General features: G+C 57.2%; 159 protein-coding genes, 5 tRNA genes and 2 pseudogenes (2 of these 166 cut by a window edge). 109 read left to right on the forward strand and 57 right to left on the reverse strand.

The features are described from left to right. Positions 1-529, reverse strand: partial view of a glycosyltransferase gene (locus tag OZX64_RS01140; RefSeq protein ID WP_277173214.1) — the 5' end (the start) only. The gene continues 566 nt to the left of window position 1, outside the view; the window shows 529 of its 1,095 coding nt (coding positions 1-529); the start codon lies at positions 527-529; its stop codon lies beyond the left edge, outside the window. Between the two features lie 346 nt (positions 530-875). On the opposite strand from OZX64_RS01140, the gene mvk reads away from it, so the two are divergent. From mvk to OZX64_RS01155, 3 genes are all read left to right on the forward strand, one after another. Beyond that, positions 876-2,069, forward strand: a complete 1,194-nt coding sequence (gene mvk, locus OZX64_RS01145) for a mevalonate kinase (RefSeq protein WP_277173216.1) — start codon at positions 876-878, stop codon at positions 2,067-2,069. A 499-nt stretch (positions 2,070-2,568) separates the two neighbouring features. Next, entirely contained in the window at positions 2,569-3,804 is a 1,236-nt protein-coding gene (gene mvaD / locus OZX64_RS01150; RefSeq protein ID WP_277173217.1) for a diphosphomevalonate decarboxylase, read from the forward strand. A gap of 391 nt (positions 3,805-4,195) precedes the next feature. Then, complete coding sequence (locus OZX64_RS01155) at positions 4,196-4,810, forward strand: GtrA family protein (RefSeq protein WP_277173219.1); 615 nt, start codon at positions 4,196-4,198, stop codon at positions 4,808-4,810. On the opposite strand, the gene OZX64_RS01160 is transcribed toward OZX64_RS01155, so the two are convergent. Both OZX64_RS01160 and OZX64_RS01165 read right to left on the reverse strand, forming a co-directional pair. Further along, a complete protein-coding gene (locus OZX64_RS01160) occupies positions 4,786-5,085 on the reverse strand; it encodes a hypothetical protein (RefSeq protein WP_277173221.1) in 300 nt (99 codons plus the stop codon). The two genes, OZX64_RS01155 and OZX64_RS01160, sit on opposite strands and share 25 nt — an antisense overlap. 190 nt (positions 5,086-5,275) lie before the next feature. Next, a complete protein-coding gene (locus OZX64_RS01165; protein WP_277173223.1) occupies positions 5,276-6,634 on the reverse strand; it encodes an MFS transporter in 1,359 nt (452 codons plus the stop codon). Positions 6,635-7,253: 619 nt separating this feature from the next. Here OZX64_RS01165 and OZX64_RS01170 point away from each other — a divergent pair. Together OZX64_RS01170 and OZX64_RS01175 are read left to right on the forward strand one after the other, a co-directional pair. Beyond that, entirely contained in the window at positions 7,254-7,937 is a 684-nt protein-coding gene (locus OZX64_RS01170; protein WP_277173224.1) for a histidine phosphatase family protein, read from the forward strand. Between the two features lie 413 nt (positions 7,938-8,350). Further along, the gene (locus tag OZX64_RS01175) at positions 8,351-9,319 is read left to right on the forward strand and encodes a hypothetical protein (RefSeq protein WP_277173226.1); all 969 of its coding nucleotides are present in this window, start codon (positions 8,351-8,353) and stop codon (positions 9,317-9,319) included. 123 nt (positions 9,320-9,442) lie between these two features. Here OZX64_RS01175 and OZX64_RS01180 read toward each other — a convergent pair whose 3' ends face one another. The 4 genes from OZX64_RS01180 to OZX64_RS01195 form a co-directional block, all read right to left on the reverse strand. Then, positions 9,443-9,640 (reverse strand): hypothetical protein, encoded by a 198-nt coding sequence (locus OZX64_RS01180; protein ID WP_277173228.1) that lies wholly within the window; start codon positions 9,638-9,640, stop codon positions 9,443-9,445. A gap of 381 nt (positions 9,641-10,021) precedes the next feature. After that, a complete protein-coding gene (locus OZX64_RS01185; protein WP_277173230.1) occupies positions 10,022-11,398 on the reverse strand; it encodes a DUF805 domain-containing protein in 1,377 nt (458 codons plus the stop codon). A 205-nt stretch (positions 11,399-11,603) separates the two neighbouring features. Then, positions 11,604-12,422, reverse strand: a complete 819-nt coding sequence (locus tag OZX64_RS01190; protein WP_277173232.1) for an ABC transporter permease — start codon at positions 12,420-12,422, stop codon at positions 11,604-11,606. A 423-nt stretch (positions 12,423-12,845) separates the two neighbouring features. Further along, a complete protein-coding gene (locus OZX64_RS01195; protein WP_277173234.1) occupies positions 12,846-13,925 on the reverse strand; it encodes an ABC transporter substrate-binding protein in 1,080 nt (359 codons plus the stop codon). 697 nt (positions 13,926-14,622) lie between these two features. Here OZX64_RS01195 and OZX64_RS01200 point away from each other — a divergent pair. From OZX64_RS01200 to fbaA, 5 genes are all read left to right on the forward strand, one after another. Continuing rightward, the gene (locus tag OZX64_RS01200; RefSeq protein ID WP_277173236.1) at positions 14,623-14,838 is read left to right on the forward strand and encodes a hypothetical protein; all 216 of its coding nucleotides are present in this window, start codon (positions 14,623-14,625) and stop codon (positions 14,836-14,838) included. Between the two features lie 1,194 nt (positions 14,839-16,032). After that, a complete protein-coding gene (locus OZX64_RS01205; protein WP_277173238.1) occupies positions 16,033-17,559 on the forward strand; it encodes an FAD-dependent oxidoreductase in 1,527 nt (508 codons plus the stop codon). A gap of 518 nt (positions 17,560-18,077) precedes the next feature. Next, on the forward strand, positions 18,078-19,046 hold the full coding sequence (gene htpX, locus OZX64_RS01210; protein ID WP_277173240.1) for a zinc metalloprotease HtpX: 969 nt from the start codon (positions 18,078-18,080) through the stop codon (positions 19,044-19,046). A 302-nt stretch (positions 19,047-19,348) separates the two neighbouring features. After that, positions 19,349-19,419, forward strand: a tRNA-Gly gene (locus OZX64_RS01215). A gap of 493 nt (positions 19,420-19,912) precedes the next feature. Then, positions 19,913-21,052 (forward strand): class II fructose-bisphosphate aldolase, encoded by a 1,140-nt coding sequence (gene fbaA / locus OZX64_RS01220; protein WP_277173242.1) that lies wholly within the window; start codon positions 19,913-19,915, stop codon positions 21,050-21,052. A gap of 276 nt (positions 21,053-21,328) precedes the next feature. Here fbaA and OZX64_RS01225 read toward each other — a convergent pair whose 3' ends face one another. Next, entirely contained in the window at positions 21,329-23,533 is a 2,205-nt protein-coding gene (locus OZX64_RS01225) for a DUF2264 domain-containing protein (protein WP_277173244.1), read from the reverse strand. A 246-nt stretch (positions 23,534-23,779) separates the two neighbouring features. Then, positions 23,780-24,862 (reverse strand): LacI family DNA-binding transcriptional regulator, encoded by a 1,083-nt coding sequence (locus OZX64_RS01230; protein WP_277173246.1) that lies wholly within the window; start codon positions 24,860-24,862, stop codon positions 23,780-23,782. A gap of 155 nt (positions 24,863-25,017) precedes the next feature. Here OZX64_RS01230 and uxaC (OZX64_RS01235) point away from each other — a divergent pair, with 155 nt between their 5' ends. The 3 genes from uxaC (OZX64_RS01235) to manD all read left to right on the forward strand — a co-directional run bounded on the left by uxaC (OZX64_RS01235) (position 25,018) and on the right by manD (position 29,485). Continuing rightward, positions 25,018-26,451, forward strand: a complete 1,434-nt coding sequence (gene uxaC, locus OZX64_RS01235; RefSeq protein WP_277173248.1) for a glucuronate isomerase — start codon at positions 25,018-25,020, stop codon at positions 26,449-26,451. Between the two features lie 63 nt (positions 26,452-26,514). Then, entirely contained in the window at positions 26,515-27,933 is a 1,419-nt protein-coding gene (locus OZX64_RS01240; RefSeq protein WP_277173250.1) for a mannitol dehydrogenase family protein, read from the forward strand. 304 nt (positions 27,934-28,237) lie between these two features. Next, positions 28,238-29,485 (forward strand): D-mannonate dehydratase ManD, encoded by a 1,248-nt coding sequence (gene manD, locus OZX64_RS01245; protein WP_277156423.1) that lies wholly within the window; start codon positions 28,238-28,240, stop codon positions 29,483-29,485. Between the two features lie 77 nt (positions 29,486-29,562). On the opposite strand, the gene OZX64_RS01250 is transcribed toward manD, so the two are convergent. The 3 genes from OZX64_RS01250 to OZX64_RS01260 form a co-directional block, all read right to left on the reverse strand. Further along, positions 29,563-30,426 carry a nucleotidyl transferase AbiEii/AbiGii toxin family protein gene (locus tag OZX64_RS01250; protein WP_277173252.1) on the reverse strand — a complete coding sequence of 288 codons (864 nt, stop codon included), beginning with the start codon at positions 30,424-30,426 and terminating at the stop codon, positions 29,563-29,565. Next, positions 30,423-31,316 carry a hypothetical protein gene (locus tag OZX64_RS01255; protein WP_277173254.1) on the reverse strand — a complete coding sequence of 298 codons (894 nt, stop codon included), beginning with the start codon at positions 31,314-31,316 and terminating at the stop codon, positions 30,423-30,425. Before OZX64_RS01255 ends, OZX64_RS01250 begins: the two co-directional genes overlap by 4 nt. 326 nt (positions 31,317-31,642) lie before the next feature. Beyond that, positions 31,643-33,244, reverse strand: coding sequence for a glycosyl hydrolase family 30 (locus tag OZX64_RS01260; RefSeq protein WP_277173256.1), 1,602 nt, complete (start codon positions 33,242-33,244; stop codon positions 31,643-31,645). Positions 33,245-33,629: 385 nt separating this feature from the next. Between OZX64_RS01260 and OZX64_RS01265 the strand changes: the two genes are divergently transcribed. The 9 genes from OZX64_RS01265 to OZX64_RS01305 all read left to right on the forward strand — a co-directional run bounded on the left by OZX64_RS01265 (position 33,630) and on the right by OZX64_RS01305 (position 45,535). Beyond that, positions 33,630-34,982 carry an extracellular solute-binding protein gene (locus OZX64_RS01265; RefSeq protein WP_277173258.1) on the forward strand — a complete coding sequence of 451 codons (1,353 nt, stop codon included), beginning with the start codon at positions 33,630-33,632 and terminating at the stop codon, positions 34,980-34,982. 203 nt (positions 34,983-35,185) lie between these two features. Further along, the gene (locus OZX64_RS01270) at positions 35,186-36,187 is read left to right on the forward strand and encodes a sugar ABC transporter permease (protein ID WP_277173260.1); all 1,002 of its coding nucleotides are present in this window, start codon (positions 35,186-35,188) and stop codon (positions 36,185-36,187) included. Position 36,188: 1 nt separating this feature from the next. Next, positions 36,189-37,085, forward strand: coding sequence for a carbohydrate ABC transporter permease (locus OZX64_RS01275; RefSeq protein ID WP_277173262.1), 897 nt, complete (start codon positions 36,189-36,191; stop codon positions 37,083-37,085). Between the two features lie 217 nt (positions 37,086-37,302). Further along, positions 37,303-38,196: a hypothetical protein gene (locus OZX64_RS01280; protein WP_277173264.1), complete on the forward strand. Its 894-nt coding sequence runs from the start codon at positions 37,303-37,305 to the stop codon at positions 38,194-38,196. Positions 38,197-38,318: 122 nt separating this feature from the next. After that, positions 38,319-41,696 (forward strand): family 78 glycoside hydrolase catalytic domain, encoded by a 3,378-nt coding sequence (locus OZX64_RS01285; RefSeq protein WP_277173266.1) that lies wholly within the window; start codon positions 38,319-38,321, stop codon positions 41,694-41,696. A gap of 161 nt (positions 41,697-41,857) precedes the next feature. Then, on the forward strand, positions 41,858-43,381 hold the full coding sequence (gltX, locus tag OZX64_RS01290) for a glutamate--tRNA ligase (RefSeq protein ID WP_277173268.1): 1,524 nt from the start codon (positions 41,858-41,860) through the stop codon (positions 43,379-43,381). 516 nt (positions 43,382-43,897) lie between these two features. After that, a tRNA-Glu gene (locus OZX64_RS01295) sits at positions 43,898-43,970 on the forward strand. A 42-nt stretch (positions 43,971-44,012) separates the two neighbouring features. Further along, a tRNA-Gln gene (locus OZX64_RS01300) sits at positions 44,013-44,084 on the forward strand. 119 nt (positions 44,085-44,203) lie between these two features. Beyond that, complete coding sequence (locus tag OZX64_RS01305; RefSeq protein WP_277173271.1) at positions 44,204-45,535, forward strand: metallophosphoesterase; 1,332 nt, start codon at positions 44,204-44,206, stop codon at positions 45,533-45,535. A 374-nt stretch (positions 45,536-45,909) separates the two neighbouring features. On the opposite strand, the gene OZX64_RS01310 is transcribed toward OZX64_RS01305, so the two are convergent. Further along, positions 45,910-46,734: an IclR family transcriptional regulator gene (locus tag OZX64_RS01310; protein ID WP_277156414.1), complete on the reverse strand. Its 825-nt coding sequence runs from the start codon at positions 46,732-46,734 to the stop codon at positions 45,910-45,912. A 170-nt stretch (positions 46,735-46,904) separates the two neighbouring features. Between OZX64_RS01310 and leuC the strand changes: the two genes are divergently transcribed. From leuC to OZX64_RS01340, 6 genes are all read left to right on the forward strand, one after another. Beyond that, positions 46,905-48,308 carry a 3-isopropylmalate dehydratase large subunit gene (leuC, locus tag OZX64_RS01315; protein ID WP_277173273.1) on the forward strand — a complete coding sequence of 468 codons (1,404 nt, stop codon included), beginning with the start codon at positions 46,905-46,907 and terminating at the stop codon, positions 48,306-48,308. A 325-nt stretch (positions 48,309-48,633) separates the two neighbouring features. Next, entirely contained in the window at positions 48,634-49,314 is a 681-nt protein-coding gene (leuD, locus tag OZX64_RS01320; protein WP_277156412.1) for a 3-isopropylmalate dehydratase small subunit, read from the forward strand. A 946-nt stretch (positions 49,315-50,260) separates the two neighbouring features. Then, positions 50,261-51,586, forward strand: a complete 1,326-nt coding sequence (gene murA, locus OZX64_RS01325; RefSeq protein ID WP_277173275.1) for a UDP-N-acetylglucosamine 1-carboxyvinyltransferase — start codon at positions 50,261-50,263, stop codon at positions 51,584-51,586. Positions 51,587-52,696: 1,110 nt separating this feature from the next. After that, the gene (dnaB, locus tag OZX64_RS01330) at positions 52,697-54,136 is read left to right on the forward strand and encodes a replicative DNA helicase (protein WP_277157474.1); all 1,440 of its coding nucleotides are present in this window, start codon (positions 52,697-52,699) and stop codon (positions 54,134-54,136) included. Positions 54,137-54,267: 131 nt separating this feature from the next. Further along, the gene (locus OZX64_RS01335; protein WP_277174921.1) at positions 54,268-55,926 is read left to right on the forward strand and encodes a MurT ligase domain-containing protein; all 1,659 of its coding nucleotides are present in this window, start codon (positions 54,268-54,270) and stop codon (positions 55,924-55,926) included. A 5-nt stretch (positions 55,927-55,931) separates the two neighbouring features. Next, positions 55,932-56,720, forward strand: a complete 789-nt coding sequence (locus tag OZX64_RS01340; RefSeq protein ID WP_277173277.1) for a glutamine amidotransferase — start codon at positions 55,932-55,934, stop codon at positions 56,718-56,720. A 34-nt stretch (positions 56,721-56,754) separates the two neighbouring features. Here the strand turns inward: OZX64_RS01340 and OZX64_RS01345 are convergent, their stop codons facing one another. The 6 genes from OZX64_RS01345 to OZX64_RS01370 form a co-directional block, all read right to left on the reverse strand. Beyond that, positions 56,755-57,297 carry a hypothetical protein gene (locus OZX64_RS01345; protein ID WP_277173279.1) on the reverse strand — a complete coding sequence of 181 codons (543 nt, stop codon included), beginning with the start codon at positions 57,295-57,297 and terminating at the stop codon, positions 56,755-56,757. A 49-nt stretch (positions 57,298-57,346) separates the two neighbouring features. Next, entirely contained in the window at positions 57,347-57,754 is a 408-nt protein-coding gene (locus OZX64_RS01350; protein WP_277173281.1) for a hypothetical protein, read from the reverse strand. Between the two features lie 215 nt (positions 57,755-57,969). Beyond that, positions 57,970-59,112 carry a hypothetical protein gene (locus tag OZX64_RS01355; protein ID WP_277173283.1) on the reverse strand — a complete coding sequence of 381 codons (1,143 nt, stop codon included), beginning with the start codon at positions 59,110-59,112 and terminating at the stop codon, positions 57,970-57,972. A 26-nt stretch (positions 59,113-59,138) separates the two neighbouring features. After that, on the reverse strand, positions 59,139-59,438 hold the full coding sequence (locus tag OZX64_RS01360; RefSeq protein ID WP_277173285.1) for a hypothetical protein: 300 nt from the start codon (positions 59,436-59,438) through the stop codon (positions 59,139-59,141). A gap of 21 nt (positions 59,439-59,459) precedes the next feature. Further along, a complete protein-coding gene (locus OZX64_RS01365; protein ID WP_277173287.1) occupies positions 59,460-59,759 on the reverse strand; it encodes a hypothetical protein in 300 nt (99 codons plus the stop codon). Continuing rightward, the gene (locus OZX64_RS01370; RefSeq protein ID WP_277173288.1) at positions 59,759-60,247 is read right to left on the reverse strand and encodes a hypothetical protein; all 489 of its coding nucleotides are present in this window, start codon (positions 60,245-60,247) and stop codon (positions 59,759-59,761) included. The genes OZX64_RS01365 and OZX64_RS01370 overlap by 1 nt, the downstream gene beginning before the upstream one ends. A gap of 309 nt (positions 60,248-60,556) precedes the next feature. Here OZX64_RS01370 and OZX64_RS01375 point away from each other — a divergent pair, with 309 nt between their 5' ends. After that, positions 60,557-60,826, forward strand: coding sequence for a phasin family protein (locus OZX64_RS01375; RefSeq protein WP_277156405.1), 270 nt, complete (start codon positions 60,557-60,559; stop codon positions 60,824-60,826). A 35-nt stretch (positions 60,827-60,861) separates the two neighbouring features. Further along, positions 60,862-62,850 carry an AarF/UbiB family protein gene (locus OZX64_RS01380; protein ID WP_277173290.1) on the forward strand — a complete coding sequence of 663 codons (1,989 nt, stop codon included), beginning with the start codon at positions 60,862-60,864 and terminating at the stop codon, positions 62,848-62,850. A 181-nt stretch (positions 62,851-63,031) separates the two neighbouring features. Here OZX64_RS01380 and OZX64_RS01385 read toward each other — a convergent pair whose 3' ends face one another. Both OZX64_RS01385 and OZX64_RS01390 read right to left on the reverse strand, forming a co-directional pair. Next, positions 63,032-65,533, reverse strand: a complete 2,502-nt coding sequence (locus OZX64_RS01385) for an Ig-like domain-containing protein (RefSeq protein ID WP_277173292.1) — start codon at positions 65,531-65,533, stop codon at positions 63,032-63,034. Between the two features lie 74 nt (positions 65,534-65,607). Beyond that, entirely contained in the window at positions 65,608-67,986 is a 2,379-nt protein-coding gene (locus OZX64_RS01390) for a beta-L-arabinofuranosidase domain-containing protein (RefSeq protein ID WP_277173294.1), read from the reverse strand. Between the two features lie 332 nt (positions 67,987-68,318). Between OZX64_RS01390 and tatA the strand changes: the two genes are divergently transcribed. From tatA to OZX64_RS01405, 3 genes are all read left to right on the forward strand, one after another. Next, positions 68,319-68,546 (forward strand): twin-arginine translocase TatA/TatE family subunit, encoded by a 228-nt coding sequence (gene tatA / locus OZX64_RS01395; RefSeq protein WP_277173296.1) that lies wholly within the window; start codon positions 68,319-68,321, stop codon positions 68,544-68,546. A 224-nt stretch (positions 68,547-68,770) separates the two neighbouring features. Then, positions 68,771-69,688 (forward strand): twin-arginine translocase subunit TatC, encoded by a 918-nt coding sequence (gene tatC / locus OZX64_RS01400; RefSeq protein WP_277173298.1) that lies wholly within the window; start codon positions 68,771-68,773, stop codon positions 69,686-69,688. Between the two features lie 147 nt (positions 69,689-69,835). After that, a complete protein-coding gene (locus tag OZX64_RS01405) occupies positions 69,836-70,126 on the forward strand; it encodes a twin-arginine translocase TatA/TatE family subunit (protein WP_277173300.1) in 291 nt (96 codons plus the stop codon). A 134-nt stretch (positions 70,127-70,260) separates the two neighbouring features. Here OZX64_RS01405 and OZX64_RS01410 read toward each other — a convergent pair whose 3' ends face one another. Further along, the gene (locus tag OZX64_RS01410) at positions 70,261-71,265 is read right to left on the reverse strand and encodes a LacI family DNA-binding transcriptional regulator (protein ID WP_277173302.1); all 1,005 of its coding nucleotides are present in this window, start codon (positions 71,263-71,265) and stop codon (positions 70,261-70,263) included. A gap of 367 nt (positions 71,266-71,632) precedes the next feature. On the opposite strand from OZX64_RS01410, the gene OZX64_RS01415 reads away from it, so the two are divergent. The 7 genes from OZX64_RS01415 (at position 71,633) to OZX64_RS01445 (ending at position 93,553) form a co-directional block, all read left to right on the forward strand. Then, entirely contained in the window at positions 71,633-72,952 is a 1,320-nt protein-coding gene (locus OZX64_RS01415; RefSeq protein ID WP_277173304.1) for a sugar ABC transporter substrate-binding protein, read from the forward strand. A gap of 206 nt (positions 72,953-73,158) precedes the next feature. Then, on the forward strand, positions 73,159-74,079 hold the full coding sequence (locus OZX64_RS01420) for a sugar ABC transporter permease (RefSeq protein WP_277173306.1): 921 nt from the start codon (positions 73,159-73,161) through the stop codon (positions 74,077-74,079). 14 nt (positions 74,080-74,093) lie between these two features. Continuing rightward, positions 74,094-74,912 (forward strand): carbohydrate ABC transporter permease, encoded by an 819-nt coding sequence (locus OZX64_RS01425; protein ID WP_277173307.1) that lies wholly within the window; start codon positions 74,094-74,096, stop codon positions 74,910-74,912. Between the two features lie 39 nt (positions 74,913-74,951). Then, complete coding sequence (locus OZX64_RS01430) at positions 74,952-76,964, forward strand: glycoside hydrolase family 127 protein (protein WP_277173309.1); 2,013 nt, start codon at positions 74,952-74,954, stop codon at positions 76,962-76,964. A 440-nt stretch (positions 76,965-77,404) separates the two neighbouring features. Beyond that, the gene (locus tag OZX64_RS01435) at positions 77,405-83,104 is read left to right on the forward strand and encodes an Ig-like domain-containing protein (protein WP_277173311.1); all 5,700 of its coding nucleotides are present in this window, start codon (positions 77,405-77,407) and stop codon (positions 83,102-83,104) included. 126 nt (positions 83,105-83,230) lie between these two features. Further along, on the forward strand, positions 83,231-86,881 hold the full coding sequence (locus OZX64_RS01440) for a family 43 glycosylhydrolase (protein WP_277174922.1): 3,651 nt from the start codon (positions 83,231-83,233) through the stop codon (positions 86,879-86,881). Positions 86,882-87,193: 312 nt separating this feature from the next. Further along, entirely contained in the window at positions 87,194-93,553 is a 6,360-nt protein-coding gene (locus OZX64_RS01445; RefSeq protein ID WP_277173313.1) for a discoidin domain-containing protein, read from the forward strand. A gap of 145 nt (positions 93,554-93,698) precedes the next feature. On the opposite strand, the gene upp is transcribed toward OZX64_RS01445, so the two are convergent. The 4 genes and pseudogenes from upp to OZX64_RS01465 all read right to left on the reverse strand — a co-directional run bounded on the left by upp (position 93,699) and on the right by OZX64_RS01465 (position 99,454). Then, positions 93,699-94,337 carry a uracil phosphoribosyltransferase gene (gene upp / locus OZX64_RS01450; protein WP_277156403.1) on the reverse strand — a complete coding sequence of 213 codons (639 nt, stop codon included), beginning with the start codon at positions 94,335-94,337 and terminating at the stop codon, positions 93,699-93,701. A 743-nt stretch (positions 94,338-95,080) separates the two neighbouring features. Continuing rightward, positions 95,081-95,662 (reverse strand): annotated as a pseudogene (locus tag OZX64_RS01455) (hypothetical protein); the annotation flags it as partial. Between the two features lie 4 nt (positions 95,663-95,666). Further along, entirely contained in the window at positions 95,667-97,205 is a 1,539-nt protein-coding gene (locus tag OZX64_RS01460; protein WP_277173315.1) for an NUDIX hydrolase, read from the reverse strand. 20 nt (positions 97,206-97,225) lie between these two features. Then, positions 97,226-99,454 carry an RNA degradosome polyphosphate kinase gene (locus OZX64_RS01465; RefSeq protein WP_277173317.1) on the reverse strand — a complete coding sequence of 743 codons (2,229 nt, stop codon included), beginning with the start codon at positions 99,452-99,454 and terminating at the stop codon, positions 97,226-97,228. A gap of 716 nt (positions 99,455-100,170) precedes the next feature. Here OZX64_RS01465 and OZX64_RS01470 point away from each other — a divergent pair. Next, positions 100,171-101,718 (forward strand): phosphatase PAP2 family protein, encoded by a 1,548-nt coding sequence (locus tag OZX64_RS01470; protein ID WP_277173319.1) that lies wholly within the window; start codon positions 100,171-100,173, stop codon positions 101,716-101,718. A gap of 254 nt (positions 101,719-101,972) precedes the next feature. Here the strand turns inward: OZX64_RS01470 and OZX64_RS01475 are convergent, their stop codons facing one another. Continuing rightward, positions 101,973-103,661 (reverse strand): MFS transporter, encoded by a 1,689-nt coding sequence (locus OZX64_RS01475; protein ID WP_277173321.1) that lies wholly within the window; start codon positions 103,659-103,661, stop codon positions 101,973-101,975. 264 nt (positions 103,662-103,925) lie between these two features. After that, entirely contained in the window at positions 103,926-104,672 is a 747-nt protein-coding gene (locus tag OZX64_RS01480) for a TetR/AcrR family transcriptional regulator (RefSeq protein WP_277173323.1), read from the reverse strand. A 322-nt stretch (positions 104,673-104,994) separates the two neighbouring features. Between OZX64_RS01480 and OZX64_RS01485 the strand changes: the two genes are divergently transcribed. From OZX64_RS01485 to OZX64_RS01500, 4 genes are all read left to right on the forward strand, one after another. After that, positions 104,995-105,882 carry a lysophospholipid acyltransferase family protein gene (locus tag OZX64_RS01485; RefSeq protein WP_277173326.1) on the forward strand — a complete coding sequence of 296 codons (888 nt, stop codon included), beginning with the start codon at positions 104,995-104,997 and terminating at the stop codon, positions 105,880-105,882. A gap of 682 nt (positions 105,883-106,564) precedes the next feature. After that, positions 106,565-107,563: an NAD(P)H-dependent glycerol-3-phosphate dehydrogenase gene (locus tag OZX64_RS01490; RefSeq protein WP_277173328.1), complete on the forward strand. Its 999-nt coding sequence runs from the start codon at positions 106,565-106,567 to the stop codon at positions 107,561-107,563. A gap of 352 nt (positions 107,564-107,915) precedes the next feature. Next, positions 107,916-109,064 (forward strand): D-alanine--D-alanine ligase family protein, encoded by a 1,149-nt coding sequence (locus OZX64_RS01495; protein ID WP_277173330.1) that lies wholly within the window; start codon positions 107,916-107,918, stop codon positions 109,062-109,064. Positions 109,065-109,198: 134 nt separating this feature from the next. Then, positions 109,199-110,923 carry a CPBP family glutamic-type intramembrane protease gene (locus OZX64_RS01500; RefSeq protein WP_277173332.1) on the forward strand — a complete coding sequence of 575 codons (1,725 nt, stop codon included), beginning with the start codon at positions 109,199-109,201 and terminating at the stop codon, positions 110,921-110,923. Between the two features lie 172 nt (positions 110,924-111,095). On the opposite strand, the gene OZX64_RS01505 is transcribed toward OZX64_RS01500, so the two are convergent. Both OZX64_RS01505 and OZX64_RS01510 read right to left on the reverse strand, forming a co-directional pair. After that, positions 111,096-111,848, reverse strand: a complete 753-nt coding sequence (locus OZX64_RS01505) for a mechanosensitive ion channel domain-containing protein (protein WP_277156392.1) — start codon at positions 111,846-111,848, stop codon at positions 111,096-111,098. Between the two features lie 55 nt (positions 111,849-111,903). Then, positions 111,904-112,668 carry a TetR/AcrR family transcriptional regulator gene (locus OZX64_RS01510; protein WP_277173334.1) on the reverse strand — a complete coding sequence of 255 codons (765 nt, stop codon included), beginning with the start codon at positions 112,666-112,668 and terminating at the stop codon, positions 111,904-111,906. Between the two features lie 524 nt (positions 112,669-113,192). On the opposite strand from OZX64_RS01510, the gene OZX64_RS01515 reads away from it, so the two are divergent. From OZX64_RS01515 to gnpA, 15 genes and pseudogenes are all read left to right on the forward strand, one after another. Further along, positions 113,193-114,368, forward strand: a complete 1,176-nt coding sequence (locus OZX64_RS01515; protein ID WP_277173336.1) for a beta-propeller fold lactonase family protein — start codon at positions 113,193-113,195, stop codon at positions 114,366-114,368. A 943-nt stretch (positions 114,369-115,311) separates the two neighbouring features. Continuing rightward, positions 115,312-115,518: pseudogene (locus tag OZX64_RS01520) on the forward strand (helix-turn-helix transcriptional regulator); the annotation flags it as partial. A 1,326-nt stretch (positions 115,519-116,844) separates the two neighbouring features. After that, complete coding sequence (gene rpmB / locus OZX64_RS01525; protein WP_277156388.1) at positions 116,845-117,039, forward strand: 50S ribosomal protein L28; 195 nt, start codon at positions 116,845-116,847, stop codon at positions 117,037-117,039. Between the two features lie 390 nt (positions 117,040-117,429). Then, entirely contained in the window at positions 117,430-118,338 is a 909-nt protein-coding gene (locus tag OZX64_RS01530; RefSeq protein ID WP_277173338.1) for a glycyl-radical enzyme activating protein, read from the forward strand. Between the two features lie 191 nt (positions 118,339-118,529). Next, entirely contained in the window at positions 118,530-119,276 is a 747-nt protein-coding gene (locus OZX64_RS01535; RefSeq protein ID WP_277156386.1) for a DeoR/GlpR family DNA-binding transcription regulator, read from the forward strand. 345 nt (positions 119,277-119,621) lie between these two features. Continuing rightward, positions 119,622-122,048, forward strand: coding sequence for a glycyl radical protein (locus tag OZX64_RS01540; protein WP_277173340.1), 2,427 nt, complete (start codon positions 119,622-119,624; stop codon positions 122,046-122,048). A 51-nt stretch (positions 122,049-122,099) separates the two neighbouring features. After that, positions 122,100-122,777 (forward strand): transaldolase family protein, encoded by a 678-nt coding sequence (locus OZX64_RS01545; RefSeq protein ID WP_277156384.1) that lies wholly within the window; start codon positions 122,100-122,102, stop codon positions 122,775-122,777. Positions 122,778-123,036: 259 nt separating this feature from the next. Continuing rightward, on the forward strand, positions 123,037-124,053 hold the full coding sequence (locus OZX64_RS01550) for an ROK family protein (protein WP_277173342.1): 1,017 nt from the start codon (positions 123,037-123,039) through the stop codon (positions 124,051-124,053). A 5-nt stretch (positions 124,054-124,058) separates the two neighbouring features. Next, positions 124,059-125,264, forward strand: a complete 1,206-nt coding sequence (locus OZX64_RS01555; RefSeq protein WP_277173343.1) for a PTS transporter subunit EIIC — start codon at positions 124,059-124,061, stop codon at positions 125,262-125,264. 347 nt (positions 125,265-125,611) lie between these two features. Next, the gene (locus tag OZX64_RS01560; RefSeq protein WP_277173345.1) at positions 125,612-127,108 is read left to right on the forward strand and encodes an MFS transporter; all 1,497 of its coding nucleotides are present in this window, start codon (positions 125,612-125,614) and stop codon (positions 127,106-127,108) included. 263 nt (positions 127,109-127,371) lie between these two features. After that, a complete protein-coding gene (locus OZX64_RS01565; protein WP_277173347.1) occupies positions 127,372-130,080 on the forward strand; it encodes an ATP-dependent DNA helicase RecG in 2,709 nt (902 codons plus the stop codon). Positions 130,081-130,841: 761 nt separating this feature from the next. Further along, positions 130,842-132,152 (forward strand): extracellular solute-binding protein, encoded by a 1,311-nt coding sequence (locus OZX64_RS01570; protein ID WP_277173349.1) that lies wholly within the window; start codon positions 130,842-130,844, stop codon positions 132,150-132,152. Between the two features lie 279 nt (positions 132,153-132,431). Continuing rightward, complete coding sequence (locus OZX64_RS01575) at positions 132,432-133,298, forward strand: sugar ABC transporter permease (RefSeq protein WP_277174923.1); 867 nt, start codon at positions 132,432-132,434, stop codon at positions 133,296-133,298. Further along, positions 133,295-134,236 (forward strand): carbohydrate ABC transporter permease, encoded by a 942-nt coding sequence (locus OZX64_RS01580; protein ID WP_277173350.1) that lies wholly within the window; start codon positions 133,295-133,297, stop codon positions 134,234-134,236. The genes OZX64_RS01575 and OZX64_RS01580 overlap by 4 nt, the downstream gene beginning before the upstream one ends. 188 nt (positions 134,237-134,424) lie before the next feature. Then, positions 134,425-136,590, forward strand: coding sequence for a 1,3-beta-galactosyl-N-acetylhexosamine phosphorylase (gene gnpA, locus OZX64_RS01585; RefSeq protein ID WP_277173352.1), 2,166 nt, complete (start codon positions 134,425-134,427; stop codon positions 136,588-136,590). Between the two features lie 196 nt (positions 136,591-136,786). On the opposite strand, the gene OZX64_RS01590 is transcribed toward gnpA, so the two are convergent. Then, entirely contained in the window at positions 136,787-137,923 is a 1,137-nt protein-coding gene (locus OZX64_RS01590; protein ID WP_277173354.1) for an ROK family transcriptional regulator, read from the reverse strand. 227 nt (positions 137,924-138,150) lie between these two features. Here OZX64_RS01590 and OZX64_RS01595 point away from each other — a divergent pair, with 227 nt between their 5' ends. The 3 genes from OZX64_RS01595 to rsmD all read left to right on the forward strand — a co-directional run bounded on the left by OZX64_RS01595 (position 138,151) and on the right by rsmD (position 141,726). Continuing rightward, positions 138,151-139,266, forward strand: coding sequence for an aminoglycoside phosphotransferase family protein (locus OZX64_RS01595; RefSeq protein ID WP_277173355.1), 1,116 nt, complete (start codon positions 138,151-138,153; stop codon positions 139,264-139,266). Positions 139,267-139,271: 5 nt separating this feature from the next. Further along, a complete protein-coding gene (locus OZX64_RS01600) occupies positions 139,272-140,924 on the forward strand; it encodes a galactose-1-phosphate uridylyltransferase (protein ID WP_277174924.1) in 1,653 nt (550 codons plus the stop codon). A gap of 226 nt (positions 140,925-141,150) precedes the next feature. Beyond that, the gene (gene rsmD, locus OZX64_RS01605; protein ID WP_277173357.1) at positions 141,151-141,726 is read left to right on the forward strand and encodes a 16S rRNA (guanine(966)-N(2))-methyltransferase RsmD; all 576 of its coding nucleotides are present in this window, start codon (positions 141,151-141,153) and stop codon (positions 141,724-141,726) included. Positions 141,727-142,020: 294 nt separating this feature from the next. On the opposite strand, the gene OZX64_RS01610 is transcribed toward rsmD, so the two are convergent. The 4 genes from OZX64_RS01610 to rpsP all read right to left on the reverse strand — a co-directional run bounded on the left by OZX64_RS01610 (position 142,021) and on the right by rpsP (position 144,849). Next, complete coding sequence (locus tag OZX64_RS01610; protein ID WP_277174925.1) at positions 142,021-143,127, reverse strand: tRNA (guanine(37)-N(1))-methyltransferase; 1,107 nt, start codon at positions 143,125-143,127, stop codon at positions 142,021-142,023. A 338-nt stretch (positions 143,128-143,465) separates the two neighbouring features. After that, complete coding sequence (rimM, locus tag OZX64_RS01615; protein ID WP_277174926.1) at positions 143,466-144,116, reverse strand: ribosome maturation factor RimM; 651 nt, start codon at positions 144,114-144,116, stop codon at positions 143,466-143,468. Between the two features lie 14 nt (positions 144,117-144,130). Beyond that, entirely contained in the window at positions 144,131-144,364 is a 234-nt protein-coding gene (locus OZX64_RS01620) for an RNA-binding protein (protein WP_277142488.1), read from the reverse strand. Positions 144,365-144,366: 2 nt separating this feature from the next. Next, entirely contained in the window at positions 144,367-144,849 is a 483-nt protein-coding gene (gene rpsP / locus OZX64_RS01625; RefSeq protein WP_277156377.1) for a 30S ribosomal protein S16, read from the reverse strand. Positions 144,850-145,107: 258 nt separating this feature from the next. Here rpsP and OZX64_RS01630 point away from each other — a divergent pair, with 258 nt between their 5' ends. Beyond that, the gene (locus OZX64_RS01630) at positions 145,108-146,151 is read left to right on the forward strand and encodes an ADP-ribosylglycohydrolase family protein (protein WP_277173359.1); all 1,044 of its coding nucleotides are present in this window, start codon (positions 145,108-145,110) and stop codon (positions 146,149-146,151) included. After that, entirely contained in the window at positions 146,144-147,109 is a 966-nt protein-coding gene (locus OZX64_RS01635) for a PfkB family carbohydrate kinase (RefSeq protein ID WP_277173361.1), read from the forward strand. Before OZX64_RS01630 ends, OZX64_RS01635 begins: the two co-directional genes overlap by 8 nt. Positions 147,110-147,355: 246 nt before the next feature. Here OZX64_RS01635 and OZX64_RS01640 read toward each other — a convergent pair whose 3' ends face one another. The 5 genes from OZX64_RS01640 to cysS all read right to left on the reverse strand — a co-directional run bounded on the left by OZX64_RS01640 (position 147,356) and on the right by cysS (position 154,136). Further along, complete coding sequence (locus OZX64_RS01640) at positions 147,356-147,586, reverse strand: DUF1778 domain-containing protein (protein ID WP_277156374.1); 231 nt, start codon at positions 147,584-147,586, stop codon at positions 147,356-147,358. 305 nt (positions 147,587-147,891) lie between these two features. Beyond that, positions 147,892-148,905, reverse strand: a complete 1,014-nt coding sequence (locus OZX64_RS01645) for an endonuclease/exonuclease/phosphatase family protein (RefSeq protein WP_277173363.1) — start codon at positions 148,903-148,905, stop codon at positions 147,892-147,894. A gap of 330 nt (positions 148,906-149,235) precedes the next feature. Continuing rightward, a complete protein-coding gene (gene ffh, locus OZX64_RS01650; RefSeq protein ID WP_277173365.1) occupies positions 149,236-150,906 on the reverse strand; it encodes a signal recognition particle protein in 1,671 nt (556 codons plus the stop codon). A gap of 45 nt (positions 150,907-150,951) precedes the next feature. Next, positions 150,952-152,127: a hypothetical protein gene (locus tag OZX64_RS01655; RefSeq protein ID WP_277173367.1), complete on the reverse strand. Its 1,176-nt coding sequence runs from the start codon at positions 152,125-152,127 to the stop codon at positions 150,952-150,954. 89 nt (positions 152,128-152,216) lie between these two features. Further along, positions 152,217-154,136, reverse strand: coding sequence for a cysteine--tRNA ligase (gene cysS / locus OZX64_RS01660; protein ID WP_277173369.1), 1,920 nt, complete (start codon positions 154,134-154,136; stop codon positions 152,217-152,219). A gap of 101 nt (positions 154,137-154,237) precedes the next feature. Between cysS and OZX64_RS01665 the strand changes: the two genes are divergently transcribed. The 4 genes from OZX64_RS01665 (at position 154,238) to OZX64_RS01680 (ending at position 159,572) form a co-directional block, all read left to right on the forward strand. Beyond that, positions 154,238-154,960, forward strand: a complete 723-nt coding sequence (locus tag OZX64_RS01665) for a type 1 glutamine amidotransferase (RefSeq protein WP_277173370.1) — start codon at positions 154,238-154,240, stop codon at positions 154,958-154,960. 402 nt (positions 154,961-155,362) lie between these two features. Continuing rightward, positions 155,363-155,512: a hypothetical protein gene (locus OZX64_RS01670; RefSeq protein WP_277156366.1), complete on the forward strand. Its 150-nt coding sequence runs from the start codon at positions 155,363-155,365 to the stop codon at positions 155,510-155,512. A gap of 2 nt (positions 155,513-155,514) precedes the next feature. Next, positions 155,515-157,209: an oleate hydratase gene (locus tag OZX64_RS01675; RefSeq protein ID WP_277156365.1), complete on the forward strand. Its 1,695-nt coding sequence runs from the start codon at positions 155,515-155,517 to the stop codon at positions 157,207-157,209. A 134-nt stretch (positions 157,210-157,343) separates the two neighbouring features. Then, positions 157,344-159,572, forward strand: coding sequence for an ABC-F family ATP-binding cassette domain-containing protein (locus OZX64_RS01680; RefSeq protein WP_277173371.1), 2,229 nt, complete (start codon positions 157,344-157,346; stop codon positions 159,570-159,572). A gap of 228 nt (positions 159,573-159,800) precedes the next feature. Here OZX64_RS01680 and ilvN read toward each other — a convergent pair whose 3' ends face one another. The 7 genes from ilvN to coaD form a co-directional block, all read right to left on the reverse strand. After that, complete coding sequence (gene ilvN, locus OZX64_RS01685; RefSeq protein WP_277173373.1) at positions 159,801-160,355, reverse strand: acetolactate synthase small subunit; 555 nt, start codon at positions 160,353-160,355, stop codon at positions 159,801-159,803. Between the two features lie 21 nt (positions 160,356-160,376). Further along, positions 160,377-162,323, reverse strand: coding sequence for an acetolactate synthase large subunit (locus tag OZX64_RS01690; protein ID WP_277157470.1), 1,947 nt, complete (start codon positions 162,321-162,323; stop codon positions 160,377-160,379). Positions 162,324-162,554: 231 nt separating this feature from the next. After that, positions 162,555-163,283, reverse strand: coding sequence for a ribonuclease III (gene rnc / locus OZX64_RS01695; RefSeq protein WP_277174927.1), 729 nt, complete (start codon positions 163,281-163,283; stop codon positions 162,555-162,557). A gap of 473 nt (positions 163,284-163,756) precedes the next feature. Further along, entirely contained in the window at positions 163,757-163,951 is a 195-nt protein-coding gene (gene rpmF / locus OZX64_RS01700; RefSeq protein ID WP_277142447.1) for a 50S ribosomal protein L32, read from the reverse strand. A gap of 525 nt (positions 163,952-164,476) precedes the next feature. After that, positions 164,477-165,112 carry a DUF177 domain-containing protein gene (locus OZX64_RS01705; RefSeq protein ID WP_277173375.1) on the reverse strand — a complete coding sequence of 212 codons (636 nt, stop codon included), beginning with the start codon at positions 165,110-165,112 and terminating at the stop codon, positions 164,477-164,479. Positions 165,113-165,157: 45 nt separating this feature from the next. Then, positions 165,158-166,033, reverse strand: coding sequence for a cell division protein (locus OZX64_RS01710; RefSeq protein WP_277173377.1), 876 nt, complete (start codon positions 166,031-166,033; stop codon positions 165,158-165,160). Then, a complete protein-coding gene (coaD, locus tag OZX64_RS01715; RefSeq protein WP_277156360.1) occupies positions 166,033-166,527 on the reverse strand; it encodes a pantetheine-phosphate adenylyltransferase in 495 nt (164 codons plus the stop codon). The genes OZX64_RS01710 and coaD overlap by 1 nt, the downstream gene beginning before the upstream one ends. Before the next feature lie 203 nt (positions 166,528-166,730). Here coaD and OZX64_RS01720 point away from each other — a divergent pair, with 203 nt between their 5' ends. The 3 genes from OZX64_RS01720 to OZX64_RS01730 all read left to right on the forward strand — a co-directional run bounded on the left by OZX64_RS01720 (position 166,731) and on the right by OZX64_RS01730 (position 168,509). Beyond that, complete coding sequence (locus OZX64_RS01720) at positions 166,731-167,426, forward strand: hypothetical protein (protein WP_277173379.1); 696 nt, start codon at positions 166,731-166,733, stop codon at positions 167,424-167,426. Continuing rightward, positions 167,423-168,043 (forward strand): hypothetical protein, encoded by a 621-nt coding sequence (locus tag OZX64_RS01725; RefSeq protein WP_277173381.1) that lies wholly within the window; start codon positions 167,423-167,425, stop codon positions 168,041-168,043. Before OZX64_RS01720 ends, OZX64_RS01725 begins: the two co-directional genes overlap by 4 nt. A gap of 190 nt (positions 168,044-168,233) precedes the next feature. After that, complete coding sequence (locus tag OZX64_RS01730; protein WP_277174928.1) at positions 168,234-168,509, forward strand: DUF3039 domain-containing protein; 276 nt, start codon at positions 168,234-168,236, stop codon at positions 168,507-168,509. A gap of 410 nt (positions 168,510-168,919) precedes the next feature. Here OZX64_RS01730 and OZX64_RS01735 read toward each other — a convergent pair whose 3' ends face one another. Next, positions 168,920-170,242 carry a nicotinate phosphoribosyltransferase gene (locus tag OZX64_RS01735; protein WP_277173383.1) on the reverse strand — a complete coding sequence of 441 codons (1,323 nt, stop codon included), beginning with the start codon at positions 170,240-170,242 and terminating at the stop codon, positions 168,920-168,922. 518 nt (positions 170,243-170,760) lie between these two features. Between OZX64_RS01735 and OZX64_RS01740 the strand changes: the two genes are divergently transcribed. From OZX64_RS01740 to OZX64_RS01750, 3 genes are all read left to right on the forward strand, one after another. Next, a complete protein-coding gene (locus OZX64_RS01740) occupies positions 170,761-171,399 on the forward strand; it encodes a Pr6Pr family membrane protein (RefSeq protein ID WP_277156357.1) in 639 nt (212 codons plus the stop codon). 209 nt (positions 171,400-171,608) lie between these two features. Then, positions 171,609-172,373 (forward strand): ribonuclease PH, encoded by a 765-nt coding sequence (rph, locus tag OZX64_RS01745; protein WP_277173385.1) that lies wholly within the window; start codon positions 171,609-171,611, stop codon positions 172,371-172,373. A gap of 178 nt (positions 172,374-172,551) precedes the next feature. After that, positions 172,552-173,226 (forward strand): non-canonical purine NTP pyrophosphatase, encoded by a 675-nt coding sequence (locus tag OZX64_RS01750; protein ID WP_277173387.1) that lies wholly within the window; start codon positions 172,552-172,554, stop codon positions 173,224-173,226. Positions 173,227-173,503: 277 nt separating this feature from the next. On the opposite strand, the gene OZX64_RS01755 is transcribed toward OZX64_RS01750, so the two are convergent. Next, a complete protein-coding gene (locus tag OZX64_RS01755; protein ID WP_277156354.1) occupies positions 173,504-174,505 on the reverse strand; it encodes an AEC family transporter in 1,002 nt (333 codons plus the stop codon). A 294-nt stretch (positions 174,506-174,799) separates the two neighbouring features. Between OZX64_RS01755 and OZX64_RS01760 the strand changes: the two genes are divergently transcribed. Both OZX64_RS01760 and OZX64_RS01765 read left to right on the forward strand, forming a co-directional pair. Beyond that, a complete protein-coding gene (locus tag OZX64_RS01760; protein WP_277173389.1) occupies positions 174,800-175,507 on the forward strand; it encodes a GNAT family N-acetyltransferase in 708 nt (235 codons plus the stop codon). Between the two features lie 295 nt (positions 175,508-175,802). Beyond that, positions 175,803-175,884 (forward strand) — tRNA-Leu (locus tag OZX64_RS01765). A 209-nt stretch (positions 175,885-176,093) separates the two neighbouring features. Here the strand turns inward: OZX64_RS01765 and OZX64_RS01770 are convergent. Further along, positions 176,094-176,621, reverse strand: a complete 528-nt coding sequence (locus tag OZX64_RS01770) for a YbaK/EbsC family protein (protein WP_277173391.1) — start codon at positions 176,619-176,621, stop codon at positions 176,094-176,096. Positions 176,622-176,790: 169 nt separating this feature from the next. Here OZX64_RS01770 and OZX64_RS01775 point away from each other — a divergent pair, with 169 nt between their 5' ends. After that, the gene (locus OZX64_RS01775) at positions 176,791-177,267 is read left to right on the forward strand and encodes a flavodoxin (RefSeq protein WP_277173393.1); all 477 of its coding nucleotides are present in this window, start codon (positions 176,791-176,793) and stop codon (positions 177,265-177,267) included. Positions 177,268-177,664: 397 nt separating this feature from the next. On the opposite strand, the gene OZX64_RS01780 is transcribed toward OZX64_RS01775, so the two are convergent. Beyond that, positions 177,665-178,729 (reverse strand): 2,3-butanediol dehydrogenase, encoded by a 1,065-nt coding sequence (locus OZX64_RS01780; protein WP_277173395.1) that lies wholly within the window; start codon positions 178,727-178,729, stop codon positions 177,665-177,667. 347 nt (positions 178,730-179,076) lie between these two features. Between OZX64_RS01780 and OZX64_RS01785 the strand changes: the two genes are divergently transcribed. From OZX64_RS01785 to OZX64_RS01800, 4 genes are all read left to right on the forward strand, one after another. Beyond that, positions 179,077-179,865 carry a hypothetical protein gene (locus OZX64_RS01785; protein WP_277173397.1) on the forward strand — a complete coding sequence of 263 codons (789 nt, stop codon included), beginning with the start codon at positions 179,077-179,079 and terminating at the stop codon, positions 179,863-179,865. Positions 179,866-180,071: 206 nt separating this feature from the next. Then, a complete protein-coding gene (locus OZX64_RS01790) occupies positions 180,072-180,557 on the forward strand; it encodes a MarR family transcriptional regulator (RefSeq protein WP_277173399.1) in 486 nt (161 codons plus the stop codon). Continuing rightward, positions 180,554-180,799 (forward strand): hypothetical protein, encoded by a 246-nt coding sequence (locus tag OZX64_RS01795; RefSeq protein WP_277173401.1) that lies wholly within the window; start codon positions 180,554-180,556, stop codon positions 180,797-180,799. Before OZX64_RS01790 ends, OZX64_RS01795 begins: the two co-directional genes overlap by 4 nt. A gap of 159 nt (positions 180,800-180,958) precedes the next feature. Then, positions 180,959-182,455 (forward strand): DHA2 family efflux MFS transporter permease subunit, encoded by a 1,497-nt coding sequence (locus OZX64_RS01800; RefSeq protein WP_277173403.1) that lies wholly within the window; start codon positions 180,959-180,961, stop codon positions 182,453-182,455. A 180-nt stretch (positions 182,456-182,635) separates the two neighbouring features. Here the strand turns inward: OZX64_RS01800 and OZX64_RS01805 are convergent. Continuing rightward, positions 182,636-182,708, reverse strand: a tRNA-Thr gene (locus OZX64_RS01805). A gap of 298 nt (positions 182,709-183,006) precedes the next feature. Here OZX64_RS01805 and OZX64_RS01810 point away from each other — a divergent pair. The 3 genes from OZX64_RS01810 to pgi all read left to right on the forward strand — a co-directional run bounded on the left by OZX64_RS01810 (position 183,007) and on the right by pgi (position 188,001). Further along, positions 183,007-184,353 carry a sugar phosphate nucleotidyltransferase gene (locus tag OZX64_RS01810; RefSeq protein WP_277173405.1) on the forward strand — a complete coding sequence of 449 codons (1,347 nt, stop codon included), beginning with the start codon at positions 183,007-183,009 and terminating at the stop codon, positions 184,351-184,353. A gap of 185 nt (positions 184,354-184,538) precedes the next feature. Next, on the forward strand, positions 184,539-185,999 hold the full coding sequence (locus tag OZX64_RS01815; RefSeq protein WP_277173407.1) for an acyltransferase family protein: 1,461 nt from the start codon (positions 184,539-184,541) through the stop codon (positions 185,997-185,999). Positions 186,000-186,306: 307 nt separating this feature from the next. Continuing rightward, a complete protein-coding gene (gene pgi, locus OZX64_RS01820) occupies positions 186,307-188,001 on the forward strand; it encodes a glucose-6-phosphate isomerase (RefSeq protein ID WP_277173408.1) in 1,695 nt (564 codons plus the stop codon). Positions 188,002-188,343: 342 nt separating this feature from the next. On the opposite strand, the gene OZX64_RS01825 is transcribed toward pgi, so the two are convergent. Then, positions 188,344-189,675 carry a hypothetical protein gene (locus tag OZX64_RS01825; protein WP_277173410.1) on the reverse strand — a complete coding sequence of 444 codons (1,332 nt, stop codon included), beginning with the start codon at positions 189,673-189,675 and terminating at the stop codon, positions 188,344-188,346. A 213-nt stretch (positions 189,676-189,888) separates the two neighbouring features. Here OZX64_RS01825 and OZX64_RS01830 point away from each other — a divergent pair, with 213 nt between their 5' ends. From OZX64_RS01830 to OZX64_RS01855, 6 genes are all read left to right on the forward strand, one after another. Continuing rightward, positions 189,889-190,467 carry a LemA family protein gene (locus OZX64_RS01830; protein WP_277173412.1) on the forward strand — a complete coding sequence of 193 codons (579 nt, stop codon included), beginning with the start codon at positions 189,889-189,891 and terminating at the stop codon, positions 190,465-190,467. Between the two features lie 250 nt (positions 190,468-190,717). Beyond that, positions 190,718-193,267 (forward strand): DUF2207 domain-containing protein, encoded by a 2,550-nt coding sequence (locus OZX64_RS01835; RefSeq protein ID WP_277173414.1) that lies wholly within the window; start codon positions 190,718-190,720, stop codon positions 193,265-193,267. Positions 193,268-193,307: 40 nt separating this feature from the next. Next, the gene (locus tag OZX64_RS01840) at positions 193,308-195,806 is read left to right on the forward strand and encodes a DUF2207 domain-containing protein (RefSeq protein WP_277173416.1); all 2,499 of its coding nucleotides are present in this window, start codon (positions 193,308-193,310) and stop codon (positions 195,804-195,806) included. Positions 195,807-195,852: 46 nt separating this feature from the next. Further along, positions 195,853-198,357: a DUF2207 domain-containing protein gene (locus OZX64_RS01845; RefSeq protein WP_277173418.1), complete on the forward strand. Its 2,505-nt coding sequence runs from the start codon at positions 195,853-195,855 to the stop codon at positions 198,355-198,357. Further along, a complete protein-coding gene (locus tag OZX64_RS01850) occupies positions 198,357-200,891 on the forward strand; it encodes a DUF2207 domain-containing protein (RefSeq protein WP_277173420.1) in 2,535 nt (844 codons plus the stop codon). The genes OZX64_RS01845 and OZX64_RS01850 overlap by 1 nt, the downstream gene beginning before the upstream one ends. Then, complete coding sequence (locus OZX64_RS01855; protein ID WP_277173422.1) at positions 200,878-201,021, forward strand: hypothetical protein; 144 nt, start codon at positions 200,878-200,880, stop codon at positions 201,019-201,021. The genes OZX64_RS01850 and OZX64_RS01855 overlap by 14 nt, the downstream gene beginning before the upstream one ends. Positions 201,022-201,293: 272 nt before the next feature. On the opposite strand, the gene OZX64_RS01860 is transcribed toward OZX64_RS01855, so the two are convergent. Continuing rightward, positions 201,294-203,216 carry a nitrate/sulfonate/bicarbonate ABC transporter ATP-binding protein gene (locus tag OZX64_RS01860; RefSeq protein WP_277173424.1) on the reverse strand — a complete coding sequence of 641 codons (1,923 nt, stop codon included), beginning with the start codon at positions 203,214-203,216 and terminating at the stop codon, positions 201,294-201,296. Between the two features lie 213 nt (positions 203,217-203,429). Further along, on the reverse strand, positions 203,430-205,196 hold the full coding sequence (locus OZX64_RS01865; RefSeq protein WP_277173426.1) for an ABC transporter permease subunit: 1,767 nt from the start codon (positions 205,194-205,196) through the stop codon (positions 203,430-203,432). On the opposite strand from OZX64_RS01865, the gene OZX64_RS01870 reads away from it, so the two are divergent. The 6 genes from OZX64_RS01870 (at position 205,195) to OZX64_RS01895 (ending at position 212,368) form a co-directional block, all read left to right on the forward strand. Beyond that, positions 205,195-205,362: a hypothetical protein gene (locus OZX64_RS01870; RefSeq protein ID WP_277173428.1), complete on the forward strand. Its 168-nt coding sequence runs from the start codon at positions 205,195-205,197 to the stop codon at positions 205,360-205,362. The genes OZX64_RS01865 and OZX64_RS01870 overlap by 2 nt on opposite strands. Before the next feature lie 810 nt (positions 205,363-206,172). Continuing rightward, the gene (locus OZX64_RS01875; RefSeq protein ID WP_277173430.1) at positions 206,173-207,747 is read left to right on the forward strand and encodes a DUF2207 domain-containing protein; all 1,575 of its coding nucleotides are present in this window, start codon (positions 206,173-206,175) and stop codon (positions 207,745-207,747) included. A 674-nt stretch (positions 207,748-208,421) separates the two neighbouring features. Then, complete coding sequence (gene rplS, locus OZX64_RS01880; protein ID WP_277156323.1) at positions 208,422-208,790, forward strand: 50S ribosomal protein L19; 369 nt, start codon at positions 208,422-208,424, stop codon at positions 208,788-208,790. Positions 208,791-208,983: 193 nt separating this feature from the next. Then, complete coding sequence (gene lepB / locus OZX64_RS01885; protein ID WP_277173432.1) at positions 208,984-209,739, forward strand: signal peptidase I; 756 nt, start codon at positions 208,984-208,986, stop codon at positions 209,737-209,739. A 322-nt stretch (positions 209,740-210,061) separates the two neighbouring features. Then, positions 210,062-210,841, forward strand: a complete 780-nt coding sequence (locus OZX64_RS01890; RefSeq protein WP_277174929.1) for a ribonuclease HII — start codon at positions 210,062-210,064, stop codon at positions 210,839-210,841. 411 nt (positions 210,842-211,252) lie between these two features. Then, positions 211,253-212,368 (forward strand): LacI family DNA-binding transcriptional regulator, encoded by a 1,116-nt coding sequence (locus tag OZX64_RS01895; RefSeq protein WP_277156321.1) that lies wholly within the window; start codon positions 211,253-211,255, stop codon positions 212,366-212,368. A 175-nt stretch (positions 212,369-212,543) separates the two neighbouring features. Here OZX64_RS01895 and OZX64_RS01900 read toward each other — a convergent pair whose 3' ends face one another. Beyond that, on the reverse strand, positions 212,544-213,512 hold the full coding sequence (locus tag OZX64_RS01900; RefSeq protein WP_277173434.1) for a helix-turn-helix domain-containing protein: 969 nt from the start codon (positions 213,510-213,512) through the stop codon (positions 212,544-212,546). Between the two features lie 102 nt (positions 213,513-213,614). After that, positions 213,615-216,161 (reverse strand): DUF6020 family protein, encoded by a 2,547-nt coding sequence (locus OZX64_RS01905; protein ID WP_277173436.1) that lies wholly within the window; start codon positions 216,159-216,161, stop codon positions 213,615-213,617. 105 nt (positions 216,162-216,266) lie between these two features. Here OZX64_RS01905 and OZX64_RS01910 point away from each other — a divergent pair, with 105 nt between their 5' ends. From OZX64_RS01910 to OZX64_RS01965, 12 genes are all read left to right on the forward strand, one after another. Next, positions 216,267-217,241 carry a biotin--[acetyl-CoA-carboxylase] ligase gene (locus OZX64_RS01910; protein ID WP_277173438.1) on the forward strand — a complete coding sequence of 325 codons (975 nt, stop codon included), beginning with the start codon at positions 216,267-216,269 and terminating at the stop codon, positions 217,239-217,241. A gap of 231 nt (positions 217,242-217,472) precedes the next feature. Then, on the forward strand, positions 217,473-218,516 hold the full coding sequence (locus tag OZX64_RS01915; RefSeq protein ID WP_277173439.1) for a sugar kinase: 1,044 nt from the start codon (positions 217,473-217,475) through the stop codon (positions 218,514-218,516). Positions 218,517-218,567: 51 nt separating this feature from the next. After that, positions 218,568-219,269: a bifunctional 4-hydroxy-2-oxoglutarate aldolase/2-dehydro-3-deoxy-phosphogluconate aldolase gene (gene eda / locus OZX64_RS01920; RefSeq protein WP_277173441.1), complete on the forward strand. Its 702-nt coding sequence runs from the start codon at positions 218,568-218,570 to the stop codon at positions 219,267-219,269. Positions 219,270-219,333: 64 nt separating this feature from the next. Beyond that, positions 219,334-220,779 (forward strand): tagaturonate reductase, encoded by a 1,446-nt coding sequence (locus OZX64_RS01925; protein WP_277173442.1) that lies wholly within the window; start codon positions 219,334-219,336, stop codon positions 220,777-220,779. A 62-nt stretch (positions 220,780-220,841) separates the two neighbouring features. After that, positions 220,842-222,410 (forward strand): altronate dehydratase family protein, encoded by a 1,569-nt coding sequence (locus tag OZX64_RS01930; RefSeq protein WP_277173444.1) that lies wholly within the window; start codon positions 220,842-220,844, stop codon positions 222,408-222,410. Positions 222,411-222,510: 100 nt separating this feature from the next. Beyond that, positions 222,511-223,548: a LacI family DNA-binding transcriptional regulator gene (locus OZX64_RS01935; RefSeq protein WP_277173446.1), complete on the forward strand. Its 1,038-nt coding sequence runs from the start codon at positions 222,511-222,513 to the stop codon at positions 223,546-223,548. Positions 223,549-223,647: 99 nt separating this feature from the next. Then, complete coding sequence (gene uxaC, locus OZX64_RS01940) at positions 223,648-225,066, forward strand: glucuronate isomerase (RefSeq protein WP_277173447.1); 1,419 nt, start codon at positions 223,648-223,650, stop codon at positions 225,064-225,066. 37 nt (positions 225,067-225,103) lie between these two features. After that, positions 225,104-226,648 carry a glycoside hydrolase family 43 protein gene (locus tag OZX64_RS01945; protein ID WP_277173448.1) on the forward strand — a complete coding sequence of 515 codons (1,545 nt, stop codon included), beginning with the start codon at positions 225,104-225,106 and terminating at the stop codon, positions 226,646-226,648. Between the two features lie 255 nt (positions 226,649-226,903). Beyond that, complete coding sequence (locus OZX64_RS01950; protein ID WP_277173450.1) at positions 226,904-228,295, forward strand: extracellular solute-binding protein; 1,392 nt, start codon at positions 226,904-226,906, stop codon at positions 228,293-228,295. 186 nt (positions 228,296-228,481) lie between these two features. Further along, positions 228,482-229,327, forward strand: a complete 846-nt coding sequence (locus OZX64_RS01955; protein WP_277174930.1) for a sugar ABC transporter permease — start codon at positions 228,482-228,484, stop codon at positions 229,325-229,327. Between the two features lie 2 nt (positions 229,328-229,329). Further along, positions 229,330-230,310, forward strand: coding sequence for a carbohydrate ABC transporter permease (locus OZX64_RS01960; protein ID WP_277173452.1), 981 nt, complete (start codon positions 229,330-229,332; stop codon positions 230,308-230,310). Between the two features lie 298 nt (positions 230,311-230,608). Continuing rightward, a protein-coding gene (locus tag OZX64_RS01965; protein WP_277173454.1) for a pectinesterase family protein crosses the window boundary here: on the forward strand, positions 230,609-230,686 show its 5' portion. Its footprint extends 4,872 nt past the window's final position; the window shows 78 of its 4,950 coding nt (coding positions 1-78); its start codon is at positions 230,609-230,611; its stop codon lies beyond the right edge, outside the window.

Genomic DNA, 230,686 nt, shown 5'->3' on the forward strand with positions numbered 1-230,686 from the left:
TTTTGCGGCCGAGCGCGTCGCCGAGGATGCGCAGTGATTTGCAGAATACCGTCTGATAAGCGTGGAGTGGATGAGAGAAAACCGTTGTCTTTTGGGGATTCGGCGCGCCTTGCTGCGCAACGGCTGCGACTTCGCTGAGCTGCGAGACGCCGAATTGACGCCAACGTGCCTTGCTCATGTCCGCGTCCGTCGAGACGAGGGCGTGCAGCAGCAGCTCGATGTTGCGCCGGTCGAGGATGTCGTCGTTGTCTGAGAATGCGATGTATTCGCCGTGGGCCGCGTCAAGTCCGGCGTTCTGGGCCCTGCCGATACCCCCGTTGACTTGGTGAATCACCTTGACCCGTTGGTCGGCGGCCGCGTATTGATCGCATAGTTCCGCCGACTTGTCCGTTGAACCGTCATCGATAAGGATGATTTCGAGGTTCCGATAGCTCTGCCCCACAATCGAATCCATGCAATAGTGCAGGTAATCGGCTGCGTTGTAAACGGGGACGATGATGGAAACGAGTGGCTCCGCGGTATTGGTCATATCCATAAGTGTAGAGAGTGGTGGCGAATGTTGAGGCAGACGAGACGGTGAAGAAAAGGTGAATGCGCCAAATGAAAGTTCACACAAACCAATATCGCCTTCTCATTATCTTCACGTTCGTTCGCGCACAGTTCACAAATCGATTTCTAGACTCGGAAACCGGTAGGCAATCAATGCCGATACCGGTGACGTGAGAAGCCACGATAGATGTTGGCAAGCAATATCGAAGCATGCTGTGTCGGTCTTAATCGCAAAGTCGGTTTCGAGCTGGGAATGGCGATGTATGGTCGCAAGGGTGTTGAGGTATTGATCGCCGTTGTAGACGCGTGAAAGGTGATGGCTCAAGATGGTGCACATGGGGTATGGCGAGACCTGGGCGAAGGTCATTCTCATGGGCGAGCATTCCGTGGTGTACGGCTATCCGGCTGTTGCCGCGCCGCTGCTTTCGCTGAAGATGCGGGCCTGGGTCACGCCGGTGGCGTCGATGCAAAACAATGCTGAGACTTTTAGTGCCGCGGATTACGCTGCCTCAAATCACACTGCCTCAGATTACGATACTTTGAAAACTCCGAATCGCTATGCCGCAGGCTCGCGGTCTTCGCGCACGGTCATCAGCGATTTTCGTCATTGTGCATCTGTGTCTTTGGATTCTGGTTCCGATTTTGATTCCGATTCGCAAAAGCCTTGTGGCACCCTCAAAGCCTTGAATTATCAGGGTTCGCTTTCTGATGCCGGAAGCCGTTTCGGAGGTCTTGAACGTGCGGTCAAGGTCGCTACGGAATTCGCCGGTTATCCTGGTCTCGCTTTCGATGTGGTCACCGATAGTTCGTTCCCTGCAGGCCGTGGCATGGGTTCTTCGGCCGCCAGCGCTGGAGCTGTGATTCGCGCGATCCTTGACGCCTGCGATGTCAAGACGAGCGAGCAGCAGATTCTGAAGCTGACCAACGAGGCTGAAATCATCACGCACGGCAACCCGTCCGGGCTCGACGCCGCGACGACCTGCTCGCGTGATCTGGTCGCCTTCGAATCCGGGGATATCGAGAAAATGCACGTCGACATGCCGGCTTACCTGGTGATTGCGGATTCAGGTATCGCCGGGAGTACGCGTGAGGCCGTGGGCAACGTTCATCAAGAGGACGAGCGGGATCATGCGCATATCAAGTCCGTCATGGACGAACTCGGCGAGCTGGCCCGCGCTTCGGAAACCGACCTCGAACTGGGGACGGTGGCGATGCTCGGCGAGCGCATGAACCGTGCGCACGGATTGCTCAATGAGCTCAACGTCAGCCATCCTCTGGTCAATCACCTGGTCGACGCGGCCCGCACGGCTGGGGCCAGCGGCGCGAAAATGACCGGCGGAGGTCTCGGCGGTTGCCTGATCGCTTTGGCCGCTGACGAGCAAAGTGCCAAGAACGTCAAGCGGACATTGCTGCATGAAGGCGCTCACGAGGTTTGGATTCATTCGCTGGCGGCCGCGCAGGCGGATGATGAGGCAGATGCCGAGTCAACTGCACGGCCCGCTGTCGTATCGCTTGCCTAGTTGCGGGTGGTGCAGAAGTTTCTGCCAAGAGGCGGACGGCAACGATATTCCGATCTTGGCTCGGTAAGCAAAGACATTTGTAATTACGTCGGAATCTCATCAATACGAAGAAAATCACACTTTGCGACGATTTTTTGTGATTATCGGTGTACTTTTTGCCATCATGCAGAGAAAATCACGTTTTTGGGTCGGTTTCTGTGATTTCTTCGGCGGGCATGCAGAGAAGATCACGTTTTAGAGTCGGTTTCTGCGATTTCCGTTGTATTTCCGACGGTCATGCAGAGAAAATCACATTTTTGGAATGTGCAGGTGATGTTCTGATGGGCTTGGATTTCGTGCAACGCGCTTGCGGTGTTCACGATGTGGCAGACGGATTAGGCAGAAGTCAGTGGAAGGCTCTGTGTCCTGTTCGCCGCAGACGACGCGAATTCTGCGGGTTTGGTAGATAGTGCCGCATTTGTATACCTTGATTGGCTGCGGCGGGATAGACTTTGAGATTGTGAAGATCGGTGTAACGGATATGGCGAAAACGCGGGAACTGCAGGAGCAGGAGTCGGAGCGTTCCGTTTCGCATAGGCAAGTGCCGGTGAGTCAAGCCGCGTCGAAAAAGGCCACTGCCGTCGCCAACGCCAATATCGCGCTGATCAAATATTGGGGTAAGGCCGACGAACGTCTGATTATTCCCCGTGCCTCGAGTCTTTCGCTGACCCTTGAGGGCCTGTCCACGCGGACTACGGTCGAGTTTGTGGAACCGGAATCGGCGTCACGGCTTTCCGCAAAGTCCGGATCGTCGACTTTACGGGATGATGCTTCGCAAGTTCCTGATACGGTATCCTCTCAATTCGTATGCTCAGGATTGTCCTCAGAGAGAGCATCGGCTTCGAATGCCGGTTCCGTGGTTCCTGATGGTTCGCAATTCTACGATTCCTTGACCATCGATGGCAAAACGCAGCAAGGCTCATCGCTGGCCCGTGTCTCGAAATTCCTTGATATCGTGCGCGACAAAGCCGGTATTGCATTGCCCGCTTGCGTGACTTCGTCAAATACCGTCCCGTTCGGAGCCGGGTTGGCCAGCTCGGCGTCGGCGTTTGCGGCGCTCGCAGCGGCAGCTTCGAAGGCTGCCGGGCTTGAGCTGAGCCCGCGCGACCTGTCCCGCTTGGCCCGCCGCGGTTCGGGATCGGCCTGTCGTTCGGTTTTCGGCGGATTGGTGAAATGGAATGCGGGACACGATGACGAAAGCTCGTATGCCGAACCGGTTGATGCCGGTGATATGGATCTGGCCATTATCGTCGTGCTGATAACCAGTGCCAAGAAGCCGATTTCCAGCCGTGAGGCCATGCGGCGCACCATCGCCACCTCGCCGCTTTACGACGCGTGGATCGATTCATGTGGCACGGATATGGATGACGCGCTGGCGGCGATTCGTTCGGGCGATGTGCAGCGTTTGGGCGAGATCACTGAAGCCAACGCGCTTGGTATGCACGCGGCGATGATGGCAAGCCGGCCCGCCGTGTTCTATTGGTTGCCGCAGACTGTCGCCGCGCTGAAGGCTGTTGCCTCGATTCGCGCTGATGACGGCTTGGGCGCATGGTCGACGATGGATGCCGGTCCGAACGTCAAGGTGCTTGCCGACGGCCGCGACGCTGAACGTGTCGCTGACGAGCTGCGCAACCGTCTGCCCGGCTGCGAGATTGCGGTCCATCGGCCGGGTGCCGGCGTGCGTTTCCTGGATTGAGCCATCGCTCGATTCGCTGAATCGTTGCTTGGCGTCATCATTTGCGCAATATTCTTAGAATAATGACGTTTGGCCGTTCTTACTGTTCATGGTTTGGGAATATTCTCAGATAATTGACGTTTTGCCGTTCTTATTGTCACTATTCTTGGATTATTCTCGGGCAATTGACGTTTGCTTGTTCTTACTGTTCATGGTTTGGGATTATTCTCGGGAAAGTGACACTTGGCCGTTGTTACTGTTCATAGTTTGGGAATATTCCTGAAGTAGTGACATTAGGGTGCGGATCCTGCCGTCACCTTGTCATAGTGAATATGTCTTCCATGCGATGAATCAGTGGTAATTATACATTCTCGCCGGTGTTTGGCAGGCGTAGGTAGTTAAATGGTTGCTTGTGAAAAAGCTTATTGAACAACTGGTGAAATTCGGTTTGGTCGGCGTCATCGCTTTCGTCATCGACGAAGGTATCATGAACATCCTGATCGTCGCGCACGTCAACAACGTGGTGGCGAGCACCATTTCGTTCCTGATTTCATTGGTGTTCAACTACTGGGCCAGCATGAAGTACGTCTTCAAACACCGCGACGATATGGCCCGCTGGATGGAAGCGCTGATTTTCCTAGTCTCGTCCGTCATCGGTCTGGGAATCAACGAATGGATTATCTGGATGAGCACGCTCGGGATGCCTGCCAATGCCATCGTCGCTCAGCACGGCATGTATATCCTGCGTTCCAACATCGGCAAGATCGTCGCCACCGTGGTGGTCGCCATCTGGAACTTTGTCATTCGTAAGTGGCTGCTTGACGATCATTCCGGGCAGAACGATCAAGCCGCGAATCAAGCCGAATCGGTCGATTCGCGGGCTACGATGAACGCTTCGGCGGCTTCTGCATCCGCGGCAGTGCCCGCTTCAGCCAGTAACGCTTCAGCTTCTGCGGCTCGGCGCAAGACTTTCGCCCAAAAGCTGGGCGAGTGGTCCATCGCTCATACCCCCAAGGGTTGGCAGTGATTTTTATTTCCGTTTCCATATGATTTTTTCATTGCAGGCATTAACAATCCTCTGAAATCTCCTGAATTCGCGATGTTGGTGCCACCAAGATACCCAAAAATTGAAGATTGAACCAACAATCTTCGATTTTTAATGGTCTTGGTGCCACCAAGATGGCCAAAATAGTGAGAATGGTTCTCATATCTTGCGATTAAGCCTATCTTGGTGGCACCAACATGGGGGAAACGGGAGATTTTTCTAGATAAATGTGGCAGCAGACAACGAATGAGAGTCATTAGGCGTGTATTTGCATGTAACGCGGCTAGATTGTCGATATTCGTTGACTGGGTTTGTGCCGAAAAAAACGCATGTCACGCAAGACTTCGCACAATGACGAGTCACTGATTCTTAGTAGTGGTTTCTACGGATTCGAAAAAAATACGCCGATATCCGCTACATGTCTATTAGCTATTCGTCAAGCATCAATCAAACATTTATCTCGGTGAGCATCGGCGTTTCGGTGCTCTGCTTGATCTGGCGGAAACCAGTGAAGGAGAGCAGCAGCGAGGCGATGGCCAACACGCCGACGACCAGGAATCCGCCGTGCGAGCCCATGTGATCGATGAAGATGCCTGCGATGGCCGAACCAGCCGAGCCGCCGATGGAGTTCATCGCGCCAGTCCACGCCATACCTTCGGTGAAGCGGGTGGGCGGCACCAAGTGGAGCATGAGCTGGTTGCCGTTGATCCACGTGGGCGACTGGCACACGCCGATGATCAAATAGATGACCATGATGATCCATAGTTTGCCCGCGAACATGAACAGGCAGGTCCCGAGGTCCACCACAATCAGGCAGAAGTAGAAGCGTTTCCACAGCGGAATTGTCCAGTTCTTCGCACCGTAGAAGATCGCGCCGATCATCGAGGAGAATGAGAAGCAGGCGGAGACGAAGCCCACCCATTGGCGCATGTTCTGCTCGGTGGCCATGGCGACGATGGAGATGCCGGCGGCCGACTGGAAGGCGCCGATGCCGAACCAGGTGACGCACATCGCGATGAGGCCCGGCCCCCAGATAGATTGTCCGGATTTCAGCAGGCCGGCTTTCTCCTCCGCGGCTTCCGCACGTCCACGCAACTTGGCGGCTTTCAGCGCCTCACGCCGACGGTATTCCTTTCGTGAGATGCCGGCTTTGCGGGCGAGATCGGTCTGCGATGGCGGTTCCGTGGAAAGTTCTGTCAGGAACATCAGCGCGCCGACGATGACGCACATGCCGGTCACGGAGAAAGCGAGCACACCGGAAATCACGGCCAGGGTCGAGGCCAGAGGATTGCCGATGACCCACATCGCCTCGTCGAAGACGCCGGAAAGTGATAGCGCCCGGTCGGTGCGCACGCGGTCTCCGTGCAGCAGTGTCGTCCAACGCTTGCGCGACATTGCGCCCCACGGTGGTATGGCCGACATGAACGGCACGATGACGAACAGTATCCAAGAGGGTACGCGAGCGGTGATGCACGAAACCATCGCCGTCGCTGCCACAATCCAGACGATGATGGTGGGAATGGAAACCTGACGCTGCCCGAACTTGTCGACCAGCTTACCGAGTACGGGGCTCATAATTGCCAACGCGATGGCCTGGACGGCGCTCAGTGCTCCGGCGAGCGTGTAGTTGCCGTAATAATGCTGTACAGAAATGGTGATGGTCATGCCGACCATCGGGAAAGGCATGCACGCGATGACCGAACCGATGGCGAAGCGTGCGGTGTGCGGCATGCGCAATAGTTCGGCATAGCCTCCAAATAGGCGGTGGGAGGCGTCTTTGAGGCCAGAGACGGGTATAAAGCGCATGGCTTTAGGAATTCCTTTCAAAATGCGTTGGGAAGTCTTGCGGTTGGTGGCAGCGGAGAAACCGGTTGGGCTATGAACGGCTCGTGTGTTGTGCTCGCGCGAGTCGATCGATGATTTAGGCTGATAAAAAATAACCTTTTTCTCTGCTTTCAGGCTCGATACTTTACCGGTCATGTACTACGACACGCGGTGAATTGCGCGGTAAACGAAGAATAAAACGTAAATCTTTTGCGAACGTACGTAGAACGCGGTTTGGGTGTGCGAAACCAGACGCTGAGGGTGTCGTGAATTGTGAATATTGCCGATTTTCAGGTATCTTGGTGCACCAAGTTGCCCGATAACAGTCAATTGGACCTCCATTCTTCATTATTGAGGTATCTTGGTGCACCAAGTACCTGAAAAATGGATGATTTCACTTGAATTCTTCAAATTTTGGCGGACTTGGTGCCACCAAGACGGCGAAAAGATGCAGCATCGGCCTCGTTCTGATTCAGGGATGTGCCAGAAATGTGTTGGATGCGGTGGGAGGATGGGGTGGATTGACCTCGTTGCGTGATGCGTGCAGATACGCTGGTATTTTAAAAGTAAGCAAGCAACCGGAGCCAATGAAAGGCCATCTATGTCGTCATCATCGTCGTCAATCGAGAAGCGGACCACGTTGCATTTCGTCCGTCACGGCAAGGTCGAGAATCCCGATCACCTGCTCTACGAACGGCTTCCCGGTTTTCATCTTTCGGCATTGGGATTGCGCATGGCCCAGGTCAGCGGGCGTTACATTGCGGCGGACGCGCAGATGAACCAAGCAGTGGCGCTCTATTCCTCGCCGTTGGATCGCACACGTGAAACAGCACAGGCAATTTTGGCGGAACTCAACCCGGTACGCGCCTCACGCGGGGAGGCTGAGCTTTCCATCGAAACCGACCCGCGACTCATCGAGGCGGGCAACGAGTTTCGTGGTCTGCGCATCGGCTACGGCAAGGCCGCTCTATGGCGACCGCGGAGCCTCAGACTCGTGCGCAACCTTTGGCGGCCCAGCTGGGGGGAGAGCTATCGGCACATCGCGGACCGGGTCGGCGATTTCGCGCAGGAGATGGTGCGCCGCCACCCCGGGCAGCAGGTGATCGTCGTGAGCCACGAATCGCCGATCTGGAGCTATCGGCACATGCTGGAAACCGGCCATCCGGAACACAATATGTTGCTGCGGCACACCGCGCTCGCCTCGATCACCTCGATCACCTACGACAGCAAAACCGGCGAAGTGCTCGACATCGCCTACGTCGACCCGGCCAAGGACGTGGAATAGGATTGGCGTTTGCTCGTGCATAGAGATAATGGCGGAATAATGGCGGTTTTGTGACGCTGGGAGTTTGGTTTGCGTCGTGATTCTTCCAACAACGTTGCGTGTTGGCGGTTTTGTGACGTTGGGAGTCTGGTTTGTGTCGTGATTTCTCCATTATCGTTGTTTGTTGGCGGTTTTGTGACGTTGGGAGTCTGGTTTGTGTCGTGATTTCTCCGCTATCGTTGTTTACTGGCAGTTTTGTGACGCTAGGAGCGCGGCAAAGTGCCGTTGGTGTTTCGCCTGGTCCGCCGCGGTTGCTAGGGCCGCTGGCTGGCTTGACGCGGAATCGGATGCGTCGGCGTTGTCATAGCCGCGGATGGATTACGATAGAGTGAGAACAAGAACCGGCAATTGGCAGTAGAGGCAAAGGAGCGAATATGGCGGTTGACATTGAGGGTGGCATCATCAAGGATGGGGAATTGGCTCGTTTGGCTTTGATGCCCGGTGTGCGGGATGCGGCGCAGGCAGGCGTCGATCTCATTGCGCTTTGGCCGTTGGATACGGCGCAGAAATTGAGCAATGACGCGAAATATGCCGAAGACCTGCAGGTTTTGGTCTGCCGGGCCGTCGCCGAGGTCATTACCGGCGAGGAAATTCCCATGGCGGACGCGGAATTCGTTTATGAAGGTGCGGTGAGTATACCGGGACGCCCTCAGTCGATGGTCGACGCGTTGATTGACGTCAATGATGCGTATGAGCAGATGGAGGACTATTCCCGTTCTGGCGACACTTCGTTGGTGATGGCCGGTGCCGGCGAGCTCAATGTCGGTTGGGACGAGAAAACGGTGAAGGCCGTCGCCGCCGCGCTTGAGGAGATCGAGCAGGCCGCCGGTGCCAGCGCTGTATCGGGCGAAGACGGGCAGGGCGACGATTGGGAAGACGATTCCACCCCGCACGGTCCTGACGTCGAGTCTGTGGCCCAGCGTTTTGCGGTGGTACTGGCCGCGATCAGCGGGCTGTTCGGTCTGGTCGAAAGCGATGATGGCGCCTCTGCGGATGCCGCCGTCCGAAACGCGACTCCGATCATGCTTTATATCAACGAATTGTGCGAGCGCATGGCGATTCCGCGCATGTACCTGACCAGCGGGCAGTTCAAGGATTTGGTAGCTAAGTACCGTGCGGTGGCAGGTTCCGGCAATGGAGATGGTTCACTCGCCGCAGTGGCCGAGTTTGTGGCGCCGCTCGCCAAGGCCGAGTGGGAGAAGCACCATAACGACGTCATCTACGATCCGGTGGCGGTGGCCAAGGCCGAGAAGGAGAAGGAAGAGAAGATCAAGAAGGCCAAGTTGGCCGAGAAATTCAAGGATATCCCCGAAGACAAGAACAAGCCGCCCGTGGAGCTGTAGGCTTTACAACGGTGAGCCGATCCGGGTGAACCCCGGTTTCGGCTTTGCCTGAAACGGTACATATACGAAACGTGCGCTACCTACAACATCGTGGTAGCGCACGTTTCGTATGAAAGCCGGTTTTTACTTGGTCGCTTTCCGATGCCTCTTAAGGGGGTTCATATCGGTGTGGCCCATATAGCCCCGGGCCGGTTCCCCGCCCGAACCGGGCAGTTCCGTCTTGCCGTCATGGCCGCCGCCGGGCCTTGTATTGGCGTCAAACGGCGGTTCCTTGAGGTCTGCGTTCTTCGGATTCTTGGTTGAGTCAGCTGAATTCATCATGTTCATTCCCTTCCGAACAACCACACACGTCGTGATATGTCGGTTTTCCCAACAAGCGTTGGATATGTATATGTACCTTTATTAATCCATTGTAACGGATTTTTGTAAAAATTGCAGATTTTGGCTTGTATCTGATTATTGATTAACTGAGATGATTGGTTGCTGGTTGCTGGTTGCTGGTTGCTGGTTGCTGGTTGCTGGTTGCTGGTTGCTGGTTGCTGGTTGGTACAGGTACAGGTACAGGTACAGGTACGAGTAGGGGCGTAGCAGCCGAACACACGTTTGCCGGATTATATACGATTATTGACTTGACTATACAATCGGCCCTTTGGATTCATCTTGCAGACGCATCCAAAGGGCCGACAGCGGTTTGATCATCGCTTACTGTGCGGAACCATTGTCGTTCCCGACGCCGTTTTCCGTGCCGAATCCGTTATCGGGTTGCTGGCCCTGCTGATTCTGCTGCCCAATCCATCCGAAAGAATCCTGGTTTTGGCTTGAGGGCTGGCCGAACTGGCTGCCCGCGGTCTCCTGCGGATTCGCCGGCTGCTGGTACTGCTCGTCGGCGTTGGCAACGTTTTGGCGGTTCGTCTCTTGCAGATACGGGCTGTTGGCAGGATTCACAGAGTTTCCATACTGCGGATTCTGCGCGTTGAACGGGTGTTGCTGCACCGGCTGCTGGGCAAACTGCTGGCCGTACTGGTTGCCGGCCGCGGCTTCCTGGTTCATCGGCTGCGTGAATTGGCCACTTGCCGGTGCGGCTTGCGCAATGGGCTCATCGAAACGTGCGCCTTCGGGCTTGGGACCTTGCACCATGAAAATGAGGCCGATAATGAATCCCGCCAACAAGCACAACAGGAAGATGATGGCTCCAAGGACAACGCCACCTGCGGCACCGGCACTAACCGCGCCCATGGCATTCATGCTTGAGCCCATTACCGAGCTGACGCCCAATCCTGCGGTGATGGCGATGAAAGCGAAAACGATGAACCCGGCGACGGTCAGTCCTCCTGGCAGCAGTATCCACCAGCCGGACTTGCCTGAATCATGCAAACGACGGATGCTGATGGCGATCCAAGGCACCAGTACTGCGAGCGCCCAAATGCTGTCGAGGAAGCTATTGGTTTCGTGCAGGACGCCTCGGTCGATAATCATGATGACGATATTGACCACGACATAGAACAGATAGGACCACCAGAACTCGCTGCGGCTGGCACGGCCAGAGAACCTGACGTAATTGAGGAAGAAGCGCTTGACGGCTTCGATTGGCGGGCACCCATAGTAAGGCCTGTTCAGCGGGACGGCTGCCGCAGGGGCGGAATTGTTGGGATTCGGGGCTCCATAAGGGGGCTGCCCGGGGTTTCCGGCTGGGAATGCCGGAGCGCCGCCCTGGGCCGAGGGCTGGCTGGTTGTGGGCTGGCTGGTTGTGGGCTGGCTGGCTGCGTATTGAGGCGGGACGTTGCTTTGCTCCGGCTGTGGGGCGCTGTACTGGAATTGTGGTACCGAACCGCTCTGGGAAGCTCCCGAGCCGGGTAGTGGAGGCAGACTGCTTACGGAATTCTGGGTTTCTCCCGGCTGTTGCGGCGTCGGCTGAGCGCGATTCTCGCTTGACGGCGTGCCTGCCTGATATTGGTACTGCGGCACCGATGAAGGCGTGGCAGGGTTGTAGGAGGTGTTGGAAGAATTGTTTTCGCCGTAGTACGGATTTTGATCCGCCGAAGCATTGCCTCCGTTTTGTTCAGCGCTTGTGTCGTTCATCGATTTCCTTTCGTTGAACTGCTCCTCGTTATATGCATATTGCGATAATCGTCGAATATCCACATCGTCCGGACACAGCATGAAGATACGAGCCCGCATCTTGCTTTCAGTTTAACGGATAATGTTGAAAGCCTGCAACTGTGGATAGGTTATTGTTCGCGCGCTTGGGAATATCGGCACGTTGCGCAAGGTCGGTTATCGGCTATTACAGTTCGCTGTCGTCCAGCGATATCGCGTCATCCTCGCCTGCCGGGCCCAGCAGTACGCGCTCGACAAGCGAGACCAGACCGAGCAGAATGCCGGTCATCGCCACAACGACGATGGCGGCTGAGAAGATCATTGCCGTCTGGAACGAGTTGAACGCGCCTTGCAGCCATACACCGAGGCCGTTGGTCGCCCCGAGGTATTCGGCGGTAACGGCCGTGCCGAAAACATAGGCGGCGCTGATGCGGATACCGGAGAAAATCTGGCGGGCGGCGACGCGCAGTTTCACGTGGAACATTGTCCAGAGTTTCGTCGCCCCGCAGGTCAGCGCCACATCCTGATAGAACTTGGGCACGGCGACGAGGCCTCTTGAAGTGTCGACCGCGACGGAGAAAAGACCGAAGACGGCCACAAGCGTGATTTTGCCGGCCGGGTTGAAGCCGAACCAGATCATGAACAGCGGCGCGATGGTGATGATGGGGATGGTCTGTGCCGCCACGAGCAGCGGGTAGAAGGCGCGATTGGCGGTTTTCGAAGCATAGAGGCCGATGCCGACGGCAATGCCGACGATGACCGCGATGATGAACCCTGCCAAGGCCTCTGCGGTGGTTACGGCCGTTGCTGCCATCAGATCGGGCCATGTGGCGATCATCGATGAGACGATGGCGGTCGGGGAGGCCAGCGTTGTCTCGCTGACGAGATGGGCGTTCGCCGCGATCTGCCAGAGCGCCAGTACCGCGCCAATGGTGATGGTCGGCGGCAGGACTGTGCGCCACCAGTGTTGCGCGGCATGGTGTTGGTGCTGTGCCACAGAGTCCATGATCATATCTCCTTCATTTGTCTTCATAGTATCTTGGTGCCACCAAGATGGCTGTTTTCCGTCAATTGGGGGTTAATTCTTCGATATTTGGGGGTCTTGGTGCACCAAGTACCCCATTTTTGAGCGAATTACTCTGATTTCTTCGATAATCGGGGTACTTGGTGGCACCAACACCGTTGAATTCAGAGAATTCGAGGCACAATCTATGGAATAGGGGGTGCTTGGTGGCACCAACATCGTTATTCGGGCGCGCAAATTTTGTATCGTCGCTTGCAATGAGCTGTGAGCATACACTATGAGCAGTTTCTGGGTTGTGCAGGAAGGAACTTGCTCGATGGCGTGAGCTTTTTGGGTATCGGCTCCTTCATCCCACGCACTTGCTGGTTGCGAGCCCAGTGCTCCCGAAGTTTTGCAGAGGCTATCTCATTGCACATATTCATTGGTCGAAAGCTCGGCGGCCTGAGGGGCATGGGGCAGCTTCTTCTTATGAGAATCGGTGTAGGTGCCAGCGTTGTATTGGAAGTCGAGGTATTTCTGGCCGTCCTCGGTGTTGACGGTTGCGGTGAGCTTCTGGCCGGGCTCGCCGTTGGCGGTCTCGTCGCTCATGCCGTTGCCGCTCCAGTAGCCTTCATGCACCACTTTTTCCATCGAGGCGCGGGCCAGTTTCGGGTCGAGGTGCGAGGTCTTGGTTTGGCTGACCAGAATGTCGGCGGCCTTGTCGGGATTGGCCAGTGCATAGTCGTATCCGCGTCGCGCGGCCTTGAGGAACTTCTTCAGGTTGGCGACGTTCTGCGAATTTTTAAGCCAGGAGTTCTTCACCGCAAAGCCGAGCTGGTCGGGATTGCCGGGCACGCCCCACTTATCGGCAGCAAAGCAGTTCAGGGCCGGGCCGTTGAGCTGCGATTCCACTTCCTCCCAGTTGGCGTAGAAGCCGGCGAAATCGCCCTTGCCGCTGGTGAGCGTGCGGAAGGTATTGGTGCCGGCCGTCGCGGTTTTGAAATCACTGGAGCCGCCGGCGTATCGGATCATCTGACGTACCGAGGCGCTTTGTTCGGCCGAGCCGAAGGTGACAAAAGTCTTGCCTGCGAAGTCCTTGGGGGTCTTGATGTCGGTTCGGCTCTTTAGGCTGCACCAACGGGCGATTGGCTTCTGCGTGAGGTCGAAGACGAGCTTCAGGTCGGCGCCATGCGCGTCGGCATTGGCCAGATCGGTCAGTTTGGAGAAGCCGATGTCGGCCACGCCGTTCTGCACGCTGGTCTCCGCGCCGGCCTGTGCGGTCGGCAGGATCTTCACATTGACTCCCGCATCCGCAAAATAGCCGAGCTGCTGAGCGACGTAGAGACCGACATGATTGGTGTTCGGCGTCCAGTCGAGCATGAAGGTCAGGGTGGATTTGCCGTCGGCTCCGGCCTCGTTTCCGCCGCCAACGCCGTTGCCGCAAGCCGCCAGTGAAAGTCCGATTGCACTTGCCTCGATGAGTGCCGCGATTTTCCTTAGCATCATGGCCGCCCGCTTATTTTTGTGGCAAGTCGGTTTTGGTAGTTTCTTGGCGTGGCGAACTGGTACAAATGCGTCATTACCGGTATTTTGTGGTCGTTTTCCGATGCCTAAATGACCACTATGTAGCAGTATTGACCACTTCGTGCCAGTACGGGGGCGCATTGAAGCCGTAGCGTGTGAGCTGTGGTCGGGAATTGTGGGGATGTCGGGTTGGGGCTCCATGCCCCTCAGGGCGTTGCCGATATATGGAAGTCTATTGATGCTCACTGTGAATCACCTTGCCTTGTTTTGCGGGCTGAGGCGACGCATGCGGAAAGGTGAGGAGTCCGCGCGACGAATCAGACCGAGGTTAGGGGGCGGAACGGAGCCGGGCAACAATTGCCGTCAAAATGTCGGTAACCGAAAGTCAAAAGTCCGAAATCCGGAACCTGTGACCTTGCCGATACCGTATCCGTATCCTTGCGTTTACTGGGTTATCTGTCGTCTTGGCGCAGCTGCTGCCACCAACCGCGCGAACATTGGATAGTATAGCGGCAAGGGTTCGCATTTGTTCTGATTGGTTTGTTTTGACGGAAGTCGGAATGTATTTGACTAAAGGACGGGCGGCAATGGAATATGCCGCACATTTGCTGTAATGGTCTAGTCGATTGATAGGAACCGGAAATACGCCGTCTCGTCCAAAAACTACCCGGCTTCCGGAATGTATGACGCTTCCGCTGGTCTGGCGATTGGCGATGGGCTGCGGAATGGGCTCAAGGACGGTGACCGGCTGCTTGTTAAGTTCGGCTCTCCCGAGAAGGACAATGGCGGCTGGTGGAACGGAATCTCCGGAATTATTTCGCGGGGCTGCAGCGCGTTCGTTGTGCTGGTTGCCGATGTCAGTGCTGGCCTGGCGCTGGTCCGTCGACGTGCGTGAATGCCGCTGATCTGCGGAATGGCCAAGATGATTTTTCGTTTCGCTTATTGATGATTTGCCTGCTGATTCCGGTCTCGGCCGATGCGGTCGGGCGCCGGGAGCTTATATGGCTTGGGTGAGTGGCTGTGTGGCTTGGGTGAGCGGCTGTGCGGCTTGGGTGAGCGGCTGTGCGGCTTGGGTGAGCGGCTGTGCGGCTTGGGTGAGCGGCTGTGCGGCTTGGGTGAGCGGCTGTGCGGCTTGGGTGAGCGGCTGTGCGGCTTGGGTGAGCGGCTGTGCGGCTTGGGTGAGCGGCTGTGCGGCTTGGGTGAGCGGCTGTGCGGCTTGGGTGAGCGGCTGTGCGGCTCCGAGACCGTTGCTGACGGCCAGGCGAAACGATGTGATGAAAGTTTCGGGCGTTGTCGTTTGGTTTCCGTGCCATTGGGCCGGTGCCGGTATTGTTTCGAACGTTCGTGTTGCTGTTGTTCTGGCACGGTAGTCTGCTGGCTGGGAACGGTCAACGCTTCAAGCGGGTTCGCCGAGCGGGTCGAATTGGCGTCTGACTATCGTGGTGAAGGGCGATGGTGTCTGTTGGTCGTAGGAAGGGAATGCTGTGTTACATTTGCCCTAAATGTATGGCAAAATCATGGTATTGGAGTTGTTGATGGCATTGCTGGGCCTTTCGCTGCTGGCGCTCGCCGTCGCGCATGTGTTGCGTGACCATCTCATTCAAGCTCGTTGATTTCGCGCAGGTTTCGGTTGGTTTTGGATGTTTTATACATTCGGGCTTTCTTGGTTTTACCGCTGATCGTCTTGTGTTTCAGCGGTTTAGGGCGTTCCTGATAGCTGTCCGCTGATTACCAGGCGTCTTGACCGCTGGCATGTTTTCATATGCGTTTGGCTGTTTGCAAGCGTATCAAGATCGTGGCTTGGCCCCGTCCTTTCGGTTGTTTGGCTTGCTGTGGTTGTTTGGCTTACCGCGATTGACGGGGCAAGCCGATTTTCTCGATATGACGAATTTTGCAAGTCAGAGATTCGGGCACATTCTGCCTGACGCCGATGTCCTGGTCGATAATCGGCGTCAGGGTTGATGGCGATGTGGGAAAGTCATGGATTGGCGAGGTCGGCAGACAGTTAGCAGGCGGTTATGAGCGGGTTTCGCCAGTTCGGATTATGCGATTGCTTCCGTGGTCGGGCTGGTTGCGATAATCTAGAGGTATGAGTGAAAACAACAGCAACGAACTTCGCATCGCCGTCGTCGGCGCCGGCCCTGCGGGAGTCTATTCATCCGATATCTTCCTGCGGGAACTGAAGAAGAAGGCCGCCGACCTGGGGCTGCCCGACCATGCGCGTATCGATCTGTTCGAGAAGCTGCCGGTGCCGTTCGGCCTGGTGCGCTACGGCGTAGCTCCCGATCACCCGGCCATTAAATACATCGCCGACGCGTTGGAGAAGACGCTCGACAACCCCGATATCCACCTCTATTGTGACGTGGAATTTGGCCGCGACTTGAAGCTTGACGATTTGATGCCGCGTTACGACGCGGTGCTTTTCGCCACCGGCGCAGTGGCCGATCGTCCGCTGACCATTCCCGGAGCCGATCTTGACGGTGTGCACGGTGCCGCTCGGTTCGTGGAATGGTACGACGGCTATCCCACCGGTGCCCGCACCTGGCCGCTGGATGCCGAGAAGGTGGCCGTCATCGGCGGCGGTAACGTGGCGATGGACGTCTCACGCGAGCTGATGCGCAATGCCGACGATTTGAAGGCGCGCACCGACATCCCAGACAATGTCTACGAGGGCATTGAGGGCAATAAGGCCCGCGAGCTGCACCTGTTCATCCGCCGTGGCGTGGCCCAGGCCAAGTTCAGCGTGCAGGAGCTGCGCGAGCTCGAGAAGTTGCCGGGCGTTCAGATCGTCATCAATGAGGACGATTTCGACCTTGACGACGAGACCATCGAGCAGGCGGGCAAAGACAAGCTCACCCGCCAGATGGTCGAGGAGCTTTACGCTGTCCGCGATATGGCCGAGGACATGGAAGACGGCGGCGGTGTTGATTTTGAAGGTAATCCTGCCACCAAGAAGTATTATATTCACTTTAATTCCGCGCCTACCGAGGTTTTGGGCGAGGGTGGCAAGGTCACTGGCCTGCACGTTGAACGCACCGAGACCGGCGCGGACGGCGTGATGCGCCACACCGGTGAATTCACCGATTATCCGGTCGAGGCCGTCTACCATGCCATCGGTTACAAGCCGGCGAGCGTGCCGGGCGTGGCCTACGATGAGCAGCGTAGCGTGCTGGCCAACGAAGACGGACGCATTCTCGCCGAACCTGCGTTCACCGCCGAAACCGGCAAGAGCACCGTTCGCCCGCGTCTCTACGCCACGGGTTGGGCCAAACGCGGACCGGTGGGCTTGATCGGCTCCACCAAGTCCGATGCGCTGCTGATTGTCGGCAACATGCTCGAAGACCTTTCCAAGAGTGACGGCATTGACGGGGGTGCCGGTGCGTCCGTTGCGGGTGCTGCCGGTTCCGATACCGTGACCACTGCCAAGGGTTGCATCGCCGCCGACCGCGATCCCGAGTCCATCGACCGCCTGCTCGCCTCTCGCGGGGTCAAACCCATCGATTTCGTCGGCTGGAAGAAGGTCGACGCTTACGAGCGTGCCGAGGGTGCGAAGGAAGGTCGCGAGCATAAGAAGGTCATCGACCCCGACCAGCTACGTGCGCTCGCTTTGGGCTGAGCATAGCGATTCATTTCGATGATGTTGTGGTGTCAGGCTTTCTCCATCGGAAGCCCGGCACTTTGTGTATATGCGGTTGATTGCCAAGATTGCGTATTGTGTCCGTTGTTGAGGATGCGATGATACTCACTGTTTTGCTGCTATTTTCCTGAGTTTGCTCGCATATTCGATTGGGCATGCGATGAAAATCAGCGTTGTGGAGCCATTTCCCTGATTTTCATCGCATCATCGAAGTTGTGGACGTCGAATGTGTCGGATTGTAGCGGTTCAAGACAGCTCTCGCGTGTGGATGAATGTTATAAGACGGGCATGCTGCTTTTTAACGCAGGTTTGTCGCTGGTTGCGTTCGAAAGCAGGTTTTTGCCCTCGTTTTTCTGCTTTTTGACGCAGGTTTGTCGCTCGTTGCGTTCGAAAGCAGGTTTTCGCCCTCATTTGTCTGCTTTTTGACGCATCTTGGGAAAACGGCAGCACAGCTGATATTCAGCAAAATTACAGACTGATTCGTTAGGCTACTGAATATGGACGGCAAGATCAAAGTGCATGGCCATCTTAACGGCCTCAAAACCACACTCCTCTTCGGGCTGATGTGGGCCATCATCATGCTGATTTGGTGGCTTACCGGAGCCAGCCGTGACACGCTTGTCTACTATATTTTCATCGGCCTGGCCTCGACTTTCATTTCCTACTGGTTTTCCGACCGCATATCCATCGCTTCGATGGGCGCACAGCAGGTCTCGGAGCAGCAGGCGCCCGAGCTTTACCGCATCGTGCGCGAACTTTCCGCACGCGCTGGCAAGCCGATGCCGCGCATCTACATCGCTCCGACCATGAGTCCGAACGCGTTCGCCACCGGCCGCAATGAGCGCCATGCCGCCGTATGCTGCACGCAGGGCATCCTGCAGATCCTGAACGAGCGCGAGTTGCGCGGCGTGCTCGGCCATGAGCTGATGCATGTCTATAACCATGACATCCTCACCTCGGCAGTGGCCAGCGCGATGGCTACGGTGATCACCTATCTTGGATATATGCTGATGTTCTTCGGCGGCGGACGGGACAACGATGACCGCGATTCCGGGATTTTCGGCCTGCTCGGCGTGGCCTTGAGCTCGATTCTTGCACCGATCGGCGCCTCGCTGATCCAGCTGGCTATTTCCCGAACTCGCGAATACGATGCAGACGAGGATGGCAGCAAACTCACCGGTGACCCGGCGGCGCTCGCCTCAGCACTCAGCAAAATTACATCCGGCGCGGCCATCAACTCGATGCCGCAGACCGCCGGTACCCAGTCCGCAGCTGCGATGATGATCGCCAACCCCTTCTCTGATGAGGGTTTCAGCCGCCTTTTCTCCACGCATCCGCCGACCCGGGAACGCATCAATAGGCTGATGCGGATGGCACAGGAGATGCAGGGTGTGGGTGCCGGTGCAGGCAGAGAATCGCTCGGCAATCGTTCGCGTTGCGATGGCCCGGCGCAGGTGGCGTACTGAGTGAGGTTCACACTTTTCCGGCTCTCTGGAAAAGTGCGAGTTGTCATACGGTTTTGTGCTAGCGGAAATCGTTGGAATTCTGTAGATTTTGGTTCACAGAGGATGTTTTGTTCTGTTCGTTTAGCTCACACTTTTTGAGTTCGTCGAAAAGTGTGAGGCTCGGTCTGGACTGACATGGGAAACGCATTGTTCGTCGTTGCTGTCTGACGCTCGAAAGCGATGACAAGTGTCGGGTGGCGTGCTTTCGCGGCTGTGTGCTAAACTTTTCTTTTGTATGCGCTTGTGAACGCAAGTGCACTACTGCGGATGTAGTTCATCGGTAGAATGGAAGCTTCCCAAGCTTCAGAGGCGGGTTCGACTCCCGTCATCCGCTCTTTTCGGTGCCGGTAAAATTCGCTAGAATCCTTTATTCTCCAACATTTTTACCATTCAACCCAATCATACGAATCACCGTGGCTCTCATAAATTGTTGCGAAACAGTTACCGGTTTACGATTACCCTTGAGTTTGCTTTGAGGAGTATGGTGCCTGAACGGCTATCGCTGTTCTGGTGATGTGTTCGCGGACTCGTTGCTCGATAAACGGAATAGACAATGACGTCGATTCAACCATATAAAAGAATGTATTGATATCCGTTTTAGGCACATGACGCGAATGGAGTGGAGGAGGCAGGAGTCGAACCATGCGTTTCCGCCTTGCGACGGGCTCTACCGTTGAGTTAATCCCCCAAATCGCACGTCATCGGAGTCCGTTTTGCTGAGCCCGACGCTGAATGCGTGATTACTATATCATACATTTTTGATTCCGTCGCATGCATGAAAATCATGTAAACGTGCCAATGGCGAGGCTCGCGTCAATAATGGAAGCATGACCATGGCAACCCCGGAACGATATCGTGAAATGCTGGAATCCGCGCGGCATAACGGCTACGCGTATCCTGCGATCAACGCGACCAGCACCCAGACCCTGAACGCCGCGCTGCAGGGGTTCGCCGAGGCGCAATCTGACGGCATCATCCAGGTTTCGGTGGGCGGAGCATCCTATTTTTCCGGGCAGAGTGTGAACGATCGTGTCACCGGTTCGCTTGCTTTTGCGGCGTTCGCGCGTGAGGTGGCCGCAAAGTACCCGGATATTTCCATCGCCTTGCACACCGATCATTGCGCCAAGCCGTATCTCGACGGTTGGGTGCGGCCATTGCTCGCCCGTGAAGCAGACGAGGTGGCGCACGGCCATGAGCCGATGTTCCAGTCCCATATGTGGGACGGTTCGACGGTACCGTTGGCCGAAAATCTTGACGTCGCCGAAGACCTGCTGGATCTGTCGGCTAAAGCGCACACGGTTTTGGAAATCGAAATCGGTGCGGTCGGCGGCGAAGAGGACGGTCATCGTGCGGATATCGACGAAAAGCTCTATTCCACACCTGCTGAAGGTATCGAGGTGGCCCGCCGGCTCGGATTGGGGGAGCGCGGCGCGTACATGGCCGCGTTCACGTTCGGCAACGTCCATGGCGCCTACAAGCCGGGCGTGGTGAAGCTGCGCCCGGAACTGCTCGGCGAGATCCAGCGTGAGGTCGCGTTGGCTGCGAAGGACGGCAGGCTGGGAGCCGATGGCGAAGCAGGGGAAGTCTCGGCTCGCTCGTCGGCGGATGCGTCCGTCGACTCGACGTCTCGCAGGTGGGCCTATACCGATGCCGATTTGCATGACAATAAGCCGTTTATGCTCGTCTTCCATGGCGGCTCCGGCTCATCGAAGGGCGACATCACGGCTGCGGTCCATTACGGTGTGGTGAAGATGAACATCGACACCGACACGCAGTACGCCTTCACCCGCGCGGTCGCCGGTCACATGTTCGAGCACTATGATTCCGTGCTCAAGGTCGACGGCGAGGTGGGCGAGAAACGTTACTACGACCCGCGTTCGTGGGGCCGCACGGCCGAGGACGCGATGGCCAGGCGCGTGGTCGAGGCCTGCGTCGAGCTTGGTTCGGCAGGCAGGGCGCTCAAATAGAGACAGCGCTGACCGTGCTGCGTGCTGCCGGATGGTGGGATTTCGGCTGTGCAATAAGGCAGGACCGTGCATTTCTGCCTCTAAAGCAACAGCAACTCACAGTTCGAGAAGTTTTAGGGGCAGAGTTAAAACTTTGTGCCTCTGATACAGGCAGAACCAAGCTCATTGCCATAATGGTAGAGAGCAGACGCGAAAGTGGGAATCTTGTCCGGCATCCATCCGGGTTCGGCCTCGAAATTACGGACAGGGACGATTGTTCTCTTTCTTCTCTTCCAATTAGTTGTGTAGTTCCGCCAGCTGAACTGTCTGCGTCTCGCCGCGATAATCGATGCGCAATTCATTGCCGATCAGCGCGGCGGTTGGCATGGCTATCGAGCCGTCATCGTTCACGCTTTCCAGTTCGCGGTCGCCGAGATAGGCGGAGGCGAACACATAGTGACCGGGTTCGATGGAGCGCATCTGCATGGGGATGCGCGTTTTGGGGTAGAGCAGGTTGGTGTTCGGCTCGGGAGCGGACAGTTCCAGCGAGAAGCCTTGTGCCCCGATCAGCCCGGTGAGCCCGACTTCGGTGCGATAGAACAGGGATTGTTGCGGCGTTGACAGCGTTGCCAGTGGTGTCGCTGATTCCGTGGCAGTTTTTCCGATGATCCGGATATTGCTATCGGTATTCGCAAGCTTGTCGCCATTGATGGTTTCGTTTTCATGGGTTGCGGTTTCATCTGCTGCGGTTTCGACGATGCCGTTTTCTCGCGTTGCATGTAAGTCTTGGATCGGATAAGAATGATTCTCGCTGCTACCGTTATCGTCCCAGCCGGAAGCGAATGAGCCGTTGGCTGCGTGCTGGCTTGATGTTCCTGCAAGTCCGGCGACCGCGTTGACGTTCGGCCCCGCCAGTTCCTGGCCGAAGTCGGGCATCGAGAACCCGCCTTCCGCCAGATGCAGCGCGCGCGCCGAATCGATGACGTGAACGCGAACGTGCCACGGCATCAGCGGCACGATGAAATTGCGGATCGCAACGTCGTTCCACGGCTCCCAACGCGAGTAGACGTAGTCGCCGTGCTGCGCGTAATCGGCGTAACCAAAGGCTGTGCGCCAATGGTAAACGGACTCGGAAACCGCCAAGGTGTTGTCGCAGGCGAGTTGCTTCAACACGGTCGTGGCTTTCGGCGTCGAGAAGCCGAAGGTGGTGGAGTAGACGTATTTCTCGTATTTGGCATCGGTGTGGTTGTGTTCCGGCGCGTGCTGACCGGCGGTGAATGCCTGCACCTCCAGTCCGGTGCGGCTGTGTGCCACCAGCATGCGTGGCTCGGGTTGCAGCAGCAGCGGCTTGAATTTGAAATCGTCGCTTTCCCGTATGGTCCAGAACGCGTTGGATTCGGGGATACACAGGAAGATAAAGGTTTTCAGCGCCCAATAGGCGGAGGCCGGGCCGTTGTAGCCCTCGGCCATGTTCATGTTCGGATAGGCGTAGCCGATGGGAATCAGCCCGTCGGACTGGAAAATGTTCTGACGGAACCACCAACGCAGATTGCCCAGCAACAGATGTTTCACGTCGCCGAGCGTCCATTCGCCCGGCAGATCGATACCGGCAAAGGCCGCCGCACCCCAGAACGCTGCTTGCGCGAAGCGGTAGTCGAGGCTGCGTCCGAACGGCAGGCAGGCACCGTCGGCGGCGAACCAGTTGGCGTAGCTTGGCACGAAGGCGGTGGCCCGTTGCTTGAGCAAGGCGTAACGTTGCGTTTCTGCGGCTCCGGGGCCGCAATGATTGTGATAACGGTAATCCCGCTCGGCGAGCCCTGCGTTCATCAGCGTGAAGAACTGGTAGGCGAAGGGAATGTAGTTGTCGATCTGGTCAACGTACCCGTCAAACGACCATCCGTGATCGAGATAGTGCGAGGCGGTGATGTCGAAATCGGCCGCTACCTTCGCGTCGTATTCGGCGTGCCCCGTGTGTACGAACCATGTGTTGACCATCTGCCGGAACCAGAGCCAGTTGGTTTTCGGCAGCTCGTGATGGTTGATCTGATCGAGCCAGGTGAGGATGTTGGCTTGTTGCGCGGCACTCAGATGGTCCCAGAAATCCTGTCGCGTCTCGAAGAGGAAGGCCGTGATCGCACCCATTTCCACGAAAAGCTGGTCGTAATCGTCCAGCGGATTGCCCCAGAAATCGGGGTCGTCGGGGGTGGTGCCATGAACGATGCCGGCGCACGAAAGCTGCCACCAGCGCGGGAATCGAGCGATGTTGCTGCGGTTGGCGAACAGCGGTCCGAGTCCCCAGAGCAACCGGCAGAAGCCTTCGATGGAGGTGCGGTCCTGGCTGTAGACAGCCCCGCTGTCGCTCATGCGGAATCGCCCGTATCTGCCGCCGCTTTCCACCAGTCGCATGGCCGGCGCGAGGATATCGACCAGCGCTTCAACGCAATCCGCTTTGGTGCGCAGTGGGTTTGTGGCAACATCTTCATTGAATGGCTTCGTTTTCATGGTGCTTCTTTCCGCAGTATGCCTACCATGGTCTGTCGTTCGTCGGGCATCGCGCAAGCCGGTGGCGTGCGCTGCGGGATTTTATCGAGGACGAGCCAATGATTTGAACGCCGTTTTATTTTCAGAAAGCATGGCAAATTCTGGCAACAATGCGCCTTGGTGCCGTCGTCGAGCCGCGGCTATAAGCCTGACGATTTCCCGATATCCGGGTGCTTGCCATCTCGTCATTCAAGTGTTCAAGCACCATTACTCGTGCGCGATCGAAGCCAGCGAAGGGTTGACTTTGCCGGTGCTGGCGCGTACGACATACGAGGATTCCAGCATGATCGGCCTGCGGTCGTTGGTCTGCTTGACGTGGTGGATCAGGCTCAGCACCTCCGTGACCGCTTTCGTGCCCAGTTCCTTTCGAGGCAGACGGACTGTCGAAAGCGCGGGGGAGACCAGCGAGCTGAATTGCACGTCGTCGATGCCGACCACCGAAACTTGGCCGGGAACGTCGATGTTGCGCGAATGCAGGGCCGCGATGAATCCGATGGCCATGATGTCGTTATAGGCGATGACGGTGTCGGTCGGGTTGTTCAAAAACACTTCTCCCGTGCGGAATCCGCCGCTGAAAGTCGGCGCGTTCGAAGGGATGCGGCGCAGTTTCAGATGGTGGCGCGAGCAGATCGACGAAAGCGTGCGCCAACGTACTCCGTCCTGCCACGAGGATTCCGGGCCGCTCAGGTACGTGAAATTGCGGTGGCCCAGGGTTGCGAGGTGCTCGACGGCTTGCCCCAGTCCGGTCTGCACGTCGCCGATCACCGATTGGATGCCGCGGATGGAGCGGTTCAGCGTCACCAGCGGTTTGGTCTGGGCGAGTTTGCGTATGCCGGCGTCGGAGAGGCGGGACGAGGCCAAGATCAGCCCGTCGATATGTTGGATGGCGGTATGGATGGAAGTGCGCTCGATGACCGCGTTTTCCTCGGAATCCAGCACCAAAAGCCCAAAGCCGTTGGAAAGGCATTCGTGTTGGGCCGCACGTGTGTATTCGGCGAAAACCGGGTTGCTCAGGTCGGCCACCACGATGCCGAGCATGCCGTTCAGGTGGTCGTCGTTGGTATGCGCCCTGATGGCCGTGGCCCGATAGCCGATGCGATCGGCGATGTCGTAGATTCGCTGGGCCGTGGCCTCGTTGACCCGTCCTGGACGTGCGAAAGCCCTGGAAACCGTCGAAGGGGCGACACCGGCGGCCTTGGCCACATCGCGGATGGTGATGTTCGGTTTTGGTGCGTTTGGCTTATCGGGATTGCCGCTTTCCTGCCGTTGGCTGTTATCGGTTATGTTCATTGTGCTCCTTTGCTCGGTCAAGTATAACCCGCGTTTGGCAAGTAATGGCAACAGAGCGCACCGCCAATACGTCTCCCGTAGACTGAGGAGTCGATAAAAGGGTGTTCAGCATCGTGGCGGACTTCTGGTTTGCAGCGGATTAAAGGATGGTGCCTATGGTTGGCCAAACAGATACATCAGAAACGGTTCTGTCTCCGGATCGTTTGTTGCCGGCGGAAGGCTTGCCGCTGCGCGTTGCCCGCGAACTGTACGAATCCGTGGAGGATCTGCCCATCATTTCCCCGCATGGCCATATTCCGATCGAATGGTTCGCCGAGGACAAGCACTTCGCCAATCCCACCGACCTGTTCATCACCCCGGACCACTACGTGACGCGGGTCTTGCACGGTCAGGGTGTGCCTTTGAGCCGGTTGGGCGTGGGCCAGTCCGAGTTCACCGATCGTCAGGCACGCGACGCCTTTCTCACCTTTGGCAAGTATTGGGACGCCTTTGCCGGCACCCCTATGCGCTATTGGTTCGAGGATTCGTTGGCGAGGGTGTTCGGCATAGATAAGAAGTTCGGCAGCGAGACCGCCGGGGCGATTTACGACGAGCTTGACGAAATGCTCAAGGCCCCGGAATTCAGCACGCGCTCGCTCGCCAATCGTTTCAATATGGACTTTGTTTCCACCACCGATGACCCGGTGAGAGATTTGGGGCTTCATGATAAGGTCAACGCTGACCCCGATTTCAAGCCGTTTGTCTCGCCTGCGTTCCGTCCGGACAAGTACCTTGAGCCGTCGCGTTGCGATTGGCCGCAATTGGTGGATGCTTTGGGGCGCAGTGCCGATATCGACGCTTCGACCTACGAAGGTTTCACCGAAGCGATGCGTCGCAGAAGGCGGTATTTCAAGGATCACGGTGGGGTCTTAAGCGACCATTCCCATGCCGACCTGAACTCGAAACGGCTTGCGGGCGACGAGGTGCGCAAATTGTTTAACGAGGCCTATGCAGGACATATCGAGGCCGGAGACGCCGCCCGTCTGCGCTCGCATCTATTCAACGATCAGGCCATGCTCGCCCAAGAGGACGGCTTGGTGATGACCGTGCATCCCTCCATCGCCCGCAACTACGATGCCAAGGCTTTCGCCAGTTACGGCGCGGACGTCGGCGGTGACATCCCGGCGCGGGCCGAGTTCGTCGAAGCGTTGCGCCCGCTGTTGAACGAGTACGGCAACAATGCCGATTTCCATTTCGTCGCCTTCACCGATGACGAGACTGTCTATTCCCGTGAATTGGCGCCGCTTGCAGGCTTCTACCCGTCGTTCTATATCGGGGCGCCGTGGTGGTTCATCGACGCGCCGGATTCGATTTCGCGCTATTTCCACGCCGTCGTTCCGTATGCCGGATTTACGAAGCTTTCCGGGTTCATCGACGACACCCGCGCGATCTGCTCGATTCCTTCTCGCCACGACATGAACCGCAGGGTCACCGCAAGTTTTGTTTCCTCTCTGGTCTGCGACCGCCGCATCTCCATGGACGAAGGGCTTGCGATCATGCACGATCAAGTATCCACCCAGCCAAAGCGAGTGTTCAAGATCGGGAGCTGAGCAGTAAGTCGAGCAACACGAAACAGCGTAATGCGTGACTGCGCATCAAGAAAAGGGGCAGTAATGAAAGCAGATAGCGTTTCCATTCCTCAAATCAGCCGTGAACAGGACGGTCGTCCGGCCGCGCCGGAAAAGATCATCCATCTGGGAATCGGCAATTTCACTCGTGCTCACCAAGCCTGGTACACCGAGCATGCGTCCGATGCCGCGCAATGGGGCATCGCCGGTTTCACCGGTCGCGGGCCGCGGATGTCCGACTTGCTTGAGGCGCAGGAGTGCGTATACACCTTGATTACTTCCGGAAGGCAAGGCGACCAATTCGAGGTCATCTCCTCGATTTCCTCCATGCACAGCGGCTCGGACACGGCGGCGTTGCGCGCCCGGTTCACCGATCCGGATATTGCCATCGTCACTTCCACGGTCACCGAGGCGGGGTATAAACGTACCCACACTGGCGATTTGGATATCGCTGATCCCGATGTCGCGGCGGATCTGCGGGCGTTGAAAGCTGACCCGCTGGCGGACGGGCTCAAAACCGTGCCGGTGCGCATGGTCGCAGGCTTCCTGGCTCGCAGGTGTGCGGCGGCCGGCCCGATCACGGTATTGCCTTGCGATAACCTGGCAGGCAATGGTGCCGCGTTCCGCAAAGTCGTCGAACAGGCCATTGCGGAGGTCGATCCGTCATTGCTTGACTGGACGCGTTTGAACGTCTCATGGGCGACCTCGATGGTCGACCGCATCACTCCTGCCACCACGCCGGGTGATATCGAGCAGGTTGAATGTGTGAAGGGCTGGCATGATGCGTCACCGGTACGTACCGAGCCGTTCCGCGAATGGGTGATTGCCGGGGACTTCCCGGCCGGACGCCCTGCCTGGGACGAGGCGGGCGCCGTCATCACCGGTGACGTCACGCCGTATGAGGAACGCAAGCTGTGGATGCTCAACGGATCCCACTCGACCCTGGCCTATTGCGGCTCGCTCTTTGGCTATAAGACCGTTGCCGATGCCGTCGCCGATCCGACCTTGCGCCGGTGGGTCAATGAATGGTGGGATTTGGCCGGACGTTACATCAGCGTTCCCACCGACGAATACCGCAAGCAGCTGCTTGAACGTTTCGAAAACCCGAATATTCGCCATTTGCTGATGCAGATCGCCTCCGACGGAAGCGAAAAGCTGCCGGTTCGCATCGTTCCTGCCGCACGAAAAGCGCTGAAAGACGGGGCGCCCATCGTTCCCGCCGCCCGCGCCATTGCGGCGTGGATATTGTTCCTCACGCGTTTCAGCGACCAGCTGGCCGATGTCAATAAAAGCAAGGTCGTCGCGTGCGCGAAAGCCTGCATAGCCGCGGATGGCAGTGTCGACAAAGGAGGCGTGAAATATGTGGTCACCTATCTTGACCGTTCCCTCGGCGGCTCCCCGTTGTTTGTCGATGAGGTGGTCAAGCAGCTGGACGAGGTGAGCAGGGCCGCGGCAAATCGATGAACAGGATGGCTGGTTTGCGAGAGCGCCGACGCGCCATCCGCGTGCTAGATGGATCTGTTTCGGGACTATTGCACAAATATGGTCATTTACATCGCCTTGGTGTACATATTTTTAGAATGTTCTGTGATTGTGTACATTTAGGTCCGCTAACTGTCAACATCTCAGCACTATTGCTCAACGGGGTACAGATACACGGTCGGTTTCCGGCGAGGAGGTGGGCTGGTGTATCAAGCCTGCGAACTGCGTCAATGAAACCGGTTGCATCAAACATCGAAGCATTTGAATAATAACGAAAGGAATCGATATGGCTATTGAAAAGGCCGAGGTATTCGTGACGAGCCCGGGACGTAATTTCGTCGTCCTCAAACTCACCACGACCGACGGAATTGTAGGTCTCGGCGATGCGACGCTCAACGGGCGCGAACTCGTTGCCGCGGAGTACCTGAAGACCATCGCTCCTGCCCTGATCGGCAAGAACGAGGACAACATCGAGGACATGTGGCAGTACCTTTACAAGGGTGCCTATTGGAAGCGCGGACCGGTGACCATGGCCGCCATCTCCGCCGTCGACGTGGCACTGTGGGATATCAAGGGCAAGAAGCTGGGTGTTCCGGTCTACGACCTGTTGGGCGGCGCCTCGCGCAAGGGCATCCTCACCTATGCGCACGCCTCCGGCACTGACCTGCCGAGCCTCTACGACTCCATCGACATGTACCGCGATATGGGCTTCAAGGCCACGCGTATTCAGTACGCGCTGCCCGGCATCCCCTCGACCTACGGCGTCGCGGCTTCGGCCAACGCCCAGGCCGGTGAAGGCGAGAAGGGCGTGCGTTACGACTACGAGCCCGCCCGCCGCACCAGCGTTCCGGTCGAAGAGGTGTGGGATGCCCGCACGTACCTCAACACCATCCCCGGCGTCTTCGAGGCGGTGCGCAACAAGTACGGCAAGGACCTGATCCTGCTGCACGATTCGCACCACCGTCTGCGCCCGATCGAGGCCGCCCGCTTCGGCAAGCTCCTCGAGCCCTACGACCTCTTCTGGATGGAAGACACCACGCCGGCCGAGGAGAACCAGCAGTTCCTGCGCATCGTGCGCGAGCACACCACCACCCCGATCGCCATCGGCGAGATCATCAACTCCTGGACCGATTACATCACCCTGATCGAGGAACAGTTGATCGACTACGTGCGTTCGGCCGTCACCCACACCGGCGGACTGACCCACATGAAGAAGCTCATGGCCTTCGCCGAGCTCTTCGGTGTCAAGTCCGGCTTCCATGGGCCCACCGATGTCTCGCCGGTTGGCATGGCCGCGAACCTGCACCTCGACCTTGCTATCCCGAACTTCGGCATCCAGGAGTACATGAAGCACAGCGACGAGACTCTCGAGGTCTTCCACACCTCCTACACCTTCAAGGACGGCTACCTGCACCCGGGCAACAAGCCGGGCCTGGGCGTCGACTTCGACGAGAAGCTCGCTGCCAAGTACCCCTACCAGCCGGCTCCGCTGCCGGTTGACCGCTTGCTTGACGGCACCATGCACGAGTGGTGATTTCTGCGCGTACCAAATAAAGAGGGCCTGCCGAAACCTGAGTGTTTCGGCAGGCCTCTTTCACTTGCCAATAATGTCTAAATTACTCCCAATATTGCCGTCAGCGCTTCGAGCACGGCAGCTTTTGCGTCTGTGAAGTCAATACGCTCGTCAAGCGGAATCTGGTCTTTGCTCATATTGTCATATTCTTCGTTGTATTGGCTGTTGTAGCCATCAAGATCCTGTTTTAGCGCAAGGAAGTCTGTCTTGGTGACATCGATATCTTTCATCATCGTTTTCAGAAAGACGATTTGATCGGCTTGGATTATCTTGGTTTTGGTCTCAGGCCGTGTTTTAAGAATCGATGACATGTCGAAGAGATCTTTGGCCCTCAGCCCTTTCCCAGTGCTGACTTCGCGAGAATTCGTTTCCAGATAACTTGGGGTGTGCTGACACAAAGACAGCATTTTTTCGTAAATGATTCTGACCAGAGACGAAACCGCTATCTCAACGCCATCAGAGTTGATTTTATCTAGACAAAATAATCGGTTGTTCAAGGAAATCTCTATTTTGAGACTTTTCGTGTCTCCGAAACGGCGAATGGGTGTTTGTCGATTTTTGTTAGCCGATCGGTTTCTGTCGGCAACTCTGACAACTATCCTTGCGAGTTTCTTTTGTTCTGTTTTGATAGGAAGATAATCGAGTTTGGTGCTTCTGACCTCCATGCTGGAATCATTGAATTGTTCCTTCAAAGCATCGTCGATGAGGGCTCGTTCCGTTTCCGTAATTGAATTTTCTTCTACGTAAAGGTCGATGTCCTGAGACGCACGGTGGCTGACGTTATAGGCGATCAGTGCTTGGCCGCCGTGCAAGGCGATCCTGCCTGCGAACTCGTCTATCGAGAACAAGGCGGACAGGGCTTTGTCGATGATTTCTTGATTGGTCAGCGCTGCAGCAGTCATGAGACACTTAATCCTTTCGGATAGTAGATTCCGATATCGGGGTCGAATACCTTGTCGCGCATGTTCTTTTGCAGATACATGTTGAATTTTTGTTTTTCGGGATCCAGTCTTGAGACGACGAGTTTTTTTTGTTGCTCGGAGTAGCCGGCGCAATCCATATAAAACAGGATGTTCTTGCCATATGGGAACAGGTATTCGCTATTGGTCAGCAATTGCGTCATCCTGAGTACCTTCAGCTTATCTTTTGCTCGCGCGAACGCATCCAGTACCTCTTGCGCTCCACCTGCATAGTCAGGTTTTACGGTGCACTCGATGAGTGTTTTTTCGATGCTGCTTATTGATATTCCTGACGGTGCGTACGGCATTTGTATTTCTGTAATACCTTTGTCTATAGTTGCGGATTGCTCTAACAAGTAGATTTCATACGGTTTGCCGTCATATTCGAATGTGTATGTGTTATTGGTTATTTTTGCTGGAGCTGAAAAGGCCCGGTCGATTTGAGCTTGGGACAGCTGTTCGCTGCGCTTCCACGTCTTAGCCTTTGTTCTTTTCTTTTTGACATATATGGGTTTGGGAACATTCAAGGTCAGATCATTGAGATACAAAGCGGAATAATGGGAGATGTATGTGCGTCCGGAAAGCGAGAGGGCGATGGTGTATGGAGAAACCGATTCGTTTCTGGGAATCAGTCTGACAAGATCTGTCTCCTTATTTTTTTGGGTTATTCGTAATTCCTTAAACAGATTCGCTTCGGGAGAGACCAGATACTCTCTAAAATTTCCAAAAGATACTTTTTGCAAGAGAAATCCGCGTTTTTGAAGGTTATTATAAATTGCCCTAACTGCAGACGCACTCAATACATTATTGAAAACGGCGCTTTCTTCTCTCACCGTATCGGATATTTCCTTGTGGCTTTTCCTTCTATAGAAAACGTATTGAGCAACCATTCTTTAATATTATCTCACACGCCGTAATTTGACAAATTATTATTTGATTGATAAAGTATTAATACTTTATCAATCAAATACATAATATAAATAGAGTGTGTTTTCATTGAAAACACACCGATGACTTGACAAATGATAATATTATATATAAAGTATAAATACTTTATATATCGCAACAATAATCAAAATATGAATAACTGAGACTTCATACGACGAAGCGCCGGCCCTGAATTGGGGGAGGCGGCGCTTCGTGCTGTCAGCGGGTGAAACTAGAAAATGCGCTCGTCGTGGTCGTCGGCGGGGTGCGGAGTGTAGATGATCTTGAAATCATCGTCCGCGGGGGTCTCGCTCACATTGATCGGCGAGTCTGACAAATGGAACGTCACGGTGCCGTAGGCCGGAACGGTGACATGACGCCAGGCCGCGCCTTCCCCGGCGAAGGTGAGTGCCGCTTCGATCGGTTCGCCGGTCGGGTTGTAGAGGAACCCGGCGAAGCCGCGACCGTCCGGCTCGATGAACGCGACGGAACCCAGCCCGCCGTGCCGTCCGTCGCCGGTGTAGCTGGTCGACGCCACACGCCGCGAACCTGGGCGCACGTCCTGCCCGAAATTGCGCAGCATGAAGTACTCGAGGTTGCGCTTGACTTTGCCGGTGGCCGAATCGATGGTGATGACCCCGCGACGGCCGCGCGTCTTGGCGTAGCTCGGGAATCCCTGCTCGTCCAGCGCGATGTTCCACAGGTTGATCAGCCCGACATTGTTGCGCACCAGGCCGGTGCCGATCTCGCCGAACATCACGTGGCTGGCCTCGTCCACCGTTTCGTCGAGCATGCAGCGGCGCTCGCTCATGCAGGCCTTCCAGCCCGGGAACTGGCGGGTGCCGTTGAGCACCCACTTGGGTAGGCCGGAGTAGGTGTGGAAGGCGACGCCGGCGAAGCATTGGGCCTGGGCCGGGGTCATATAGTCGCTCACCGGGCGCTGGAAGAAGCGCAGCCCGTCGTCACCGAAATAGATCTCGACGTCGGGGAACGTCTCGTCAAGGCAAGGCCGCAGATATTCGCTGCCCCACTTTGTCAGTTCCTCGGGAGTCCAGATGGCCATGGGCCACTGGGGGGAGTTGCCCGGCTCGTTCTGCATGGTCACCGAGGCGATGGGAATGCCGTAGCTGGCGTAGGCGGCGATGAACTTGACGAAATACTGCGCGTAGACGTAGTCGATGGTGTCTTGACGGCGGTAGCCGTTGCCGCAGAACTCCCCGAGGCGCAGCCTGCCGTCGCCTTCGAACTTGCGGTTGGTCTTCATCCATGCCGGCGGGCTCCACGGCGAGGCCATCACTTTGACGGCCGGGTTGATGGCCATGATCTCCTGTAGCACCGGGATGACGTTTTTCAGGTCCTTGGTGGCGTCCGGAGCGCCGGGTTCGCCGGTGCCGATGGAGAAGTAGTCGAGGTTGCCGTCGGTGCCGACGCCTTCCGGCAGATCGTCGTAGCTGTAATACTTCTGGCTTGAGAAATCACAGGAGCCGATGGAGATGCGCACGCTGGAGAAGCCGCCCTGTGTCGGGCTAAACATCTCCTCGAGGATGGTGTGGCGCTGTTCGGCGTTCGTACTGTGCATCAGCAGCGAGGCGCTGGAATCGGTGATCGCCGCTCCCGCGCCTTCCCACATCTGGTATTGGCGCGTCGGGTCGATGACCACTTTGACTGCGGCACCGGGTTCGGCATTCGGCGCAGGTGGTTCAAGGCGCTGGCGTCGTTGGATCAGATCGCCGCTGGTCACTGTCCATAACTGATGCGTCGCTTGGCTTGTGTAGGAAGTGGAACCTTGTGGGTCCTGCGGTGCTGATTGATGGTGTTTCGTTGATGGTGTCATGGACTGATACTCCTTTGCTACCTGTCCGTAGCTTCATTCTTCTCGGTAAGGGGAAGATCACCGGTCTGGGTCAACTCGATGTTGCTTCTTCGAGGCTTGAATCTTGTTGCCATCCCATGTCTTTGAGCCTAGCAGCGCACGGTGCTTGCCCGGGTGAAAAGAGCAGCTTGCTGAGAGATGAAAAATCGGTAATCTGCGGATTCCCGGTCTTTTCCGGTTAAACTGCTCATGATAATGTTGAATCTTATTTGACAAATAATGGCAACAAGGGCTTTCCGTGTTGCCATTTGTGTACGCTCAAAATTGAAGGACGGCTGCGGGCTACACCAATGTAGAACGTCAGTCCTTGCAATAGGCGAAGAAGCCTTGAAGAAAGGATTTGAATATGAAAGTCTCACGTCCAGTAGGCGCCTTGGCGGCGGTCTCTGCACTTGCGATGCTGCTTTCGGGTTGCGGCGGTGGCAACGGCAACAGCAGCGCTTCCGGCAGCAATGAATTTGATAAGAACGCAAAAACCGAAATCACCATGGCCGGGTGGTCGCTGAAGATGACCCCTGAGTTCAAGCAGCTGACGGATGCCTTTATGAAGGCCTATCCGAATGTCACGGTGAAACTCAAGGAATACAGCGCCGACGACTACGACAAGCAGCTTACCGCCGATATCTCGGCAGGTGCCCAGCCCGATGTCTTCCCGCTGAAGAACATGCAGAAGTACACTACTTATGCCAGCTCAAAGGGCCTGGCCGATTTGAGCGACGTCGCCAAGAAGTACGCGGGCAACAAGAAGATCGATATGTCGATGTACAAGACCAGCGATGGCAAATACTACGGTCTGCCGTATCGCGCCGACCACTGGGTGATGTTCTACAACAAGGATATGTTCAAGAAGACGGGCATCAAGGAGCCCGACGGCACCTGGACCTGGGATGACTACACCAAGGTGGGCGAAGAGCTCAAGAAGAAGCTTCCGGCCGCCGGCTATGACGCCAACAGCGTCTACCCGATGTACCAGCACAACTGGCGCTCCGTGGTCGTCTCGATGGCGCTCGCACAGAACGGCCAGCCCGCCTCGAAGACCTATTTGAAGGACAACTTCAACTACACGCTTCCTTATTACAAGCGCGCGCTGAAATGGCAGGACGACAAGCTGACCATTAACTGGAACACCTCCTTCACCAACAAGGTGCAGTATCAGGCCCAGTTCGGCACGCAAAAGGCCGCTATGATGCCGATGGGCACCTGGTATGCCGCAGCGTTCCTGAACCAGCAGAAGACGGGCGACGCCCAGAAGTTCGATTGGGGCATGGCTCCGGTTCCTCAGAACCCAAGCAAGAAGATGCCGAGCACGCCGGTCACCTTCGGCAGCCCGACCGGTCTCGCCGTTTCCGCCAAAGACACCGGCCAGAAGGCCGCCGCGGCCAAGAAGTTCGTCGAATGGGCCATTGGCGAGGGCGGTGCCGATACGCTGGCCAAGCTCACGACAACGCCGGCCTATATCAACGACAAGGTCACCAAGGACTTCTTCGCCGCTGATGGCATGGCCAACGACCAGCTGTCCAAGGACGCATGGTCCAAGTTCGATATGAAGCTCGAGCAGCCGGTGAGCAGCGCCACGGACACGATCGAGGACCTGCTCGACAAGGGTCATTCCGCGATTATGACCGAGACCCAGAAGCCCGATGCGGGCATCAAGGAAGTCGAGGACAACGTCAAGAACCAGGGTGTTCTCGACAACTGATTGACCTGAAAACTGTCGGTAAGACCTGTCCGAGCCATGGAAATCGGTTCGGGCAGGCTCGTTTTCAGACGGCGGGCCGGTAGGTCTTCGTGTCGTCAAATAACTTATGATATGGCAATAAAGGTCAGCAAAGAGGTTGACATCTGGTCGCAGCGATGCGGCGATGGTTCTCGATGATGATCGCTTTCAAGGAGGAGGCAGCGATGTCGGATGCTTCAATGTCGAATATCGCGGCGATGGGTGCAGATATGGCCGCGGCCGGTGAAGCGGGTGCACAGGCCCGCAAGAGACCGCCGAAATCTAAAGGGAACGGCGGCAGGGTCGACGAGAAGGCGATTTCGCATCGTAACCTTCGCAACGGTCTGATTTTCATCTCGCCGAATTTTATCGGCTTTATTCTGCTGACCCTGTTCCCGGTGCTTTCGCTGTTCTACATCGCATTCACCAAGTGGTCCGCGTTCGGCATGCCGATTTTCAACGGCATCAAGAACTGGACGCGCTTGTGGGGCGACAAGATCTTCTGGCAGTCCACCTGGCACACGTTCTACTATTCGATCGTCCACATTCCGCTGACGCTCGCGATTGCGTTCGGTCTTGCGGTTCTGCTGAATTCCAAGCTCAAGGGGCGCGGCTTCTTCCGCACGGTCGCCTTCCTGCCCTATGTCACCTCGATGGTGGCCGCGGCGCAGGTCTGGGCGATGCTCTTCGACCCGAAGTCCGGACCGATCAACCAGTTCCTGAAGCTCTTCGTGGGTGCGGGCAATGTGCCCGGATGGCTCGGTTCGACCAAGTGGGCTATGCCTGCGGTCATCATCGTCGGCACTTGGCGTGAAGTCGGTTACTATATGATTCTTCTGCTGGCCGGTCTGCAGACGATTCCCACGGAGCTTTACGAGGCGGCCGAGCTGGACGGCGCGAATGGCTGGAAGAGTTTCTGGCATGTCACCGTACCTTCGATGCGCCCGACGCTGTTCTTCGTGATGGTCACCCTGACCATAGGCTCGTTCAAGATCCTTGATCTGACGTTGATTATGACCAACGGCGGGCCTGGCACGACCACGATGGTGCTGGCGCAGTACGTCTACAGCGTGGCGTTCGACCGTGGTGATTACGGCTATGCGTCGGCGGTTTCGCTGGTGCTGCTGTTCATCTGCATGGTCGTCACCCTGATCCAGTTCTGGTACAACAATTCGAAGGAGGACTGAGATGTCCACACAAGCAGTTGCTCCTCAGATCAGTGAGGTTTCTCCTGATATCCCGTTCAACAAGAAGCGCAAGTCCCCGCTGAAGATCGTCGGCACCGTCATCGGCTATGCCGCGATGCTCGCGGTGGCCGCGTTCACCTTGCTGCCCTTCGTCTGGATGTTCCTCTCGTCGGTCAAGCCGAACAACGAGGTCTACGCGATTCCGATCAAGTGGTTCCCCTCGGTCTGGCAATGGCAGAACTACCTGAATATCTGGACCAAGTCCGATATGAAGGTATGGATTCTGAACACCATCTTCTTCGCCGTCATCGTCACGGCCCTGCAGGTGTTCACCGGTTCGTTCGCCGCCTATGGCTTCTCTAAGATTCCGTTCCGCGGGCGCACCACCCTCTTCCTCATCTACATCGCCACCATGGCCGTGCCGTGGCAGGCCTACATGATTCCGCAGTTCAAGATGATCTCCGCCGTCGGCCTTTCCGACACCCGCTGGTCCATCATCCTGCTGCAGGCCTTCGGCGCGTTCGGCGTGTTCATGATGAAGCAGTTCTACGACACGATTCCCGAGGACCTCTCGGAGGCTGCAAGGCTTGACGGCCTGAGCGAGTTCGGCATCTACTGGAAGATCGTCCTGCCGCTTTCCGGCCCCTCGATCGCGGCGCTGGCCATCATCACCTTCACCAACACCTGGAACGACTACATGGGTCCGTTGATCTACTTGCGCAGCCAGAGCCTCTACACCATCCAGCTTGGCCTGAAGCTCTTCATCTCGCAGTACAACGCGGATTACGCGATGATCATGACCGGTTCCGTCATCTCGGTGCTCCCGATCATCATCGTCTTCCTCATCGGCCAGAAGCAGTTCATCCAGGGCATTGCGACCTCCGGTATGAAGGGCTGATACCGCAGTAGTTGCCAAATGTTGCCGTGGGCTGTCTACGGCACTGAACAACACCACAACAGTGAGAATCCGGTGCGTGCTTGTTGCAGTGATTTCATTGCGGCGCGCATCGGATTCTTTTTTCTTGTCTCTATATTGATAGGCAACTGCATAAGGCGATAGGCTTTACGATGGCGGGTTTCGGAACGATCCAAGGGCCGACGCGGAAGGGAAGTGCATGATGGCAGCTTCTTCAAATGGCAAGAACCAGAACCTTGGTCACGCTTTCGGGCTGATTGCGGGCGGCGTCTACGTTTTGCTCATGGCGGGATGGTGCATATTCGTCGGCATCATTCCCCTGATTGCCATCTGGGTGGTGGTGCAGGATGTGGATTATTACCCGGCTCTCACGCTTGCCCTTGTCCTGAGCTCTCCCGGCATCGCCGCGGGATTCGCGCTTTTCCGCGACCAACCGACGTTGTTCGGCCGTGCCAGCAAACGCCGGGTCCGTATGTTCGATGAAGGCTATCGGCCTCCCGACTGGATTGCCGGTCCCTACGTCCCGCCCGACGACAGCGCGGCCTGCATCCGCCCGTATTTCCGCGCGTTCATCCGCTTGCTTCCCCGGGCGATCGCGCAAGGGGCGATTTACGGGTTCTTTATCTTCACCTTCTCCTATTCCATGCAGATCATGGTCAAACTCGGCTTTGGCGCGTTGATGGTGCCGATGCTCTGCGTCTGCATTGTGTTCCTCATCCAATCGTTGCTGGTCTCGTTGGTGCTCGTGGTGGAATATCCGCACGCCAAGTGGTACGCCATCGTCAAAAACGGCGTGCTGCTTTCGGCACGAAGGATCTATATGATCGTCATCAGCGGCATCGCGGTGGTCGGGTATTTCTGGGGGATGGCGAGTTCGCCGATTGTCACCGGCCTGCTGTTTACCGGCGTCATCTGGTATGTCGTCTGGGCTTCGGCCCGTTGGCAGGCGGACGTGCTTTTCGAGGCGTTGGCCCGCGAATCCGATGACAAGAAACTTATCGAGCTTTATACCGGCGATAGCGAGAAGCCTGCCGGCAATGGCGGTGGCGGCATGTCCGGCCTCTTCTCGGCGATGAGCGATTACCGGCAGTGAGGCTGTCGGGGTTAAGGTGCCATGAAGCGTTCGGCGGTGGCGGTGCGGCCGGTGAGGCCGTATATCCAACGGTCAGACGCTGGGCAGGAACGTTATAAAAAGACCAAAATAGGGGAATGCAAATGAACGACAAAGCGGTTGCGATGGGTTCCGGCAACAACGATGAGATGGAGGCGGCAAGGTACGTCGACAGCAACGATACCAGCGGAATCGGCCATGCCGATACTATCAACGGCATCGGCGATACTATCAACGGCATCGATGGTGCGGCGAAAGAATCCCGGCCTTACGGGCTGATGACGGCACTGCGTGACGATGCGCTGGGCATAGTGCAGACCAAGCCGCGGCTGTGGTGGCAGGTCCCCGTCGTTCCGGGCGTCGGCGGTCTGCAGCTGGCTTACCAGATTCAGCTCACTTCGAGCGAGGACGGGTTTGGCTCGCCGGCCGTGCGTTCCACCGATGAGATCGGCTCGGCGCAAAGCACCGCGGTGCCGTGGCCGTTCGAGCCGCTGAAAGCGCGCAGCGTGAGCTTCTGGCGGGTGCGGGTCAGAATTGGCAGTTCGGCTACAGGCGGGTCTGTGCTCTCTGATTGGTCTGAGCCGAAAAAGGTGGTCGTGGGGCCGCTGGAAGCGAAGGATTGGGATGGGGCCGCGGCCATTTGGACGCGCGGCGGCTCGCTCATCCAGTCGCCGACTCCCGGTCCGACGCTTGCCGCGGATGCCGTGTTGTCGTTGCGTCTCAAGGTGTTGGGTTCCTCGGCCGGCATTTTGGTGCGTTCGGCCGTGGATTGTAACGATGGGTTCCTGTGGCGTCTCGATGCTGCAGACCATGCGTTGCATAAAATGCATATCCACAACGGCCATGAACGCGCTATCGGTGTTGCCGCCGTGCCCGATGGCATCGACCTGCATGATGAGTTCGATTTGCGGGTTGCCGCTCAAGGCGAATGCGTGCGCACCTTCATCAACGGCGTCGAAATCGATGTGGCCGAGGGCATCACCAAGGATGGTGCGGCCTACGGTTTCAAGATGGGGCAAGGAGAATCGGTGGCCGTCAGCAGCGCCTCGATCGCCCTTATGCCGCAAGCGCAGAATCCATCCGAAGCGTCTGATGGAAAGGCGATTTCGGCCGCCGCCGGCCATGAACCGCCGCGAACCATGGATGCGCATGGTGCCGGTGAGCAGCTGTTCGCTGTGCAATATCACGAGGGCTGCGAGGTGCCGCCTTACGCCAAACTCGTCGACGGTGCGATGGTCGTGCCGGAAGGTTCATTCGGGTTGCTGGGAGACGCGCTGCCGGGAGATTACTGGGCCTTTCTTCGCCATGAGTTTGACGTGCCACAGGGCACAATCACGGGAGCCTATCTCTACGTCGCCGGCCTGTCGCCGTTGGGCGCTCGACAGCATGTGTACCGCGCGTGGGTCAACGGCGGTTTTGTAGGTGTCGGCTCGAGCCGACAGGCCGAGGGACCGGCCTACGAGACCTATGATGTCACTCGTCTCATCAAGCCGGGCGATGCCAATGCCATCGCTTTGCAGGCTTGGGCCCAGGCGGGTGGTCGCGTGCAGGCGTTGCTTGATGTGCGCTACGACGATGGCCGGGTAGCCACCTTCGTCACCGGCCCGGATTGGCAGGGCAGGCCAGGGCTCGACTGGATGCCCTGGCATGGCGATATGAACGAGACCGTCAACTATTTCGTGGCTCCCCGCGAGGACATCGACGCGCGTCGCGAGCCGTTCGGGTGGAAGGCTGCGGGCTATAGAGGAGAGGACTTCCGTCCGGTTCAGACATTTGCCGGTATTGAAGGGCTGCGCGCCGACGAGTCCCTCGCTGTCCGGGGAGTTGAAATACCGACGATCAAACCCACCATGCTTTCACCCGGCCGCTGGCTGTTCGACACCGGCATGGAACGCAGCTATTCGGTGCGTTGCCATATCGACGTCCCATCCGATTTGGCGGGCACGAAGCTCACCTTGCGCATGGGTGAGGAGCTCAACGGCGACGGTTCCGCGCGATTCCACTTGCGTGGCGGCATCCGTTACGAAGACACGTGGATCTTGCGCGCCGGCGAGCAGGATATCGAACACTGGGGTTATCGCTGTTTCCGATACCTTGAAATCGACGCCGACGAGCGTCTCGACCTCGGCAATGCCATCACGTTCGTCGATTTGGTGGCGCCTGAGCCGGAACAGGTCGCCTCGTTCGCATCCAGCGACAACACGCTTGATGAGGTGTGGCATCTGTGCGCCAACACGTTAAGCGAAAGCCGCGCGGACCTCTATATCGATACCCCGACCCGGGAGCGTATGCCGTATGAGGCCGACCTGCTGACGCACGGCCGCGGCGAGATGGTCTACGCGCGTTCCTATGACTTGGTGCGCAAAACCAGCCGGTACTTGGCGCGCAATCCCGGCAAGTTCACCGAATACAAGTTCATGACCATCCAGATGGCCTATCAGGAATATATGGAGACCGGCGATCCCGACGAGCTTGCGCGCGATTTCGGGCTGTATGAACGTGAGCAGGGGCTGCGCTGGCTCAACGACGACGTCCTGATCGAGAAGGACCGCAAGACGCCCGAGAACGATGATATCGTCGACTGGCCGCAGCCTTCAGAGATTGACGGTTTCGACTTTACCCGCGTCAACACGGTGGTCAACGCTTGGCAATACGGGGCGTTGCGTGCGCTCGCCGCTGCCGCCGGGGCGGTGGGGCGAAGCGATGACGCCCGGCGGTATGGCGTTTTGGCCGATCGCATGCGTGAGGCGATGAACCGGGAACTTTTCGACGCATCAGCGGGCGCTTACCGCGATGGGCGGGACACGAGCCATACTGCCATCCATTCGAGTATGTATGCCGCCGCTTTCAGCGTCCCCGCCGGGCGTGATGACGCGCGCCGCGTGGGTGAATGGCTGATGGCCGGCGGCCGTTTGGACGATACCGTGCCGGTCAGCTGCAACGCGGTCGGCTGGCTGGTCGAGGCGCTCTACCGCACCGGCCAGGACCAGGCAGCGCTGGATGTCATGCGTTCGCACAGCGCGACTTCGTGGTGGTCGATGATGCATCGTTGGGGTGCCACGCAGACGATGGAGGCATGGAACCCCGAAATCAAGCCCAACACCTCATTCGCGCATCCCTGGGGAGTGACGCCGATTGTGGAGATTGCACGGTGGGTGCTTGGTGTCAATGTGACGGCTGCGGGCGGCTCCTGGATTGTCGTTGCGCCCCATCCTGCCGATCTGGACGAAGTGCGGGGCGATGTAATGACGATGCACGGGCCGGTTTCCGTCGAAATTAAGCAACGGGAAGCCGCGATGATCACGGTCAAGGTTCCCGGCAATACGAAGGGTATGTTGCGTTGGCCGCTTCAGGGCCACACGTTGCAGGATGTTGCCGTCACATATCCTGATGGCCATGAGGCCGATAAAACGGCAAGCGCGGACGGCGAGACCCTCGTGGTGCCACTGAGTCCCGGTACCACCACGGTGGCGGTCGGCTGAAAAGACGGACGGATGGCGGACGGTGCTGTGGCATTTTGTGCCGGGCCTGCCGGTCTCATCAGTCGAGATGAACAAGCGGGTCATACGCCGAGTGCGGCGGTGGCCCGTTTGTCGTATTCTTTTCTGCCTCTCACGTCAATCACGCGCGGCATAATGGAGATATGACTGAAAACTCAACTGATTCACGACCTGAACTGCCCAAAGATGTCCGTGTCCGCTTCTGCCCGTCGCCCACCGGCACCCCGCATGTCGGCATGGTGCGCACCGCCCTCTTCAACTGGGCCGAGGCGCGGCATACGCATGGCACCTTCGTCTTCCGCATTGAGGATACGGACAACGAGCGCGATTCCGAGGAAAGCTACAACCAAATCATTGAGGCTCTGAACTGGCTGAACATCGACTGGGACGAGGGCATCAACGTCGGTGGCCCCGACGGCCCGTACCGCCAGTCCGAGCGTGGCGACATCTATCGCGATGTCGCCCAGAAACTGCTTGACGCCGGATTCGCCTACGAGTCCTACTCCACTTCCGAAGAGATCGAGGCGCGCAATGTCGCCGCAGGCCGGCCGAAGGCCTTTGGCTACGACGGCTATGACCGCAACCTGACCGAGGAGCAGAAGGCCGCTTTCCGCGCCGAGGGCCGCAAGCCCGCGCTGCGCGTGAAGATGCCCGACGAGGACATCGCCTTCGACGATCTGATTCGCGGCCACATCGAGTTCAAGGCCGGCTCTGTGCCCGATTACGTCATCGTGCGTCCCAACGGCGATCCGCTTTACACGCTGACCAACCCGGTTGACGACGCGCTGATGCGCATCAACGTGGTGCTGCGTGGTGAGGACCTCCTGAGCTCCACCCCGCGTCAGGTCGTGCTCTATCGCTACCTGATGAAGATCGGCGTGGCGAAAGAAATGCCGCTGTTCGGCCACATGCCCTACGTCATGGGCAAGGGCAAAAAGAAGCTTTCCAAGCGCGACCCGGAATCCAACCTCTTCCTGCACCGCGACAACGGCTTCATCCCCGAAGGGCTGCTCAATTATCTGGCCCTGCTCGGCTGGTCGATCGCGCCCGACCGCGACGTGTTCAGCATGGACGAGATGGTCGAGAAGTTCGACATCCGCGACGTGAAGGCCAACCCGGCTCATTTCGACATCGACAAGGCCATCTCCATCAACGCCGAGCATATCCGCATGCTTGAACCGCAGGACTTCCTCAACCGTTCCGTGCCGTACCTGCACCGCGACGGCGTGGTTTCCGCTGATTCGTGGGATAAACTGACCGATCGCGAACGTACGATCTTGACCGCTTCTGCACCGCTGGTCCAGCCGCGCGTGCGCTTGCTCGGCGAGGTCGCCGGCATGGCCGGAAGCCTCCTGAGCGAAGCCGAATACATCGAGCCTGCCGATGACGCCCGCAAGACGCTCAAGGATTCCGCTTCTGAGGTGCTCGACAAGGCCATCGCCGCGCTCGCCGAGGTTGCCGACGCCGATTGGAAGACCGATAACCTGCACGAGACGCTTAACAAGGCGCTGGTCGAGGACGGCGGTTTCAAGCCGCGTCTGGCGTTCGGCCCGGTGCGCGTCGCCATGTCCGGTCGCCGTGTCTCGCCCCCGCTTTTCGAATCCATGGAGATCGTCGGCAAGCCGCTGACCCTTGCCCGTCTGAAAGGTCTGCGCGAGCATCTGTAAGCTCGTATGGCCTGTGACTTCCCGCTAGGAAGCCATTCGTACAAGAGTCCGTTTACTGGCATGAAATTCCCAATTGCTGCTGGTAAGCGGACTTTTAGCATGGCTGTGGTGCTGTTTACCAGCATTAGTTTGTATCGTGCGCACGTTGCTGCTGGTGAACGGACTTTTAGCACGGCTGTGGTGCCGTTTTCCAGCATTAGTTTGTAGTGTGCGCACGTTGCTGCTGGTAAACGGACTTTTAGCACGGCTGTGGTGCCGTTTTCCAGCATTAGTTTGTAGTGTGTGTGCGTTGCTGCTGGTAAACGGACTCTTGTGTGTAGTCATGTGCGGTTTTCCAGCACGAAACTATGAGTATTGCATTCGTTGGTTGCTGTGCGGCTGATCTATGGCGGAAATACGGGGTTGGTCGGCAGAGGTCAGCGGCATTTGGCATAGTGCAACACGCCGGGTTGCGCATGGCCGGGGTTTTCGCTAGACTATTTGTTTGTTGCCTTGGGAAGGGCAGCGAATAAGTTAGCCTCCATCGTCTAGCGGTCTAGGACTACGCCCTCTCACGGCGCCAACACCGGTTCAAATCCGGTTGGAGGTACGAAGTGCTATAGTTGCTAATCGGCTACAGCACCAAGCCAATTGGGGTATGGTGTAATTGGCAACACGGCTGATTCTGGTTCAGTTGTTCTTGGTTCGAGTCCAGGTACCCCAGCAAAGATGCAAAAGCCTCGCAGCTTTTAAGTTGCGGGGCTTTTTACTATTGTAAGATAGTAATTCCGGTAATGATACTGGTGATAGTGGTGGGATTGTCAACGACACGAAGGTGGAATCATGACTGATCAGACACACGGAACGCATGATCTTTCGTCAAAGCCGAGAATTCAGCCGGTTCAGGAGGGTGACACCCGGCCTGTTTCGGTTTCGGTGCGCCTTGGTCGCCTGCAGTTTCACGATTCCGGCAAATTCCGCGTTTTGGTGTTGGCGGATATCCAGGACGGGCCGAAGGTGAACAAAGACACCATCAAGCTCATCAAGGCCGCACTCGACAACTCTCGTCCAGATATCGTTATTTTTTCCGGCAACCAAATTGCCGGTTATGACCAGGCCTATGCGAAAACGTTCCGCAAGCGCACGTGGACGCCGCAGAAATGGCCAATGGGAGCGGAGGCGACCAACCAGCGCGACACGGAGCTTGAACATACCCGCGAGCTGGTGCGACAGGAGATTTCTCAGTTCCTTTCCCCTCTGATCGAGCGTCACGTTCCATGGGCCGTCACTTACGGCAACCACGATTTTCAGTGCGGGCTTTCCAATGCCGAACTTGATGAGATTTATCGTGAATTTCCCGGGTGCCTGAACCCGGAACCTCCCATCAAGCGTTCGGATCGCCCTCGCAAGCAGCCCGGCAGCGGCTTGCCTGAGCAGTATATCTATCCTTGTGAGCCGGGCACGTTCGTTCTGCCGGTCAGCGAGGACCACAAAAGTGACAACGTGCTTGGTCTGGTGATGTTCAATTCAGGCGATTACGGCAAACTAGGTGGTTACGGAGCACCGAGCCAGCGGGCGCTTGATTTTCTCAAGGTCGCACCGGGGCTTGTGGGAGCCAAATCGATAGTCTTCCAGCACATCCCGGTACCGCAGTATTACGATTTGCTCAAAGAAGTTCCGGCCACCGCCGCGCACGCCGTAGAAGGCTACCGTACATTCGCCGGCCACAATTACGTCATTGACGAGACCAAGACGCTGCCCGGCAGTTTCTTGGGGGAGGGTATCAGTTGCCCGGACGTCGATACCGGCGAATTCGATATCCTCAAGTCGACCGGCGGCTATTTCGCGCTGCTGGCCGGTCATGACCACCGCAACCGTTTTGTCGGTTCCATCGGCGGCCTGACGCTTGTGGCCACACCGACCTGCGGCTTCGGCTCCTACGGTCCGGCCCCGGCCCAGCGTGCCGCGCGTCTTCTCGAATTCGATATCCGTCACCCGTACGAGCCGCGCACCCAACTGCTTGAGTTCGGCGATCTGGTCGGCAAAGCGAGTTCCGGCAAGGCCTATACGTACGCACTCAACGGCACTCCCGACGCCGCGAAAGAAGGCACGAACCTTCTGCGTCGTCCTCGCCTTCTAGCCCAGATTCTGCGCAAAATGCATCTGAAGAAGTAGCAACTTTTATGACGCTAGCGTGCGATTAGTGCGTTTTGGAGCCGCTAGGCTGTACTTTTTTGACGGTGGTGTCGAAAACATGCGTTTTGGAGCTGCTGGGCTGCATGTTTTTGACGGTGGCGTCGAAAACATGCGTTTTGGAGCCGCTAGGCTGCACATTTATGACGGTGGTGTCTGAATGGTGCGTTTTGGGGCCACTGACTTGCTCATTGAAGATGCCGACATTGTAGGCGCCGATACTTTTCGCTTGGCGATTTTGGCGTGCGAGTCAGCGCAGTTGCACTTCAGAGATAAAAAATAAACCCCATAGCTGGTGTTGCAGACCATGGGGTTCCTGATTTATTCACCGATGTAATGCATATATGCGCGATATTCTACCGCCCGGCGCTGGCCTTCATCAGTGCGTTGGTCAGGTATTTGCCGCCGGCCATGACGTACGGGGCGTAGCGGCGGCCCGGCGAGGGGCCCATGCGGCCGGAGGGACCGGAAATGGAGATGGCCGCGATGACCTGGCCGGAAGAGTTGCGGATCGGCGCGGAAACCGAGCAGACGCCCTCTTCGCGCTCGTTGACCGAATCGGCCCAGCCGCGGCGGCGTACGGTCGCCAACGTGGAAGTCGTGAATTTGGCGTGGCGCAGGCCCTGATGCAGTCGCTCGGAATCCTCCCAGGCGACGAGGATCTGCGCGGCGCTGCCGGCCTGCATCGAAAGCATGGCACCCACGGGGATGGAATCATGCAGTCCGCTCGCCCGCTCGACGGCGGCGATACACACACGCTGGTCGCCTTGGCGGCGGTAGATCTGTGCGGATTCTCCGGTGCGGTCCAGAAGCGTCTGGAGGATTGGCCCGGCAGCCGTCAGCAGGCGGTCTTCGCCGGCGGCAGTGGCCAATTCGGCGAAGCGCGACCCCAGGATGAAACGACCGTGCTGGTCGCGCAGAACGAAACGATGACGCTCCAGCGCAATCGCCAGTCGGTGTGCGGTAGGCCTCGCAAGTCCGGTCGCGGCAACGAGTTGTCCTAATGTGGAAGGCCCGCTTTCCAGGGCTTCAAGAATTTTGACCGTCTTATCGAGGACCCCGACCCCGGAATGAATCTCGTCATGAATCGAAGCATGATTCGAGTTTTGGGCGGCATTGCCGGTTGGTTTGGGCGCGCGTATGGTCCGCGCCTCTTGGGGATCCTGTGATAATGAGTCCATACATGAATATTATACAGTGGGGTCTATCACTTTATCCATCTCAAAATATGAAACAACAATGTCCATATTGTTGACAAACGCCGATACTCGGAATTACATACAGCCGCAAAAATCCGCGCGGCGGAAGTATCGACGGGGTCGCGGCCCCAAAAGCGACGATAGGAGGTCGTATGGCAAGCACATTGGCACAAAAAGTCTGGGCTGATCACCTGGTGTACCAGGGCAAAGACGGTGCCCCGGACCTGCTCTACATCGACCTCATGCTCATGCACGAGGTCACCAGTCCGCAAGCATTCGAGGGCCTGCGACTGGCCGGGCGCAAGCCGCGTCACACCGACCTGCTGATCGCCACCGAAGACCACAACACGCCCACGGTCGACATCGACAAGCCCAATCCCGACGAGACCTCCGCCAAGCAGCTGACGACGCTGGAACGCAACTGCAAGGAATTCGGCGTGTTGCTGCATCCGTTGGGCGACGCCGACCAAGGCATCGTCCACGCGTTCGCACCTAATCTGGGGCTCACCCAGCCGGGCATGACTATCGTTTGCGGCGATTCGCACACCTCCACGCACGGCGCGTTCGGGGCGCTCGCCTTCGGCATCGGTACCTCGGAGGTCGAGCATGTCATGGCCACGCAGACTTTGTCGTTGAAGCCGTTCAAGACCATGGCCATCAACGTCGAAGGCACGCTGCCCAAGGGCGTCACCGCCAAAGACATCATCCTTGCCATCATTGCCAAGATCGGCATCGGCGGCGGGCAGGGCCATGTTATCGAATACCGCGGCGAGGCCATCCGTTCGCTTTCCATGGAAGCACGCATGACCATCTGCAACATGTCCATCGAAGCAGGTGCGCGTGCGGGCATGATCGCCCCCGATGAGACCACCTTCGAATACCTGAAAGGCCGCCCGTACGCGCCGACCGGCGAGATGTGGGACAAGGCCGTGGCCTATTGGAAGACGCTGCGCACGGATGATGACGCCACCTTCGATAAGGAAGTCACCATCAACGCTTCCGACCTCGCGCCTTACGTCACTTGGGGCACCAACCCCGGCCAGGGTGCGCCGATTACCGCCGACGTGCCGGATCCGGCCGCGATTGCCGATGCCGATCAACGTCAAGCCACGCAATCCGCGCTGGAATATATGGGCTTGAAGCCCGGCATGCCGATCAAGTCGATTCCGGTGGATACCGTCTTCATCGGTTCCTGCACCAACGGCCGCATCGAGGACCTGCGCGCCGCTGCGTCGGTGATGAAAGGTCATCACAAGGCCGATTCCATCCATCGTGTGTTGGTCGTGCCGGCCTCGTCGCGTGCCCGCCTGCAGGCCGAGGACGAAGGACTTGACAAGATTTTCAAGGACTTCGGTGCGGAATGGCGCAACGCCGGCTGCTCGATGTGCCTGGGGATGAACCCGGACAAGCTCGTGCCCGGCGAACGCTCGATCTCGACCTCGAACCGCAACTTCGAAGGCCGTCAGGGCAAGGGCGGGCGCACGCACTTGGCTTCGCCATTGGTCGCCGCCGCCACCGCCATCCGCGGCACGATCTCGAGCCCCGCCGACCTCTGAGCGTCGATTCTCGAGGCGCTGATGGCAGCCGCCCACTCTCCGACTACTGGAGGTTTTGCGACGCTTTGGAGCCAAGAGGCGTCGCAAATCCTCCGGTTCGATCTGTTGTTGGCGGTTTTGCGACGCGAAGGTAGCCTTGAGCGTCACGAATCCTCTGGTAAAGCTTTCTACTGGCAGGTTTACGACGCAAAAGTGGCTTATAGCGTCACAAATCCTCCAATAAGCAAGGTGCGAAACGTCGGAGCAAGGCGATGAAATCGCTTGGTCGGCGGTCATTCTCAAATTATCTAGTTATATAGGCATTGACAGTAAAGGAAGCAACATCATGGAGAAACTTACACAGGTCACCGGCGTCGGCGTCCCGCTTCGGCGCTCGAACGTCGACACCGACCAGATCATCCCGGCGGTCTTTTTGAAGCGTGTCACCAAGACGGGCTTCGAGGATGCGCTGTTTTATGCGTGGCGTCGTGATCCGGAATTCATTTTGAACAAGCCGGAATACCGCAACAAGGGCAAGATTCTGGTTGCCGGCCCCGATTTCGGCATCGGCTCGTCACGTGAGCACGCCGTGTGGGCACTGCGCGACTACGGGTTCCGTGTCATCATCAGCCCGCGGTTCGCGGATATCTTCTATGGCAATACGGCCAAGAACGGCGTGCTCGCGGCCATCATGCCGCAGGAGAACGTCGAGCTGCTCTGGAAGTTGCTGGAGGAGGATCCCGGCCGTGAGATGACCGTCGATCTGGGGGAGCGCACCGTGACTTGCGGCGACGTCACCTTGCCGTTTGATGTCAACGATTACACGCGCTGGCGCCTGATGAACGGCTACGATGACATCGACCTCACCTTGCAGCACGAGGACGCCATCGCCGACTACGAGAAGATGCGCGCCCAGCGCTTCCCCTTCAAGCCCAAGACATTGCCCGCGCGCCATGATCCGGAGCAGCCGGTCAAATCCGCTCGTCCCGTGGATGATTCTAATTGGGCAGGACCGTTAGGCGCGTAGCCCTGTGGGCTGCGTGCAGGTCCTGCGTGGTCTCGCGATTCTCGAGCGGAGCCACAAGGTATTGAGCCTATTCCCGTTAGGGAATAGTCGATAATTGCGGGAACTGGACCGTTAGGTGCGTAGCCCTGTGGGCTGCGTGTAGGTCCTGCGTGGTCTCGCGATTCTCGAGCGGAGCCACAAAGGATTGAGTCCGCTTTGAAAAAGCGGTCCAAAATTGCCGTTCCGGGATGTTAAGCGCGTAGTTCTGTAGGACAACACCTAGGTCCTGCGGGGTTTCGTGATTCTCAATCGAAAGCTGCAGAGGATTGATCCTATTCCCGTTAGGGGATAGTCGATAATTGCGGGAAACGGGGCCGTCAGACGCATGGTTCGACAGTTTTGTGAGTTTGACATACAACCGTAGGCGCGGAATTGAGTAGGATCTGTGAAATTCGTTCTGAGAAGCCATCTTGGTGCACCAAGATCCTAAAAAATGAGTGATTTGCGCCTAAATTCTCCTTTAACAGGGTACTTGGTGCACCAAGACTGTCGATATTCGTTAATATATGTGAAATTTGAGTTTTAAAGGGCTGCTTGGTGGCACCAACATGACTGAAAAATGGAGATTTATGTAGTAATTGGGTTGTATGGGGCTGCTTGGTGGCACCAACAGTAGTAGAGGATTTGCGAAAGAGTGGGGCGACGAAATCGACCGGAGCGAATAATTGGCGGGTATGCAGCAACTCCGTTTCATCTGCGGCACAATGAGCGAGCGGCAAGAGCCGGGGAATCGACAGAGCGCATTGTTGCGAGTGTCGTGTGCGGTGAAGGGGTATTTCTGTTCGGCCTCGGGCGCATTTTCGGGGGAGCTTTACGTGACCACCACAACCTCTGTGGCACACTGGGTATGAATGAGTAATTAGCGTGCTCCGCGTAGCATAAACAGTGATGACGAAAGAGGCTGATTGTGGCAGATACTACTGAGGATGTCCTGCACGTCGAAGGCGGCAAACCGCTGGGCGGCACCATTAAGGTGCGCGGCGCCAAGAATTTCGTGAGCAAGGCGATGGTGGCCGCCTTGCTTGCGCCCGGGGTATCCATGCTCAAAAACGTTCCCGAGATCCGCGATGTCCACGTCGTCTCCGATTTGTTGCGTCTGCACGGCGCGACCGTTGACTGGGATGACGCCAAGGGCACGTTGAAGATCGACGCGACCAACGTCCGTCTTGCCGACGTGGCAGATGTGGACACGCTCTCCGGTTCCTCGCGCATCCCGATCCTCTTCTCCGGTCCGCTGCTGCACCGCCTGGGTGAGGCGTTCATTCCACAGCTTGGCGGATGCAATATCGGCGGCCGCCCCATTGACTTCCACTTGGAGACCCTGCGCAGGCTTGGCGCCAACGTCGACAAGGAACACTCCGACGGCATCCACATCACCGCGCCCGACGGCCTGCACGGCGCGAAGATCCATCTGCCGTACCCGTCCGTGGGCGCCACCGAGCAGACGCTGCTCGCCGCAGTCCAGGCCGAAGGCAAGACCGAGCTTTCCGGTGCCGCCACCGAGCCCGAGATCATGGATCTGGTCGCTGTTCTGCAGAAGATGGGCGCCATCATCTCCGTCGACGTCGATCGCACGTTCCGTATCGAAGGCGTGAAGACCCTCAAAGGCTTCACTCATACCGCGCTGACCGACCGTATCGAAGCCGCGTCTTGGGCCTCCGCCGCGCTTGCGACCCACGGCGATATTTTCGTCAAGGGCGCCACGCAGCCCGAGATGATGACCTTCCTCAACGTCTACCGCAAGATCGGCGGCGAGTTCGACGTCACCGACGAAGGCATTCGTTTTTGGCATCCAGGCGGCGACTTGAAGCCCGTGGCCATCGAGACGGATGTGCATCCCGGCTTCATGACCGACTGGCAACAGCCGCTTGTTGTCGCGCTCACGCAGGCCAAGGGTCTGTCGATTGTGCATGAAACCGTCTACGAGAACCGTTTCGGTTTCACCAAGCCGCTGGTCAAGATGGGGGCGACCATCCAGCTCTACCGTGAGTGCCTGGGCAGCTTGCCGTGCCGCTTCCAGCAGCGCAACTACAAGCATTCCGCCGTCATTTTCGGACCCACGCCGCTCGAGGGGCGCGACATCGATGTGCCGGACCTGCGCGGCGGCTTCAGCCACCTCATCGCGGCGCTTGCAGCCAAGGGGCCGTCGAACGTGCAGGGCATCAGCCTTATCGATCGTGGTTATGCGGATTTCCGCGGCAAACTCGCTGCGCTTGGTGCTGATTTCGACTGAAACGCACGTTTTCTGTTTATCTGCGATCTCCCCGCTGGGCCTGCTGGCGGGGAGATTCTGTATTTTCGTACGATGCGAGGCGAAAACATCAAATTGTTCGCCGGATTCGCCTGGTTTGCCTGCCTTACCGCTTTGGTGAATCGAGCAGAGTATGGCGACGAGATTCGACAGTGTGGTTGAGGTCTTGCGTGGAACCTTTGCGTCGGTGGTCAAATATTCTGTCTGGTAACAGCCAGTCTCGCTGCCAAGAATTTTTGAGACATAATAAAGTTATTTTGTCGCTAAAGATGGCATGTGGACAAGTTCGAGAATCGTTTTCTCGAAAACCGAACCGGCTATCACAAGATAAGATATAATGCAAATCGCAGATCGTAGGAGGGTTCTCTATCCCCACGTTGTACACAGAGTTATCCCCATGGTGTGGATAACTTTGTGCATTATCCCCAGTGACACGCCCAAAATGTGGATAACTCTTTTTTCTTGTCCACATGGAAAAGTCCGTGCGTGTCAGTACGGGAACCCACAAAATCGAGATTTTTCGCTCAGCCAGATAGCGCGAATTGCGAAATGCGAATCACGAATCACGAATTGCGAATTACGAATCACGAATTGCGAATTGCGAATTACGAATCACGAATTGCGAATTGCGAATTGCGGATTGCGAATTGCGAATTGCGGATCACGAATTGCGAATTGCGAATTGCGGATCACGAATTGCGAATTGCGGATTGCGAATTGCGAATTGCGGATCACGAATTGCGAATTGCGAATTGCGGATCACGAATTGCGAATTGCGGATTGCGAATTGCGAATTGCGAATTGCGGATTGCGAATCGCGAATTGCGGATCACGAATTACGAATCACGAATCGCGGATCACGGTCGATGTAAAGTCTGCGCCTTTCCTGGCATTTCCACACATAAGCGCGACGGAAGAAATATTGAGTATCCCGAAAATGTGTTTTTTCTTAGCGTCAATGTGCTGAACCGCGAAGAAAGGCGAATTGATCGACGTGGGCATGTTCGCGCTTCGACAGCGTGTTGTAGAGCTTTCGGAGGAAGGGCGCTCGAAACGCTGATTTTTTATGGCAGACTGGTTATGCTTGACGGCATGGCTGACGGAAAATCCTGGGATTCGACGCGCTCGAACCGCGACTTCAACACACGTAAAGATAGCTTTAACGGCGACACTTCCGCAAACAACGCGACGCTGTTCGACCGTATCCCGCCGCATGATGACGACGCGGAAATGGCCGTGTTGGGCGGAATGCTGATGAGCAAGGATGCCATCGGCGAAGTCTCGCAGATGATCGACGTCACCGATTTCTACCAGCCCAAGCACCAGACCATCTACGAAGCAATCATCACGCTGTTTTCGGCCTCGGAGCCCGTCGACGCGGTGCTGGTCGCCAACACGCTCTTAAAAGACGGCAATCTCGAAAAGGTGGGCGGCGCTGATTACCTGCACAGCCTGGTGGCCGCCGTACCGACCGCGGCCAATGCTACGTATTACGCCGAAATCGTCCACCAACGCGCCATCCTGCGCAATGTCATCGCCGCCGGCACGAAAATCGCCCAGCTCGGCTATTCCGCGGAAGGCTCGCAGGCCGAAGACGTGGTGAACCTCGCCCAGTCCGAGGTCTACGAGATGAGCGTCGGCAAGGTGCGGCAGGATTACGAGGCCATCGGCCCGGTGGTCCACGACGCGCTCGACCAGCTCGACGCCCTGCAGAACGGCACCATCGAGAAGGGCGTACCCACCGGCTTCAAGGGCATCGACGACGAGACGCAGGGCCTGCAGCCCGGCCAGATGATCGTGGTCGCCGGCAGACCTGCAATGGGCAAGTCGACGCTGGGCGTGGACTTCGCGCGTTCGGCCGCGCTGCACAATAACCTGACCACCGTCATCTTCTCGCTCGAGATGAGCAAAACCGAGCTGGCCCAGCGTATCATCTCCGCCGAAACCGGCATCCCGCTGGTCGCTCTGCGCCGTGCGGACAACGACAGCCTGACCCCGGAGCGCTGGAACACGCTGAACGATTTCTGGACCGCGATGCAGAACGCGCCGCTGTTCCTCGATGACAGCCCGAACATGAGCCTGATGGAGATTCGCGCGAAATGCCGCCGCCTGAAGCAGACCAACGACTTGAAACTCGTGGTCATCGATTACCTGCAGCTGATGAGCTCGGGCAAGCAGGAGGAGAGCCGCCAGCAGGAGGTCTCCGGCTTCTCGCGTGCGCTGAAGCTGCTCGCCAAGGAGCTTGAGGTGCCGGTGGTCGCGCTTTCTCAGCTCAACCGCGGCCCCGAGATGCGTAACGACAAGAAGCCGCAGCTCGCCGATCTGCGTGAGTCCGGCTCCATCGAGCAGGACGCTGACGTGGTCTTCCTGGTCCACCGTCCCGACTTCTACAACGAGGAAGATAGGCCTGGCGAGGCTGACATCATCCTGGCCAAGCACCGTAACGGCAAAACCGGCACGTTCCCGCTCGCCTTCCAAGGCGAATACTCCCGCTTCCACGATATGCCGCAGGATTTCAACCAGGGGATCTGATGGTCGCTATACCACACAAAGCCCTTCGGCCAATCGTCGGTTCAGCGGGTACGGTTATAGAAGGTCGATGAATCATGAATATTCGTGACAATAATGCAGACATTTCTGCCGGCGATAAGGAACACGACGACATGCAGAACAAAACCTCAACGCCGCGCAAGCCGTTCAACGCGTTCGCCACACCCACTATCGGCAAGGCTGTTCGTGGGCTTTCGCGCCTGCTCCACCACGGCGGCAGTGCGCTACCTGGAGAGGTGATCGAGAAAATCGACCCGACTTTTTTGGCGCGCACGCTAGGTCAGTTACCTTACGGCGTCGTTCTGGTTTCGGGAACCAATGGCAAGACCACGACCACCCGCATGATCGCCTCGATCTTGAAGGACCTCAATCTCAAGGTGTTCACCAACCCCACCGGCTCCAACTTCACCCGTGGCGTCGTTTCGGCGCTCTTGACCGAAGTTTCGGCTGGGGGCAAGCTGGATGCCGACATCGCAGTGTTGGAGCTCGATGAAGCGTATGCGGTGCATTTCGTGCACCAAGTCAAGCCGCGGTATTCCTTGCTTCTGAATGTCATGCGCGATCAGCTCGACCGCTTCGGCGAGATCGACAATACGGCGCGGTTGCTGAGCCACGTCGCTGCCAACACGACCGGAACCGTGGTCTTGAACCGTGAGGACCGACGGATCGCGGCGCTCGCCCACGTGGTGCCACAGGGCACGCAGGTCCGTTATTTCGGGCTTTCCGACGAGCTGCGCAAACTGTTCCCCTCCGACGATGACATGCATGCCGGGGATTTGTCCGCGGCGCAGAAAGCCGCGGCGAATGTGCAGGGTGTCAACACGGCCTTGGCCAGTGCCGTCGCCACTGCTGGCACAAGTACCAGCGCACATGTCGAAAATGACGTAGTCGAGGAATCTTCCGGTCGTGGGGCTGATTGTGCAAGTCAAGACGGGGCGTCCGCAGTAAGGACGGCAGTGGCTTCTGACGAGCCAGCCGGTCAGCGGGACGATGGCTCAACCTCACACGATATCTTCGATTCGTCAGGTAACCGGATTATCCCCAAGCTCGACGCGCGGGAGACGGTTTCCGCTTCCTCGGCTTTGGCGGATTCGTTGGCTTCCCAGCGTCTCGCGGATGTGGTGCTCAGCCGTGTGGGCGACCACGAGGCGGAATTCGTGATGGACGACGCCGAGTTCGAGACCACGGTCCAGCTCGAGGGCGTCTACAACCTCTTCAACGCGGCTGCGGCGCTCGCGGTGGTGCGCGCGGTCACCGAGCAGATCAAGAACGCGGACACCACCTTGCCCAGGGCGCGCGACGAACGCCTGATGCGCGCCCTTTCACGCGTCACTCCGGCCTTTGGCCGCGGAGAGGTCATCAAGGTCGATGGAGCACCGGTCGAGCTGCTGCTGGTCAAGAACCCGATGGGCTTCAGGATGTCGCTTTCCAGTTTTGCCCCCGAGGGCCACGACACGATGATCGTCATCAATGACGAATATGCCGACGGCCGCGATATGAGTTGGCTCTGGGATGTCGATTTCACCTCGTTGCGCGACACCGGCGTGAAGATGGTTTCGGGCGTGCGCGCGTGGGATATGGCGTTGCGGCTGGAATATGAAGGTGTCACGGTCGGGCAGACCGATACGAACGTCGAGGAGGCGGTTCGTGCGTTCGTCACGGCCGATCCCGGCACGCCGAAACATATCTATTGCACGTATACCGCGATGCTCAAGGTGCGCTCGGAGCTCGGCAAATACGCCGAAGTCGCCGACGCCGGGGTGGGGAAGTGAGAGCGATGACCGAAACACAGAACGAAAATTCGCAAGAGCCGCAGGCTGCCCGTCCGATCGACGTGATGTCCATCTATCCCAAGGATATGAATATCTACGGCGACTGGGGCAATGTGCTCACCATCAAGCGCCGGCTTGCGCTGTATGGCTACGAGCCGGTCATCCACGCCTATAACCAAGGTGACCCGTGGCCGGAGCATGTCGACATGATCCTCGGCGGCGGCGGGCAGGACAGCGGGCAGGAAAAGATTTCCGATGACTTCTTCAAACGGGCGGACACCTTGCGTGCCTTGGTGCAAAATGACGTGCCGATGCTGATGATCTGCGGCATGTATCAGCTGTTCGGTGAGTATTTCGAGACCATCGACGGCACCAGACTCGATGGCATCGGCATCTTCGGGGTCTATACCGAAGGCCGCGAGAAGCGTATGATCGGCAATCTGCTGGAGCATTCCGACCGGTTCGGCGATGTCATCGGCTACGAGAACCATTCCGGCCAGACGTTCCTGCGTGACGGCGTGACACCGTTCGGCCATGTCGACCACGAGGGTTGCGGCAACAATGGTGAGGATCATAGTGAAGGCGCCCGTGTCCATAACGTCATCGGCACCTATATGCACGGCCCGTTGTTGCCCAAGAACCCCAAGGTTTCCGACTTCCTCATCCGCGCCGCCGCGACACATCGCTACGGCCAATTCCAGCCGCAGCAGACGCAGGAGCAGCAAGCCGAACTCGCTCATATCGACGCCCTGGCTGCCAGCGCCCGTCGCGTTGCCGCAACGCGCCCGCGATAGCAAAGAATCGCACAGCCGCAGCGACGAGGCGGTATCAGGGTTCGAGAATCGTGATGGATTCGGCGATGTCCATGAATTGGTCGGAACGGACGAAGGCGTTGTCGTAGGTACAGGTCATGTAGAGGATTGCGGTGTGGTTTTCGATGGGAAAGACGAATAGGTTGGCGAACCAGTTCTTGTCGGGAGTGGTGTAGGTGAATTGAAGCAGCGCCAGGGTGCTGCCGTCATGTGGGTTGGGCCGTGTGGCCATGGCGACATTGTCGAAGGAAGGGAGGCTGCGCGAGAGGGTATCGGCGTAGCGGTTGAGCAGTTCCTCCAGTTTTTCCTCGTCCCAAGATTGTGGCGAGATTCCGCCCACGATGCTGGTATCCGGATCATCTTGATAGTCGAACAGTCGTTTGGCCTTGCCTGGACTGAGCACATCTGTTTTACTTGAAGGATTTTCCTGCCCTGTCGTAGATTCATCTGGTTGATTGTCTGATGGCTGTGGTTGGTTTTCCTTCGATTCGTGTCTCACGAATCCTTCGGGCAGGCTTATGGTGACGTGTCCGTTGAAGATTGTGGCATTGGTACTCATCTGGTTCGTCTTTCTTCAGATAGTTTGCGAGTTAACGGTGGGCAAGGTTTTAGTCTCCGAATTGGTCGATGGTGTAGTTGCTGCCTTGGCTCCATTGGTATTGGTAGACGGTTTGCCCGGTGTGGCAGTTGTGGAAGGTGATGGTCATGTCCCAGTCGCCTTTGCCGCCTTTGAGGTAGTAGTTGGTCGCATAGTCCTGGGGGAGGTCGAGGGTCATGCCGGCTTCGCCCATGGGCGGGACGTGTTTGTCGAGCCAGAGGTCCATGGTGCGTCCGTCTTTGCCGATCTGGTAGCGGTAGTCCTCGCCCTTGCCCAGGAAGTCCTTCTCCGATGCCTTGATGTCATCATCGTTCTCTTTGATGAGCTTATGCAATTGCTTTTTGGTGACCACGATGGTAATGTCGCCGTTTTTGTGAGCATAGACGTCTGTGTAATATTCCGGGACGATATCTTTCATTCCTTGAACGTAGTCTTGGGCCGTAGGCTCGTCTTTGCTGAAAAAGTGTTTGATGAAGTTTGCCGGGTAGGTGATTTCCTGTGTCGCCGGTTTGGGTACAGGCTTGGAGGATTGCTGATCGGCTCTGCATCCTGTTAACGTAAGGAAAGACGAGAGCACTACCAATATGACGAGGACGGCGCGTGACCGTAATTCAATGTGCTGTGTTTGCATGGTCATGCCGCTTCTGTGAGCAATAATCTCAGGAGTTCAACTTCGCTCGGTACCGCTATCCCCGCATCCATCCCATCGCTGAGCACTATGGCCACCACTGTCATGCCGACGGTGGTGATGATGAGTGTCTTTTTCCAGACCGGTAATTGTCTCCAGGCGTGGCGTATGACAGCGAATGGAGGTTTCACCGGTTTGACCGGATGATAGTTAAGTGGATGCCAGTCTGTTTTGTCGTGGATGTCAAGTCCGACATGGGTTGATGCGGTACCTTTATCGGTTTCAGTCCCGGTCTCGTAGTTGACATCAATTTTCTTTTGAACCGTGTCTTTTGTCACCAGGATTTTGTCGTTTTTGTCGCCGTTCTTTTTGGCCCAGCTGTATTCGGTTTCAGTTCCATGGATTTCGGCTTTGTATTCCCATCCGTCCTTTTCCAGCTTGATGGAAGCCATGCGTTCGAGCTCGACAGCGTTGCCTTTGATGGTCGAAGTCAGGTCAAGGCTGATTGGTCCTTTCCCTCCTCCTTCAATACTGTTGCCGACTTCGATATTGAGGTTTTTGCCGACGGGTATCAGCAGTTTCTGGCCGACGGCCAAGCTGGGGGCGATTTTGGAGTATACCCGAACAAGCCCGCCGAACCATCGGGCGATTTCCTCCGGTTTCTTTGATTTCAAATCGTTTAAGGTGAGCCCTTTTTCAACGAGTTTCTTGAACATTGCCGATTCGTTGGTGTAATCGCTGATGTCGCCTTTGAGTGTGGAGTTGATGTACGGAGTGTTGAATTCGCCGGTCGTAGGATTGATAGTGTCGGTGAGGTTTCTCACCTGTTGGGTCAGATCCTCCAACGAGGCAACCATTGCGGCAAGACGCGAGGCGTGCTGGGTGTTGATTTCATCGACATTGGTCCAGATCTGGTTGATTTTCTGAGCCGACATGTTGTTCAGGTCGATTACTTTTCGGTAATACGTATTTTCGCTCTCGAGGGTGGTGCCCATGTCGAAGCCATTGAGGTAGTGTTCCAAGCCATACCATTGGTCGGCAACCCAGTCCCCGAACTGTCCTCCGGGGTAGTCATCTTGCCCCGCAACCTCGTTGGCTATTCCCAGCAGCCTTTGTTTGGTAGCATCCCTGAAATCTCGTTTTGTCATGGTTTTCGTTACCTTGCTCTAGAAATTCATTTGTTTTGTTGAGGTGTCGGAACGGGTGAGCGGTCCAGTGAGTTCTCAATGGATTTGGCGTTATCCTCGTCCGCTTTCTCGTAGTCGTTAAGTGCTTGTTGGAAAAATGTAATCGCTTCCCCTACAAGGTTGTCGAAGACGCCTTGCAACATTTGAAAATCGCGGTCTATCAGTGCGATGGCCTCGATGCTGCTGCCGTCGCCCACCTGATCCGTATCGTCGCTACGTTCGACGTTGATTGTCTGAAGTGTTTTGATTTGTTTGCTGAGCACATCGGTGTGAATGGTGATTTCCATGGTTCCCCAAACTGTATATGTTTAACGGTCGTAAAGTTTGTCGTCGGCTTGATCGACCGAAGCGATAAGGCTTTTGCATATATCGTCCGCCTCAGTGCCAAGGGCTTTAAACTGACCCTTCAACCCTGCTGCTACTGATCTATAAGCGACGGTGGCTTCATGCAACGAACCGCTTACGACGCCTGTCTGCGCAATGTCATCGAGGGTTTTCAGAAACGTATCAAATTGTTCTTCCAGTTCCTCGCCTCTGTCTGAAAAAGCCTTGCCTCTGCCCAGTACATAATCATCGTCGATAACCAGATCGCCTTCTATCTGTGCCATCACCATTCTCCTCTCGCGCGCATTGCTGCTTTTTTGGCCTCTTGTTGGGCTTCCCACTGCTCTTCTGCCACGACTCGTTGCAGATGGTTGACCTGATCGGCCCGATAGTCTTTGGCGCTGGCGATGCTTCGTTGAAGATCGCCGATTTCCTCTTCTGCTTTTTGAATGCCTCGATTCACGCTCTGTATGCCTTCGGAATATGCTCCTGCCACATTGTTGGGAGCATTGCCGAACAAGATATCGCCCATGACATTGCTGTAGCCGACCGCGCAATGGCAGTTGGCGCAATCCTGCCAGATTTTGTTGAAGCTGCTTTGACGTCGCCCCTGTTCGTCCAGAAAGCTGTTTTGCTTTTGGCAGACGTAAGAGAGCAGTTCGCGAAGACGGTTGAGGTTCTGCTTGGTGACGTTGAGTTGATCCGACAAGTCGGAGATATGTCGATCCGTGCGTGCGATATCGGCACGCAGATTGTCCGAATACGGCATCATAGCCTCCCGGGATAACCATCGGTATTGATGATATTGGTATTTTATAGAACGCTATGGCCAGTATTGCCGTATTTGTTTTTAGTGATATTGGATCAATATCATGGAATCATGGATATGGCATCGATCTGAAAGGCTGTGCTTGCGCGTTTGAGATATTCCGCCGAAGCTACCGGGCCGCCGATATTGAACGTCCCGTCTTCGTAACGTCATGCGTTGGTATAAAGGATGGTCTTATTTCCACTGCTGGGATATTCTTTGCAAATAGGCTAGATTAGTAGTACGGGTGTCACTACTAGTGAAAGAGGAATCATGGCTGATTACAAACTGGGTGATGGGCTGCGTACCATAGTTCTTGCAGGCATCGGGGCAATGGCGACCACCGCTGAAAAGGGGCAGGAAATCGTCGACGCGCTGGTCAAGAAGGGCGAACTGACGGTCGAGCAGGGCAAAGCTCTGAACACCGAGCTCAAGCACAAGGCGCAGGAAGTCAAAGACGATATGAAGGCCGAGAACGCCGAGGATAAGGGCAGCACTTCGGCTGCCGACAAGTCCGCTGAAAGCGACGAAAAAGCCGAGTAAAGCTCTATAGCTGTTGACTTTGATTTCAGGTGACGATGGACAACAAGGTTTCCAATGCCGCGCTGAAGGGCGACTATGCCCAAAACGGCCCCGAAGAGGCGACCGATACCGGTAGCCTCGACGCAGCCGAAGATGTTGCCGGAACGGAAGAATCTCAGCTCAGCAGGTCTAAGCCCAAAGAGACTCAACTGGAAAGGTCTAAGCCCAAGGAAAGCCAACCGGAAAGGTCTGAATCGAAAGAGTTCCGGCAGAAGGGATCGAAGCTCAAAGATTCTCGGTCTGAAGAGTCCCATCCGCAAGAGTACAATCCTGAAGAATCCTCTCAAAAAGTGTCTGTGCCGCAGACCAGTTCAACCAGCGACGATGCAGTCAGCCTTTTCGGGCGCCGTGAGTCGTTTACGCAACGCTATCACCTGACCCGTCGCGGCAAGGCCAAACGTCTCGGCCAGATCGTCAAGATCATGGGGCAGTTCGACATCGCCAAGGGACTGACGCCTCGCAAGTTGCGGCTGATGCTGGAAGCGCTCGGTCCCACCTTCGTCAAGGTCGGTCAGATGCTTTCGATGCGTTCGGAGATTCTGCCGCAGCAATATTGCGATGAGTTGGCGAAGCTGCGCGCCGATGCCGATCCGATGCCCTATCAGACCGTCGTGGAGACGCTGGAGCGGGAATATGGGTGCCCGGTGGACGAAATCTTCGCGGATATCGATCCCAAGCCGCTGGGTTCCGCCTCTCTGGCCCAGGTTCACCGCGCCACCTTGGTCACCGGCGAAGATGTCGCGGTGAAGGTGCAGCGGCCGGGCGTGCGACAGACGATGGCGCAGGACGTCTCCATCATGCGTTCGGTGGCCAAGGCAGCCACGAAATTCATGGGCTCCACTGTGCAGGTGATCGACCTTTCAGGCGTGGTCGAGGAACTTTGGGACACCTTCGAGGATGAAACGGACTTCTTGATAGAAGCCCGGCATCTGGCCGAATTCAAGCGTTTTTGCAAACCATACCGCTATATGGATTGCCCGAAGCCGTATATGGACCTGTGCACCCAGCACGTTGTGGTGATGGATTATATTGACGGCATTTCACTCAACCATACCGGCAGGCTTATCGAGGAAGGCTACGATCTTAAGGAAATCGGGACCAAGCTGGTCGACAATTATGCGGCGCAGATTCTCGACAACGGTTTCTTCCATGCCGATCCGCACCCGGGCAACGTCATCATTTCCGGCGGCAAGATCGTGCTGATTGATTTGGGTATGGTCGGTCGTCTCGACCGCAAGACCCGCCGGTTGCTGCGGCAGATGATATTCGCCGTGGGCAAGCAGGATTCGCCGGCGCTCGCCGATGGCCTGCTGCGGTTCGCGGACGCCGAGCCCGATTCCGAAGACTATCCACAGCTTCTCCGTGACCTCGATGTGATTGTGGAGGAATACGGGAAAGTCGACCTTGCTGACCTCAATATCGCGCAGTTTGCGATGGCGCTGACCAATCTTGCGCAGCGCCACGGCATCGAGGTTCCTTCGACCGTCACCACGATGAGCCGTGCGCTGGTCACGCTCGAAGGACTGCTTGACGAATTCATTCCCGACGTCAACATGATTCAGATCATCACCGACCATGCCACTACCAGCAAACGTCTGGACGAGGTCGCCGCCGGCGAGATCAAGTCGCTTGGCATCGAAGGCAACAAGGCGCTGCACGGCTCGCTCGATGCGCTTGCGGAAAGCAAGGTCGCCATGCGTATGCTCACCCGTGGCCAGTTGCGGATGAATATGGAGGTCATCGGCAGCGAGGAGCCGCTGAAGCAGATTTCCGACATGGTCAACAGGCTTACGATGGCGCTGATCGTGGTTGGTCTGTTCGTCGGTTCGTCCATCGTCTATTACGCCGGTATGAAACCCATCGTTTTCGGCATCCCCGTGGTCGGCTTCATGGGTTATGTCGTCGCGTTCATCCTTGGTGCCTGGATCGTTTTCGACATCTATTTCAAAGGCCGCAAAGCGAAGAAAGCCGCCAAAGGCAAATAATTCAATGGGGATAATGAGTTCGCCAATCAGAGTCTCTATGTCATTACAGATTCTTTGGCATTCTTGTGTTTTTGTGTAAGAGCCAGGAAAGCGTAGTTATTGAACAGTAATGCCCGGGCAACGGAAGTGTTTTCGTTGCCCGGGCATTACTTGGCATGAACGGTTTTTATTGCTTACGGTTTCATGCATGCTTTCTGGCGAAGGTAATCGCCGTGCCGAGAACAAACAGGGTTAGGGTCAACAATTCTAGGGAAAGGACTGTTGAACCGGTTGCGCTGAGTTGCTTGTGGCCATCGGTGTTTTGCTGCTTCTGTGATCTATGCGGTTTGTTCGATAGTCCAGGCTGTCCAGGCAAGTTGGGCTGATTGGGTCGAACAGGCTGGTTCGGCCGGTTCGGCTGGTTGGGATTCGTCCCTGAACTCACGGGTACCAGATTCTTCACCGCTGTCTGCAAACCATTCAAAGCAGCGGTTGCTTCCTCTTCAGTCGAATTGTTGTTCGAAAGAACCTGCTTTGCCTTTGTAAGGGCTTCGCTTACAGCGGCCCAAGAGTCAGGTGTGTAGGAGCTTTGCTTGAGTTTCTCCGCATTCGCTACGGCAGATTCCAGCACGTCTTTTTGCGTATTGGAAACCGTAATCTCCAATTGGGCAAGTACCTCATCTTCGCCTTGAACAGCTATCGACGTATTCGGGTTGTTGTTCGCCTTTGCCGTAATGGTTGCCTTTCCGGCTTTGAGAGCAGTGGCTTTGCCGTTTGCGTCTATGGACACTACCGAGTTATCTGAAGAAGACCATGTCACGGATTTATCTGTGGCATCTTCAGGCGTAACCGTAGCGGTCAATTGCATAGCGCCGCCGCGTTTCATGGCTAATTTGCCATCGACGGCTCCCGGTGCAGAGATCGTGATGCCGGTGGCAGATACAACTGTAGGGGTTTGTGCCTTGCCGAGGTTTTCAGATTTGTAGGCCTCCGCATGGCCTGCGGCATCCTGAGCGTAGTAGTGGACATAGGTATCGGCGTTCGATGCGAGTTGAACATGGATCTTGTCGTTATCCGTATACGTGCCCCACATCGTGTTCTCGTTGCTCTTCGGGTTCGAGGACGGACCGGTGGAGTAAAGGACACGGGTGACGCCGGATCCCTTGTCTCCATCCGAGGACTGAAGAGCGATTGTCATGTCTTTGCCATTGTTCGCCAAGGTCTTCTTGGTTATGGTCGTCGTGGGCGCTTGCGTGTCGATTTTGATGCTCTGCTTTTGCGTTTGCGTCTTGTTGTTGGCGTCGGTGGCTCTGCCTTCGACGGTGACTGATCCCTGCAAATCGATGGCGGTTGCACCATGGTAGGTTTGCCAGGCACCATTGTCGATTCGATAATCAAGGGCCGTGATCGGGACGTTGGAAACACCTCTTTGGGCGGTGAGGGTAAACATTGGCTTTGAGGTATACCATCCGGTCGCGCCGAGAGCGTCTTGGTCGAAGTCCAGGGAAACTACAGGAGGGGCATCTGTCGGCGAGGGCTCGACGACGATAAATGTGGCAGAGGATTGAATGCTCGTGCCCGCAACGGTGCCGTCGACCGTTCCCATGTCATCGACTGCGTCATAATCGGCGGCAGTGAGAGCTGATGTGTCCCAGGTCACTGCGACGCCGGACTGTTTGGAGCCATCCGCATATTGTACATATACGGTATTCGGGAAGACCGGCGCGATGCCCGCAGTGGTGAGCGTGGAGACATATTCCACATCGGTTATCGTTGTGTCAAGCGTTGCGAACGTCGACAATGATGCCTCAACTGCCGTGGCCGGTATGGTTTTGCCTCCATATGTGCCGGCCGTGGTCGTACCGTGTACCGTCTTCGTGGTGCCGGCCGTGCCATAGTCTTCTGCGGGAATGGAATTCCACGTTACCGGAAGTTTAACGGTCGGCCCGTTCTCCGGTGTCGCCCATATGTGTGTGGGCAATTGGGAGGTGGGGTTTACGCCAATGGTTGTGCGCAGGTAGATTTCCTGTGTCCAAAGGAACTCGTCAGGTGCGCCCGGGTCGACTGGTTCCTCTTGGCTGGTTCCGAACACCTGCCATTCTCCGAGTGTTATGCCTCTGTTGTCATTCGCTCGTTTCATGACCGTCAGGCGTAGCGCCTTGGTGGTTACTTCATCGAACGTGTACGTAAAGGGTCCGTAATTGCTTTTGGTCGGTGTCTCGGGGAAGTCCTGATCGGTGACCAAATTACTGATTTCCTCGAAGTCTCCGGTTGACGAGTTGAGATACTCGATTTTGACGTTCGAGGGGAGCAGCACGCCGCCGTCTCCTCCGACGACATTGTTGTAATACCAAATCTTCGAAGAGGAGATGGTAACGGGGCGCTTCCATGTGTATGTCGCGTTTTCACTGGGACTTACGTTGCCCCATGTGCCCCATCCCTTATAGTCGCTGGCATCGGGAGAGCCGTCGTTGAGTGCATTCGGGCCTCCCTGCCAACCGGTTGAATAGCTGGCGACGACATCCGGCGCATTGCCATTGCCGGATGCTGCGTTTGCGGCGACGTTTTCGTCTGCTTGCGGCCTGGGCCCGGCGTTCGCTGTCTGAGCGATGGCAGTGCCGGTGAGCAATGTCGCTACTGCTACGGAAATAGCCATAATGCGGGCCAGCCACGGCTTCGTGTTGTGTCTGGTAATCATATACATAGATAAAATCCTTTATATTTTTTCTGTGAATGCTTGTTGTCTGGTTCGAAAGTGATGGATGCGTGGTTCAAGGCTTATGACATCTTTGCCCTGCTGGCAGCCAGCAGTATGACTTGCCGGTCGCGGCTGGACAACAGCCCATCACGCTGGTATTGAGTGCTTTGCTCGGTGACTCGTCTCAGGAAAGCCGCCCTGTTCGCAAACGGGGCACCCTTCCAGATGTCGTCCATCAGGGTTGAGGCGGGTGTTTGCTCTGTCGCGGGACGCTTCGGGTTGCGCACTGAAGTCATTTTTCCTGCGAAACCGATCAGGTCATCCTTGCGCTGGAAATACATGTGGTATGGAGAGTTGTTCCCGTTGTAGGCGGGTTCGAACTCATCGCCGTCGATGATGAAACAATTCGGTTTATCGGCAGGCTCCTTGGTGATTCCGAGCTTGATGGTGCCGTCCAGTCCCATTAGTGCATAGAAACTGCGACCGATGAATTTCGTCGCGGGATTCAAGGCGTTGAGCACGGTCGGTCCATAGAACAAGGCTTGTATCTCCTTGCGATCGTATGTGCTTTCCGTACGGAATTTCATCGGAAGCGTAACGGTGATGGCATCGTTCTGGTTCCAAGGCTGGGATAATGTCGCGTACGTGCCCGGCTTTATCCCTGAGATCACAGTGCCGTTGACGGCGATTTTGGCATTGTCGGCCCATGCGGGAATCCTGATTTTGATTTTTAGGTTCTTCGCCTTGTTGCCGACTTGTTCAAGGGTGATCGTGGACGTCTCGGCTTCCGGATAGTTGGTCTCCTGCTTGAGCTTCAGACCAGTGTCCTGCCAATCAAGTGTCGATGGCATGAAGAGATTGACATAGAGCTCGGTGCTGTCGGAGGAATGGAAGTAGATCGAATCCTGATACTTCGAGTGGCTCTCCAGGGCGCTTCCGCCGCAGCAGGTTCCGACGTTGCCGTCACCGTATTCCTTGATGGTTCCCGGATTGACCGGATACATGTAGCAGTTGCCGGGGGTGAGGTCGGCGACTGAATCGATGTCACGTGACTTGCCGCCGAGGATATGGTTGAGCAATGTGCGCTCGTAATAATCCATGTACTCGGGCTTCTGGTCGATGAAGAAGAGGCATCGCGTGATTTTGAGCATGTTGTAGGCTGCGCATGATTCGCAGTTGCGGGTTCCGATGTCTCCGGCCACCGTATGCGCCGGTCCCCACAGCTCGCCTTCGCCGGTACCTCCATGGGCATACATACGACCCGGAACCACCATATTCCACAGTCCCTCGGTTGCCTTGAGGTATTTGTCCCCTTCGCCGATGGCGGCGTCTTTGGCATAGCCCACGAATTGAGGAAGATGCTGATTGGCGTGCATTCCGTCCAAGACGTCGACGCCGTCGCCGCAGTTGTCGATAAGCTTATCGGTGTCAAAGCAATGAGAGGCTTTCAGGAACTCGTCACGCTTCGGGTCGTTACTTGATTCCTCGTACAGATCGATGAGCGCGTCGTTCATGCCGCCGTATTCTCCACCGATGTAAATGCCCCACATCTTTTGCAGTTGGGGCTTTGTGCATTTGCTCAGTCTGGAATAAGTCCAATGGCCGATACCTTGGGCGAGATCCAGGGCTTTGGCATTGCCGGTCTGCTGGTAGCAGGCAACGAGTCCGGCAAGAATCTTGTGCTCCGTGTACCAAGGAGCCCAAATTTCGCCGTAAGGAGCATATTCCTCTATGGCTTTGAACTGCCATTCCCCGTATGCTGCGAGGAATCCGGGATGCGAATACCTGGGCTTGCCTTGATAGGTTTGGGCGGCCAGCGCTTCTCTGCATTCATACAATCCGTCGATGAGATCGTTGATCTTCTTCAGGATCGCCGCGTCTCCGCTTTCTGCGTAGGCCTGCGCCAACATGGACATGAAATGACCGGTGTAATGGCCTCTCAACAAACCATCGGAGCCGTTCTTGTTCTGTCCGCGTTGATATTCGAAAGGCCCCCATGATTGCTCTTTGGCGATGGCTTTGTCATCCTTCGGATAGTTCTCCCATCCGCCTGCGGGTTCCACGCCTTTGTCGTCAAGACCTGCGTTGGTTCTAAAGCACGCGAGCAGACGGTCGATTGGATAGGCTTGGGCCAAAGCCAGGATGCTCTGCTGGGCTCGGCTGAACACCCCGCCGTTCAATTTCACGTCGGTAAGAGCGAAGGGCTGAACCTTCCAGCCCTTGAGTTGAGCGGGCTTGGGACGATTTTGAGTTGATTGACGAACCTTGGCGGCTGCCTGGGTTACTTGGGCGGTGGGCGTCTTTGCCGTCGGCTTTGTCTGTGCCATTGCCGGCACGGGATTGGCTGCAAAAGCCCCGGAAACGGCGAGAGTTCCTCCTATCGCCGCTGCTCCGAGAAGGACTGAACGACGAGAGATCTCGTGGTCGTGCCTTTCTTTCAGATCTTTGCTAGAACTCATGTTGGTTCCTTTCTTGCGTCATTGCGCGAAACCATTGCTTTTATTTTTGAAATACGTTGATGCAGAGAATGGTTCATATGGTGTCTGAACGCTGGAAGATTATGTAATGCTCTGCATCAATGCATCACAAATGCGATGCCTGTAAAAGCATCACGCGTTTTTAAAATAACATAATCCGATAATGATTATCGTAAAATCATTTAAAAGTTATGGAATTGTTATTTTTGGATTATTGTTATCGAAGTTAGTTTTTATGCTATATTGTTGTGTGTTCGTTATGGCGAAATGGTGTCCGGCATGACGGTCTGGAAGAGCTGAACATAGGAGTTATTATGGCTAATCTCAGACCCACTGAGCTCATTCTTATCCTCGCCATCGTTTTGTTGCTGTTTGGAGCAAAGAAGCTTCCCGATCTCGCTCGAAGCATCGGCGAATCCCTCAAGGTTTTCCGTAAGGAAACCTCGGATGACGCTCCTGGGGCAAGTGAGGCAAAGTCGGGCCAGATGGCTGACGAGGCATCTCAAGATACGGGCAAAGCCGCCGATTCAAAGGGTAAATGATATTTTTCTCGGTTGAGAATAGATAGTTTTCGTATTGTCTGATATGGCGATTCGATGTTGTGATGTCGCTATGCTGCCTTGTCGCTACGGCATATGGCAATACATATGAACTTTGGGATTCGGGGTCGATGATGATGGATAACGATGAGGTCTTCCAACGAACTGTGGCCATTCCGCCGCAGCTGGTTCCGGATGATTCGACGAAGTTGAGTCTTGACGATCTCATGGCCGACGATTCTGTACGGGCGGAACCGTCAAAGGGCTCTCATGCCTCAAAGCGCAAGGTGAAAAGGCATGGGAATCCTGAGGCGATGATGAGCTTGGGGGAGCACCTTGCCGAATTTCGCAAGCGCCTTGTACTGTCGTTGGCGGCCATTTCGGTAATGACCGTTTTTGGCTGGTATCTCAGCGATCCGATATTCGCGATTCTGCAAGGACCGTTTTTAAGTGCCTCGAAAAGTCATAATGGACCGATGTCGATCACGTTTAACGGCGTGGCCTCGGCGTTCAATATGCGTTTGCAGATTGGCATCTTTGTCGGTGTCGTGGCGTCTTCGCCGTGGTGGGTCTATCAGCTCTGGGCATTCATCAATCCTGGTCTGAAGCGAAAGGAGCGATGGACGGCCGTGGCGTTCATCGCGGCTTCGATCCCGCTGTTCCTGACCGGGGCTTGGCTGGCATGGGCGTTCTTGCCTCAGGCCGTCGCTATCCTCGCGGATTTTGCACCCGCCAATACGGCCACATTGCTGAGTGCCGATGTCTATTTTACGTTTATTATCCATATGACGGTTGCTTTCGGTTTGGCGTTTTTATTGCCGGTGGTCATGGTGGCATTGACCATGATGGACGTGGTGTCGTGGAAAACCTGGCTGCATGGATGGAGAATGGCCATCGTGGCCGCGTTTGTTTTTGCCGCTGTGGCCACTCCGACAGGTGATATCGGTACGCTGTGTGCGCTTGGATTGCCCATTTGTGGCATTTACGGCTTGGCGGTATTTGCCTGTTGGCTGTGTGGCAGGATTCAGGTGCTGAAACTCAAGCTTCTGCTTGTTTGGTGGAAGGTTCGAGATTTCTTCTCGAAACGCAAGGCAGCGATACGGCGTCACCGAATGAGGACGAGCGATATGACGACAGTTGAATAAGGTCTGGTTTCTCTGCGTTGAAGCTGCTATTTGGTTGTTATGCCGCGCAATGAGCGTATCGATGACGGCAATGGTCGGCGATGATCGAACGGCACGGCAGGTTTTGCCTATGATCAAGATGCTTTGTACTGATGTCTGGAGGTAAAGATGTTTGGTGTTTCGGGCACTGAATTAACCGTGATTCTGATTTTGGCGCTGGTTCTCGTAGGTCCGGAAAAGTTGCCGGAATACGCACGTCGGTTCGGCGCTTTTCTCAAGCGTGCGAAAAAGACCTTGTCGGTTTTGCAGGCTCAGGTCAAAAGCGAAACCGATAAAACCATGAAGGAAAGCGGTCTTGAGGAGGTTCGTCAGCAGCTTGCGGATACCCGTGATGCCGTTGAGAGCATCGGTCATGAGGTTGGCAATGAGGTGAATTCGAGCCTTGACAAGAATGGGTAAAAGCTGTGTTCTGGCGTAGTTGATATAGATAGAGTGCCGAGCCTGGCGGAGCAGCGCGTCGCCGCATCGGCAGAAAGGATGCAGCGACGCGCAACCGTCGATGGCGTCCGCTTTCCAGGTTTTCCGTAAAGCTTCTAGTCCAACGGCAACGTCGATTCGCGCTGGATGAGGCGGCACGGCACATAATCGACACCATGGTGCACATTGCCGTTGATGGCATCCATCAGATAGCGTGCGGCACGACCGCCGATGGCCTCGGTCTCGTTGCTGATGCTGGTCAGCGAGGGACGGGAGCCTTTCGTAAGCACCTCCCAATTGTCGTGCCCGATAACCGCCACGTCTTCGGGGATGCTCAGGCCCTGCTGTTTGAGCGCGTCAATGCAGCCGCGGGCCAGCTGGTCGTTCTGGCAGATGACCGCGTCGAAATCCACATTTTGGTCGAGTAGCAGCCTCGTGGCTGCACGGCCCCAGCTTTCGTCCCAACTGCCATATCGCAGTGGTCCTGCTGGTTCCAGCCCGAATTCCGACAGCGCCTCCAACGAGCCTTTCGCTCGGTCGGTGGCTGCCGTGAACGTCTCGTCGCCGCCGATAATGGCGATTTTGTGCTTGCCGCAGGAGATGAGGTGGTTGACCGCCGTTCGTCCGGCGTCGACGTTGTCGCATGTCACCGAGCAGTCCTCCGGATCCGTTGAGGGGCCGTAGACGTACACCAGTGGCACGCCATAATCATGCCCCAGGCTGGGACGTGGGTTGGTCTCGCGTTGCACGATGAGCAGGCCGTCCACTTTCAGTGACAGCAGCTTCTCCACGTGCTGCCTTTCCAGTGCCGCATCTCCGCGGGCGTTGGCCAGCAACACGGAAGTGGATTGAGCGCGCAGTTCGTTTTCTGCCCCGATGAGAATCGGTGTGGAAAACCTGCCTTGCAGATCGCTGGTGACCAATCCGATGGTTCCGGACATGCCTTTGGCAAGGGACTGCGCGAGTTTGTTCGGACTGTAATTGAGCTGATCGGCGACGGCCAGTATGCGTTGGCGCGTTTCGGGGTTTACCCGTGGTTTGCCATGTAGGGCTTTGGAAGCTGTAGAGAGGGAGACGTGGGCTTCTTTCGCCACGTCTTCGAGCCGTGTTGTTTTCGCCATGCCTGTATTGTCTTTCCGGTATCAATCATTGCGCCTTATGCGCTTACCATGGTATAGCATTCTGCGAAATTTTTCGCAAAATGTTCTGATAGATAGATGCGAAAGTTTTCTCATATAAGAAAACCCTCGTTTACTATATTAGCGGTATTGATGCCAAGATTCTTAAAAGTAAGACAATTATCCTTGTTTTTAAACACTTTTAAAAATTTTTGATGACGATTTTGCATTTTGGAAAAAATATAATATGATGAGAAAGGGCTTTCGCTTTAGTGTTACTCAAAGGAGATATTTACAGTTTTTGCGAAAGTTTGAAAGCGGACAATCCGTAAATTGTTTCAAAGTTGAAGGATAAGAGAAAGAAGCCAATATGAAGTCTTTTAAACAGGCAGGCAGGATTCTTGCGGGAGTCGTTGCGGCAGCAATGCTGATTCCCATGGCAGCATGCGGCGGAGGCAGCTCCGATCAGGCGGCCAAGAAAGTCACGGGAGCCGGCGCCGATGACGGTACCACCATCACGTTGTGGACCCGTGCCCCGCTGGAACGTCAGGCAAAGAATGTCGTTTCCGCGTACAATTCATCGCACAAAAACAAGGTAAAGCTCGAGATCATCCCCAATGACGACATGGAAGGCAAGGTCGGCGGCGCCTCGCAGACGGACTCGCTGCCCGATATCCTGGCCGGCGATGTGGTCCGTATTCCGTATTGGGCTTCGGAGGGCATATTTACCGATATCACCAAGCAGATCAGCGCCTTGAAGAACAAGGACGATCTGCAGCAGGGCCATATCGAGGCCGGCACGGTGGACGGCAAGGAATATACGCTGCCCTTCATCACCGATGTCTCCATCATGGTCTGGAACAAGGATCTCTACAAGCAAGCCGGTCTCGATCCTGAAAAGGGACCGAGCAGCATCAAGGACTTCACCGAGCAGGCCAAGGCCGTTGCAGGTCTCAACAAGAGCGGTGTCGCTGGCTCTTACGTGGCCGGTCAGTCCGGTGGCGCGTTGGTGTTCGACCTGTTCCCGAGCGTCTGGGCCGATGGCGAATCCGTCATGAACAAGGAAGGTACGCAAGCCAAGCTCGACAATCCTTCGATGAAGGCCGAGCTGGAAGCGTACAAGACGCTTGCCAACACGCCCAACGGTCTCGGCTCCGGTTCCAAGGAGGAAACCGGCGCCACCTGGACCGCTCCGTTTGCCAACGGCAAGATCGGTGTGATGCCCTATCCGAATACGTCGGTCACGGCCATCATGGAAGCCGAGAAGAAGGGCGGCTTCCACGTCGGTGTCGCTCCGATTCCGGGCACCAAGGAAGGCAAGACCTCCACGTTCCTAGGTGGCGATGCCATGGGTATCTCCAAGGATTCGAAGCACGTCGCGCAGGCATGGAACTTCCTTTCCTGGCTGATGCAGGACAAGACGCAGGCCAAGGTGTTCGCCGCCAAGGGCGATACCGCTTCCAACGTCAAGACCCTGAAGACCGCTTACACCAACGCCGACAAGCGCGTACAGACCATCAACTCCGTCATCATCGACGGCAACGGCCAGACGCCGAAGTCCCCGAAGTTCAATGAGGCGTTCAACGCCGCCGGTTCTCCGTTCCAGCTGCTCATCCAGAATGCCATCTGGGGCAACGGCGATCTTTCCGCCGACAACAAGGCCGTGACCAAGGCGCTCGGCGACAACTGATGGCCCCAAGGCTGATGGGGCATTCGGATGTCTCGATGCTGTTGAGATTCATCATCCGATTGGTTCCTTCAGCCTTTGAATGAGGTTTGTTGGGGATGCTGATGTTGCCGCGGGTCATGCGATTCGCGTCGGCATCAGCATTCACGACGGATTTCATTCTCCAAGAGATCGATTCCTAGTATTTTGCCAATTAAGGAGAGAGAAGCATGTCAAGTGTTTCCAAAGGCGCTGTGACGTCCTCACGGTCCACAATGAAAAGGGAGCAGACCCGTCGTGGGCTGTTGTATGCGTTGCCGGACTGGCTGTTCATCATCATTCTGTTCTTCGTCCCCATCCTCCTGCTGATAGTGATGGCCGGGTCGCGCTGGTCGCTGATGGGCGGCAATCGCGGATGGAATTTCCCGGAGAACTTCATCAAGGTGTTCCAAAGCGATCTGCTCGTTCAGTCGATATGGTTCACCGTGGAATACACGGTTATTGTCACCATTATTCTGCTCGCGCTGGGCTTGGGGCTGGCGTTGATCGTGCAGGAGTCGAGCAGGTGGAACACCGTTCTGCGCACCTGCTTCCTGCTGCCGAGCGCCACCGGTCTGGCCTCCGCGTCGCTGCTGTTCTACGCGATGTATTCCCCGCAGGTCGGCCCGGTCACCAAGATCCTGCATTTCTTCGGGCTTATCGGCGAAGGCGGTTCGGTGCTGGCCACCGGTCAGTCAGCATTGTGGGCCACGGTCATCGTCATCGTCTGGCGCTTCTCCGGCTACTACATGCTGCTGATGATGATCGGCTTGCAGTCCATTCCGGGCGATCTTTATGAGGCGGCGCGTATGGATGGTGCAAACTCGTGGCGCATCTTCCGTTCCATCACCCTGCCGCTGATGAAGCCGACAGTGGTGATGTGCCTGGTCTATTGCGTCACCGGCTCGATCCTGGCGTTCGACCAGTTTTTCATCCTCACCAAGGGTGGTCCGAACAACTCCACGATGACCGTGGTGCAGCTGATCTACAACTTCGCGTTCGATTCCAAGAAGGATCTGGGCATGGCGGCGGCGCTTTCGCTGCTCGTGCTCGTCGCGCTGGTCATCATCAATTCGATCCAGATGCGCGGTATGCGCGACAACACGAAGTAGGGAAGGGAAGAAACATGTCTACAGCATTGTGGAAGCGCGTCGTCGCTCGTATTTTGGAAGCGCTGCTTGCGCTCATCTTCATCATCCCGCTTGCCTGGGTCGTGGTCAGCTCCTTCAGCCCGCAGGCCGGTTCCGCCCAATCGCAGGGTTGGGGCGTCGCCAACTATCTGACGTTGTTCGGCTATCAGGATGGGTTGCCGACCTACCTGGTCAATTCGATTATCGTCACCGTGATTGCCGTCTTTTTCTCCGTTCTGGTATGCACGCTTGCAGGATATTCGTTCTCAAGGTTCAATTACCCGGGACGCAACCTCGGTTTCATGGTCACCCTTTCGATTCTTATGGTGCCTTACGCTTCGTTGCTGATTCCGCTGATGGTCTGGTTCAAGGATATCGGCCTCAACAATTCGCTGCTGGGTGTTGCGTTGGTCATCACGCTTTTCCAGCTGCCGATGAGCACGTTCATCATGCGCATCGCCTTTGACGCCATCCCGAAGGATATGGAGGAAGCGGCGATGGTCGACGGGTGCAACAGCTTCCAGGCATTGATGAAGATTCTGGTGCCTGTGGTCAAGCCGTCGATGGTCACCGTAGGTCTGCTGGCGTTCCTCGAAGCCTGGAACAACTTCATGATTCCGCTGTATCTGGTTGGCTCGGGCAAGGCGACGTTGCCGCTTGCGTTGGTCAACATGCGTCAGCAGACGATGGGCGTCATCGATTACGGCGCCACCGAAGCGGGTGTTGTCATTCTGCTTATTCCGGCGGCGATTCTCTTCCTGGCCTTGCAGAAGTACTATGTCAAGGGCTTCATGGCCGGTGCGGTGAAGGGATGATTGAATTGCTGTTCAACGTATTCAAGGGGAGGTCGAACCATGGCTGATATCTCTATAGTGCAATCCGAAGTTTCAGAGCCCCGTGTCGTCATCACCTCACCATTCTGGGTTCGCCGGCGTGAGCAGATTGCGAAAAGCGTCATCCCTTATCAATGGAAGGTAATGAACGACGAAATCGAGACGAAAGTGCCTGACGATCCGGCGGGGAACCAGTCGCAAAACGACCGGAGCCACGCCATCGGCAACCTTGAGGCTGCCGCAGGGCGCTCGGACGATGAGTTCTCCGGCATGGTGTTTCAGGATTCTGATGTCTACAAATGGCTTGAGGAAGCGGCTTACTCGCTTTCCTACCATCCTGATGATCGACTGCGCAGGCTCTGCGACTGGACGGTTGACCTGATCGCCGAGGCGCAGCAGAGCGACGGATACCTCGATACCCCCTTCCAGATACGATCGGGCGTCTGGGCCGGCCGGTCCCGTTTCTCCCAGCTGCAGCAGTCGCATGAGATGTATGTGATGGGCCATTATATGGAGGCCGGCGTTGCCTACCATGCCGTTACCGGAAACAAGAAGGCGTTGGACATAGCCTGCAGGATGGCCGATTGTCTGGATGCCAATTTCGGGCCGGAAGAAGGCAAGATCCACGGCGCCGATGGCCATCCCGAAGTCGAGCTCGCCTTGGCCAAGCTTTACGAGGCCACCGGGGAGAGCCGCTATCTGAAACTGGCCAAATACCTGATCGAGATACGTGGCCAGGATCCCGATTTCTATGCACGTCAGCAGGCCCGGCAGCACGGCGACAGCATCATGCCGGATATGCTGCGTTTGCCGCTTTCGTATTTCCAGGCCGACAAACCGGTTTGCGAGCAGCATGAAGCCAATGGCCATGCGGTTCGCGTGGGATATCTGTGCACGGGCATCGCCAGTGTCGCTCGCCTGACCGGTGACAAGCAGCTCTTGGATGCTGCCAAGCGGCTATGGTCCAATATCGTCAACAAGCGCATGTATGTCACCGGTGCCATCGGATCCACCCACGTCGGTGAATCGTTCACCTACGACTACGATTTGCCCAACGACACGATGTACGGAGAGACCTGCGCGTCGGTGGCGATGAGCAAATTCGCCAGCCAGATGCTGCTCGTCGAACCTAACGGCGAGTATGCGGATGTGTTGGAACGCGAGTTGTTCAATGGGGCCTTGGCCGGAATCGGCTTGGATGGCAAACAATATTATTACGTCAATCCCTTGGAGTCCGATCCGGCTGGATTGGCCAACCCTGACCGTCATCACGTGCTTTCGCATCGTGTCGATTGGTTCGGTTGCGCCTGCTGCCCCGCGAATATCGCACGGTTGATTGCGTCGGTGGACCAATATATCTATACCGAACTCGATGGCGGGAAGATCGTATTGAGCCATCAGTTCATCGCGAATAACGCTCGGTTCGGCAACGGTCTGAGCGTGGTCCAGAAATCTGATTTCCCATGGGAAGGGCATATCCATTACGAGCTGGCCTTGCCTGGTCAAGCTGCAAAACCTGTTCGCTTCGGTATCAGGATTCCGGCGTGGTCGCTTAGCGCTTATTCGCTCAGTGTCAACGGCGAGGCCCGGCGTCCACAAGTCGATCAGGGGTTTGTCTACTTCGATGTGGCTCCTGGCGAGGTGGTGAATATCGACCTTGACCTCGATATGTCGGTCCAGTTCGTTCGGGCCAATACCCGCGTGCGCAACGATGCCGGAAGTTTGGCGGTCCAGCGTGGCCCGCTGATCTATTGTGCTGAAGAAGCCGATAATCCAGGACCTCTATGGTCTTACGCCATTGAAACCGATGATACGGATAAGGCTGTTACGGCCTTTGATGCGCATCTGCTTTCAGGGGTCGAGACGGTTTCGGTTCCGGCACGACGCGAAGCGTCCGATGACGAAGATGCGCCGTTGTATATGCGTTGGCGCGGCAAATCGGACGGGGAGAAGACGATGCTCAACATGATTCCGTATTATGCGTGGGCGAATCGGGAAATTGGCGGTATGCGCGTGTTCTTCCGAAGAGCTTGAGCGTATCTCGAGTAAGGCCATGGCAGATTCTGCCGGGCTGGAATGATACTTGCCGTTTGATTGAGCAGTTCAATTGAATAGCAAGCGTGCCTTGTTGCGGAGTGGAGTCTTTGACGAGGCGCGCATGGAATGGGAGGGATGGCCCGCCGATCACGGTGGGCCATCTTCCTGTATTGCAATGCTATTCTAGCCATACGACATGCAGTGGTGCGAAAATAAGAGAAAATCAAAAAACTTTGCCGCTAAATATCAAGTAATATGAAAGGTATCGCTTGCGAAAGCGTATGTAGTGTATTATAATAGATCTGATCGTAAAATACTCCACATTTTCATTTTTACGGTTCCCATTCCATGAATGCATACATTGAAGTCTGTGGCATGGAGCAGTTCGGACACCAACAGGTTCTACCTGTGTCACGGCCTTGTGGAGAGGTACGAAGATGCAAGTTCACTTAAGGAAGTGTTTCGCCGTAACGGTCGGGGCGTTGGTCGCCGTCGCCACCATGGCAACCGGCGGCGTTTCTTCCGCAAATGCTTCAGAAGATATCGCCAATCCGAATTCGGCGATTGGATATCCGTCGTTTCATGGCGACCAGAACCCCATTCCCGATTCCGGGGTGCAATATGACGCCGCGAACAGTTATCTGGGCAAGGTGTTCGACCGCGATGTAAGTCAGGGAGCCGGAACGGATACCGCCGACAACCACGATTTCTGGGTTGATCGCATGCTGGTCCGTAAGGGAGACCAGCCGACCGGAACCGGAACGACCGACAAAGGCACCTATCATTATGAGGGTGCGGACGGCAATCAATACATGTTTTCGCGTGGACGCGCCGCCTATATGCGCACCCACGAGCCCGGAACCCTCGGTTTCGGCGGGCAGTTGGCCTATAAGGACACCATCAGCGACAAAGGCGGTTTTTCGGTCAGTCTTTCCGAAGGCGGCACGAAACTGACGCTCAAGGAGGACGGCTCCCAACGCAAGCAGACGCCGAGCTATTGGCAAAGCGTGTTCACCACTTCCGATTCCTCGCTGAAACTTACCGAAATCAAATACATCACCAACGAAAACGTGCTGGTGATGGGCTATAACCTGCAAAGCAGCGTCGCCAAAACAGTAACGGTGGACGTCGGTTCGCCCATCGCCACCAACGCTGACGGCGACGAGCTGACCGGGGTGGTCAACCTCAATCGTCAGCTGACCACGGTGTATCCCCGTCTGTCCGGCGACGGCATGAAGCCGGTCAAGGGCAAACTGCACGGCGATGTCGCGCTGACGGCGAACCAGCCGGTATACAACAAGATTCAGATGGGGCTGCTGGCAGACGAATTGCCAAGCGCGAAAACCGAGTACGATCGGGTGCGCGGCCAGTCGGCCGCACAGGCTTACAAAGACCATGTGACGACCTACAACAAATGGTGGGTCGACAACATCCCGTATATCCAGACTCCCGAGCAGAACATCGACAAGACCGTCTTCTATCGTTGGTGGCTGACCAGGTTCAATTTCATCGATGCCAATATGCCGGGCAACACCTATCAGTTCCCCGCGGCCATCGAAGGTGTGCTGGGCTACAACAACTCCATCGTGCTGACCACCTGCATGTTCCTCAACGATCTGAAGTATCTGCGTGACCCGTCATATTCCTACGGTACGTGGGTGGCTGCCGGCGAGACGGCAAAGAGCAAGCAGTATGTCGACAACCCCGGCGGGACGAGCTGGAACAACAGCTATACGCAATACATCACCGATTCCGCCTGGCAGTCCTATATGGTTCATGGCGGTCCGAAGGCTATTGCGGAAAGCATCGGCACTTACGGACGTAACGATGTCAATGGACTCGTCGGTTCTCAAAACAAATCCTTCAACCGCAACGGCAACAAGCTCATCGATTGGGATTGGGCCTCGATGACCGGCAACGACGCCGATGCGGTGTCGTTCGACGAGCATCCCGGAGAAGCGATGGATCGTCCCGAAAGCGCTTGGGTCTGGGCCAACGCCCGTTCGGCCGCTGACGCCTTCAAAGAAGCCGGAGACGCTTCGGGAGCCGCGGAAATGAAAAAGACCGCGGATGACATTCGTTCGCAGATCATCAGCGAGCTGTGGAACAAGGACACGAACCTGGTACAGTCCAAGTGGATCGGAGCGCATAACGGCCAATTCGCCAAGTGGAAGGAAATCAACAACTTCTACCCCTACGCCGCCGAACTGATGCCGACCGATGGCACATACGACAAGGGTCTGCGCCTGTTCGCCGATGCCGATCAATACCCGATCTTCCCCTTCTTCACCGCCAATCAGGCCGATAAGGCCGAGATGATCAAGGAGACGGGCAACGAAGGCTCCAACAATTTCTCCATCATCAATTCCACGCCGTTGTTCCGTATCTATGCCTCCGGCCTACGTTCATACAACTCCGAAAAGAACGGGTACATCACCCCGGAAAGCTTCAAGAAGCTTCTGTATTGGAACGCTTTCGCCCACTACCAGGGCGGCGACAACCGCTATCCCGATCAGAATGAGTTCTGGAATACGGCCACCGACAAGAACGGCGGCGAAATCGATTACCGTTCCTGGATCCACCACACCCAATTGGGAACCACCAATTGGACGATGGTCGAGGATGTCGCCGGTTTGCGTCCACGCAGCGACGGCAAGATCGAACTCGACCCGATCGCCATCCCGGGCTGGAATTACTTCACCGTCAACAACCTGAGCTATCACGGTCAGGATGTCTCGATCGTCTGGAACGCCAAGGGCAAGGACGGCAAGCTGCATTATACGAACCTGCCTGAAGGCTACTCGCTGTATGTCAGCGGCAAACGTGTCTTCACTTCAGACAAACTGACCCATATCATTTACGATTCCGCCACCGGCCAGGCATCGGTCAGCGGCGCCAACGGCGACCAGAGTGCAACCATCGTTTCCGGAGAGACTCAGTCGTTGCGCAACGCGGACGCCGTGCAGTATGGGTCGGATTCCCGCATCACCGATATCTTCGCCAAGGCAGGCAAAAACATTGACCCGGCCTCCAAGAGCCAGGTCGATGTGGCCAAGGGCGCATCGGTGAGTGCCAGTTATGAGGCCGACGGCAGGCCGGCCACCGCGGCGGTTGACGGTTCGAGCGTCAACGAGCCCTTCTGGGGTACCGACGGATCGAAGAGCGCCAAAGATTCCTTGACGATCGACTTCGGCGCCGCCAAGACCATCGACGACATTCGTCTGTATTTCTACAAGACCGCGGCCAGTTTCACGGTCCAGGGCTATAGCGAGCCGTCGCTGTATCAGCTGGAATACTGGGACGGCGGTGCATGGAAGCGCATTCCCGCCCAGTCTCGCACGCCGGGCATTCCCAAGGCGAACTACAACAATGTCCAATTCCCGGAAATAACGACGAACAAGATCCGTGCCGTGTTCACCCATGCACCGGGTTATAAGACCGGTGTCAAGGAGATCGAGGCCTACGATACGGGCATCGCGGCTCCTGCGGCGAGCAATAAGGCCCCGGTGGTCGATGCGTATGTCGCCAAGAACAGCGCGGAAGGCGCACAGCTTGCCGGAACGGTACGTGACGACGGATTGCCCGACGGCGAGCTTAACGCCAAGTGGGAGATGGTTTCCGGTCCGAAAGGCGGGAAGGTCGTTTTCGCCGATGCCACGAGTGCCAGCACCGTGGCCACATTCAATATCGAAGGTGACTATGTGCTGAAACTGACAGGTTCGGATGGCGAGCTGTCCGCCGAAAAGACGGTGACGGTCCATGGCATCCCGTCGGATGGCACGGTCAATATCGCCTCCCAGGCCAAGCCGACCGTCAGCTCCATCAACGCCACATTGCCGAAGGACAATGCGAAAGTCATCAATGACGGTCAGAGCGACCCTGCAGGATCCTCGGCCAAGATGAGCTGGAACAATTGGGGCCAAAACGACCCCGCACCTTGGGCGCAGTACGAATGGTCCGGCAAGGTTCCGCTCGCGAAGGCGAACGTGTACTTCTGGACGGACGGCGGTGGCGTGCCATTGCCGAAAGCATGGAAGCTGCAATATTGGGATGACTTGTCGAACGGATGGAAAGACGTGTCCTTGAAGTCCGGCTCATCCTATGACATCGCCAAGGGGCAGGGCGAGACGGTATCGTTCAAGACCGTCTGGACTTCCAAGCTCCGTGTGGCGATGACACCTGACGGCGATAGCGCGGTCGGGCTGAGCGAAGTCGAAGCCTATGCCAAAGAACCGCAAAGTGTTGATGCTGTCGCCAGAATGGTGGCAACAGGCAGCAAGGCCAAGGATCTGAAACTGCCCTCGAGCGTGAGTGCCTCGTATGCCGATGGGTCCAGAGCCGATCTGGCTGTGACGTGGCCGGAGGTGAGCGACGCTCAGTTGGCTTCTGACGGAAGCTTCACGCTCAAGGGTGTGGTGGCTGGTGCGCCTGCGGGCGTAACGGCGGTCGTGAATGTGAAAAGCGACGCAAACAGCGCTCTGGCCAACGGTGTCAGCTCCATCGATGACAGCGAGCAGACCGTCTACCAAGGTTCCACCGGTCTCACCCCGCCGGCCACCGTCACCGGACGGTATATGAACGGCGGCAGCGACAGCAGTCTCAAAGTGACGTGGGACGCCGCCCAGCTCAAAGCGGTTAAGCTCGATACCATCGGCGACTACCAGGTGACGGGATCCGTCGCAGGCACGTCCAAGACGGCCAAGCTCGTCGTCCACGTCATCGCCAACCCCAACGCTGCCGATACCACGCCGCTGACCGGGTGGATTCAACCGAAGGCCAAGACCTCGGTGAGTGCCGAGGCCTCGTGGTCCAAGGCCGAAAACAAGCTCAACGATGGGGTGCTCGTCGATGACACCTGGCCCACACAGGACGATCAGGATGTCAACGCCAAGGTCTGGGGCACTTGGGGAGTCGCCACCGACGGTATCTACGCCCAATACACATGGGACAAGGATGCCGTCATCGACAAGGCCCAAGTGCAGTTCTGGGCGAACTTCAGCACGCGAAACGAGGCAAAGGGAGGTCTTGAGATTCCCGATGGCTGGGAAATCCAGTATTGGGACAACGCTTCCAGCGCTTGGAAACAGGTCAGCAGCGGAAAATACACGACTGTACGTAATGACCCGACTCATCACGCCACCGAAAACGGCGGATGGAGCGTGGCCACATTCTCGCCGGTCACCACCAGCAAGCTGCGCCTTGTGCTGCACCCCAACCTGACCCGTAGTGCCACGTTCGGCACTGCCGTGGCCGAATGGCAGGTGCACGCGCAGGACGGAACGCCGGTGGCTGTGAATACCGCTGCCCTGCAATCGGCGGTCAACGCTGCCGAATCGCTGCAGAAGGACAGGTACACCAGCCAAAGCTGGACGCCGTTCGAACAGGCCTTGAACGAGGCCAAGGCATTGTTGGCCAATAGCGCTGCCACCCAGCAGCAGGTCGATCAGGCCCTTCAGAAACTGCATGATGCGCAGTTGGCGTTGGTCCCGGTCACCCCGATGCCGAGTGCGGACCTCACCGAGCTCAATACACTCATCGCTGCTGTCAGCGGTTTACAGGAAGACGCGTATACGAAGGACAGCTGGAAGGTGTTCGCACAGGCTCTGCAACGAGCCAAGAGTGTGGTCGCCGACAGCAATGCCACCCAGCAGGAAGTCGATGCGGCCTTGCGTGATTTGCGCAACGCCAGGAACGGCCTTAAGGCCGCGCCGTCTCTTCCCGGCAAAACCGATACCAGCAAGCTGTCGGAAACGGTGAATAAGGCGAGCGGGCTCAGGCAAGCTGATTACACCGCCGCCTCCTGGAGCCGCTTTGCAAGTGCTCTCGCCCAAGCGCAGAGTGTGCTGACGGATTCGGCTTCCACCCAGCAGCAGATTGATGCCGCCCTGCGTCAATTGAATGATGCGATGAATGCTCTGAAGCCTGTCAACGGGGTGGTTCCCGGTAACGGCGGAACCGCTCTTGGTGGCGGCGATGCAGCAAATTCCACTCATCACAAGCAGGCAGGCAAAGCCGGTGCTCTGAGCAACACGGGTACTTATGGAACGGTCGCGTTGACCGTGCTGACGGTTGCGTTGGCGGCGCTCGGCACTGTGCTCGAGCTGAGCCGTCGCCGTAGGCGTCATGGTGTCCGCTGATTGCTGCTGACATAAGAATGGGAATCGGCCGACCGTAGCGTTTGATCAAGGTCGGCCGATTTCTTATTTATACACACGTAATGAATTATTCGTATGCGATGAAGGATTCGAATGATGGATAAATTTTTGAGTTTTCACAAGAAGCGCATGACGGTATTGGCAGCGGGAGCCGTTGCGGTCTCCATGGCCGCCGGTTTTGCCGTGACCTGCGATGCCGCTGCGGCACAGCCCGTCTCGCAAGAGCAGACGCCGCCCAGCGTGGCCGGCTATGCCTATAACGCATTGCCGTACAACAATCCCGATATCAAGGTCACCCAGATTGACAACAGCGATATGCCTGCCTATCTGCGCAATCCCATAGGGCAGAAGGAGGGGATCGGCACTCCGGATGACCTGTCCGATAACTATTATTCCGCCGACGCGGCCCCGATGGCATATGACGGCAAGCTGTTTGTCTATACGGGCCACGATGAGGCCAGCCCCACCGACGGAACGTTTGTGATGAAGGATTGGGGCGTCTACGTCACCGATAACCCCGAATCCGGAAAATGGACGCATTATAAGAATGTGGCCAAGGCCGATCTTTTCGACTGGGCCACCGGCGATGGGGCCTATGCCGGTCAGGTCGTCGCCGATGACGGAGGAACCCCCGAAGACCCTTCCGATGATTGCTTCTACTATTACATTCCGGTCAAAGACCGCAACGCCAAACCGGGAGCCGATCCGTTTTCCATAGGCGTAGCGACTTCACGCAGTCCTTTGGGCCCTTGGAAGGACGCCATCGGCCATCCGTTGCTGACAACCGCGCAGACGCAGATCGAGACCATCGATCCGGCGTTCTTCGTCGACAACGACGGCAGCGCATACATGCATTTCGGCACGTTCAATTCCCAGCTGGCTGTGAAGATGGCCAAGGACCAACGTACGGGCCGTACCTCGTTCACGCAGCTCGAAAGCGTTGAGGGCGCTTCCGGACCGGAACCGAAGATATACCAGATGCGCGATGAGGATGCGCTTTCTCAGGTTAGCAATTACGACCCCAAGCAGGACATTCTCGGCAGCGATTATGCGCGCAACGTGGACGCTCATCTGTCGTTGGGCAATAACGGCGGCGCGTACGCCAACGGTCCCAAAGGGTTCTTCGAAGCATCATGGGTGTTCCATAAAGGAGACACCTATTACAACGTCTATGACGGAGGGAAGCCCGGTTCCGGCCATGCGACCTGCGTCGAGTCGAACTACCAGGCCTGCATCGAATATTCGAGCGCGTCGAGTCCGCTGGGTCCGTGGAAATATCAAGGCAAGATCCTTGACCATGGCAGCGCCACGACCATGCATCCGTCGGTGGTTCAATTCGGCGGCAAATGGTGGGTCACCTACCATACCGCCGACAAAAAGGGCGGCACCGATTTCAGACGCGCGCTGTGCATCGATACCGTGGATTGGAACGACGGACGGATGACGAGCGTTGCGCATCCGACGAAGGCGGAAAAGATACAGCCGTCGCGTAATGTGGCTCCGTACGCCATCCCCAGCGCTACCTTCACCGAGACCGCGTCGTTTGTCGGATCGCTCAACGATGGGCGAGTGCTGCAAACCGCCGTCGTGCCAGCCGACCATTGGACCAATTACCGGTCCATACCTCAGCCGCAATCTTCGGATTCACTGATCTACCAATGGGACGGGCAGGTGCGCATCGACAGTTCCAAGGTGTTCTTTGATGTTGACAGCAACGCGCTGCGTGCGCCGCAGACGTGGAAACTGCAATATCTCACCGATGATGGGGCATGGAAGGATGTCGGCAATCCCAGCGCTTACACCGTGCAGACCGGTAAAGGCAACCCCAACGTCGTGACGTTTGACGCCGTGACCACCAGCGCTCTCAAACTCGACCTTGTCGCCCAGCCGGTAGATGGCGGATATGCCTCGGTGGGGGTTCCCGAATGGGAGGTGTACGGCCAGGAAGGCGGAACCGCCATGTCGGTTCCCGCACTTACCACGGCAACCGGATCGGCTCCGCAGTTGCCTGCAAGGGTACCGGTCTCCTATGGTTCTTTGCGCGTGCAGGCTCCGGTGATCTGGCGGCCGGTTGACGCCGGCAGCTATGCGCAGGCAGGCTCGTTCACCGTGCCTGGCGTTGTCGCCGGGCTGTCGGATTCCGGCATCTCCAGCTCGCAGGATGAAACCCCGACAGGCAATGTGCAGGTCAGGGTCAACGTCGTCGACCATTATGCGCCCGCTGCGGATGTCACCGCTCCTGTGGCCAAGGTCGCGCTCGCCGGAACGCAAGGCAGGAACGGCTGGGTGATCAACCATCCTGTGGCTCTGGTGTCTGCCGTCGACGACAGCGCCGCCCCCGCCTCGCGGCTTGAGCTGAAAATAGGGGATCAGGATTGGCGAACCATCGCTACCGGGGCCAATACCGCTTTTGCCGGTGTCGACGGGGAAGGCCGGATCGAAGTCCAGGCGCGTGCGGTCGATGCCGCCTCCAACAGCTCGTCTGTCGTCTCGCAGAGCGTCGATGTCGATTCTCGGGCACCGACGGTCACGGCCAATCTTGATAGCGCGAACCGTGCGATCACGTTGAACGTCGACGATCAGGGCGGTTCGGGTGTCGACACGGTGGAGTTCCGCCGCGATAAAGGCGCCTGGGAGCGTTATGCCGACGGACAGACGATCAAGGCAACCGGTACCGGAAGGGAGACCGTCTCGTTCCGTGCCGCCGACAAGGCCGGGAACATGAGTATCGTCGCCAGCAAGGACATTCCCTCGGATCGTTCCGTGCCGTTGACCGGATATATCGAAAAGGACGCCGTACCATCCGATCCTGAGAACAAAGCTTCGGGTTGGACCAAAGGCGTAGCCGCCCTCAACGACGGGGTGACGATTCCCGACGGCTGCCAGAGCCAAAACGAATGCATCTGGGGATCGTGGCCGAATACGGGCACCATCGCTTTGGAATATGCGTGGGATCGTGAAGTCACCATCGATTCCAGCCGTGTGCAATTCACCTCGGATGGTGGGGGATTGGCCATACCCCAATCGTGGAAGTTGCAATATTGGGATGCCGCCGCATCCGCTTATGTCGACATTGCCCAGGCACGGTATTCGACGGTCTCGAATGTCCCTGATCATTATGGCGATGACCATGGAGGCTGGAGTGAGGGGACGTGGAAAACTCCTGTAAAAACCACGAAACTGCGTCTCGTGATGGAATCGGGTTCGGGTTCGCCGGCGCTCGCCGAATGGCAGGTGCATGCCCCGGAGTCCGTCAATCCGCCGCAGCCTGCGCCGAATCCTGTTGTTCCGCCGTCGCCGTCGCCGCCGGTTGCCGCTGACAAAACATCGTTGAATGCGTGGTTGGCGACCGTGAAGCCGGTAACCTCTCAGGAAGGGCGCTATACCCAAGAATCGTGGGAAGCGTTCATGCGGGCATGGCGTGACGCCCAGGCCGTGGCTGCCGATGGCAAGGCTTCTCAAAGCCGTGTCGATGCCGCGCTACGGCAGCTGAAGCAGGCCTATAACGCTCTGGTGGTTGTGCATGGCGGGGATTCCACAACGAATGACGGCAACACGAATGCCGGCAATCATCATTCGGACCATCATTCCGCTGCCGCCGATACCTCGGGTAAGAACACGGCGAAAGCGGGCGAAAACACGACCATCGCCGCCACGGGGGCCGCTGTATCCGCCATTGCAGGTACATGTGCCCTGATGCTGCTTGCCGGCGGTGCGCTGTTGTGGTGTAAGACCCGGCGGCATGGCCAAAATCGATAAGCGACAGCAACGGTATGAAGCCGTGTTCCGGCGAGAACGGAGAGAAGCGTTCCCGACGAAACACGGCTTCGCTTTTGCCAATGGTTTAACCGGCAAACAACGATGATCAGAGAAGGTTCTGTGTCGAAATACAGCGGAACTTGACTTGCGAAAGGGATATGCCGCGATATAATAGGCAATATCGCATTCATTACTCCACGTTTTTACTTTGCGATTTCCCATTCCATGAAATGCACACATCGAAGTCTGTGACATGGGACGGTTCGAGCATTGCGGCAATCCTATGCCATGGTTTTGTGAAGAGGCGCGAAGATGCAAGTTCATTTAAGAAAGTATTTGGGGGTGACACTCGGGGCGTTGGTAGCAGTCGCCACTTTGTTTACCGGTGGCATTTGCCCAGCCAGTGCTTCGGAAAGAATCGCCAATCCGAATTCGGCAATCGGATACCCGACATTCAAAGGAGACAAGAACCCCATTCCGGAAAATGGTGTCGCTTACGATCCGGCCACCAGTTATTTGGGCAAGGTGTTCGACAAGGATGTCGCCAATGGCGCCGGCAGCGATACCGAAGACAAGCATGATTTTTGGATCGACAAAATGCTGACCCGCAAGGGCGATGATCCGAAGCCTGTCGATGGGGCAAAGCCGGTGCAAGGCCCCTACGGAGAGGAATCGGTCGTTTCGCAAGGCAAGGACGGAGCGGGGAACACATACAGCTACAACGATCCCGATGGCAATGTCTATCTGTTTTCACGAGGTCGTGCCGCATATATGTATACCCATGATCCTGCCGTACTCGGGTTTGGCGGTAACCTCGCGTATTGGGACATCACCGATAATGAGGGTTACGATATCACCGTTTCCGTGGCGGGCAACAAGCAAAACCTCACGGAAGATGCCGGCCTGCGCAAACAGACCCCAAGTTATTGGAAGAGCGTGTTTTTCAATGCCGACAAGAGCTTGAAAGTCATCGAAGTCAAATACATTACCAACAACAACGTCCTGGTCACCGATCTGCATTTGAGCTCGGACAAGCAGCAGGATGTGACGCTCTCGGCGTCCTCTCCCTTGGCTGCCGTGGCAGAAGGCAATGAGCTGACGGGGCGATTCGCCGCGAAAAACAATGTGACCACGGTCTATCCTCGCTTTTCGGGAAACGGATTCACGCCGAACAATGGATCATTGGTGTCCAGCATGACTGTTCCGGCTTCAGGAGAGGTGACCGCCAAGCTTCAGTTGGGTTTGGTCACTCGGGAAATCCCTGAATCCCGCAGCGAATATGATGCGATTTATCGTGGCGATCTGAAAGATCCCAGCGTTTCGTACAAGCGCCATGTCACCGACTACAACCGTTGGTGGGTTGACAACATCCCCTACATCCAGACCCCTGAGCAGAACATCGACAAAACTGTGTTCTATCGTTGGTGGTTGTCCAGATTCAACTATCTGGATGCCAATATGCCAGGTGGCGTACTCCAATTCCCGACCTCCATCGAAGGGGTTTTGGGATATAACAATGCCATTGATCTGACCATCGGCATGTTCATGGATGATCTCAAATGGATGCGCAATCCTGAATATTCTTATGGCCCTTGGCTCTCCGCCGGAGAAACGGCCGGGCAGTACGGCCAGTTCCGCGATAACCCCGCGGCTCCGGATAACTGGGGTGCCAGCCATACTCAATGGATCAGTGAGGCCGCATGGGATTCCTATATGATTCACGGCGGTCCCAAGAATGTCGCGGAACTGTTGGCGGGTTACGCTGCCAATGATGCGAAGGGTCAGCTCAAGGTGCCGGGGCGTGATGTCGACAACGACATGGTGCTCGATACGAATTGGAACGCATGGACCGGCAATGATGCCGATGCCGTGTCGTTCGACGAGTATCCCGGCTATGCGCTCGACCGCGCGGAAAGCGCTACCATATGGGCCGGCGCGGTGGCATCGGCGAAAGCCTATCGTGCGGCAGGCGATGACGTCAATGCTCAAAAGATGGAAGACTACGCCGCCAAGATGAAGAAGTCGTATATCTCGTCGCTGTGGGATGGCAAGGATAAGCTGATTCGTCATAAATGGGTGACGGGTCCGGGCAAAGGCCAGCTGGCGAAATACAAGGAAATCAACAACTACACGCCTTATTCGGTCGGTTTGATGCCTGCCGAAGGTGACAGCGATTACAAGGATGATTACGAGAACGCATTGCGTCTGTTGGCGGACGCGGATGAGCATCCCATCTTCCCGTTTGCCACGGCGAACCAGGCCGATGACAAAGAGGTGCGGAAACTCGGCAAGAATCCGACCAACAACTTCTCCATCATCAACTCGGATTTGTATTTCCGCACGTATCAGGCGGCCATCCGAAAGTATCATGCAGCGGATGCCGACAGGCAGTATGTGACACCTGAAATGTACAAGAAGCTGCTGTATTGGAATGCCTTTGCCCATTATCAGGGTGGCGATAACCGCTATGCCGATCAGAATGAATTCTGGAACGTCGCCGATCCCAAGGATGGCGGCAAAGTCCAGTATCGTTCCTGGATCCATCACACCCAGCTCGGTTCGACGAACTGGACGATGATTGAAGACGTGGCGGGAATGACCAGCAGAGCGGACAACAAGATTGAGCTTAACCCGATTGCGTTGCCGGGCTGGAAGCATTTCACGGTGAACAACCTCAACTATCATGGTCGTGATGTCTCCGTTGTCTGGAATGCCGATGGCACCTACCAGGCACCAGTGGGATATACGGTATATATCGGCGGCAAGGCGGCGTTCACCGTCGATAAATTGGCCCACGTGATTTATGACCCGGCTACCGGTGAGGTCCAGATCAAGGATGATTCCGGAGCGAGCGTGCTCGCCAGCGCGACAGCCGACATGCCCGCAGCTACGGGCGTCAAGTACGGCACCAACAATCGCGTGACCGATTTGTTTGCCAAGGCCGGTACCAATGTCAATGCGGATGCGGTTTCGCAAACCAATTTGGCGCTCAACAAGGATGTTCAGGCTACGTTTGAGGCCAATGACAGCGACAGGGCCGCAAAGAATGCCGTCGATGGTTCCACCGTCAACCAGAATTTCTGGTCGACCAAGGGAACGCCCAATGCCAAGGACAGTCTGACTGTTGATTTCGGCACGTCGGAGAAGGTCGATGATATTCGTCTGTACTTCTATCAGACATCCACGTCGGCGACGATATCGGGATATGCCGAGCCAAGCATGTATGGACTGGAATATTTCGATGGTGCGCAGTGGAAGCCGATTCCTTCCCAGGCCCGCACGCCGAATGCGCCGGACGCCAACTTTAACGAGGTCCGGTTCCCGGCGATCACTGCCCAAAAAATCCGTGTAACGGTCACTCCCCAGTCCGATATGTCGGTTGGTTTGAAGGAAATCGAAGCGTACGACACCGGCTTCACCGCCCCTGCCTCGACGAACACGGCTCCGGTCGTGGATGCTTTTGTCAAGGATCAGAGGACCGGATTGGTGACCTTGGGTGGCTCGGTCAAGGATGACGGCATGCCTTCGGGCACGCTTCAGACGACTTGGATGGTCAAATCGGCGCCCAAGGGCGGTGAGGTGAAATTCACCGATAGCTCGTCCGTGGTGACCAATGCGCGCTTCTCCAAGAAAGGCGAATACGTGTTGACCCTTACCGCCAGCGACGGAAGTCTGCAAAGTTCCGCCGATGTGAGCGTGCAGGGAACGGTGAGCGACGGAACGGTGAATGTGGCTCCTGATGCCAAGGCGAGCGCAAGCTACACGTCACAGTATTACCGTCTCAGCGCAATCAACGACCGACATATCGTCTATAACGTCAATCAGGAGGATTCCACCCATGCATGGGGCAATTGGCGGCAAGACAACCCTTCGTCAGAATGGTTGCAATATGACTGGTCCAAACCTATGCGTCTGACTCGAGCGTCCATTGCATTCTGGTGGGATAACGGCAATCAGCTGCCTCAAAGTTGGAAACTGCAGTATAAGGACAGTGACAACGAATGGACTGATGTTCAGCTGAAAGACGGATCGTCGTATACGACGAAACGCAACCGAATGAATGACGTCCAATTTGCGAAAGCCATTACGACAACCCAGTTGCGTGCGGTCTTCCAAGCGACACCGGACGGCAATAATTATTACAGCTTCGGTGTCGGTGAATTCGAAGCCTATGCCGAGGACCCGCTTTCGGTCGATAGAACCGCGATCAGCACGTTGACGGGAGAGGTTCCGGAACTGCCCAAGACGGTAAACGTCGCTTACGGAGACGGCACCCGTGCCGATCTGCCGGTGACATGGCCTGCAATCAAGGCTTCGCAATTGACTGACGGCTCCCAGCTTTCGGTTGAGGGGTCGGTGGTCGGTTCCACGCTGCCCGCTGAATTGACGATCTATGCCAACAACCGTTTGGGTGATACGCCTACCAACATGGAGTCCGAGATCCCCGAACAGTTCGTCTATCGCGATTCGGATGTCTCGAAACTGCAATTGCCCAAGACCGTGATCGTCGGTTATAACAATGGACAGCGTCGCAATCTTGCAGTGACATGGAACTCAAATGAGATCGCCAAGCTTGATTTCAGCAAGCTGGGTACCACGCAGGTGCACGGCACCGTCAAGGGCGCCGAAAGTCTCAATCCGGTAGTGAAGATTACGGTCATCGAGAAGAAGAACGATGACCAGCAGCCGGTTACGGCAGACAAGGCGGCGTTGAAGGCCAAAATCGATGAAATCGACGCTGAGAACAACGAGGAATCGCAATATACTCCAGAGACCTGGAAGGCGTTTGCAGACGCTCTGAGTTCCGCAAAGGAGGTGTACGACGATTCGTCGGCCAGCCAGCAGGAGGTGGATAGCGCGCTTCAGAGTCTTATCGACGCTCATGCCGCTTTACGCAAGGCGGTGAATCGTTCCGTTTTGAAGCAGGATGTCGACGAGGCGTCATCAGTGAACCACTCGTTGTACCGTGAAGACACCCGAGACGTACTCGATGGCGCTCTGGCTCAGGGCCAACGAATGCTGGCCGATAAGGACGCCAAGCAGGCTGACGTTGATGCTGCCGCCAAAGCCATCGACCAGGCGATGAACGGATTGGTCAAGCTGGACAAGCCTGCACCCAATATAGCCGGCAATGCGACTGCAAAAGCGTCCTATACCACGGCGTGGAATCGTCTGGCTTCCATCAATGACGGCAAGGTGTTCTTCACCTCTACCGGTGACAGCACTGCCGACAACTCGTCGACATGGGGTACTTGGTCCGCCAGCAATCCCAAGCAGCAATGGCTGGAATACGATTGGGTGAAACCGGTGACTGTAGACCATGCGACCATGTATTTCTGGTACGACAATGCTGCCGACAACACCGCCGACAATGTGCCTATGCCGATCGGCTGGCATCTGCAATATCTCAACGACAAGAATGAATGGAAAGATGTGGCGTCCGCGTCCTCGTTGGCAAGAAAAGCCATCGCCAGGGATAAGGGCAGCACCATTTCGTTCGCTCCGGTGACCACGGCCAAGCTTCGCGCCGTCATTGACGCCAATACGGATGGTTCGCGCTACGCAGCAGTGGCAGCCAGCGAATTCGAGGTCTATGCCGTGCGGACCGTTGTGGATAAGTCGTCTCTCGACAAGGCAATCGCAGATGCGGGTTCGCTGCATGAACAAGACTATGCCAGCGGCTGGCAGCAGCTTCAACAAGCGGTTGCGGACGGCAAGGCCCTTCAATCTGATGATGAGGCAACGCAGGATGCTGTTGATGCGGCGGCGAAAGCCATTCGGACGGCTATCGCTGCTTTGGTCAAGAAGCCGGTTGCGGTTACTGGTATCGTCATTTCCGCGGATGGGATCATTGACGGCAGACTACCTCTGCAACAAGGCAACAGCATCAAATTGAAAGCGACGGTTTCGCCGAACAATGCCACTGATTGCGGTGTGGTCTGGTCTTCGGCCAACTCGCAGATCGCCACTGTCGGCGCTGAGGGAACAGTGACGGCGGTTGCTCCCGGAGTTGTCGGGATCACTGCGGCCTCTCATTCGAACCCGAGCGTGAAGCAGACGATATCGGTGGTCGTCAGCGCGAAGGCCCCGGTTGCGCCGCCGGTCGATCGCTCCGCGTTGCGTGCCAAGCTCGAGCAAATCGAAAGCGAACATTTGCAGCAGTCGCAATACACTCCGCAGTCGTGGAAGAGGTTCGCGCAGAAACTTGCGGCGGCGAAGTCGGTCTTGGCTGATTCCGGTGCAACCCAGGCGCAGATTGATTCCGCGTTGCAGGATCTCTCGCAGGCTCGCAGCGCGCTCACCGACAGGAATGACGGACAGCCCAACCGACCGGCGAACAAGAGCGAGCTGCAGCAGGCTGTCGCCAATGCCGGTTCTTTGCGTCAGCAGGATTACACTCCTGAGTCTTGGTCGTCATTCGCCAAGGCATTGGGTCGCGCGCAGGCCTTGCTCGCCGATCCGTCAGCTGGCCAAGGTGATGTCGATGCGGCATTGGTGGCATTGCGGTCTGCACAGGGCGGCTTGCGAATGGTCCCAAGCAATGCAGGTCATCAACATGCGAAGCGGATTGGCCTGAGCTCGACAGGCAGCGATATCGGGATCATCGGTTTGCTCGCCTGTGTGTTGATTGTCGTTGCGGCGGGCATCATGTTGCGCCGACGTCAACGATAATGCCTTCGACAAGCTGATGGCTTAATCGAAAATGGCGTTTTAGCAGAATATGCATTCCGCTAAAACGCCATTTTCATATGTTTGTTTCGTTGGTGCACAACTCAAGTTGTGACTTACCGATGAGGCAAACTTAAGGGTGGTTGGTTCAGTCGATCAGGCCATAGAGACGGTCGCCGGCGTCACCGAGGCCGGGGACGATGTAGCCGTGCTCGTTGAGCTTCTTGTCGACGCCGCACACCACGACCTTGAAGTCGATGGACGGGTCGAGCGTCTCTTCGACGTGCTTCAAGCCAGGGGTGGCCGCGAGGATGTTGATCGAGGTGATGTCCTTGGCGCCGCGCTCGGCCAGATAGTGCGTGGCCGCGACGGTGGTGCCGCCGGTGGCGAGCATCGGGTCCAGGAGGAAGCACTGGCGGCCGGTGAGGTCGTCGGGCAGGCGGTTGGCATAGGTGATGATGTCGAGCGTCTCTTCGTCGCGCTTCATCCCGAGGAATCCGACTTCGGCGGTGGGCAGCAGACGGGTCATGCCATCGAGCATTCCCAGGCCGGCGCGCAGAATCGGGACGACCATGGGGCGCGGGCTGGCGAGATGCTTGCCGGTCATCTTGGCGATCGGCGTCTCGATATCGCGGTCGACCACGTCAAGGTCGCGCGTGGCTTCGTAGGCTTCGAGCGTCACCAGTTCGCTGATGAGCTCGCGGAAGATGTTGGAGGGTGTGTTCTTATCCCGCAGAACGGTGAGTTTATGCTCGACTAGCGGGTGATCCAAAACATGTACTTGCATACTTCCAAGGATATGCCTAGCCGTGTCTTTTTTAAAATCGAAAACTGAATATTATCCATAACGGCATAATTTGATGGTTAACAGAAAAAGTAAAACGCTGAACCGCGAAAGCGCCTGTCGGCGCGAACGCCGCTCGCAGCGGCAAAAAATGAAGCCCGGGGCTTAAGCACGGTCCAGCGCGTCTCCAAGTATAACGGGTCAACCTACGTTTACACGCCGAGCGCGTAAAGTGCTGGCTCCGAGTGCTGTAGTGTGACGGCTTACTCGAGTTTTCCTTGACGCCAGAGGCTGGCTCCGTGGCGGAAATCCGCGGAAGTCGTCATCAGATTGCTGCCGGTGTGCAAGAGACGCGCGGCGACGGTGCGCGGGTCGTTGGAGGCCGGGCCGGCCGAGCTCGCGGGGCCCTTGCCTTCTCGATAGCGCCTGTCGGCGTCATTGAGGGCCGAGTGGTATCGATTGGCTGTGGAGCTGTTGCGGCCGCGTTCGCCGTAAGCAGTGTGATTATCATCATGGTTCGTGCCGGTGTCGTTGCCGATGCCATGGGAATCGTTGGCGTTCTCGGCTGCCAAGCGCGGACTGGTCGGGTTTTCGCTGTCGTTGCTGTCGTTGCCATCGGCGGCTTCATCGGCCACCTGTTGGGCTGCTTGCTGGGTGGACTGTGCCGCTTCTGCGGTCTCGACCTCGCGCTGCAGCTCACGCATATGTGCCTCGCGGCGGGCCGTTTGCTCGGCCTCCATCTTCCGTGCTCGGCCGGTCAGCATTTTCGCGCGGATCGCAAGACCTTTGGCGATGACGTCGATAAAGGCTGAAGCACGCTGAAGTGCGACCGAAAAATCACCGGTGAACGCCCCGGAAAGAATGGAATCCGCGGTGTGCACGATGTCTTCGGCGCTGGGTGGCGTGTCGACACCGGCGATGGCCGAGGCCGCGGTGTCCTCGGGTTCGGCGATACGGTAGAGGCTTGCAAGCGATCGTTGGTTCCTGCGCATCCAGGTGCGCAGCAGGTATAGCCGCCAAAGGATGCCAGGCAGCGAATCCGGCTCAGACCTGCTCCAGAGTTCCGCGATGATGTCGACGCCCTCGCGGTCGACCAGGGTCAACACGCGCTGCACGATTTGTGGGTCCTGGGTATGGTGCACGCGATCGAGCATGGCCTGCGCCGAAGCGTGGCTCATCTCATTGATTTCCTCCGGGTCCATGCCGCCGGCCATCTTCTCGGTCAACGCCGGGTCGAGCTGGGCGGGGCGGGCCGGACGCGACGATCCGGTACGGGCGGGCGCAAAGCCTGGATGTGCGGAATTGACGGAACCGGAACTGTAATGCACTGGGTTAGTAGACAACTGGAGCCATTCTTTGGATATCGATGATACGCGGGCCTTCCGCGTCTTTCACGATGAACAATGCTACCGCATTGCCTGTCGGCATGTAAGGCGATTTGGCGATAAGCTGTTTGCCCAGCGATTTCGAGGCGCACATGGGGCGCAAGTGCTCGAAAATACCGCCGATGACGGGTCGATGCATGCAGATCGCGGTGGCTTGACTGTATTGTTTTGGTGCCTTTGCGGGCTCGGGAGCCGATTGTCGTCCCGTTTTTGAGGCAGCTGCGGCATGGTCAGTTTCTGTGTTTCGATCGGGCGATTGAGTGCTTTTTGTTGGCGGTTGAGTGCCCGCGCTGCCCATGCCTGAACCGGATATCGCATTGGGGGAGCCCCCGGTCCTGTCATCGTTTGTTGCTTCGTCGGCGAGCTCGCTGGCAGCATCGTCTTGGGGGATGTCGGTTGATCGAGGATCCGAATCTTGGGGATTCGAATCGTCGATATCGTTGATTTTGACCACGGCTTTGGTGCCTACTCGCACAGCGCATTTCGCAGCCGAGACGTCATCGGCTTCGGCGAACAGCTGATCGATGACCTCTCGGACACATTGCCAGGTTGCTTGCGGGTCGGCCGCGAAGGCATCTTCGGTCAGTGCCGGAAGCGGCGTGATTTCAAGTCCCGTATGCCATGCGTATGGTTCCAGCGTTTCCATGCAACGCAGCCAGGGGGACGAAGCGAGTTTTTGCGGAGCGTAACAGCCCAGCTCCTGGTCGAGCGCAAAACTTGCGGCGGCACCGCGGGGGATGATGGGTCGGTCGGCGTCGGTGCCGTTCCACTTCTTTCGGGCCACGGCCTTGCTGTGACGCACGATAATCAGTTTCTGCGCTTTGAGCGCGCCTTCCTGGATGCGGTCGACGAATTGGTCGAGGATATCACGGTCAAGCGGGTGTGAGAGCAGCTTTCGGGCCTGAGGGATGGCCAGCCATCTCACCTCGTCGATTTCGCTGGTTTTCGCATGTTTGATGGTACCGACGGCCCGTTGCCGGCTTTTCGCGGTTTCCGGCGCAATCGGATGGGCCATCCAATAGACGACATGTTTGGTGTAGATCGCTCCGGTCTTGGATCCGGTTTTGGCGTGCTTTGATTTTTTGCCCTCGGCATTGAGCGGATACTCGACTTCTCCGATGCTCGGCCCCAAGGCCACCGGCACGCCGGTTTCCTCTTCCATCTCGCGTATCGCCGCGTGGCGGCTGGATTCATGCTCTTCGAGTTTGCCTTTCGGCCAGCTCCAATCGTCGTATTTCGGACGATGCACCAGGCAGACTTCCAGTTGCGTGATGATGGCACGAAAGTGGATTTCCGCTTCGCTCAGAGGCGGCTTGCGCCTTTGCCGCTTGCGTTTGCTGGTGCTGCGGGAGGCACGGGCCTCGGCGAATTCGCCTGCTTTTTCGGCTCGTTCGTCGAGGCTTCTGGCCTTGCCGGCGGCAACCCAACGGTAGGGTATGCCCCCCGCCGATTCAACGACGTGCGATGGTTTGAGCTCGGAGGTCATTTACCGCCTACTTCTTGATCTTACTTGCGGCCACGTTGATGGGTCTTGATCAGCAGCTCCTGGCAATCGACCAGAGGCTTGCCGTCCAAATCGTGCGAATGGCGGATATAGGTGCCGTCCGGTTGCATGTGCCATGACGAGGTGGTATCGGCCATCTGCAGGTCGACATAGTCGATGAGCGAGGCCACCTCCTCGGGGTCGGTGACGCGCACCAAGGCCTCTACTCGACGGTCAAGGTTGCGGTGCATCAGGTCGGCCGAACCGATCCAGACTTCCGGACCGGCCGTCGGTCCCTCGCCGATTTGCGGGCCTGCGGAATTGGCGAAGGCGTAGATACGGCTGTGCTCGAGGAAACGACCGAGGATGGAATGCACCCGGATGTTCTCGCTCAGGCCCGGGGCTCCCGGTTTGAGCGCGCAGATGCCGCGTACGACGATGTCGATCTTTACCCCGGCCTGGCTGGCACGATAGAGCGCATCGATGGTCTTTTCGTCGACGATGGAGTTGACCTTGATCTTGATCCAGGCTTCATGACCGGCCCGTGCCGCGTCCTCCTCGCGGCGGATACGCTGGATGAGGCCGCTGCGGCACGTGCGCGGGGCGACCAGCAGGCGATGGAAGCTGGAGCGCGGCGCGTAACCGGAAAGCTGGTTGAACAGGCGGGTCAAGTCCTGCCCGACCACTGGATCGCAGGTCAGCAGGCCGAGATCGGTATACTGGCGGGCGGTTTTCGGGTTGTAGTTGCCCGTGCCGACGTGGCAGTAGCGACGCAGACCGTCCGCTTCCTGACGCACGACCAGCGAAAGCTTGCAGTGGGTCTTCAGACCCACGATGCCATAGACGACGTGGACGCCGGCGCGTTCGAGCTTGCGGGCCCACGCGATGTTCGCGTCTTCATCGAAGCGTGCCTTGATCTCGACCAGTGCCAGGACCTGTTTGCCGGCCTGCGCGGCATCGACCAGTGCGTCGATGATCGGCGAATTGCTGGAAGTCCGGTAGAGCGTCTGTTTGATGGCCAGCACCCTCGGATCGGCCGCGGCCTGGGCCAGGAAGGCCTGCACCGAAGTGGAGAACGAATCATAAGGGTGGTGCAGAAGGATGTCGCGCTCGCGAATGGCGGCGAAGATATCCTGCGCACGGCTCGACTCGACGGTGGCGATCTGACGGTTGGTGGTGGGGATGAACGGCTTGTTCTTGAGGTCCGGCCGGTCGATGTCCTGCAGCTCGAACATGAGCTTCATGTCCAACGGCGCGGGAAGACGGAAGATCTCCTCCTCGTTGACGCGCAGACGGCGTGCCAGAAGCTGGGAGAGGAACGGGCTGGTGGCGTCGCTGATCTCGAGGCGGATCGGTGGCCCGAAGCGGCGGCGAAGCAGTTCCTTCTCCATGGCGTTCAGGAGGTTTTCGGCGTCATCCTCCTCCACGTCGATATCCTCGTTGCGGGTGACGCGGAAGGAACGCGCCTCCTTGATGATCATGCCGGGGAAGAGCGATTCGAGGTGGGCGATGATGAGGTTCTCCATGGTGATGAAGCCATAGCGTTCCTCGCGGCTCTCCTCGTCGGTCAGGTCGTCGACGGGCACCAGACGGTTCAGGTTGTCGGGCACCTTGACGCGCGCGAAATGCGTCTTGCCGCTGTTCGGGTTCTCCACCAATACGGCGAGGTTCAGCGATCCGCCGGAAATGTAGGGGAACGGATGCGCGGGGTCGAAGGCGAGCGGTGTCAGGACCGGGAAGACCTGCTGGCGGTAATAGCGTGAAAGCCGTTCCTGCTCGGCGCTGGTGAGCCGGTCCCAACTGAGCAGAACGATGTGTTCGCGGGCCAGTTCAGGCAGGATGTGCTTGATGGCCTCGTTGGCGTGCTCGGTCTGCAGCTCGTGTGCGGTTTCGCTGATGGAGCGCAACTGCTGGCGCGGGCTCAGGCCTGAGGCGCTCGTCACGGCGATGCCGGTATCGATGCGGCGTTTGAGTCCGGCGACGCGCACCATGAAGTACTCGTCGAGGTTCGAGGCGAAAATGCCGGCAAAGTTGGCGCGTTCCAGGAGCGGGACTTCGGGGTCCTCCGCCATCTCGAGGACGCGCTTGTTGAATTTGAGCCAGCTCAGCTCGCGGTCGAAATAACGGTCCGGCGGCAGGGGCTGTTCTTCCGGCAGCGCCTTGCGCTTGTCGGACTTCTCGGTTTCGGCGATGTGCTCGGCAATCTGGCTGCGGAGCAATGCCTTCGAAGGTGCGTCAAAAATCTGTGCCATATCCTTACTCTAAGCATTACCGTAGAGCTATGGAAGCCTGTAACCGCAAAATTCACCATATGTGGATAACTCATTGCTCATCCACCGCCATTTGCCCGGAATGTGCATCAATGGCACGCATTATTTCGGCATTTGGCCCAGCGATTTCCGATAGTTATGCTATGAGAATAGCAAACAGACAGAAACTCACAATAGGCTCTTCTAAGAGGACAAACAGTGACATTATGTGTGCATTGCAGGCTGGAAGGGGACGTTAGCTACCATTAACGCACAAACGGTGGTTTTGGCTTGTGTATGGCAGCTGGATGGTACATAATATGAACTACAAGTACAACTGAACAGGGCAGATCCACAAAAAGACAAGGTCTCGATGACTATTACGTTGAACGGGCCGATGATAAAGCTTACCGTTACGACGATGGAGTTGTGAAGTTATCTGCTGTTCGGATTGGACTTGCAGGAGACCCGTTTCGGCGGGTCTCCTTTTACGTTCGGCGCGGTTTGGTCTACGCGGCTCATGTATCAACGGTGTTTGACGTGTCGCGTCCCAGAACTGCCTGATGTGCCGTATGCCGGGATTTGAACTCGATGTTGCCGGTATGGTTTATCTGCTCGGCGCAAATCGATGGCACGGGCAGGCGAACGACTTGTGGATATTCCGGCTTGAGATGCGGGGGGAGGTGCGCTCGTAGTCTGCGCCATCTACACTGAAAGCCATGACTGACGATTCCATTGGGCAGGCCGCAACGGCCGGCAACTCTCAAGAACCTTCGCCGCGTAATCAGACCGGAATCAGGATTCCTGCTCCTCCTCGGCTGCGGGTTGATGCGCCGGTTTCGCCGGGTTCGCAGGTTGATGCGCCGGCGCGGGATCAAAGTGCCGTGCCGGCGTTTGACGAAGCGCAAACGGAGTCGTCCGCAGAAGGGCGATCGCCTGATCATCCGGCAGGTGCCGCCCAAGCGGGAACGTCTCATGGCGCTTTGGACGAGGCCCGACACGCGGATGAACCGTTTGCTGCATCGCCAGCCGAGAGTTCGGCTTCAGCTTCGACTTCGAGCCCGGCTGCGGCTCCGGCCGCTCCTTCGGCATCGATTCCGGTCTCAGCTCAATCTTCGTCTCAGTCTCAGTCCGAGTCTCAGTCCCAGCCTCAGCCCGAGCGTGAGCCCGTGAACTTCGTTGCGTTCGGCAGCGAGAATGCCGTGTTTGATGATGGTGGCAGCACTTCGACGAGCAGTTCCTCCGCCGTCGGCGCAAGTGCGAGTAAGTCCAATGCCGAGTTTTCCTCTGCGATCTCGAACGACGGCGCATCCAAAGAAGAGGATGAGATCGAAAAGGGGCTCGCCCGGATCGATCCGTTGACCGTCCACCCGCGTGTGTCCAGCTGCGTGCTCGCCGTGGTGCTTGCCCTGCTCTGCTTCGCCTCTGCGGCCGCGATCTATTGGTTCGGTGTGCACACCATGGAAGGCCAGAGTTTTGACGAAATCGTATGGCAAAGTTTCAATACGAGCGCTCCCGGCTGGATTATCGCGACGGCGCATGTGCTCAACCGTAGCGTGGTGATCGTGGCCATCAGCCTGGCCATTGCCGTGCTCGCGTTCATCGTCGCGGCGGTTCGCAAGCGCTGGTGGCTGATCGGCCAGATGGCCGTGTTCGGTGTAGTCGCGTATGGTGCCGCTTGGCTCAAACGGCTGTTGCCGCGGCCGATGATCATCCGCGTTCTTTCCACTCATGAAAACAGCGCTCCATCGGGGCATACGCTGCTTGCCGTGGGGGCGGTGCTGGTGCTGCTCGTCGCGGTTCCTCGCGTCTGGCGTGCGCTGGTCGCGTTGCTTGGGGGAGCATACGGCGTCATTGTCGCCGCGTCGCTGATCGTCGGTCGCTGGCACCGCCCCTCCGACGTGCTGATGTCGCTGTTGATTGGTGGTGGGCTGATGATGCTGGCGCTCGCGTTCACGCGCAAATCCGGGATGGACAGCCCCGGCAGCCGCATGTCGTCGGCCAGCATCCAGATTGTCGGCAGTATCATGATCACCTTCGGCCTCGTCTCGTGCGCTTATGCCGGCTACATGCTTTGGCAGATCTATCCGGGGCTCGACATGATGGCGATGTGGGCCAAGAACGGTGCGTGCGCGCTGACCATGGCCGCCATTCTCGGTGTGGGTTGCCTGATGTTCGGCCTTACGCTCGCCATTCGCCAGCTGACCGCCTCCCCACTGACCCGGCTCGGCCTAGTCGGTGCGCCTCCCGCTCCGCCGCAGAAGTAATCGCGCTGTTCGCCAGTGGTTCCTGTCTGTGACGAGAGTGAAAAATCGGTTGATGGGTGTCCTTCGTTCTCGGTCGGTTTTTATTGGTGCCTTTTGCTTGCTTACTTGCTTGAGCTGAGGAAGTAAAAGACACGAATAGACCGTCTCAATGTTGCTTTTACGTAGGTATACCGAGCAAGCAGATGAAAAGACGAATTGAGACAGTCTCCTAGACGGTCGCCACGTTGAGCAGGCAAAGAATTGTGCCGGTTGGATTATTGCTGGGCGGATTCTTCGCGCCCAAATCTTCTGCACATTGGCGTAAGAATGAACGCGCCAATCGCTAGGCATATGCCGGTGCCGGCCGTGATCGGCGCGATCGCCGCGCGGTCGAACAGCAGCCCATACGTCATCTGGCCCAGCGGCGCCGCGCATATGCAGACAGCGTTGACGAGCGCCATGATCTTGCCCATCAGTTCGTCGGGAATCAGCGTTATCAGGGTCGGGCTGACAATGATGTTGGTGAAGTCGATGGCCAGGGTGAGCAGGCAGAACGAAGCGATGAACGTGACCAGTTTTGCGGGCCTCCCTATCGGCAGCGTGAAGACCACGGCGATAGGCGCGAAACAGAGGGCGGAGGCAGCGATGGTCGCTGGCACGTGTCGCATCAAAAGCTTGGCGGCCAGTGCCGTGGTCAGCAGGGTGTCGAGCAGCGAGACGATGCTCATGATCCCGTCGCAATAACCGTAGACGTCCGCGCCGAAACGCAGCGCGGTGCGGATGATATACGGTGAGCCGACGGAGGAGACGCCGCTCAAGAAGAAATTCAGGGCGGCGATGACGGCGCAGAGTTCCAGCAGGGTCGGGTTGGCCTTGAGAAACGTAGCGGCATCACGGGTATCAGCAAGGAAGACCGCGAGGATATGCCGGCAGGCAGGTGGATTATCGTAGGCCGATTGTAATGGTGGCGCTGCTAATGGCGCTGCTGATGCCGAACCATCTGTTCTCGTAGTGTCGAGAGACGTTTCGGAAGTTCGGACGAGACATCCGTTTTCTATGGCAGTTGTGCGAGTCCCGGTTCTGTTCGCTTTTCTGTAGTTCAATGTGGATTGGTCTTGATGCGTTGCGGCTCTATCGGCGCGGCGTACCGGATTCAGTTTGATGAAACATTCCAGGCCGGCGGTCAGAAAGAAGCAGATGGTGGTCGCGGCCATCATGGTGCGGATGCCGATCAGCGCGTACAGCGCACCGCCGGCGAAGGTCGGGATGATCTGCATGATGGCGTTGACCTGGCTGGAAATCGCTTGGGCGCGACGCAACAGCACGGCGTTGCTTCTGCCGAGCATCTGGGGGATGGCGGCGCTGACGGTGGGGGATTCGAGCGCATCGAGGACGGAAAGCGTGATGAGCAGCACCGCGATCGAGACGATGGTGTGGACTTGCATGAAGCCGAACGCAAGGGTTGCGGCGAGCACCACGCAGCCGCTGACGGCGTCGAGCACGACCATCATGGTGCGGCGGTTGACGCGGTCGGCGATGACGCCGCCGAACGGCATCAAGGCAATGGTCGGAATAATGGAGATGGAAAGCAACGTCGCAAAAACGGTGGCTGAGCCGGTTTCGTCGAGCACCCACATCGACATCGCGAAGCGCAGCATGGTGTTGCCGAACAGCGAGAGCCCCTGTCCGGCGATGAGCAGGACGAAGTTGCCGGAGCGCAGCGGTGAGGGTGCCGATGGTTGGCAGTTCTGTTCAGATTCGTTGCCATCCGTTTCGTCTTCTCGCCCCGGTTTTGCCACTATGGGGGTTTCAAAGGAGGTCGAGTCTTCCGGTGCTGTTTTGTTTGCGGAGTGGCGGGTATTGCTATTGGCCGTGTCGAGGAGGGTCTGATTCTCAAATGCTTGGTTTTTGAGGGCCGGTTTGTTTGCGGAGTGGCGGGTATTGGTATTGGCGCTGTCTTTCATATTGCTTCCTAACAACATTTTCTTCAATACATACCGACCGACGGTATGTAAATGAATGATAATTTTTTTATATAGGTTGCTGCCTCCGGGCGGACGTATATAGCTGGCAGATGGGTGCGGGACTTGCGGGGAACTGAAGAGTGAGGAGCTTGCGGGGGCTGGCTGGTGAGGGGCTTGCGAAACGTTCTGGTTACTGGGTGAGGCTGTTGAATGGCTTTGTCCTCGCGGCTCTTTGCTGTCGGTGTTTCGTGCGCTCCTCAGCTTTCAGGGTTTCTGTGCATCGTCGGTGCCGTTGTTGTCATCGATGGCACCGATTTCGGTTGCGTTATCGGCATCGCGGTTGTCAACCGCTGCATTGCCGGTTTCCGAACCTTGAATCTGCGCATAGAAATCGGCGAACTGCTCGGTCATGTCACGGGTGATTACCGGCACACCGAGCGAAACACAGATGGTGGCCAGGCATTGCGAGCGGTGCCGTAAAACGCTGCGGGTACCGGGGTAGAAATTCGGCAGGAACCATAGATTCATCAGCAAGGTGATGAGTTCGGCGGCCTCCTGCGGGTAATCCGTGATGATCGAGCCGTCCTCAATGCCGCAATCGATGAGCGTGCGCATGTCTTTTGGCAGGATGCGCGTCCAGGCGTGGAGGCTTGCGGACATTTCCTGCGGATCCTCGATGGTACAGAGCGTGCCCCTCAGCCGTTCGATGTGTTCGGGGTCGGTGATGTTGGAAAGAATGAGCTCGCGGATTTTCTGTAGGCCGTTCAAGTCCTTGCGTTTCAGGACGGCGGCGTAGCGGTCGAGAGCTTTTTGGTTGTCCGCGGCGCTGACGGCTTCGAGGATGTCCAGTTTGGACTTGAAATGGTGGTATATCGCGCCTTTTGAGAGGTCTCCGAGTTCGTCGATGATGTCTTGGACCGAGGTGTTTTCGTAGCCTTTGGCGGCGAACAGTTTTTGTGCCGCATCCAGTATGCGGCGTCTGGTCACTTCCGGATGTGCGTTGCGTGCCATGCGGTGCCTCCTTGTGGCTTCGGCGGATTGTCGACGGTCGACACGGCAGTGGGACCATAGGCTGGGCCTTGCTGTGTGTTGTAGCCATGAGATAAGCCGTTATTGTCATTATACATACCGACGGTCGGTATTGAGTGGGTGTGTTGTGGCAAGAATGGAAATTTGTGCGGTTGACTTGCTCGGCGACGCAGATTCGGCTTGTGCGATTAATGCCTGACGCGAATGCCTTCAGCGTCTGATGTCGTTCGTGGCTAGCGTGGTTTGCCTTCCTCAAATGGTCAACCTGCAACGCGAGTTCGCCGCCCCGAGGCACAATGGAGACATGACTTCCAAAGGAAAACCTTCCCCGCGTTCGAGTGTCAAACCGTTGAGCGATGCGCAAGTAGAACTTCTGGGGCGTCGCCATCACTTGGTCGATCCGACGCAGTATTTCCCGACCGGCCCGCGCAAAGCGAACACCGCCGAGATCGAGGCGCAGAATCCCAAGGGTACCAAGCGCTTGCTCGACGCCGTCTCCGCAGTGTTGCGCGCGCACAGCAAGGTCTACGCGTGGGGGCTCGAGCGCGTGCCCGAAACCGGGACGTTCATCACTGCCGCCACGCATGTGACGATGTATGACGTTTTTGTTCCCATGGATGCATTGTTCCACATGGGCCGTCGTCCGCGTTACATGGCGAAGGCGGAGATGGCGCATTGGCCGATTATCGGTAAGTGGTTCCAGCTGGTGGGCATGCAACCGGTGCCGCGGCGTAGCGGTAAAGCCTTGGAAATCGAAAAGGAATCCATCGATATCATCACTTCCGGCCGTCCGCTGACTGTATGGCCGGAAGGCACGCTTTCGCGCGACCCGCTCAAATGGCCGATGAGTCTCAAGGATGGCGTCGGCATCATCGCGCTCGAGTCCTCGCGTCGGCTTGGCTTCCAGGTGCCGCTCTATTGCGCGGTGACGTGGGGGGCGGCGAGCATCAACCATTGGTGGCCGTGGCCGCGCAAGAACGTGGTGATGTGCTACGACGACGTGCTCGACTACGGTGACCTGCTCAAAGACAGCGATTCCTGGGGTGCCGAGCCGCCGATGGAGCTGGTTACGGAACTGACGACACGTATCCGTGAACGGATGGAGACCATTATGGCCGAGATTCGCGGCGAGGAGCCTCCCGCCGAGGGCTATTGGGATTTCCGGACGATGAGCCGCAAACCACGTCGCTGATTTCGCAGATCGTGGTGCTGGCGTATCGCTTCGCGTGCAGGTGCTGCCATGGAATCGCCCGATATGACCGTGATGGCATCAACGTGGTGTATCGGTCGGGCGTAGATGTTGCCGGTGGTTTATGAACGTGGTGTATCGGTCGGGCGTAGACGTTGCCGGTGGTTTATGAACGTGGTGTATCGGTTCTGTTGCCAATGATGGTGAACCTGTGATGCAGGCGGGCTATTCCTGGCGTAATCAGATTGCCAGCATTGTGTCTCAATCGTCTCACTCGCCTCAATCGTCTTCATCTCTCCGATATCAGCCATCTTGGTGCCGCCAACCCCTGCCTTTTTTGATGAATTGCCGTCGATTTGCCCTAAAAAGGCCTTCTTGGTGCACCAAGAAGGCGAATTTCGATGAATATTTGTGAATTTTGCTTGAAAATGGGTATCTTGGTGCCACCAACATCCCCACTGAATGAGGAATGAGGGTTGCGCGAAACGGGGAAGGGGCGGTTGCGTGCATATGAAGGAGGAAATGTGGGGTCTGTGGGCCGCGCGAGGTACGGATTGATGAAATTACATGGGTTGCGGCACAATGGTTAGGTTCTTGAAGGCGGTGGCATCCGAAGGATTGGCATGGCCCTTGATAGGTGATTGACGCTATTATGGGTTGCATCGTGGATGCGAAGGAGCAGATTATGAAGACGACAGTACTTGGGGCAGGCGCTTGGGGGACGGCGTTCGGCCAGGTGCTCGCGGATGCGGGCAATGACGTGATGATGTGGGCGCGTGAGCCGGAAATCGTGAAAGGCATACGCGACAACCACTGCAACGAAATGCGCCTTCCCAGCGTCAAGCGACTTCCGGATAGCATGACCGCCACCGGCGATCGGGCGGAAGCAGTGAAGGACGCCCAGATTGTGGTGGTCGCCATCGCGGCCCAGCACGCGCGTGAGGCACTGGAGCTTTTCGCGCCGCTCATCGACTCCAAGGCCATCGTGGTTTCACTGATGAAGGGGATCGAGCGAACCACCGGCAAGCGTATGGACGAAGTGGTGTGTGAGGCGTTGGGCGACCTGCCGGCTGAGCGTTTCGTCGCGATTTCCGGGCCGAACCTGAGCAAAGAGGTAGCCGACCGCGAGCCCGGTGCCACAGTGGTGGCCTGCGAGAGCATCGACAATGCCAAGATCGTGGCGCAGGCCTGCCAGACCCCCTATTTCAAGGCGTTTGTCACCACGGACGTCATCGGTGTGGAAATGTGCGGATCGCTCAAGAACGTCGTGGCGCTCGCGGTGGGTATGGCCCGCGGCGCAGGATACGGCGAGAACACGGCCGCGATGATCGAGACGCGCGGGCTTGCTGAACTCGCGGCGCTTGGCAGGGCTTCGCACGCCGAAGACAAGACGTTCCTGGGCCTTGCCGGCGTGGGGGACCTCGTTGCCACTTGCGGTTCGCCGTTGAGCCGTAACTATACATTCGGGGCGAACCTTGGCCGCGGCATGAGCGTCGAGGAGGCCACGAAGGTCAGCAACGGTGTGGCCGAAGGTGTGCCCACGACGCAGGCCGTGGTGCGCATGGGCGAACAGCTTGGCGTGCCGACGCCGCTTGCCAGTGCGATGAACGATGTGCTCAATCGTGGCATATCCTGCGAGCAGATGCTGCATGAGCTCCTCAAGGGCGACATCACGGAAGAATGATTGAAGTCTAAGAGCTGGTTAGGGGCGATCAAGGCGCGGGCCCAAAGGTGCTGTATTGGTCGCTTTTACCTGCTCGCTTGCGTAAGGCATATAAAAGCGGCAAATGAACTGTTCAAATGTCGCGTTTTATTTGGGTGAGTCCAGCAGGGGCGTAAAAGCGGCAAATGCCGTCATACGGTATGGGTGCGCAAAGTCGTGGATTGACGAGGTGTGCGCATTCGTCTGTATTGGTTTTTCTGTATCGGTTTTTCTGCATCGGCTTTGTGAATGAGCGTGGAGGACGTCGGAGTGTCGTTCTGACGCCGTGTAGGCTTGGGATTCAGATTCGATTCCTTAAGAAAAGCGAGGGAACATGCGTAAGCAGCGCGTGGTGGTTTTGTATGGTGGCAGGGCGGACGAGCATTCGATTTCCTGCATTTCCGCTTCCGGGGTCCTGAAGGCCATGGATACCGAGCGTTTCGAGCCCATACCCATCGGCATCACCAAGGCCGGGGAATGGGTGATGGGCGGCACCGATCCCCGTGATTTCGATTGTTCCGATGGTGCGATGCCCACCGTCGATGAGGCCGATGTCAATGCAACCGTCAAACCGGTGGTTCTCGATATGTCCCGCGGCAACAACGGTTTCTACGTTCGTGAACAGAATGGCGCCCTGACCTCGTTGGGCTATGTGGATGCGGTGTTTCCCGTCCTGCACGGCCCGTACGGCGAGGACGGCACCGTGCAGGGCCTGTTCGAGATGATGGGCGTGCCCTACGTCGGCTGTGGCGTCTTCGCTTCGGCCGCCTGCATGGACAAGGCATTCACGAAGATTATTCTTAGCGAAGCCGGCATCCCCGTCGCTCCGGGGGTGACCTTCGATACCCGTGCTTTCGATGCGTCCGACCGATTCAGCAGCGATGCCGCCGAGGCGATGAAAAGCATCAAGTCGGCCAGACTGCGTTACCCGTTGTTCGTCAAACCGTCGCGGGCCGGTTCGAGTTTCGGCGTGACCAAGCTGGAGCACAAGGGCGATGAGGAGGAACTCGCCGCCGCGCTTTTCGAGGCGTCGCACCACGACTGGAAGGTATTGGTGGAGCAGGGCATCGATGGACGCGAAATCGAGTGCGCCGTGCTCGCACCGGTGGCGGGTCAGGAGCCGAAGTCGGCATTGCCCGGCGAAATCGTGCTCGACCATCGTGCTGCCGGCGACGACCAATTCTATGATTTCGATAGCAAATACACCGATTCCGCGGCTTCACACGTCGAGGTTCCGGCGAGTCTGCCGGAGACTACGTTGCAACGTGCGCAGGAGATTGCGGTCCGTGCGTTCAAGGCTGTCGACGGTGCAGGGCTTTCGCGTGTGGATACGTTCGTCACCGAACGCGGTGAAGTGATGGTCAACGAAATCAACACCATGCCCGGCTTTACCCCGATTTCGATGTATCCGAAAGCCTGGGGGGCGAGCGGAGTGGGCTACACCGAACTGATCACCCGTCTCATCGAAGGCGTGCTGAGGTAATCCTGTGTGTTATGGATTGATGGATCTGATTGAATGCTGATAGCCTCATTTTCAGGATCCCTCAAGATCCCGGTTCATATAATGAGGGGGTATAGGCGGATCGGTCGGTAATCCGAGAAGGTGTGTGGCGCAATATGAACGATGACAACCGTCCTGAAGAAGAGACTTCACCATCGGGGACGCACGAAGAATCCGGTTCGTCGCAGCCTTCGCGCTATCAGCCGGAATCGGCCTATCGGGCGTTGAATTCGCAGCCCCAGCCGCAGATACAGCCTTCGCAGACCCAGCCGCAGTATCAACCCCGACATCACTATCCGCAGCCTCAGGCGTTCCAGACGCAGCCATACACGCCGCAATATCAGGGTCAGACCCAAGCCCAGCCGTATCAGCAGCCGCAGCTACGGGAATACCAGCCGTATCAGGCGCAGGCCGAGGACCAACAATCCCGGCGTCAGACATACCAAGGCCAGTCTCAGCGCCAGTTCGGTCAGCAATACCAAGACCAGCAAAGTCAGCCTCAGCGCCAACCTGAGTATCGGCAAGGTCGGCAGTGCCAGATGCCCCAAGGTCAGTCGCGGCCTCAGAGCCAGCCAAGTCGGTTCTATCAGCAGCACGTCCAGTATCCGCCACAGCAATACCGGACTTATGGATGTCCTTCGTATCCATCGCAGCAGCTTGGAGCGCAGCCCCAAGGCCAGCCTCAGCCTCAGCCTCAATCCCAATTCCAGTACCAGCCTCAGTATCCGCCGCAGCAATTCCAACCTGGCATGGGCTACCAATACCCAACGCAGCTTCAATACAGACAGCAATCGCCCGCACGTACGGGCTTCGGTGGCTACGGGAATCAGCCCAATCCGACATGGCAGGCGGCGATGTATGGATGGCTTGGCGAAGTACGCAAGCGGTTCTCGAACATCGGGTATGCCCTGGATCTGGTTGTTCTGGTGTGGTACGCATTGGTGTCGGTCATCGGGGAGGTGACGAGGCAGTTCGTCGACCCTGCAAAGCTGCCCATGTGGGCCGAGTTCCTGCTGAGCAACGGGCCGCTTTACGCCATCGCGATTCCGCTTTCCCTGTTGGTTTTCCGCACGATACCCAAGGTAAAACGCAAAACGAGCAATATGGGTGTGGGGATGTTCCTCGCGTTGATGGCGATTTCGTTCCCGCTGGCGGATATCGGCAATATCATCGGCAACATCCTTTCAGGCCTGCTTTCCAACAATCAGGCGCAAAGCAGCATCAACGAACTCATCGAAAACCTCGATCCGATAAGCCTTCTGCTGTTCACTGTGATCATCGGCCCGATTTTCGAGGAATGGCTGTTCCGCAGACTGTTGATCGACCGCATGCAGCAATATGGCGAGAAAATGGCGATTCTGGTCTCCGCCTTCGCCTTCGGCCTGTTCCACGGCAACCTCTTCCAGTTCTTCTACGCTTTCGGTTTCGGCCTGTTGCTGGCTTATGCCTACGTGCGCACCGGCAAGTTGCGCTACACCATCGCCATGCATATGACGTTCAATTTCTTCGGTGGATTCCTGCCGCAAGTGCTGCTTCTGCCGATGAGCAAATCGGTGAGAAGCGCCGTTGATGCCGATATCGTCAGCGGAATGAAGCACGCGTTCGCTGTGGGCCATGGCGGCGAAGTCACGCCATTCCTAGCCTATCTGGTATTTGACGGTGTGATGTTCGTCCTTGGCATCGTCATCGCGATCGTCGAACGCAAGAAACTCGTGTTTTACCGGGCGCCCGAGGAATTGCCCAGAGGTACCCGTGCCAAAACGGTGCTTGCCAATCCGGGAGTCATTATTTTCATCATCATGTCCGTGCTGCTGATGATTGCGGCGCTGTTCAACGCGTAATCGCAGATTGTGCCCGCGAGTGTGATTACGCGTTGCGCCTGGTGTGGATATGCAGAGATAATCACGAAATTACGGCGAAAAGTGTGATTACCGCTGCGCTTGTTTCGGATATGCAGAGGTAATCACACAATTGCGCCCAAAAGTGTGATTACCTCTGCATCGGGCTGAGGCTTCAGATGATGAAATCTTCCTTGGCCAACGCCCGAACGGCGCAATCGCGAACCCGTTCCTGATTGATCCCGGCATTGGCGAACAGCAAGGCCTTGCCCTGCACCCCGTCGACGCTGAAACCAGTGAAGTTGATTTGCGGCGGATTGTTGCGATTGGTGATGTCCGCCGTTGCGCTCCGCAGAACATTGGCGATGCGTTTGGACGCCGTTTTGATATCGGTGCCGGGCTTCACGGTGAAATCGACGCTTACGCAAGCTTCGCCTTCGGGCGTCAGCCGTTCAAGCGACGAGGTGTTGAGTACCGAATTGGGGATGATGAGCTGGTTGCCGTTGCGTTCGCGCACCATGGTCTGCCGCCAGGTGATGTCCTCGACGGTTCCCGTGATGCCCTGGATGCGCACCTGATCGCCGGGATGGATGACATGACCGATCATCAGCCCGAAACCGGAGATGATGTTGGCGATGGTGTCTTTCAAGCCCAGCGAGATGGCCAGGCCTCCAATGCCGAGTGCGGTGACGATGGTGGTCGGGTTGATACCGAAAACCGGCTGCAGAACCATGGCCACGGCAATGATCCAGATCGACACCAGTGCGAGATTGACGAAAATCGACGCGTTCGGGATGCCGGAATGATTGAGCAGTTTCTTAAGCCAGCGGGAAACCACCTTTGCGGCTACGAAGGCCACAACAAAGACAATAACCAAAAATACGATGCGGCTATCGTGCATCTTAAGCCAGCCCAGCAATTGTTCCATAACGCTTTAGCTTACCTTGTCGAGCTCAAGTCTGTTGGATTGGCGAAAACGTCGATCAGGCGGTGTGGTTGATGCCGCCCATGAGTGTGGCGCTCGGCCTGAAACCGTCGGCATGTTGATGCTGCATGTTTTGAAGATCCTCAAGCAGGGCATCGACCTCGCGCTTGAAATCCTTGTCTTTGCTTTCGGTTTCGGCGATGGACTTCAGCAGGGAGCCGTCGCCCTTCTCCAACGCGCTGCGGAACATCTGCACCCAGAATCCGGGCATGCTGTTGCCGGAGATCGCCAAATAGAGCGTTCGCGCGACCACGGCTGCGTCAAGGTTGCTCCACTGTTCGACGGTCGTCTCCTTGGCGAGCTTGGACCACATCGCGGATATCGAGAGCAGGCCGCCCACCGAGAATTCCAGCAGGACGTCCTGGTTGATCGTCATATCCCGGTCGAGATGCTGCCATTCGATGAAACTGTCGCGAATCGCGTCGTGCACGGTGAACAGCAGGAACGGGGAGGTGTGACTGCCTACGGTCAACGCAATACGGTCGAGATAGATACGGTTGGCCTGCACGCCGATGAGTTGCATAACGACGCCGTTCCACGCCTTGGACGGGTCATCGGTGAATTCGGGTATTGCTCGTCTCACGCCCTCGACCGCGTGCTGAACGGCGGTTTCGGCGAGATTGTTGAGTTTGCAATAGTGATAATAGAAAGAGTTACGGTTGACGCCTGCCATATTGACGATGTCGGTGACGGTGATTTTCGGATAATCGCGCTCCTCAAGCAACTTCCAGAACGCATTCTCCATACGTGTCGTAGCCGGCAATTGATTTGAGTCTTGTCGGGGTCTAGACATTCTGAGCCTCCTGATGATTGAGAAAATTCTATGTGAAGAATTTCTGTATTGATTCTAAAGGATAATGGTTGACGATTTTTGTTAAACGATGATTGTCGCGTAGGGGAGGCTTTCGCAGCGTTCGGCATACGTATGCGTATGTATATTAAACGGGATAAAATTATTTATAGAGCATAATTCTTTATACGTATTATTGCATTGCTGCAATTTAAAATGTGATGTAAGTCACATTAATTAAAAATACGCTATCAGTGTTGGGTTGAAGGTTCAAGGCGCGATAGATTGAAAATATGAAAATTCAGGCGTATCGGTTATTGGTTGGCGGATTCGGTGCTATCCATCATGAAAAGAGCAAAGGCGTCGAGCGCTATGTATTGGCGTTGCCTGTTTGTTCGGGTGCACAAACGTTCGACGTCAATACGGCCTCGAATGCGTCGATGGGTGTCAAAAGGGAACGAAAAATATTTCAAACCGATATAACGGATATCTCTGTTTTGTCGCCAACAATCACACCTGCTGGCGTCGCCTCCGAGGTGCCGTCTCCCTCCTGGCTTCTGCGGCAAGGCGGTACGGTTTTTGCGGTCCTTGAAGACACGGACGAAGTGGCTGCGTTGCGAATCGTATATAAGGATGCCAAGCCGGGCGATGCGTCGGGCAACGCGTCGAGCGGTGATCTCGGCGAAAGCGGAGAAGTGACGCTCGAAGAGATTTCACGGGTGAAATTGCCTGCCGGGTCCGGCCCTACCCATGCGGCTATTGCCGTTGATCCCCAACTTGGCCGTCACCTGATTACCGCCGATTATGTGGACGGCACGGTTTGCGTTCTGCCTATCGGCGAGGGTGATGTGCTGGGGCCGGTGGCGCAGGTGCTGCATGGCGACCCTGATCGTCATGGGCCGTTGCCGGCGCAAGAGGGGCCGCATGCGCATTGGATTCTTCCCCTGCCTGACGGGCGTGTGCTCACTACTGATTTGGGTGCCGACCGTATTCATATTCATCACTGGGCCGGTTCGCGTCTGGTTCGTACGGGATTCGTCTGTCTTGCCCCCGGCACCGGTCCGCGGGACATGCACGTTTTGCCGGGGCCGTCCGCTGAGCTCAAAGAAGACGATGATTGGAGCGTCGCCGTCGTCGATGAGTGGGGCTGCACGGTCACCGTGCTTAAGCCGAACGGAGGCGACGAGGCGAGGCAAGGCGGGAGCGGCCATGGGCAGACCGGGGAATTCCGGGTGGCTCAAACCGTCAGTCTCGGCGGCGACAAAGGGGAACGGCCCGATCAGGCCGCTTCCTTGGCTTTCGTCCCTGTTGCCGTTCATCCTGGCGTTTCTGAAGGGGACGGTGGGGTTTCGCCGTCCTCGCGCGGTTATGTTTACGTAGGGCTGCGGGGCTCCGACCGTATCGTGACGTTGTATTGGGACGGCGACAGGTTGGGCCGTCTGGCCGAAGAGGGCGATCCGAGCTGGAAGGGTCGCGGCGTCTCGAGTGGCGGCAAGCGTCCTCGGCACATCCTGGCCGTCGGCGACATGCTTGTCGTGGCCAACGAGGTCAGCGACAATCTGAGTCTTTTCCGCTCGGCCGCCGACGGTGAGCCCGTGCATATCGGTGATTGTCCTGCCGGATCGCCGACGGTCGTGCTGGCGTTGACCGGAATCGAGAATAGGTCGTCCTGATGATGGCATCGTGAAGAACGTAGTCGGCGAATAATAAACGGATTGTTATTGGTTTCGCTTGCCGATGTATCGGTCAAGCACGTTGCTTCAATGCTCGATTCAGAATGTGAATCATTCCAATACGTCAAAGTGACATGATGATGGGCGGGTTTGCCTTGACATGCGGCGAGATTCGTTGTTGACGTCGTTGTGTTCGACACCATAGGATTGTGGTCGTGGGGTCGGGGAAGGGCGCGGTGAGCGGTCAGGAGCCTGTTGGGATTTAAGGACGGTATGGCATGTGTTGTGCGCCACATGTCCCGACCGTAACGTTCTGGTTTTCGGTTGTAGCATTTGAAAAGTTGATTGCATATTTAAAGAATGCAACAGAATTTATGCATCGGATAAAATCGTATGACGGTATATTATCGAGGTCGATTTTTCTGAAAAGCAGATGAATAATCGTGAAAAAAGATACTTGAAAAATATTCTGGGAGCATAATTTTGAGTCGGCACGGCTGGCGGCTGACGGAAGTTCCGGACTTTGGCCATGGCGTTGCCGGGTGCGGCGACATGAAAGATGCATGATTCGTATTGTATCGGCTTTGGCCGGTTCCGGCGGCCGGATCGGAGATCGTTCGAGTATTCGGCGGTAGGGGCCATGCGCGACGTATCGTCGCCTTCGCAGCCAGGCTCCTGATGATCAATGGGCCGGTGGTGACCCGAGTTTTTCCGTATATCCGTAAACTTTATGTCTCTCAATCCGCGTCTCAATTCATGGTTGATCCACGTCCGAGCTGCGGCTACGCTATGTTCAAACCGTTTCGTAAAGGTTGGAAAATCAAGGATGCAACCGTGAGTTGACACGCTTTTCGGTTGCGTTTCGACGGTGCAACCGGAAGCTGGCAGCGCGGCATGCTGTTTCGGTGCATACTGGTGAGGAAACCAACGAGAAAGGGTTCTGATGAGTTTTCGGAACAATCTTCAATATCTGCGATCCAGACGCAATATGACCCAGGAGCAGTTGGCCATGCTGCTCGGCGTCACCCGTCAGGCGATTTCCAAATGGGAGTCCGAAAAGGCGTATCCCGAGATGGACAAGCTGCTGATGATCTGCGATCTGTTCGGCTGCACGCTCGATGATCTGGTCTTGGGCGATGTGCAAAAGCCTGGCGAGGCGACAGCCGGCGGTGGTCATGCCGATCGCGTAAGTGGTGCGGTTTTGCTGGATTCAGGGAAATCGGCACCTGCCGTTCAGGGAAAACCGGACATGGGGGATTCCGGTGGCGCGTCTCGTTCGATGGATGACGTGCGTCGGCCGGGTCGTGATGCCGGTTCCGTTGATTTCGAGCATGATGCATCTCGGCGGTACATCAATGGTGGTGTGCAGGCCGATGCTCCCGCTCCCGCCTTCGTCGGCGATGGTTCTGTGAAGGACGCCACCGGCTACGACGCGCAGATGAAGGGCTTCGCATGGAAGCTGGCGGCAGGTGTCGGGGCGATGGCGGTAGGCGTGGCTTTCTCTGCCGGGTTTGGGGACTGCGATACTCCGCTGACGGATATGCTTTCGTTCGCGTTTGTCGCCCTTGGCGCAGTGGTTGGATTGGCGCTTATCCTGTTTGCCTCCACTTCTCGCCGCGATTTCATGCGCAGGCACCCGTATGTGGAGGACTTCTACACCGATCGCGATCGTACGCGCGCCAATGCCGTCTTCGTTGTTTCGCTTGTCGGAGGTGTTGCCGAGGCGTGTCTGGGCATCGTCATCAACCAGCTTGGATATGCCGTCTTTGCTATCGGCGGCGATGACGGTGGTTGGCCGATGGTTGTGATGATGCTGCTGTTCGCCCTCGCTGTGGCAAGTTTCATCTACGGCTCATTGCAACGTTCGCGGATCAAGATCGATCGCTACAACAGGCGTTGCGAACGACACGAGGACTGGCTCAACGCGGCAAACGGCGGCTCCCGGGGTTTATACGATGGACGTGGAGGTCGGGACGGTGGCGCAACGGTCGACCGGTTTGGCCATCCCAAACGGTTCTATACGCGTCTGAGCGGCGCCATCGACACCTTCATCATGTTGGTGGCCACATTGCTGGGCTTGCTGATGCTGTTCTTGGGGCATGAAACAGGCATGGGCCCGGGGTTCCTGGGCTTCCCGTTCTGGCTGACGTGGCCGGTGGGCGGCATCATCTGCGCCGTGGCCGATGCCGTCATCCAGGTGGTGCGTGCGGGTAACGCATGAAAACGGCGGGGCTCCGGCGGAATCGGTGAATGATCGTATCATGTTGTCGCGCACCCTGATTCATGGTTGCCCAGTACAGGAATACGTACGGTATCTTTTGGCGACCATGGGGGTTTATGGTGCGTCGATTGCCCATCATTTTGCCCTTGGTCGGCCCCGGTTGTATACTTGGTAAGTTGTGTGTCGCTGTTGTGCGCCAAAACGCAGGATAACGGCATCAAGACTTGCAAGTCAAAACAGTATAGGGAGTCCATTATGGCAGCTCGTTGCGCAGTGTGCGGCAAGGGACCGCAGACCGGTTACAGCGTTTCGCATTCACATATCCGCAATAAGCGCACCTTCAACCCGAACCTTCAGTCGGTTCACACCACTATCGACGGACAGAACGTCCGCGTTCGCGTGTGCGCCAAGTGCCTCAAGGCAGGCAAGGTTCAGCGCGTGGTTGCGTGAAAACGCGGAAAGCAATTTTGAAAACCTCCGTACGTTTCGGCGTCGGAGGTTTTTTCATGCCTTGGCACAGCGCCGTTCGGCGTTGGCGGCGTTCGCGCCGCGTCGTAGTGCCGGCCGGCGATGTGGGCTTGGGGTATTTGTCGCTTTTTACATGCTTGCTTGGCGGATATGTGCAAAAGGTGACAAATAGACAGGCTAATTGTCACCTTTTACACGGCTGACCTCATATCGCGCGCAAGAAGTGACTATTGGCGGGAGCGAGATCAAAAAATCGGGGTTGGATTTAGATAAGTGTTTTCAACCTTGCTTTAATTACGAACGTAAGTTATATTAGTTTTGAACGTAATTTTAGATATGAATTACGCTACTTCACATCGTTCGAAAGAGGCAATGTTGGAATCAGCGATTGTTTTCAATGTTCAGAAATTCAGTCTTAACGACGGACCGGGCATACGAACCGTGGTCTTTCTCAAAGGCTGCCCATTGCGGTGCGGCTGGTGCTCCAATCCGGAGAGTCAGAAGAAGACTCCTGAGATTGAGTGGGATGAGCGTTCTTGCGATGGCTGTGACGCTTCCGATGCTCTCGCCCGTAAAGTCGGTTTCATTAAAACCGGTGCGCGGCGAGGGCCGGACGTGACTCGCCTGCAAATAGGCGACGCGCAGGTCGATGAAGCATTGAAGGATTGCCCCGGTCTCTCTGTTGTCGGAGTGAGGCGCACGAGTGATGACGTGCTTGAGGAATGTCTGCAGGATGAGCCGTTTTACGAGGAAGGTGGGGGAGGTGTCACGCTTTCCGGCGGTGAGCCGTTGGTTTGGGGACATTTCTGTGTCGAGCTGCTCGATAAGCTCAACGCTCGTGGCGTCGACACCAGTATCGAGACGACCGGTCATGTGCCCGAAAAGGTTTTCAGGGCAGCAATCGGGCATCTCGATCATATTTTCATGGATATGAAGCAATATGACACGGACCTTCACAAGCGGGGCACCGGTGTCGGCAACGAGCTGATTCTTAGGAACATGGCCTATGCGGCGTCAACGGGCAAAGACCTTTTGATTCGTACTCCCGTCATTCCCGGTTTCAATGACTCGCTTGAGGATGCAAGGGGCATGGCTCGTAAGCTCAAGGCAATAGGCGTCGATAAAGTGCAGCTGCTGCCGTTCCATAATTTCGGCGAATCAAAGTACGAGTTGCTGGGTCGCGAAGACTACGCGTTCAAGGGTGTACCCAACACGCATCCCGAAGATATCGAGGATTTCAGGCAGGTGTATCTTGATGAGGGCGTGGAGGCTTTCTTGTAGGTTTCTTCTTTCGAATACTTTCTTCCAGCAGTTTCGTGATTACTGTTTTGATAGGGTCAACGAAAATAGTGGCTTTGGCTGAGTAAGCGAAAAGCTTTTGTTCGAAAGTCGATCTGTTTGTTATTCCTTGGTATTGGGTGTTAGGCTGGCAGGGTAGACGAAGCGTGAACCTGATTACGGAAGGCGGGTCAATGGAAACGAGGACGAACCGGATTCTCGAGCTGCTCACCGAGCACAAACGTATCGAGGTCGCCGCGCTTGCCGAAGAACTCGGGGTTTCCGAAGTCACCATGCGCAAGGATCTGAGTGGACTCGAAAAGCGCGGCATCATCGATCGTGAGCACGGATTCGCCGTGCTGAAAAGCGCTGACAACATGGAGAGTCGGCTTGCCTACCATTACGAAGAAAAGCTGAAAATCGCCAAGCGTGCAGCGCAGTGTGTCCATGATGGCGATACGGTGATGATCGAGAACGGCAGCACCTGTGCTTTGCTGGCCGCTGAACTGGTTTCGACCAAAAACGATCTCACCATCATCACCAACAGCGCGTTTGTCGCCGGATATGTGCGTGGCAAATCCCAAAGCCAAATCATCCTTTTGGGTGGAATATACCAGCAGACGGCGCAGGTCATGGTCGGACCGATGGTTGAGCGTTGTCTGAAGGGCATGTACGTCGATATTCTGTTCGCCGGCACCGACGGTTACAGCGAGGAGACAGGATTTGCAAACCGTGATTCCCTGCGGGCCGAGACCGTGTGCGATATGGCGCAACATGCAGGCCGTGTGGTTGTGGTCACCGAAAGCAGCAAGTTCTCGAGACGGGGTACCGTGCCTCTTGAATTCGGAGACAAAGATGTCGCCACATTCACCGATGCCGGACTTTCGGATGCAGCCAGGGACATGCTGGACCGGCACGGTGTCGACATCGTCACGGTCTGATATTTCGCTGTAGGGGAAATATTTTATTCTGATTGAGCTTTTCTGCCCATATGTGTTCTTTGTCTGCCTTATCCCGGGTTTGCGCTGCGGATGGTTATCTGCAATTTCTGATGGCGGAGTAATAGATAATCTTTTATTTTTAAAGCTTTAATAAGTGTTGCCTCCATGCTTTCTCTTTGATTTCGGCATTGAGGAATATGCAAAATATTTCTCGAAGAGATCTAATCGAAAGTTTTTTATTTACGAACAAAAGATAAATCGCTTACGAAATTGACAAAAAAACTTTCTTTCGTTATTCTGAAGCTACGTAAGTGATGTAGCTTACATTTATGAAAGGAAAGTACGATGAGTGATTCACATTTTGGAAAGCTCACTGACAGGATGAACTCTTTCCGCGATCAGCTGTTGGATGCAGTGCCGCAGATCGATGTCGATCGGGCGATGATCACGACCAAGGTCTATCAGGAGCAGCAGGATCAGCCTTTGGCCATCAAACGTGCCATTATGCTCAAGGAGATTCTTGAACAGATGCCGATTTTCATTGAGCCCGAGACGGTTATCGCCGGCAACCAGGCTTCGAAGAACAGGTCGGCGCCGATTTTCCCGGAATATGCGATGGACTGGGTGATCGATGAACTCGACCAGTTTGAAAAGCGCGATGGCGATGTGTTCACCATCACGGAGGAAAACAAGGAAAAGCTGCGTTCCATCTATCCGTTCTGGAAGCACAACACGCTTCAGGACCGCGGATTGGCGGCCTTCCCTCCCCATTCCAAGCTGTTCTACGACCTCGGCATCATCAAGTCCGAAGGCAACATCACCTCGGGCGACGCCCATTGCGCCGTCAATTATGAGGGATTGCTGAAGCTGGGACTGAAGGATTATGCGCGTCGCGCCCAGGAAAAGCTTGACGCTCTCGATCTGACGGATTACCGCAACATTCATAAGAGCTACTTCTATCGGGCCATTCTCATCGTGGTCGATGCCGTCAAGGAATTCGCCGGTCGATATGCCTCGTTGGCTCGCCAGCAAGCCACGGAATGCTCGCAGAGGGGCGACGAACGTCGTGCTTCGGAACTGTGTGGGATGGCCGAGGCACTGGATCATGTGCCGTATGAGCCGGCACATACCTTGCGCGAAGCGGTGCAATCGGTCTGGCTGATCCACCTCACGCTGCAGCTCGAGTCCAACGGCCATTCACTTTCGTATGGTCGTATGGATCAATATCTGTGGCCGTACTATGAAAACGATCTGAAGACCGGTCGGATCACGGCGGACGAGGCCGATGAGCTGATGTGCAATCTGTGGCTCAAGACCTTCACCATCAACAAGGTCCGCCCGTGGAGCCACACCCAGTTCTCCGCAGGTTCACCGCTCTACCAGAATGTCACCGTGGGTGGCCAGAAGCTGGTGGACGGCGAAGCGCGCGATGCCACCAACCCCATGAGCTGGCTGATCCTGAAGTCTGTGGCCCAGTGCCATCTCACCCAGCCGAACCTCACCGTCCGTTATCATGAGAACCTTCCGGACGATTTCATGAACGAGTGCATCGAAGTCGTCCGTTGCGGTTTCGGCATGCCCGCCTTCAACGACGACGAGGTCATCATTCCCAGCTTCATCGAAAAAGGTGTGACCCGCGAGGACGCCTACAATTATTCCGCTATCGGCTGCGTGGAAACGGCAGTGCCGGGCAAATGGGGCTATCGTTGCACCGGCATGAGCTTCCTCAATTTCCCGAAGGCGTTGCTGATTGCCATGAACAACGGCGTCGACCCTCAAAGCGGCAAGAAGCTCGTTGAAGGCACTGGGCATTTCAAGGACTTCACAAGTTTCGATCAGGTCATGCAGTGCTGGGATAAGGTCATTCGTGAGATGTGCCGGCAGTGTGTCATCATCGACGCGACCTGCGATATGGTACTTGAACACGACACGGCGGATATCCTCTGCTCCTGCCTGACCGACGATTGCATCGAACGCGGCCTGAACATGAAGGAAGGCGGAGCCGTCTACGACTTCATCTCCGATCTGCAGGTGGGCATCGCCAATCTCGCCGATTCTCTCGCGGCCATGAAGAAAGTGGTCTTCGAAGAGAAGAAGGTGACGCCTGAAGAGCTCTGGGATGCCATGCAGGACAATTGGCAGGGCGAAAAGAACGAACATATCCGTGAGCTGATGAAGGCCGCGCCGAAGTACGGCAACGACGATGATTATGTTGATTCGCTGATTCGTCAGGCCTATGACATCTATATCGACGAAATGAAGAAGTACCACAACACCAGGTATGGTCGCGGCCCGATCGGTGGCATCTACTATGCCGGTACCAGCTCGATTTCGGCGAATGTTCCCCAGGGCGCCGGGACACTGGCCACTCCCGACGGCCGTGCCGCGGGTGAGCCCCTCGCCGAAGGTTGCAGCCCTTCGCATTCCGCCGATCAGCACGGCCCGACCGCCGTGTTCAAGTCGGTCTCCAAGCTACCCACCGATGACATCACCGGAGGCGTGCTGCTCAACCAGAAGATGACTCCGCAGGTGCTTTCGAAGATGGAGAACAGGCAGAAACTCGCTTTGCTGACCCGTGCGTTCTTCGACAAGCTTCACGGCTACCACGTGCAATACAACGTCGTCTCCCGCGAAACGTTGCTTGATGCGCAGGTCCATCCTGAAAAGCATCGTGATCTGATCGTTCGCGTCGCCGGTTACAGCGCGTTCTTCGTGGTGCTGTCCAAGGCGACCCAGGACGACATCATCGAGCGGACGGAACAGACGCTGTAATCCGCGATCCGCGATTGGTCGCTGAACTGTTGGCAATGAAAGGAAATAACCATGAAACTCATCATTGATGATGCGGATACCGAGGCCATCAAACGCTTGGTCGAGTATTATCCGATCGATGGTGTGACCACCAACCCCTCGATTCTGGCGAAGGCCGGACGCCCGCCTTTCGAGGTGCTGCACGAGATTCGCTCGATTATCGGGCCGGATCGCGAGCTGCACGCGCAGGTGGTCGCCAGAGACGCCAAAGGCATGGTCGCCGATGCCCATCGGATCGTCAAGGAGCTGGGAGACAACACGTTCCCCAAGGTTCCGAGCGTTCCGGAAGGGTTCAAGGCCATCAAGCAGTTGTCGGGCGAAGGCATCAACGTGACTGCGACCGCGATCTATACGCCTTTGCAGGCGTTCATAGCGGCGAAGGCCGGAGCGGTATATGCCGCCCCGTACATCAACCGCATCGACAATATGGGTTACGACGGAGTCGGCGTCGCGTGCAAGATCCACGACATCTTCAAAGCCAACAACCTGCATTGCGAAGTCCTCGCGGCGAGCTTCAAGAACTCGCAGCAGGTGCTTGACCTGGCAGTTCATGGTGTGGGCGCTGCGACGATAGCGTCTTCGGTCATCGACTCGCTGACCAAGAACGCTGCAATCGATGCGGCAGTAGATGATTTCGTGGCCGATTTCGAAGGTCTTGTCGGCTCCGGAAAGACTATGGCCACTCTGTAGGCGATAGCCGGCTCGATGGTATGAGAATGTCTCTCTCACGCCGTCGAAGTTATTAAGATCGTTGGTTTCGATGGTGATTTTAGCCAATGAGACCACCGTCGAAACCAACGACAACAAAACGGGACGAACATTTCAAGGCGCAATGTGCGATCGGCGTCGATTCGGCATTGTGGCTTCAAAATCAATTTTTTACGAAATTCCGGGATATGCTATGCACCGAAACTTCGAATAACAGGTATGGATAACGCAAGGATGCATCATGAAAATTCTGGCCATTGATATCGGCGGAACCAATATCAAATATGCGTATATGTTGGAGAACAGCTCGATTACCTCCCGTGGGTCGATTCCCACCCCGCAGGAAGGTCGTGATGAATTGATTGCGGCGTTGACTCAGCTTTTCAAGCAGGAGCCCGGGGTACAGGGCATTGCCATCTCGATGCCGGGCATCATTGATTCGGACGAGGGATATTGCGCGATGGGCGGAGCGTTGCGCTACAACGACGATTTTTATCTTCGTCATGAGCTGTTCAGCCATTGCCCGGTGCGTATCGTGATGGACAACGACGCGAAGTGCGCGGCCACCGCGGAGGCGACCGTCGGTGCGCTGAAGGATGTGAGCGATGGCTTTGTCCTGCTGTTCGGAACCATGATCGGCGGCGGCATCATCAAGAACCATGTGCTTCATCGCGGCCCGCACTTCTCGGCCGGCGAAGTGAGCTACATCATCACTTCGCACGATGAAGGGCCGACCCGTGAAGGGGTTTGGGGCAACCAATGTGGAACGCCTGCCCTGTGCGCGAATTATGCGAACATCAAGGGCGTGGATCCGGATTCCATCAATGGTGTGAAATTCTTTGAAGCGGTGAACGCGGGGGAGCCCGACGCGTTGGATTGCCTGGATCATTATGCCCACGACATCGCGGTGCAGATATTCAATATTCAGAACATCGTCGATCCGGAACGGTTTGCCATCGGTGGCGGCATCTCGGCTCAGCCTGCGTTCATCGAAGCCATACGCGCCAATCTGCAGAAGCTGTACGCGACTTGCCCGTACTTTGTCTCCCAGGCAGATGTGGTCAGCTGCAAATTCCGGAATGACGCCAACTTGGTGGGTGCTTTGCAATGTTACCTGCGTGGCGTCGACGAACGTGAATACTTCGTCAACAAGGAGGATGTGGACGGATCGATCGAAAAGTCGAAACAACAGTCCGACGGTGAAGAGGAAAAGGTACCTGAAGGCAAGGTGCTGGTCAACAACTTTCAAAGTGAGTGAATGACATGGCCAAGAAAAAGAGTTTGCTGAACGTCGTCATCGATGGTATTTCCGGGATTTTCCTGCCGATTGTGAACCTGCTTTCCGCGGCGGGCATCATGAAGGGTGTGCTGATCATCCTCACCAGTTGCAAGGTGCTGGATGCGTCCGGCAATACGTATCTAGTGCTTGACGCGATGGCATCGTGTGTGTTCACCTTCCTGCCCGTCATGCTTGCGTATACGTCCGCCAAGCAATTCAAGACCAATCCGTATATCGCGGTTGTCATCGCCTGCCTGATGCTGTATCCGGCGCTGGTGAAAGTGCAGGAAAAGGGCACCACTCTGTCCTTCTTTGGCATACCGATGTTGGGTGTCAAATATGCTTCAAGCGTGCTGCCCATCATTCTGGCGATTGGTTTGCTGCGCTTCGTGCAGCAGTGGCTTGACAAGGTCCTTCCAGAAGTGATTCGCGGATTCCTCACGCCGCTGATCTGCGTTCTGTTCGTCGGCTCGGTGACGTTGCTGCTCTTTGGGCCGTTCGGCAAAGTGGTCGGTGACGGACTCGCCGCCGGATACGAATGGGTATATGCGCTTTCGCCGATCGTCGCAGGCCTGTTGCTGGGCGCTGCCGTGCAACCGATGGTCATTTTCGGTTTCCACTGGAGCCTGATCCTTATCGGCATGAACAATCTGGCGGTTTCCGGGCGCGATACGGTACTCGCTCTGATGGGACCTCCCGTCTTTGCGCAGGCAGGGGCCGCGCTGGCCGTTATGCTCAAAAGCCATGACGCGCCGTTCAAGACGACCTGTATTTCCGCCAGTATCTCGGCTTTGTTCGGCATCACGGAACCGGCCATGTTCGGCGTGAACCTCCCTCGTAAGATGCCTCTTGCCGCTGTGTGCATCGGTGGCGGTGTGGGCGGTGCCATTGCCGGATATTCCGGAGTCCAAGCCCATGCTTTCGCGCTTCCCAGCATCGCCACGTTGCCCGTTTTCTTCGGCCACGGTTTTGTGACCTACGTTATCTCCTGCGTGGTTGCCATGGTGGTCGCCTTCCTGCTGACCCTCGTCTTCAAGTTCCCTGTGGACAACTTGGACGATGAAAATGACGAGGTTCGCTCCGAGGAAGACCGTGAGATGCTCGAAGAAAACTCACAGGCCGAAGGTGAAACCTCTGCGAATTCCGAAGTGGGTATCGCCGCTGACGTAATCGCAACGGCCAAGCCGTAAACGGGGCTTAACCGCGTGAAAACGCGAATAGCAGTTTTCTAAACCTCTGATGTCATTCGACGTCGGAGGTTTTTCATGCCTGGCTCCATATCGTACGTAGCGGGTAACGGATGGCGGAATTCGGCGGCGTGGCGATGCTCACGTTATGCCGATTGCTGATACGGTTGTCCACCGGCACGCTAATAATCAAAGTTTGCTTTTGGAATTGAGGGGTTCCTGCCAATATAAAGTGGACGCGGTTTGCGTCACCCTTGTAAATGGAAGCGCGCTTCAAGGCGTGATACACGAATGGCCCGTGCAACCGTAAACGGTGATAAGACGCGGGTATGAAATGGAGAAGAACAAACATGGGTTCTACCATGTCGCAGACAGTTGCGCCCGAAAACGGGAAAACGCAGCATGACGAACAGTCGCAGACACCGAAAGGCGCGATGAAGGCACGCGTGGACGTCAAGCATCCGAACCTGACGATGCTCGGCCTTTATCTCGGGGCTTTTCTGGGCATGCTCAGCGAAACCGCGATGAACATCGCATTGCCGGCCCTGAGCAAAAGTTTCGGCATCGGCCAGGGTACCGCGCAGTGGATGGTGGTGGGCTACATGCTCGTCATCGGTATCGTGCTGCCGTTCACCAGCTTGCTGTTGAAGTGGGTGCCCTCCAAGCCGCTGCTGCTTTTCGCGCTGGCCATGTTCTTCATCGGCTCGTTGATCTCGGGCCTCGCGCCGACGTCTATGTTCGGCGTGCTGCTGGCAGGTCGTATGATTCAAGGCATCTCGACCGGCTTGGCTCTGCCGATGATGTTCTCCGTGATCCTTGAGGTCTTCCCCCTGAACAAGATCGGCGCGGCGATGGGCATGGCCGGTCTCGTGGTCATGTTCGCCCCGGCCATCGGCCCCACCCTTTCCGGTGCGTTGATCGGTGCGTTCTCGTGGCGTGCGATTTTCTTCTTCTTCGCGGTGATTGCAGCCGTCGCTTTCGTCTGCGCCTGCATCTGGATGGTCAACGCCTATAAGCTGACCCGTCCGAAAATCGACATCATCTCCTGCATCGCCTCGATTCTCGGCTTCGGCGGCCTGGTGTTCGGCGTAAGCCTGATCAGCGATATCGGCTTCACCTGGCAGGTCATCCTGATTCTCGTCATCGGCATCGCTGCGGTCGCCTTCTACAGCTACCGCCAGATGCATATGGCGAACCCCATCATCAATCTTCGTGCCTTCGGCATCCGCCAGTTCACCACCTGCGCCCTGATTGTGATGATGAACTTCGGCATCACCTTGGCCACCATGTACCTGATGCCGCAGGAACTGCAGAACGGCATGGGCGTGGCCGTGGCCATGACCGGCCTGGTGATGCTGCCCGGCGGTGTGGTCAACGCGCTGGTCTCCATGCTCTCCGGCCGCCTCTTCGACATCGTCGGCCCGAAGTGGCTTGTGCGTGGTGGCCTGGTGCTCTCCATGATCGGCGTTGTCCTGCTGATGCTGGCAGGCCCGACCGCTCCTGTGGCATACATCATCTTCGCGCATGTCATCCTGATGATCGGCGTCCCGATGGCGATGAACCCGGCCCAGTCCTCGGCGCTCGCCTCGCTGCCGCAGCACCTGTCGACCGATGGCTCCACCATCTTGAACACCATGCAGCAGGTCTTGGGCGCGGTCATCACCGCCGTGGCCACCATTCTGCTGGCTGCCGGCCAAGCCTCCTCGCACACCGGCGGCAAGGCGATGGCCTTCGTTACCGGCTCGCGCTGGGGCTTCGCCTTCGCGCTGGCGCTGGCCATCGTCGCGTTCGTCATCTCCTTCGGCATGGCCAAGCAAACCAAGTCGGATGACGCCTCCAAGCGCTGAACCATTCGCTAAAAAGGTACCTTGTGCCGCGGCTCGTCTCAACGGCGTCGGTACAAGGCATGGCTTCGGCCAGAGCCTACAAGGCTTCCGATACGTTGCCAGTGCGCAGCCGGTTAGGGCTGTGGCAGGATATCGGCGATGAAGCCGTCGGTCCCGGTGCCCGCAATGGGTATCGGGACCGAGGTGTATCTGCTGGCGTTGCGGTTTGCGCAGGCCTTTGTCGTTATTCGCTTTCTTTCGCTTACCTCTTATAGAATGAAGATATGAGCAATACCGTCACCCTCACCACTCCGATTTCCTCGCTGATCGCCAACAAACGGCGGGTCAGCGCGCTCAAAGGACTTGGCGTGGTGAGCGTCGGCGACGCCCTGACCTATTATCCGTTCCGTGTCACCGAGCCGGTGCCGCTGCGTCCCATCCGCGAAGCGAGGGTCGGCATGCCGATGGCGTTCGCGGCGGTGGTGCGCTTTTCTCGGATTATTCCCATGGGCGGCCGTCGTGGTTTTCGCCTTGAGGCCGTCGTTGACGACGGTGCGTTCGCCGCAAGTCGGCAGGTGGCCGGTTTCAGTTGCAGGCTGGTCTTTTTCTCGCACAAAAAGCAATATATGGACTGGATGGGCGGACGCCTGCGTTCGGGCGCGGACGTCGTGCTTGCCGGCACGCCCACCGAGTTCAACGGCCAGCTGCAGTTCACCCACCCCGAAGTGCTCACGGTGATGCCGCAAGGCGCGAACGTTTTCGTTGACCCGGTCGCAGCGTCCGGTTCCGCAAGTGCCGGCGAACTTTCTTTTGATGACATTTCCAACGGGGCCGATGCACAGCCTCCAACGCAAAGTGGCGCATTGGCTACTGCCGGTGTTCCCGCTTCGCATTCCCAGCAAGCTCAAGCCCTCAATGCCCTGAAATTCGACGCGTCAACCGCCTACGAGGCGCTGCGGCATGTCTGTCGGCCGCGGCCGGTCTACCACGCCAATTCGCGCATCTCCACCGAACACATCCACGAATCCATCGTCGCGATGCTCGATGCGCTGAAAGCGAGCGGGGAGGCGGGGCCTAAGAAAGCCGGCGATGCCGATGACGGTTCCGCAGTGCCGAAGAATCAGGCGGCAATCGATGAGAACGATACTGATAATGCCGGCGATCACAAGAAGGGAATACTCGCCTTACGCTCTGCAATCCCTGACGTGCTGCCCCAAGAAGTGATTGAATCCAAGCATCTCATGCATCGCGCGGACGCGTTCGCCGCCATCCACGACCCGCAGTCCACCAAAGCGTTCCACGAGGCTTTGGCGACGCTGCGCTATGAGGAGGCGTTCGTCTCCCAGATTTCCGTGCTGCAAAACCGCGAGGACGCGCGCAAGGCCGAAACGTTCGAATGCAAGGATTCCGGGCTGCGCAGCCGGTTCGTCGACTCGCTGCCGTTCACGCTTACTCAAGGCCAGGAAGACGTCATCGACACCATATGCGAGGACATGAGGCGAAGCTATCCGATGCAACGACTGCTGCAGGGCGAGGTCGGCAGCGGCAAGACCGTGGTGGCGCTCGCGGCGATGCTGCAGGCGGTGGGTTCCGGCAACCAGGCCGTGCTCGTGGCACCCACGCAGGTGCTCGCCGAGCAGCATTTTCAGACCATCAGCGGCATGGCCGCCAAGCTCTCTGGCGAAGAGAGCGGCGAAACGACGGACCGTGATGCCGAAGACCAGGATGGCGCCGACAACGATCAAGGCGGAGCCAGGCAGAAATCCGAAAGCAAGTCTTCGAGCATTCCGGTGACGCTGCTGACCGGCGGCATGAAGCTTGCGGCCCGGCGAAAGGCGCTCGCGACGGCGGCCAGCGGAGAACCCGGCATCATCATCGCCACGCACGCGGCGTTTTCCAAGGTGTTCCAGGCGCCGAACCTGGCACTGGTGGTCATCGACGAGCAGCATCGCTTCGGCGTCGAACAGCGCGAGATTCTGCGCGAAAAAGGCGAGAAGACGCCGCACTTGCTGGTCATGACCGCGACTCCGATTCCGCGCACTGCCGCGATGACGTGGTTCGGCGACCTTGATATTTCCTGGCTCACCGAATTGCCCGGCGGGCGCAAGCCGATCCGTACGTTCATCGTGCCCGAAGCCGACGGCAATATGATGGCGCAGATGTTCGTCCACATCCGCCGACGCATCGATGCGGGGGAGCGGGCGTACGTGGTCTGCCCGCGTATTGATGCCGATGAGGCCTCGAGCGAGGCAGCGATGGACGGTCCTGCGAAGCGAGCAAAGTCTGGTCGCGCGGGAGAAGAAAACGACAACGACGATTTCGTTGAGATTGACGATTACGGCGATGAGAACGCGGACGGTACGCCTCGCGAACCTAAGCCGCCGCTGCACGCCGTCGATGAGATTGCGCAAAGGCTTTCGTCGTTGCCGCAGTTCGCCGGTATCGAATTCGCTACGTTGACCGGTCGGGATGACGACGAAACCAGGCGAGCGGTGATGGCCGATTTCGAATCTGGCAAGACGCCGATTTTGGTGGCGACCACGGTTATCGAGGTCGGGGTCGATGTACCGCAGGCAAGTTGTATTACGATATTCGACGCCGATCGTTATGGGCTTTCCCAGCTGCACCAGTTGCGTGGCCGTGTCGGCCGTGGCGGCACCGACTCCTGGGCGTTCCTCGTTTCGCGCGCCGAACCCGGCAGCATCGCCGAGCAACGGCTGAAGGTCATCGAAGGCTCGCTCGACGGGGCCGAGATCGCGCAGGCCGACCTCGAACTGCGCGGCGCCGGCGACGTATTGGGCGACGCCCAGTCCGGCGGCAAGTCCGGCCTGAAGCTCCTGCGCGTGGTCAAAGACGCCAAGATCATCGCCGATGCCCGTGAGGCTGCCGAAGTGCTGCTCAAGCGTGACCCGACGCTGGGCGACCAACCTCAACTTGCCGGTGCCGTCCTCGACTTCACGCGCGGTGGCGAGTCCGAGATTCTGAGCAACTGAGTGTTGAAACCGGACGATTGTCATCGTCTCCTGCCTGTTTCGAAAGTGCCGCGGGAATGCTCGTGGCATTTGTGTGTTCACGGTTTGCGCTTCCCGTGACTGGGGCAGGGAGGTGAAGTGATAGCTCAATTGCAACCCGGTTGGTGGGTGCGCAAACTTTCGATTTGCTCCATTCTTCCGGGTGCCGGGGAATCGGCGTCAACCGTTTTGCCCCTCTCGTCGTCGGGCCTTTCGTCGGTGTCTTCCAGGTTTGGGCGTAGAGGTGACCGGAAATGTGAAAAATATGTTTTTCTTATTAATGATAATGATATTTACATAAATGTGTTTGACCGTATTTTCATGGCGTTATCATTATGTTTTTGATATGGAAACGCTGGATATTGTATGATTTTTCTTTTTAGGAAACTTAGTGTACATTGAAAGTGCGTGCAGAGATACACGAAGATTTTATTCAAAGGTGAAAGCCCGTAAGGGTTGTTCCCTATTCAGGTTCGAGGAGGTATTCAAGTTCAGAAATTCAGCGCTGTCGGGAAACGGACGTGAACACGTGCGCTATTGAAGACCAAGTGGCGAAGTCGCAATGCTATCAGGTCTCGATGTCTGACGATTTTGACGTCGAAAATCGCAAAATCTCGGCTTTTGGTTTGAAATCGTTGCAGCGTACACTTTCGTTTTGGATGTATAAATGAAAAGATTATCGTTTTATCAAGTAATGGTCTTCACGGTGTCGTGATGGCCATATTGCTCGAAGAGGAGTGGAAATGGTAGGTAAAAAGAGGATTTTGGCTTCGGTCGCTGCAATTTCGGCCTTGGCCATGGGCTTGGCGGGCTGTGGAGCCGGCAATGGGAACAGCGATGCGTCAACGCCGAACAAGGGAGAAAAGGTCACGTTGACCTATATGCACCGTCTGCCGGATTCCAAGGGGATGACGCTGGTCAACGACATCGTCAAGAAGTGGAACGACAAGAACCCGAATATTCAGGTGAAGGCCACGAAGTTCGATGGCAAGTCCGCCGAGATGATCAAGAAGCTTGAAACCGACGTCAAGGCCGACAACGGGCCTGATCTGGCTCAGCTCGGTTACGCCGAGGTGCCTGAGGTATTCACCAAGGGCATGCTGCAGGACGTGACGAGCGAGGCCAAGAAGTATGAGGGCAATTTTGCCAAGGGGCCGTTCAATCTGATGCAGGTAGACGGCAAGTACTATGGCCTTCCTCAGGACACCGGCCCGATGCTGTATTTCTATAACAAGGCCGAGTTGGACAAGCTGGGGATCACCGAGCTGCCCAAGACCGCCGATGAGATGATTGCGGATGCCCAGAAGACGGCGGCCGCAGGCAAGTACATGATGACCCTTCAGGCCGACGGCAACTGGCTGTCCGGCATGGCCGGCGCTTCAGGCCCGTGGTACAAGGTCCAGGGCGGCAAATGGGCCGTCAACACCAACACCGAGGGTTCCAAGGCCACGGCGGACACCTTCCAGAAGCTGGTTGACGCCAAGGCCGCGCTTTACATCGATCGCTGGTCGCCGACGTTCGATTCCGATATCCAGAACAACACCATCATCGGTACCGTGGGTGGCGCCTGGGAGGCTCCGTTGATCATGGGCTCCGCCGGTGAACACGGGGTAGGCGATTGGCGTATGGCGCAGCTCGGCGACTGGTTCGGCAACGGCACGAAGACGGGCCCCAACGGTGGTTCCGGTGTTGCGGTCCTCAAGGGCAGCAAGCATCCGGCCGAGGCCATGAAGTTCCTCAATTGGTTCAACACTCAGGTCGCCGACCTGACCAGCCAGGGCCTGATCGTGGCGGCCACCACCGAAAAGGCGAAGACCCCCGAAGCCTGGGCCAAGTTCTATGGCGGCGAGGATCTCATGAAGGAATTCGCCACGGCGAACGACAACATGAGCAGCTTCACTTACATCCCCGGTTTCTCTGCTGTCAATTCCGACATTGTCGAGAAGACGGCCAAGGTGGCTGACGGTTCTGTGAAGATGAAGGATGTCTTCGATTCCGCGCAGAAGACCTCCGTCGACACCTTGAAGAACTACAACCTCCCGGTCAAGGAGTAAGTGGTTCCGGTTCGAAAATGGTGTAGTGGTTTTGGCTGGTCGGTGCGTCCGCGTGGCGCCTCCCGGCCAGCCATTTCCGCCATATGACGGAATCCGGATATCCGTAAACGCAAAAGTCCGGTTTCAAAAAGAAAATCGAAGAGGAAAGGTTGATGCAATATGGCTGCAATAACCACGGCGACGACGGCGCCGCCGGCCAAAGAAGGGGAGACGGACGGCAAGAAGAAAACAAGACGTTCATCCGCTGCGAAGCGTGAGAACCGACGGGCATGGGTGTTTATGCTGCCCTTTGCCATTCTCTTCTCGCTGGTGTTCATCCTTCCGATTATCTGGGCGATCTATTCGAGTTTCTTCCGTCAAGTCTCGACGGGCGGCGGTGCGTACGGCGGCGGCACGCTGGTTAACAAATTCGTGGGACTGACGAACTTCCAATATGTCTTTACGTCCAGAAACTTCTGGCTCGGATGTGGCAGGGTTCTGATCTATACCGTCATCCAGGTGCCGGTGATGATGGGCATCGCGCTCGCGTTGGCGATGATTCTTGACTCGTTCATCGTCAAGCACGTCGTAGGATTCCGCCTGAGCTACTTCCTGCCCTATGCGATTCCCGGGGCTGTGGCCTCCATCATCTGGGTGTTCCTCTACAACGACCAGATTTCCCCGATCGTCAAAGGACTGAAGGCTATCGGCATACCGGTCAACTTCTTCGCTCCCGGCATGCGTATCGTTTCCATGGCCAACATCACCACATGGACGTTCACCGGCTATAATATGCTCATCTTCCTGGCGGCTCTGCAGGCGATTCCGCATGACCTGTATGAGGCCGCGCGCATTGATGGCGCCAACAATTTCCAGATAGCCATGAAAATCAAGTTGCCCAATGTCCGAGGAGCGGCCCTGCTTGCCGTGCTTCTCTCCATCGTCGGCAGCATCCAGCTGTTCAACGAACCCCAGATCATGCAGACCATGGATCAGGGAATTTCCAAGTCGTATACGCCGATGATGATGGCCCTGAATACTTCGCAGGGTTCGTTGACACCGGGTGGTGACGGGCCGGCATCGGCCATAGCGATTGTAATGGCATTGATTGCCGGCGTGCTCGCCATAGGCTATGCCTTTGCCGAAAGCAAGGTGAATGAGCAATGAGTTCCCAAGATATTCGAGCAAGCCGCGCACGTCGTAAAGCCGATAAACTCCGTGACAAGGCGGCCAACGACCTGCCTCGCTCCATGCGTCCTTCGCCGCAGGTGAAAATCATCACCGTTCTGGTGCTGGTGGTGGCGCTGATTTACTTCCTGTTCCCGATTTACTGGGCCGCCATCGCCTCCAGCAAGACACCCGCTCAGATGAGCGGCAGCAACGGCCTGTGGTTCTCCGTGCCGCTGAACAAGCTGCCGGCGGCCATAGCCGCCAACTACAGCCTGCTGCTGGGATGGACCCGCAGCTACTTCTGGCGTTGGGTCTTCAACTCGCTGCTGTATTCCGCGGTGTCGGCCGCCATCGGCACCATCATCTCCGTGATGGCGGGATACGCCACGGCGAAGTTCAGTTTCCGTGGCAAAGGCCTGATTATGGGGGTGGTGATGGCATGCATGCTGATGCCCGCCACGCTCCTGACCATTCCGCTCTACTCCATCTTCCATGCGCTGCATCTGACCAACACGATGCTTTCCATCATCATCCCCTGCTGCGTGTCCCCGTTCGGTTTCTTCCTCGGCCGTGTGTACGCGCAAAGCTCCGTGCCTGACGAGTTGCTTGAGGCGGCACGCATCGACGGGGCAGGAGAGGCAAGGATCTTCTTCACCATCGTGCTTCGCCTTCTGGCGCCGGCCATGGTCACGATCTTCCTCTTCCTGTTCGTCTCGACGTGGAACAACTTCATGTTGCCGTTGATGATGGTCTCCAGCGACAACCTGAAGCCCGTCACGCTCGGCCTGTACGGATTGGTCTCCCTGCCGGTGTTCACCGACCGTGGGGCGTTGATGATGGGTGCGCTGCTCGGCGTGCTGCCGGTCATCGTGCTCTTCCTGGCCCTGCAACGCTACTGGCAGGCCGGTCTTGCGGCAGGTTCGGTCAAGGGCTAGCGACATTCATATGATCGGCGATTGGGTTCTGAAGCCCGATGTTCGGCTTCAGAACCCAACTCTGTCGATACGCAATCGGCCAGCGCGCTGTTGGCCCGCATCACGTTGCAGATGGCAACACAGATAATCACGTTCCGGGGCACAACCGTCCTCGGGCAGTCACAATATAGAAATTTTGGAAGGTTGATATGGCATCGACAGGGCGATTCACGATTCCCAGCGAGGAACATTTCGCACGCAAAACCGTGGAGCTGGCAAATCTTTGGGGGGCGGACGCCATTCGCAACTCGGACGGCACCCATCTGGACGATGAGGTCCTCGCTTTGGGCAAGAAGGTCTATAGCGCGTATTTCCCCTGTCGCGCTCATAATGAATGGATTACCTTGCATATGGACGAGACCCCGCAGGTCTATCTGTTGAGCCAGCGTGTGCTCGCCACTTCCGGCACCGTGTGCATCCCCTTCATGGACACCTTCTTTTCCGAACAACTGAAGCCGAATTACGACGCTGACCCCGCCCGGTATTGGGAGGTCATCGATCGCACCACCGGCACCGTGGTGCCTACCAAGGATTGGAGCCTCAAGCCGGAAGAGAACGTTGCGGTGATCCACCATGCGGTGCCGATGCACGAATACACCGTCTCGTTTTTGGCCTATATCATCTGGGATCCGGTGGAGATGTACAACCACCTGACCAACGATTGGGGCGACAAGGAACACGAGATCCCCTTCGATATTTACCATCCCGCGACGAGAAAGTTCGTTTTCGACACCTTCGGGCAGTGGCTGAAGGACAATCCCGAAGTCGACGTCGTGCGTTTCACCACCTTCTTCTACCAGTTCACACTCCTGTTCGACCAACACCATCGTGAGAAAGTCGTCGACTGGTTCGGCTGCGCCTGCACCGTCTCGCCGCAGGCGCTGGAGGATTTCGCCGCCCGGTTCGGCTATCGGCTTCGTCCAGAGGATTTCGTGGACGAGGGCTGCTACAACTCGTTGTTCCGTGTTCCTCGCCAGGCGCAACGTGATTGGATACGCTTCCTTTCCGATTTCGTGCGGGGCAATGTCAGGAAACTTGTCTCCATGACCCATGAGGCAGGCAAGGAAGCCATGATGTTCCTGGGCGACCAATGGATCGGTACGGAGCCGTATATGGACGGTTTCGGCGATCTGGGGCTGGATGCCGTGGTCGGCTCCGTTGGTGACGGCACCACCACCCGTATGATCTCGGACATCAAAGGCGTGAAATACACCGAAGGCCGCTTCCTGCCGTACTTCTTCCCCGATACGTTCTATGAGGGCAATGACCCGAGCATCGAGGCGTGGAGCAATTGGCGCAAGGCGCGCCGGGCCATCCTGCGCAGCCCGCTCGACCGCATGGGTTATGGCGGCTATCTCTCGTTGGCCGCGAAATTCCCGAAGTTCGTCGACGCGGTGACCCATATCGCCGACCAGTTCCGGCTTCTGAGCGACAAGACCCAAGGTCGGCCGGCCGTGGGCGACCTCAATGTCGCCGTTCTCAATTCCTGGGGCAAGATGCGTTCGTGGATGGCCTACACCGTCGCGCACTCGCTGCCCATCAAGCAGACGTATTCGTTCTACGGCATTCTTGAGGCGCTTTCCGGCATGCGCGTCAATGTGCGTTTCATCAGTTTCGATGATGTGCTGGCTTGCGGCATCGATCCGGATATCGACGTGATCATCAATGCGGGTTCGGTCAATACCTCCTTCACGGGAGGGGACGTGTGGAAAGACGGTCGTCTGGTCGAAATCATGCGTTCCTGGGTGCGCCAAGGCGGTGCGTTCGTCGGTGTGGGCGAGCCCTCAAGTCTGGCGTGGCAAGGCCGGTTCTTCCAATTGGCCGATGTGCTCGGCGTCGACGAGGAACGCTTCCAGACCCTTTCGGTCGACAAGTACTTCCCGGAGGTGACGGCCCGCCACTTCATCACCGAAGACGTGCCGAGCGGCGAGTCCATCGATTTCGGCGAACCGATCGCCAATACCTACCCGATCAATGAACAGGTGACGTTGCTCAAGGCGGAAGGCGGTCAGGTTCAGCTTGCTGCCAACGAGTATGGCAGGGGGCGTGGCGTCTATATTTCCGGGCTCCCTTATTCGGCCGTCAATGCTCGCCTTTTGGAGCGTGCCCTGTTCTGGGGCAGCCATAAGGAGGGCGCTTACCTCGCTTACAGTTCGTCCAACCCGCAGTGCGAACTCGCCCGTTTCCCGGAAAGCGGCTGGTACTGTGTGGTCAACAATACCGACGAACCGCAGTCAACGGAGGTCCGGTTGCCTCAGGGAGACTCGGTGCACTTTGATATCGAGGCGAACGGCATCGTATGGAATCGATTGTGAATCTCGCGTCTATCGGTTTGTAGGCGATGCTTGAAGCCGGCCGGGTCATGGTTGCGCGTGGCGACGGCCGGTTTCTTTTTGTGCGAGCCGGGGTATGGGTTGTTGCCGAAAGCCGTATGGTGAGGTCTGGAGGCCGTTGGCGCTCAATGGGTTCGCGGTTTGCCGATTTCCTGCGTCGTTGCGTCGTTCTGTGGTTTCAGCGATTGACGAAGTCGCGCACCATCGTGATCGCGGCGCCGCGTATGGTGGCATTCGGTCCGCATTCGCAGCGCCGGATGGTGGCGTGCTTGCGGAACATCGAAGTGGTGGTGCGGTCAAGCTGCTGTTGGGCGGCGTTGAGAAACGCGGCGTTGATGATATCGGCAACCCCGTAGATGCAGATGTCGTCCATATCCAGCAGCCCTATGGGCATGGCCAAGGCCGTTGCGACCCGTTGTCCGGCTTCCTGCAGGATTTTTACCTGGTCTTCGTCCGATGCGCCGTACATGCGTTGGCGCAGCAGGGGCGCAGAAACGAACATTTCCAGGCATCCCTGTTTGCCGCATGGGCATTTCGGGCCATCCGGCTCAATGGAGATATGGCCGATTTCTCCGCCCGCATGGTTTTCGCCGACGATGACCGTATCGTTGATCAGCGTTGCTGCGCCGATACCGCGGTCGAGCTTGACGAAGAGCATGTTGGAACCTGCGGCACCGAAAAAGCGCTCGGTAAGCATGGAGCAGACCACATCGTTGGCGATGATGACCGGCAGTCCGAATCGCTTCTCGATCGGCGTCTTCAGGTCGAAATCATGCCAGTCGAATTCCGTGGATTGACGGATGACGCCATCCTGCACCACACCCGTGGCCGCGATGCCGATGCCGATGATGTGATCGACTCCGGTGATCAGCTTGTCGATGAGCCCGATGATGGTATGCTCATCGACATGATCTGCGGCGCTGAGGGCGATTTCGCTGTGATTCAATGAGTTGCCGAGCAGGTCGGTCACCGCGCCTTCGATAAGGTGGTTTTGCGAAAGATCGACGGTGACGATTCTCAGCCGTGTGGGGTCGATGCCCAGCAGAGTGCCTCGTTTGCCTTTCCCGCTGGCTTTTGTTTCATAGCCGCACTCGTAGATGAGTCCTTCGTCGAGCATATCGCTCACCACGTCGGAAACGGCCACGCGAGAAAGGCCGGTTATGCGGCCGAGCTCGGCGCGCGAATATTGCGCATCGGGAAACAGCAGCCCGAAAATCAAGGATCGGTTGTTCCTGCGGACGTCCGATGGGCTCGCCTTGGTGCTTGTTCCTGGGGTGTTGAGCACCAGGGAATTCGCATATTGCTGTGGGGACATCGTCACGCTGTCTTTCTGTGATTGGTATCACCAATATATCGTATCTGGTAGAAATACGTGGATATAGTCTTTACTTATTTATGCCTATATGGGCAATGAAGTCGATAAAACGCGAGAATTGCATAATTCTAATTATGTATCTAATATTAACAATTAGCGGTTTTGCTTATGTTTTTCCGCTGATTGGTTCCATTTACGTAATGAGGCGACTTTGAAAGAGGATACCTATGTCAAGTGTTGATACCGCGCTCGCGCTGGTTGCTTCCCGCTTTCGGTTGGAGGGAGAGGTACAAAGCATAACCCCCTATGGTGATGGACATATCAACGTCACCTACCTGATTTCCACGACGAAACGCAGGTACATTCTCCAGCGGATGAATACCGACGTGTTCCCCGACACCAAAAGCCTGATGCGCAATATCGAGTTGGTGACCGCTTTTCTCAAAGCTCGGGGCAAAGAGACGCTCGATATCATTCGCAGCGATGATGGTGGCACGTATATCGACAACGAGACCGGAGCCTGGAGGGTGTATGCGTTCATCGAGCATACGATTTCCTACAATCTTGTTCCCAACGCTTCCGTTTTCCGCGATGCGGGCGCGGCTTTCGGGGATTTCCAGAATGAACTGGCACTCTTCGACGCCTCGCAGCTGACCGAAACCATCGCCCATTTCCACGATACCCCGCATCGGTTCCTCGATTTCAAAGCCGCCGTGGAAAAGGACGAACTCGGCCGGGCGGCTTCCTGCAGATCCGAAATCGACTTTTATGATGCGCATGCCGACGTCTATCCGGTGATTATGGACGGGCTCAAGGATGGATCGCTGCCGCTGCGCGTGACCCATAACGATACGAAGCTGAACAATATTTTGATGGATGCCACCACGCACAAGGCCCGCGCCGTCATCGATCTCGACACTATCATGCCCGGCTCCATGCTGTTTGATTTTGGCGATTCCATACGTTTCGGCGCATCCACGGCCCTGGAGGACGAACGTGACCTTGACAAGGTGCATTTCAGCACCGAACTGTTCCGGGCCTATGCCGAAGGGTTCGTCGGCCAGCTTCGCCAAAGCATCACCGAACGGGAAGCGCAGCTGTTGCCATTGAGTGCAAGGATGATGACGCTGGAATGCGGTATGCGTTTCCTGGCCGATTATCTTTCCGGCGACACCTATTTCGCCACCGATTATCCCGAGCACAATCTGGTGCGTTGCCGTACGCAGATCAAACTGGTCCAGGAGATGGAGGCGAGCGAGGCGCCGATGAACGCGATTGTCGAGGCCGTGATGGCATCCGGCCCCACCTCGACTGCAGAACACGGCGAAGGCGGTGCGCGGTGAGTGCGGTGAAAGGTAACGAGACGGCCGGAGAAGGGCCCGCTGTCGGCAAGGGGAGTGCCGGCAAGCTTGATGCCGTCTATGCCGCTTTGGACGATCTGACCCAATACGCGCTGGCCTATCTTGGTCTTGACCGACGTGATCTCGATTGGGCGCGTAACGCGGTTCTCGCGCTTTTTTCGCTTGATTCGTATCATGCCGTGTCGTCTTCAGGTGTTGGTGACGGTTCGGGTGCGGCTGCGACTCATCGTGGTTCGTCGCAGGGACGCAGTCGTGTCGGTGACGGCGAGGATGCTGATGCTGATGCCAATGCAGATCAAGGGGCCTGTCACGGCGATGGTGCGGCGAACCCCGATGCCGTGCTCAAGCCTTTCGATGAGGCCTTGCTGGCGGCTCGGTTGTGCGACACCGACGATATCCCCGGTATCGAAGACACGGTGATGGGCCTGCTCTCGCAGCGTCCGTCCGTGCTGCAAGACCGTTTCGCCGCGATTGAGCACCGTGATGGCGGCATGCAGGCCATGCGATGGTTTTATGATTATTGCTCCGACAATACCTATGTCAAACGCGCCATATTGGCCAAGAATCCTCGTTTCGAGTCTCACGGGCTGATCGTGACCATCAACCTCGCCAAACCGGAATTTAAGAATATGAAAAAGGCGGCTTCCGGCAATGCCACGGCCGGAGGCTACCCGAAATGCACGATCTGCCACGAGAACGAAGGATTCGCCGGGCGTGACAAACGGACCTTGCGTACGGTTCCCCTCACCTTGGGAGGGCAGGAGTTCTTCTGGCAGTTCTCACCGTACGGCTATTTCAAGCAGCATGGCATCTGCGTCAATGCCGAGCACACTGCGATGCACGTCGACTGCGATACGTTCGTCAATCTGCTGGATTTCGTCGACGTTTTCCCGGGCTATTTCATCGGATGCAACGCGGCCCTGCCACGTATCGGCGGCTCGGTGCTGGCGCACGACCACTATCAGGGCGGCGGCGAACTCATGCCGATGCACAAGGCCAAGCCGTGGGCGCGGCTGGGGCTTGCCGGTGTCGATGATGCCGTCATCGAGATCCTTGATTGGCCGGGTACCGCGGTGCGGGTGGTCTCCCGTTCGCGCCAACGCATCGTGGAGATCTCCGACCGTATTCGCCTGGGCTGGATCCGCTATACCAATCCCGATCTGAACATCGTGGCTGTCGGCGAGGACGGGCGGCGTTCCGCCCTTTCGCCCAGTGCCGTGATCACTGAACGCGGGTACGAAATGAATCTCATCCTGCGTAACAACGGGGTGAACGAGCAGTTTCCCGAGGGCATCTTCCATGCGCATCCGGAATTCTGGGCGATCAAGCAGGAACCGATCGGCCTGATCGAGGCTCAGGGGCTTTTCGTGTTGCCGGGGCGTCTGGTCGGTCAGCTTGCACAAATCGAGGATGCGTTGGCACGGGGTTCTTCGCTGCCTGAAGCGGAACGCGCCTTTAAGCCACAGTGGAATGAGCTTTGCGCTTCCCTTGACGGCAACCGGGATCGCGGCGCCATCAAGGCCGCCTTGCGTGACGAGCTGGGCAGCGTGTGCGAACGGATTCTCGGCAATACCGCCGTGTTCAAGCGTAAGGAACAGACCCGGGGGTTCCTGGAATCCTTGGGATTCGAGGTTTTGTGAGTACGAGGCCATTGCTTGTTGCATGCAGCGTCCATATTGCTCGCTTTGCATGTTTGCCGGGATAAGGCATATAAGAGGTGCTATCGAGCTTTTCTGTTTGTCGCTTGGCAAGCGGAAATGTTGAGAGGCGTGGACCAAGCACGTTGGCCTCATTTTTCCTTTTGTTGCGCAGAGCATGGACACTCGCGGCAAATCATGGTTTCGGGCAGACGCTACGATGACGAATATGCGTGTGATTGCGGGACGATTCAAGGGATTCGAGCTGGCGAAGGCCAAGCCGGGCACCAGACCGACGACGGACCGGACCAAAGAGGCCATTTTTTCCAAGCTTGAGGCATGGGGCATGTTGGATGAGGCCCGCGTGCTCGATCTGTTCGCGGGAACCGGTGCGCTGGGCATCGAGGCGTTGTCGCGCGGCGCCGATGAGCTGGTCGCCGTCGAATCGGCTGGTCCGGCTTCCGCTCTGATTGACAAGGAACTGGTTGGTCTGAAACGCAACCGTTCGTGGGATGCCCGTACAATGAAGGCCCGCGTGATGCGCAAACGCGCCGAGCGCATCGCTTCCGGCTACGATGGTCCGGCGTTCGATGTCATCTTCGCCGACCCGCCGTATGCCCTGACCACGGAGGAATGCAACCGACTTATCGCCGATCTGGGCGCATCACCGATCGCGGACGAGCACACGGTGATGGTTTTTGAACGCTCGACGCGTTCCGAGCAACTGACCATGCCGGACGGTTGGCGGGTTTCCGATCAACGTCACTACGGTGAAACCGAGGTCTACTACATAGACCACGAGTGACGAGATGACGCTGATGGGTGTCAGCGGGTAAGAAGGCGCCACATGCATACTTCGTGTCGGAAGTTTTTTTTAGGTTGGGTGCTGTGTATCGGTGCTGAGTATAGGAGTGGAACGAACACGCCGGTACATGTTCGGATTTGCGGTGCTCGCGTCTGATGCCTGCGTCTGGTGCAACCGCAAAGAACAAGGTTGTTGATCGATCACATCTCGGTTGTGGATGTGGCTCTATGGTCTTAGACCGAACAGACGGTTGTACATCGGTCGGTTGATGTGCGGGCATATATCCCCCACCTATCAATCATGCAACTTGCGCGGATGACTGCCGGAGACTTCCCAGCCCAGTGCCATCAGCGTCTTGCGGTCGGCTTTGTTTAGGGCTTTGCAGTCGAGCTGCTCGATGAGGTCGGGGCGCAGTTGGTCGGTGTGGGCGATGGCCTCATCGCGGCGGAATCGGTCGACCTTGCCGTGATCGCCGCTGGTCAGCACCTCGGGGACACCCATGCCGCGCCAGACGGCCGGTTTGGTGTACTGGTAATGCTCCAGCAGCGCGTTCTGCCCGGTGTAGGATTCTTCCACTATGGAGTCGGGGTTGCCCATGAAGCCGGGCATCAGGCGGGTGATGGCTTCAAGCATCACCGAGACGGCCACTTCCCCTCCGTTCAGGACGTAATCGCCGATGGAATACTCTCGTACGTCAACGCCCTGGGCCCGGTAATAGCGGGGGATTCGTGCGTCATAACCCTCGTAGCGTCCGCAACCGAAGAGCAGGTGCCCGGCCCGCGAAAGCTCGGTCGCGTCGTGCTGTGTGAACAGCGGCGCCGAGGGATTCGGGAAAATGAGAATCGGTTTGCTGTGTTCTTGCTGTGTCGTGCTCGGAGCCGGCGAGCCGTCTTCCGGATTGTTCTTAAACGTGGCGGCAGAGGTTCCGGTGTCCGGCGACGATGTCGCGGTGTTGTCTACGATTGTTCCCGTTGTTTCGTCGTTTGTGGTCAAATTCAACCCGCTGGAGGGTTCGAGCCCGTCGCTAGCGGTCGAGTGGGATTGGTTTATTGCCTTGTCGATATCGTCCGAGCTCTTCGATGTTGACGATACTTTTCCGCGACCATCATCTTTGGCTGTGATGGTGGTGGATGGTCCTGCCGCAGTGTCATTATCCGCGATATCAACTGGTTCCAGCCCCAGCAGATCATCCAGGCATTCGGCCCAGACCTCTGGCTTCATCACCATGCCGGCGCCGCCGCCGACCGGGGTGTCATCGACGGAATGGTGCACATCGTGGGTCCAGTCGCGCAGATCGTGCGTCTTCACGTCAAGTAGTCCGCGCTCGATGGCTTTGCCAAACAGGCCGACGTTGAGGGCTTCGAAATATTCGGGAAACACGGACACGATATCGATTTTCATGTCTTCAACCATATCGCATGCCCATCCGTCGGCGAGCAGGAGAAGATCAGAGCTCGGATGAGCGGTACATGATGTTTCATGCCGGTCTTATGTTTGCGCCACACGTCATTTATTGTGTGAAAATACTCATTTAGAGGGGTCTTGGTGCACCAAGTACCCCAAAAAAATGAGATTGAGACTTCATTCTTGTGATTGAGGGGGTACTTGGTGCACCAAGACCCCTCTAAATCGCAGAAATGTGCATGATTTTAGAGAAAAACCGTTGCTTGGTGGCACCAAGAGAGGATAAAATGACGAATTCAAGACTGATGGCGGAGATTGGACGCGATTGACGGCGCTCAAAGCAGGGGAATCAGACCGATTGGCGGATCGATGGTGATGCGGTTGCTATGAAGATCGATGTCCGGCACGAGTTCATCGACGAATGGGACCAAAGCGGTTTTGATGATTTTCTCGTTGTCTTTTTCGTCGGTTTCGGGGGCTGATGCGGCACTAAAACTTCCGTCTTTCTGCTCGATGACGGGGTTCGTCAAGCGTATTTTCAGCAGCGATTGCGCAGGGCCATCGATGACGTCCACGACCTTGCCGATAATCTGTCCGGCCTTTGCCGCACTGATTCCGTTGGTCGGATTGTCCGCGACGCGTGCCTCGAGTCCGATAAGATCCTTGGGATACCAAGCATCCTCTTCGGCCATTTCTTCGGGGTCGTCGGCTTCGACATAGAGTTCCAGGCCGTTCAAGGTCTCGGAGGCGTCACGATCATCGATACCCTCGAGATGAAGAATCCAACGATCCTTGAACGTGCGGGAATGCGCGATGGAGTAGGTGTGCTCGCCATCTTTGGTATACAGCACCGAACCGGTGGCAAACCGGCGTTCCGGTTCGTCGGTGAATGCGCGGACATTGACTTCGCCTTTGAGCCCTTGGGCACGGCCGATACGGCAGACCCTCAACAGTTCACGCTGCTGAGGGTCTGCCTGCTGCGAAATGGTTTCGTCGCGATTCACTTGCGAACATCCATGATGTCGACGCGCACCTTGTGGTCGGACAAGGCCTGCACCACGGTACGGATGGCATTGGCGGTGCGGCCGGAGCGGCCGATCACGCGCCCGATGTCTTCAGGGTTCACACGCACCCGCAACAATTCGCCGCGGGCGTTCTCGTGGGACTTCACCGACACATCATCGGGGAAGTCGACGATATTGGAAATGAGGTGTTCCACAGCTTGCGCGAGCATGATTACTCAGCCTTCTCGGTCTCTTCGGCCTTGGCTTCTTCAGCGCCGGCTTCGTCAGCCTTTGCTTCGTCGGCCTTGGCGGCTTCCGCTGCCTTCTCGGCCTCGGCCTTCGCCTTGGCTTCGGACTGCTTGGCCTTGCGCTTCTGAGCGTCGGCCTCAGCGGCCTCGACGCGAGCGGCGGCATCCGGGCCGGCTTCGGCGGTCTTCAGCGTGCCTTCAGCACCAGGCAGACCCTTGAACTTCTGCCAGTCGCCGGTGATCTTCAAGAGGTTCAGCACCGGTTCGCTCGGCTGTGCGCCGACGCCGAGCCAATACTGAGCGCGCTCGGAATCGATCTTGATCAGCGAAGGCTGCTGGTTCGGATCGTACTGTCCAATCTCCTCGATCGACTTGCCATCGCGCTTTTTGCGCGAATCCATGATGACGATGCGGTAGACGGCATGGAACTTCTTACCCATGCGCTTCAGACGAATCTTGGTAGCCATTGTGGCTCTCCTTGTAGGTATCATTGCGGTTTCTTGCCCGTATGTGGGGCATACTTGCTCGAATCCGCGTTGTCCCTCACGGCCTGCGGGAATGAGAGGGCCCCGCACCCGTGAATAACTTATCAACTATAGCTCGCCGGCTGGATAGACGATCGGTGCTTGCCTTGATGAGGACGAGATCTTTGGCTTGAGAGAAGACGGCATATAATCAATGCGACTCAATATAGTGTCGCTTATAGGAAAATCGGAGAGGATGCCATGGAAATCGGTTCGGATATCTGGCGAGATCATGCACTGGGTGCGTTGCGGGGGCTTTCCTTGGGCGACGCGCTCGGCATGCCGACCCAGAGCATGAGCAAGGAGCGGATTGAGTCGACTTACGGAAAAGTGACGGGACTGGTGGATGCGGCAGCCGACCAGCCGATTGCGCCCGGTATGCCCGCAGGCTCGGTGACCGACGATACCGAGCAGGCTCTGCTGGTCGCTCGCCTCATCGATGAAGGTGACGGGCATATCGATCCAAGGCGTCTGGCCTCTGAGCTGTTGGCTTGGGAGGACGATATGAAACGTCGCGGTTCCCTTGATCTGCTCGGGCCTTCCACCAAGCTTGCGCTTCAGCAGGTCAGGAATGGTGCCGATATCACCAAGACCGGGCGTACGGGAACGACGAACGGATCGGCGATGCGCGTGGCACCTGTCGGCATCGCCCATGATGCGTTTCACGCGTCGTTCGCCGATTACGTCTATGAATCCTGCCGTGTGACCCATAACACCGTTCCGGGTTTTCAAAGCGCATTGCTGGTTGCCGCCGCCGTCAGCTTCGGCGTTGCGGGGCAATCTCTGCGTCCGTCCCTGCAACAGGCTCTGGAACTGGCTGAAAACACTTCGTATAAGAGGGCTTCCTGGAGCTCCAAGGCGAGCGTCGTCGCACGTGTCGGTTTGGCCGTCAAAGCCGCGCAGACCACTGCCGATGAGGATGAGTTCATCGAGCGGTTGCGGCGGGCGTTCGGCACCTCGGTCGAATCCAACGAGTCGGTTGCCGTGGCGTTCGCATTGGCGTACCGATATGCCGATGAACCGTTGAAGGCGTTGCTGGACTCGGCCAATATCGGCGGCGATACCGATACGATCGGTGCGATTTGCGGGGCGATGTTGGGGGCGGCGTCGGGTGCAGACGCGTTTCCGGGTGCACTGACCTCAAAGGTCGCCGTTGTCTCTCATCTCAACCTTTCGCAATCGGTGGAACCGTTGCTTGAAATCCGCGCGAGGGAAGCGAAAGAGGGCGAATCCGCCGATGCGTGAACCTGAATTGATTCATCTGGCTCAGGTATGTGTTGATCTGACGCTCTCGATCGACCACCTGCCCGATCGTGGAGGGGATATCTTCGCCAGCAATCAGGCGATGAGTGCCGGAGGCGGTTTTAATGTCCTCTACGCCGCGCGTCAGATGGGGGCGCGCGCGACATATCGGGGTGCCGTTGGCACCGGCCCGATGGCCGACGTGGCTCGCGAGGCTTTGTCCTCGATCGGCGTCGCCATGGAAGGGGCCGTCCTGCCTGACCTCGATACCGGTTACAGCATTGCGATGACGGAACCGGACGGCGAGCGTACCTTCGTCTCGACCAGAGGCGCGGAAACGCAAGTGCCGGAGGATTCCTACGAGAATATCGAGCTTGTCGACGGCGATGTGGTCTATATCTGCGGCTATTCGTTTTCGCACCAGAAGAATGCGGAGGCGATACGCCGATTCGCCGCGAAAAATGCCGGCTGGAACAAGGGCCACGTCGTTGTTGACACCAGCCCCATGATTGCCGACATCGGTGATGAAAGCCTCAAAAGCCTGCGGACGCTGCACCCGATATGGACGATGAACGAGCGCGAGGCCGCCATTCTTTGCTCGCGTTTCGCGCTTGACGCCGGACCTGAGGATTACGCGGAGCAATGCCGCCTGCTTGCAAGGTATTTCGACGATCCGGTGATCGTGCGTGTCGGCGCTTTGGGCGCTTGGTATGGTGACGGGCGCAGGAGCTCGCAGCGAACCGTCACGCATATTCCGGCCCTCAACGTCACGGCCGTGGACACGAACGGTGCGGGGGACACCCACGCAGGTGTGTTGTGCGCGGCTTTGCTGGAATCGGACGATATCCTTCGGGCGCTGAGGTTCGCCAACTGCGCTGCGGGACTGTCGACATGTCATTGCGGTCCTGCCACATGCCCTTCGAGAGTCGAGATCGAGTCGGCGTTGAAACATCTGCGTTAAGCGGGACGAACGGAACGACAATCGGGAAGAAAAGCGCCAAAAAGGATTCAACAAGGTGATTTTCTGCGTAGCAACAGTGCCGAAAAGGCATTTCACCGATAACCCGATTTGCTAAATATGAATATGAATATGAATATAAATAGGGTGACATCTCGATGAAAAAGATGTCACCCTGAACAATTCAAACAGTTTCAACGGTTCTCTAAGACCGTCTGTAGCTCACCCGTCAGTGGGAGCTTGTCTCTATCAGACGCTTGCCGGTGCGTCGAAGGTTGCGAGAATCTTGTCGAATTCCTCGTTAACCTCCTGAAGCGTCACCTCCTGCTCCACGCCTTCGCCCGCGGCTTCGATCAGCTTTTCGGCCGCCCAATCTTGTACCGGCCTTTCCTCAAGTGCTGCAGCTCGTTTCATAAGTGCGAGCTGGTCTTTGCTGAGGGTGATATTGAATTGAATGTCTGCATTTTGTGTGTCGTTCATAATATATCCTTCTTTGCATTCGACATTGAATTCATACTTTTAGTATCGGTTCAAGTCGACTACATAGCAACCAAATGGACAGCATATGGACACTCTTGCAGAAAGTCAATAGGCAGATACGTTATGTCTGGTTTCAGGCGTTTCAAGCGGGTGTCGGAGCGTGTCGGTGAAGCAGGGAAAAGCCGTGAATCGCTTGGTTCGGGCAAGGAATTCATGGCTTGAAAATTACCGAAATGGTTTTCGGTCGATTTTTGTATTTCGCTGTGAGCCAACCAACACTGGCCGGGATATGACAGAGCCGAGAATCATTGATGACGCAACTGGGCGAGCAACGCGAGATGGTCGCTGCCAGGGATGGCGAGGGTGCGTACGTTGGAGACGGCGATGCCGGAGGTCACGAGGATATGGTCGAGTTCCAGACGCGGCCAAACGAGCCACTGCGGGAAACTTGCCGCAGCGGCGTGCGAGGTGTCAAGCCCTGCATCTGCGAATCCTGCGTCGAGCAGTTTTCGGAAACTGGGGTGATCGAGATTGGAGTTGAGGTCGCCCATGATGATGGCTTCGGTGGTTGAGGCAGCCTCCGGAAGTCGGTTATTGTCTGCAGTGCACCTGCCAAGCGTTGCAAGGCTGATGATGCCGTGGGACCATTCCCTGCATCCGCGCATGGGGGATTTGGGATGTGCGCTGTATACGGCCACACCGTTGATTTCGCAATATGGCACGTCCGCTGCGGCGACGTCGATGGTGCGTTCGGTGTGCACGTCTGGCCGGATTGCCGAAAAGATGCCGTTGAATCCGCCGTTGTCGTTCTCCTGCGCCTTGCCGAGCTGGCGGTAGGGGAGCAGCTTGGTGATGCCCGCTTGGTCGAGCGCGAAGACGAGATTTTGCGTGAGTTCCTGCAAGGCCAATATGGATACTTCGTTGCTGCGCACGGCGTCGATAATGGACTGCGGGTCGGCTAATCCATACCGGCAATTCAATGTCATGACAGAATAATGATTATCGGTATGTTGGATTTCTCTGTCTGGTGATCGTTGCTGCCGGGTCTGGTCTTGTCGCGCCGGGGCGTGACGGGTTTTCCTGTACCAAGGGGCAGCGAACGAACCGGTGAGTATGGCCAATATCGCGGCGAGAGCGGCGATAATCCAGTGATGGAAAATAAGCGCAGTTGCCGAGAGGATGATTGACGGTATCCACAAAAAGCGGACGAATGCGATGAGATACGGCAAGGGGCCGTGCCCATCCGCACCAGCCGGAAGGAAACGCAGCGCCCACCAGAGGGCGGTGGCACCCAGCAGTATGCTCAGCGCGATGCTCATGGGATTCGCCCCTTTCTTGGTACAAAGACGCATTTGGTGGCTGGTCTGTTTTCGAGACTCTTCTGTGACCGGCGTCTTGAAGGCAGAACTTTGGATTGTTGCCTCTAAGCCAATAGATAGCCGCCGTTGTTATTGGCTTAGAGGCACTGGCGGGAGCGTTCTGCCTCTAAGCCAATAACAATCGCTCACAGATGTTGGGTTAGAGGTAGAAACTAGCGGAAACTGCCTCTAACCCAACAGAATCGCTGCCAAGGTGACATGGACGGGGCAGATGTGCAGATGTACCGATATGCAAATCGGCGGGAGTGCAGATGTGCAGGAGGTTGCGGTTCAGCCGAGCAGTCCGGCAAGGCCTCCGCCGAAGTTCGGCGGAAGGTTCGGGGTGCCGTTCTCGTCGGTGCCGGCGGCATTTATGGCTTCCTGCAAACCTGCCGGAAGGGCGGGGTTCTGCGGTTTCTTGGCAAAAGCGGAACCGCCGGAGTGCTTCTTGCCGGCAAGCTTCTGACGCAACGCCTTTTCCTCGGCTTCGCGCTTCATCGGGTTGCCTGACTTGGACTTGCCCTTCTTCTTGCCTTTCTTGCCTTTCTTGCCCTTCTTGCCGCCGTAGCCGCCGCCCATCGCGGGGCCGCCGAAGCCGGGGATGCCGCCGCCGACCTTGTTGGTCATGCGTTTCATCATCTTGGCCGCCTGTTCGAAGCGTTGCAGCAGGCCGTTGACTGAGGAGACCGTGTTGCCTGAGCCGTAGGCGATGCGGGCACGGCGGGAACCGTCGATGATGGAGGGGTCGCGCCGTTCTTCCGGGGTCATCGAGTGGATGATGGCTTCGGTGCGATCGATCTCGTGTTCGTCAAGGGCTTCGAGTTCCTTGCGGTGTGCGGCCATGCCGGGAATCATCCCCAGCAGGCTTTTCATCGAACCGAGCTTGCGCACCTGTTCGAGTTGTTCCATGAAATCATCCAGGCCATAGGTGCCTTGCGCCATCTTCTTGGCGGATTCCATGGCTTCCTGCTCATCGAACTCCTTCTGCGCCTGCTCTATGAGGGTGAGGATATCGCCCATATCGAGGATGCGGGAGGCCATGCGGTCGGGGTGGAAGACCTCGAAATCCTTAAGCCCTTCGCCGTTGGAGACGAAGAGGATCGGCTTGCCGGTCACGCTCGCGACGGAAAGTGCCGCGCCACCTCGTGCGTCGCCATCGAGCTTGGAAAGCACCACGCCCGTGAAATCCACACCCTTGTTGAACGCCTCGGCGGTCTGCACCGCATCCTGACCGATCATCGCGTCGATGACGAAGAGGATCTCGTTGGGATTGACGGCATCGCGGATGTCGCGGGCCTGCTTCATCAGCTCCTCGTCAACGCCCAGACGGCCTGCGGTATCGATGATGACCGTGTCGTAAAGCTTGTCTTTGGCGTATTGAATTGAGTCGCGGGCCACCTTTACCGGGTCTCCGGAGGTCTGGCCGGGAGCGGCGACGGCCTCGCCGCCGTCGGACTGCACGCCCTTCTCGGGAGCATAAACCGGTACGTCGGCGCGCTGGCCGACCACTTGCAGCTGCGTGACTGCGTTCGGACGCTGCAGATCGGCCGCGACCAGCAACGGGGTATGGCCCGAGTCCTTGAGCCAGTAGCCGAGCTTGCCTGCCAGCGTGGTTTTGCCGGCGCCCTGCAGGCCCGCGAGCATGATGATGGTCGGTGGGTTCTTGGCGAAGTTCAGTGGGCGGTCGACGCCTGCACCGAGAATCTGCGTCAACTCTTCGTTGACGATTTTCACCACCTGCTGTGCCGGGTTGAGCGCCTGCGAGACCTCTTCGCCGAGCGCGCGTTCGCGGATGTGGGAGGTGAAGGTTCGCACCACGTCAAGTGCCACATCGGCGTCCAAGAGAGCGCGACGAATCTCACGGATGGTGCCGTCGATATCCGCTTCGGTGAGTTTGCCTTTGCTCCGCAGGTGTTTGAACGCGCCCGAGAGCCTATCTGTCAAAGAACTGAATGCTGCCATAATGCGTTCTATTCTACCGGTTCGTAGGGAGAAAACGGATTGCCGTTAGACGAGTGGGTTGTGCTTTTTGGGAATAAGAGCATCGGTTGATTCCGCGTTAAGCAAGGCATGGCTCGATACATATCGGTGGTTTTGTACGAATGCTGTTGAATGACGATGGGGTATATCATTTTGAAGAACAAAGTGTTTTCCTGATTCCGTCGTCTCGCTGTGCTGGCGTGACTCGGTAAGCAGAAACACCTTGTATCCTTGCTGGCTGTCCTTCCAACCGTGTGCGGTTTTTATGCCTTCCGGGGTTAAGGCCCAGTGTATGGCCTTGCCTAAGATTTGATCGGACTTATCCTCTGAAGACAGTAGCCGTTTGGCGTTTTCTTCGTTCCATTCGACCTTTTCATAAATTTTACGAATATGCGGTATCTGTTGCCGAATGGTTTTGGATTCATAAAATCCCAGATATTGTGAATCCCTGAAGAAACGACCGATATGGCAGACGTAGATGGGTTGCTTCTGGTAAATGTCCCATGCCACCCGTCCGGGAACGATTACTGTATCCAAAGCTATTTCGGGGCAAGAGTTATATATTTGTTCCCAGCGGCTATGGGATTTCATCCAAGCGCAATATTCGGGCGAAATCAGCTCTGCCAGATTGAAGACGTCATTCATGGCTTTCCGGACATCAAAATCTCTCATATAATTCTGATGGGCGGCATGGTTTCTGGTAACTCGTATGCTCTCAACTAATCTGGAGACTTCACTGCGCTTGACTTTCGGATTGGTTCCGCGAGAAAAAATATGATGCAGGATTGGCTTCCACAAATTATTGTCATATTCTTTTCTAAACAGGCTGGACCAAAATCCGAAGGTCAATGAGGCTATGATCCTATCGCGTGCATCCGGTTTTCGGTTATTACGTAGCTGTTCTCGGACATGATTGATAATGTCTTGGTTCCGGTCGCCTAGAGGTGAGGAAATTTGCAGGAACCAGGGTATTCCGCATTCCTCCTCGTGATAATACCTTTTCAGCTCGTTGTCGATGGCGTTGCGCAAGAGGATCTCAAGATGTCCGATGATTCTGAAACATTCTGACGACATCCGGCTGCTCCATTCATATAGTTCAAGCGCCCGTTGCTCATCTCCATCGGTGTCCTCCAGGTATTGTGTTAGACGTGCGTCGCTAATGCCTCGTGCTATGAATTCCTCAACACCATTGTCTGCATCCATGTACTATACTCCTTTGTATACGCCCCAAGAGAGCATCTGGTCTTCGGATTTGTGCGCTTGGGGCTTTGCTTATTCTTTAATCGCAATCGTCACGACTTGAGTTTCCAAATAGAACCGGACGGCTTGTCTTCGATTGTTACGCCCATGGAGCTTAGGCTGTCGCGTATCTTGTCGGCCACCTCGAAGTCCTTGGCCTTTCGCGCCATGTCGCGGGCGTCGAGCTGATGCCGAATCATCTGATCAAGCAGATGATGCTCGGCAAGTGCCTCGGTCTTGCCGGATGCGCCTTGCGAACCGGCGCTGTTTGCGCCACTACCTGCAGACCACGGTTTGGCGAGTGGGTCCAAACCAAGCGTTTCCAGCATCGCACGTACGGCAAGCAATGTCTTTTGCAATCCGATCAGGGCTGTGAGCGCGTCGATGGCGTCGGAACTGAGATCGCCGTGGCCCAATGCGAACCGCGCTTTGGCGTCCTGTTCGATGGCTTCGGCGGGCATGTCGCCGTATTTCGCGCTGACTTCATCCAATGTGCGACGGTACTCATCGATGAGCGCCGCAAAGGTTTCGGCGTCGAGACCGGCAAGTGCCTGCTGATTGTTTTCCGATTGACCGATCAGCGTGTTGCCGTGGCGGATTGCCGTAAAGATCGCCGCACTCGCCCCGGCGACGTTGATGTCGTCGTTCATCGCCTTGACGAAATCCTCCGGCAGCTGGTCGGCGGTGACGGCGATGACGGAATCCCTGCTGGGCTGGCCGTTGCCAAGCCAGACGGTGCCGTTGAAACCTGTGGTTTCGTCGGCGTGGGACATATCGCTCCGGTGAGCATCGCCGAAGCAGGGCATCAATGTTTTCCCGGCACGAGCGATGAAGTTCATGATGCGCTCATATGCGGCATTGGCTTCGGCAAGTGTCTGGTCGCTCCATTCGAGCATCGAACGGTATTGTACGTTGCCCAGAGCATAACGCACCACCCAGGCCGAATTGTGCGCCAACACGCTCGGCACGGAAAGCCCGTTGCCCAGTGACTTCGACATTTTCTCGCCCTTGGCGGTGACCCAGGCCGAGTGCATCCAGACGTTTGCGGATTCGTAGCCCGCCGCGCGGGTCTGCGCCATCTCGTTTTCGTGGTGGGGGAAGCGCAGGTCGAGGCCGCCGCCGTGGATGTCGAACATCCCGTCGAGGTAGCGGTGGCTCATCGCCGAGCATTCGATATGCCAGCCGGGGCGGCCGGTGCCGAACGGTGTCTTCCAGCGTGCGGTTTCCGGATCGCTTTCCTTTGAAGCTTTCCACAGCGCAAAATCGCGGGGATCGTGTTTGGCTGGGTCGTAATCGGCCGGATCGACGGGATTGTATTTGTCGTCGCCGGACCGGTCGACGCTGGGACCCATGTCGTCGCTGACAACGCTTGCGGCATCGCGGGTTTCGCCGATACTCTGCTTTTGGTGGGTCAGTTCGCCATAATGCGGCCAGCTGGCCACGTCGAAGAACACGTTGCCGGTCGGCTTACCGCTCTCGTCGGTGATGACGTAGGCGTGGCCGCGGTCGATCAGACGTTGGATCAGGTCGACCATATCGCCGATATGGCCGGTGGCGCGGGGTTCGTAAGTCGGAGGCAACACGCCGAGCGTGTCGTAGGCGCGGGTGAATTCGCGTTCGTAATAATAGGCCCTTGCCCACCATTGCTGGCCGGCCGCTGCGGCCTTGTCCAAAATCTTGTCGTCGATATCGGTGACGTTGCGGATGAATGTGACCTCAAACCCAAGTTTTTGAAGCCAACGCCGTACGATGTCGAAGGCGACCGCTGCGCGGATGTGACCGATATGCGGAGAACTTTGCACCGTCGCGCCACAGACGTAGATGCCAACCTTGCCGGGCACAATCGCGCTGAACGCGGACACTTCGTGCGTGGCCGTGTTATACAGTTTCAGGTCGGCTGCGGCCTGCGACAGGGCTTTCGGATGCTCAGAATCAAAAAGGTTGGAATTCTGCGGTTTTGTGGCGTTTTCCATACTTACCAAGAATATTGGCTTTTGCCGACAAAATATACAATCCCCGTTCGCCCGAAATCGGTCGTTGCGGATTTGGGAGGACGAAATGACACAATGGAATTATGACTATGCCGAAAGTGTTTATTCTGCAACATGTTCCTTGTGAAAAGCCGGGAAGGATTCTTGACAATCTCGACGACCTCGGTATGGCCAGTCAGACATTGAGCATTGCCGGCGAGTCCGATCCCGATGTGCCCAAAAACGAGGAGATCGCGGGACTCGTCGTCATGGGCGGGCCGATGGGGGCGCAGGATTATAAGGAATACCCGGGGCTTAAAGCCGAAGCGAAACTGGTACGCAAGGCCGTGAAGGCGGGCAAGCCGGTATTGGGCATCTGCCTGGGCCACCAGATCATCGCCACAGCGCTCGGTGCCAAGCTGCAAAGCGGCAAGTGTTCGGAAATCGGATTCGCGCCGATCAGACGGGCCGTCAAAAACGATTGGTTCCCCATGTGGACCGATGAGATCAACGTACTCAACTGGCACAACGATGTCGTTTCCGTACCCGTCGGCGGGCAGCTTCTGGCATCTTCCAAGTATACCGAAAACCAGGCGTTCTGCTACAAAAGCGCACTCGGACTGCAATTCCATCTTGAAGTCACGCCGACGCTGCTGGACGAATGGCTTAGCGAGCCGAGCATGATCGAGGGCATGAAGAAAAGCCAGATTTCGAAGATCCGTGAGGATTTCAAACGCTACGATGTCGAGTTGCAGCCTTTGGCCGAGCAGGTCTTTTCCGCCTTCGCCGTGCGTTGTGCCACAAGCGCCCGCGCGCTGAATGCGTGATTTGTCGTTTTCGTAAGTCCGGGTGCGGCCCGGTAAATGGAATAGGTGTCTTCGTGCGCTTCGATGAGTGAATCGGTCGGCGTGAAAGTGCTGTGAGGCACACGGATTGGCGCTAAAGCCGACGCGAAAACATCGGAAGCGTGCACATGTGCGTCGTAGGGCCTGCGGGCTGGCGACTTCTATTTTGTTCTTTTCCTTGCGATGGTGGGGCGGTGCGGCCTCGTGCTCAATCGTTTTCGCGCAATGTCGTGGCGGTTGAGGAATCTGAAAAACTTACGTTATATCCAGCGGTGTATATGTATTCCATCAAATAATTGATAATGTGATAATTATTACATAAAATTATCGGATTGTGATAATATTTAAAGGACCTATTTCCTCAATTCTATGAAAGGGATCGCTATGAAAAAACTGTTTCATGTAGTTTGTTTTCTCATTGCAATCAGTGCGGCGGCGTTATTGCTGACGCTTAAATACATCGATTACTTCCATGATGACAGCAAGGATTTTCTGCAGTTTGAATCGCATCGTGGCTCGGAAGGGAGGGACTGACCGTGATTAAGCACAAAGCGATAATGATCGGCGCCGGTCTGGCGAATATGGCATCCGCCGTTTACCTGATTCAAGAGGGAAAATGGAACGGGTCGGCAATCACCTTCTATGCCGTGGACGACCATGGCGCCAATGATGGCAGCGCCGCCACCGAACAGGCGGCGGATTATTGGAACAGGGAGCATCCTCTGGAGAACACGCAGGGTTTCCTCGCCCGTGGCGGAAGGATGCTGAACTATCGCACCTATGTTGATTTGCTGGATGTCATGAGCCGAGTTCCTTCGGCGACCGAGCCGGGGATGAACGCGGCCGAGGACACCAAGGATTTCGACAGCAAGCATCCCACATTCGATAAGGCGCGTCTGCTGCGTCGTGGCGAGGGCATTGTCGATGGGCACAAGCTGGGGATGAACAACCTGGATCGTCTGATGCTGACGAAACTGGTGCTGATGCCCGAAAAGGACGAAGAAAAACTCGACAATGTCACGATTGCCGATTATTTCAAAGACGATCCGCACATGTTCACGACCAACTTCTGGTATATGTGGGAGACCACGTTCGCGTTCCGCGTCGAGAGCTCCGTGCAGGAACTGCGTCGGTACATGCACATGATGCTCTTCGAATTCACGGAGATCGAGCATCTTGTCGGCGTCAACCGCACCCGCTACAACCAGTATGAGAGCCTGATGCTTCCTTTGGAGAACTACCTGAAGGGTCAGGGCGTCAATTTCGTGCTTGGCAAAATCGTCTCGGACTGGGAGTTCAAGGATTCTCGCATGACCGATGAGATTACCGTCACCGGCCTGGAAGTCACCGACATCGATAGCGGTAAGGTCGATCATGTCGAGGTGGATGACGACACTGCCGTTATTTTCACCAATGGTTCGAACATCGATTCGACGACCATCGGCGATTACACCACTCCCGCTCGTGAAGATATGGACTATGGCCCTGCCGCGAATCTGTGGAAGAAAGCCACACAGCGTTTCTACAACCTCGGCAACCCGGACAAGTTCTTCGGTGACCGCAATGCCTCCGAATGGTCGTCGTTCACCTTGACCACCAAAGACCATGTCCTGCTCAACGAGATCACTCGCATCACCACGCAGGTTCCGGGCAACGCCCTCAACAGCTTCCTGTCGACGGCACCGGTAACGGCGCTTGGGCAGCCGGATGTCAACATGTCGATCGTGGTTCATCATCAGCCGCATTTCACGACGCAGAAGCCCAACGAAAGCGTGATCTGGGGTTACTTCCTCTATCCGCGCCGCTACGGCGAGTTCGTGCAGAAGCCGTATATCGAAATGACCGGCGAGGAGATGCTCAAGGAGCTGATCGGCCAGCTGTCGATGGTCGATCCCGGCCCCATCAACATCAAGGAGCATGAGCAGGAGATCATGGATTCGGTCATCAACTGCATTCCTGTCTACATGCCTTATGCTTCCGCTCTGTTCAACAACCGTGCAAAGAATGACCGTCCGCTGGTCATTCCGGAGCATTCGACGAATCTGGCGTTCACCGGCGAATTCGTCGAGCAGCCGTTCCAGATGGTGTTCACCGAACAGAGCGCAGTGCGCTCCGGCGAGATCGCCGCCTATCATTTCGCGGGCGTTCCGATGAGCCATCTGGTCAAGGTGCCGCGTTACGACAAGGACATACCGACGTTGCTGCGTTCGGCGATAAGGATGTTCAGCTGATTTCGGCGTGTTGACGGCGTAGGCCGTCTTGAACAGGATTGAGCCGGGCGGTCGATTGGTATCGGGCGTCCGGCTTTTCTTTTGAAGCGGTTGGCTCCCATGGTGTTGATGGTCGGCGGTACCATCGAATCACTATGCCGACTTATGACTTGGGACTTGAACACGTTTCGCTTGATTTTGCGACCAAAACTATTTTCACCGATGTGACGCTCGGTGTCTTCGAAGGCGACCGCATCGGCATCGTCGGCAAGAACGGCGATGGAAAATCCACGCTTCTGCATCTGTTGGCGGGTACGCGGCAACCGGATTCCGGGCGTGTGACCACCCGCAACGGCCTGACCTTCGGCATGCTCGATCAGCGCGATCCCCTGGATGACAACGCCACGTTGCGTCAGGCCGCGCTCGAGGGGCGTGAGGATTATCAGTGGGCTTCCGACACCCGTTCACGCGAAATCGTGGAGGCGTTGCTTGGGGGTTTGAGCCTCGACGCCAAAATCGGCTCGCTTTCCGGCGGGCAGCGTCGCCGTGCCGACCTGACCCGGCTTTTGCTGAAGGATTGGGATATTCTCGCGCTCGACGAGCCTACGAATCATTTGGATATCGTCACGATTCACTGGCTGGCCGAACATCTGAAGAACCGTTGGGCATCCGGGCAAGGCGCACTGCTGCTGGTCACCCACGACCGTTGGTTCCTGGACGAGGTGTGCGAGTCGATGTGGGAAGTCCACGACGGGGTGATCGACCCGTTCGAAGGCGGTTACAGCGCCTACATGCTCCAGCGCGTCGAACGTGACCGTCAGGCCGACATCCGCGAGGAACGCCGGCGCAATCTGGCGCGCAAGGAGCTCGCGTGGCTTACCCGCGGCGCTCGCGCCCGTGCCACCAAGCAGAAGTTCCATGTCAAGCAGGCGCATGAATTGATCGACGACGTACCGCCGTTGCGCAATACGTTGCAGCTCAAGCAGATGGCCACATCAAGGCTCGGCAAACAGGTTGTCGACCTGAATGATGTCACTCAGATTTTCGAGCATCCCCAAGGTGAATCACCTACCGACTCGAGCGACGTTGCCGGCGGTGACTCCGCTTCCCGCGTCGATATCGTTCCGGCGTTGTACGAGGAGCCGAAAATCATGGGTTCCGTTGAGTTGGCCGTTGACGGCTTGGACGATGACCGGTTGGTGGATGCCAAGGCGGCGAATGATGCAGGTAAGCAAGCCCAGAGTTCCGAGGAAACGAACGAAATCGGGGTACCTGCCGATCGGGAAAGCGGAACAGTCGATGCCGGGAAATCGGACGAGGAGCCGGACGCTGAAGCCGTGCCTGCGGTCACTTCGTCGGCTCGACGGGTGACGGTCAACGGCCGTAAGATTCTCGATGACGTGACTTGGCTGATCGGTCCTGGCGACCGGTTCGGCATCGTGGGAGCGAACGGTGCCGGCAAGTCGACCTTGTTGAAGATCATCGACGGTACGTTGACGCCGACCAAAGGGCATGTGAAAATCGGCAAAACCGTGAAGTTCGCGGTGCTTTCGCAGCGGCTCGATGAGCTTGAGAAGCTTGGCAAATACAAGATCAAGGAAGTGCTGAGCCGCTACAAGCCCACCTATGAGGTCGACGGCAAAGAGGTTTCGACCAGCCAATTGATGGAGCGTCTTGGGTTTTCGGCCGCACAGCTGATGACACCGATAGCCGACCTTTCCGGTGGTCAGAAACGTCGTATGCAGCTGCTGCTGATTCTGCTGGACGAGCCTAACGTGCTCATCCTTGACGAGCCGGGCAACGATCTTGATACCGATATGCTGGCCGTGATGGAGGATCTGCTTGATTCCTGGCCGGGCACGTTGATCGTGGTTTCCCACGATCGCTACCTTTTGGAACGCGTCACCGACGAGCAGTTCGCGCTGATCGGCGGCAAGGTCCGCCATCTCCCCGGCGGTGTGGACGATTACCTTGAGATGGTGCACAAACTGGAGAACGGTGCAACGCTTGATGAGATTGTCGGCGACAAGCGTGGTGGGAAATCAACAGGCAAAGGCTCCTCTTCGCATGGTGAAGTATCTGGATCCCGCTCGTCGAACGGCAATGGAAACGACGCCGGTGGCGACGGGAATGCCGATTCGCAATCCGGCGAGGCAAAGCTGACCGGCAAGGCCTTCCACGATGCCACCCGCCGTCTGTCGGCCATCGAACGCAAACTGGCCAAGCTGGAGGGCGAAAAGGCGAAAATCGAGCAGCAGATGGCCGCTCACGACCCTGCCGATTACGTAGGCTTGGGCAAACTCAACGAGCAGCTTACCGCCAATTCCGACGAAAAAGACGCTCTGGAAGCCGAGTGGATGGATCTCTCCGAGCAGGTGGAGTGAATCGCCTCGTCATACCTCATGCCCTCGAAGAGCAATGATTTCTATTCCTGAATCTTGAGACTCTTCGGCGTCCGTTGTGGCAATTGCATACGTGCCGGCTGTCGGCTGCCGGGATCGCGGCAAGTCAAGCATCGAATGTGCCGCTATCGCCGGCATTGCCGCATAAACAAACGGGTGGATATGGCCAGCAACCATATCCACCGTAAAATTGACCGGGTTTCCGCTCGGTTACCGTCCTCGGATTTCGCTGCCGACCACCTTTTCGCTCAAGGCATGCGGGCCGCGGGTCACGGCGACGGCGCCGGAACGCACCAGTTCGATGACGCCATAGTTCTTCAAAAGACCGAGCAGCGCGTCGATCTTGCCTTCGGCGCCGGTGGCCTCGATGGTAAGGGACTCGGGGTGCACGTCGACCACGCGCACGCGGAAGAGGCGCACGATTTCCAGTACGTCGGAACGGTTCGTCTCGTCGGCGGCGACTTTGATCAGCACCAGTTCGCGCTCGACGGCGTCCGTGTTGTCAAGGTCGACGATTTTCAGGACGTGCAGCAGTTTGTTGAGCTGTTTGATGATCTGTTCCAGCGGCACCTGCTCGACGTCGGCGGTCACGGTGACGCGTGAGATGTCGGGACGTTCGGTGGGGGAGACGGAAAGCGAGTTGATGTTGAAGGCGCGGCGGGCGAAGAGGCCTGCGATACGCGCCAGCACGCCGGGGCGGTTCTCGACCAGGACGGACAGGGTGTGACGCTCGCTATGCGGAGTGGATGCGGGATAGATTGCCATGATATTCCTTTCGCCTTGCCCTTATTCTTCTGATTTTCCTGTGGCCGCAGTGTCGCTGGCTACAGGAGTGCTGGCGGTATCGTCCTGAGATCCGTTGGCGGACGAATCCGTGGTGTCGTGGTGCAGCAGCGGTTGCACGCCCGGCTTGTAGGTCACGGTGTCGTTGGATTGCCCGGCGGCCACCATCGGCCAGACCATGGCGTCCTTGTAGACGCGGAAGTCGATCAATACCGGTCTGTCGTTGATTTCATTGGCGCGTTTGATAGCGGCCTTTGCCTCGTCTTGTGTCGTTGCGCGGATGCCGACGCAGCTATATGCCTCGGCAAGTTTGACAAAATCGGGGACGTTGATGATGTCTTCGGTGTTCTCACCGTCGCGGATGCTGGTCTGTGAATAATGCTTGTCGTAGAAAAGCGTCTGCCATTGGCGGACCATGCCGTAGACGGAATTGTTCAGAATCGCGATTTTCACCGGCGCATTGTCGATGAACGCGGCCGCGAGCTCTTCGCTTGTCATCTGGAAGCTGCCGTCGCCGTCGATCAGCCAGACCGGCTTCTTACCGCCGAAATCACGGGACGAACCGACGCGTGCACCAATGGCCGCAGGCAGGCCGAAGCCCATCGTTCCCAAACCGCCCGAGGAAATCCAGGAATGCGGATTCTCGAAATCGACGAGCTGCGAAGCCCACATCTGGTGTTGACCCACACCGGAGACCCAGATGGTGGAAAGCGCGGCCTGACGGGAGAGCTCCTCGACGACCCACTGCGGTGAGAGGGTGCCGTCGGGGGTCTTTTCGTCATATTCCATCGGGTACTTTTGGCGCCAGGCGTTGATGAGTTTCCACCACGGTTCCAGATTCGGCTTGCCGTGTATGGCCTGCCCGCGCTTGATTTCGGCGTTGAGCGCGTTGAGTACTTCCGTGACGTCGCCGACGATTGGTACATCTGGCTGGCGTCGTTTGCCGATTTCGGCCGGGTCGATATCGATGTGAATGACGCGGGCGGCGGGGGCGAAAGCCTCCATCTTGCCGGTTACGCGGTCATCGAAGCGTGCGCCGATGGCCACCAGCAAGTCGCATTTCTGCGTTGCGGCTGTTGCGGCCAACGTGCCGTGCATGCCGAGCATGCCGAGCATCTTCGGGTCGGAATCCGGCACGATGCCGCGTGCGGGAAGCGTGGTGACGATAGGGGCGTCGGTCAGATCGGCCAATTCCTTGACTTGCGCGCTGGCGTTGGAACGCATCGCCCCGCCGCCGACGTAGAGCACCGGACGATAGGACTGCTCAACGAGTTTCACCGCTTCGCGCAGGACGTGGCCATGCGGTTTGGTCGTGGGATTGTAGCCGGGAAGTATCATTTTCTGCGGCCAGGAATAATACATCTCGCCGACCTGCGCGGTTTTCGAAACGTCCACGACAACGGGGCCGGGGCGACCGGAACGTGCGATATAGTGCGCTTCGGCGAGCACACGAGGAATGTCCTGCGCGTCGGTGACCAGGTAGGAATGCTTGACCACCGGATAGGTGATGCCCACGGTGTCGGCCTCCTGGAAGGCGTCGGTTCCGATGGAGTCCACGCCGACCTGCCCGGAAATGACGACGAGCGGCACCGAATCCATATTCGCGTCGGCGATCGGGGTGACCATATTCGTGGCCCCCGGGCCGGAAGTCACGATGCACACGCCTACGCGCCCGGTGGCGACGGCGTATCCTTCGGCCGCATGCCCTGCGCCCTGTTCATGGCGCATCAGCACGAAGCGGAATTTGGTATCGTCGTGAATCTGGTGGTACACCGGCAGGATGGCGCCGCCAGGAATACCGAAAACGTCCTGTACGCCCAGATCTTCCAGCGTGCGGATCAGTGCCTGCGCGCCGGTCATCTTCTCGCCGTCGACGAGAGTCTGTTTGCTTGTCTTCGTTGGTGCTTTCTGCACCCCGCTGAATGCCTGTAAAGGCGTTGGTGACACCATCATTCCTCTTATCTCTTCGGGTTTGTAGGAATTGTCTTCTGACCTGCTGCGTATGGTGTACGTCTGCATGGTAATGACGTTCGGTGTTCGCTCCGCCCGTTTGTGGCAGGCTGTGACGCTATGCCGATGTGCTCAATATCATAGCGCCTTGCGTGCATGGGAAACACTTATTGCCCAAATATTGACGGGATGTCGCAAGCGTGCGGGCATTCGGCAATTGTGAGAATTCGCCTACTGTCGTTGTGATTTTTCAGCGTGGTGATGGTGCTTTTTGGCCTGGTGTTTGCTTGGATTCGTGTCCAACTCCGTCCACGCGGCTTTTGCCGCGGCAAGCTGGGCCTTGCGTTTGCTGGAACCGGTGCCAACGCCGAGCACTTCGTTATCCTCGCCGACCACGGCACGGGCGGTGAAAACCTGCGCGTATTCCGGCCCGCTGACGGCCATGCGGTAGCGCGGATCCTCGAGTCCCATACCGTGCGCCTTGACGGTCAGCGAGGTCTTCCAATCGAGCGCCGGCCCCTCCGTGGCCACTTTTTTGAGCTCGTCATCGACAAGATGATGCACGACTTTGCGGGCCTCGTCGATGCCGTGCTCCACAAATGTCGCGCCGATCAGCGATTCGACGATGTCGCAGAGGATCGAGCTCTTCTCGGCGCCTCCGGATTCTGCCTCGCCGTGGCCGAGCAGGATGTATGGCCCCACCTGAAGCTTCTCGCGCGCGATCTGCGAAAGTGCTTTTTCCGAGACGGCCATGGCCCGCATTTTGGCGAGCTGGCCTTCGTTCATGTCCGGATGGACACGATAGAGCGTCTCTGTCGAGACGAATTCGAGTACCGCGTCACCCAGGAATTCCAAGCGTTCGTAATTCGGCGCGCCCTCGTGCTCGTGCGAGAAAGAGCGGTGGGTGAGTGCCATCACCAGCATATCCGGTGAAAGCGTGGTCCCCAGCCGTTTGAGCAGCTCCTGCTGCGGGGAGCCGGGTCTGGCGGTTTCGGTTTGGGGCGCTCCAGCGGGTTCTTTGCCGGAAGCGGAAGTTGCGGATTCGGCTGCACCGGTGTGCGAAGCTGCAGTGGGTTTTTGGTTTGCGGCGATAGTTGCAGGTTTGGCTGCACCGGTGTGCAAGGCTGCTGTAGTTTGGTGCAAGCCCGAATCGGGAATGGTGTTTTCGGTGTTGTGTGAATCGGTCATGATGGTCCTTTTACATGGATATGACCCCGACGAACATATTGCGGGCACCAAGCCGTTTGATGACGAATGCCGGGGCGTGAAACGATGTTCCGACACAACGAAACCGAACTGAATTGGTTCCTGCAACACATCTGCGTGGCAATGTGTGATAATAACTGAAATTATTGTCGATAAATAGAAAACGTTGAGCAGAGATGCAAAAGCCCCGCCACCCGTCGATGGCAGGGCTTTTATCTGCTAGCGTTTCACTTGCTCAGCGACTTGCTGATAGCCTCACGATAGACGCGGCCGCGGAATGATCCGCAGCTCGGGCAAGCCATATGCGGCAGGGTCGGCGCACCACAATTGGGGCAGGCGACGGTCTTGGCCGCGCTGGCCTTCCAGTTGGAGCGGCGCGAATGCGTGTTGGCTCGCGAAGTCTTGTACTTTGGCAGTGCCATGGTATTCCTCTATTTCGTTCGAACAAATTGAGCTTAAGCATAGATAAGTGTAACGCCATCTCAGTACAAGCTGTCGGAGCTGTTGCTATTGGTGTCAAGGAGCTGGACGACTGGAGATTTTGTGACGCTAATGGCTCGGTAGGCGTCGTGTTTGCTCTGGTAGGGGTGGTTGCTGGAGGTTTTGTGACGCGGGTAGTGGTTTTGGCGTCGTGTTTGCTCCGGTAGGGGTGGTTGCTGGAGGTTTTGTGACGCGGGTAGTGGTTTTGGCGTCGTGTTTGCTCCGGTAAGGGCGGCTGCTGGAGGTTTTGTGACGCTAACGACTCGGTAGGCGTCGTGAATCCTCCGGTAAGGGCGGCTGCTGGAGGTCTTGTGACGCTAACGACTCGGTAGGCGTCGTGAATCCTCCGGTAGTGGGTTGTGCTGGAGGTCTTGTGACGCTAATGGCTCGATAAATGTCGTGAATCCTCCAGCAATGAAAGTCTGTTGGAGGATTCACGACGCACGAATATTGAGCTGGTAATGGAATCAGCCGCGGTTGCTTTCAGCCGCGCCTTCTTCCTTCTCCAACTTGGTCTTAAGACTGGCCAAAGCGGAAAAACGGTTGTCGACCACGTCGTGATGGTGATCGGGATTGTCGTTCAGGTTGATGCCGCACTGTGAGCACAGACCTTTGCAATCCGGCCTGCACAGGGGCTGCAAAGGCAGCTGCTCGACCAGCGTGTCGCGCAGCAGGGTCTCGAGATCGGCGAAATTGCAATCCGGGCTCAGCGGGTAAGTGTCCTCCGACTCGTCCTCGCCGGCGATGATATCGATATCTTCGTCGTGCTTGCCACGCCCGCTATCGGCGTTGACGCTCGCTTTGGCGGAATCATAAGGGAAGAACGCGGTGACGGCCATGCTCCAGCTACGCTTGATCGGCGTCAGGCAACGGACACATTCGGCGTGAACCGGTGCGTCGAAGTGGCCGTTGAAAATCAGCCCATCGACGATGGAATCAAAGGAGCCGGATACCTTTACCGGTGCCCCTTCCTTGACTCCGATGATGTTGTCGCCAATGCCGCTCGGAGCCGGGAAATCGGCGTCGACGGTTTTGCTCTGGCCGGGACGCGAGACGATCTGCCCCACGGAGACGGCCCATTGCGAATCTTCAGGTCTGCTCATATATGCTTATCGTTCTTTCGGATATTGGTGTCTTGTTTGTTTTCGTTATTCGGTTTTCGTAGCCGTTGCTTGGCTTTGGGCGAGTGCATCGGCTTCGGTGGCCTCCAGCTGTTGCGCGGCCTCGTGTTGGCGTTTGTCGATGACATCGATGCCGTTGCGAATGTCGCGGTCGTAGGTGGAGACCTGCTCTTTCAAGGCTTTCATCACATCGGCGCAATAGGCGTTGGCACCCTGCACCAGCTTGGTCGACCTGGTCCGGGCGTCATCGACGATCATGCGCGCCTTGCGTTGCGCCAAATCCACGACGCGCTCCTGGCCGGCGAGAATCTGCGCCTGTTCCTCGGCGTTCTGCTTGATTTGCGCGGCTTGGCTCTGTGCCTTGGCCACGATGGCCTGTGCTTCGGATTGCGCGTTCTGCAAGCGTCGCTCGGCTTCACGCATGAGCGAGGACGCGCGTTCAAGCTGAACGGGCAGCATGGATTTGAGCTGGCCAAGCTGGTCGAGGAACTCGTCGCGGTCGAGGCGCACCATGCCGGGCGCGAAAATGCTCGACTTGGTCTCCTCGATAGAGGAACTCATCTGATCGATGATGTCATAAACCGTGGTGAACTCGTCGCGGCTTTTGCTTTCGGCGTTAATGCTGTCTTCGGTATCGGGGGCGGTGACGCCTGCAGGTGTGTCGTCATGACGTTCCCTCAAATCGGGAAGGTCGTTCGGTGAGGCGAAAAGCGGCCTGGCGGTTTGCAAAGCATCCGACTCGTCGCTTTCTGCCGCGTCGTCGTAGGCCTCGTTATCGCTATCGTCAGCGGAATCTCTGGTGACGTTGGCCTCCCGGCTGTGGTTCGGCGAAAGGTCGTCAATCGGAATGACCTTGGAAAGGGTGTCGTCATCCTCGTCGTTGAGGTTTGCTTCGTTCGCCATCATTGACTCTTTTCTCTCTGAAGTTGTTCGGCGAGCATGCCGACCACGCAATCGGGCACCATGCCGGTGACATCGCCGCCGTGGCGCGCCACATCCTTGACGATGGTGCTGGAAATATGCTCGAGTATCGGGTTTGCGGGCAGGAACATGGTCTCGACGCCGGAAAGCTTGCGGTTGACCAGCGCCATCCCCAGCTCGGCCTCGTAATCGCCGTTCTGCCGCAACCCCTTGACGATAACCGACGCCCCGACCTTGGTGCAATAGTCGGTGATCAGCCCGTCGGTCGAAGCGACTATCACGTGAGGATAGCCGTCTTTGACCAGCGCCCGCTTGATGACGTCCACACGAGTGTTTTCGGAGAACATCGGGGTTTTCGCGGAGTTGACAGCCACCACGACGTGTACCGTCTCGAAGATGCGCGCGCTGCGTTCGATAACGTCCAAATGCCCTGCCGTGACTGGATCATATGAGCCTGGGCACACTGCAATAGTCATATCACCAACAATAACGCCTGACGCTGATTTCCGCTGTGCCAAGCGAGGCGCAGAGTATGCGGCAATGAGATATCAGGTACGATGAAAAGGAGGAAACATGCCGACTGCGGCACAAAACGTTGGTCTTTGGTTGCGTGTCCAAGCTTGTGTCGTGGTCGGTAAAAAGGATTTCGGTAGGGCAGATACGGCAAGAAGGTCGGTGAATGCGCAGAAGCAATAGACGGTTGGCCGGTCGCGGTGCGGCGTTCGTGATGACGTTGCTCGTCATGCTGACGGCGGTGGCGGGTTGCGGTGTGCTGAAACAGAGCGCTCCCACGCATAACGTAAAGTATCGGATCGGTGTCAACGAAACCGGCACAACAACGGTCAGGGATGTCATGTTTCCCCCGGAACTGGTCGCCAGGCTTTCCGAGGACGGCAAAGGTGTCAGCTCCCAGGAGATAGAGTCTCGGATTCGTGCGGCCGGCGACGATTACAGCTCGCTGTGCTATGTTGATGACCAAGGTTACCTTATATTGCGCGTCGACGATGACCAGAACGACAAGGCCGTCAAATGGATCGAGCGTCGCATCGATGTCGAAGCCGAGGCGTTTTTGGAGAAAAGCCCGTATTATCACTATCGGATCTGGCACAAGGACGAGGCGGATGACGCCACCGGCAAGCCGCCTTTGATGCGCGTGTGGACCGACAAAGACCTGCCGCGTTCCATGATACCGAGCATTTTCGGCATGATTCCGGCGCTGATCGGTTTTGAGTATTACATGAAGGACAAAAGCCATACCCGATACGATATGAGCATCCTCCTTTATGACGGTCTGGCGAACAAACAGGTCGATCGGCACGAGTTTATGGGCGATAGGATGTGGGACTTCCCGTACAGGAAATTCGGTGGGAAATGATGACGGGGAACGCAAAAGGAACTGCGGCAGACGCCGCAAAACCATGGCTTGGGTTGCGCAGAATCATGGCGTTGCTCGTCGTCGTGGTGTTTGCGCTCGTCGCGTTGCCGGGCTGTTCCGGGCTTAAACCGATCAAAACCGCAGCCAAGACGAATCCTGACAAAATGGAGACAATCGTCATGCCGTGCGCGGATAAGGACAAGAAAAAGGCGGCGAAAGAATTCAAAAGCAGCGGGGACTTCACCGACGTCACCGTCAACAAGAAGGGTGAGCTGGTCTTCAAGGTCACCGAGCGGCAGCGGCGCAGGGAGATCATCGATCGGGAGCACGAGATCAACTATTACGCCGCAGGGTTTCTGTCTCGCAAACCCGAATACCATTACACGGTCAGCAAGGATCTTTCTCGTTTTTCGGTTTGGCTGGACAAGGATTCGGCCCCTTGGTTCTGGGGCACGTTCCCGTACGATACCATGGTGCTGCATTATTTCAGACGCCAGCCCGGAACGTTCAAGATGCACGTGACCATGTTCAATTGTCATACAGGTAAGGAGGTCGATGACTACGACGCTCTCGATCCCGGCGGCCATCGGTGGACGCAGGATCAATTCGGCGATTGAGATGATACCGGCAGGATGATGACTGATTGGCCGTGGCGCGGTAAATGCCCGACGTTATGATGGAGGCAAGTATTGTGATGAGGGGTGTACGGCCGGATAAGCGGACAATCGGGTAGTCAAATAAGGAGACGTTATGACTGGCTTTTTCGAACTGTTGAATATTGACGGGCGGCCGAGTGATTGGCGTGATATGGCGGGATTCGAGAATCCTTCCGAGGATCCGGATTCCGGTGCGGGAACGGCGGTTCTGGAACGACCGGAAACCAAAGAGGAAAATAAACTTGACGACAACGGTGATGCGGATCGTTTTGCGCATTATGTTTCGCGCGACCGTATGCGTGAATCGCAGCTTACCGGGCGGCCCGTGGTGGCGTTGTGCGGCAAGATCTGGGTGCCGAAGCATGATCCTTCAAGGTATCCGGTTTGCCCCGATTGCAAGCGTATCTACGAGGAAATGATGGGCTGAGTGCTCGGTATCGGCTTTCTGCCGGTTAGGGGTTCGGGGCGCGTCGACAATTGATGCACTCCGAACCCCTGATGAATTTTTATGCTAAGGCAATTCGTTGAGACTGTTCGTTGAGACTGTTTGTCGAGACTGTTCGTTGAAAACTGTGATGAAATTGTGAATTCGCGTGATTTGGACGTTCTTGGTGCATCCAACATGGTCTAAATCCATGAAATCAAGGTCATATCGTGTGTTTTTGGGGGACTTGGTGCACCAAGTCCCCCAAAAATGACTAAAAATGGAGGGAATCGCATGAAAAATGCGCACTTGGTGGCACCAAGATTGCCGATGAGTTGAAATGTGTTGATGAACGACAAAAATATGGGTCTTGACTCTCTTGTGAAAGTCAAGACCCATATGGGTTTCGGTATTCAGAGTACGTCGATTTGTGTCGGGATTGACGGATCGCCCTTCATCAACGACTGCGCGGTGATCGGCAGTTCGGCCAGGGCCTTTGCATGGTAGTCGTGCGCGGTGGTGATGGCGTCGTGGCCCTGATACTGCTTGTTGGCCTCTCCATGGTCCATGTAGGTGACCATGAGGTCCTTCCAGCCGTCTTCGGGCTGGAATTTGGCGAGTTTCTCCTCGGACCCGGAGATGACGTGCTCGCCGTTGGCAAGCCCATATTCGTAGGAGCGGAAGGCCAGCTTGCGGCCCGGCACTGTGGCCTTGTGTTCGGATTTCTTGGCGACGGGCACCATCTCGCCGTCCTCGCCTTCGCGTTCGGTGAGTTTGTAGACCATTGCGCAGGTGGGCGCGCCGGAACCGGTCACCAGCATCGTGCCCACCCCGTAGGAATCGACAGGCGCGGACTGCAGGGCGGCCAGCGCATATTCGTCGAGGTCGTTGGTCACGGTGATCTTCGTGTTCTTCGCGCCCAGGGCGTCGAGCTGGTTGCGGGTCTGCTGGGCCAGCGCGGCGAGATCGCCTGAATCGATGCGTACGCATCCCAACTCGGGGCCGGCCACCTCGACGGCGGTCTTGATGGCTTGTTTGATGTCGAAAGTGTCGACCAGAAGGGTCGTGTTGGCGCCCATGGCGTTGATCTGTGAAGTAAAGGCATCGCGTTCGGAATCATGGACGAGGGTGAAGCAGTGGGCCGAGGTGCCGATGGCCTTCAGGCCGTAAAGTTGGGCGGCCAGCAGGTTGGCGGTGCCTTGGAATCCGCCAACTACGGCGGCGCGAGCGGCGGCTACGGCGGCCCATTCGTTGGCGCGGCGCCCGCCCATGTCCATGCAAGGGCGCTTGCCCGCTGCGCTTGACATGCGCGAGGCGGCGGCGGCCACGGCGGAATCATAATTCAGAATTGAAAGCAGCAGCGTCTCGAGCAGGGTGCATTCGCCGAATGTGCCTTCGACCTCGAGGATGGGGGAGTCCGGGAAGTACATCTCGCCTTCGCGGTAGCCCTTGATCGAGCCGGTGAATTTGAAGTTGCGGAGCCATTCGATGGTCTCGGGGCTCACGATTTTGCGGTCGGAGAGGAACTTGAGGTCGTCGTCGTTCAAGTGAAAACGCTCGAGTGCGTCGAGGATGCGCCCCGTGCCGGCGACGACACCGTAGCGGCGGCCTTCGGGCAGGTGACGGGTGAACACCTCGAAAACGCATTTGCGGTTTGCGGTTCCGTCCCTGAGCGCTGCGTCCAGCATCGTGTATTCGTACATATCGGTCATTAAAGCCGGTGAATAATCCAGCATCACATGCTCCCTTAAGGTTGTGCTCCGTGCCCTTGGTGTCGTCGATGTGGCCGGCTCGGACATGGGATTTGCGTTGTCGGTTGCGCCCGGCCGCGGTGTTTTTTTCATCTTGATTCTAACCCGATACAGCGATTAATGGTAATTATGACTATAAGTAGACATTTCGGTGGTGTGTTTCGTTTCGTCCCTTGTCGGTTTCCCGATACGTATGTGGTTGGGCGCTGAGCGTTGGCGATTTGGCTTGCTGAGTGCTGGAGGGAAAGACGGCTTCTTGTTCCGGACATCCGGCCTGAGTTGACGGTTGCGTTTCTGGGGATGGATGAAACCCCGACGGTTGCTGCTGGCCGTGCCGGAAATCTCGAGCCCTGCATGGTTGAGACGAATGTCAGGCGCATGGCTGTAAAGGTTACGAAGGCCCTCGGCCCGTCATACGGTACACGTAGGTGGGGGTGATTGCTTGGAAGGCTGGAATAATTTCGGGTTTCGTATTTTCGTGAGTTATCCATAAACTGGCTTGCATGAAATATTTTGTCGGAATATATCGTCTCGTCATCGCGTTTCTCTGCCTGGCCTGGACGAGCGTGGCCTGGGGCGAGCCCAGCTATTGGGTCTACTTTACGTACGAAACCAATTTTCTTTTGGGTCTGGTGATGCTTTGGGCCGGTGTCGCATGCCTCATCGACGGCAAGCAGCCGCCCGCTTGGCTCAAAGGCATCCTGACGCTGTATATCGTGATTACCGGCGTCGTGGCGGCCACGCTGCTGCCGCCGGCCAATCCCGCCACCGCGAAATACGTGTTCGGCGTCATGACCAATGTCATCCTGCACAGGGTAGCGCCGATCATGGCGGTTATCGATTTCATTCTTTTCGATGCCCATCGCCGCTTCAAATGGCACTACACGCTTACCTGGCTCATCTATTTCCCGTTCTATCTGGCCTTCGTCCTGATTCGTGCGCAACTTTGGCCGCATTCCGGGCCTGAGGCCGGCGGCAATCCGTATCCGTACGGTTTCATCGATGTCAACGCAATCGGCTGGAACCAGATGTGGATCAATATCGCGATGTGCATCGTCGCCTTTGCCATCATGGGGCTGGTCATTTTCCTGATCGACAAGGTGCTGCCGAAGAAACCGTTGATTGGCAGCGTACGCAACTGAGCGATATGGCAGTACGGTAAAGAATGCGCCTTTTCTAGCAGTCCTACGGTTTGATGCTAGGAAAGGCGCATTTGGCGTTTGAGGGTATGCCATATTGGGGGAGTGTGGCTCTGCCCGAAAGCAGGCGGATGATATTGCGCGCGGTGTGGGATTCGCTGAAGCAGCAGGCTCTGTAATCTGACGTGACCGGCTGATGGTAGGTTGGCGGTATGGCTGAAATCAAAGATTTACTGGATAAAAGTACTGTGGTGCGCCCCGATGGACGTGCCGTCGACGAGCTGAGGCCCGTCAAAATCACGCGTCATTTCACCGATGCCCCGGAAGGTTCCGTGCTCATCGAATGTGGCAACACCCGTGTGATGTGCACCGCGACGTTCACACCGGGGGTTCCGCGTTGGCGCAAGGATTCCGGGCTTGGTTGGGTTACTGCGGAGTATGCGATGCTGCCGCGCGCCACTTCCGAACGCACACCGCGAGAATCGGTCAAGGGCAAAGTCGGCGGACGTACACAGGAAATCAGCCGTTTGGTCGGTCGCTGCCTGCGCGGTGTCATCGATATGAAGGCGCTGGGCGAGAACCAGGTGCAGCTGGATTGCGATGTGCTGCAGGCCGACGGAGGCACCCGCACGGCTTCGGTGACCGGTGCTTATGTCGCGCTGGTCGATGCGTTGCACTGGGCCGAACAGCACAAGCGCATCCGTTCGGCGCAGAAGGCGATCAAGGACCAGATTTCCGCCGTTTCGGTGGGCATCATCAACGGCACTCCGATGCTTGATTTGCCGTATATCGAGGATAGCCAGGCCATGACCGACATGAACGTTGCCATGACCGGTTCCGGCAAGTTCATCGAGATCCAGGGCACCGCAGAGCATCGCCCCTTTACCCGTGACGAGCTCAATGTGCTGCTTGAGCTGGCCGAAAAGGGCAACAAGGAGCTCCAGCGCGCGCAGAACGAGGCGCTCGCCAAGGACTAGCGGCGGCTGCGAGATTTTGCGTCGCAAATGCGCCATCATCTGAGACTGCTGGAGGTTTTGTGTCGCCAATGGTGCGTTTGGCGTCATGAAAGTGCCGCTAGTTGAGGTTGGTGGAGGTTTTGCGACGCGGACTATGTCAATAAACGAATGTGCAGGCATACAACAGTAAGGAAACGCTATGAAAATCGTCGTCGCCACGCATAATGAAGGCAAGCTACCGGAGATTCGCAATATCATCGAAGCTGAGTTGGGCCAGGCCGCGCAACATATCGAGCTGGTGTCCGCTGGTTCGATGAATCTGCCGGACCCCGTTGAAACGGGTGTGACCTTTGAAGAGAATGCGCTGCTCAAGGCGAGGGACGTGGCCAGGCGGACCGGATTGCCGGCGCTCGCCGATGACAGCGGGCTGATCGTCGATGTGCTTGGCGCGGCCCCAGGCATTCTTTCGGCGCGCTGGTCGGGCGTGCACGGCGATGACGAGGCCAACATCGATCTGTTGCTCGCGCAGATCGCCGACATTCCAGACAACAAGCGCGGTGCCAGATTCTGTTGTGATGCGGCGCTGGTGGTGCCGCAGGACTGCCGTGAACAGCGCGATGACGGTTCGGTGCCGCAGGCGCAGGAAGTGGCCAGGCTCGGCGAAATGAAGGGGACGATCATCCGTCAGCGCCGTGGCGACAACGGTTTCGGCTACGATCCGATTTTTGTGCCGGACAATCAGCCCGGCCGCCGCAACGCCAACGGCGAAAAACTGACCAGTGCCGAGATGACCGCCGAAGAGAAGAACGCGATTTCCCATCGCCACAAGGCTTTCGTCGCCTTGGCCCCTGAAATCAAGGAACTCATCGGCTGAGCCGCGGACTTGGGCTTATAGACCACAAAATGGTATTTAGGATGGGGTCAGGCTCGCGGGGGAGGGGGCAGCTGTTTCGCGTTACTGTTTTTAAGCAGGGAACCGGCGGAAGACGAGCTTCTTCGTAAGAATCCGAAACAAGCATATAAGCTGAGCGCAAATGAGCTTTATCGATGAACCCGAGCAAATTGCAATGCAGTGAGAAATGGTATTTTAGGTCCGTTTCGATGCTTTTCTTCCTGATTCATCCGTGCCGCTGTACAAGCGAGCGCATCCGCTACATGTGAATCAGCAGGTGTGCCACGCTCATCATGATCGTGCCGACCACCGCGGTCAGGCAGAGGATGAAGCCGGCGAGCTTGGCGTTGCCGAGTACCTTGTCGGTGAACATCGTCGAGAAAATGGCCGTCGGTGCGAGGCAGCACATGGCGGCGGTCTCGCGGATCAGCGGGCTGAACGGCAGGATATACCAGGCCAGCAACGCGAAAATAATGGCACACGGCAGGCGCCAGGCCATGACCTCGCCGACGGATTTGAGGTCGCGCTTCGAGGCGGGCAGATCGGTGAGCATACCGACCATCACCATCGAACAGAACGCGTTGGCCGCTGAAAACGGTTGCGAAACCTGGGCGATCCACGTCGGGAAATGGAAGTCGAAAAGCATCAGGATCAGCATCAGAATATAGGTGTCGAACGCCGGAGAGGAGACGAAACCTTTGATGACGTTGCGAATCAGCGCACGGCGCTGCAATCTGCGGGCATCGCGGTCGGTGGCTTTGATGCGCGGCAGTACGGGTGCGTCGCCGGCGTTCTGTTCGGCCAGCGTCTTGCCGGGGGCGATGTGCAGCAGGTTCTGCGTCATCACGTTCGTGCCGGCGGCGACCATGATGTCATTGCCGATGTCGAACATCGCGGCGGGTATCAGCGCGCCCGGGCCAAGAAACGCCTGAACCATCGGGAAGCAGAAGCAGCCGACGTTGAATCCGCCGCCGTTGAGCATCAGAAACGCGCGGTCGGACACCGGACGATGGCGGGTGGTGAGGAAAATCAGCAGTGGTGGAATCGTCGCGGCGCAAAACGAGAAGCCGGAAAGCAGCAGAAGGTTGAGTTTGTGCGGATTGGTGGCAAAGGAGTAGATGATGACACCTGGCAGAACGATATCGAATTCGAGCACCTGCACCACGCGATAGTCTTTCGCCCCTAAGATGCCGCTTCGTTTGAAGAGGTATCCAAGCGCGATGATGAGCAACAGTGTCGCCGGTTGAATGAGTGCTGACATGGGCTTGGTTTCTCTCTTTTCCTGCGTGACGGTATGGCCAATGATTCGTTGTACTTTGACATATCATAGACTTCGGCGTTGCCTAGACCGGGCGGAATTCCCATACAATGTCATCAATATCAAAATAGGGGATGTCTGGTGTCGTGATGTCATCTCGCTTGTCCGGATATGGGAGGGGCCGAAAGCGCTGGATCCCTCGCGTTTGTTGTGTCGGTTGGCATTGCAGGATGGTGCGAGCTGAAAAGGTGGCCGGGACCGTAGAATATCGAGAAGAGTACAAGGGGTGATGGTCTGATGGCAAGTTCGACGAATTCAGTGGATTCAGGTTCGCGGGTTTCGAGCCTTATCAGGCGGTGCGGCGTCGACGATGCCGGGATGCTGCACCGGCTGAGCGTTGAAACGTACGTCGATACCTTCGACGGGACGAGTTCGGACGCCGATATGCGAAAATTCCTCGAAGAGTCATACGCCGAGCCGATCCTGCGTGATGAATTGGCCAATCCCGATTCGATGTTTTTCGTCATGGTGGTGCCTTCTTGCGCACAAGTCGGGACGAAAGCGCGGGTTGGGCCGGGTACGCGCAATACGGACGATTCCGTTGTTCTCACTGATTTCGTCGATGCCTGCAAGGGCGATGATTCCGAGGTTTCCGGTTCCGGCAAAGCCGACGATGGCGGTGCTCGGACCGGAATTCCCGCAGGCTATATGAAGCTCAATTTCGGCTTGGCACAGATCGAGGATATGGGGCCTGGCGCGATGGAAATCCAGCGTCTTTACATTCAGAAGGCGTTCAAAGGGCATGGGTTTGGCACCCGGCTGATGAATCTGGCGTTGAAAACGGCCCGCGAACGCGACCTGCACAAGGTGTGGCTTGGCGTGTGGGAGCACAACGAGCCCGCGAAACGCTTCTACTCCGGCAAAGGTTTCGTGCGTGTCGGCCAGCATGCGTTCTGGCAGGGAGATGACAAGCAGACCGACTATCTGATGGCGCGTGAGGTGTGATGGGGTTTGCTGCAGCATGATCGGCAAAAGCGAGGTTTTGTGCAAGTTGTCGCGTGCGGCTTGGCTTCTGGCGCGGCGGTGCAGAGATAATCACACTTATCGTCTGTTTTTTGTGATTTTCTCTGTAATTGATTGGGAAACGCAGAAGTAATCACAGAAATCGCCGTATTTTTGTGATTACTTCTGCAACTTGTGGACTATGACAAGGCGAGTGCGATGGTACCCGCATCTTGTCGGCGGTGATCGGCGGTGGCCGCGCATTGTGCGGGACGTCTGGTAAATTGAATGGTGTTACGCGCGCATGGCGGAATTGGTAGACGCGCAGGATTTAGGTTCCTGTGACTTTGTTCGTGAGGGTTCGAGTCCCTTTGCGCGCACTTGGTTTTAGGTTCTGAATGCAAGCCGGCAGCGGCGTCGGGCAAGCTTTCGATTGATGTTTCAGGCGTTCGGGGCCGTTGTGCCATTGCCGTACACCGCAGCGGTGCCAAAGTTGGAACGGCTAGGAAATGCTCGAATTGCCCTGTACGGCAAGCAGCATAGAACCATTGGGAAGCGTGGGGTGTCGGGCTTTTAGAGCAGCTCTGCGTCAGAGCGCGATTGGCGTAATCGTGTAGCCAAGCAGCTCGCAGAATTTTTGCAGATCCGTATAGCTGACAACCAAGGTCTCGGTATTTTTTCCGGCGTGGAAACCAAGCGCTGGCTGATGGCACAGTTGCGTGTCGACCAGCAATCGCAGATTGGCGACATGGCTTTCTGGTACGGCCAGCGGAGAGACTAACCCGCTGACGGTGTGCAATACGGCGGCAAGCTCGTCGGCGCTTGCGAAATTCAGGCTGCTGCGGCTGGTTTTCAGGGTTTGCGCGAGTTTTTTGAAATCGATTCGCGCCGTGGGCGAGGTCATCAGCAAGAAATAGGTGTCGTCTCTTTTGTTGCGGACAAGCATGTTCTTGGCGATGAGGCAGTCGAATTCGAGGCTGCGTTCCATGGTGGTCACCGGGTCGTGGCGAATGGTCCGATAGGCGATGCCCAGTCGTTCGAGCCGGTGTTGGTAAAACGTGTTGTTGCCGTCGTCCAGTTGCGTCATCGTCACCTCGTTATGTTGTGTTGAAGCCATTATATGGTGTGCTCGCGAAGCGGCGTTGCAGCGCGGTTCGCTTGTCTCGAATTCGATAAGAAACGATAAAGCTTGTGAGATATGTCACTTTTGTATGGGTTTGGCTTACACTGTGTTTTGGTGTCATTGAGTTCGGATCCTCAATGATTATCGGGAGAAAGGGAGCTTCATGGCCGACAAAGTATTGGTAACGTATTGTTCTGTTTCGGGAAACACGCGCGCTGTGGCGCAGAAGTTGGCGAAGGTCGCCAAGGCCGATATTGAGGAGATCCGGCCGTCGATGCCCTATATCGCCTCCGACCTCAACGCGGATGACGACAAAAGCCGGGCGAGCGTCGAGCATGCCGTCGATGCCCGCCCCAAGATGGCTGCTTCCATCGATGTCAGCGGCTATGACGTGGTGTTCGTCGGTTATCCGATCTGGTATGGTGTCGCGCCGCAGATTGTGCGCACGTTCCTGGAAAGCCAGGATTTCTCGGGCAAGACCGTCGTCACGTTCGCCACTTCCGGCGGGAGTCTTGACGGTGCAAACGGAGAGCATCTGCATGGTTGCGCGCCCAAGGCGACGTGGAAGACCGGTCGTCGCTTCACTGCGGATGTAAGCGAGGAGACGTTGTCCGGGTGGGTCAAGGAACTTGGCATATAAGTCGGCGCTATGGGATTGTGCGTGCGCTATGGGATTGTGTGGTGCCTTGGGATTGTGCGTGCGCAACGGGTTGCCGCTTCGTGCTTGGCGTTGTCCCAGATTGTTCGGACGCAATGGTTTCGGATTAATGCACTTGATGCTTGACTTGGCTGCCGGATAGGTGACCATAGCTGCGGAAAGTGGCGCGATAACGATCCGCGATCCCGTTTTTAAGCGGTGGCTTTATAGGAAACGGGTTGTTGCCGCGCTTTCGGCGATGGCATCGGTGTCGGTTTCGGTGTCTCATAAAACTCCGGCATCGGTCGTGGTATGTATGAAAAGGGCCGCTGCCCGAAGGCAACGACCCGTTTTGTTGGCAATGTGGTCTCGGCTATAAGGCCGAGAAGTCTGATGTTCTTTAGAGTTCTACGAGGATCTTGACGTGATGCTCGCCGTCATTGCGCAGTTTCTCAAAGCCGTCCTTGACGATGTCCTCGGCCTTGATCTTGTCGGTGATGAACGGCGAGAGATCGACGCCCTTCTCGCGCACCATCTTGATGACCTTTTCGTGATCATTGGCGTAACCCAGTGAAGCCTGGATGTCGCGCTCGGCAAAGGTCAATTCGTTGGTGACGTTGATCTCGAGCGGCTTGACATGGACCGCGACGATTTCCAGTTTGCCTTCCTGCTTGAGGCAGGAAAGCAGCTGATGGACCACAACGCCGACGCCGGCGCAATCGAAGGCGACATCGGCACCCTTGCCGTTCGTCTCCTTGCGTACGCGTTCGTTGAGGTCTTCCTTGCTCGGATCCACGACGATATCGGCGGCTCCGGATTCCAAGGCCTTGTTCTTGCGGACCTCGGAAAGCTCGGAAATAATGACTTTGGCGCCCTTGGCCTTGAGCACGGTGCCGACAAGCAGCCCGATCGGTCCGGCACCGCCGACCACCACGGTGTCGCCTGCTTTGACGTCGGTACGGCGAACGGCGTGATAGGCCACGGAAAGCGGTTCGATGAGCGCGGCCTGGTCGAGCGGCATGTCGCCGACGGGGAAGACGCGCTTGGCTTCGACGACGATATGCTCGCTCATGCCGCCGCCGCCTCCGTTGATGCCGATGAAGCCCAGCTTCTCGCAGACGTTGTAGTTTCCGGACTTGCAGGCATCGCATTCGCCGCAGACCATGACCGGCTCCACCACCACGCGGTCGCCGACCTTGAGGTCGGTGTCGACATCGTCGGCGATGGCTTCGACGGTGCCGGAGAATTCGTGTCCGAACACGACCGGAAGCGTCTCGCCGGAGAGCGGGTGCGGTTCGGTGGCTGAGTTGCCGCCGTTCTGCTCCCCGTCGTAATAGAGATGCAGGTCGGATCCGCAGATTCCGGTGAAAGCGGGATGAATCTTTATTGTCCCGGGTTTGAGCGTCGGTTCTGGGATATCGTCGATCTGAACGTGTTCCTTACCGTAATAACGAACAGCTTTCATGTTTTGCCTCCTTGCAAATATAAATTGTTCTTTTATTGTACGTGGAGATTATCGATAAATATCGAAAAAGAGTAACTAAAAATGATTGATTCCTCACATAAGAATGATTGCCATCTTCTAAAATAGTTGTCTGAAATCATTCTGACTAAATAAAGTCGTATCGAACCGGAAAGCAAGAGCGGCGCTGCAAAACAATTGCGGGCGGGGCCTGGTCTGGCAGGTTTTGGATTTGCTGCTTTCCGATTGACTCGGTTTACCGGTGGGGGAGTCTGCGGCGCTGATCGGTGATTTTTCGTTCGGATGGGGCAGCGGGCCGATTCTTGATGCTGGCCGTTATCATAGTGTCTATGAGTCCGTACACTAGTGGCTATCAGCAACCGTCTTATCCGCAGCCGCCAAGGTACCCTCAGCCTCCGGTCTCCCCGTATCTGCCGCCCCAAAAGCCGAAAAAGCACGTCTCCAAAATCGTGATCATCGTAAGCGTCATAGCGGCGATCGCGTTGTTGATCGTGTTCGCCCCTTATCTCATCTTGTTCAGCTTTCCTCTGATGGCCGGTTTGGACGACATGCAGAGGCGGGCCGACATCCCCGCTCTCGCGCGGTCTCAGGAGGCCAAGGCGCTGTATTCGGATTGCGTGCGAACGTGGGTGGAACCCGGCGCGTTAACCGATAAGGCCGTGGACGGGCACGGCAAGCCGGTCATCACGTCGTATAGCATCGACACCTCTCGCAAAAGCGTCAGCACCACGCCGGTCAGTGTCGGCTTTCGTTTCACCGTCAACAACAATCCGGACACATTTCTGTCCATCTCGCTGTCTGGCGGGGAAGCGGGTGGCGGCGATGAAAAATTGAGTTGCGAAGCCGATGCGGAGGATTCGCCAATGCTCATGAAGGCGCTCCAAAAGCATTATGGCGGATGCTTTGATGGCGATGACCCGACCCCGCATGACGGGGAGCCGCTGTGCGTCGAGGGCAACGGCGAGGGGCAGCTTATCGAATACATGCGCGTGTGTGACGGCGAGCCTGACGGCAGTATCCATGCATGTCCGCCGCCGAAGAGCGATGATGACGACGATGACAACGATAACGGCGCTGGCGGGTTGCCGGGGATGCCCGAAATACCGGATGGAAATTAATCAATGGCGTTCGGTGTGGCAATGTTCCAGCGTCGGTTGTCGGCGTTGGTCGTCCCCGAGCGCAAGTCGGCCGATGGAATGCCAAGTCTGGGTGTTCATGCCCTCACGCTGTTGGCTTCAAGCATTTGAAGTCAAAACAGCAGATTGAACGATACCTTTTGTTTGCAATAAGTCGGGCGCGGGAATTAGTGTAGCAAGCTATGGGTATGGACGAGACGAAGTTCAACACGGCCGGAGCTGATAGTTTGGGGCCGCTGATCAAGGTGGCGAATACCTTGATCGAGAAGGAGCTTAACAACCGCGTCGCTTCGATGTTCGAAGGCTATAGCCTCACCGGGCCGCAGATTACGTTGATGGTTTATCTGCACGACGCGCACGGGCACGCCGTCACCCAGCGCGAGATTGCCGACCGGTTCGTGTTGAGCCATCCCACGATTCGGGGCATTGTCAAGCGGCTCGAAAGCGCTGGTCTTATCAAGACTTCGCAGCTGGAAAGCGACCGGCGGCAGATTCTGCTCGAGCTCAGCGACGCGGGGCAGCGGCTGATGGACCGGCGTGCCGATGATATCCATGCCGTGATGGGGCAGATTAACGCACGCATTACCGATGGCTTGAAAGGCTCCGAGCAGAAGATGTTGGTCAGCACGCTCAAGCGAATCATTGCGAACTTTTCGGCAGGGGCAGCGCAATGAACGCGACGGTTGATGACGATTGCGTTGCAGGGAACACCGATATGGGGTTGATTGGCACTTGCGTGCTGCGGCCGGTGATAAGCCGATTGTTTGGAACGGTGGAATTCCGCGGTATTGGTGAAAAGACAATTGGTATATCGGGTATTTTCTTGGCACTGAAGCCGTCGATGGGCATGAACGTGATTTCATTGCTGTGGTTGGCCGAGGCTGGAGGGGACCGGCGCGTAATTTCACGTCGATAAGGCGATCTTTTTTATCCAAACTGTAGCTTGCTATAAATTTAGGAAAGGCTGGCAATGACAAATCAACAATCGCAAAAGCGGAAAGACGGGCAGCGCAACGTTTCGGGTGCGCGGTCGGTAACCGTACAATCCACACCATCCGAATCGGGGAGTAATAAGATGCAATCTGCAAAGCAGAAAGATGCGCGGCAAAAAGCTGCGGTTTCGCAATCCGTATCCGGGCAGGGAAGCGGGGTATCGGTTTCGTCGATTACTTCGCGTCAGCGCGGGCTGATGATGGCGGTGCTGCTGCTCGGTTCGTTCACGGCGCTGATGGCCGAGACGTTCCTGAACAACGCGCTGCCGACGATCATGGGGGCGTTTTCGGTCAGTCAGGCTACGGCACAATGGCTGACAACCGCCTACCTGCTGGTGGTCGGGCTGATGATTCCGATGTCGGCGTGGGTGTTCGAGTCCTTCAATCTGCGCACCACGTTCGTGACCTTGATGTCCGTTTTCTTTGTCGGTTCGCTCGTCTGTATTTTCGCGCCGAATTTCTGGGTGCTGCTCGCGGGCCGCATCATCGAGGCGATTGCCGCTGGCGGACTCATGCCGTTCATCCAGAACGTCATCCTCATGATGTTTCCGCCGCAAAAGCGCGGCATGGCCATGGGCATTACCGGCTTGGTCATCGGTTTCGGACCCGCGGTCGGCCCCACCATTTCTGGCCTGATCCTCAAGGTCTCGGGTTTCAAAACGCTGTTCATCATCCTCGCGCTCGCCAGCGCCGTCACCGCGATTCTCGCCGTCCCGCTGGTACGTAACATCACCTCGCCGCGTCCCTGCACCACTGATGTCATCTCCTTCGCCGAGTCCATCTTCGGCTTCGGCCTCATCCTTTATGCGCTGTCCGAGGTCGGCAACACCGGGCGCATCACGTTGCTGCTTGCGGTGCTGTTCGTCGTCGGCGTGGTCATTATGGCGCTGTTCTGCATCCGCCAGTTCAAGCTTTCCAAGCCGTTGCTTGACCTTCACGTTTTCGGCAACGCCCGCTTCAACCTGTGCACGCTGTTAAGCACCATCGCGAACATCGCCATGGTCGGCATCGAACTGGTGCTGCCGCTCTACCTGCAGACCACACGCGGCGAATCGGCGTTGGTCAGCGGCTTGGTGATGATGCCCGGCGCCTTGGTGATGGTGGTCTGCAACCCGATTTCCGGCACACTGTACGACAAGCTCGGCATCAAGAAGCTCTCGCTCTTCGGCTTCCTGATGCTCTTACTTGGTTCGGTGCCGATGCTCTGGTTCAGCGCGAAAACCAGCCTGTGGCTCATCGGCCTATGCTACGCGCTGCGCATGGTCGGCATATCCTTCACGATGATGACCACGTTCACCGCCGGTATCAACTTGAGTGCCGCCCGCCTTACCGCCCATGCCAACGCCGCTTCGTCCACAGTTCGTCAGGTCGGCGGCTCGTTGGGTACGGCGCTTGCGATGCTGGTCATCTCGCTTGCCGCCACCTCCCAGGCCTCTACCGGTAAGGCCGCCGCGCAAGCCATCGGCTACAACTGGGGCTTCATCCTCATGGTCGTTTTCGCCGTTATCGGTCTCGTCGCCTCGTTCTTCCTGCCAAACGCCGACACCGAGCATAAGGCCATCGCCACCGAGAGCGAGTAAGCACAGAACCGCGGAATATGGTCTTGCTGCGTCGAAAAGCACCTTTTCGGGGCTGATTTGCTGCTTTTCGACGCTGGTCTTGAAATGACTGCGTCGAAAAGCATGATTTGAGGCTGTTTTTCGTGCTTTTCGACGCAGATTCGCGATTGTGCACTAATTGTTAAGGGAGTGAATCAAAAGAGCCGCTTGACAGAATCGAACTGTCGACCTTCTCATTACGAGTGAGACGCTCTACCAACTGAGCTAAAGCGGCAATTGCCCGAGCGGTATGCACCACTCGCGCACAAAACAATAATAATACCGGGTACTGTGTATTTTGTCCACAAGCGTCGCGTTCGGCCGTGTCTTGGGTTCAGCGTGATTCGCTTTATCGGTCATGTTTCGGCAGATAAACCGTGAAATCACAGAGGTTGAATCGCCGCGTCGTTGAAAGGCGTGAACGCAGTGTGTAATGACAACGGGCCGCGCGACAATAGACCAAGAGATGTAAGGAGCAGTCAGGCTGGAAACGCGCGAAAGGGGATGGCAATTTGGAAAAAACAATGTCGGACATGCCAAGCAGGGGTTTCGAGGACTTTTATGCCATCATTCCCGCCGGCGGCACCGGCTCAAGGCTCTGGCCGCTCAGTCGCGGGGCGAAGCCTAAGTTCCTGTACGATTTGATGGGCAGCGGACGCACGCTGATCCAGTCCACGTTCGATCGGCTTGCGCGGCTCGCCGGCTCCGAACGCATCGTGGTCAGCACAGGTTGGCGGCATGTCGCTGCGGTCGAGGCGCAACTGCCGGAGCTCAAGGAATCCAACATTTTCGCCGAGCCTGTGCCGCGCGACTCGACGGCGGCCATTGCGTTGGCCACGGCGATTTTGGCGCGGCGACACGGCGAGCATATCGTCGTAGGGTCGTTCGCAGCGGATCACGTTATTCGAGGCGATGAGTCTTTCGCCGAGGCGGTGCGTCAGGCGGTGGCGGCGGCGCGTGCCGGATACGTGACCACGATCGGCATTGCCGCCTCGCGGCCGTCCACGGCTTTCGGCTATATCCATCAAGGCCGTTCGTTGGCTGCCGAAATCCCGGATGCGCCAAGCGCGCGTCTGGTGGAGCGTTTCGTTGAAAAACCCGATTCAGCCACGGCCCAGGCCTACCTTTCCACCGGTGAATACCGTTGGAACGCCGGCATGTTCGTGATGCGCGCCGACGTGTTGCTCGACCATCTGCGCGAATACAAGCCAGACATGTATGATGCGATTTCGCATATCGCCGATGCTTATATGGCCGTCGATAGCGATGCTGATAGTGACGAGGCCGCCTCCGAGGCCGAAATCGCGGCAGCGAAGCATGCGGCGACCAAGGCGGGGAACGGCGAAGACGGAGAGCATGCGGATGTGATTGGTGCTATTGGCGGTGATAGCAACAATAGCGGTGATGGCGATAGTCCCGCTGACTCCGACGGCGGTAACGACGCTGGTGCTGGTAATGAGGCCACTGTCGACAACGAGGCGATCGATGAGGCGATGGCGACCTACTGGCCGGGCATCGAGAAGATCGCGTTCGATTACGCGGTGGCCGAGCCGTTGAGCGTGGCCGGAGGCGTGGCGATGGTTCCCGGAGATTTCGGCTGGGACGATATCGGCGACTTCAATTCCGTGGCAGCGCTCCTGCCCAGCACCGGAAGCCGCAACATCAAGATCCTGGGCGACAGCGACAAGGTCGTCAGCCTCGACAGCGCCGGCGACGTGGTGATGCCGCTGACCGAACGCACCATCGCGCTGCTCGGCGTCAACGACATGGTCGTCGCCGACACCCCCGATGCGCTGCTCGTCGCGCCGCGCGCCCGCAGCCAGGAGGTCAAGGATCTGGTCGCCTACCTCGAGCGGGTCGGCTACGACGATATCCTCTGAATTGATCTGATCGGTCGCTGGATCGGGGCGCTGAGTCTGAATCGATGGGTTTGGGGCCCGAGCGGTCAGGGCCGATGGGATGAACCGTTAAAGGCTGAATGTTTGGTGGCCGATGCCGGAAATCCAAGCTCTGCGGCTAAGGGAAGCCTGCCTGCGAATCTGGCGATAAGGGTATGGTGGACGGCATGTCCGAACAGTCCATAAGCCTCGCCTCCGGTACGTTGAACGCGTCGGAGGCGGGAGCCGATAATCCTGGCGATTCCTCTCAGGGTCGGGGGCGTGTTCTCGGCAAGCGTCATTCGCGTATTTTCGCCGTCGAATTGTTGCGGTTGCTGGCGATTGTCGGCATAGCGGTATTCCATACGTTCCTGCTCGTCTTCGAGCAGATCGCCGTCAACGGCCCGCACGCGCTGTCGTCGGCTGTGCAAGCCGGCACGGCTCCATCGTTCGTCGCCATTGTCTCTTCGACTCCGCTGGCGGTGTGGCTGGTTGCCATGCTCATGTTCCTGGGGGCGTGGGGCAATCACATCTTTTTCATGATTTCGGCGTTCTTTCTGGTCCCGCGCATGGCCGAGCGTTCGCGGCACCGGGGATTCGTGCGCGATGAGTGGAAACCGTCTGTGCTTCGTATCGCGAAAGTGCTTGCCGCGGTCGTGTTCTATGTAGCGGTGCTGGCCGTGATCGACCGCTGGGTGGTGCCGATTCAGATGGTCGGTGGTGTGCGTGAAGTGATATTCAGCCTTGAATTCGTGTGGCTTTATGCCCTATTTATATTGCTCGCACCGTTCATCGGCTGGTGCATCGAACGGTGCCGCAAGAAATGGTGCGGGGCATTGTGGGTGGTTGCGCTCGTTGTGATCTATGGGCTCAACGTCTATGTCGCAATCAGCGGTCGCAACTTCTTCGATTCCCTGAGCGTTCTGGACTGGCGCAAGCAGATGAGTGCCGTCACCTATTTCGCCTCCTATCTTTGTGCCGGGGCTTTGGGTTGTGCTTGGCGGCGTTGGTACGCGAGAGGTTCTTCGAAGCTCGGTGCCGCGCCTCGTTGGCTGACCCGCCGCTTCTGGGCGATTGCCTTGGTCGGGCTGATCGTTGTCGCGAGCGGCATCGTCGCCTTGGCGGCGTTCGGGGGTCATTACGGGCTGCTGATGGTGCTTTCGTTCAAATCGACTTCCGTCATCTCGTTCCTGCTCGCGGTGTGCTCGCTGATGTGTGCCGCGTGCCCGGGCGCGCAAGCCGAACGATCCGGCTCGTTAGATGCGCAACGTGGTGCGAAATCGTCATTGGAAAGCGATGCTGAGCCTGATCATACGCCGCGCGACGAGAAAACGGAGAAGCGGTTCTGGGCAAGCATGAAAGCCTTCGCTCGTCGCGCTGTTACGGCGCTTGCTTCTGGGATTCTGGGCTTCTATGTCGTGCAGGCGCTCACGTATTATTCCTGGATCGGCGTGCAGAGCCGTTTCGCCGATCCCGTTGCGGCCCGTGTTGCCAGTGCCTTCGCGGTTGGAGGGACGCAGGCCTGCGTGGGTTGGCTTGCCGATTGGTTCCTGGTCGAGGTCGTTTTTTCGCTGGTGTTTGTGCTTCTGGTCTGTCTTGTCGACCGTTTCGTCCGTCAACCGCTGTTGCGTTTGATCAAGTTGGCATAGAGAAATCTAGCGTCAAGTCAAAAGCCGTTGCCGTGTATTGATTGGATTGGATAAGTTTAGACATGATGTGAGCGTTCTCTATTTGTTTTGTCTCGGCTCGTGTGTGTCTGGAAACGTTCTGATTCTGCCGCTTTGCTGGCAAATATCGGGTTTTGCCAAGGCTGGTCGGCACGACGCTTTTTGTGCTGTTGTGTCCGCTTTTGTGAGTAAATTGGTGATTGTAGCAAGCGGTGGGGAACGGCATTTTCGGATATGACTGACAAAACCACGAAACCCCGCGGCACATGATGAAAGGACCTAAATAATTATGGCCATCAATCCTCCTATCGACGCCACCAAGACACCGGAATGGGCGGCGCTGCAAAAGCATTTTGACGAACTGAATAGCGAAGGCATCGACCTCAAGAAGTGGTTCGCCGAAGAACCCAACCGCGTGGAGGCGCTGAGCTTCGAGGCCGGCGACCTGCACTTCGACCTCTCCAAGGACCTCATCAAGCCCGAGACCCTGCAGCTCTTTGCGGATCTCGCCAAGGCCGTGCACCTTGAGGACCGCCGTAAGGCCATGTACTCCGGCGTGCATATCAACAACACCGAGGACCGCGCCGTGCTGCACACTGCGCTGCGTCGTCCGGCAAGCGACGAGGGCAAGTATATCGTCGACGGCCAAGATGTTGTCAAGGACGTGCATGAGGTGCTCGACAAGATCTACGCGTTCGCCGACAAGGTGCGTGGGGGCGTTTGGCGCGGCGTGACCGGCAAGAAGATCGAGACGGTAGTCAACATCGGCATCGGCGGCTCCGACCTCGGCCCGGTCATGGTTTACGAGGCGTTGAAGCCTTACGCAGACGCCGGCATTTCCGCCCGCTACGTCTCCAACATCGACCCCAACGACATCACCGAAAAGACGAAGGACCTCGACCCCGAGACCACGATGTTCATCGTCGTCTCCAAGACCTTCACCACCCTCGAGACGCTCACCAACGCCCGCGAGGCCCGCACCTGGCTCTTGAACGGACTCAAGGCCTCCGGCGCCATCGACGGATCGGACGCCAAGCGCGCCGAAGCTATCCGCAAGCACTTCATCGCCGTCTCCACCAACCTGAAGGGCGTGGAGGAATTCGGCATCGACCCGACCAACGCCTTCGGCTTCTGGAACTGGGTCGGCGGCCGCTATTCCGTGGATTCCGCGGTCGGCACCTCCATCGCCATCGTCTGCGGCCCGAAGCGCTTCGAGCAGTTCCTCGCCGGCTTCCACGAGATGGACGAGTACTTCGCCAACACCCCGATCGAGAAGAACGTCATCGCGCTGATGGGCATGTTGAACGTCTGGTACCGCAACTTCTTCCACGCGGCCACCCACGCCGTGCTGCCGTACGACCAGTACCTGCACCGCTTCCCGGCCTATCTGCAGCAGCTGACGATGGAATCCAACGGCAAGTCCGTGCGCTGGGACGGCAGCCCGGTGACCTGCGACACCGGTGAGGTCTTCTGGGGCGAGCCCGGCACCAACGGCCAGCACGCCTTCTACCAGCTGATCCACCAGGGCACACAGCTGATCCCCGCCGACTTCATCGCCTTCGCCAACACCCCGAACCCGGCCAAGGACGGCGATCAGGACGTGCACGAGCTCTTCCTGGGCAACTACCTGGCGCAGACCAAGGCGCTCGCGTTCGGCAAGACCGCCGACGAGGTGCGCGCCGAGGGTACGCCCGAGTCCATCGTGCCGGCCCGCGTTTTCAGCGGCAACCGCCCGACCACCTCGATCTTCGGCGACGCGCTGACCCCGTTCTCGCTGGGCGAGCTGATCGCGCTCTACGAGCACATCACCTTCACCGAGGGCACGGTCTGGGGCATCGACTCCTTCGACCAGTGGGGCGTCGAGCTCGGCAAGCAGCTCGCCCGCCAGATCACCCCGGCGATCTCGCAGGATGACGAAGCGCTGGCGGCTCAGGACGCCTCCACGCAAAGCCTCATCCGCTTCTACCGCGCGCATCGCAAGTAGTCAAAAGCGTTGAGGCATTGTGCCTTCTTCCGACTTGATGCTTGGATGAGGGTAGCAATGCGGGCAAAGTGCTCAGTCACCATACTCGGGTGACTGAGCACTTTTGCATTTCTGAGCGTATGATGCGTTGAAAAGCAGAAAAGTGAGGCCAATAATCAGCTTTTGAACGCGGTGCCAAACTTTGACGCGTTGAAAAGCAGAAAAATGGGGCCAATAATCTGCTTTTCAACGCAGTAGCTAGCGTCGATGCGTTCAAAAGCACGAAAAGCCCCCGAAAACGTGCTTTTCATCGAAACCTACTGGGTGTGCTACCGACTAGCGATGCAAAACGTACGTCGCAACCTATTTGATGGTGTATATCAGCGTGTAAAGACTCTTCATTTCCTCGCTCGGCTTCGCGTCATCCAATTCCTTGTAGACAGGGTTGCTGTCCCCGTATTCTTTGGTCTCGTAGAGGTAAGTCCTGATTTTGTCTTCTATGGCCCAGTATTTCTGTGCTTTGTCGAGATCGTTCAGGATCTCGTCCCGTGAGCCGAGAGACTTGACCCTTTCCAGTTGCTTTTGCGCCTTGCCCATGCGTTTGAGGCACGCGTTCGCGTAGGCTTTGATGAACAGGTCTTTGGACTGGGTGACGCCCTGCGCGGAGGCTTCGCAGTTGGTGATGATCGTCTGTATGGTATTGACGGAATCGGGGTCATCGCTGAGATTTGTGTATTTTTGCGCGTCCTCTTGGCAGGTTTTGATGGTGGCAGTGTAGCCGACCACCGAATCGCTGAAGTTGTTGAGAACCTTGACGTACTTCTTGTTTTTGGCTTGATATGCCTGGTAAGCCTTGCGGATATTGCCGTAATCGCTATAGGCTTGCGTTTTGGCGAACTTGTCTCCAGAATTGGCCACCGTAGCCGTGGCGACCTTGAGGTCGTCGAGATCGTCCTGCTCGATGGTGTCGGCTGGACCGTTCATGCCGCTGCTTTGGGTGATGATATACAGCGCATGGCTGAGCTGGTCGTGCGGCTTCTGGATATCTGCGGTGAACGTGTCGTTGGCCTTGTTGAGGATATGGGATTTTCTCACGCTCTCTTCGAATGCCTCTTCGTTTGAAGACGAAGACGTGGAATGGCTGCCGAAATGCGGAAGGACGAACGGTGCGGCAATAATCGCTATGACAAAGATGAAGGCGCAAGCGCTCGCGATTTTCGACTTGGGTTTATTGCTGTTTCTTTCGCTGTCGTCGTCATCCGTGTCGTCTTCATCGTCGTCCTCATCTTCTTCTCCGTCTTCGTCTTCGTCACTGTCTTCTTCATCGTTGTTATTGTCCGTGTCATCGCTGTCGTCGTCTGAGATATCGTCTTCATTGCTGTTGGCGACGTTATATCTGCTATCGTCTTCCTGATTGTCTTCGTTGCCGTCACTATCGCTGTTTTCGTCCGTGTTTCCGGCGTCTTCGTCAATCTTGTTATTGCTGATTTTGCCGTGTCTGTTGTCATTTTGGTCCAACCACGGCTTGCTTTCGCGCTCGACGCGGTTGTCTTCGGCTTCGTCTTCGTCGTTGTTGGCGATGGATATTTGGCTGGAGTGAGTCGAATCGAGTTTGGATGAGGTCTCGTCGATGGATAGATTCTCATCCGATACCGGTATCTGTGTGTCTGCTGACTTCTTCTTCCACCGATGCAATGTTGGCCGTCTCTTTCATGCCCTCAAGATGATAGGACTGTAATCTGCTCTCGTTGAGCATTGTATCAGTGCGTTTGGCAAGGTGCTGAGCCTTCCTGCCGTTTCACGAGTCCGGGTCCTTGTATCATGGTTGAGAGAAGCGTGCGGTTGAAGTCGAATGTAGAGAATGAAGCGACGTCGGCTTGAACATGTTCGTCAGAGAATGGAGAAGACATGAGCGCAGGGATAATTGCATTGCTGGTCGTGTTGGCCATCGTCATCATCATTCTGGTGTGGGGTATCGTGGCCTATAATCATCTGGTCGCGCTGCGCAACCGGGTGCAGAACGGGTTCTCACAGATCGACGTGCAGCTCAAGCGGCGCACCGATCTGGTGCCGAATCTGGTCGAGACCGTCAAGGGGTATGCGACCCACGAATCGCAGGTTTTCCAGAAGGTGACCGAGGCCCGCGCCGAAGCGGTCAAGGCGGCCAGCAGCAATGGGTCGACCACCGCCGACCGTGCCCAGGCCGAGTCGGCTTTGAGCAACGCATTGATGGCCTTGCAGGCCACCGCCGAGGCGTACCCCGACCTCAAGGCCAACCAGAATTTCCTGCAGTTGCAGGACCAACTCAGCGACCTTGAACAGAAGATCGCCTACGCCCGCCAGTTCTACAACGATGTGGTGCAGAAGCTCAACACGGCCGTCCAGACGTTCCCCTCCAACGTGATCGCCGGCATGTTCCACTTCAGCCAGGCCCAGTATTTCCAAGTCGCCGAGTCCGACAAGTCGGTGCCGCAGGTCAAGTTCTGAGCTTGCAAGCAAAGTCGCGGCGCAGCGTGACGGCGGCGGTATCGCGATTGCAATGACGGCAATGTCGAGATTGCGGTGACGGTGATATCGTGACTGCCGCGGGATGACGATGTCGAGATTGCAGTGATGATGACGGCACGATTGCCACGAGTCGGTGGCGTTACGGTTGCAACGAGATGGTGACGGCGATTGCATCGGGACGATGATGCAGTGGCTTGGTACGTAATATAAAATCGTAGGAAAGTGCGTGATGATGGGCAAGGTTTACAACCTCAAACGGCTGGGCAAAGCGGCTTTGACGGCTTTGGTGGCGGTTGTGGTCGTCGTCGGCTTCTACGGGTTTTGCGCCTGGCAGGGCAGCGGCAGCGGCAATCAGATGAGCTACAATTCGCTCGATGACGATGCTGTGGTGATGCCGAACGGCGATCTGCAGATCACCCAGCATATCGACGTCAAGCTGGGCAAGCGCAAGGGGGATGACAACGGTGCCAAACCGTGGCGTGAACTGTTCCAGCGTTACCGATTGGCCGACGCCCCGGGAAAAGCGGCGGATGAGATCGAAGACGATGAGGACACGCTCAGCGCCATCACCGACGTTTCGGTCAAAAACATGACCACGGGCCAGACCTATCGCCATGGTGACGAGGATTCCCCCAATGCGCTGCACAGCTCACGCTGGGACACGACGCATGCCGGGACTTGGTATGCGCGCAATCTGGGGCCTGATGCGAATGTGGATGACGACAAGACCGGCGTGGACTACCGGCCCGCGGCCATGAGCTCGGCCAAATACGACGCCAAGAAGCAGCAGGACGACATGGCGAAGAGGCAGCAAAGGCAGCAGGTCCTGCAAGGACAGGCGCAGGGCCAGCAGCAGACGCAGGCCGGCGGCGACAAGAACGCGGATGTAGATTCAGATACCACGGATTCAGGCACCGCGGATTCTGGCGCGGATTCCGATACCGAATATTCCTCGCACGACTGGTATCCCGGCACAAAACCTTCGGAAATGGGTGCGGCGCACGACGTCATCGAAATCGGCTGGAACATTCCGACCACCACCTCGGCCGAAAGCATGAAATTCGACGTGACGATGACCTTCAAGGACGTCGTCAAGGTCTACAACGACGTGGCCTATATGAAGTGGGAGCCGGTCGCCGACGACAACGGCGTCCCCATCGGGCGTTTCCGTGCCTTGGTTTCTCTGCCGCAGGGCACGAAAGCCGGCACGATGCGTCAGTGGATGGACTATCCCGGCAACGGCACCATCAGGCGGACGGGGCAGCGCAGCATCGAGATGAATGCCGAGCATGTTCCCGCCAAAAACCATATCGACCTGATTTCCATGTTCGGCCATCACGGCATGGGCCAGGTCCGCTACCGCGTCCACAGGGCCGCGAAGGAGGATGTGGTCTCGTGGATGGAATATGAGCGGATGAACTCCGTCAAAAACAGCGGCGACACTCGCTTTGTGCTGATCAAGTACATCGCGCTTCCGGTGATTCTCGCTCTCGCCGTGGGCATCGCCGCGGTCATCGCCAGCAACAGGAAGGCTTGGATTCGCGGAGACGTGGATTATGTGCGTGACATCCCACGTATCACGCCTGGCGCCGCGGCCGATCTGATGGATGACCTTATGCCTGATGACGTCGGTGACGCCAGCCTGGCATCGCGGCAGACGGCGTCCACGCTGCTGGAACTGGCAAGTAAGAAATGTATTGCGGTGTACCCGGGGAAGGCAGGCTGGTACTCGGGGCTTGACCTCGACGCTTCGGCCGCCGACGTCAGCAAACAAGCCGGCACCTGCCTTGACAGAGCGCTGGGCAAGGGCGAAAAAGCGGATACCGTCACCATCGCGATACTGCCGAAATCGTCCAGAGCTGCCAGCAAGGGGCGGAAACTGGCAAAGTCGGAGAAAAGCCTGTTGACCATGCTCATGGACATTTCCGCCAAGCTTGGTTCCCCGACCTTCGACTTGAGTCAGGTCAACGATCGGCTTGGCGATTGGGAAAAGGGTGCGAAGGCGCAGGAAAGGTTCTACACCAGCGTCGACACCGAATACGCGAAGGGTGAGTATTCCAAGCGTTTCGTGTTCTCCTATATCGCAGCTGCGGTGCTGGTCGTCGTCGGGGCTCTGGAATCCATGATCATCGACGGCCTCGCTTTCAGCGAATTGGGTTCTGGAACGGACGATTACGGGGCCGTCTGCGATCAGTTCCATGGTCAGTGGGGGCTGTCGCTTATCCTCGGCGTGCCGGTGATTTTCGTGTTCGTTTTCCTCTTCAGGCTTTTGGCGTTCAAGGCTCTGACGCCGGCGGGCAGGCAGACAGGCACGCAATTGCTTGGCCTGCGCCGGTATATGGAGGATTTCAGCGACTTTTCCGAGCGCGACGTGCCCGACCTGGCGCTTTGGGACCAATACCTCGTCTACGCCACGGCTTTCGGGATCAGCGGAAAAGTCACCAAGCGAATGGCGCAGGTGTTCCCGAATCTCACCGACTCGTCTTGGCTGGACGGGAATGCCGGCGATTCGTTGCTCTACTGGTCGTACTATCCGTCGATCGGCGGTATGGGCAGTGGCATAGGTGCCGACACCGGTCAGTCGCTTTCCGGCTTCGATGGGGTAGACGGTTTGGGTGATTTCGGCTCGCAGATTGCCTCCGGCTTCGACACCCTCCAGTCGACGTTCGCCGATTCTTTCAGCGGTTCCGATGGCGGCTCCGGCGGTGGTTTCGGCGGTGGCGGCAGCTTCGGTGGTTCCGGCGGCGGCTCGGGCGGCGGCAGCTTCGGAGGCCGCTGAGACGGCTTGATATCTTGAAACGCAGACGGAAGAAGAGGCTATGAAGGGGGACAAAGACTGGTCGGTGAGGCTGCGGGCCATCGTCTCGTCGTTGATTCTCGCGGCGGTGGTCACGGCTTTGGTGGCTTTGATACTGGCGCCTTCCGGCGACGGTACCATGAGCTACCGGTCGCTCGATTACGACATGACGGTGCGCCCCAATGGCGATCTGCGTGTGGTCGAGCACGTGGATGTGAAATTAGGCAAACGGCGTGACAGTGACGGTGACAAGGCCCCGTGGCATCAGCTCTTCCAGCGTTACAAACTCGATTCCAAGCAATTGAGCGCCATCACCGATGTGTCGGTGAAGGACGCCAGAACCGGCGAGGAATATGGGACCGGCGATTTGGCCGACGACTCCGATCTCAAATACATGCCTGATGACGGGTGGGACAGCGAATTCGCCCAGACTTGGTACGCGGTCAACGTCTCGTGCGGCTCCTCCGTGCGCTACAAGCCCGCCGGGGCCGCCGAGCCTAGCAAGAAAACGGATGGCGACCGTCCGATTGACAATGGCATGTTCGATGGTTCCTATGGAGGCGCGGGCATTTCCAAGCCGAATTCCAATGATTCGAGTATTTCTGGGCAAGGTATAGACGGTTCGGGAGGTTCTGGCCAAACCGGTAATCTCAACAATCCCGCGAGATACATTCAGCCGACGGATTACGGGATACGGTCACGTCAGCCGCTGGTCCATGCCGCTGCCGATACGCGCGACGACGATGGGACCTGCGCTACCGGCGAGTCAGGCGACACCATCGAGATCGGCTGGAACATCCCGGCGACTTATACCGCCAAAAGCATGAAATTCGACATCGCCATGACGTTCAAGGATGTGGTGACGCGCTACGACGATGTGGCCTACGTCAAGTGGGAGCCGGTGGGTGACGACAACAGCGTGCCGATTGACAACCTGCATGCGCGGGTCACGCTGCCCAAGGGCCGGGCCAAGTCCGACGATTCCAAGTCCGGCAAGGTGGACATATCGTCGGTAAACCTGCCTCAGCAGTGGCTGCATTTTGCAGGCAACGGCGATATATCGGCTCACGGTCGCACCATCGAGTTCAACGCTCGGCACGTCGGGGCCCGCCGGCACGTCGATCTGGTGTCGATATCGCCAGCTTCGTCGATGGGCAAGGTGCGGCACACGCAATCCGGCGATCATGCGCAGGTGGTCGTAAGCCACGAGAAGACCGAACGATTGAAGGCGGCGGTGGTCAGTGCCGCCAATCTTATCTGGCTGGTGGTCTCCGTTGTGGTGGCGCTGATTGCGCTGGGCTATCTTATAGGTAAATTCATTCGCATCGCACCCAAGACATCCTACCGGGGTGAGGTGGATTATTACCGTGACATTCCGGAAGTCACGCCGGTGGCCGCCGCCCATCTGATGGATATTCTGGAGGGTTCGCCGTCTTCCATGTTCGGCAGCCGCGTCGTCGGTACGAAGTACGTCCGGCGACTGGCTTCCCGTCAGATGGCGGCCGCAATGCTTTCCCTGACGCGCAAGAAACTCATCGCCATCTACCCGGGCAAGGCCGAGTGGTACGAAGGGCTCGACCTTGCACAAGCCGACTCCGCCCAGGTCGCCGAGCGGGTGCGGGACAACGCTTCGTCGCTCGGTGCCAAGACCAACACCATCGTGATTTTGCCGCTGTCCTATCAGATTAACGACGATACCTTGCCTGATTCCCAGCGTCACGACAAACTGGATCTGACTTTTTCTGAACAAGCGCTGCTCAAGCTGCTCAAATCCTTCGCCGATCATATCGATTCGCACGTCTTCGATCTGAAGCAACTGCGCAAAAAGAGTCGTAAGTGGACTGCAGGTGGCGATCTCTACCAGGCATTCAGAACCGAGGCGGACGAGGAATTCAAGCACTTCACGCTTGCACATTCGCAGGGCGAGACGATATTCAAGGTTTGCGCGCTGCTCGTGGTGGCCGCGCTGATTGCGGGCCTTTACCTTTGGCATCTCTACCGGGTGGGCCTGCCCGACTTGGCGCTCATTGCTGCGTCGGCGGCAACGTTCATCGCCATCCTGTTCCTGTCGCTGATGCCCAATGAAACGTTGAGTGCTGACGGGCACAAGGCGGCGGGACGGGTGCTTGGGCTGCGCCAATACATGGAGGATTTCAGCGACTTCTCCTCTCGCGGCCCGCAGGACTTGGCGCTCTGGGATCAATATCTGATCTACGCCACCGCGCTGGGCATCAGCGGAGAACTGGTGCGCAAGATGGCCGAGGCGCAGCCGGCGCTCGCCGATGCGGCCTGGCTCGACGAGAACGCACAGGGCTCGCTGCTCTACTGGACGTATTGCGGTTCGGCATGGACCGGCGTCTCGCCCTCCGCCGCTTCGGGCCTTGGTTTCAGCGGCGGTTTCGCCGATCTCGGCGCGCAGCTGAGCTCCGGTTTCAGCAGCCTGGGCGCGTCGCTCGGCGGCGGTGGCGGCTTCGGCGGTTCCGGTGGCGGTGCCGGCGGCGGCAGCTTCGGTGGGCGGTAGGAAGCAATATTGAAGGAATCGAATTGAGAGAAAAGAGCCAAGACATATGAGCGGGAAAAGCCTGAATCTCAAGCGAATTGCCAAAGTATTGCTTGCAGCATTGATATTGACGGCGATGATCGGCCTCGGAGTGGTGGCATGCGGTTCGCGCGTTCGGCCCTATAATCCTTACGAGTCAGATTTGAAAAAAATGAATGCCGACCTGGTCTATAACTCGCTCGAAGACGACGTGAAGGTGCTGCCAAACGGAGACTTGCACCTTACTGAGCACATCGATATGGAGCTTCAGACACGTGAAGACAAGGATGGTAAGGCCAAGCCGTGGCGTCAGCTCTACCAACGTTATACGCTCAACCGCACCGATAAGGCGAAGGGTCCTTTAAGCGACATCGTCGACGTGTCCGTGAAAAACACAAGTAACGGGCAGGAGTATGCGCACGGCACCAGCGGCGACATCACCGATCCCAATTGGGATACGAACTATGCCAATCAGTGGTACGCCGAAGACGTGGGCGGCAAGAACGGCACCGGGCACACGCCTTACCTTCCGGCCACAATGAAGGCTGACCAGTATGATCAATCGTCTGGCGCGGCTGGGTCTTCGGCCGCAACGACGGGTGCTCAGCCTGGTGCGGCAACGAACGTGCAGGCAGGCGGCGACGATACCATCGAAATTGGCTGGAATATACCATCTACCGATTACGCAAGTTCGCTGAAATTCGATGTTGATATGACGTTCAAGGACGCGGTGCAGGTCTACGACGACGTGGCTTATCTTAAGTGGGAACCTATGGGCGATACCAACGGAACGCCGGTATACGATTTCAACGCCACTCTCGCCTTTCCCGATGGAGTCAAGCAAAACGACACCAATGAATGGATGCATTACGTTGGTAGAGGTTCGGTATATCCGAATCCCGACGGCACTCTTTCGGCGCATGCCTTTGAGGTTGTGCCGGGCAGACATGTCGATTTGGTGACGATGTTCCCGTCTTCGGTCATGGGCCAGGTGCGGCACCGTATCGCAGGCAAACACAAGCAAAAGGTGATCGATCAGGAGCGTGACGAGCAAAAGTCTTCGAACCCCAACCTTCAACGGCCCGCCCGTCGGCATTGGAATATCTATCTGCCGTTCGTCATCTTGGAACTCGTCGCGATGGCTATCGGCGCGGTGTTCGTGGCGTATACCAACCGCAAGGGTAGCTACCGCGGGCCAGTCGAGTATTATCGTGATATTCCGAAAATCAGCGCGAGCGCGGCTGCTCAATTCCTTGACGAGATGCAAGGGGCTCAAGGTGATTCGAAGCTCGACTCGCGTCAGCTTGCCGCCGCCATGCTCTCGTTGCAAAGCAAAAAGGCCGTCGGCATCTATCCAGGCGAATCCCAGTGGTACGCCGGAATCGACTGGGCACACGTCACTGACAAAGAAATCGGCGATTGCATGAAACGTGGCGCAGCCGGTGAATTCGACGGGCAATCGTCTGGCGCGGCCGCCAAGCCTTACGGCCGGCACAGCAATGCCCCGAGTGTCAAAGAACCGTTGTATGAAAGAATCGGCAAGGAAAAGGGCGGTTTGGTCGACACCGTCGCAAAGACCACTGGTTTTGGCGGACGCAAGACGACTACCATCGTGTTGTTGACAAAGGTTCCGAAAGCCACCAAAGGTGCTCAACTTCCAGAAGATCCGATTGTGAGCACGCTCACCGGGCCGGAGATTGCGCTGATGGAGCTCTTGCAGGCGATGGGTGAACGGCTCGGTTCCGACGTCTTCGATTTCAAGGATGTCCACGACAGGCTCTCGAATTGGTCGGAAGGCGCCAGCCGCGAGTCGAACTTCGTGCTCAAGGTGGAGGCCGAATACCATGCCATGAAGCTGACCAAGGCATCGACGGTGTATACGGTATTTGAGGGCATCCTGCTGGTGGCCGGTGTGCTTGGCTTTGGCTACCTCTACATGATGTTTATGAGCAATCCTCTTACTGCGGCCAAACTGTTTGGAGCAGAAGCGCTGTATCTGCACGGCGATATTGCCAGGATGCTCAAGATCTTCCTGCCCGTGGTGTTCATGTTGATTGTCGAAATATCACTGTTGCAGAAAGTCATGCTCAGCAAGAAAGGCAATCTGCTCGCCGGCCAGTTGTTGGGGTTGCGTAAATATCTCCTTGATTTCGGTGATTTCAAGGAGAGCGAGCCACAGGACCTGGCGCTTTGGGATCAATACCTTATCTACGCCACTGCTTTTGGCATCAGCGACAAACTGGCCAAGGGCATGACCAAAGTCTGGCCACAGATGACCGATGACAATTGGCTTGATACCAACGCTTCAGGCAGTCTGCTTTACTGGCCGCTCTACTCTGCGAGCCACGACGTGCAGGGCTATTCGTCTGCAAACTTCGACCTCGGCAATTTTGCCGACCTTGGCGGCCAGTTAAGTTCTGGCTTTGCCAGTATGAGTAGTTTCAGCGGAGGGGGCGGCTTCGGTGGTGGAGGCGGTGGTAGCTTCGGTGGTTCCGGAGGTGGCTCGGGCGGCGGCAGCTTCGGTGGAAGGTGATGGCTGTGGGTCATAGTCTCAATCTCAGACGCATTATTCGGCAGATTCCCTTCTGCCTGGTTTGCACGCTGGTGGTCGCGCTGTGCATGATCATTCCGTATTCCGACAGCGTGGCCGACGCTGAAAGTAAGGCGGAGGAGTCCTTCCACAAGACCACATGGGTGGAGAAGAACCCCGGCTGCGCTGCCCGTCCCGACAGCTCGTTCGGCAACAGCGCAATGGTGATCGACCAATCGTACGATTTCGACGCCAAGCCCAGGATTTCCTATAATTCCGTGGATTATGACATGGCGGTGCAACCCAATGGCGACGTGCGCTTGAATGAGCATTTCGATGTGAAGCTCGCCGGGCAGTGGGCCAATAATCGGGAACTTGAGTGGGATGATCTCCTCACGCGGATCGATCTGACTGACGAGCCGATGTTCTATCGGTTCCCCGGGGCTCAACTGGGCGCGGTGACCGACGTGAGCGTCCGCGATGCCGCAACCGGACAGGTCTATCGCCACGTGCCGCAGGATTGGCAATACTATGGGTCCTCCGGCACAATCAGGTTCCAGCCCGGTATGTGGACGGCGGATACCATGGTGGGCAAAGACGTCAAGGATTATGCCCCCGCCACGAGTTCCGGCGCTGCCCCGTTGACGGCAACGGATGCAAAGAACGCGCGGAAGATGGATATGGTCACCTTGACTTGGGCGATCCCACCGGTGAAATCGGCCGAAAGCGTCAAATACGACGTTTCCATGACGCTGAAGGATGTCGTCACCCGTTGCGGTAACCATGCGTACTTCCGCTACGACACGTATGGCAACACGGATACCGGCCCGGCTAGGCACATGCACATGCGGCTGACGCTTCCCAAAGGTACCAAGGGCACGCCGAAAGGCTTTGTGGGCTTTCCCGGGCGGAAATCGGTGAAACGCCGCGGTGCGCGACAGTTCGATTTTGATGCGTATGACGTCTCCGCGGCTTCGTCGACGGAATTCGCTGCCATATTCGACGCTTCCGGTATGGGGCAGGTCGCGCACGACGCCGTATGGGATGGGACCAAAGGCAAATTCCGGGACAAGGGCAGTGCCGAAGACACGGATCGGAATGACGTTTCCGAGACCGATGACGATAATGAGGACGAAGCCGATGCCGGGAAGGCAGACCAGGATTCGGTTTCCGATTGGCATTCACAGGCATTTGCGTTTGTGGCGGTATTGCTGGCGTTCCTCGTCTTTGGCGGCATCATGATTGTTATCACCAACCGACGGACCAGTGTCCGTGGTGACATTCCCTATTGCCAGGACATCCCGTCAATGAGTCCGGCCTGCGCCGCGCGGTTTATCGACGAAGTCCAGCCGCCAGGCTCCTCGATGGTCGTCGCTTCGAGCCGTGAAACGCGGGCAATGCTCTCCACCCTGCTGTCGTTGGCCGACAAGAAAGTGGTTGCGCTCTACCAGGGTGCGGCTTCGTGGTACGACGGCATCGATCTGCAGACCGCCGACGTCGAGCGGATACAGGCCTGTGCCGACGCGGGCCGGAAGAGTGAAGACCGGCAAAGCCGTGAAGACGGGAACGACCACGGCCCGTCCCCGCACGGGATCGCGCCGACGAGCCGTGTTGGTATATGGCTCAGCCATCTGCTGTGGCGCACCGCTCTCGGCAGGTATATTCGCCGGCATCCGCGTCTGGCCGTCATCTTCGGCGGCATCGCCAAGCCCGCAGACGGCCGGACGGTCACGGTACGGCTTTTGGCGGCGGCGCAAGGTTCGCAACATACGAAGGACGGACAGAGCTCACCGGCGTCGCGGAGTATGCAAGGCTCGCAGGGCGGGCAGGATTCGCAAAACGACGGCGAAGCTTCTGCTGCCGACCAGCGGCTGTGCGTATCCGAACGGGCGCTGCTCAACTATCTGCAGGCGTTCGTCGCGTGGCAAGGCTCGCCTACTTTCGACTTGAACCAGTTGCGCAACTCCACCCAAAGCTGGAACCGGGCGGTGGCCAGTGGTCCGCGGCACGATCAGCATAATACCGATTCAGCCGAGACCGAGACAATCAATCGGTTCAATGAAGCCCAACAGGTGTGGGACGAAGGCCCGGAGCTCCAATCGGATTTCATGGATGCGGCCAATAAGGAATATATGGCGTTGAAGCTGACCCAGTTCTCACGTGTCGCCGTGGGGGTGCTGGTGGCAATCGGCTGTTTCGTAGGTCTCGGCTACTGTATTCTGCTGCAAATCTGGGATATGGGGCATCAGAAGGTCGCGCTCGCGCTGGGATTGCCTGCGGTGTTTCTGGCGTTCATGGTGGTGACGCTGATGCGCTATGTCGAGCTGAGCCCAAATGGTCGGTTTGCCGCGATCCGGTTGGTAGGATTCATGGAATACATGAACGACTTCAGTGACTTTTCGGCGCGAGGTGTTGAGGATCTCTCGATGTGGGGCCAGTACCTGATCTATACCGCTGCGTTGGGAGTGGACAACAAGATTCTGCGTCAGCTGGCGTTCCGTGTGCCGGACAATGCGTTCATGAATGATTGGCAATGATGCGGATTACGGCTGGTACGTGCGGACGGGAACACGTTCAAATGTGCGGATTGTGGCTGGCCGCCGGCTCGTCGGTGTGCGCGATGCTGTCGATGCGATGAAAATCACGGAAATGGGCCCGAAATGCTGATTTTCATCGCAAGTTCAACTGAACATGCGAGCGAAATCAGCAAAACGTGCCGATAATGCTGATTTTCATCGCATCTTTGGCTGGGTTTCGAGCAAAATCACGAAATGGTCGCGAAAGTCTGCTTTCTGACGCATGTGTAGTTGGGGTTGCGTTGAAAAGCAGATAATGCGGGCCAAGAATCTGCTTTTCAACGCATGTACGGTGGAAAGTGCGTTGAAAAGCAGATAATGCGGGTCAAAAGTCTGCTTTTCAACGCAATGAATCGGCTCGACCTACCTGTTGGCGTCGTCGAGGGTGAGCTGGTCGTCGTCGGCATCGTAGTCGAAAAGTTCGCCGTAACGCCCCCAGGTCACCGCGATATCGAACTGCTGTTGCGCTTCCTCGTCGGTGTGTTGGCTGCGCAACAGGTCGAGGATGAGCTCGCCGCGCAGGCCCTTGTCGGGGTGGTTTCTGAGCGCCCGGTCGATGGTGCGTACCAGCGGCGCATGGTCCATGATCAGCTGGGCGAAGAGCTTCTTGGCCTCGAGTACGTCGGCATGGCACCAACGATCACCGTCGCGGGTGACAGTGCAATGGCCGCGGCTGACGGTCAGCAGGCCGAGCATCGTGCCAGCGTCGATGAGCGGGAAGAGGTCATCCACCTCGAAGGAGAGGTCGGCCGCGAGATCCGCCAAATCCACGCCGCCCTCGTAGTTCGAGACCACGTCGAGCAGGCCGGCAAGACCGCCGGGGGTGGCATTGGGCAGCAGCTCGGTTCGTGCGTTGGCCTCTTTTGCCTTGACGACATTTTCGTGAGCTGTCAGTTTTGCGTTGGCTTTCGCTTGCGCGTTGTCGGCATCATTGGAATCGTCGTGTCGGTTACGGTCTGTGCGGCTGTCGCTGCTCATGCTCCCGCTGTCGTCGGTGCCATTGGCATTGGCATTGCCGTTCTCGCCGTTGCCGCTGCCGGTATCATGCTGCGATAGGCCTCCGGCGTGGTCGTGCTTGTTGGCCTGTCCGTGTGAGCCGTCTACGTCCGGTGCCGGCGCGATGGTGTCATAACCGTTGGTAGCGTTGTCGCCGTCGCGTTTTGTCGTGGTGCTATGGCGGCCCAGTGCGCTGGTCTGGACGTCTGTATCGTTCGCACCTCCGGTTTGGGCGGTGCCGTCGCCTTGTGTGAGGTTGTCTGAACGTTTTGCTTCTTGTGAACCTTTGACATGGCCGGAATCGGTGGTGTCGTAGCCGTAGCCGTCTGACGAGGATTTCTCCGTGGTACCAGATTTGACCGCCGTACCCGCCTCAGCGTTTTCGGCGTTTGCAGTCGACATATTGCCGTGGCTGCTTTGCGATTCCTGGCCGGTCAGGATGGTGTAGAGTTTGTCGACCATCGCCTCGAACTCGGGGGTGTGCTTGTCGCGCGGACGCGGCAGATCGACCGGGACCTGCGCGATCAGGTGGCCCGGATGCGAACCCAGCACCACCACACGGTCGGCCATCTGCACCGCCTCCTCGATGTTGTGCGTGACAATCAAAATGGACTTGATGCCGCTTTGGTTGTTGTTCCAAAGCTTCAGCACTTCCTGACGCAGGTTTTCGGCGGTGAGCACGTCCAGCGCACTGAACGGTTCGTCCATGAAGAGGGCATCCGGACGCAGTACGAGCGCACGGGCGATGCCGATGCGCTGTTTCATGCCGCCCGAAAGTTCCTTCGGATAAGCAGATTCGAAGCCGTCAAGGCCGATGGCGTCGATGGCGGCCAGCGCACGCTTATGGCGTTCTTCGCGCGGCACCCCGCGCGCCTCGAGTCCGAGTTCGACGTTGGCCTGCACTGTCAGCCACGGCATGAGCGCGAAGGTCTGGAAGACGAGTGCGACCCCGGGATTTGGCCCGTCAAGCGCCTTGCCACGGTAGGAGACCTGCCCGCTGGTCGGCCGGATGAGTCCGGCCAGAATGCGCAGGAAGGTCGATTTGCCGGCGCCGCTGCGTCCGAGGATGGCGACGATTTCGCCTTCGTGCAGGTTGAAGGAGATGTCGTCGAGGACGGTGGTCTCGCCTCCTTTTTCGGAGGTGAAGCTTTGGTTGATATGGCTGGCCTCGATGACGGTGTGGGTGCCGTTGGCGTCGAGGTCGGCGTATTGCGGATTGTGGCGTCCGCGGGTGGCGGTGCCGGTTTGCGTGCCGCTGGCGACGGTCTTATAGAGTTTGTTGAAGTTCATCGTGACTTCCTTTGATCAGTTATTGAAGTATGTTGATATCGATTGGATGCTCGTCATGGTTTTGTAGCTTTTGGTGGCTTGTTGGCTACAAACCCATGATGAAGAGCTTGCTTATTCTGGTTTTGTAGCTTCGGCGATTGGATTGGCTACAAACCCATGATGAAGGGACGTAGGTTGCTTCTTTGAAGGATGGAATAGCGGTATCGGACTAGCTCATCCGACCACAAAACGACGGTCGGCGAGGCGTTGCAGCGGGTTCCAGAACAGCCGGTTGACGGCGACGACGAAAATGGCCATGACGGCCACGCCGATCAGTGTTTTCATACCCTCGGCGTGCGCGGTGGCCTCGGCGATATAGGAACCGAGGCCGCGGGCGACAAGCGTGTGGCGTCCGTAGCTGACGATTTCCGAGACGATTGAGGCGTTCCATGCGCCGCCGGCCGCGGTGATGCCGCCGGTGACCCATGAGCCGAAAACCGCCGGCAGGATGAGCGTCTTCCATTTCATCCATCCGGTGATGCCGAAGTTCCTGCTCATCTCGATGAGGTCGTCGGGAATGGCTGACGCACCGGCGATAACGTTGAAGAGAATGTACCATTGCGTGCCCAGTGCCATCAAGAGGATTGACCCCCAGTTGATATCGACGCCGCAGGCCACGAACACCATGACCACAAATGGGAAGATGAAGTTGGCGGGGAAGCTCGCCAGCACTTGTACCAGAGGCTGTACCAACCGCGAGATCTTCGGGTTCATGCCGATGATGGCCCCGAGCGGCACCCAGATCACCGAGCAGACCACGGTCAACAGCGCCACGCGCAGGAAGGTGAAGCCGCCGAGCCCGAAAGCTCGTCCGAGTTCACCCAGGCCGGTGGTCTTGGCGATGGCGACCATCAGCTCCGCGACTCCGGCGATGACCAGCACGCCTACGATGAGGTCGAAGACGATATCACCAGCTCGGCGTCGGCCAGGCTTGGCACCCCACTTCGAACCGGTGCGGCCGAGTGGGCGGGTGACCCAGCTGAGCAATTCGCCAACGGGACGGAAGATGCGGGCGATGAAGTCGTCGATATGCGACTGACGGATCAGCGTCAGAATGGCGCTGCGCTTGGGTTCGCTCGACTCGCTTTGCGTGATGCGGAACTTTTCGGCCCAGGCGGTGAGCGGCTTCCAGACGAGCACATCGATCAGCAGCACGACGATGACCATGGTGAGAATCGCCCAGCCGATCTTTCCGGGATTCTCCTCGGCGGCCGCAGCCTCGACGTAGCTGCCGATGCCAGGAAGTGCGTAAGTCCGGTTGTTGACCGAGATCATTTCCGAGGCAGTGAGGAAGAACCAGCCGCCGCCGACGCTCATCATCATGTTCCAGAGCAACGGAATCATGGAATTGGGCACGTCGAGCACCCAGAAGCGCTGCCAGCGGGTCAGTCGCAGGTTGCGCGCCGCCTCGTCGAGTTCCTTGGGCTCGCTTTTGAGCGACCGATAGAACGAGAAGGTCATGTTCCAGGCCTGCGAGGTGAAGATGGCGAAAATCGATGCGGCTTCCACGCCCATCATCGAGCCGGGGAAGAGGGCGAGCCAGATGGTCACCGTAGCCGAAAGGAAGCCCAGAATCGGCACGGACTGCAAAATGTCGAGCAGAGGAATGAGCACCTTGCCGAGTCGACGTGAGCGGGCCGCGGCCAGGCCGTAGACGAAGGTGAACACCAGCGAGAAGAACAGGGCGATGGCCATGCGGAAGACGGAACGCAGCGCATAATACGGTAGGTTGCGCGGGTCGGTCGAGACGGTGGAGGGGATGCCTTTCGGCCCCACCGGTGCGTTGATGGCGGGCAGGATCCACGCGATCAGCCCGAAGAGGGCGAGGATGCCGGCGGCCACCACGCAGTCCGAGACCACACGCTTGGTAAATGTCGTGCTCCGGCCGGTTTCGGGAATGGCCGGCGTGGCTCGGTTGAAATTGAAGGAGAAATTGGTCATGATGATTCCTCATGAACGGCGTATCGTGGCGTCGAAGCAGCACGGAACATACGGTTGGCGATGCCTGGCAACCCCAACAAACCAGGCGTCGGGAATATACGATTCCTGCAATGCCGGTCTTCAATCCTGGCGTCGCCAGGTGCAGGCTACGGGCTGCGAATCGTAAACCCTTGATGGGGCTATTTGCCGGTATATCCGTGAAATTTTCGGCGTAACAGATACGTTGAATGAACTTGAAAGGAATCTCGAAGACGGAATCGTGTGCGTGCCGGAGGAATCGTTTCGCTGTCTTACGCTCGTAGCGTGATGGACAAACCGGAGGAGCCTACATCTGGCGCAGGCCGTCGTATCGAGATGGGGTTGTGCTTTGGCCGCACAAATGATGCAGATCGTTGATACTATTAGGCAGATCGCTTGTCATGATCCCCACCTCCTTCGATTCGGTGCGCAGGGCGCAGGAACAATTACCGCCACCAAAATAAGGGTATCCGTCACATTTGTCAACTTGGCCGTCTTGATTGTTCACTTGTGGTGTAGTCGATCTGATACTCAGCGTTGCGCATGTGACGAAATATTGCATTGGTGATGCTGGTTGCCGGTTTTGCGTCGTGTTCGCAATGAATGGCGATGAATGAACGGTTGCATTGGTGACGCTGGCAGGTTGATTAGCATCGAAAAGGCGACGAACCCCAATCAAGCTTGATGATCGCTTGGCGAGAACGATGCGTTGACGGTGTGTGTAATCAGGTATGCGGTGAAAAGCGGAAAAGTTTGCATAATGATGTTTTTGACGCGTTGCAGGTTATATCATGATCGAGGATCGACGCGTGGCGCGCGCTGCCAATGGTCGGACCATGGTTGGGCCATTTGATGGTTGGGTGATGGCTGATGTCGCGCAATGGTGTCGAAACGGCAACGGCCAATGGTGCCGAAAGCGTCGATAGCGCCGGGCGAGGAACGTGAAAGAGAGCGACGAATGAACGAACGATTGAGCCTTGGCCGTGTGCTGCGGTCCATTCCGACGGCCTTGGTGTTCAGTGTGATATCCGCCCTTTGCATGTACGCCTTTTACTGGTTCGGCACCACGATCGGCGGCGAGGAAAGCACATTCAGGCCTGAGGAATATCAACACGATTGCAAGGTGTTCGTCCTGCTGCTTATCGGCTACGTCGTGGTCTCCGTCTACGTGATTATCATCGGCAATGTCCATTCGAAATTCAACGCCGATGTCGCGTATTGCCGTGACATCCCGGCGATGAGTCCCGGCTGCGCGGCCTTGTTCGGCGATCTTGTCGATCCTCCTGCGGCGACGTTCTCGCGGATCTTGAATGTCGGCTCGGCCGCCGTTGCCGCCACGATGCTGGATCTGCAACGGCTCGGGGCGATTGCCGTCTACCCGGGCGAGGCGAGCGATTATGACCGATTCGATCTGGATAAAACCGACGACACCGCGCTGCAAAGCCGCGCAAGGCAGATCGGCGAGCAGCAGTGGGCGGACACTTTGAACGCGCAAGCGCAAGTGCAATCGCCTGCGCAAGCGCTGGCGCAAAGCGACGCGGCCGGTTCACGTCGAGGCCGGCATGCCCGCAAACGGGCACGTCTTCTCTCGCATCATCTTCCCGGGTCCGGCGGCTGGTTCAGCCGTCTGCTGTGGAAGACCTCGCTGGGCTCCAAGCTGCGTTCGAATATCTATGGCCAGTTGTGGACCGGTGATGTCGCGCAGCCGCAAAGTCTGGTGAGCACCGTGGTGGTATCACCCGCGGCGTTCAACGACCCTGAATCGGTTCAGAAACTTTCCGGTCCGACACGCGAGCTGTTGCGTTTCCTTGTGGATTTCGCGCAATGGAAAGGCAATCGGACCTTCGATCTCAATGAACTTCGTTCCGCCTGCTCGGGCGAACGCGACGGTGCGGGAGAACTTGACAACGACCGGAACCGCCGCGGCTCCGAGAACGTTTGGCAAGGTGGCGCTCGCAGCCAGAGCCGGTTCTTCATCGCCGTGCGCCACGAGTTCAGGTCTTTGCATCTCACGAGCTACGATATGCCGTCGATGTATTTGTGGCTGGCCGCGGCCTCAATCGCGTTTCTCGGCGGGCTCCATCCCCTAGGCCAGCTGTGGGACATGGGTTGCGGCGCCACCGCGATTGTGCTGGGTGCTGTTGGGATATTTCTGGCTGTTATGACGATGTCATTGATGCAGCCATACCGATTGAACGAACAGGGCAAACGCATAGCTGCGCAACTGGTCGGACTCAAGCGCTACCTGCGCGATTACAGCGATTTCTCCGGGCGCGGCATATCGGATCTGCCGGTCTGGGGGCAATATCTCATTTATGCCACGGCTCTGGGCCTGAGCGACCGGACGGTGCGGCAGCTGGGCGTCTACCTTTACCCGATGGATGTGGCGGAGATATACAACTATTACGGTTACGACTATGGCAACGGATCCGACGCGAGTCGAGCAAGCGGAGCTCAAGATGAAGCTGAAAATGCTGGGGTCGACGCCGATACAAGGGAATCCGGAACGGACGCTTATCCTTTCGGTGCGTAGCCAATCGCAGGAGACTCGTGCATAATTGTCGCCTCTTCAAAGGGCGTTTGTCGCATGTATCGGGTCGGTCGTTGCGAATCGCGCGATGTCTGCTGGAGGTTTTGTGACGTGAAGAGGCCGGTTTGTGTCGTGTTTGCTCCGGTGTCTTGTGTTGTTGGAGGTTTTGTGACGTGAGAAGGCCGGTTTGTGTCGTGTTTGCTCCGGTGTCTTGCGCTACTGGAGGTTTTGTGACGTGAAGAGGCCGGTTTGTGTCGTGTTTGCTCCGATATCTTGCGCTACTGGAGGATTTGTGACGCTTAACGACCTTATAGCGTCGCAAATCCTCCAGCAACTGGCTCGCGTGCCGCTTCAACAGTTGAGAATCTCGCCAAGCGCGGCGACGGATATCGTCTTCGCAACCGTGGATATGAGCGGGTGTGTCCGAATGAGCCGGTAGAATTATGCTACGTTATGCCAAGAGGCGGGCTGCCGCATGGGTTCGCTTCTTCATTTGGGTTCAGCCCTGCAGGTCTATCCGTCGGTTCGGATGCGTCTGCAGCGGCGAATCGGCAACATTCCGTCGGGTTCCGGCGGAATACGATAGTGGGCGCGTTCGGCTCCATCAGCCGCTTGGCACGAAAGTGCGGCGCCGCCCCTGACATGTACGCTGATATGCGGCAGCGACAGGTGAAACAATGGTTAACGCTATTGAGGCATTTGATGCCAAGCACATGAAGCCCTCGGACTCGATTCCGCAGTTCCGTCCCGGCGATACCGTCGAGGTCAACGTCAAGATTCAGGAAGGTAATAACTCCCGTCTTCAGGCGTTCACCGGCATCGTGATCGCACGTTCGGGCGCCGGCCTGCGCGAGACGTTCATCGTCCGCAAGGTCAGCTTCGGCTGCGGCGTGGAGCGTCGCTTCCCGCTGCACTCCCCGGTGATCGATTCCATCAAGGTGCTGCGTCACGGCCGCGTTCGTCGCGCCAAGCTCTATTACCTGCGTGCCCTGCGTGGCAAGGCCGCTCGTATCACCGAGCGTCAGGACAACAGCGCCAAGGCGTGAATACAGGCCTGAATGGCTATGTGCAAACGGCAGTCGGACACTATGTTCCGGCCGCCGTTTTTGCTTTATGACGATCGTGCTTCGTGTTGTCACGTATGACATCTCTGTACGGTATACTATGATGGCTTTCGGTTATCTCTAGGCTGCGGTTTGAGGCAGTATAGGTGTAAAATACATACAGCGGGAGGCGCGGATGGCAGAGGATGATACGCGCAGCGATGAGCGGCGTGAGGCGGATTCGCATATCATCGAGGTCGCGGATTATGGCATAATCCCGGAGCCCAGGCCGCGCAACCTTGTCAGCAATCCGGAACATGCCGACCCGGATTCTGCCGGGTATACGTTCAGCGATTTGCTGAGCTTCGTGGTGACGTTTGGCGTGTTCGTGGTGGTTCTGGCGCTGTTGCGGATATTCGTCATCGGCGTTTACGAGATTCCCTCCGGCTCGATGGAAGACACCATTCAGGTCGGCGACCGGCTGGTCACCAATCGTCTCGCACGACCGATGAACAAGCTCAGGCGCGGTGACGTCATCGTTTTCAAGGATCCTGCGCATTGGCTCGCCGGCACGGACAATCACGGCTCCAGTGACTTGATCAAACGGCTGATCGGTATGCCCGGCGACGTGGTGGCATGCAAGGGCCACGGCGCCCCGATTACGGTCAACGGCGTGGCGATCGATGAGGTCGCTTATATCAAGCCCGGCACTGAACCCAGCAATTTCTCATTCAAAACCAAAGTGAGCGCCGGCAATGTTTTCGTGATGGGTGACAACCGCGGCAATTCCTCGGATTCGCGCTACCATGCCGACGATGGCAATGGCGGGCTGGTGCCGATAGCCAATATCAGCGGGGTGGCGATGCTGACCTTCTGGCCATTCAGCCATTTCCAGGTGATCAAGTCGCATCGTGAGGTGTTCGCCGCCGTCCCGGGTGTGCCGAAATCGTAGCGGGACATTGGTCGGCATCGTACTAGTTGCAAGGCATGACTGCCGGGGCGGTGCGGCAACGTCGTGGTTATCGATGGGTTTGGTCGGTCGGCGGCGTAGAAAGCGCCAGACGATAAACGGGTGAGGCAGGATCAGCCTACTTGCAATATAGTATTACGCATTGGCAGTCAAAGACGAGCTGATCCTAAGCACCCTCGTCGCTGGTAATGGCACATTGCTGAAAGGCAAGAACATGGACGTCAAAGAGACTTCGGATTCCAAGGACGCAATGGCCCGTAAACGTCGCGGTGCCGCACAACACGTTGCTGCCCCGACTCTGGATATGGAGCGTGAACTGGCCGGCCGCGGTTTCGACCTGATCGTCGGTTTCGACGAAGTGGGGCGAGGCGCGCTCGCCGGACCGGTGATGGTCGGCGCGGCGGCGGTATGGGCCCGCGATTTAGTAAAAGGCGGTCTTGACGTGCCTGACGGCGTCGCCGATTCCAAACTGCTGAGCGAGCACAAGCGCGAGGCGATGTTCGAAGACCTGCGTTCGTGGTGCGCGGCCAGTGCGGTTGGGCAGGCCAGCAATAAGGAAATCGACGAGTGGGGGATAACCTACGCTTTGGGCATCGCGGCCCTGCGCGCGGTGGGCATGGTGGAACGGAAGCTGAAAATCGTTGGAACCTCCGGCATTGAAAACCTTGGTGGATTATCCGATGCCCCTGACGCCGTGCCGTGCAATGGCATTTTCCCCGATGATTCCGATCGGTCTTCCATGGTTTCCCCGTCTGGTGTCCCGCTTCGTGTCGGCGCCATTCTGGATGGTCCGAATGATTATATTTCGAAGGCCGCGGGGACGTTTGACGCTCCGGTCGTTCCGGTGTTGCCGAAGGTGAGCACCAAGGTGAAGGCCGACCAAAGCTGCGCGCTTGTTTCCGCCGCTTCCGTCATCGCCAAGGTGACACGAGACCGGCTTATGGTCGCCTTGGCGCAGGGCAATCCGAATTATGCGCCCTACCAATGGCAGCACAACAAGGGATATGGGACCGAGGCTCACCGTGCTGCCATCGCCGAATATGGCCCGACTCCGCTGCATCGCCTCAGTTGGCATTTGACCTGAACGGATGCAGCGGGGCTTTGTGCCAATGGCCCATGTCTTGAATGGGCGGACTGCCTCTCCTGTCGGGTGGAGCCGGTTTGCTGCCCTTAAACTGCGTAGGCGCTGTTGTCGTGTTGTTGCCCGTTCCTCATCGCAGTAAACCGCTCCGCTGTTGGGTTAGAGGCGGTTTGGTTGGGTTCTGCCTTTTTCCCTTGAAAAATGTGGCGCTGGTGTTGGCTTAGGGGCAGGTTGGTGGTTCTGATGCCTCTAAACCGGCAGAAGGGCGGTGTGTTGCCGGTGTAAAGGAAGCGACCGCACAAAGACGAAGTGCGTGGCGGAACAGTCCTGATAGACGATGCCGAGTAAACTTGTGAGCGTTCACTTAAGGTTGTCGTACGCAGCACACGCCAGAAAAGCGAGGGGGAGGCAGAGATGAGCGTTCAACGCAATCCGGGCAAGCGGCCGTCGATGTTCGAAGTGGCCAAAATGGCGGGGGTCAGCCATCAGACGGTTTCACGCGTCATCAATCACTCCTCCGAGGTCTCTGACGCGACCCGCACCAAAGTCCAGCATGCCATCGACGTGCTTGGTTACCGGCCCAGCAATTCCGCACGAACGTTGGCTTCGCACCGTTCCCGCACCATCGGTCTCATTGCCGGAGGCCTCAGTTTTCTCGGGCCGATTTCCGCGATTTCCGCTATCGAGACCATCGTGCGTCGCCATGGCCTCTTTCTCATGGTCTCCATGGTGCACGAGGCGCGCTGCACGCAAAGCGAATTCGAGAATCTGTGCCGTACCTTCGAAGAGCAGAATGTTGATGCGTTCATCTTCCTGACCCCTACGGATATCATGTTTTCGGCGGCTTGCAGCACCAGGCTTTCCGAACCGCGCGTCCTGATCACCTCAACCCACGGCAATATCTCGATGAGCCGGGCAGGCGGTCTGATGGATGCCGAGGGGCGCGGCCGCACGGCTTTGGTCGGTATCGACCAGTGGGGGGCGATGCACGAGGTGGCGCGTCTCGTTGCCCGATTCGGTCACCGTTCCGCGCTCTATTTCGCAGGCCCGGTGCAATGGCGCGATGCAGTGACGCGGTTGCTTGGCTGGCGCAAGGCCTCCGCTCATTTCCGTATCGAATCGCGTGAGATACAGTGCAATTCGTGGGATTCCTCCGAGGCTTACGCGCGGATGAACCATGAGCTGGAGAACCTTGGTTCCGCCGGTGCCGAGAAACCCACCGTCATCGTTACCGCCAACGACGCACAGGCGATTGGCGTGACCCGCGCCTTGCACGAGCACGGCTTGCGCATTCCGCAGGATATCAGTGTCATCGGTTTTGACGATATGACCGGAGTCAACGATATGTGGCCGCCGCTGACCACCGTTCATTCCGATTTCGACGCGCTTGGCACGGCCGCGATGCGGGAGACCCTGCGGCTGCTGGGCGAGGGCGGGGAACCCACGTTCGTCTCCAACGCCCACGGGGTTGGTCTCATCCCCGCCGAGATGATCCAGCGGCACTCGCTGGGGCCGGTGCCGCGGCATTAGGCATCCGGATCATAGGTCGCTTTCGTATTGGTCGCTTTTTGCTTGGTTGACTGGTTATCGCATGCGAAAAGCGAAAATCATCGGGGCTTGCGGCGGCAACGATAATTCAAGACGATTGATTGCGTGCCGGATTCGCAATCCAAATGGATTCGCCAATGGCTCGACGGATTCGATGTCAGTCGTTGACTCCGCTTTCGGCATCTCGGATGGCGCCGATGGTGATGGCGGTGCGCAGCACGTAGGCGTCGCGCGGGTCGTTGGCATCCCATCCGGTGGCGTCGGCGGCGCGTTTGATGCGGTAGCGTACGGTGTTCGGGTGGACGTTCAAGGCCTTGCCCGTGGCTTCGAGCGATCCGCCGGAGGAAAGGAAAGCCGATACCGTAGGCAGGGTTGGATCGTTTTCGTTCTCGCTTTTGAGACTTTGATACACGGTCTGGTACAGTTCGTCGACGGCGTCGATATCGCCGACGAGTGCGCGTTCCGGCAGCATGTCGGAGGCCCTGGCCGGTCTCGGCAGCGGATGTATCGCCGGCATGATGTGGAATGCGGAAAGTACGGCACCCAATGACCGTGCGGCTCCGGCGGCGTTGCGGCGTGTAGGCCCGAGACATACCGGCTGTTGCTTGTCGAACGCTTTCATCATCGCCGTGCAGGTCACTTCAGGGGTGGCCGCGCTTTGAATCACGACCAGTCCGATCGTCAATCCGTGGCTGCGTCCGACCAGGCAATATTGGCTTCCAAGGTCGTGGGCGCTGTTGACGATGACGGATTTGGCGGTTTCGTAGGTGATCGCGGCTACACCTGCAACGGTGAAGCAGCTGAAGGTTTCCGGCCATCCCAGCACATGCAGCAGGGAAACGACCCGTTCGTCATGAATACCGTTGGCCAGGCACTCGAAGGCTATGGTCTCCAGGTTTTCGCGGTTGCCTAGTTTTTCGAAGGTCTTTTTTTGCGCGGCCTCTTTTTCGTTGTCATGGCTATCGGCGATGACGGTGATCTGCGATGTCTGGTTTTCATCGTCGGAAAGGCTGCCTCCAGGCATTTCCCCATGGCGCGCGACATCGGCCGAGCCTTCGGCAAGACTCAGAAAATCGAAGGATTTCTTCGGTTCCCTGTCGTTGTGGTCACTATCGCGCATACTCATACTTTACGATTCTAGTCCGTTGACGTTGCTGGTTTGCTGACGGCTGCCTCTGGTGCGTCGGCATTACCGCAGCCACGTGTCTATCGGTGTTGTCGGTGGGTGTCATTCGTGCCGTTGCGAATCGTCGCCGATGCCTTCGGCCTCTGGTGCGCGGCTCTGCCCGCGTCGTGCCCGCGAGTCCTGCCAGAAGGTCAGGAACACAAATCCCAAGACAAAGACCAGCGGGAGCATATGACGCTCGAAATTATTGGCGGGAGCCGTGACCATGACCCCCATCAGCAACAGCAGCGGAAGGTGGGTGGCCAGCGTTTTCCAACGGCGCAGGATGACTTCGGCAGCTCCCAAAAGCAAGGTGACAATGACGTAGGTATTGCCGTGGATGAACAGGGAGAGCACGGGTTTCGAGCTCCAGCTTTCCGTGAAACCGGTGACGCTCCTTCGCCAGCCTGCGCACCAGTTTCCGATCCAGTCGGTGAAGTTGGCGGTGCTTGGGTAGCCGACGTAATAGGCCATGCCGATATACGGCGGATCCGTGATGTCGAAATACCCGTAGCTTTTGGCCATCAACGCATCCAAAGCGATGCCTGGATTGGCCTTGACTATCTCAAGCCAGGCGGAATTGAAATTTTTCAGAGCCGCTTTGTCGACGGTTCGCCAACGGTAACTGACGCGTTTTGTCTCGATCCCCGACGATTTCACCGGGTCGGCGTCTTGCGGGGAGTAGGCTTCGGCCATCTGGTCGAGGTTGAAGATCGGGGCCAGTTTGTTTCTGGCGTCCTGCGGGATGCCGTTGGGGTTGATCACCGCGACGCGTGCGATCTGCTGAAGTTGGATGCCGTGGCTCTCGATGGGATCGCCATTGATGATGGCGCCGTTGTGTGTGGCTAGTCCGAGTGCGCTTTGAAAGACGATGACCGGCAGCAGCATGCCGATGATGTAGGTTTTCCAGCGTTTGTGGTCTGCGAGCAGGGCTATCACCAGCTCGAAAAGGATGATGTAGGGCGCGTATTTCGCCGAAATCAGCATGACCAATGTGGACAGGAAAAGTGCAATGAAGGTGCGTTTGCGCAGATGAAGGACGATGCTGTCGTAGGAGGGGACGCAGGCGCGAGCTGAAGCTATGTCCTCGCTTGGTTCAGAGGTTGAGATGTCGCCGCTGTCGCTGTTGTCTGATTTTCGTCGATCTGACGGCGCCGCCGATTGCTTGCCTGATGAGCGTTGCCGTAATTTCGCGGTGCACAGCACTTCGTAGCCCACGCCGAACCACCAGACGAACGCGAAGGCGAACAGCGGCGATTTGGTCAGGCTGATTGTCGAGAACAGCACCAAGGGGCAGGCCAGGAAGAACAGAAGGATGAAGAAGCGGGGTAGAGGACCGACGAGCTCTGACGACTCGGCTTGTTCGGCGGCCAGGTCAGGCTGGTCGGTTTTGGCTGGCGTTGCCGACAGGAACTCGACGAGCCTTCTACGGGGCCGGAGCCAGGGGAGGTTGAAGAAGCGGTTCGCGCTTGCGGCCAGGCAGAACGCGCCGAACAGCAGTTGGGCCGAGGCCAGAAGTGCAATGCCCCAGTCGTTGGAGCCGGTGAAATAGCGTGAAATCGTTCCCGCACCGCCGTATATCAGCGTGAGCACGATGTTGTGCTGGTCGGTCAGGTACGTGGGTTTGGCCGGCCACAGATAGTGGGCGGTAGGGTAGATGTCCATCGGCACAAAGGAGAAGAAGCCGATATAGGGTTGTTTCAAGCCCGTCCATTGGTTCCAGGCCCAGCTGAATTCGCGGAATTGGCTGTGGATGTCCGCGCCGAACGCCGCCACCAGCGTGATGGGGATCCAGAGCCAGCCGATAATGAGGATAAGCGCGATTTTCCACCATTTGTCGGTGGTGGCCATCATGCAGCGGTGTGCTTTGCGGCGGATGGCCGAAGCCGAGCAGCGGATGCGTTGACGAATTCTGGTCCGCAGCCAATGCCGGTTGCCGAATGCTGCGCCTTGTTGACCGTCCATTCGGCCACGTGATGGGCTTATCGATGTGGTGTCTGGTTTTGGGCTATCGTTGCGTGTGGCTCGGGTTCGGCGACGTTCGCGCCGCGCCCTGTATTTCGTGCGAAGGCCGAAATCATAGGGAATCAGCAACTGTCCGCGGCCGAAACGGACAAGTTCGGCGATGATGGCCATACAGATGGCGAAAGCGCACACGAAAATGGCCGCGTTGCCCCACGAGAAGGCTCGTATGGTGGCGTTGACGGGATTGGTCTCGTACTGCCGGTACAACGGCCCGAGCGAGGTGCACAACGCGATCCACAGGCTTGCCGCCACCGCCAGCGCCCAGCGCAGGAATGCGAGGAATCTGCCGGAATGCGTCTGTATCGCGGCTTTTGCGGGGATATCGGTATTCGTCACCGCGGCGCTATTGCCGGTTGCCGAATGTTCAGAGCCTTGGATGCGGCTCGTGGCTGACGGTGTGTGTTCGGGGTTTTTCCGCGAATCTGTTCTTTCGCCGGTTCCGGCGTCACCGTCTTTCGTCGTGGCGCTGGCGAATCCGGCCGAAGATACGTGAACAGCAGGTTGGCCGACGTTTCCAATCCGCTGCGGATACGCTTCGTCGTCATCTTGACGGCTGGTTTCGCCTGCGGTGCTGGGAGTGTCCATAAGCGGTATTCTATCGTCTGACATCAACCTCGATCGGATCGTGTGCCGCTTGATTTGTATGGAATGACAATGTCTTTTGCGCCTTATCGGAATACACTGGCCGGTATGAACGATGAGATCAATTCCTCCGCGGCAAGGTGGGCCAAGCAAATCGAAGCGCAATATGCCTCTTTTGCACGTCAGGCCGGGGCGAGTAAACCGCAGATGCCGGAAACCGCCGGAGCCGTGGACGGGCTGCTGGCGCTCGCGGCGATTGACTCCACCAATATTCTGGCGCGCAAGATGATGTCGAACGGAGAGCTGAGCGTCATCGATGAGCAGGGCTTGCCGCGAATGATCGCGATCTGTGCCGACGTGCAGAGTGCCGGCCACGGGCGTCTTGGCCGGCAATGGAGCGACAAGGCCGGTGGCGCATCGTTGTTGGTCACCTATTGCACCGCGTTGCCGCAAGCGTTGGTAACCGATTCGCATTACAATGGTTGGTTCACGATCATCGCCGGTCTCGCCGCGCTTGATGCCTTGAACAGTGCGATGGCTGAGTGCAGCGCAAAGCCTCTTGATCCTGCCCATACCCTTGAGCTCAAATGGCCCAATGACGTGTTCTATGACGGACACAAGCTCGGCGGCATCTTAGCGGAGATGGTAGCGCTGCCAAAAGGGATGAATCTTCTGGCTGAGAGCGCATCGGACGCCGTCGGCGTGATATTCGGCATCGGCATCAATCTCGACCTCGCCGCTCCAAGCCTGCCGACCCCGATTTCCACCTCCTTGCAGTTGCTCTATGCCCCGCTGCCTGAACCGTCGACGATGCGCGACATGGTCGCCGCGCGCTTGGCGATGGCTTTGAAGCGGCGTTTGGCTGCATTCGTCGCCGAGCCGCAAGACACACTGCTGAAACTGCGTGAGGAGACGCAACGCGCATGCTGGACTCTGGGGCGCGAGGTCGAGGCGAAATTCACCGATGGCTCCAGGCTCACCGGCAAGGCGATTGCGCTCAATGCCGATGCCTCTCTGACGATACAGGACGCGCTCGGCACCCTTCATGTGGTCAAAACCGGCGACGTGGGTGTGCTGGCCTGAAGGTTGGTGACGTGGGTGGACAACGCCGTCCATAACGCCTCGCATTGTGCGGTATATGTCCTGCATATCTTGATTTTGCAACGGGTGGCAACAAGATAGAGGATTGATTGCTTTTCTTTCTACACTCCTGACTGTAAGAAGATGATTCATGTTCATCGTCCGAAGACGGACCAGCGGGGAGCCCTGAAGGCCTTTGTCTTTGGGCATGCAGTTTGGAAGGAAGGGCTTTAGATGGACGATGCGCAAAGGATGAATTCATCTGATGCAGGCCCGGAGTCATCGTTTGCGGTTGACGGGCTGAATCAAGGCAAGGTCCTTCTTGTAGGCGAAAGCATGGGGCTGTTCGCCGCCGATATGGAAGGCCCGTGCAGCAGGGTCAATGAGTTCAATGCCTCTGTCGCGGGAGCGGAGGTCAACGTCGCGTTGGGCTTGCTGCGCATGGGCCAGCAGCCTGTCTATGTCACTCGCGTCGGCGACGACCCGATCGGCGAGCGCATCCGCATCTTCCTGGAGGAAAACGGATTGACCGATTCGCGCGTGACCGTCGACGAAACTCGACGTACCGGTTTCATGATGAAGACCAAGGTCTGTAAGGGCGATCCCGCCACGTATTATTTCCGCAAGAATTCGGCCGCTGCGGCCATCAGCCCGCAGGACGTCTTCGACATCGATCTGACCGGCATCTCGTTGCTGCACCTTACCGGGATACTTCCCCCGCTTTCCCGTTCGGCTTTGGATGCCTCGGATGCCCTCGTCGCGCGTGCGCGCTTCAACAATCTGTTCATTTCCTTTGATCCCAACCTGCGCCCTGCGTTGTGGGAGACCCCTCATCTGATGCATGCCACGTTGAAGCGTCTCGCCTCCCAGGCCGATCTGGTGATGCCGGGACGCAGCGAAGGGGAGGAGCTGTTCGGCGTCTCCACGGTTGAGGATGTCGGCAAGGCCTTCATCGACAACGGCGCCAAGTACGTGGTCGTCAAAGATGGTGCGCGCGGAGCGTGGGCTACGGACGGCGACAACGGTGTCTATATCCCCGGCTTCGTCGTCGATCACGTCGTCGACAGCGTGGGCGCGGGAGACGGTTTCGCCGCCGGTCTGCTTTCGGGTCTGCTCGAAGGCTTGCCGATAGAAGCCGCGGCCGAGCGCGGATGCGCCATCGGGGCCATCCAGACGCAATTCATTTCCGACAACGAGGGCCTGCCGGATAAATCGCGGCTCGCGCAATTCATGAGTACGCACGAGCGCGCGAAACGTCGACTGGCCCAGACGGTCTGAAACCTTTTCCAATAGCTATCAACAATGGTCTGTTTAACGAAGGAGTTCTTCATGATGTTCACTACAACGTATCCGACACGCGAAACGCACGAGCGGCTGAGCAACGAGGAGCTGACCGAGTATTTCTCCTCGATCGGCATTGTCCCGCTGGTCACGCTGAATTCGCCCGATGAGGCCGTGCCGCTGGCGCGTGCTCTGGCGCTCGGCGGTGTGCCGGTGGCCGAAGTGACGTTCAGGTCGGCGGCCGCGCTGGAAGGTATGCGCAGGATTCGCGCCGAGGTCCCCGAGGTCACCCTGATCGCCGGAACGGTGCATACCGTCGGTCAGGCACGTCAGGCTTTGGAAGCCGGATGCTCGGGCATCGTCACGCCTTCCTTCGATAAGCAGGTCGTGGATTGGTGCCTCGGCGGCGACATCCTCGTCGTTCCGGGTACGGCTGTGCCCAGCGATGTCGAGAAGGCTTGGGACAGGGGCCTGCGTTTCGCAAAGTTCTTCCCGGCCGAGGCCTATGGCGGCGTGAAGACGCTCAAGGCGTTGAACGGCCCGTTCTCCGATATGAAGTTCCTGCCGACCGGTGGCGTGAACCTGAAGAATCTCAAGGACTATATCAGCCTTCCCAACGTTTTCGCCGTCGGCGGCAGCTTCGCCGTTCCGTCCGAGGCGCAGAAGAACAAGGACTGGGATGCCATCACTGCGACCTGCAAGCAGGCCCGGGAAATGGTCAAGCCGATTATCGACGAGAAAAACGCCTGAAATCCGTTGATGACGTCGCACAGGCGTGTCGCAAGTAAAGGAAACAAAGAAAGCTTAAAGGAAAATGGATACTCTGAACAGAAAAATGGCCATTGAGCGTGGTCTGACCAGCGAAAAAGCACAGTCCCGCCCCATCAAGGTCATCCAATTCGGCGAAGGTGGTTTTCTGCGCGCTTTTGTCGACTGGACGTTCCAGCAGCTGAACAACAACGGTCTTTTCAACGGCAACGTAGCCATCGTCCAGCCGATGCCCAGCGGCCGGGTCGACAACCTTCGCCGGCAGGACAACCTGTATACCGTCGTGCTGCAAGGCATTCTGGACGGCAAGAAGGTGCTGAGCAACACCCTGATCGATTCCATCGGCGCCACCGTCAAGGTCAACGACGAATGGCAGAGCTATCTGGAGCTTGCCGACAATCCGGAAGCCAAGATCATCATCTCCAACACCACCGAGGCCGGCATCGCCGTCACCGAGAACGACACGGCCGATATGACGCCTCCGCAGGGCTATCCCGCCAAGCTGGCGCTGCTGTTGAAGCGCCGCTATGATGACGGGTTGCCCGGCTTCCTGCTCATCCCCTGCGAGCTCATCGCCGACAACGGCAAGGCGTTGCGCGAGGCCGTCGTCACCATGTCGCGCCAATTCGGTTTCGGTGCCGATTTCATCAAGTGGGTCGAGCAGGAGAACACGTTCGTCTCCACCCTGGTCGACAGGATCGTCCCGGGCTATCCTGCGGCGCAGGCCGAGTCCCTGTTCGAACAGATCGGCTACCGCGACGATATGCTCGACAAGGCCGAGCCGTTCTATTCGTGGGTCATCGCCGGAGATGAGAAGGCGCGGAAGATGGTCGATGAACTGATTCCGGCCCGCAAGCTCGGCATCAACCTCATCCTCACCGATGACGTCCAACCCTACCGTGAGCGTAAGGTCTACCTGCTCAACGGCCCGCACACCACGCTGGCCCAGGTGGCCCGTCTGGAAGGCATGAGCACCGTCGGCGAGACCATGGACGACGAAACGATGCATTCGTTCGTCCTCAAGGAGATGAACGAGGAGATCATCCCCGTGCTTTCGCTGCCGAAGAACGAGCTCGAGACGTTCGCCTCCCAGGTCCTTGAGCGTTTCTCCAACCCGTACAACGAACACAAGCTGGACTCCATCGGCCTCAATTCGGTGTCGAAATACGCCGTGAGGCTGCTGCCGTTGGTCACCGCCAATGCCGAGAAAACCGGGCGGCTGCCGCAGCGCATCGTGCTCGCGCTCGCCGCTTTGCTCTACACCTATGGCGGGTTCGCGCAGGGCAAGGTCGCCATCAAGGATGACGCCGATGTGACGGACACACTCGTGGCCCTGGCCAAGAACAGCACGTATATCCATGATGCATTGGCTCAAAGCAAGCTGTGGGGGCAGGATCTGACCCGTATCAAGGGCTTGGAAGAGCTGGTCGAGAAGGATTTTGAAGGCATTCGTGCCAGCGGCATCGAGGCGTTGGTGGCGAAGCTGGCTTGAGCTCTGGCCCGCAATCGGGAGCAAGACGATAGGTGAAGCGCAATATGGTCGGAAGGAATGATATGGATACCATTAAGCTTGATGCCGCTGATAAGGTCGTGGTGGCCAGCCGGGATTTTCATAAGGGTGACAAGGTAAGCGTGGAGGGTCTCGAAGCCCCCATTGCCTTGCTCGAGGATGTTCCGCGCGGCCATAAGATAGCGATCCAAGACATCGCCGCCGGTGAGCAGATCATCAAATACGGCTATTCGATCGGGCACGCCAAAGAGGCCATCCCGGCCGGTTCCTGGGTTCATACCCACAATTGCAAATCGAACCTCGGGCCGGATCTGGCCTATGAGTATCATCCCGTCCCCGGCGTGGTGAAACCCGGAATCGATGCCGTTGACGGCATTTCCGAGAAAACCTTCAAGGGATACCGCCGTTCGACCGGGCGCATCGGCATCAGGAACGATCTCTACATCGTCCCGACCGTAGGCTGTATCAACTCGCTGTGCGACAATATCGCGGCCGATTTCAAGTCGCGCCACCCCGGCAACGGTTCGTTCGATTCCGTCGTCATCGCACACCATCCCTACGGCTGCTCGCAGCTGGGTGGTGACCATGAGATGACCAAGCGCCTGCTGCAGGATATCGCCGCGCACCCCAATGCCGGCGGCGTCCTGGTGGTCGGTCTGGGTTGCGAGAACAACCAGATCGACGAGTTCCAGGCAGGGCTGAGCTGCTGCGGCACCGATTCGGGCAATCCGCAGGAAGCCATCGACGACATCCGCGAGGGGCTGGTCTACGACCCGAAGCGCGTGAAATTCATGGTCTGCCAGACCGTCGATGACGAGTATGAGGCCGCCCGCGGTCTTCTGGATGAGCTCAACGAGGCCGCCAAGGACGATCGCCGCGAGGACATCCCGCTCAACGAACTCACCGTGGGCGTCAAATGCGGCGGGTCCGACGGGCTTTCCGGTGTTACGGCCAATCCTCTGGTGGGCCGCTTCGCCGAGTTCCTGGTTCGTCAGGGCGGCAAGGTGGTGCTCACCGAGGTCCCCGAGATGTTCGGCGCCGAGCAGGTGCTGATGAGCCATGCCAAGGACGAGGCGACGTTCGACGACGTCGTAGCCCTCATCAAGAACTTCAAGGATTATTTCCGCCGTTACCATCAGCCCATCGGCGAGAACCCCTCTCCCGGCAACAAGAAGGGCGGCATCACCACCCTCGAGGACAAATCGCTGGGTTGCATCCGCAAGGGCGGCAAATGCCAGGTCGTGGATGTCATCGACTACGGCAGGTTGGCGACAAAGCCTGGATTGACGTTGCTGCGCTCTCCCGGCAATGATCTGGTCTCTTCCTCGGCGCTGGCGTCTGCCGGTTGCAACATCGTGCTGTTCACCACCGGTCGCGGCAACCCGTTCGGCACCTATGTGCCGACCTTCAAAGTGGCGACCAACGATCCGCTCGCCGAAAAGCATGGCCGTTGGATCGACTTCAACGCCGGACGGCTCTTGAGCGAGCCGATGGATGACGTGTTGCCTGATTTCATCGATGCCGTGCTGAAGGCGGTCAATGGCGAGCAGACACGTAACGAACAGTACGGAATGCATGAAATTGCGATCTTCAAGGATGGTATTACCGAGTAAATAGACTATTGTGAAACTTACGTTTAATGATTGCGGGGTTGTCGTCGTGGATGACTGATGGCTTCGGATTATTGAGATCGCTAAGTCAAATGGGGGACTTATGGACAGTTCGAAGAAGAAAGTCACTATTCGTGATGTTGCACAGTTGGCCGACGTCTCGCCGTCTACGGTCTCCCGGGCGTTTGCTCGTCCCGATCGGGTGAGCGCCGAGACCACCAAAAAAATTTTCGCCGCTGCCGACAAGCTGGGCTATCATGAGGAAGCCGTCCAAACGCGGCCTTCCCGTCATCGGCATGATCTGATCGCCATCAGCGTGCCCGATATCGCCAATCAGTTCTTTTCGGATATCATCCGCAGCGTCCAGCATGAATGCTTCAACCGTGGTGTCGGACTGATCGTTTCCGAAACGCGCGAAAGCGCTTCCTGGGAACGCATGGCATTCGACAAGGTGGTCAAAAACGCCGACGGCATCATTCTGGTGTCTTCGCGAATGCCCGATTCCATGATTCGCAAGTGTGCGCAAGCCAGGCCGCTGGTGGTGGTCAACCGTGAGGTCCGAGGCGTCTCCAGCATCGTCGTCGATGTGCGGCAGGGGGTCCATCAGGCCGTCGAACAATTGCAGATAGGCAATTGCCATGACATTACCTATCTTGACGGACCGGCCAACTCATGGTCGGTGGGCATGCGTTGGAAGGCCATACGCGGCGAATGCCATAGCCGCAACATCGACGTGCACCGCATGTGGCCCGGAGTCCCCACGTTCGAGGGCGGCTATGCCTGTGTGGAGCAGTATCTGCAGCATCCCACCGGCGCCGTGATCGCGCATAACGATCTGATGGCGATAGGGTTCATCGCCGGCATGCGCAAACGCGGCTACGAATGCCCCCGCGATTTCTCGATCATCGGTTTCGATGACGACACGGTCGGACGGATGAGCGACCCCTCGATTTCCAGTATCCATATGTCGTTGCCCAAGGTCGGCAATTATGCCGAACACCTGTTGGCCGCCAGCGTCGAGGGCACGGTCAAGCCAGGGCAGCTGGCACGTATTCCTTCTTCGCTGATCGTGCGCGAAAGCACGAGAACGCGAGGCATCGCACCGAAGTCCCTTGCCTGCGCAAACCGTGGCAACAATTAGCGGTTACGAATTTGGGCAACCATATGATGAAGCCGTCTAGTCTAATACCCATTCGGCCGGCAATGTGGCCAATGCTTGTTTGCGAAGGAAAGAAAGAATATGGAATTTCTCGATGATGATTATCTATTGACCACTGATCTGGCGCAGGAGCTGTTTCACGGCTGTGCGCAGGATCTGCCGGTGGTCGATTACCATTGCCATCTTCATCCTCAGGAGATTTATCAGGACACCAACTTCAAGGATATCGTCGATGCCTGGCTGACCGACGGCAAGAATTACGGTGACCATTACAAGTGGCGTCTGATGCGTGCCAACGGTGTGCCCGAAAGGCTCATCACCGGAGATGCCACACCTTGGCAGAAGTTCCAGGCTTTTGCCTCGACAATGGAAAAGGCCGTCGGAAGCCCCGTGTTCCTTTGGGCGCATATGGAGTTGCGCCGGTATTTCGGCATCTCGACCGTGCTGAGCACCAGGACCGCGCGCGACATCTTCGAGCAGACCAACGAAATGCTCAGGCAGCCTGATTTCTCGCGCCGTTCCCTGCTCCGCCGGATGGGTGTGGATACGGTCTGCACCACCGATGATCCGGTTGAAGACCTTCAATACCATAAGCTTTTCGCCAAGCAAGACGAGACATTCAAGATGATTCCGGCCTTCCGCCCCGATCCGGCGCTCAAGCCCGATCAGCCCGGTTTCGGCGCATGGGTCGAGCAGTTGGAGCAGGCCAGCGGCGTCTCCATCCGTTCCTTCGACGATTTGGTTTCCGCTTTGTCCAAGCGCGTCGATTACTTCCATGACCTCGGCTGCCGTCTTTCCGACCATGCCGCGGGCATCATGACCTATGACGTGGCTACGAGCTCGCAGCTCGACGCGATTCTCGACAAGGCCAGGGCCGGCAAGGGCGTCACGGCGCTCGAATACTCGCAGTATCGCACCGCCCTTTTCATCGCCTTGATGAGCATGTACAACGCCAAGGGCTGGACCATGCAGCTGCATCTGCATTCCTTCCTCAACCTCAACAAGCGCGGCTTCGCCGATCACGGCCCGGACACCGGCTTCGACGCCATGAACGACCGTTCCATCGCCGAGCCTCTCGCGGCCCTGCTCAACGCGGCTTCGGAGCAAGGCGGCATCCCCAGGCTTCTGATCTATTCGCTCAACCCCAACGACTACATGGTCATCTCCACGGTCGCCGGATGCTTCCAAGGCGGCATGAAGCAGCGTCTGGCACTGGGCAATGCGTGGTGGTTCAACGACACGCGCAACGGCATACGTCGTCAGCTCGAAGTGATGGCCGAGACGTCTTTGCTGGGCAATTTCGTGGGTATGACCACCGATTCCCGCAGCTTCCTTTCGTTCTCACGTCATGAGTATTTCCGCCGGATTCTCTGCGAGATGCTCGGCGAGTGGGCCAATCGCGGCGAGATTCCTGCCGATCCGGAGTTCCTGGAGCCCATTGTGCGTGATATTTCGTTCAACAACGCCAAGGAATTGTTCACCGACCAAAAGAACGACTGATACAAGCGACCGATAAGAGCGATAAGGAAATTCAGTAATGCGTAATCCTGTGCTGCGCGGGTTCAACCCGGATCCTGTCATCTTCAGTGATGGACAACGGTACTATATTGTGGTTTCCACCTTTGAATGGCTGCCGGGATTACGCGTCTATGCTTCCGATGACCTGTGCGATTGGCGCTACGAGACCTCCATCCTGAGCCGTGACACCGGTGTCGATCTGCGTGGCAACCCGAGGGGCTGCTCCATCTGGGCCCCGTATGCCGGCTATCACGATGGCGTCTATTACGTCCTTTACACCAACGTGCGGCAGACCAAAGTGCCGTACAAGGACGTCGATAACTACCTCATCATGTCCAAGGACATCCATGGTCCATGGAGCGAGCCGGTGTATATCAACAGTTCCGGATTCGACCCGTCCCTGTTCTTCGATGACGACGGCACCTGTTATTTCATCAATGAAATCTGGGATTACCGCAGGCGTGAGCACAACAAGTCCGCAGGTATCGTGATGCAGCGTCTCGATGTGGATACGCTCGATTTGTGCGATGAACCGATACGTATTTTCGAGGGGACCGAAGCGCAAAAAACGGAAGCGCCGCAGATGTACAAGCATGATGGCTACTACTATCTGCTCACAGCGGAAGGCGGGACCGAGGCCGGTCACCGAGAGACGGTCGCCCGCAGCCGCAAGATATGGGGGCCCTATAAGCCCGATCCGCAGGGACCGCTGGTGACGTCTTACGATGATCCGCAGTGGCCGTTGCAGTGTGCCGGGCATGCGAGTCTGGTGATGAGCGGAGACGGGCAATGGTGTATGGCACATCTGTGCGCGCGTCCGTTCGGCCCTGACGGCGCCTCGATACTGGGGCGTGAAACGGCTTTGCAACAGGTGGTCTTCAGTGATGAAGGTTGGATTCGCTTGGCACAGGGCGGCCATAAGCCGGCAGTCGTTGTGTGCCCACAGGTCGGGAGCAAACCCAATGCCGCCTCGTTCCATGACGATTTGAAGCAAGGACTGCCCGATGACGAGCATTGGAACACGCTGAGGGAGTTTTCCGAGGATTCGTGGTTGAAGCCCACCCCCGAAGGGTTGCGCATCGCCGGAGGCGCATCGCCGCAGTCGACGTTCGGGCAGCACCTGATCGGCACCCGGCAGACCGAGTTCGATTGCCGGGCCTCGGTCCATATGTTCTATGCTCCGAAGAGCTATCTGCAGCTCGCCGGATTGTCGCTGTACCTCGATATCGACAACTATATGCTGTGCATGGTCACCGCTGATGATTGCGGGGAACCTGTCGCCGTGCTCCAGCAGTGCGTGGCCGGAGATTTCAGCGAGATATGCCGGATACCTGTTTCCGGCCGTTGCTTTGATATCAGCGTGAACCTGTCGGGTCATGACTGCGTTTTCAGCATGACCGACGTGTCCGGCATGGTCTGCGATTTCGAAGGCCCCCACGACGTCACCTTCCTCGCCGGCGGGTTCACCGGCGATTTCATTGCCTTGGATGCCATCGATATGTATCGTCATAATTCATCTGCTGCGCTATTCAGCGATTTCCGTTATGAAGTCCTTTCGAACTGAGTCTTTTTAAGTTAATCGAATATACTAAGCAAACGCTGGCAACAGATGTCAGTGTAATCAAAATCACATTCGATACTGTACATGAAGGGAATTTGCATACAGGTTTCTTTGAATTGAACAGTGCGGGCCCGATCAACGTTGTATGTCCGTGCTTTCGGTTCTGAGAAGACGGGATTATGGAGTGTCGTTGCTGACACTCAATGATTTGCAATGGTGTTGCGAATTCCGCTCTTCAGAAGAAAGGTGCAACTCATCATGAAGTTTTCCAAATCGATTATCGCAGCGGTGGCATCGGTCGCCATGCTGGCTTCTTTGGGTGCCTGCGGTTCCGGCTCCCAATCTTCTTCCTCGTCATCCAAGAAGGACGGGGCAAGCATTTCCATGAATGATGTCAATGCCGCGCTGAAAAGCGACAAGGACGTGAAACTCAATTTCTGGACCTGGCGTGATGATATCGAGGGGCCAAGCATCGCTGCGTTTGAAGCGAAGTACCCGCATATCAAGATCAACGTGGTCAAGACCGGCGCTGCCGCCGATCACTATACGAAGTTCCAGAATGTGCTGAAGTCCAAGAAGGACATTCCGGATATCGTTCAGCTCGAATATGATTACCTGCCCCAGTATGCCGTCAGCGGCTCGCTGCTCAATTTCTCTTCGCCCAGCATCGAATCCTCGATGGGCAAGCTGTACAACGACGCCTCGTGGCGTAACGTCCATGTGGCCGACGGGCTGTACGGTGTTCCGCTGGATCAGGGGCCCGAGGCCTTCTTCTGGCGTCACGACGTGCTTGACCAGTACGGTATCCAGATTCCCAAGACCTGGAAGGAGTTCGAGGAGTCCGGCATCAAGCTGCACAAGGCGAACCCCAATAAGTACATGGGCTTCATCGATACGACCGATGTGCGCTATATGGCTTCGATCATCCGTCAGTCCGGTGCCATTCCCTGGCAGGTCGACGGCGTGCAGAACGTCAAGCTGAGCATGACCGACGCCAAAGTGAAGGAAGCGGTCAACTTCATTCAGCGGCTTATCGACGAGGACGTTTTGGAGCCGGTCGCCAACAAGAGCGATGAATACAACCGTGGATTCGCCGAAGGCCGTTGGGCCGTGCAGTTCGACGGATGCTGGAAGGGCACTTCGTTCACTCAGCAGCAGCCTTCGCTCAAAGGCAAGATGGAGGTCGCGCTTCCTCCGGCCTGGGGCGATGACGCCAGCAACCTGAAGACCGGCGAGGTCGGTGGCTCGTTGATTTCCGTGACTTCCGCCACCGCTCAGGAGAAGCGTGCCGCCGCCATCGCGTTCTGCAACTGGATGAGCTCCAGCAAGGAATCCATCAATGAATTCCAGAAGACCGGAAGCTTCTTCAACGCCGCCAAGTCCTTCCAGGAGGATCCGAAGCAGGCTTCGGTCAAGAACGATTACTTCGGCGGCCAGCAGGTCAACAAGGTCTACTTCGAGTCCGCGAAGAAGCTGAGCTCCGGCTGGACGGTGCTGCCTTTCAACTCGCAGTATGCCACGAGCTTCAAGGACATCGTGGTTCCCGCGTTGAAGAAGAACGGCAACCTCTTCGGCAAGTTCGCTCCTTGGCAGGCAAACCTCAAGCAGTACGCCGAGGACCAGGGCTTCAAGATTACGGAATCCAAGTAATCAAGCCGGTTATGTCGAGTGTGCCGGACAGCTGTTCCGGCACACTCGGTGCAAATGTGTTGATGTGAAATAAAGGAGAGTCCAATGATGAATACTGCTGCAGTGCCCGCATCAGTACCGGGTGGCAAAACCCGACCCGGGAAAGCGGAGCAAGGCTTGAGAAAGGAGAAACGGCATTATATCGGCATGTTGTATTGCTTGCCGTATGTCGTGGTGTTCCTGGCGGGTACCATCCTGCCGATGTTTTATGCCCTCTATCTTGGCTTTTTCAAGACGCAGCTAATCGGAGGTGAGACGTTCGCCGGTTTCTCCCAATACATCAAGGCGTTCAAGGACCCTCTGTTGTGGAACGGCTTCGGGCGTGTGACACTCTACGCGGTGATTCAGGTTCCCATCATGCTGATACTGTCGCTGATGGAAGCGCTGATGCTGGATTCGCAGCGTATCACCCATGTTGCGGTGCCACGAATTCTGCTGTTCCTGCCGTATGCCGTCCCCGGTGTCATCGCCTCACTGATGTGGGGCTATATCTACGGCGGCGATTATGGCCTGTTCGGCCAGGTCTTCAAGGCATTCGGGGCCACGCCTCCGGATATGTTCTCGCAAAAGCTGATGCTGATCGCGATGATGAACATCGGTACATGGATCTACATGGGCTACAACATGTTGATCTTCTATTCGGCACTTCGTGCGTTGCCTGAGGAATTGTATGAATCCGGCAGGGTAGACGGGGCTTCGGAGTTCAGGATCGCATGGTCCATCAAAATCCCGCAGATCAAGGGTTCTGTCATCATGACGCTGTTGTTCTCCGTCATCGGTTCGTATCAGCTGTTCAATGAGCCGAGCATGTTGCAGGTGCTCGCCCCGCAGACCGTCACCAGTTACTACACCCCCAATCTTTACACCTACAGCCTGGCGTTCAACGGACAAGACGTGAATTACGCCGCTGCGGTGTCGTTGGTTGTAGGCCTGTTCACCATGATTATCGTCACGATTGTGAAACTGCTCGGCAATCGCTGGGAGGAGAAGTAAATATGAGTATGGCACAAGCTTCCGGCCGCGTTGCTGCCCGCAAGGAGAAAAAGAAGGAATCGCTTGCGAAGAAGGATTGGAAGGTCCGTCAGAGCAAGCAGCACAACAAAGGCGTCAAGGTCACCTTGACCGGCAAGCAGAAGGTCTTGAACATCCTGCTTCATCTGGTCATGCTGATCATGGTGCTCTACTGCGTCATTCCGTTGATCTGGTTGCTGCTCTCCGCCACCAAGACCAATGAGGGGCTTTATAACTCGCCCGGCCTGTGGTTCGCCAAGGACAACGTGTTCTTCCAGAACATCAAGGATACCTTCCAGTTCCAGGACGGCATCTACCCGCGCTGGCTGTTCAACACGCTGTTCTACGCCATCGTCGCCGGTGTCGGCTCCTCCATCTTTGCGACCTTCGCCGGATACGCGATCGCCACGATGAAGTTCCCCGGCCGCGGGGCGTTGCTGTGGATCACCTTGATCTTCATGTCGATCCCGACCACCGTCATCACCGTCCCGCTCTTCCTGATGTATTCGAAGATAGGGTTCATCAACAACCCTTGGTCGGTTATCGTGCCGCAGCTTTCCAGTCCGTTCGGTCTCTATCTGATGATCATCTACTGTCAGAGCTCCATACCGATATCGTTGGTCGAGGCGGCGAAACTCGATGGGGCGAATACCTGGAGGATCTTCTGGAAGATCGCGTTCCCGCTGGTGTCTCCCGGATTCGTCACCGTGCTGCTCTTCGCGCTCGTCGGCGTCTGGAACAATTACTTCCTCCCGCTGATTATGTTGCAGGACACCAGGGATTACCCGCTGACGGTCGGCCTCAATGTCTGGATGAAGATGGGAGGCGACGCAACGTTGCATTCGGTGCCCAACAACCTGATTCTTACCGGGTCGTTCATAGCCATTATCCCGTTGATCATCGCGTTCCTCTTCCTGCAGAAATATTGGCAGTCTGGCCTCACCGCCGGTTCTGTCAAGCAATAACAAATCCGCTGCACCGCGAGGTGATGTCGAAGATGGACTCTCCTGACATCACCTCGGGGTGCAGTTTCCACTATTAAGCATGGTGTAATGCAATGTGTGGTATCGGCATTAACCAGGAAGGAGCATGTTCGGCGCTGCGGCGCCTCCATTGAATTCTGATATACGGCGATCGGGCGATACCACTGTGGGTGTTGACCGATACGGCTGTTGACAGTTACAAAGAGAAAGTATATGGAAAGTGAATTCTAGAATATCTTCTGTTTTGGCTGTTTGTGCTTCTGCGGCAACGGTGCTGACAATGGCGCTTACCGTTCCTTCTTCTGCGCAGGCATCCGATTTCAATATTGCGGCACCCTCGGGGCTGGCGATGGCACCG

Origin of the sequence: Bifidobacterium sp. ESL0704 (genome assembly GCF_029392075.1) — a bacterium.
In the GTDB taxonomy this organism is placed as follows: domain Bacteria; phylum Actinomycetota; class Actinomycetes; order Actinomycetales; family Bifidobacteriaceae; genus Bifidobacterium.

Excerpts from the sequence above, each read along its gene's own strand:
- mvk (WP_277173216.1), top strand. The coding sequence starts at position 876 with ATGGTGCACATGGGGTATGGCGAGACCTGGGCGAAGGTCATTCTCATG.
- OZX64_RS01160 (WP_277173221.1), bottom strand. The coding sequence starts at position 5,085 with ATGACTCTCATTCGTTGTCTGCTGCCACATTTATCTAGAAAAATCTCC.
- OZX64_RS01165 (WP_277173223.1), bottom strand. The coding sequence starts at position 6,634 with ATGCGCTTTATACCCGTCTCTGGCCTCAAAGACGCCTCCCACCGCCTA.
- OZX64_RS01170 (WP_277173224.1), top strand. The coding sequence starts at position 7,254 with ATGTCGTCATCATCGTCGTCAATCGAGAAGCGGACCACGTTGCATTTC.
- OZX64_RS01175 (WP_277173226.1), top strand. The coding sequence starts at position 8,351 with ATGGCGGTTGACATTGAGGGTGGCATCATCAAGGATGGGGAATTGGCT.
- OZX64_RS01180 (WP_277173228.1), bottom strand. The coding sequence starts at position 9,640 with ATGATGAATTCAGCTGACTCAACCAAGAATCCGAAGAACGCAGACCTC.
- OZX64_RS01185 (WP_277173230.1), bottom strand. The coding sequence starts at position 11,398 with ATGAACGACACAAGCGCTGAACAAAACGGAGGCAATGCTTCGGCGGAT.
- OZX64_RS01190 (WP_277173232.1), bottom strand. The coding sequence starts at position 12,422 with ATGGACTCTGTGGCACAGCACCAACACCATGCCGCGCAACACTGGTGG.
- OZX64_RS01195 (WP_277173234.1), bottom strand. The coding sequence starts at position 13,925 with ATGATGCTAAGGAAAATCGCGGCACTCATCGAGGCAAGTGCAATCGGA.
- OZX64_RS01200 (WP_277173236.1), top strand. The coding sequence starts at position 14,623 with ATGTATGACGCTTCCGCTGGTCTGGCGATTGGCGATGGGCTGCGGAAT.
- OZX64_RS01205 (WP_277173238.1), top strand. The coding sequence starts at position 16,033 with ATGAGTGAAAACAACAGCAACGAACTTCGCATCGCCGTCGTCGGCGCC.
- htpX (WP_277173240.1), top strand. The coding sequence starts at position 18,078 with ATGGACGGCAAGATCAAAGTGCATGGCCATCTTAACGGCCTCAAAACC.
- fbaA (WP_277173242.1), top strand. The coding sequence starts at position 19,913 with ATGACCATGGCAACCCCGGAACGATATCGTGAAATGCTGGAATCCGCG.
- OZX64_RS01225 (WP_277173244.1), bottom strand. The coding sequence starts at position 23,533 with ATGAAAACGAAGCCATTCAATGAAGATGTTGCCACAAACCCACTGCGC.
- OZX64_RS01230 (WP_277173246.1), bottom strand. The coding sequence starts at position 24,862 with ATGAACATAACCGATAACAGCCAACGGCAGGAAAGCGGCAATCCCGAT.
- uxaC (WP_277173248.1), top strand. The coding sequence starts at position 25,018 with ATGGTTGGCCAAACAGATACATCAGAAACGGTTCTGTCTCCGGATCGT.
- OZX64_RS01240 (WP_277173250.1), top strand. The coding sequence starts at position 26,515 with ATGAAAGCAGATAGCGTTTCCATTCCTCAAATCAGCCGTGAACAGGAC.
- manD (WP_277156423.1), top strand. The coding sequence starts at position 28,238 with ATGGCTATTGAAAAGGCCGAGGTATTCGTGACGAGCCCGGGACGTAAT.
- OZX64_RS01250 (WP_277173252.1), bottom strand. The coding sequence starts at position 30,426 with ATGACTGCTGCAGCGCTGACCAATCAAGAAATCATCGACAAAGCCCTG.
- OZX64_RS01260 (WP_277173256.1), bottom strand. The coding sequence starts at position 33,244 with ATGACACCATCAACGAAACACCATCAATCAGCACCGCAGGACCCACAA.
- OZX64_RS01265 (WP_277173258.1), top strand. The coding sequence starts at position 33,630 with ATGAAAGTCTCACGTCCAGTAGGCGCCTTGGCGGCGGTCTCTGCACTT.
- OZX64_RS01270 (WP_277173260.1), top strand. The coding sequence starts at position 35,186 with ATGTCGGATGCTTCAATGTCGAATATCGCGGCGATGGGTGCAGATATG.
- OZX64_RS01275 (WP_277173262.1), top strand. The coding sequence starts at position 36,189 with ATGTCCACACAAGCAGTTGCTCCTCAGATCAGTGAGGTTTCTCCTGAT.
- OZX64_RS01280 (WP_277173264.1), top strand. The coding sequence starts at position 37,303 with ATGATGGCAGCTTCTTCAAATGGCAAGAACCAGAACCTTGGTCACGCT.
- OZX64_RS01285 (WP_277173266.1), top strand. The coding sequence starts at position 38,319 with ATGAACGACAAAGCGGTTGCGATGGGTTCCGGCAACAACGATGAGATG.
- gltX (WP_277173268.1), top strand. The coding sequence starts at position 41,858 with ATGACTGAAAACTCAACTGATTCACGACCTGAACTGCCCAAAGATGTC.
- OZX64_RS01305 (WP_277173271.1), top strand. The coding sequence starts at position 44,204 with ATGACTGATCAGACACACGGAACGCATGATCTTTCGTCAAAGCCGAGA.
- OZX64_RS01310 (WP_277156414.1), bottom strand. The coding sequence starts at position 46,734 with ATGGACTCATTATCACAGGATCCCCAAGAGGCGCGGACCATACGCGCG.
- leuC (WP_277173273.1), top strand. The coding sequence starts at position 46,905 with ATGGCAAGCACATTGGCACAAAAAGTCTGGGCTGATCACCTGGTGTAC.
- leuD (WP_277156412.1), top strand. The coding sequence starts at position 48,634 with ATGGAGAAACTTACACAGGTCACCGGCGTCGGCGTCCCGCTTCGGCGC.
- dnaB (WP_277157474.1), top strand. The coding sequence starts at position 52,697 with ATGGCTGACGGAAAATCCTGGGATTCGACGCGCTCGAACCGCGACTTC.
- OZX64_RS01335 (WP_277174921.1), top strand. The coding sequence starts at position 54,268 with ATGCAGAACAAAACCTCAACGCCGCGCAAGCCGTTCAACGCGTTCGCC.
- OZX64_RS01340 (WP_277173277.1), top strand. The coding sequence starts at position 55,932 with ATGACCGAAACACAGAACGAAAATTCGCAAGAGCCGCAGGCTGCCCGT.
- OZX64_RS01345 (WP_277173279.1), bottom strand. The coding sequence starts at position 57,297 with ATGAGTACCAATGCCACAATCTTCAACGGACACGTCACCATAAGCCTG.
- OZX64_RS01350 (WP_277173281.1), bottom strand. The coding sequence starts at position 57,754 with ATGAAAGATATCGTCCCGGAATATTACACAGACGTCTATGCTCACAAA.
- OZX64_RS01355 (WP_277173283.1), bottom strand. The coding sequence starts at position 59,112 with ATGACAAAACGAGATTTCAGGGATGCTACCAAACAAAGGCTGCTGGGA.
- OZX64_RS01360 (WP_277173285.1), bottom strand. The coding sequence starts at position 59,438 with ATGGAAATCACCATTCACACCGATGTGCTCAGCAAACAAATCAAAACA.
- OZX64_RS01365 (WP_277173287.1), bottom strand. The coding sequence starts at position 59,759 with ATGGCACAGATAGAAGGCGATCTGGTTATCGACGATGATTATGTACTG.
- OZX64_RS01370 (WP_277173288.1), bottom strand. The coding sequence starts at position 60,247 with ATGATGCCGTATTCGGACAATCTGCGTGCCGATATCGCACGCACGGAT.
- OZX64_RS01375 (WP_277156405.1), top strand. The coding sequence starts at position 60,557 with ATGGCTGATTACAAACTGGGTGATGGGCTGCGTACCATAGTTCTTGCA.
- OZX64_RS01380 (WP_277173290.1), top strand. The coding sequence starts at position 60,862 with ATGGACAACAAGGTTTCCAATGCCGCGCTGAAGGGCGACTATGCCCAA.
- OZX64_RS01385 (WP_277173292.1), bottom strand. The coding sequence starts at position 65,533 with ATGTATATGATTACCAGACACAACACGAAGCCGTGGCTGGCCCGCATT.
- OZX64_RS01390 (WP_277173294.1), bottom strand. The coding sequence starts at position 67,986 with ATGAGTTCTAGCAAAGATCTGAAAGAAAGGCACGACCACGAGATCTCT.
- tatA (WP_277173296.1), top strand. The coding sequence starts at position 68,319 with ATGGCTAATCTCAGACCCACTGAGCTCATTCTTATCCTCGCCATCGTT.
- tatC (WP_277173298.1), top strand. The coding sequence starts at position 68,771 with ATGGCCGACGATTCTGTACGGGCGGAACCGTCAAAGGGCTCTCATGCC.
- OZX64_RS01405 (WP_277173300.1), top strand. The coding sequence starts at position 69,836 with ATGTTTGGTGTTTCGGGCACTGAATTAACCGTGATTCTGATTTTGGCG.
- OZX64_RS01410 (WP_277173302.1), bottom strand. The coding sequence starts at position 71,265 with ATGGCGAAAACAACACGGCTCGAAGACGTGGCGAAAGAAGCCCACGTC.
- OZX64_RS01415 (WP_277173304.1), top strand. The coding sequence starts at position 71,633 with ATGAAGTCTTTTAAACAGGCAGGCAGGATTCTTGCGGGAGTCGTTGCG.
- OZX64_RS01420 (WP_277173306.1), top strand. The coding sequence starts at position 73,159 with ATGTCAAGTGTTTCCAAAGGCGCTGTGACGTCCTCACGGTCCACAATG.
- OZX64_RS01425 (WP_277173307.1), top strand. The coding sequence starts at position 74,094 with ATGTCTACAGCATTGTGGAAGCGCGTCGTCGCTCGTATTTTGGAAGCG.
- OZX64_RS01430 (WP_277173309.1), top strand. The coding sequence starts at position 74,952 with ATGGCTGATATCTCTATAGTGCAATCCGAAGTTTCAGAGCCCCGTGTC.
- OZX64_RS01435 (WP_277173311.1), top strand. The coding sequence starts at position 77,405 with ATGCAAGTTCACTTAAGGAAGTGTTTCGCCGTAACGGTCGGGGCGTTG.
- OZX64_RS01445 (WP_277173313.1), top strand. The coding sequence starts at position 87,194 with ATGCAAGTTCATTTAAGAAAGTATTTGGGGGTGACACTCGGGGCGTTG.
- upp (WP_277156403.1), bottom strand. The coding sequence starts at position 94,337 with ATGCAAGTACATGTTTTGGATCACCCGCTAGTCGAGCATAAACTCACC.
- OZX64_RS01460 (WP_277173315.1), bottom strand. The coding sequence starts at position 97,205 with ATGACCTCCGAGCTCAAACCATCGCACGTCGTTGAATCGGCGGGGGGC.
- OZX64_RS01465 (WP_277173317.1), bottom strand. The coding sequence starts at position 99,454 with ATGGCACAGATTTTTGACGCACCTTCGAAGGCATTGCTCCGCAGCCAG.
- OZX64_RS01470 (WP_277173319.1), top strand. The coding sequence starts at position 100,171 with ATGACTGACGATTCCATTGGGCAGGCCGCAACGGCCGGCAACTCTCAA.
- OZX64_RS01475 (WP_277173321.1), bottom strand. The coding sequence starts at position 103,661 with ATGAAAGACAGCGCCAATACCAATACCCGCCACTCCGCAAACAAACCG.
- OZX64_RS01480 (WP_277173323.1), bottom strand. The coding sequence starts at position 104,672 with ATGGCACGCAACGCACATCCGGAAGTGACCAGACGCCGCATACTGGAT.
- OZX64_RS01485 (WP_277173326.1), top strand. The coding sequence starts at position 104,995 with ATGACTTCCAAAGGAAAACCTTCCCCGCGTTCGAGTGTCAAACCGTTG.
- OZX64_RS01490 (WP_277173328.1), top strand. The coding sequence starts at position 106,565 with ATGAAGACGACAGTACTTGGGGCAGGCGCTTGGGGGACGGCGTTCGGC.
- OZX64_RS01495 (WP_277173330.1), top strand. The coding sequence starts at position 107,916 with ATGCGTAAGCAGCGCGTGGTGGTTTTGTATGGTGGCAGGGCGGACGAG.
- OZX64_RS01500 (WP_277173332.1), top strand. The coding sequence starts at position 109,199 with ATGAACGATGACAACCGTCCTGAAGAAGAGACTTCACCATCGGGGACG.
- OZX64_RS01505 (WP_277156392.1), bottom strand. The coding sequence starts at position 111,848 with ATGGAACAATTGCTGGGCTGGCTTAAGATGCACGATAGCCGCATCGTA.
- rpmB (WP_277156388.1), top strand. The coding sequence starts at position 116,845 with ATGGCAGCTCGTTGCGCAGTGTGCGGCAAGGGACCGCAGACCGGTTAC.
- OZX64_RS01530 (WP_277173338.1), top strand. The coding sequence starts at position 117,430 with ATGTTGGAATCAGCGATTGTTTTCAATGTTCAGAAATTCAGTCTTAAC.
- OZX64_RS01535 (WP_277156386.1), top strand. The coding sequence starts at position 118,530 with ATGGAAACGAGGACGAACCGGATTCTCGAGCTGCTCACCGAGCACAAA.
- OZX64_RS01540 (WP_277173340.1), top strand. The coding sequence starts at position 119,622 with ATGAGTGATTCACATTTTGGAAAGCTCACTGACAGGATGAACTCTTTC.
- OZX64_RS01545 (WP_277156384.1), top strand. The coding sequence starts at position 122,100 with ATGAAACTCATCATTGATGATGCGGATACCGAGGCCATCAAACGCTTG.
- OZX64_RS01550 (WP_277173342.1), top strand. The coding sequence starts at position 123,037 with ATGAAAATTCTGGCCATTGATATCGGCGGAACCAATATCAAATATGCG.
- OZX64_RS01555 (WP_277173343.1), top strand. The coding sequence starts at position 124,059 with ATGGCCAAGAAAAAGAGTTTGCTGAACGTCGTCATCGATGGTATTTCC.
- OZX64_RS01560 (WP_277173345.1), top strand. The coding sequence starts at position 125,612 with ATGGGTTCTACCATGTCGCAGACAGTTGCGCCCGAAAACGGGAAAACG.
- OZX64_RS01565 (WP_277173347.1), top strand. The coding sequence starts at position 127,372 with ATGAGCAATACCGTCACCCTCACCACTCCGATTTCCTCGCTGATCGCC.
- OZX64_RS01570 (WP_277173349.1), top strand. The coding sequence starts at position 130,842 with ATGGTAGGTAAAAAGAGGATTTTGGCTTCGGTCGCTGCAATTTCGGCC.
- OZX64_RS01575 (WP_277174923.1), top strand. The coding sequence starts at position 132,432 with ATGCTGCCCTTTGCCATTCTCTTCTCGCTGGTGTTCATCCTTCCGATT.
- OZX64_RS01580 (WP_277173350.1), top strand. The coding sequence starts at position 133,295 with ATGAGTTCCCAAGATATTCGAGCAAGCCGCGCACGTCGTAAAGCCGAT.
- gnpA (WP_277173352.1), top strand. The coding sequence starts at position 134,425 with ATGGCATCGACAGGGCGATTCACGATTCCCAGCGAGGAACATTTCGCA.
- OZX64_RS01590 (WP_277173354.1), bottom strand. The coding sequence starts at position 137,923 with ATGTCCCCACAGCAATATGCGAATTCCCTGGTGCTCAACACCCCAGGA.
- OZX64_RS01595 (WP_277173355.1), top strand. The coding sequence starts at position 138,151 with ATGTCAAGTGTTGATACCGCGCTCGCGCTGGTTGCTTCCCGCTTTCGG.
- rsmD (WP_277173357.1), top strand. The coding sequence starts at position 141,151 with ATGCGTGTGATTGCGGGACGATTCAAGGGATTCGAGCTGGCGAAGGCC.
- OZX64_RS01610 (WP_277174925.1), bottom strand. The coding sequence starts at position 143,127 with ATGAAAATCGATATCGTGTCCGTGTTTCCCGAATATTTCGAAGCCCTC.
- OZX64_RS01620 (WP_277142488.1), bottom strand. The coding sequence starts at position 144,364 with ATGCTCGCGCAAGCTGTGGAACACCTCATTTCCAATATCGTCGACTTC.
- rpsP (WP_277156377.1), bottom strand. The coding sequence starts at position 144,849 with ATGGCTACCAAGATTCGTCTGAAGCGCATGGGTAAGAAGTTCCATGCC.
- OZX64_RS01630 (WP_277173359.1), top strand. The coding sequence starts at position 145,108 with ATGGAAATCGGTTCGGATATCTGGCGAGATCATGCACTGGGTGCGTTG.
- OZX64_RS01635 (WP_277173361.1), top strand. The coding sequence starts at position 146,144 with ATGCGTGAACCTGAATTGATTCATCTGGCTCAGGTATGTGTTGATCTG.
- OZX64_RS01640 (WP_277156374.1), bottom strand. The coding sequence starts at position 147,586 with ATGAACGACACACAAAATGCAGACATTCAATTCAATATCACCCTCAGC.
- OZX64_RS01645 (WP_277173363.1), bottom strand. The coding sequence starts at position 148,905 with ATGAGCATCGCGCTGAGCATACTGCTGGGTGCCACCGCCCTCTGGTGG.
- ffh (WP_277173365.1), bottom strand. The coding sequence starts at position 150,906 with ATGGCAGCATTCAGTTCTTTGACAGATAGGCTCTCGGGCGCGTTCAAA.
- OZX64_RS01655 (WP_277173367.1), bottom strand. The coding sequence starts at position 152,127 with ATGGATGCAGACAATGGTGTTGAGGAATTCATAGCACGAGGCATTAGC.
- cysS (WP_277173369.1), bottom strand. The coding sequence starts at position 154,136 with ATGGAAAACGCCACAAAACCGCAGAATTCCAACCTTTTTGATTCTGAG.
- OZX64_RS01665 (WP_277173370.1), top strand. The coding sequence starts at position 154,238 with ATGACTATGCCGAAAGTGTTTATTCTGCAACATGTTCCTTGTGAAAAG.
- OZX64_RS01670 (WP_277156366.1), top strand. The coding sequence starts at position 155,363 with ATGAAAAAACTGTTTCATGTAGTTTGTTTTCTCATTGCAATCAGTGCG.
- OZX64_RS01680 (WP_277173371.1), top strand. The coding sequence starts at position 157,344 with ATGCCGACTTATGACTTGGGACTTGAACACGTTTCGCTTGATTTTGCG.
- ilvN (WP_277173373.1), bottom strand. The coding sequence starts at position 160,355 with ATGGCAATCTATCCCGCATCCACTCCGCATAGCGAGCGTCACACCCTG.
- OZX64_RS01690 (WP_277157470.1), bottom strand. The coding sequence starts at position 162,323 with ATGGTGTCACCAACGCCTTTACAGGCATTCAGCGGGGTGCAGAAAGCA.
- rpmF (WP_277142447.1), bottom strand. The coding sequence starts at position 163,951 with ATGGCACTGCCAAAGTACAAGACTTCGCGAGCCAACACGCATTCGCGC.
- OZX64_RS01705 (WP_277173375.1), bottom strand. The coding sequence starts at position 165,112 with ATGAGCAGACCTGAAGATTCGCAATGGGCCGTCTCCGTGGGGCAGATC.
- OZX64_RS01710 (WP_277173377.1), bottom strand. The coding sequence starts at position 166,033 with ATGGCGAACGAAGCAAACCTCAACGACGAGGATGACGACACCCTTTCC.
- coaD (WP_277156360.1), bottom strand. The coding sequence starts at position 166,527 with ATGACTATTGCAGTGTGCCCAGGCTCATATGATCCAGTCACGGCAGGG.
- OZX64_RS01720 (WP_277173379.1), top strand. The coding sequence starts at position 166,731 with ATGCGCAGAAGCAATAGACGGTTGGCCGGTCGCGGTGCGGCGTTCGTG.
- OZX64_RS01725 (WP_277173381.1), top strand. The coding sequence starts at position 167,423 with ATGATGACGGGGAACGCAAAAGGAACTGCGGCAGACGCCGCAAAACCA.
- OZX64_RS01730 (WP_277174928.1), top strand. The coding sequence starts at position 168,234 with ATGGCGGGATTCGAGAATCCTTCCGAGGATCCGGATTCCGGTGCGGGA.
- OZX64_RS01735 (WP_277173383.1), bottom strand. The coding sequence starts at position 170,242 with ATGCTGGATTATTCACCGGCTTTAATGACCGATATGTACGAATACACG.
- OZX64_RS01740 (WP_277156357.1), top strand. The coding sequence starts at position 170,761 with ATGAAATATTTTGTCGGAATATATCGTCTCGTCATCGCGTTTCTCTGC.
- rph (WP_277173385.1), top strand. The coding sequence starts at position 171,609 with ATGGCTGAAATCAAAGATTTACTGGATAAAAGTACTGTGGTGCGCCCC.
- OZX64_RS01750 (WP_277173387.1), top strand. The coding sequence starts at position 172,552 with ATGAAAATCGTCGTCGCCACGCATAATGAAGGCAAGCTACCGGAGATT.
- OZX64_RS01755 (WP_277156354.1), bottom strand. The coding sequence starts at position 174,505 with ATGTCAGCACTCATTCAACCGGCGACACTGTTGCTCATCATCGCGCTT.
- OZX64_RS01760 (WP_277173389.1), top strand. The coding sequence starts at position 174,800 with ATGGCAAGTTCGACGAATTCAGTGGATTCAGGTTCGCGGGTTTCGAGC.
- OZX64_RS01770 (WP_277173391.1), bottom strand. The coding sequence starts at position 176,621 with ATGGCTTCAACACAACATAACGAGGTGACGATGACGCAACTGGACGAC.
- OZX64_RS01775 (WP_277173393.1), top strand. The coding sequence starts at position 176,791 with ATGGCCGACAAAGTATTGGTAACGTATTGTTCTGTTTCGGGAAACACG.
- OZX64_RS01780 (WP_277173395.1), bottom strand. The coding sequence starts at position 178,729 with ATGAAAGCTGTTCGTTATTACGGTAAGGAACACGTTCAGATCGACGAT.
- OZX64_RS01785 (WP_277173397.1), top strand. The coding sequence starts at position 179,077 with ATGAGTCCGTACACTAGTGGCTATCAGCAACCGTCTTATCCGCAGCCG.
- OZX64_RS01790 (WP_277173399.1), top strand. The coding sequence starts at position 180,072 with ATGGACGAGACGAAGTTCAACACGGCCGGAGCTGATAGTTTGGGGCCG.
- OZX64_RS01795 (WP_277173401.1), top strand. The coding sequence starts at position 180,554 with ATGAACGCGACGGTTGATGACGATTGCGTTGCAGGGAACACCGATATG.
- OZX64_RS01800 (WP_277173403.1), top strand. The coding sequence starts at position 180,959 with ATGCAATCTGCAAAGCAGAAAGATGCGCGGCAAAAAGCTGCGGTTTCG.
- OZX64_RS01810 (WP_277173405.1), top strand. The coding sequence starts at position 183,007 with ATGCCAAGCAGGGGTTTCGAGGACTTTTATGCCATCATTCCCGCCGGC.
- OZX64_RS01815 (WP_277173407.1), top strand. The coding sequence starts at position 184,539 with ATGTCCGAACAGTCCATAAGCCTCGCCTCCGGTACGTTGAACGCGTCG.
- pgi (WP_277173408.1), top strand. The coding sequence starts at position 186,307 with ATGGCCATCAATCCTCCTATCGACGCCACCAAGACACCGGAATGGGCG.
- OZX64_RS01830 (WP_277173412.1), top strand. The coding sequence starts at position 189,889 with ATGAGCGCAGGGATAATTGCATTGCTGGTCGTGTTGGCCATCGTCATC.
- OZX64_RS01835 (WP_277173414.1), top strand. The coding sequence starts at position 190,718 with ATGATGGGCAAGGTTTACAACCTCAAACGGCTGGGCAAAGCGGCTTTG.
- OZX64_RS01840 (WP_277173416.1), top strand. The coding sequence starts at position 193,308 with ATGAAGGGGGACAAAGACTGGTCGGTGAGGCTGCGGGCCATCGTCTCG.
- OZX64_RS01845 (WP_277173418.1), top strand. The coding sequence starts at position 195,853 with ATGAGCGGGAAAAGCCTGAATCTCAAGCGAATTGCCAAAGTATTGCTT.
- OZX64_RS01850 (WP_277173420.1), top strand. The coding sequence starts at position 198,357 with ATGGCTGTGGGTCATAGTCTCAATCTCAGACGCATTATTCGGCAGATT.
- OZX64_RS01855 (WP_277173422.1), top strand. The coding sequence starts at position 200,878 with ATGATTGGCAATGATGCGGATTACGGCTGGTACGTGCGGACGGGAACA.
- OZX64_RS01860 (WP_277173424.1), bottom strand. The coding sequence starts at position 203,216 with ATGAACTTCAACAAACTCTATAAGACCGTCGCCAGCGGCACGCAAACC.
- OZX64_RS01870 (WP_277173428.1), top strand. The coding sequence starts at position 205,195 with ATGATGATTCCTCATGAACGGCGTATCGTGGCGTCGAAGCAGCACGGA.
- OZX64_RS01865 (WP_277173426.1), bottom strand. The coding sequence starts at position 205,196 with ATGACCAATTTCTCCTTCAATTTCAACCGAGCCACGCCGGCCATTCCC.
- OZX64_RS01875 (WP_277173430.1), top strand. The coding sequence starts at position 206,173 with ATGAACGAACGATTGAGCCTTGGCCGTGTGCTGCGGTCCATTCCGACG.
- rplS (WP_277156323.1), top strand. The coding sequence starts at position 208,422 with ATGGTTAACGCTATTGAGGCATTTGATGCCAAGCACATGAAGCCCTCG.
- lepB (WP_277173432.1), top strand. The coding sequence starts at position 208,984 with ATGGCAGAGGATGATACGCGCAGCGATGAGCGGCGTGAGGCGGATTCG.
- OZX64_RS01890 (WP_277174929.1), top strand. The coding sequence starts at position 210,062 with ATGGAGCGTGAACTGGCCGGCCGCGGTTTCGACCTGATCGTCGGTTTC.
- OZX64_RS01895 (WP_277156321.1), top strand. The coding sequence starts at position 211,253 with ATGAGCGTTCAACGCAATCCGGGCAAGCGGCCGTCGATGTTCGAAGTG.
- OZX64_RS01900 (WP_277173434.1), bottom strand. The coding sequence starts at position 213,512 with ATGAGTATGCGCGATAGTGACCACAACGACAGGGAACCGAAGAAATCC.
- OZX64_RS01905 (WP_277173436.1), bottom strand. The coding sequence starts at position 216,161 with ATGGACACTCCCAGCACCGCAGGCGAAACCAGCCGTCAAGATGACGAC.
- OZX64_RS01910 (WP_277173438.1), top strand. The coding sequence starts at position 216,267 with ATGAACGATGAGATCAATTCCTCCGCGGCAAGGTGGGCCAAGCAAATC.
- OZX64_RS01915 (WP_277173439.1), top strand. The coding sequence starts at position 217,473 with ATGGACGATGCGCAAAGGATGAATTCATCTGATGCAGGCCCGGAGTCA.
- eda (WP_277173441.1), top strand. The coding sequence starts at position 218,568 with ATGATGTTCACTACAACGTATCCGACACGCGAAACGCACGAGCGGCTG.
- OZX64_RS01925 (WP_277173442.1), top strand. The coding sequence starts at position 219,334 with ATGGATACTCTGAACAGAAAAATGGCCATTGAGCGTGGTCTGACCAGC.
- OZX64_RS01930 (WP_277173444.1), top strand. The coding sequence starts at position 220,842 with ATGGATACCATTAAGCTTGATGCCGCTGATAAGGTCGTGGTGGCCAGC.
- OZX64_RS01935 (WP_277173446.1), top strand. The coding sequence starts at position 222,511 with ATGGACAGTTCGAAGAAGAAAGTCACTATTCGTGATGTTGCACAGTTG.
- uxaC (WP_277173447.1), top strand. The coding sequence starts at position 223,648 with ATGGAATTTCTCGATGATGATTATCTATTGACCACTGATCTGGCGCAG.
- OZX64_RS01945 (WP_277173448.1), top strand. The coding sequence starts at position 225,104 with ATGCGTAATCCTGTGCTGCGCGGGTTCAACCCGGATCCTGTCATCTTC.
- OZX64_RS01950 (WP_277173450.1), top strand. The coding sequence starts at position 226,904 with ATGAAGTTTTCCAAATCGATTATCGCAGCGGTGGCATCGGTCGCCATG.
- OZX64_RS01955 (WP_277174930.1), top strand. The coding sequence starts at position 228,482 with ATGTTGTATTGCTTGCCGTATGTCGTGGTGTTCCTGGCGGGTACCATC.
- OZX64_RS01960 (WP_277173452.1), top strand. The coding sequence starts at position 229,330 with ATGAGTATGGCACAAGCTTCCGGCCGCGTTGCTGCCCGCAAGGAGAAA.